The following is a 229,049-nucleotide window of genomic DNA, read 5'->3' on the forward strand; positions in this document are numbered from 1 at the left end:
CGCGCGCGCCGACGCTCCTAAAGCCAAACCTGGCCATGATGGCCTTCGGTGTAGAACTCTTCGAGGTAGTCCAGATACGGGCGGATCAACCGCGCGCTGTAGCCTGCTTCTTCAGCAAGCTGCCGCATTTGTCCGGGAAGAGGGCGGTATATCTTCTTGATCTTTCGCATGGCTCGGAGATTGAGGCCATGCAAATTGTTTGCATTGTCATAGACCTCATACAGATGCTCGTGGTCCACGGAAAAGCCGCGCTTCGCGAGTACCAAGTCCACTTGGCCCTCTGCGTCGTCTGGGTTTATCGGGAACCATTCGGAGTCGCGTCCAGAGTCGAGATGCTTGCGCGGATAGCCAAAAACAGACCGGCGGTGAATGTTCCCTTCAATAGCGTTTAGTTCCTGCTGCGAAATTCCGAATGTGCTCCGCCCGAGGTCGTATGTGGTAAACAAAGTGATAAACGGGTTATACGTTCGGCCTTGGGCCACCCTGCGGGCGGGTACTTCTTCTGTTGTGAGCCCAATCTTGCTGAAGCTTAGATCACGCATGTCGACTGCGATGTAGATCCAGCCATGTTTTTTGGTGGGATAGTCCTTGTAAACCGGATTAGGCTCCAGCAACTCTTGTTCATCGTTCATCGAAGATCCCTGCGATTGATGCCACGTGCCGCCATTAGGGAATCGACGCCGCTCCATCGCGAAGCGAAGTCTCCTGGCTTTCGCTCACGATTGTAACAATACTTCACAATAGACGCGGCGCGACAGGTACCTGCGCCGCCGTCCTTGCACGCCATGAGCTGGGACTTGATGTGGCCGCATACGTCGAAACCGTTTGGACCGAAGATCCCAAGCAGGGCCCGATAGAACTCGTTCTGTAGCTCGGGCAACTCGTACCCGTCCAGCGTACACGCCGGCGGGGCCCGATTGACTTTGACGATTCGCGAGGAGTAAAGTGCAGGAGCGCTGGCACGCGCAGGACACCGTCTTTCGAAGCTCCTAGAGCAGTGCTTTGATCTTCCATGGGCCGATGCCTTCCTTCCGGCTCTTTCAGAGCGACGGTGACTCTGTAAACGGGGCCTTGAGGATCGAAGCGCATGACTACCGCCAGCATTAAGCCGCTCACAGTGAACGGCATCAAGCAGCTCGCCAAAAAAATTAGCCGCGAGCACAACATCACGCACACAGACGCACTCAATCTTGCCAGTCGCCAGGCTGGCTACGAGAACTTCGTGCACGCGAAACGCCAGCTTCCGGTCGCAAATGCACCGCGCGGGTTTCCCGTCTACATCTCCGTGCACTGGTTCACCCGGCGCTCGCGCAACGATGACCAGACGCCCAACGGGCTGAGGCATGGCCGAGAACTGTTGTGTGTGCATCTCTCTCGTCCATTACCTGAAATCGTGGCTAAGCACCTCGTCGGCCACGCGCGAGGACTCTACGGTTTCCGGATGGAGTACGTCGATCATCTGGAACACCGGACCAATGTGAACAGCCAAGAGTCCGCCCGGGACCTCTTACTGAAGGCTGAGCGTAGCTTGCGTTTCATGGAAGCGACAGGCCTGCAACCGGTATCGACCAAGAGGTTCGACTCCATCTCCAGGGTGCTGACGGAGATGCCCGACAGAGACCATGACTCGGACTGGTTCGACCCTGTGAGCGGGAGCTATGTATGCCTGGACGAGCCGTATGCGGCCGCGGTCAAGGGCAGGGAGGCCAAGCGCGCCTACTGGCTGGAGAGTAATGACCTGAAAATGGTGGTGCCCCAGTGGGAGGGCATCTACTACGCCGGCGAGTGCATCCCGCACTTGGTTGGCCCGGACGGTGCCCTGCTGCAACGTGTTGCAGACACACTGGCCAGGCTGCGCCCCGTCGCGGAGCCCCACCCGTGGCCCCACGAGACAGGCATGTGCAATGACGATTTTGTCAGCCCCCAACGCGAAGCGGATGCAAAGCCGCGCCGGCGGCGGCCGGGGCCGTCTTACGGCGAGTACAACGGCGCAGTGCCGTATGGTGGTCAAACCGGTATCCCGTCGCGCTGGCGCCCGGCCAAGGCGATGCCAATTGAGCTCCATTTGCAGCTCGCCCCTCTAATGCGAGGCTTGGCGGCCGTCGGATTTTCCAGCCGCGTGCGCTCGAAGCTGGGCGCTGCCCGTTCCGAATTGGACGATTGGTGGCCGATGGAGCACCGGGATGAGCAGGGAAGGGCCTTGGACGATATCTATTATGGAGGGCCGATCGTGGTGTGCGGCGATTCGGACGTCGAGCGCCTGGCGATGCTCACGGAAGCCCGATCCATCGTCCTGCGAGGCTACGACGACTGCAAGCCGCGGCGTACGTTGCTCGCGGCGTTTGATGCGGGCGTGGCTGAACTGCAGAAGGCTGAGCGCAACGGCGCGGCTGCGTTCGCAGGCGCTCGCGGTGCGAACTGACGTCTCGAGACAAGCGCGCTCGCAGCAGAATGCCCCCGAAAGGGGGTATTTTGTTGGAAACGCTTCGCGCTCAATTGCCGATAGGTTTTGGAGTTGTGCGCAATCCGCGCTCCGGAACTAGGCATTTCAAGCGCTCTGAGAGGCAAATCAGTCTCCTAGTCCTATGATCGACCGATGGGGGCTGCTAGCACGCTCCAGGCCCTTCAAAAATGGCACTCAGCGGTATTGGGAAGGCCGCCGCGCGTCGAGATGGAGTACCCGAGATTTCGGTTTCCTGGCTTTTCTTTTGGAGGCACGTGCTTTGTGCGCGCGAGAGTTCGGCAGGATGGATTTGATGGCCCTATGCGCACAGCTTGAAGAGCGGCTTGGTGGGCCGCGTGCACCACAGGATGCGAAAAAGAGCGCCCGGAAATATCGGCCGCACGTTAACTTAACGCGCATTGCCGTGCCGTCAACCTGGCTTCAAAAAGTGCTGTTCGCCGCTCGTCGGGGCGGTCCAGTCCTTAAGCGATTAGCCCGCGTGCTCGGTCACGGATTTCGAAGGACGCGGCATCGAGTGAGCGCGACTGCGGGCGACCTGCGTAGCATTAGCTTGCGTCAGGGCGACGCGTCCTTTCCCACCGGCTGCGCCGACGAGGTCGTCCTTGGGACTTCGTGAGACCCGTTGGGCGCCTTGTGCAAATTTCGTACCTGATCCGCCTAGCTTTTTCGGTAGGCCAGCAATCTCAAAGCGTTAAAAACGACGAGCAGCGTCGAGCCTTCATGGACGGCCACTGCAGCGCCCATACTCAGCCCCATAATCGTCGCGGGCACTAGAACAGCGACGATACCGAGACTGACGTACAGATTTTGACGAATGATTCGTCGAGTCTGGCGGCTCAGTCCGACCGCAAAAGGCAGATGACGCAGATCATCCGCCATCAAAGCGACATCGGCCGTTTCCAGTGCAACGTCTGAACCGGCGGCACCCATGGCGATACCCACAGTCGCATTTGCCATGGCGGGGGCATCGTTTACACCGTCTCCGATCATCGCGATTTCAGCCTCAGCCCTAAGATCGCGAATCACCTGAACTTTGTCCTCCGGCATTAAATTGCCCCGTGCGTCCTCAATGCCCACTTTGTTTGCAATGGCGCGGGCGACGTTCTCATGGTCGCCAGAGATCATCACCATGTGGGAAATCCCCAGTTGCCGCAGATCTTCTATGGTTTCGGCAGCACCCTGCCGTGGCGTATCCATTAGTCCAATGGCACCGAGATCTCTGTCTCCCAGTCGCACGACCATAGTTGTTCGGCCATCCTCCCGCAACTCGTTGGCGGCGGCTGTCGTCGAGCTTTCGAGCTGTGGAATGCCAGACGCGCCGAACATCTCAACTTTTCCGATCCATACGCTTTGCGAACCCACTTTGGCCGTGATTCCTTGGCCAACGAAATTTTCCACCTGGGAAGCTTCTGGGATCGGATACGTTCCGAGAGTTTTGCGACCATCTCGAACAATGGCCGCGGCTAACGGATGATCACTTAGCGACTCTACTGCCACCGCAACCGCGACAAGCTCCTGTTCGGAGACTCCAGGTGCCGGCAAGATGTCGGTAATTCGAGGGCGGCCTTCAGTCAAGGTACCGGTTTTGTCAAAAGCTAGTGCTTTCAGGCTTCCAAGTTCCTCCAGCGGGGCGCCGCCCTTGATGAGTACGCCGCCCCGAGCCGCGCGAGCGATACCTGAAAGCACTGCGCTCGGCGTTGCGATGGCAAGAGCACAAGGGCTGGCTGCGACAAGTACCGCCATAGCGCGGTAGAAGCTATCGCGGAAAGGCTCATCAACAATGACCCAGGCGAAAAGCAATAGGAACGCGATGCTTAGGACGGTCGGCACGAAGATTCGCTCGAATCTGTCCGTGAACCGCTGCGTTGGCGACTTTCTAACGTCGGCCTGCTCGACCAGCGCTACGACGCGGGCAAGGGTTGAGTCGCTCGACTTACGAGTGACCTCGACCTCCATCAGGCCCGAACCGTTAATCGTGCCGGCGAACACTTGAGATTTGGGATCGACGCCGGCCGGCCGGCTGCGCGCAATGGCAGCGTCGGGCACGGGGGCCTTGTCTACTGGAATGCTCTCGCCTGTTATGGGGGCTTGATCGACACTTGAGCTTCCCTTGATGACAAAGCCGTCTGCGGGAAGCCGCGTATTCGGCTTGACGATAACCTGGTCGCCCACCTCAATTTCTTCGACTGCAATCTCGCGAACTTGGCCATCGCGACGCACCGTAGCCGTTTTTGGCGCAAGTTCTGCCAGGGCTTCGATTGCCCGCTTCGCCCGCCCCATCGCGAAATGCTCCAGCGCGTGCCCTAGGCTGAACAAGAAGAGAAGGAGAGCGCCTTCGGCCCATGCTCCGAGCGCGGCAGCGCCAGCGGCGGCAATGAGCATCAAGCTGTCGATTTCGAGGCGCCGCTCCTTCCAGCTATTGAAGGCGTCTCGCACGGTGAAAGCTCCTCCAAACACGTACGCCGAGACGTACATGGCGAGAGGCACCCATCCCGGGATAGACGGCCACCAGCGTTCAATCCCGGCCCCGGTCCCCAGCAACGCGCCGCACGCTAAAGCAAAGTACACCTCCGCTGAAAGCGCTGTAATCGCCCGGGTGATGCTAGTCGTCATTTTTACGTCCTTGCTTTGGATTTCACTGCCATTCACGCGAACCGCCGACTTATTGGTTCTCGGTCACAAGGCAACACTCAGAAGCCCCATGTGGTGTTTGGAGGAGGCGTGTCATGAAACGGCTATTCCGTACGCAATTAGTCGTTTATGATGCGCGCCAATTCCGCCGGTTTGGCCTAGTCGGAATTCTAAAAGCGGAACGGTCGACGAAGCGCATCATTACAGAATTGTAATAATAAAGACGGCAAACTGTCGAAACGCGATCTTTACATTATTAAGTCAGTCGCTTCTGCGCGACGACAACTAACGTGAGGATCACTGAGATGAAAGTAACTATTTCTAGCGCCGCCGTCGCACTTGCTTTGGGTGCTCTGAGTTCGACCGCCCAGGCCGACACATTTCACAATACAAACACTGAGATCGGCTACGAAGTTCACATTAGCGACAGCCAAAGTGGAAAAACCTCGGAGCAAGTTCGGCAGGAGCTCGTCGCCGCAAAGTCCAATAAGAGGGAATGGTTCTTTACCAACCTGAATGCGGCAAAGCCTGGTTGGATGGTTCCAACTGAAAAAACCCGTGAGCAAGTTGCGAAAGAACGCGATTCGATCACCCCCGAAGAGCGTGCGCGCCTCGACGAAATCTACAACACCGGTGCTTAAGTGCCGTCTGCTTTTGGCAGGAGGTAGCGCTCATTCGTGGGGAAATTCCACGCGTTTGGGTGCTCCTCCGTCCGTTGGCGAAACTAAATTCGAGGGTCATGTATGAGGATTCGTGTCGCAATTGCGCTTTCGGTGATGTTCCTTTCTGGCTGCGCGATGACGAGCGGCCCTGCACCAGCGGCCGAGGGCGCGAAAACGCGAGCAGAAGTGCGTGCTGACTTGGCCATGTGGAAGCGAGCCGGAATGAACAAGTTCTATAAAGGTCGGCACACACCCGATATCTACAGTGCGTCCTACCGTAAGAGCTATGCCAACTATTTGGAGCTTCGTAACGGACCGGAGTATCAGGAGGAGCTTAATCGCCTCAAGGGCGAAGAGCAATAATGCAGCGTCCCTTCATACAGTGCGTGTGGCTCTGCCAGAAACGACAGCGGTCCTGTCACCTGTAATTCGTCCACTGTCTAGATATATCGAAGAAAATCGTTGGGCAACCAACTTACCAACTTGGGACGCGATGCTCGAGGCCACCTTGGCTGTATGCGAGCGTCGCTCTCGCCGTTTTAACGGTCTGTTCTCTCTGCTTCCATTTATGATGTCGAGCTGCCGATACCGAAACGGCTAAGTCTCCATCTGAAGAAATTGTTCAATAAAAAAAGGTGCACATTTCAATAGAATGTGCACCAAAAAAAGGCCTCTTCCCTTCGCGGTGGAGGAGGCCGCTCGCCGCCGGTGGAGATCGCCTTAGCGTTTGAGGCGTTCCAGCTCTTGTTGATACTCGGTGCCGCTGCGAAGGCGAACATATTCCGCATACGCCATTCTGTATTCGCGGCTATAAATGTCGGGCGTTTCGTCTTGGTTCCAGAAGCGATCCACTCCTGCACGTTTCCACACTGCGAGATCTGCTTGTACTTCGGCTCGAGTGAGTCCCCGGTCAATTCCGCTAGAGTACGTCGAGGCTGCGTTGGCCGGCACTGCGGTTTGCGCGCCAGCGTACGCCATGGGCGCCGCAATCAATACGACCGCCGAAAGGATCTTGAGGGAAATTTTCATCGCCAACTCCATTTGATTACCGGCGGTACGCACTAACGCCGGTATTAATAAATCATCATCACTTAACGCGTATAGGAATTGTATCGAAGACATCCCATCCAAACCGCGACTACAGAATTACGTTTTTGTCCGGATTTGGAAATGTGGCGTCCACGTTTCCACTTCGATTTTGGAAAGAGTGTTGTGATTTTGCAACCGCACGTGCGGTGCGTGTGGGAATTAGCGGCGTGCGTTCCCGGGTATGGATCGCCTTTCGCTACTGCAAAATCGAGTGGAAACATAGAGTTGCGGGCGCGCGCAGCGGTACGCGGACATTAATGACTGGACGCGGACATATATGTAATCGAACGGTTGGTTTTTTGTCGATGAACACTCTCCACACTTGCTTGGCACTTGCCGAATAGACACCGCGAAATGCGAAACGGACTTCGCGTTTCTTCTATCGGCGAGGCATCCAGTCCGCCTCTGTGATAAAGGAGCAATTTGTGAAGAGATCTCTCTTGCTGGCAATTTCTGCGGCAACACTATCGACGGCTGCGTACGCCGAGTCGTCGGTGACGCTTTATGGAATTATTGACACCGGGATTGGCTACGCCAAGGTCGATGGGTCCTACACTGATCCTCGAACGGGCGCGAAGTCCGAATTCGACGGGAGCCGAGTGGCGATGACTACTGGCCAAACGGCCGGGTCGCGTTGGGGCCTGCGCGGAAAAGAAGATTTGGGTGATGGCCTGTACGCGACCTTCCGCCTTGAGTCTGGGTACGATTCCGCTAACGGCTCGTCTCTCCAAAACAATCGCCTGTTCGGCCGTGAAGCTACCGTCGGCCTTGGCAGCGACCAATGGGGTGAGTTTCGTCTTGGTCGTCAGTACAACGTAGCGTCGCGTCTTATGGCTTCGATGTATGGTTCCGGATTTGGCGGCGGCTTCTCGCAGCTCAATACGGGTGGAGGCCTTGGCTTCAGCGCGGCGTATTTCGTGCGCTATGACAACCTGGCGCTGTATGAAAGCCCTTCAATGGGCGGCTTCCGCGTATCGGCTGGCTATGCGTTTAATGCCGACGACCGCAACGCGGCCCAGACGGGCTTCCGGACGGCGGATAACACTCGAGCAATTACGACTGGCATTAGCTACGCAAATGGTCCGCTCATGGCATTCTTCGCCTACGACCAATTGAATGCGTCGAACAAACTATCCTCAGCCCAAACTGCGGCCACTCCTCGCTCGTTCACGTTGGGCGGCTCATACGACTTTGAAGTCTTCAAGCTGGCGCTGGCATACGAACGAGCAACGGATGGCTGGTTTGCTGGCAAGGGGCTCCCCTCGAGCGCCTCGGTCGGAACGTTCCGCGGTACGCCGTCCAACACATTCGTCGATGGTTTCAGCTCGAATTCCTATCTGATCGCAGCATCCGTCCCCTTGGGTGGCGCTAGCAGCATGTTTGGTTCGTGGCAGCGAGTCGATCCGAACAATAGCGACCTGACCGGTGGTGACTCGACCAGCAACACGTTTGCGTTGGGCTACTCCTACACGCTTTCGAAGCGCACGACGATGTACGCTGCTGCCACCTATACGAACAACTTTGCATTTCAAAACGATGTAAAAGCCAGGGAGGCAGTGATCGGCTTGCGCCACTCATTCTGACGCGAAATGCGCACCTAGCGTGCGGAGGACATAGTGGGGTGCCCATAACCCGCTATGTCCTCATTTTTTTGGCGAGAGGAGCCATTAGAGCGGCTAGACGCTTGCAGAGCGTCAGTGGCAAGCCTATTCGGGCTCGCGATACTCGATGGTGTAGCCCATTCCTCTGACGGTGTGCAGCAATTTTATGTCGAACGGATCGTCGACCTTGGCGCGAAGACGGCGGACCGCGACTTCAACCACATTCGTATTGCTGTTGAAGTTCATGTCCCAAACTTGTTCCGCGAGGACTAGGCGCGACAATACTTCGCCTTCACGCCGCATCATGAACGTCAGCAGCCCAAATTCCTTTGCAGTGAGGTCTATGCGGGAGTTGCCCCGGGCTACTCGTCGGCGAAGTAGATCCAGTTCAAGGTCCGCTACGCGAAGAATATTTCCGCCGGACATGGTATCGCCAGATCCCGCCGCGCGCCGTCTGAGAGCGAGGACTCTTGCCTGGAGCTCGGAGAGTGCGAATGGCTTGATTAAATAATCATCGGCCCCTTGCTCCAGACCGCGTACTCTGTCCTCAAGGCTTGACCTGGAGGTCAACATCATGACAGGTACATTGTCGTTTTTACGAATGCGTTGTAAAACCTCAAATCCATCTAAGCCGGGTAGGCCGATGTCCAATATGATTAGGTCATATTGCGTTTCATAGGCGAGTTGGAGACCGCTGACCCCATCCATTGCGATATCAACGATATAGCTGTTATCCGTAAGGCTGCGGCGTAACAACTCGGCGAGTTTTTGCTCATCTTCAATAACTAAAATTTTCATTTGTCGTTTGAATACGTCATTGAAAATGACGTTGAAAAAAGCGAAGGACGTGATCGGTGATCACTCCGCCGTTGCAGCCTAGTTGACGTAACGCTACAGTGCTGGTCTTCCGGCTCTTAGCATCGCTTTACATGTAAAGCTACTTTAGCGGCCGAGCTTCGTCAGAACCCGAACTCGTCAATTACGAATCTGCAAAAAAAAACGCGGAAATCTGTAATTTCCCTGTCGCTATTTCCGGAGAGCATCTTTTTAGAAGGATTGCTGCCTACGTGGACTCGCTAAATGTCCAATGATGCGCGCCACCTTGCTACTCTACAAACGACATTGGCGCTCACTGCACAAGTGTGCAGGAGCGCCAATGTCCAATGTGGTTCTACTTGGATGGATCGAAGTCTGCAGCTATGCTGAAGCCGATGGTCGTGCCCGTCGAGTCCGATTTTACGAAGGGAGTGCCGCCATGCATCCGTGCAATTGCGGCTACGATGGCCAGTCCGAGGCCGTGATGGTTCGCGTCGCTCGCACGCGCAGAGTCTGATCGGTAGAACCGGTAGAAGAGCCGCGGTAGATGCTGTGCTTCGATTTGCTCACCGAAATTGTGCACGGTGACGTGTACTTTCCCGTCGTCGGCCCTGTATAGCCTAACCGTTACACTTGACTTCGGCTTGCTGTAGCGAATGGCGTTCGAAACCAGATTTGAAATAGCGCGTTGATAGAGCGAGCGGTCTACACTGCCAGCTTGATCTCCCAAGACGTCAAAGCTAACTCTCGCGTCGAGCGCCTCGGCTTCGTGATATTCAAGAACTTCCGTAGTAATCGCGCGGAGGCTCTCCACATGTTCGGCCCGCGCCCTCGCTCCGCGGTCAGCCTGTGAGAGAAAGAGCATGTCATTGACAATAGCGGTCATGCGTTGAAGCTCTTCCAGATTCGAACCAAGCACGTCTCGCAAATCCACTGGCGACCGATTTGCCGCCAGCGCGAATTCGGTTTCTCCTATAAGCGTCGCGAGAGGAGTACGTAGTTCATGTGCTACATCTGCATTGAAGCCTTCCATTTGGACATAGGCCCGCTCTAGCCGTTGCAGCAGCGCATTGAACTGCAGGACCAACGGTTTGATTTCTTGCGCCAACCCCGTTTCCTTCAGTCGTTCCCCGATGCGGTCAGGCGATATTAGCGCGGCCTGGAGCGCCACTTCGTGTAGAGGAAGCAGCGCGCGCCGGACAAGGACGTTGGCTATAACGGAAACTACTATCGCTCCGATCACAGCACACGAAAACAACGTCCATGCCAGCATCACTCGAAGCCGCACATCCGGCGTGGTATCCAGAAACAGCTCTGCGGTCATTCTCCTGTCCGGCTGGCTGGGCGCAGGCAAAGAAAAGAGCGTCTGTATTCGATTTACGTCCTTCGCCGCTACGGCAGGCTCACCATAAACGCTGACTTTTTGATTAATGACGAGTCGCAACGAAAACTCAGACTTTCCATAGAAAAAGTCATTTAGCTTATGCTCGAGCGCGGGTAGGTCGCCTTTAACGGCGAATTCATCCGCAAGGTGCTCGATGACTTCACGCTTTTGTTCAAGTAGTGCCTGCTGACGATGAGAGAGATTTATATTCGTCGCCCAGTACACAACTAGGCATACGACCCCCAGTGCGACAAATGTCTGAAGCGCGAGCCAGCGAGACAGCCATTGGCGCAGAGAACTGATCTCGCGAAATCCCATTACTCATCCCTCAGTTCGAGCACGTAGCCCATCCCGCGCACGGTGTGAAGGACCTTAGTTTCAAAAGGGTCATCAACTTTTCCACGAAGACGCCGTACAGCAACCTCCACCACATTGGTATTGCTATTGAAGTTGATATCCCATACTTGTTCGGCGAGATCCAGACGAGACAGAACTTCTCCCTGCTTTCGCATCAAGAGGGCAAGCAGCGTAAATTCCTTGGCTGTCAAATCAAGGCGCGTGCCGGCCCTACTAGCCTTGCGCCTCAGCAGATCAAGTTCGAGATCTCCCACTTTCAAAACATTCTGTCTGCTTGCCTCGGCGACGATATGACCCCTCCGGCGCCCCAACGCAAGGACGCGCGCCAGCAATTCAGATAACGCAAACGGCTTGACCAGGTAATCGTCTGCGCCGTCCTGCAGTCCCCGAACTCGATCCTCGACCTTGTCTCGCGCTGTGAGCATCAGGACAGGTACGCGATCGGACTTGCGCAGTTCGTGCAGAACGTCAAAGCCATCCATCCCCGGGAGCATCACGTCCAGAAGAATGAGGTCGTACTGAGTTTCTCGGGCAAGGTGAAGTCCGCTGACGCCGTCCGATGCAACGTCGACCACATAGTTGTGTTCTGAGAGAGCACGCTTTAGGTACTCAGCGAGCTTGCGCTCGTCTTCAACGACCAAAATCTTCATATTTCACAACCGTTCGAATCGTGAATGGCACCCTCGAAGGTTGAATCCGGTGCCAAGCGGGAATTGGTGCGCGAGCTCGAGCTCGCATAGCCACCAACGTTGCGTGTTCAGAAACGCGCACGTCTTGCACTTGAATGGGAGCACGCATTCTAGGGCAGGTTAGCCGTCAGTCTACCTTCACCAGGATTACGAATCTGTAATGCACGGCAATCTTACAGAATTGTCATCTGGGGGTCCGGATTCTGACGAAGGCGCTTGGATACAGTACGGGCGGTCATCCGTCCTGGGCGTCCCTATTGTGTCCCACGTGCGACAGCCCGGCATAGGCACCAACATCTCCTCAGACACTACCAAGGTTAAATGATGCGCCTCAAGTTGCTTCCATTGTTCCTGATGGTCGCCGCGCTGTGCGGTCCGCAGGCTCGGGCTCAGGCTACGCCAGAAAAGTACACCCGGGAAGACGCATCGATTGCGTCGGCAAACGTTCTGACGCTGTCCGAGGCGCTGGATGCCGCGTACAGGTTGAATCCCCAATTGTCGGCGGCCAAGAATGATTTCGGAGCATCGAAGGGGTTGGTGGAGCAGGCAAGCCTCCTGCCAAATCCTTCCCTGGACGTCAGCATCGACGACCAGCAACGTCCGACGCGGACGACCACGGCGATGCTCAGCATGCCCGTTGAGTTGGGCGGAAAGCGACGAGCACGTACAGAAGCCGCTCAATTAAACAGTGATTTGGCTGGCCGGGACTATGAGATCGCGAGGGCGGAGATAAAGACCTCCGTTACGTCTCGATTTTTTGCAGTCGCAATCGCGCAGGAAACGGTGCGCGTCAATCGCGATATGGCTGAAGTGGCTGTCGGGGCATTGCGTGTAGCTCAAAAGCGAGTGGACTCAGGAAAGGCTCCGCCTTTGGAGAGAAACAAAGCAGACATCGAGCTAACGAAGGCGCAGATTGAAGTGCGTCAAGCAGAAAATGAGCTCACCGTCGCACGCAGAGAACTGTCATTACTGTGGAACGACCCAGCTCCGAAATTCACGGCAGTGCGTGCGGATATCGAGGATCTTCCGCCGCGACAATCGCTGGATGAGTTGCGCGGCGCCTTGTTGGCGTCCCCGAGAATGACTGCCGGACGCCTCGCATTGGAAGTGAGCAAGGCCGAATTGAATGTCGAGAAGAGCAAGCGATATCCGGACATCACGATAAGTGGTGGAGTGGCTCGCGACAATGAAATGGGGCGCAATAAGGCTCAATTTGGGATCTCCGTGCCATTGCCGATTTTTGACAGGAATCAGGGGAACGTCTATGCCGCCACCATGCAAACCTACAAGGCCCAAGACACTTACAGAGAGCTAGAGGCACGATTGAGTGCTGACTTGGTATCCGCCGCCTCTACTTACGATCTTGCATTGTCTTCCGCGAGCGACTATCGCCGGTCTGTTATCCCCACATCGCAGAAGGCATACGATGCCGCGCGTAAGGGCTTTGAGGCTGGAAAGGTCGGCTATCTGGAAGTCCTAGATGCGCAACGGACTTTATCGCAAGGGAATATTTCCTACCTGACGACGTTGTCGCGCGCGGCGTCGGCCCGCGCTGAAATCGATCGCATCCTTGGCCAATAAACAGAGATGAACATGAGCCCGTATTTCAATCTAGTACAACGTCGCGCCGTCATTGCGGTCGCGCTATCCCTTCAACTCCTGATTCCGGCGCCGGGGCTTGCAGGGCCATCTGACCACGCTGGGGACAGTCATTCCGAAGCGGCTGTGGGGCCGAATAAGGGTGAAATCACAACGGTCGGAGACAACACGATTGAGGTGGGTCTGGTTGAGGAGGGCGAGGCGGCTCGGCTAAAGGTTTGGATAGCGGCGTCAGGCAAGCCTGTGAATGCAAAAGACCTAACGGCAACCGCGACTTTGAAAAGGCCAAATGGGGAAGAGAAGGTGCTCAAGCTGACCCCCTCTACAGAAGGATTTGTCAGTGATCAGCTTATCGCTGAGCCACATTTCTTTGAAGTCGAAATTAGCGTCTCTATTCCTGGAAGGCCTGACCCTATCCGCGCAGAATTGCACAAAGAGGAGGGGTTGGTCGCGCTCACCCCTGAACAAATTTCCGCGGCTGGAATTGAGACAAGTGAAGCCAAGGCGCAGAGCCTTGAGTCGAGCACGAAATTCCCCGGGGAGATCCGATTTAATGCAGATCGCACTGCACACGTCGTGCCTAAGGCCGCAGGCACCGTTCAACAGGTCTCAGCTGATCTCGGACAAGAGGTGAAAAAAGGACAGCTATTGGCGGTCATTTCAAGCGCATCGCTCTCCGAGCTCAGAAGCGAGTGGCTTGCTGCGACGAAGCGTCGAGCATTGGCTGCCGCCACGCACGCTCGAGAGTTGAAGTTATGGCGGGAGCAGGTTTCAGCCCAACAGGACTATCAACAGGCTCAGACTGCGCTTCAAGAGGCGGATATTGCCGTGCAAAACGCAGCTCAGAAGCTTCGGGCAATTGGCGCGGAACCGTCCGCAAAAGACTTGAATCTTCTTGAGATTCGGGCGCCCTTCGATGGTGTCATCGTCGAGAAGCACATCGCTTTGGGCGAGGCGCTATCCGACACGGCAAGTATCTTCACAATCTCGGATCTGAGCACGGTATGGGCAGAGTTCGTAATCGCGCCCAAAGATCTCCGGGACGTCCGTGTAGGTGAAGATGCAAAGGTCACCTCGACTGCCTTTTCCGAGGAGGCGTTCGGCACCGTGTCCTATATAGGTGCATTGCTTGGACAGCAAACGCGCACAGCGACTGCGAGGGTGACATTGAAGAATCCCGACATGGCCTGGCGGCCCGGTCTGTTCGTTTCCGTAAGCGTCGTGGTGGAGCGAAATGACGTTGGAGTAGCTGTGGAGAGCGACGCGATCCAGGATGTCAACGGACAGCCTACGGTGTTCATCGAAGTTCCTGGTGGCTTTCTTCCCCAGCCCGTCAAGCTAGGCGCGACGACAGATAAGAGCTCGGAGATTGTGTCAGGGCTCAATGCTGGAACACGCTATGTCAGCTCCAATGCTTTCGTGCTGAAGTCCGAGTTGGGCAAGGCAACGGCAGATCACGCGCATTGAGTCGGAGCCCACATGTTTGAACGTTTAATTCGCTTTGCCATTGAGCAGCGTTGGCTTGTCTTGTTCATCGCTTTTGGAATGGCCGCCGTTGGGGTGTACAACTACTCGCGACTGGCCATTGACGCGGTTCCCGACATCACCAACGTCCAGGTTCAGATCAACGCGAGTGCACCTGGCTACTCTCCTTTAGAAACGGAGCAGCGCGTCACGTATCCGATCGAGACCGTGATGGCTGGTCTGCCGGGGCTGCAGCAAACTCGCTCGCTGTCTCGTTACGGCCTATCTCAGACGACAGTGATCTTCGAGGACGGGACAGACATCTACTTTGCCCGTCAGCTCGTTAATCAGCGTCTGCAGGAGGCCAAGGAAAGCCTGCCGGAGGGGATCACCCCCGTCATGGGGCCGATTTCCACCGGATTGGGAGAGATCTTCCTGTGGACCGTTGAAGCAAAACCCGATGCAAAGAAGGAAGACGGTTCGCCATATACGGCCACGGACCTGCGCGAGATTCAAGATTGGGTCATCAAGCCGCAACTGCGCAACGTCAAAGGCGTGACCGAGGTCAATTCAATCGGAGGCTACGCAAAGGAGTACCAGGTAGCGCCAGATACCGAGCGCTTGGCATCCTATGGACTCTCGCTCACCGACATCATCACCGCCCTAGAGCGAAACAACGCGAATGTTGGAGCTGGGTATATTGAGAGAAAGGGCGAGCAGTACTTGATTCGTGCTCCGGGTCAGGTTCGGTCGATAGCCGATATTCAGGATATTGTCCTGACCGCGAGAGATGGGCAAGCCATACGCGTTCGTGACGTTGCGGATGTTTCAATCGGGAAAGAGCTTCGCACGGGCGCCGCTACAGACAATGGCAAGGAGGTGGTGCTCGGTACCGTCTTCATGTTGATTGGCGAGAACAGCCGGGCTGTATCCCAAGCAGTGTCGAAAAAGCTCGGGGAGATAAACAAGAACTTGCCCGACGGGGTAGAAGCGATCACCGTCTATGACCGTACCGATCTCGTAGACAAAGCTATCGCCACGGTAAAGAAGAATCTTCTCGAAGGCGCGATCTTGGTGATCGTGATCCTGTTCGTTTTCCTCGGAAACATTCGTGCTGCGATCATCACGGCGATGGTGATCCCGCTATCTATGCTGTTCACGTTTACGGGAATGGTGACCTACAAGGTCAGCGCCAACCTGATGAGTCTCGGGGCGCTTGATTTCGGGATCATTGTCGACGGGGCGGTAGTGATCGTGGAGAACTGCGTCAGACGGCTGAGTCATGCACAGCTGCATCACGGTCGTCCCCTCACTCGCTCCGAACGCTTCCACGAAGTATTCGCGGCCGCTCGCGAGGCGCGACGTCCGCTGCTGTACGGCCAGCTGATCATCATGGTTGTTTACCTTCCAATATTCGCGCTCAGCGGGGTGGAAGGGCGCATGTTCCACCCCATGGCCCTCACCGTGGTGATGGCATTGCTCGGCGCCATGATTCTGTCGGTCACGTTCGTGCCGGCGGCCGTGGCTATGTTCATCGGGAAGAAGGTGTCAGAGAAGGAAATTCGGGTAATGGCGTGGGCACGTCGACGCTACGAACCTCTGCTCGACCTGGCACTTCGCCGCACTCCTCTCATGCTCGGTGGGGCACTAGGGTTCTTGCTCGTGTGCGGTTTTATCGCCACTCGTTTGGGAAGCGAGTTTATTCCGAATCTCAACGAAGGAGACATGGCAATCCAAGCATTGCGCATTCCGGGCACAAGTTTGACGCAATCAGTCGCCATGCAGGTTCAGCTGGAAACCCGTTTAAAGGAGAAGTTTCCCGAGATCGAGCGTGTGTTCGCGCGGACCGGCACTGCCGAGATCGCATCGGACGCTATGCCCCCCAATATCTCCGATGGCTACATCATGCTTAAGCCCGAAAAGGACTGGCCGAGCCCGAAGAAGTCTCATGCGGAGCTGCGTGAGGCGATTCAGCGTGAAGCACAGAACATTCCGGGGAACAACTACGAGTTCTCGCAGCCGATTCAGCTACGGTTCAACGAACTGATTTCTGGCGTTCGCAGCGATGTCGCGGTGAAGATATTTGGTGATGACAACGATGTGTTGAACAGAACTGCAACTGAGGTAGCTGAGGTCCTCCAAAAGATCCCAGGCGCCTCGGAAGTCAAAGTGGAACAGACCACGGGTCTTCCCATGCTGACCGTGTCGATCGATCGAGCTAAAGCAGCGCGCTATGGCCTTAGTCTGTCGGATGTCCAAGACACCCTGACGATTGCGGCGGGTGGTCGTGAGGCGGGCACGTTCTTCCAGGGCGACCGTAGGTTCGATGTCGTCGTTCGACTTCCAGAAAAGGTCCGCGAGAACATCACCGCACTCAAAAATCTTCCGATTGCGTTGCCGAGAGGTGAGGGTCAGCTTCAAACAGCCTACATACCACTATCTGAAGTTGCGACATTCGATCTGGCGCCTGGCCCTAACCAGGTCTCCCGAGAGGATGGAAAGCGAAGGATCGTGGTCAGCGCCAACGTTCGTGGCAGAGACCTCGGATCGTTCGTCGGCGAGGCAGAGACGGCGATCGCTGAACAAGTCAAGGTCCCAACGGGATACTGGACAGCATGGGGGGGTACTTTCGAACAACTTGAATCGGCTACCAAGCGATTGCAGGTTGTGGTCCCAGTCGCCCTGCTTTTGGTGTTCGTCCTGTTGTTCGCGATGTTTGGAAACGTTAAGGATGGACTACTCGTCTTCACCGGTATTCCCTTCGCGTTGACAGGCGGAATTCTTGCGCTGTGGATCAGAGGAATTCCTTTGTCAATTACCGCTGCAGTGGGATTCATTGCACTTTGTGGTGTCGCTGTTCTCAACGGTTTGGTTCTGTTGTCCTTTATTCGCTCCTTGAGAGATGAAGGAAAGCCGTTGTACACCGCGGTGCGAGAAGGCGCCTTGACTCGCTTGCGTCCCGTGCTGATGACCGCCCTCGTGGCTTCGCTTGGATTCGTACCTATGGCTATCGCAACGGGGACAGGAGCGGAGGTGCAGCGGCCGCTGGCCACAGTGGTTATCGGAGGCATCATCTCCTCCACCTTCTTGACGCTTCTGATCCTGCCGGCGCTCTATCGCTTGGTACATCATAAAGACGCCGAGGAGGAGGAGCTAACCGGCTAGGAGTGTGAACTGTCGCGAGCTTGGAGGGGCCCGGTCTCCTCCAAGCTTGCGGAAATGTAATTACAAGGTTCGACGATTGTCGAGCGCACTTTCGTACATTGGCAGCCTTCGATACCGAATGGTTAGACCTCCATGGTTACTTTGCCGTTAGACCCCGCAGAAGCCAATAAAAAAGCGGAGAACGCAATCCAGATCTCGATTGTGATTCCGTTCTTGAATGAACAAGATGTCTTGCCAATTTGTCACTCGAAGCTGAAAGAGATTCTCGGTGAGCTAGGCCTACCTTACGAGATCGTGTTCGTGGATGACGGTAGCACGGACAAAAGCGTATTGATCTTGACTGCGCTGATGGAACGGGATCCCAGAGTTCGAGTGGTTCGCCTGAGTAGAAATTTTGGGAAAGAGGCTGCGATGAGCGCTGGCCTGGCGCATGCGCGGGGTGAGGCGGTGATCATGTTGGATGCCGACCTGCAGGATCCTCCGGCACTAATTCCGGATATGGTCAAGGCATGGCAGGATGGTTTCGATGTCGTATCGATGCGCCGGCGCAAGCGTGAGGGTGAAGGTTTCGCAAAGCGTTTGTCTGCTTATGCGTTCTACCGAATCATGAGTCGCTTGAGCCGGTCGAGGATACCCGCAGACACAGGGGATTTCCGGCTTATGAGTCGTAGGACCGTTGAGGCCTTGCTCCAGATGCCAGAGCGGTGTCGCTATATGAAAGGTCTCTATGCTTGGATCGGGTTTCCCACCAAAGTGATCGACTATGATCGCGCGCCCAGGGCCGCCGGCAAGACCAAATGGAACTACTTCGCGCTATTCGGGCTCGCCCTTGAAGGCATCACCTCATTCTCTACCGCTCCGCTGCGCTGGGCAACTGGCATAGGAGCTGTTGTCGCATTGACAGGTGGCATGTTTGGCCTTTGGATTATCTTCAAAACGATCGTGTTCGGTCACGACGTGCCTGGCTATCCATCACTAACAGCCATGATCACCCTCTTAAGTGGGATTCAGCTCCTGACGATTGGGCTGTTGGGCGAATACGTTGGAAAAGGATACATGGAGACGAAGCAGCGTCCAATCTTCATAGTGCGCGATGTGCTCGAGAAAGCCACGCAGATGGCCTCACAACACGCCGGGATTGGATCGAAAAATGCAGTTGAAGGCTAAATGGTTTTTGTTGGCCCTAGCGGGCATCGTTATCGCCCGGCTTTTTTCAATGGCTGCGATGCCGTTGATCGACACCTCGGAGCCGAGATACGCTGAGATTGCGAGATTGATGGCGGAAACCGGGGATTGGATCACTCCTTGGTTCGAACCCGGGGTTCCGTTCTGGGGAAAGCCACCGCTCTCATTCTGGAGTCAGGCGATGGGGATAAGGATCCTTGGTGGGTCCGAGTTCGCGGTTCGACTCCCCTCATTCCTTGCGATGGTTGCGCTCGCAGCAATGCTCTATCGCGCAACTGCTATCTTGGTCGATCGACAGGCGGCCCGATGGACGACGCTCATATTGTCTTCTATGCTGCTCCCGCTCGCTGCGGCCGGTGCTGTGCTCACAGACTCCTTCTTGGCTCTAGGGATCACCTATTCGATGTTGGCGTTCCTAGTCGCGCCGACAGCACCTACACCTTTCTGGCGGTATGGGTTTTTTGTGGGCATAGCCATTGGCCTGTTGTCGAAAGGGCCGCTCGCCTTCGTCCTCCTGGGCATAGTCCTCGTTCCTTGGCTTGCGCTTTATCGTGATCGTAGGGCGCACCTGACCAATCTTCCTTGGCTCACGGGCACGTTGTTGATGGTCGCGCTGACTGTTCCTTGGTACATCGTCGCTGAGATAAAGACCCCAGGATTCGTCCAGTACTTTTTAGTAGGTGAGCACTTTCTGCGGTTCCTAGACTCAGGTTGGCAGGGAGACCTGTACGGTACTGCTCACGAGCGACCTTTTGGCGGAATTTGGGGTGATTGGCTGCTAGCTTCGTTCCCATGGGGATGGGGCGGAATTCTGCTGGGTGTATGGATAGTGGCTAATGCCTCTCGCAGGGCTCGGGCTCTTCAGGTTTGTCGGTCTCCGGTCGTCGGATACTTGGCGTTGTGGGCCGTTGCCGCTCCGGCCTTCTTCACCTTCTCTGGAAACATACTTTGGACGTATGTGTTGCCTAGCCTGCCAGCTTTTGCACTGCTCCTCGCAATATTCGCCAAAGAGCTATCGCCAGCAAAAGCGATGCCGCGCCTAGTCCGGATCTTGGCTGCCACGTGTGCAATAGTGCCGATAGCGGCAATTGGTCTCGGGCTGGTCTCGCTCACGGTGCCCACAAAGCTCAAAACAGAGAAGCAATTAGTGGCCATTGCCGAATCTCAGATGAGCGAAGGTCAGAAGCTTTACTTTGTGCATAGCCGCCCTTTCTCCGCGCGTTTTTATTCGCGCGGCACGGCAGAGCTAATTACTCCGAGTGAGTTGGAAAAGTTGTCCTTGGAAAAGGACGCATATGCTTTCGTGGCAATTCCAAAGGGTAAAGAGTCCTCACTTGAGGAAAGCGTGAGAGAACGGTTGGTGCCGATCTATCAAAGTCGTCGCTACGCGCTTTACAGAATAAATGGGTAAACCTGTGTCAGCGCTAGAAAAGTATCAACGCACCTTCGCGCTTCTTGGTCGCGCGTCCGCGGTGGGGCATTCGCGGTCTCTTCTGAGGGTCCTGCACGTGAGCCTGTCCAGCGGCTTTGGTGGCAAAGAACTGCGTATCCTCAATGAGATGCTCGCGATGCGCGATCGCGGACATACGCTTGAGGTTGTTTGTGCCGCACGGTCTGAGCTCGGGCAGCGCTCTCAAAATCACGGCTTTAGAACGCACCACATTGAGGTAGAGGGGCTGATTGCTTCTGCAATGACTCCGTTTCGCATCGGCGGGATAGTGCGAGGAGGAGACTTTGATGTAGTCAACACGCATTCCGTGGAAGATGACCTGCGCGCCGCGCTGTTCGCGCGTTTAGCGCGAACACGATTGGTAGTTAGAACGCATCACCGGGAAAGCAGGCTGCACGTGCCGCGACTCAGCGGCGCGGTGAGCGGTCATGTGATAACCGTAAGCACGTATCAGCGACAGCGATACCTCGAACGTGGTCATTTCGAGCAGCGTGTTCGGACGATTCCTACAGGCCTAGACGTTCAGTATCCCAGGCCTGCGATGCCTTCGATGCGCCAAGAACTCGCCATTCCCGACGATGCGATTGTCATTGGAAACGTTGCGGACGATCAGGATGCGCAAGGGCTTCGAATTCTCGTCGAAGCGATGTACCCGTTGATGGAGGTCTACCCACAAGTTCACCTGGTGCTTGGTGGCCTGCATGAGCCCCGACTCAACCAGCTAAGGAGACGTGCGGTCGAAATTGGGTTGATAGGAAGGATCCACTTTCCAGATTTCTTCTTCTGCGTTGGTGACTTGTTAGGCGCGGTGGATATTTACGCAATGGTGCCGGAGTGCGAGGTGTTGGGATCCACGTTTGTCGAAGCATCTGCGTCCGGTGTGCCTGTCGTAGCTACCGCAGTTGGTTGCCTGCCAGAGGTCATCGAAAACGGTGTTTCGGGATATGTTGTACTGCCTTTCGATCGGGTGATACTCCGTTCGGTGATCAATAATCTGATCGTAGAAAGCAGCCTGCGCAGCCGATTCGGCAAAGCTGGGCGAGCAAACTTCGTTCTCCGGGAAAGGTTCAGTGCGGCGAAAATGGCTGAATCTATCGAGGATGCTTATCTTGGGTGGCTTAACGTGAGGGCGGATAAAGCAGGGGTTGGCCGGTGACATTTGACTTGGGATCGTCTCGGATCATTCCGCACTGGCTCTAGTCCCAGCACGCGGCAAAGGTGACGCGCTAGTGCTGCTTAAGGGGGTTGTGGCGAATCAAGCGCGCGCATCAGGTTCTCGATGTCCTGCCGCGCGGCGGCCAGCAGCCAGTTGCGGAATGCGCCGTAACCAGGCGGGGGACGGCGATTGGACGGAATGCACAGGAAGTAGCCACGCTCGAGCGTGATGGGTAGATCGAAGGGCACGGCGAGTTGGCCGGTTTCGAGTTCATGGCGCACGAGACAGCGCTGTACGAGCGCAATGCCCATGTCCGCGATCGCGGCACGAACAAGGATCGACACTTGATCGCAGGCCATGGACAGATTCGGCGCGGGTGCCTGCGGCCCCGCCCAACGCAGCCATTGTGTCCAGTTGCCCGGCGCGGTCGTGTGGTAGAGCAGAGGCTCCGCAGCGAGATCGTGCGGTTCGCGCCAGCGGCCCTCGGCCCTCATGCGCGCCAGACGTTCGGGGTGGCAGACAGGCACGATTTCGCGCCCGATGACGTAATCGCAATGCCAGCCCGGCCATTGGTGCTGACCCAGGCCGGTCAGGATGGCGGCATCCACGGTGTTGTCGCTGAAGTCCTCGCCCTTGCGATAAGGGGCAAAGTTGAGCCGCACGTCGGGGTGCAGCCGCCGGAATTCCGGCAGGCGCGGCACCAGCCACACGCTTGCGAAGGTCGGTACCACCGCGAGACTGAGCGGCCGGTCGGCAGGGGCCGTGCGCAATCCGGCGCTCGCCGCCTCGATCGCCATCAGCGGTTCCTGCACCGCGTCGAGAAAGGCGCGCCCCGCCTCCGTGAGCTGCAAGCGATGGGAGTCGCGCTGCAACAGAACCTGGTTGAAGTGGGCTTCGAGTCTTGCCACCGCGCGGCTGATCGCACCCTGAGTGACGCAGAGCTCATCAGCCGCCTGCGAAAAGCTGCCCAGCCGCACCACGGCTGCAAAGGCATGGAGTTCGGACATCGAAGGAGAATGCAGGCGCATGGCGGCTGGGTCGTGCACGGATTGTGACCATTGTATGACTTTCCGTCATACAGGCTTCCATTCTTGTCGTTTGCCAGTGGGCGGGCCCAGCCTGGACACTAGGCACGGTCTATAAATTTCCTTTCATGACGACAAGCCCATGACACTCCATGCCAGATATCGCGCCGGTTTCGCGGCGCTGGCCCTCGCGGCCGCCACTCCGCTCACCGCTACCGTGGCGCACGCCGAATTTCCCGACCGTCCGCTAAAGCTCATCGTGCCATTCGCGCCTAGCGGTTCTACCGACCTGGCCGCGCGGTTGATCGCCGAGTATGCCGGCCGCGAGTTGGGCCAGACCATCGTGGTGGAGAACCGCGCGGGCGCGGGTGGCTCGATGGGCATGGAGCAGGTCGCTAAGGCGGAACCCGACGGCTACACGCTCGGCATGGCCACGATGAGCACCCACGGCTCCAACGTCGCCGCCTACGGCGCGCGCCTGAAGTACGACCCGATCAAGGATTTCGCGCCGGTATCGAACGTGGCCACGGTGCCCAGCGTGTTCGCGATCAATCCCAAGATCCCGGCCAGGACAATTCAGGAGTTCATCGCGCTGGCCAAGGCTGAGCCGGGCAAATACAGTTATGCGTCGCCCGGCGTGGGTTCACTCGGCCATACCAACATTGAGCACTTTACGGCGCTCTCCGGCATCCAACTGCTCCACATTCCGTATAAGGGCGCCGGCCCTGCCATGAACGACGCCGTGGGAGGCCAGGTCGACGGCATCACCGACAATCTACCTTCGGCGCTGGCGCACATCAAAGCGGGCCGCCTGCGCGCGCTGGTCCTACTGTCGGACAAGCGTTCGCCCGCGTTGCCCGACGTGCCCGTGTACGGGGAGATCGGCTATCCGCAGATGGGCACGGGCGGCTGGTTTGGCATCGTCGCACCTGCCGGCACGCCGCCCGCCGTCGTGGGCAAGCTGAATGCCGCGATTCACAAAGCCATGCAGCAGCCAAATTTCGTACAAAAGATGGACGAAGCGGGCGCCACACTCATTCCCAACACGCCCGCGCAGTTCCAGGCACAGATCGAGCAAGCCGTGGCGCGTTACCAGGCAGTGGCGAAGGTCGCCAAGCTGTCGGCGGAGTGAAATGATGACGGATGCTCTGTACACCCTGCATCTGCCGGCGGACGAAGCGATCCCGCTGGTGTGCGACTCGCCGCATAGCGGCACGGACTACCCCGAGGATTTCCGACATGCGGTGCCGCGCGCCATCCTGCGAGCCGCTGAGGACACCCACGTCGAAGCCCTGTGGGCCGGTGTGCCGCGCGTAGGCGGCACGCTGCTCGAAGCGCATTTCCCGCGCAGCTACCTTGATCTGAACCGCATGCTCGACGATATCGATCCCGAGCTGCTCGAGAGCGCTTGGCCCGCACCCTTGCATCCCGGAGAGAAGACGCGCCTAGGCTCTGGCTTGATCTGGCGCTCCGTCAAGGGCGGCACGCCGATCTATGACCGCAAGCTGCCCGTGGCTGAAGTGCGGGCGCGAATCGAGCGGTGCTACCAGCCCTACCATGCCTCGCTACAGCAGGCGGTGCAGGGCGCGCACGCGCGCTTCGGCAAGCTCTGGCACCTCAACCTGCATTCGATGCCGAACAACGCCTACGAGCGCCTAAAGATCCGCAGCGACAAACCGCTTGCGGACTTCGTGCTCGGCGACCGCGACGGCACCACCTGCGAACCCGGCTTCCTCGACCTCGTGGAATCGCACCTGCGGGGCTGCGGCTACACCGTGGCGCGAAACGACCCCTACAAGGGCGTGCAGCTCATCGCCAATATCGGCCAGCCCGCGCTGCGGCGCTACAGCATGCAGATCGAGATCCGGCGTCCGATCTACATGGACGAGAACACCCGGGAGCGCAACGCGAACTTCGGCGTGGTCCGGCGCGATATCGACGCCTTGCTCACCCGAATCGCCGCCTACATTCGCGACGCCGTTGTGCGTTGAACCAGCGGGCGCAGCGCGCCCGGCATGCCTTCTGTCTTTCCGCGCCCGCCGTCGCAGCGGCGGGGCGTCCTGCATATTATGACTTTCGAATTCATTCCCCATTTTCTGGGACTAGCCGCGCTTGGCGTCGCGAGTGGCTTTCTCGCCGGATTGCTCGGCATCGGCGGAGGCATCGTGCTGGTGCCCGTCCTCACTTTCTTCCTGCAAGGGCAGGAATTGTCCGCCGGCCTGGCGGTAAAGATGGCGATTGCCACATCGATGGCAGTAATCCTGTTTACCTCCTTCTCGAGCGTGAGCGCGCATCATCGCCGCGGCGCCGTCGACTGGCAAATCGTGCGCGGGCTGACCCCCGGCATTGTGGCCGGCAGCCTCATTAGCAGCCTGGGCGTCTTCGCCCTGCTCAAGGGCAACGTGCTGGCTGTGGTGTTCAGTGTGTTCATGCTGTTTTCCGCGGTGCAGATGTTTCGCGGGCGCCAGCCGGCGGCGGCTCGCGGCCTGCCCGGGGCACCCGGGCTGCTCGGAGCCGGAAGCGCGATCGGCGCACTGTCGGGCTTGGTCGGGGTGGGCGGCGGCTTTATCAGCGTCCCATTCCTTTCTTGGTGCAACGTGCCCGTGCACCGTGCCGTCGCTACCTCCGCCGCGCTGGGATTCCCGATCGCGCTGGCGAACGTCGGCGGCTTCATCCTCGGCGGTCTCGACACCGCCGGGCGTCCTGCCCACTCGATGGGTTTCGTCTGGACGCCAGGATTGGCGCTGGTGGCTGCCTTCAGCGTGCTGACGGCACCCCTCGGCGCGCGTGCGGCGCATCGTCTGCCCGTGGCGCGGCTCAAGCGCGCATTCGCCGGCATGTTGTTTGCCGTGTCGGCCTATATGTTGATCACCGGTGTACGCGGGGCCTGACCGGGGGCAAGGCGTGCGCATGCTCTGCCGACCTTTGGCGAAATGTTCCTTTATGCGCAATTGAGATGATCGCCTTTGAGGAAATGTTCAAAGGCATTTCGTCAGAGACCAGCGTGTATCGACGTGAGGTCGTCAAGGCGGGGATTCGGCACAACGCGCATTCCATCTTGATTGCCCACAATCGTCCGTCGGGCTCGTCGCAGCCGAGCTGGGCTTACGTCGAGGTTGCGCGGCGCTTGAGGTCATGTGCCGATAGGCTACTAACAGCTTGCGCATAGGCCGTAATTTGTCATTGACCACAGCCTGCTATTTTCTCACCGACCGTTGCGGTCGCAGCCAGATCTGGTCGGGATGGCCGTCGTCGTGGAACTCCGCCAGATAGTTGAGATATGAGGAGATCAGCCTTGGACTATAGCCTGCATTTTCCACAAGACGCTGCATTTCTCGCACTGTAGGCCGGTTGATCTCTTTGCTCGATCATTAACGCCGTGCCAATTGTTTGAATTGCCGGCGTCTTCCCACAGATAATCGTGCTGCGCTTCGGTAGCAGCGCATCCACCATGCTCTCGGCGTGGCTCGGTGGGTTCATGAACCATTCCGAGTCTCGCCCCGAAGCGATATGTTTGCGAGCAGAACCGAATGCGGTTCTTCCGTGTATGTAGTTCTCAATAACGCGCAATTCCTGTTGCGAGATCCCGTTGTGCATCTCGCTAGGTCGTAAGTTGTGAACAGGGTGACAAGGTTGTATGTCCGACCCTCGGCAATTCGCTGTCTGGGGACTCTTTTGTCGTAAGCCAGATCTTGGTGAAGGTCAGATATCGCATGCCGATCGCGATATAGAGCCAGCCGTACCGCACGGTTGGGTAAGACGCATACGCGGGCTTGATCTCCACCTTCATTTTCGTAGTTCATTGAAGGTCCTAGTGCAATGCACATGGTTGCGGCCTACGAACAACGGACGAACCCGAGTGCGTTTCCCCTGCCTTAGCCGACGGACGCTCCGGCCTCGGTGCTGGCGGAATTCGCGAGGAAGTGTATCAGGGTGAGTTGCGTGATCGCGGTGGTGGCAGGAATGTTCCGATGCGGGTCTTCTCTGGCATGCGTAGCCTACTGCGGCAAGGCAAGCATTAATTTTTGGTTGACTCGTGCCGTTATCCCCTATATGGCGCGCGAAAGACGCGACGCGCCGATCCATCGACGTAAAACCTAGTGAGGGGGAAGGACGTGGACCAGATTTCGCAGTTTCAGAGCATCGATAAGGAATATCCGCGGCTCCGATTTCCCGGCTTCGTTGCTGAAGGTACGTGTTTTGTTCGTGCTCGCATTCGGCAGGATGGGCTCGTGATTCTGTGCGCCCAGCTTTACGGATACAACGGGACTTCAGTCACGAATGCCATTGAAGAGGTGCGCAGGGCCGCTATCGAGCGTTTGCACGAAGAAGTCGGCCTGCAGCATCTCTTGCCTACCAAGAAGTGGTGGCAACGCGAGCGCACTCGTGATGAACTGCTTGCGATAGCGGCGGCTCAGACAGCCATGGTCGAGCACTATCCGAAGGGTCGTGGCCTAGCACCTGCAGGGTCTTTTGCCCTAGTCGAATTCGATGACGCAGGGCGGCCTGAGTGGGACTACAAGCCCTTGGCCACGGTGGCGCAGCAATGCGCAGTGGAGTCGGGATTTTTGACGATTGATCCGGAGCAGCTCCATTACCGCTAGAACAGCGGAAAAACGGGCGCTGGTAGTTTATTCTTCCAACTCTTCGAGCGCCTTCCGCACGTCTTTCGCGGTCATGAATAGCTTCAAGGGGTCGACATCCTGCAGGGCAGCGAAGCCATACTTACGATAGAACGCCGCAGCTTCTTCATCCTTGGCGTCGACCAGCACAACCGTCACGGCCAGGGGGCCAGAAACGATCATGGTCAACGCTTCGATAAGAAGCTGGCCTCCGATGCCCTGACCCTTGTACTTCAGATCCACGGCGAGCCGCCCGATTACAGCGGCGGGAACTTGAGCGTACCGGGCAACCTTCTTCAGGACCTTTTCAGGCAGACGCGTCAATTCCACGGCGCCGGCGGAGATCGTGAAGAATCCCGCCACCGAATCGTCCCTCATGAGCAGATGCGCGCGCGCGGCATCGCGCGCTTCGTCTTGCCCAAGCTGCTCGATGAAGTACTTATCAAGCTCCGGTTTGCCACAGCGAAAATCCTTGCGATCAATGGACTTCGAGAAAGGCACGGTTAGGCTACGCATACTGCATCAGTCCTTGTCTGCCTTCATGTCGTGAACGATCTTGTTCCGCATCGCGACGGCGCGTTTAAACGCAGCGGTCGGTTCGGCCGGCTCGGCATCGAGGGCCGCTGCGAGCGTTTCCGAGTCACGCTCAGAGAGCCGTAGAACCACCTGATGCTCAATTTCGAGGAGTGCTGCTTGATGGGCCGCGTGTATCACGAACTCTGAGAGCGAGCGGCCAGAAATATCTGCGGCGCGCTGAATCACGCTCCGCTCTTTCGCGGTCAACCTGGCGTCGAGTCGGGCAGTTCGCGGTTCGTCAACACGTTTGAGCTCTTGTCCGATGAGCTCGCGTAGCTGTTCAACGAAATCGATCGATAGCTGGTGACGGTCACGCTCTGCAGCTCGCGCTTTCTTGACTTGCGACCGGGCGGCGACAGCGGTTCGGGCGCCTCGGCGTTCGAGGCGGAGAAGCCTAGGGGGCTCCTCAGTCGGCGACCCGGCCGCTTTGGATCGCATCACGTTTGCCCAGCGGGCGTAGGCCGCTGCAAAGCCTGAGTCCGGCACGGCCACGACGAAGCTCTCAGAAGTGTTCTGCGAATCCTGCCGCTGGCGTTTCCGCTTCTGGCTGATCTTGGATGCCGGGGTTAGGTCTTCGTAATGTGTGCGCATGGCGTGTTCCTCCGTGTACGGGAATTAACGTACAAAAATATTGTACGGCATTCCTCGTACGGCGTCGATGGTTTGGCACACCGTGAGGTTGGGAAGCGAACGATAGAGTGCTGTCACCGTTCTTGAACTACCGCGGTGCCACTCCTTTACGAAGTTTGTCCGGCGCCTCCATCATGGCGCGAACCTCCTCATCTCGCTCTATTACACAGGGTTCTGCCGCGAGGCGAATCAGGAGTTCCTGATAGATGTCGCCCATGAGGCCGTGGGGCCGTTTGAGGTCACCGGACACCTGATGCAGCGCATCAGTTCCGAGCGGCGGCGCTTGGTTTCCCACAACAAGAGGATTACATCCGCATTTTGCGGATGGCGTTCACGAAGGGCGCGAAGCGCCTCGTAGGCCAAGGTCTGTTTGAAAGGCATAATGGAATCACTGGCTATCCATCCAGTATATTCCGCCTTTATCAGGGTCAGTTCACGGGCCTGGCGACCAGCATGTCGGAGGGGAAGGGCCGAAGAAAGTCCCGACTTTGCTCTGCGGGCGCCGCCAGCCAGTCCCTGTATGCCCCCTCAGGCAAAATCACAACCATCCGCTTTTCTTTGCCAGCTTGGTGGTAGTCGCGAAACAGCGGGTCCTCATCGGCGTTGATCGTCAACATGGTGTAGCTGTCCTGCCACTGACCGGATTGGTCCCGGTAGCGGTCCCAGAGTCCAGCGATGCCCATCGGCGCGCCGTCGGCACGCGCGAAGCGTGTAGCGACGGCCTTTCCCGACCGCCAGTCGGGCTCGAAGATAGCATCGGCGGGTATGACACAGTGTTGTGCGCGACGCTAGGCGTTGCGGAAGGTGAACGCATTTGCGACGCGGTCGTCACGAGCGTTAAATGTCGACAGCTTTTCCGCGCCCGCGAGATCGTCAGGACGGGTAGACGGCGATATCAAGCCCCACCGGCCGACGGCCGCTTCGCGCGGTGGAACCGCCTCATCGCCGACATCGTATTCGGGTGGTCGGCGGACGAAGACCCCTTGATATCGAGGCCACATATCGTATTTCCCGACTGTCGCTGGCCTTTGCGCGCCGAACTTTCTGAGCAGCAGCTCGGCGTCCTTCAGTGTTTGATAGTGGCTGCACATGAGGAGTTCCCCCAGAGAGAAGCCTCATAATAAATTGCCGGCGTCCTGCCGAAAGCGACCATAAAGCACCGCCTACTTGGTTAGGTGCTTACGGGCCTTCCATTGGCCGATGAATTCGTCCAGGCGGACGCGTTCGCAGCGGAAATGCAGGCGCTGCCACGCCGAGCGCATGCCGCATTGAGTCTTCACCATTCGAGCGAGCACTACCCGCTGGTCAACTTTCGGAGGAGCCCCGAAATGGTTCTATGCTCGCCATTGCACGCGCGATGTTGATCCAGGCAACGGGAAGGCCGAAATTAACCCTATTGGGTCGGAGCGAGTTTTGCGTTCATGTCTGGGCGTGCTGGGCGAGCCTCGGCTGTCGAAAAAAAAGGCCACCCTTTGTGGGGTGGCCAGTCCAGCTGAAAAACGAAGTCAGCTTACCAACTGCTTCGCAAGGGCGACTTCAATGCTGTCCCCCCCTTGATTGAGGATGTCCAGCCCCGAGTCAGGCATGTCTCCGGATGTGGATTGAGATACTGCGATTTTCTGAGCCATGAGTTGCAAGCAGCGCATCTGCGCCGTGCCCTGATAACCCAGAAAATCGACGTCCACATCTCGCGTCTGACCAATCCGCCAACTACGCCTTGCAGCCTGCTGCAGCGTGTAAACGTTGTAGCCGGTCTGCATGAACAAGATGGTCGGAAACTCCAACATATCTAGTCCAGTCTTGACGAGCTCTGGGTTGCAGATGAGCGCGTCTATCCCGCGATCGACCTGCTCCATCACCCAGTCTTCCCGCTTCTCGGCGGCTACGCTGGAACGAAGTACAGCGCTGCGCACCCCAGCCTGGTCGAAAAGGGCCTTTAGCCTGGCCGAAGTGTCGCGAGTGCCTGTGTACGTCGTGTACACCAGCGTGCGACGACCCTTCGCAGTCTCCCGCCGTACTCGTTCCAGTAGTGCCTCTTCTTTTGGAGCCATCTCCTGATTGCCGAATAGCGAGGGAAGGCTCGCAAGCACCGACTTAGTATGAGGATGTCGCACAGTCTCAGGCCGAAAGCAGCATTCCGGCCACGCGAGGAGAGCGTTGAGCACGACCCCCATAAGCGACTTGTCACCGGCGCGCAATGCCCGACGTAACTCGTCGACCAACGTTCGCTCAAGATACTTGTAGGCAGATTCCATGTCGGCAGACATGGCCACCTCCACCATGCTTTCGCGGTACGGAGGAAGAACGTCCTGACCAAGCTGGGAAAGCTTCAAGAACGCGGTGTAAGGAACCACATACCGCATGATTCCCTTGGGACCAAACCCCGGGCCTTTGACGGTAGAGATAGTCTTCTTATCCCCTTTTGCCGTGCGATGAGATCCTGAGTTCGATTCTTTGTGAATATCGATCAGGACTCCATGCTCGCGCATGAAAGCCATCGTCGCGGAAGCCATCGACCCCTTCGAGTTGAAGTTGAACCCGTCTTCAATCATCATCTGCGGGTGCAGGCGATAGAGAAGATGGTAGAGGTCGTCGGCATAGCCCCCCATTAGCGTGCCGGTAAGCGCAAGAGCCTTTGAGCACTTGCGCGCCAGAACTCCCATCGCTTGGCCCTGAGCAGAACCCTCGTTCTTATACTCGTGTCCCTCGTCTGCGATTAGCAGGCCGAAATAGCCCTGCGGAAGATAGCGCTTGATGAACTCAGTAGGTTGAAAACCACCCTGACCGAAGGACACTTCGGTATAGGCTAGTGCTCTTTCCATGCGCTTTGCCTGTCGGTCCGAAAACACCAGGTCCCCTTCATCGTCCATCAAGTTGATGAACTCGTAGACGTTGTCCTGCAGCATATCGCCAAGCATGGTTTCGCCGAATCGACAAAGAAGATTGTCCGCGGTGCGCGGGCCGACCGTTGGCATTTGAACAAGAGCCTTCTTAACCATGTCGCGGTAGCTTGTCGGCGTAGCCCGTTTGGGTACCAGCGTCCAAAGCCGTTCACCACATCCGCAGGCAGTTCGCCGTTCATTCAACGCTGATGTTGCTAGCGCTGGCGTGAATGGAACACCTTCCTCATCGCAGACGAACTTACCGCACTGAGGGCAGCAAGCGGCACTTCTGTAAACGCGGCCGAGCTCTGAGTCGTAAATTGCCGGACGAGTCGCGAAGGCGGGACGCCAATCGAACCCCATTCGCATGCGAACGCGGCCCAAGATGAAGAATTGCGGCACTACCGGCTTGCTTCGCATGCTCCTGAGCTGCAGCAGCTTTCGAAGCGTGTCGGGGCCGTTGAGGATCCAGACTTGCGCGTTAGGAACCGTTGCACGAATCTCACGCCGCCATTTGTAAACCAAGTGGGGAGGCGCAAGCACCAAAGTGCGCGGGAAGCCCGCGTGATGGAGGAGAGTCGCCACGAGGATGCCCATAAGGGTCTTTCCCGTGCCCATCTCCGCATTGATGACGCCGGCAGGTGCATGCTGTGTCAGAAGGGTGGTTATGGCGTGAACAACGCGTCGCTGAGCTGGAAACGGCGTGCGCGATAAGGAATTGATGATTCCGTCCCAGATGGGGTTGGACGCCTCGTCGAAGATAGGGGGATTCTGACTCCGGACGGCCTGTAACAGGCCAGAGCCAAATTTACTGATGAACTCCGATAGAGGGATGCTCGCGGTTTCATCGGATTGAACTTCTTCCAAGGCGACAACTTCGTCGTCAACGATTGCATTCATGGTGGTGCTCCAAACAAAGGGAATTAAGAGACACCGGCCCCTTCCGGGCGGGTGTCCCGGAAGGGGGGGGAGCGGCGCCGTTAGGCGTCCGCCAGGAGGGTCAGTCGGCCATCACGGACGTATGAGGAAATGCGGGAAGAGAAGTCACTCGGCAGGCGGACAAACGTAGGATGTATGCGCCCCACCGGCCTGGAAGTTTCGTCATCAAGATCGGCCAAAAGGTCGCAGCGAAGTTCGCTCATCACGAAATCACGCCAGTGGTCCAAGAGGGGAACCTCGGAGATCTGTTTAACTAGATCCCAGACGGGGTCAGAGGCCAGGTCAGGTGCTTGCGCGGCAGTAGAGTCGCGCAACACCCAGCCACTTCGAGTAGGGCGGGATGGTTTCAGCAGCGCCGGGTCATAGATCCAGCAGTGCAAGAGTCCGCCGAAAAGAGTCTGCTTGGGAAGCCGGCCTGTGTGCTTTTCAAGACGCTTCACATCCCCAACGGAGACCACGGTTTCGACGGTCGATGACGTCGTCATCAACGTCAACTGTCGTAGGCCTCCTTCTTGAGATCCCAGTTGAAGAGACGCAAAGAGCTGCTGTACTGATCCGTCTCTGCCATAGAACGAAAGAAATGCGAGATCGCCGCTTGGCAACCTGATGCAGGCATCCACATACAGGTCTTGCAGCTCACGAATGCGATACATCATGCTTTGCTCCAAGAGTTTGGTAGGTCTGGATCGTCACAGTGCGGGCTCTACTTCCGCCAAGTGGGGCAGTAGTTCCCGTAGCTGCTGGATCGACCGCGCCGACAGCTTCACTTCAAACAGGCGGTCTAAATCGACGATCTGTTCGGTCAGTGAGGGTGCGGCGTCGGAAACCATTCGGCAAAAGCTGAGAAGGCGACGTGCGCGCGAGTGGAGCTCAAGCTCGTGCACGGTCGCATCAGGAGGCGGGAAAGCGCCATTGCCCAGGTGGGAAACGGACAGGTCAACCCGTTCTCCTTCTTCGTGGAAGTCGTCATGTAGGAGTTGCAGCGCGCAATCTCCTGTCCATAGCGAACCACTCCCGAAAGCAGACTCCGCTAACTGCAAAGCGGCTAACTCATTGGCGGCAACCACGCCGACCTTGATGACGTGTTGGTACGCGACTTCAAGGGTCACGATGAACTTAGAGGACGTTGTCATTGGCATATCCAAGCGACAGCAGGCACCCTCGCGGGCAAGCCCGCAAGGGTTTAGAGGACACTCCAGGTCGATGCGACCTTGGTCTGGGCAAATGCCCATGGAGCCAAACCAAGAAGGGCGCCGGTTACGCCGGCAGCGGCCCAGTACCGTAGGGCTTCGTAGAACGCTGTCCTAAGCGCAGGTGAATGCGTTTAGGACAGCGCCCTCGTGGATACGAGGGGCTGATGTTGAAACCGCCATTGTTCTCCCCGGGGCGATGCGCAGCAGTCGCTGCTATCCCCGAGAGATTTAGCGGATGTTGACCAGGCGGCCAAGGGTCGGCCCGGGCGTGAAGTCGATTCCTACGATCGTTGGCACGAACTTGTCGCGCATCACAATCGTCGTGCGAATGTCTCCGTTATCAGCCTCTTCAAGCTGCACCTCCTGATCTTTGACCTTGATCGTGTCGCCGCGGATGAGTAGCTTGGTCCCGTCGTCGCTCTCTACCACGCCGCTTATCTGGCCGGCCGCCAGAGCAAGCGCCAGATGCCAGTCGGAGAGGTTGCACAGCGGGCGGCGATGGGCTAGTTGGCCGGTCGAGAAAACTCGATCAAACTGCGGCCACAACGTCGAAGCCTCCACGCGTTGCAGCTCAAGCTGCAACTGCTCCGCGTCGATCTTTGTCGAAATAAAGGCGGGCTCGCCTGGAACGTGCGGGATGAGATACGGAGCGGTTGTCCACTCTTCCGGTAGTTCCATTGGTAGCTGCCCTTGACCGATATCAACCAAGCGCTTCACCGTCTCTGGATCAGGGGACTCCGAGCGTCTCTTGATGCCGAATACGACCAACTGGCGAAACTCTTGCTCTGGCGCCAAGTAGGCTTGCACGCCTTCAAAGTTCCTGGAGATCATCGTCGCGAATTGCTTGTCCATGACGTAGTGCGGGACGATCAAAACCAGTACGCCTCCGAATGTCAGCGATGGCACGGCGGCCTGGTAGAAGACCTTTTCCAGACGGTCGTAGTGCCGATCGCCGGTGTGACCTTTGTCTGCAACTACAGCCCCATAAGGTGGATTCAGAAACAGAAGCCCCATGGATCGCGCAGATACAAAAACATCATGTACATCTGCATGGAGCCCTGATGAGAGAAGCTCCTTCGCGTGCCAGGCGCGGCCTTTGTCGTACTCGACGCCATAGGTCACCGTCGTTCGAGTTTCATGAAGCGTGTCGAGGTTGGAAGCCACCCAATGAAGTGCGCATCCTTCGCCGCAACACGGGTCATACAGCCTTGCCCCTGCGTCAGGATCGAGTAGCTCAAGTGCGGAACAAATCCGTCCAAGTGTCTTCTCATCGGTTGGAAAATAGCCGTTTCGAACAAAGTTCTGAGCCAGTCTTGGAAAAATAAGAGCCATAAAAATTTCCCTGTTTGTAGTCGTGAAGTGCGGGCCGGCGGAGGCCGGACCCGCCCATCTGGCGGAGAGTTCTACTTGATGTGCCACGTCTGCGAAGCAGCTCGGAAGCTGTACCCCAATCGCTTTCCAAGCCAGTCGCGTTGCGATCGGAACAGAGTGCGGTCGACAGACGGATCGAGCTTCACCGGTTGTCCATCCCTGATGAGCTCGGCGAGCTCATCACCGAAGATGGCAAGAAGCTCGCTATCGTCGAATTCAACGTCTGGCGACGTGGGCCGTTCCGCGGGCTGTGCCCCGGAAACACTGCGCGCCGGGGTCGCTGGTGCTTGATCTGTGATCGCATCAGGCAGGACTGTTGGTTCTGCCTGAGGCGTGGCCGATGGCGAAGTGCGTTCTTCGTCTGCAGGGTCCGGCTCACTCGCTTGCGCGGGGGGGTCGGAATCGTCGGGCTCGTCGCAGTCCAACATGACTTCTGCGAGCGAAGCCCGGATCTCGATGGTGATCTTTCCGTACCACGTGTAGGAGTGCGGATAGATCTTGGAAATGAGGAACTCGCCGGGATAGGAGCCCGATTGAAACTGCTCCAAGATCTTGTCTTTGATCTTGAACTCGCCGATCGCGGTCTGCAGTTCGCCGACGTTGAAGTCGCCGTTGCCGCCTCGAATCGTCTTGACCTCCAGGGTGCCGGGGATCTTGATCATGGTGTTGCTCCAGAAATAAAAAACGGCCCCGTAGGGGCCAAGATGAATGAGAGGGGCTGCGGGCATGAGGCCCGCATGAAGGATCAAAATATTTGCGTCAGGAGCTGCGGAACCGAGCTTCCTGGTGCAGTGCTACGCCGATTAGGCAGACGCGTCGCCGAGGTGCCTTTCGAGCTTGTCTTTGATTTCCTGGGCGACACCCCGCCATGAGTGAACATGAAACATCGGGTTCGCTGGCCAGGCTTCGAGTTCTGCATCGCTAAGCTGTGCCACGGTCGTGGCATGCTTAAGCAACGCATCTACGACGAACATCTGAGCGAGCGGGCCATAGGAGGAGAACTCCATAAGGTCCGCAACGCACTCGACGTTGGTCATCTTTTCTTCGTTCGCATGAAATGGCATATGGGGCCTTGAGGAAAACGAGGCCCCCCATCGGAGGCCCCGATGGGTGAGTAAAGTGCAGTAGTTACATGGAGCTTTCGGTGAACGTACCGTCAGCCTGGTGCGTCACGACGCGGTTTCCAACGTCGTTGAACATATCCTCCTCCACTTCCTTGAACATGCTTTCCGGCACGGAAATGCTGAAGTGGTTCAAGACATGGCGGTAATAATCAAGATCCATTTCGAACGGTTCTCGTTCGTGAAGGTTGGAGTAGAGGTAGTCTTCGTCGTCTACAAGCTGCGACTCGTCACGAAGTTCAACAGGCTTGGAGATGACCATGAAGAAGTAACTGAGCGGCCTGTCCCAGCCAAGGTTGACGGTAACAGGATGACCCTTGTGCGTGGTGGCGAAGTAGTGGTTGCTCATTGCATAGCCAGGGAGTGGACCCGTTCGCCCTTCCGGGCGTGGGCCCGGATTGGGAAAAGGCAGGGCGTTGAGTGGGCGCCGCTGCTTGGGTTTAGATCGGGACGACGCGCGTTGCGCCGGCACCGCTTAGAACGTTGACTCGTTGACCGGGCTTCAGCGGGATGTCCGCCTCTTGCGCGACCGCTTGCGTTTGACCGCTGTCGAGTTTCACCACGACTTCCAGGCCTGCGGCCTGAGACACCGCGCGTTCCACGGAATTTCCTGCCAGTCCGCCAAACAAAGCACCTAGCGCTGCGGCGATATAGGAGCCTTTGTGGCTTCCGATAGCGCTGCCTGCTAAGCCTCCAATTGCACTGCCGGCAGCCATGCCTGCACCCGAGTTGTAGCTGGCCTGAATGGTGATGGGCCGTGCCGAAACGACAGTACCCGGTTGGACCAGTTGCACCTGCTGGGCTTGCTGATAGCTGTAGACGCCGCCGGACGCGCTTTGATTTGCGCAGCCGGCTAGGCTTACTAACGCCATGGCAGCGAGGCATATGCGAAGGCGGAAGCGGAGTCCGCAAGCGACGCGAAGGATCGCGCCGCGCAGTTGGGCTGATCGTGTTGCGCCTACGGTGAAAGCGACCCAGGTTAGGGAGCCCAAGCCGAGGCCGAACGTGATGGAAAGGATCGCAACGCTAAGGGTTGAACTCATGTCGGTTCTCCTAAAGAAAAAGGGGAACCGCCGCCCCAGTCGGGGAGGAAGGTTCCCCGATGGGCTGAAAAGACACTCCTGGTCGCTAGACCTGCGGTCACCGAATGGTGGAGCCAAACCGCGGCACTGCAAAAGATGCCAGATGAGCTCTGGCGGGCGTACTGGGCCGAATCCTACACACAACACCAACTATTTGGCAAGGGGCGCACTGCGCTTTTTGGAACAGACGCACGGCTCTATGATGGCTGGGCTGGACCAGCGACACTCCCCTTTTCGTCGCGACTTGGGAATGACCTTGACCCCCGTACTTCCGCCTTTAAATCACGTGCCCCGGTTGCTGTATGCGGCTCTCTGCCTAATCGGAGCGATCTCAGTTGCGGGTTGCGGGACGCCTGTCTCCGATCTGCGGGTCGCACCGGAAAGGTTGGATTTCGACTACACGGTAAGCTCGGGCGGCGGCAATGGCGTGATGCAGGCGTTTGCACATGAGGGGAAAGCCATCTTGGTGTTGGACAAGCCCTTGCCGGCCGGCGTGAACTCGGTGCCAGTTGAGTTGCCCGGGAGTGTTCGCAGTTCTGCGGACGTGCAGGGAAACTACGTTCTTGTCCCCGGTCGGCCCGAGAGGTTTATCGTGGATCTGCCTTCGGGCCCCGTTGAAGTCACGCGATCGAGCTCAGGAGCAATAGCCGGTCGCACGAGCGTTACGCCCAGCAGCGTGTCGCTATGGAGCACTGATGCCGGCTCCGAGGATGGCGCCGGCGACGAGGTAGAGGACAGTGACGAGGTCGAGTCGAACCTCGACTGGGGAGTTGCAGACGGGGCGCGGGCGGTCAGTGATCCGACTATGGATCAAGGGGGGGCCGTCCCGGGTAGACCAGGTCATGACGGCGAGCAACGACGAGGGCCGCTCCCTACATCGATTGAACAACTTAGATAAAGGATTTTGGCGATGAACATCATTTCTCCTTGGGCGAATAAGTGTCCCGTTGGAACGCAGGCGCGGCATATCCGCCTTGGTGACGTGACTGTCCTTGTCGAGCTCGGCGAGAGCAGGGAGGTTGAGGCAATATCGTTGGACGCTGAGGGAAATGAAGTGCGCTGCGTTGAGCTCGTGCTGACGTCGGAGCTGACCGCGATCGACCCATGTCGGGATCTCGCACCGCCTCGCGCGACTGCGGCCACGATACTGCCCTTCAGGGCTTCGAGTCCGCAGTAAGGGACTTTTCTAAGCCCCAAGTGACAGCACTGCGGTGCGCAAATCTCGTTGCATTCTTCATTTCTGAAACGTAAGATGTCGGCTAGATAGCGCTCCGACGGCTTATGTCGGAATCTTTTGTAGCAATGCGGTTTGGCTCCACCATTCGGTGACCGCAGGTCCTAGCGACCAGGAGTGTCTTTTCAGCCCATCGGGGAACCTTCCTCCCCGACTGGGGCGGCGGTTCCCCTTTTCTTTAGGAGATCCGTCATGGCTCAAGCTAACACCCCTAAGTACTTCGATGCTCACCTTCGTGGTCTCGGCTATGTTCGTCGCGTTCGCGAAGTTAAGCCCAAGAAAGGTGCTCCGTTCCTTTCGTGCAGCATCAGCATCTTTCATGGTGAAGCGCAGGAAGGCAGTGCGGATTCACTCACCTGGCTCAATTGCGACGTCAAGATTGTCGGCAAGGAAGCCATCAAGGTCATGAGCGAAAAGCTTCAAGAAGCCGCGAACGACTCCAACCGAAAGGTCTTGGCGTCCGTGACCATCGGCGATCCGTACATCGATACCTATAAGATCACGAGCGGCACGCGTGCCGGTCAAACAGGGGTGGTCCTCAAGGGCCGTCTGCTGAAGATCCATATGGCGAAAGTCGATGGCGTGATGGTCTATCAGTACGTTGAACCCGAAGCTTCGGCAGAAGGCGTTCGAACTGGCACGGACGATAATTAAGTCCTAGCCAAACCCGGAAACTCCACTTAGGTGGAGTTTTCTTCAATGTGCGCCGTGGGCGCTTATTGAAGAGAACTTCACAGGTTGTTCAGTGTGCGCCACACTTAAAAAGGCGCATCCCGAGTATCTGGTTAGGCTGCTGAATAGGCCAGGTGAAAAAAGCAGTGTCCTCCACCCTCATTCGATTCGGTGAATTGGCGTTCCTCGATCGAGTCTGAGCTACCCGTCGCGGCCCTGAACCGGCCGCGGCTTCTCCCTCCATTCAAGGTCCTGCTCGAAGCGGGGCATACATAGCCCGAGTAGGCTTACCAGAAGCGATTCCGTCGCTTGTGGCAAGCCTACAATTGAGCTTACTCGGGCGCCAACCCACTCCAGCATCCCAGGCCAGCAGCGGCCCATAACGCTTGCACCTTTAGCGCAAGAGCGCTCCAACCCCCGTACGGCACACCCGGCGGGGGTTTTTTGTTGCCGCTCGCCGCGTGCGTGGTCGCCAGTTGATTTACAGCACGTAAACGACCGCGCCTTCAGGAATCCCCGTCGGGAGCGGGAGCGCGGCCGCGCCGGCAGATGGTGAATTCAAAAAGCCGTTCCTTGCCACGCCGAAGAGGAGAGGAAGGCCGACTTCGTCCTCAGGAAACATGCGATAGAGATCACCGGCGCCGTTGCTGGGCACGAAGAAGACGTAAGCACTGCCCGCGGCAACGACGTTGCTGGTCCCAAGCTGTGGATTGAACCAGGTCGGCAGGTCCAACGCGCTGGCGGTTGCGGTCCCTGAGAAGCCGGGGTTGGCCTTAGCAAACCTTGCCACAGCGTTCGCATAGATGCGCAAACTGCCGCCGGAAGCAACAGCTTCGTGTTGCTGCAGTAAATCTAGAGTCCCTTGCTCGGACGTTGAGGCAAGCGCGGCAACAAGAGCGAGCAGCGCCAGTAGTGGGATCATCAGTATGCTCATGGACGGCCGTCCTTCGGCGTTAGGGTGGGCAAAACTGGATTGCATGGTTGAACCCAGAGAGCAATCCCTGGGCAGGGACGCGTGACGTTATTGGCAATAGACCAGCGTTGATTCAGATCATCAAGGTGTCTGGCCAGGAAGCCAATGTGCCGACACCTCTGTGTCGGCCGTTCCATATCAGCATGCAAAGCGTCAATTACCCGAACTTAGCCGCACTTAACCATGGAAATTGAAGCGCGCGCGGGATCGTTTATATTGTGATCGCCGGTGCATGTGCCTCCGGCATCTCCACCTCCATTCGAGCATCCCATCGTGTAGTCCGTCATGTCTCCCACCGAGAACCAGCCAGTCGGGGAGCGTCCGCTGTAGGTGTTATAGAGCGATCCGTAGTACATGATGGCAGTTAGGCCTGCCGGGCAGCTCGTACCAGGCACCGTCATGAGCGAAGTAGTCGGCGCGCGCCACACACCGGATTGGCAAAACAGTGGTTCGCCATTTCCCGTCCTCCCCACCAAGCCATTTGCGTCGCAAGCCCAGCCTTCGTTGGCCACGCCGCCGACGTAGAGGTATTCGTATGCGTTGATCCGGCCGTGCGAATAGGTTTGTCCCATGGAGCGTAGCGCTCCGCCGCGGACTTCGCCGGCGGTAACTAGATGGTTGTCGTTGAGGACTCGAAGCCAGCCGTCATTGCCGGCGGTGTACCAGCCGCTACGGGTGGACCCATCCGCGTTCTGAATTACGAGCGCGCCCTTCGTATTGATATTGCCTGATGCTTCAACCGTCTGTGTGCGAACCGCGCGCGTGTTATTGAGGTCATTGCCATTGACGTCGATGCTGGTGTTCATCCGGTTAACTTCCGGTCTGCCAGCTACAGCATTCCGATACAGATAGTCTGTCACCTGCCCAGCGCTGTTGAAGAACAACGCGGTCGCGAGATTCCCACCAGGCAGCGACAGCCCGAAATCAGCGACGGGGACCCGCCAACTCCCCATCGAGCCCTGAGCGATTGTCGGTTGCCGCGCAAGGATGAACCCGCCTCCGTCAAGCAGCGCCGCGGTGCGGCGCACGTCCTGCTCAGGCACGTCGACGCCACTGGTCACAAGAAGCGCTTCGAGCGTGTCCTGTCCACCTTGCGAGGCCCGACGCACTGCAATCGTGTAGGCCTGCCCGTATGGATTCAGCAGAGGTAGTGCTGCAGGCAAGTTCCCGGCGAGTCGTATCGTGTCCAAAGAGACCGTGATCGGTCCGCCAGCCGTAGCGGACAGGAGGGAGGCGTAGTTGTTCTTGACGTAGGCCGCTGCGGCGTTGCCAACTTGCTTTTGGTGGTGTGCAGCTTGGCGGCTCGTGAGAGTGGCCAAATAGTCGGTTTGCTGCCAAAGCCAGGCTACCAAGCCAATGGCAAATAGAAGGAGCACCAGTGTTCCCTCCAATACTGTGAACCCCGCCTGCTTGCGTGCAGATGTGGCCATCCGACAACGTCGATTCATGTTCTGCTCCCGAAGATCGCGGCAGCCTTCTGCGCTGCGATTTCTGTGTTCAGGCCCGCAAAGTCCCCTTTGCGGATCTTCGCGCGGATGGCAGTGTCTTCTTTGCCGTCCAGCACCAGCCAGTTGATTTGAAGGCGTTTGGCACTTCCAGTGGCTGTCTTGACCGTTTCAAGCTGTTGGTGGATCACGGCGCTGATGTTGTCCGCCAGCATCGCGTTGAACGAATCGACTGTCGCGCCAGATCCACCGCATAGCGATTGGAGCTTTGTGAACGTCAGTTCTGGGCTATCGGCGTGCAGCGTGGTTAGCACGGGCCACCCGTTGCCGCTAACCCGGACGACCTCGATTGCGGATGGTGAGTCCCGAGTCTCTCCAAGATAGAAGATGTTCGCTCGGGACCGTAGCCCCCGCATAAGCTGCTCTTGATAGCCCCCGTGCTCGCGTGCGACCTCAATCTGAATTGCGCGTCCTCTGCCGTGCATGCCGTTCAACGACGTTTCTGGTGGGTCCGCGAGTGCGATCCCCAGCCCACCATGCCGCTCAAGACGATCGATGAAGATCGCATCGGCTGTAGATGTTTTTCCATGGCGCATGCCACCGGACACGACAATAAGCCCACTGAGCTTAGGCTGCGTTAAATGATTGAACAGCCGATCCGCCATACCAAGCGACTTCAGCGGCCTGGTCTTCACGTCTGCTCGGGCCAAGATAAATATGTCTTGTGAGTCCACATCGAAGAGTTGCGTGACCCTGAATTTCTCCTCGCCCAAGGTGGCGGTGAACTCTGACTTAGTCAGAGTTCTAAGTGCCTGCCTGCATTGCTGACGCAGCAAGCTGACGTCCGCCTGCAGGTGACCCGGGACCTTGTCCGATAGAGAGGGGCTTCCTTCCAATTCGCGAAGCTCGGCGTAGTCGGGTCCGATGATCATGTCGACGAAGCTCAGATCCAGCAGGCTGGTGGCCTGCTCCAAGGTAACGGGCACGGTTTCCATCAGCGGGCGGTCATTACGAAGTCGACGTTGCCCGTGGTTGGGCAGTTGGTCATGCTGACGAATTGTGCTGTCCGTGAGAGATTGGCCCGCAGAGGTATGCAGTTGCTGCTCGGAACGGCCCTATACGTGATCACGACTTGCGTGGCTGATCCGACGACTGTTACCTCCCCGTTCCAACTGTGGTACAGAGTGCCCGTCGTCGCTCCGATCATGTTGCTCGGAATGGCGCCCGCGGCCTGAAGTGCAGCGGTAGTGACATTGCCGTACCCGCTTATGTCTCGCAGTAGCTTGGCGCCCTTAACGAGCTGGGCGATATTCTGAGCCTCAGTATTGTTCTCAGTGTCTTTGTTGAGGACGTAATAGCCGCCGAAGATCGCGCCGGCGACAAGGACTGCCAGCAGCATCCAGGCCAGAAAGTCGGCGACGGACGCGCCCGCTTGGCGAGCGAGAGGCGTGCCTGCATGTGGAAGTGCGTGGCCGGCGGTGCCCGTGATTGCTGTGTGGGGCGCCGAATCAAGATTGGCAGGCGACGGGGAAAATGCGGACTGCTGGGTAGTAGTCATTTGTTGCTCCAGATCGAGAGTGGTTGTGCGACACGCGTAACGCGCGCAGTTAGAGAATGCGATCGCCCATGGCGGCGGTCTGCAGGCCGAATAGCCCTAAGAAGATCAGCGCGGCAAGCGCCGTAACACCAATCAAACCAAGGAAGAAGATGACCTTCCCCGACGCTTCAAGGCGGACGGCTGCTCCCTCCGCCGAATTGGTCGCGAATTCGGAGAGCGCATAGGCGAAGCCTTCGCGCGAGGCGATGGTCGTGATGTAGGCAATCGATTCTTCGTCCGGGAACTTGTGCCCCGCGAGGTCTAAGGCGACCCCCAAGTTCTTGCCCATGCTTAGGCCGTACATCGTGTCTTGCAGGCGCTGTTTCAGCCACGGGTTTGCGTGCTTGTGAATATGGACCATGGTCTGCAGTAGGTCCGCGCCTGCGTTGAGCAGAATGGCGAGATTCGAGAAGAAGATCGCGCCCTGCATGGTCTTGTAAGTGGACCAAGGCGGAAGGCACTCAACTGCCTGCCGAAGCGGGCCTGTCCAGTTGGGTAACGACCAGCGGATGGCTAAGACTAAGCCGATGAGTCCGGCCAACAGGAAGAGCCCGTAGTGCCGGATTGTCTCGCTCATCCAGTAGACGAAGGCCGTGTACCCAGTCCAAGTCGCTGGGTCAGAGCCCCTCGCAAAGACGGGCACCACCTTGAATGAGACAAAAGTGAGGAGGACAGTCGCCATCGTCAGAATTACTGCTGGATAAGCGACGGCGCCAATAATGGCCGCTCGGACGCGCGCCTGGCGCTTAATATGTTTGATCGCATCCTCGCATCCCGTGGCGATGGCGCCCGCCTTCTGAGCGGAGGCCAACATGGAGATCTCGGTGGCGGGAAGCCAACCTTCAAAGGCCTCGGCAAAACGATCGCCGCTCATTCCGCTGGACAAGCGGACAAGCACCTCATGTGCAAACACGGCGATAACGGCTTTTGGGCGACGTCCGTTGCGGCTGTGGGCCTTCTGAATGTCCACCAAGGCGTCGAAGACTGGTACTTTGGACCGTGCCATCGCGTAGAGAGTGCGGTAGATCACCATACGACGCCCTGAGCTAAGCTTTGCCATGGTGAGCCTTCCAGCGACGGGAAATGGACTTGTGTGAGCCTCGCCTAGAGGCGATGGATGTGCGTAGCACTACCCCCTCGTTGAGCCAGTCATCGCTGTCCAGTGGCCGAACCATGAGCTCCCCAAGGTCGGGGTCCACCCGCCCAGCTTCGATCAGGCGGATCAAGTGCGCGCATTGTGTTATTCCCCCCATTTCTTGAACCCAATGTTTCTGAGCTGCAAACGTCCCGTGTTTGCGATAGACCGCCATTAATGCAGGATTGGGAGACACGACCTCCGCACATACGGTGCGTCCGACCAGGCCGCGGCGACAATTGGGGCAGCCAGCACCCCGAACACGAACGCCCGACACATCGCAGAACCGTCTTACGCGATCACGCAGCCCCTGATCCAGAGTGGCTTCGCCGTCAGAAAAGGGGATGCTGCAGTGCGGACACAGCACCGGTACCAACGCCTGGTTGATGATGCCGATGAACAAGGTGGGATCGGTAAGCAAATTTCGAGGCACGCCCGAGTCTTCCAACCTGTCAAACGCACTGATAGCGTCCTTGACGTGGAGGGTGGCGAGAGTGGGGTGTCCGGTGAGCGCTGCGCGGATCGCAGACCGGACCGAGGCTTTGCCGCGGATCTCGCCAATCAATATCGAGTCTGGGTCAGACCGCAGCATGTGATCGATGGCGTCCACCCAAGCGGCTTCCACGTCCTCTTCACTGGTCCCCGCAGGAATGATTGGCTCTTGCACTGCGACATAGACGACTTCGGCGCCATTGCGGATGGTGACCACGCGGATAGGCTGCTCAACGGGGTCTTCAGCCGTGGCGATAATGAGTTCACCATCCGACTGCAGGAGCGCTTGCTTGAGGTAGTGATTCAACGTGGTGGATTTTCCTGAACCCGTGGTTCCGGTCACCAATACGATCCCAGACGTATTGCGAGCGAACTGGCGTATTTGCGCGCACTGCTCGGGCAAGAACCCCAGTTCGCCCATAGACTTCGGTGTGTCGCCTGTGTCGGGATAAAGACGAATGACGAGTTTTCGCCCTCGTGCGGCCGGGCCGGTCGCGATTCGGCAGACAAACAGCCCGGACTGACGAGCGTAACGCTCCATTAGGCGCGCGTTCTGCTTGCGGGACGGCTCATAGTTGTCGGGCTTTTCGCACATCGACGTGTACAGCGTCGACACCAGGTCTTCGGCAACGCTTCGGTCGAGGGTAAACCTCGCCTCTGGGATACCGTTGATCCGATACTTCACATAGGTCTTTTCCACGTCTGGCAGAAAGTGGATATCGCTTGCACCAAGGCGGGCCGCCTCGGAAATCATTCGATTGATCTGCTCTTGTTGGGCGGTCTTGGCGTTTCCCTGGCCCTCGGCCATCGACAACGACGCGCCGTCCTTGGCAGACTGCTGCAGGCGCTTCATTTCCGAATGGCTGACCTTCCGCTGCTCAAACGTCACGCGGTTAAGACGCAGGCGCGATATGTACGACATGACCCGCATGTCGTCGCTGTGCTCTTCATCCAAGTAAAGAATGCCGTCATCGGCAAGAACGACCCGGTCGATAACGTACTCGGGCGCTTGCCAGTCCGCACCTACAGCGCTCAGGTTTTGGATGCGGCGTAGCGGTCCTGCGGGCAGCGCGAGCGCATCGCCATCAGAAACGGGAGAATTGGGGGCATGGATCGTCGTGTCCATCGGCGCTTACCTACCTGGTTGAAAGGGCACCGCAGCGCCCGGGAAAGGAGAGCTGAGACGAGCCGGGCCATCTGATGTGCCTTGCGGGGCAGCTGCCGAGAACCCAAGTCGCAGGTCCTGGCCGTTGCGCGTAAGGACTACGCGATCCACGGACACCGACTTCACTCGGTATCCGCCAGGCACGTCCTCGCCGGCGCGCGCGGTTGCCTGAGCGCCGCCGACATAGACCAGTACCGCGGAGAGCTGTGCTCCGACCCCTTGGACAGATCGAACCGTGGGAACGCCGGACGCGCTGCGGTCTTCGACGCGGGAGGTCTTCTCGTAGGCGAGCTTCGCTTCATTCATCCCCGTTAGGGCTTCATAGGTCAGCCTCCGCAGTTGAATCTCCGTGAGATCCGCCAGCGTGTTCGCGGTCGAAGGGCTTTGGTCTGGTGTGCGTGCTGTCTGCGCAGATGCGTGGAAGGCTGGGGCAAGCAGCAGGGTTACGGCCCAGATAAGCGCAGTTTTCTTATTAATTTCCATAGATCTCTCCCTTAAGCGTGTAGGAGAGCTTGCTCTCCTTGATGGTCGTAGACTGCTCCAGCAGACGAACGCCCCGCGTATCGAAGCCATCAAAAATGGAGACTGCGGGCCAGTCTGAGTTGATTTCGAAGGTCGCGGTGCTCCAGTCCGGAGGCGGCATGGCCACCTGGCTCTCCGACGCGCCGTGAGTCTGCTGAGCCTTTGGAGCGACCTTGATTGAAATCAGCTGCTTCTGGAGGTGCGAAACGAGGTTGTCCACCCGGAAGTGGACGTCCTGCATCTCGTCATCGCCTCCGGCCGGCGCTTGCGAAATGACGTGCACTGTCGCTTGGTCTGCGTCTGCCTGGATGGACACCGTAGAACCCGTGGGGAAGGCGACGGCGGCGGCCGCTCTGAAGTCCAAGACGGTTGCGCGAGGCTGGCGCACATATGCCGCCTCGTAGGCATTTGGTGTGCAGTTATGACCTTGCAGCTCCCATGCTGCCAGGTACAGGGGCGTGGACCTAGCGGCGGCACGGCAGTGGGAGATCATGGCCTGCACCGATGGTGTCGTCGTCCAGGGGTGAACCAAAGCTGCAGGCAGCACATCCTGGCCGCTGTCCTTCAGAATTCGCGCGAGCTCGGCTTCTCGCTGCCGTTCGAGCTGCTCTTCGCGTTCTAGCTGGTGCTGGCGCCAAGTTTGGTAGGCGACAAGCGCGACAATTATTGCGACCAAAGCAGCGCCCAAGAGGATCCATTCGCGGCGGCTAAGGCCGAACCGAAGAGGCTTAAGCTTGTGGGTACGCGAAGCGGCACGCGCGAGGGCTTCCAGGGTGACCGATGAATCCCCACCAAATTCAAGCTCTGCGGGCGCGTAGACGGTGACTTCCTTGCCTTTCGACGAGAGCAACGCATAAAGCGCGCGAATAGCTTCCTGCGCTAGCGGCAGGGAAGCGAAAACGACATCGGAGTCCGGGACGACCCCGCCATCTTTGAACGCCACAATAGCGAATCGACCGTCGCCCACAGCAAAGGCGGCGATCAACGGATCAAGGGTGGATTGCCCATCTTTACGAAGGAGCAGGTCCGCCACGATCGAGGCCAGACTGAACATGCCCTTTTGCACGCCGGCTTGTTTACGAACAAAGCCAGCCTGAATGATCGTAGGAAGGCGACGTATCGCGACGATGTCCATACCGTCGCGTCTGCCGATCTCCCTGGCCTCCTTCATAACTTTCTGGGGTTGAGAGAGCGTTTGCCAGTACAGACCAGAAACGAGAAATTTTCCGTCGGCAGATATGACCGTGACGGTACCGGCCGCGGTTTGGTTCGGACCCATGACCTCAGCTCGCTCTTGCTTGGAGCGCGCCGGTTGCGCCGGCGCCCTCGTCGAACGCGGAGTCATCTTCCAGAACAATCGGAGTGATGAGGATCACCACCACTTCACGCCGGTTGTTGGTCGAGCCACCGCCTCCGGTGAGCCAATTTGACGGGCTAAACATGCCGCTCCTGTTGCCCCTGTCCACGTTCTGCTCGAAGCCGGAGAGAATTAGTGTCTGGCCGGAGCGCAAGCGCACGCGTTGAGAAAAGATCCGGCTGTCTACCTCGGGCACTTCGATCGAGTTGTCGCCGCTCGTGACAGTGCGCAAGCGCGGATCGGTCGACAGATTCATCGTGAACTGAAGGAGCATCTGTTCGCTGTCGATCATGAACGGCAGAAGATCCATCGAAAAGCCCGTCGTGACCGTTCCGGGCGTTAGTGCCGACGTCGAGCCCACTTGAGCCGTGGCGGTGTTGGAAACGGCGGCCAGGTAGCTTGTCTGCTTTGCGACTTGAACAGGAACTGGCTGGTAGTTCAGCGTGGTTACAGATGGCTGCGTCACGATGGACACGCGACCCTGGCTCGATAGGGCCCGGAGAATGGCTTTTGATCCGGCAAATTGGCCCGCCGTGCCAGTCGCGGTGTCCAGAATGCCTATCGAGGCTGAGCCAGCGCTGGAAGCGGCGGTAAATGCGTTGGCGACCGTAATTCCATAATTGCCGTTGAGCGACTTGTATACGGCGGTCAAGTCCAGCCCTTGGTCGTCGGTCTCCGTGCGCTGCACGACCGCCACGGTGATGTTGAAGAGAGCCTGCCGTGTGATGTTCCGGTTCTCGGTCTTCAGATACGCCGCGATGCGGGCGAGCACGTCAGGCGTGTCGGTAACGGCAATGGTTCCGGTGCTTACCGACAGACTCGATTGCCCCAGGCCTGGCGTGAGCATGCTCTTGACCATCCGATCTACGTCTTCTGCCAGGTTCGATTCAATCGAGACCATAGTGGTCTGCGTGGATCCCCCGGACACTGTGCTGCCGCCTGCGCCAGAGGACGAGGTGGCGCCAGTGGCGCCCTGGCCACCGGCACCAGAAGATGCGAGTTGCGTGCCGGATTGGACGACAGACTGCATGTTGGTCTTAGACTGGATCGCGTACACACGGAAGACCTTGGTGTCCAAGTAGTGGATCAGGACCGTGCCGTCGCGGAAGGTCCAACTGAGCCCGAGTCGGGCGGTGATGGCGTCCAGCAGGCCGGGGAGGGGTTTGCCGTCCCACCGAATGCCGGAGATCGTCGTGTCGCGCGCCGACATCGAGGGCGCCGCCGCCGCGCCACCGAGCGCGCTGACTCCACCTGGCGGCATGGGGCCACCGTTGGCGCCAGGTGGGGTCATGTCTGGCGCTCTGGCCGCACGGGAGCCACCGCTCAGGGCCGCAATCGCGTCAGGCGTGACTCGCACGGGGACCCCACATAACGCAGTGACCGTCTGCCCGAACTCAAAGACGCTGATAGGTGCCATCGGCACGAACGTGATCGGGCACTGCAGGGGTGCGGGATACGCGGCAGCAGACGGCCGGCTGATGGGCGTTTTGGACACCCAGGGACGATCGATCACTTCCACAGCCCGATCGCGCGTCTTGCGCAGGCTTTCCGCGCTGGCGGCGTGCTCGCCGTAGGCATCGTCTACACGAGCCTCGGTATCTTTGATTCGTTGCAGGGCGCATCCGGATAGAGCTGTCGTTACGGCGATCGCGAAGACGAGTGCTTTCTTCATCATTTCTTCTCCCACACTTCCAGTACCTTGTTGTCCCGATATGCGAGCCCTCGGAACTTCCTTTTCGCTGCGTCATACGCTGAAAGCAGATCGTTGGCTGCATCCAAGAACTCGCCTCGGAAGGAAGCCTGGGCCTCGATGACGTAGTCGTAATCGGGCTGCCATTTCACGGGTTGCCAGCCAGCTTCCTGCGCCCAGGCGTCGAGCGTTTGCTGAACGGTCTTTCCGACTTCGGCTTGCCAGGACCGATCGGGCGGCGGAGCCGGAGTTGCCGCGACCGTGCTCACGTCAACGGTTGCAATGGCGGAGGGCGGGGCGACTGCTGGCGCAGCGGCATTGGCGGCGAGTCCAGGCTCGGCCGCCAGCTGGGTCAGTAGCGGCCCGCCGATCGCGGCGCTCATGAATGCGGACAGGCTAGAGCCATCCGGGACAGAGGCCACAATAGGTTGGGCGGGAGCTTTAACGGGCGCTTGCAAGGGGGGCATGGAAACAACGATGGGCCGATACGAGGGATCGGGCCCTGCAGCGGCGTCGGCCGCTGTGCGCCGGAATGCCAACTGTTCTCTCGTCGCCGGCGTCGCTGCGCTGCCCGTCAAGCGCGCGGGCGTGGCCATACCGGTATAGCTGCCTTCAGGCGGGAGGCCCGCACGCCACGCGAGCGCCTCTCGCTTGCCAAGCCTGAACGCCAGACGCGACTCCATATGAGGCACGACGATATAGGGTGACTGCGACTCCCATGCGAGCAGGATTCTGCCGCCCGGAGCATCGGCGAAAATGGCGGGGATCTCGGTGCCAGGGGCGAATTGCAGATAGACCCGCTGTCCGTTATCGAAGATCTGCACGGGCGATATGCCACTGTCTCCGGATTGCTTCCAGTTGAATTCGTAGACAGCGGGGATTGGGGCCGCAATCTCCGGCTGTGCCATGGTTGCGGCTGGCGCTAGCAGCGCGACCCATGCAGTCGCGAGTAGATGGGTGAGGCGTTGCTGCATTCAGTAGCTCCTGACTATGTTCGGGTCAAGCACGAGATCTCGCGCGACGACGATGTTGATCTTGTCGGCAGGTTCAAGCGTGAGAGTCCTCTTGATCGATTGATTGCGTTGGAGGATTTGGCGGACGGTGTCGCTGAGAGCCTGCCCCGCCGTCCCGGTAAGCGTGGACGTTGCATTGCCGTTATTCGAGCTTCCACTGCCCACGTTGATGGTCACGTTCTGGCTGTTGTCATACCGACCCGCCAGGGCGGCGACTGCTGCGACCCCGAATGCGCTACCGAATCGCTCCCAGAAGTGGTCGTCAACCTTCGCGGCAATGCCGGCGGCGCCAGTGCGATCGGAGATGTCCCAGCCCCCAAGCGCGACTCGGCCGCCGCTCGGGAAGTCCATTCGGTTGACGGACATAATCATGCGACTCTGCCCCTCGGCGATGTCCGTACTGACCTCGCCGGTTAGTGCCGTGCCTCGCTCAATCAGGAGGTGCTCTCCGCGCAGGCTGTCGTAGACGTCCGAGGTCACCATGGCGCGGAAGGTTCCAGGGGCGTCAGTGTTCAAGGACTGCTGGATCACTGCGGGAATGATCCAACCCTCCCGGATGTAGTAGGGCGATGGAGCTGCAGACGCGAACAAGGGCGACTTGATGTCGCCTGCACCACCTCTTGGGCGGGCCGGATTGGCCTGCGGCCCGACGACTTGGCCAACCGTGTTGGCCGACTGGCCGCCAGACTGCATCCGGGCAGCAGCCGGGGGTGCGAAGCCGCTGGTGTCAATGCCGGCGGCGGCAGCGACCGCTGCAACATCGCGGAGTGCGCTATCAGGGTTGGTCGTTGCAATTGGGGGAGACCTGGCGGGCTCGTCCTGGTCCTGTGCCTCCCAGAAGCCTATTTCAATACCCGAAAGGTCTTCGTGCTGTGCAACTGCCGTCGTATTGCGATGGTCCTCGATGCGCTTGGCATCGGCCTCTGTGCGCGTCGGCGTGAGGTTAGAAGCCTCCGCTGCCGGCTGTTGTGCCGGCGCTTGTGAGCGAGGTGGCGCTTCATCATCGTTTCTGGCCAGCCGGTCGCGAAGCTGGTCAGCGATCAGCCGCTGCACCGCGAAGGGGTTGCCCGCCTCTTTTGCGGCGCGCTCCTGTTCCTCCTTCTTCGCGCGGGCCTCTGCAGCGGACTCGGGCGCTATTCCTGCGATTCGTCGGACAAGCACGAAGCCCAATACGACCACGATGAAGGTGATCAGCACGATCTTAATTAGGCCACGCGACACCGCAGTGCGGCGTTGGGGCGCCGGGCCGTTCGTTGTGGTGGTTTGAGCGCTCATTGATATGTCGCGTTGTTCAGGTTCTTGACGCCGGAGACGCCGCAGCCGAAGAGACCACATGCCTTGCCGCGGCGGTTGAAGATGCGGACTTCATCCTTCCGCAGCTTCAGCAGCGCGCCGTCGGGGAATAGGCGCTGAACCACGAAGTAGTTGCGGCGCACGGTAAAGTTGACGAGCTCTGCTGTACCGTCAGCGCCGAGTGCAAAGATGGCGGGAATTTCTTGTACGTCAGCGGGAAGCTGTATCCAGGTGAACTTGCCATCGTCGAACACCATGGCCGGCTTGAACGGGGCACTGCCATCAATGCGATAGTCGAAATTCGCCTTGGAGATGTCGACGATGTCCGCCGGCCGGCTGCCTTGGTCGGCGCGAGCTGAAGGCGACGTGCGGGAAGGGGAGGGCGCGGGCGCGTCCCATTCTGATCCACCCATCGGCCCATTTGTCCGGCTCGGCATAGGCCCGTTACCGCCGAATGTGTCGAAGCCCGCTGCGGCGAGATCTTGATCTGCGTCTCCAGCCCAATTGACGCGCTTGTAGTAGGAGCCCTTGGAGGCAGATACAAACGTCACTTGGTAGGTTCGAAGATTCGTGATGATCGTTGCAGTATTGAGCAGGTTGTCGCCCTTCGACATCACGAACAAGTCACGCTTAGTCCGCGCAGGCTTGAAGGTCCAGCGGCTCGCGCTGGTATCGGATGCGTAGTACCCCTTGAGAATCTCGCCTGGCGCGAACTCAAGGTGAACCATCGTGAATGGACGCATGAGCACGGGATAGTCGTAGTCACGATCGAAGTTGAACGTGACCAATCGAGCATCGAGCGGCATAGGAACCGCTGCGTTCGGGCCTGTGCTGGCGCGCTTCTGAGCCTGCGCGACTTCCGTACGGACGTCACTTTCCTGTGAGTGCGCTGGCGCCCCGATGCAGAGCAGGCCAACAATCGTCGCAATGAGGGAAAGGGCGTGACGCATTACTGAGCTCCCTGAATTCGGACGCTTGTGGGGCCAAAATAGTCTGTGAGCGTCCACCACTCGATCTTGACGCCGAGTGGGTTTGAACGCTGTTCGTCGATCGCCTGTTTGTCGGTCGAGAGAAGGAACCGCATCGTCAGAAGCTTTGTCTTTGGTTCTCCGAATTCCTTCCCATTGACTCGCTCCTGTAGGGTGAGAAGCATGTAGGCCTGTTTGCCGTCGACGCTGTATGTCGTCGAGTTTTCGGTGACCTCTCGCGTCAGGCCCTGTTGATCGGCAATGCGAACCCCGATCGGGTCGACCTTGGAGAAGTAGTTCGTGACCTGGTCGGTCGCGGTGCCGATCGTCCAACGCGTAGCCTTTGGAATGTCCACGTCGATGGAGTCGGACGGATTCGGCTTAATGGTTAGCAACCAGGTAGCCCACTGACGCAGGAAGAACGTCTTGTTGGCAGTCTCAGGCGTGAAGCGCTCGGCAACGCGGTCGGAGATCCAGACCGCGCCGGATCGCGAATCCCACTCCACAAAGTAGGGCGTCTGTTGCTTAAGCGGCACCAACTGATAAAGCGCGATGCCCTCAATAAGCGCCAATAGGAAGAACGCGAACGCGACGAGCGCTGAGCGGTCGGCCTGCTGTAATGGCCGTTGAAACACCGCGTAGTAGAGACGGTGTGCGCGTTCGGTCAGAGGCAGGGCGTGCGTATCGAATTCGGGCGTGGCGACCTGCGTTGCGGCTGGAGCCGCAGTTTCTAAGGGACGCAGGTCAGGGCGACGGCGGCGCAAGAATCGGCCCGTGAGTTTGAAGGGCATGGTTAGGCTCGGCGATGTGAGTTAAGCGTGCGCATCCGGCTCTGGAATCGGAGGATGCACTTATCTCTTGAAGAAAGTCCGTATGAAGGGATAAACTGATGGCGTGAGTTCGATCTTTGGCCGCAAGAAATGTCGGCCACACCAGCGGGCAGGGCACCCTTGGGGAGGCCCTCCATACCAGAGTGATTCGAGTTGCCGTTTGGTAGACTCGGATCCATCGAACAAGAAACGTATGGGGTGTCTTCCGTGTCCAAAGCAAAAATCGTCTTGCTTGTCGCAGCCATCGCAATTGCAGGCGGCGCGGCGGTCTTCGCACTGCAGAAGCCGCAGGGTCCCGCTGCTGCGACGTCGATTGAGCAGTCGAGCGTCGCCAAGCGGGAGGCCATCAAGCAGATGACGCCGCTTTGCCTGGCGGGCATGGATTGCCCCGCAAACGCATCTGCTGGAGGTAAGAAATGAGTGGATTTTTGGGCATCGTTGTTCTGGCGCTTATGGCACGCGCCTTCATGAAGGGGTACGCCTCGTCCGGCCGTGCCGATAACGCAGGCGAGACGTACGCCGACCGCTTCGACAAAGAGTGGGAAGAAGAGTGGGACCGGGAGCTGCGCGAAGGCTGAGCACTTCATCGCTTGCCTCCGCTTCGCAAGATCTTCGCGGCCATACCCCGGCCCACCATTCCGCGTCCAAAGCTTTGTGCGTTTGACCCCCCGCCCGAGACCAAGCCTTGTGCGAGATTTGGAACTTGCCACATCATGAAGGCTGCAATGAACCCGAGTAGGGCGATGGCGATCATCGCAATCTCGTTCGAAGCAAAATAGAGATCAGCCTCTTTCCTACTGTCAATCTTGTCGTAAAAGCCGACCAGAGTTGGCACAATTCCCTTTGTCACGAGGACGGCCACGAACCACGCGACTAGCTGTTGCAGAGACGCAGCGATCATGAACCGTAGCCAGCCGTCGAAGAGAAACGACACCGCGGGAATGATCGATAGTCCGACGAGCAATGGACCGAGTGCGAGGCCGAGCTGGAGCATCACGTACGACATCTGCAGGACGACGATGAACGCAATGGACATAAGCACCATCGCGATGATCGCCAAAACCTGACAAAGGAAAATCACCAGGATGATCGGCAGGTTCTTCAGAATCTCAAAGAATCCGATTTCATCCTTGCTGACACACTCGGAAGGTCGCGAGTCAATGATCCAGTCCAACGGGTTCAGCGACCAGCCACCGTGCATCTTGCAGTACAGCGATTTCTCTGACTCCTTTCGCTTGCCGTCGGCAATAAGCGAGATGGTGTCCATCGTCAGCTTCAGGATTTCCACAGGGTTGGCTGAACCCTTAGTAATCTTGGTCGCCGCCTCCTGGGTCGCGGTGACGAACATGTCCCGCGGGACGCCGTTCATGCTCTGGACAATCACCAGCACCACACCCATCCGCAGGACCAGATTGAACAGGCTCACAAGGAACTTGACGGTGTCGCTGGCGAGAAAGTAGTCGCGCAGCAGGAACCAGATGCCGGTCCCCGCCGCGCCTACAGCCAGGATGACCCGGCCCTCTTCCGCAAAGATATCGGCCATTGCGAAACCGGCCGTGTTTACTGCGGAGAATGCCTGATTGAATAGAGCGGCGACGTCCATGTCAGCCTCCGAATTGCCAACCGAGGGCGCGCACTCCCGCGTCGAGCGCAAAGAGCGCGGCCGACACGAAGAAGACGGCGATAAAGCCGGCAAGCGCGTTTGGGGACGTACAGTCGATTTGCACGATCGCGATGGCAAGCGACAACCGCATTGACTTCGCAGCCGCCCGCATCGGCTTGTGGTCGAGGCGCCCGCGTGCTGCTATCTCCACGCGGTAGCGGCGGCGTTCCTTGCATACGATGCGGAGCTCGCGGCGGCTGCGGCAGAGGGCCATAAGTACCCTTCGGAGAGGCTTACCCGTCATCGCTACAGACCGAAATCGAGACTTTGCATTTTTCCGATCGCCGAGCGCTTGTTCGCGGCCTCCTTGGCCACCGCGTCGTACCGCTGCTGAGCGCCCTCCACGGAAAGCTTGTTCAGGTCCTCTTTGGTCGCGCGGTCCTGCAGGTCGAGCACGACCTGGCGTTGCATTAGGCTGCGCATTTCAAGAAGCTCACCGGCGAGTACGCTTGACTGCTGATTGAGCAGTTGCAGGCCCTGCACGTTGCCTTCGATTCCGGGAATTTGGCGCGACAACTGCCGAAGATTGGCCGCTCGGGAGGAAAACGCCTCCATGGTGGCGAAGTCCTGATCGAGCTGCTTGCGGTACGCGCCGCCCTTGGTTTGCGCCAGGTGGACGTAAGCCGTTCCCCAGCGCTCGGGAGTCATGTCGAGAGACTTCATCTCGGCACTTGCACTGTCGTACATTCGCTGGAGCTGCGCTCCGGCTTGGTATAGATCGGAGACACTGGAAGCGAGGTCCCGCATCGCGACCCCCTGACCGCCATATGCCTGTTCGGCCAGGCTGAGGACGTTTCCGCCCAGGCTCTGCAGGTTCGTGAGGTTTTGCTTCACCATCATGGTCTGCTGCGTGAGCTGTTGAGTTTGGTTCATCACACTCAGCAGCTGTTGTGCAAAGTTCGCGCCGTCGAACGTCGGAATCCCCGACGCCCTAGATGCGGTCCCAATGCAAGTCAACGCGACAGCTGCGACAGCACGGAGGGCCGTCCTGCGAGAGGGAGAGTGCATAGTCGGTACCTTAGTAGTGAACACGGTTGTAGATCGCGCCATCGATGATGACGTCGATCGCACGGGGACCCTTGTAGGGCAACCACACGACGCTGCTGTAGACGTTGACGGTGGTCGGGACTCCACCGCCAGCGTCACCGCCGGGTCCGCAGTTGTCGCAGACGTCGTAACGGCCAACGTATCCGCTCACGCACGCGCGTTCACCGGGCCCGCTGCCCTCATCGGTAGTGGGCTCTGATGTGGCGTAGGTGCCTTGGAGTAGATATTTGGGACGAAATGGCTTGGTCTCGCCGGTAGGCGTGCCCTGGGCGACGACCTGGCCGCGCCGCGCCGGCTCGTGGCCTTCGGGACAAAGGTCATAGGGCTCGCGCGACTTCTTGGCGTAGTTGTTTGCCCCAGCGATCGCGCAGGTGGGGAACGGTCCCGGAGGAATCGCGTTGAGAACACGCCAGAGTCGGTTGAGGTAGCCGCTGCATTGGCTCGGCGGTTTAAGCCCGGCAAGGCATAACAGCACGCCGCATCCCCATTCCGAACCGCCGGGCTCATATTCGGACGTGTCTGGAAGCTGCGGCAGAGCAGCGGTGACGGGCAGGGCGCCCGTGAGCAACAGCAGCGCGGCCATCAGCCGCGCAACGGATTTACGGATTTGATCCACGGACAACCTCTTCAAAATATGCCTCGCGCCAGTCTTGCCGGCCGGACGCTCTGTGGTGATCGAACAGCGCCTGGGCGTCTAGTTCGCTTCGTAGCACCGCCAACGAGCGTGGATCCAACCTCAAAGCGACCTTGCGCATGAACCCGTCTTTCTGCGTCAGGAAGTAGTCTTGTTTGGGCGTCCCTTCCGCCAACTGATCGATCTGTTGCGGGTTCAAGCCCAGCTCGGTAAACGCCTTGCGCAGAGACGGAGACGTTTTTGCCGCGGGGTACGGCAGGATGATGCGGTTCGGCACGTTGTCGCGAATTGATGCGTAGATCGGTGAGTTGATGTATCGCTCTGGCGACTGTGCGTCCATCCACACACATCCGAGAAGCTTTCGAAGGGTGTCGATCCACTCGGCGAGCTTGCGCGCGAAGACTGGTTCCTCCAGGAATCCCCACACCTCGGGCAGCCCAATGAACGTCGGGGCGATCAGGCCCGAGTTGCGGCGGCTCTCGATTCGATCCTGGATGCGATAGAAGCAATAGATGAGGTAAGGGATGAGGACATCGGGCTGTGCCAAGAGCTTTCCCATTTCTATGCCCAGCACGGCGGCCGCGCGACCTGCCGCGATCTCGTCGAAGATGTCCAAAGCATTGTCGAACCAGCGCGCGTTCAAGGCCTCGCCGACCCACTCGGAAAGGGCGTTCTGGAACGAACCTACGGAGAGCTGCACATGCACCGCGTGCAGCCGCCAGTCCTTCCGTTTCAGTTGGCGTGTCGCCAGAATCGCCTTTTCGAGCTCCTCGCGGTCGGCGCTCGTTGCCACATATCCGCGTCGCTCAGCGAGCATGCAGATCCAATCCTTGACGAACTTCAGGTGTCGGACGTCGCCGATGAGGGACAGAGGATTGACAGTCAGTCGACCTTCGCTGGAGTCTTCTGGATCGCAGTAGACGCCTCCTTGCATCATGATGGGAATGCGACTTGAGAACGTCCTGTCGAAGACAAAGACGTCAGAGCCGAGGTATTTCCGGAACAGTGTCCACCCCAGATTGACGATCGTGGTCTTTCCCAAGCCCGTTTCACCAGACACCAACGTGTGTCCTATATCGTGATAGAAGCCAGTCCAGAAGTACGGCGTGCCGTAATCGGTCGGCAGCCCAGCCAAGGCCGGCGACGGCTGTTTCATCGTAGCGGCCAGGTGGCGATTCTCCTTCGAGCCTTGGGCCACCGTTCGAAGAGGTACGGCGCGTGCTACTACGGCAGCTCGCAAAGGCGCCCAGCGGGCAATATCGCGCCAGGCGCCCGGTATGGATGCCGTCCAGCTAGACAGCGCGCCCAAGGTCTCAACCAGGGGTAAAAACTTCGCGCCGATCAGCGCGTCTCCGACCTTTCCGGCCGTCGTTCGAGCCTGCTCCATGGCGGCGTCCCACTCCTCGACTTGGTCGCTGTGGAATGGAGCCGATAGCGATGTGACGCTCAGGGTGTATTGTCCGTAGGAGGTCTTTCCGCGGCTTACCCCCTTTTTTAAGTCTTCCGTTTCGTCAGCGGCTTCAACTCGGCCCTTGTCCTCGCGCGGAGCGTAGTTAGGATCTCCGGAGTTCGCGGCAACCGCAGCCAGTGCACGCAGGTCGAGTGCGTTCGTGCGGTGGTACGAGCCCATTTGGTCGATCATCCTGGCGCTGGCGTCGGCGTCCTGAATTCGATAGACGTGGCTGATCGTCAGTTCACCGGGGACCTTGAGTAGATCGTCCAGCGCGTGCGGCCGGAGGCGTGCCGGGTAGAACTGATGAGCGGCGGGTATCGCTGTAACCACGCCAATGCGCTTGCGGCCCTCAGCCTTGAAAAGAATGTAGTCTTCGGCGGGAATGACCTCCCCGTGAGACATGGACTCGTCGAGAAAGTCGACCATGGCGACCGACGCGCGGCGGGGTGCCGCTGGGGCGGCGCAGGACGCGAGAAACCCGCCAAGCTCCTCGCCGGCCAGGCGTGTGAGAGTCAAGGCGGGTAGACTGGCCCTCCAGCGGGTGAGCTGTTCTTCGAAGTCTTTCACGGCGGCCGCCAGCTCCACGGAGGTGTAGGCGAAGTCAGCTTGGTCAGACCAGATCCCGCGCAGAGCGTGCATAACTGCGCGGAACGGGCCCACCTTTTCATGTGCCATAGCATGGAAGAACCGTCCTGCCACACGGTCCAGGCCTGCGGAGGCACTTAAGGCAATGGCAAGGTAGTGTCGATTGATGTAGTTCGACTTTGTCTTGAAGGCATTGCTGCGCTCGTCTTCGACGATCTGCGAGTATGGGTCAGGCATTGAGGCGGGCGCGTAGGGGTCGCTCCGGCGTCGATGCGTGATGAACCAAAATGTCAGCGGGTTGCGGCTCGCAACCTGGAAGGCATGTTCAGCCTGGTGCATGAGCCCCAGCAACTGTGCTGACGACTGGCTGTCGGTGTCTGGGCCGGTGTACTCAAAGCAGGCCATCAACGCCGAATCTTTGTTGACGACGACCTGCTCGTTGTAGCGGAACATCCACGGAAGCAGTTCGGCAGTGGACGCCAAACCTTGTGTTCGCGCTGATTCGATTTCGCCAAGTGTGCCGGCATCGAGCAGGTAGCCGTCTTTTTCAGTCAGTAGCATGGGAAGTCCCTGCCGAAGCCGAACGGGCGCTTGTTTCGCTTCTGAGTGCGTGTAGCGCGGGGAACATAGTGATCGTGTTGAGTTTTGTAGGCTTGGTACACGTCGATCTTGTCTGGATCCTTGCGCATCACATAGCGGATGCCGAGGTACATCGGTATGGCTATGAGCGCCATCCAGAAGCTGCGGCTGATAAGCACCACTAGCGGCGCAAGCAACAGGAACGCGCCGGCAGCTCGTCGATCGAGGCCGATGATGCGCCGCTTTTCGATGAGGGCCTGGTCGACCTCCACCTCTAGCTCGTCGACTGGGTCGCGTTCTTCCATTGCCTTAAGCGCCGATGGTGCACATCAGATTCCGCCCGGATACGAGCGCGACAATGGTGGCGATGCCGAAGATCGACGCAATGCCGCCGGCCAGTCGCAGAGCAAACACCTTTACCTTCGATTGACCGTCATCGAGCAGCCACATCAAGATCGCGCCGACGCAGGCGACGAGGACAACGACCGAGATCAGCTCGTTGTTCACGACCGCTTGAAACGCGGTGCACAGGCGGCCCCCGAAGATGCTGGACTGTGCAAACGCAGGGGACGGCGCAACGAGTGCGCTCGCGGCATAACCGGCCAGTAGCAGCTTGTCCGCCGGCTTGGCGAGGGCGCGACCACGGAACCATTGACGGAGCTGGTTCAATCGGGGGCTATTCATAGTGTTGGTCCTGGAGTTGGATTTTCGAAAACAACAAGCGGGTCTGATACAACCCATTCGAATCGACGCCCAGGATTTCTCTGATCTCACGCGGGCCTCTGGATGAGCCGACGCGCTGGGCGTGGACAACGAATCTGAATGTGGACGCGATCTGGCGGCGGAGGTCATGCAGAGGCCAGTTCTGTGTTTCTGGTGCCATCCTCAGCATCGACTCCAAGCGGGGCAGAGCCATCGCGCTGGAGTCGGCGTGCAGCGATACCTGGCTGCCCGGATGCCCAGTGTTTAAGGCGTCCAATAGATCAAAGGACTCGGCGCCGCGAACCTCTCCCAGCACGATTCGATCTGGCCGGCATCGAAGGCTGAGGCGGACTAGGTCGCGCACACTGACGCCAAGTGCCTGGTTCGCTTTAAGGCCGACGTGATTGGGTACGTTCAAGCGGAGCTCGGCGGTGTCCTCTACCGTGATGACCCGGTCCGAGCTGGGCACAAGGTCGAGTAGGGCGTTAAGGAGCGTTGTTTTGCCAGCGGAGGTGGAGCCACTGAGGACAATGTTGTGCCGCCGCTCGATGACCCATTGGAAGAAGTCGCGGAGTGCACCGCCGCCATGCCGCATGGCGTGCTTGAGGGATGCCTGCTCTTGCTGGTCGGTTGCGGATTGCGACGGATCCTGCTTGACCACGTCGAAGGCGCCGCTCTCCACGTAGCTTTCCAGGGAGATCCGCCTCGCCGCAAATCGGCGTACGCAGAGCATTGATCCTCGAAGAGCAGTGGGTTTTCGCGCGGCGGCAATACGAAGGCCTGGCAAGCGCGCGTCGAGCAGGGGCGAATTCGCCTTGCCGTTCTTGCTCGCAATTAATGTGATTGCTCGGTCGACCTGTTCTTCGCTCAGGGAAGCGTCCACTTTGCGCATGACGCCACGCTCTTCTACCCAGATGTCGTCTGCCGCGTTGACCATTACCTCGTTCACTTCATTGGAGGTGAGGTAAGGCTCGATGGCACTCAGGTGTTGCCGCAGGATGCCCTCGGCGTAGCTAGTGGATGCGTCCATTAGCGTGCCTCTTCTTCATTTCGAACAATTGACCCCGCGGCTGAGGTCTGTGCAGACAGGTCTTCGGCGGCGTTGGAAGCGGTGGTCGAAACTGACGGTGACCTGCCCGCTGTCTGCGCAATGACCGCTCGTGGCGAGAAGGGGACGTGTACGGGTACTAGCGTGCCGGCTCGAATTGCGTTGAGCTTCGCCTGAATCTTGTTGGCATATGCAGCTCGCTTGGCCGGACTAGCCGCGTTGTACGCGCCGACCGCGTCCCAGGTGACACCTAGTCGGTCAAAGTTCTCGCCCAGAATCCAGGCGCCCACATATGCGGAGACGCATGGGTTGAAGAGGTCCTGCTTGGACACCCCGAATCGGTTTAGGCGTTCAAGGTGGATGCTGTTGATCTGCGCGAGGCCGTAGTCGCATGAAGCGTTTGCATTCGCGCAATTGACCGCCTCAGCCCGCCCAGACGACTCCTGCATCACGATGGCTTGCAGGAGCTGGATGTCAATTCGGTGATAAGCGGCGGCGGCAGCAATGCAGTCGGCGTGCGCCTGGGAAGACAGCAGGGCCCATATCGCGATGGCTGCGGCGAATCGAAACCGGGGTTGGAGCTGCACGTCGCACCTTGAAGGAAAAAAGCCCGCCAGGCATTGAGCCCAGCGGGTAAGCCAGCGGATCGGCAACGAGGGAAGCCGACGGCTGAACTTTCGCTTCGCCCACAGAAGTTGGCACTTGGTGAATTAAAGAGAATCCAAACGTTACGGTAGCGGCCCGCTTGTTTTGATGTGGCTTGCGTGCTAAAGCGGCTTTTTTAAACGTGCTTGTTTGCCAACAAAAGCTACCCTGCGGTTCACGACGTTCACGAGTAGTTGCAAAAATATGCGACGCTTGTGTTTCGTCGTTTGTGAGAAACGAAACTAAACGCTACGAAGGGGAAGGGGCTTACCCAAAGGCCGGGCACTAAAACAGGTGCCCTCAAAAGGCGCAAATGCTTAAGGGGGAAGGGCCACACCAAAGGGGGAAGGGGAAGGCAAATGCATGAAAGGAGTAAGCGCAAAGGATCTGGGCTCTCGATCTGTGCGCGCTCGCTTTAAGACGTGCAGCATTTGTCAACGTGTCGTAGATCGTTACGTATGCCGGCACGCCAGTTTGGTCGTTGACCCAGGTATCGACTGGCGGCGAGGCTTGTCGCATTTTCCCTGCTGCCGACACCAATGAACTACCTCAGGCATTCCACGTTTCGCCCGACCTGGCCGTCCCACGCGATGCCGTTGCCAGATAAGGCAAAAGCGGAGATGCACCGGGAACTTGGTCGTGTGTGTAGTGGACCGCAGCTCGCTGTAGCGTTGATCTGGCTTGGCCGATTTGACGGATGGCAGACCGCCACCGGTGGGGAAGGCGGTGACGAGCTTTACGACGTAGCGTGTCAGCAACTGAAGCGTCTAGCTGGCCCGTTTAGCAGCCCGATCTGCTTTGTCGAGTGGCTGGTGGACCTTCCGTGTACGCGCTGGCGGGCGGCCACCATTGACTCGACGAGGCAGTGGGACCCTCTCGCTGAACGCTTCAGTGATTTTCAAGCTGCCTCCGGCACGCTTGTCGTTGTGTACGCGTCTGAGGTCGGTGCAGACACCTGGCGCAGCTACGTTCGGGGCTACCTGGTTGCAGCACTGATTCAGCTTGAGGGCACAGACGGTGCTGACGGTGGAGTCTGACCTGGTACTTCTCGCGTGTGCTGGAGCTGCCGCCGGCGCGCTATGGTGGCTGCGAAGGGCACCACGCTCAAGCGTAGAGGCTGGTGGTCATCCCGAAGGCGAGTCGGCTCGCCGCATGGCTCCGAGCTCTCGACATCTGGAGGTCATGCCCGCACATCATCTGTTCGACGCTGTAGGGGCGACTCCATTACTGGAGCAGATTCGCCAGCGCATGGGGTTCACGCCTGAAAACTTTTCGCGGGATGTTCAGCCGCTACTGGATGCCTTCGCAGAGTTTGTCCAATTGTTGCCTGCATCTGAATCACATCATCATGCGCAGCCGGGCGGCCTTCTGGTGCATCTACTTGAGGTTGCGGCGCACGCCCTGCATTTTCGTGATGCGTACAAGCTGCCTATGGGCGTGGCGCCAGAAGAGCAAACACGGCTCGCTGCAAGGTACACGTATGCGGTGCTAGTTGCGAGCTTGTTGCACGACATTGGAAAGCCGGTTACGGACGTGTTGGTCCAAGTGCATACCGCAACGGGAGCTGCAAAGCCTTGGGTGCCGCTTGGGGGCACGATGCTGGAGCAGGGCGGTGAGTGGTACGTCGTCAATTTTCCTGAGCAGAAAAACTATCGCCAGCACGAGCGATTGAGCCTGCCGTTGCTGCGCACGCTCGTTCCCGGCCAGGCTCTGGCCTGGATCGGCGAGCATCCTGCCCTCATGGACGAACTCTTCGACTATCTTGGGGGAGAGCAACGGAAGGGTGTGATCGCGGAACTGGTGGGCAGGGCGGACAAACAGTCCGTGGCGAGCAACCTCGCGATTGGTCCAAGAACTCGTTTTGCGTCCGCTCGAGCGGTCCCGCTGATTGAGCGGCTTATGGGGGGGCTCCGTCGCGCCTTGGCCGAAGGGTCCGTGTCCATGAATCGGGCTGGAGCGGTTGGCTTTTGCGACGGAGAATCGCTCTGGTGCGTCTCTGGGTCAATTGCCAAGCTAGTCAGGGATCATCTGGCGCAAACCGAGCAGCGCCGGCCTGGCGCAGCGGGGATACCGGAAGACAACTCACGCCTGTTCGATACATGGCAGGAGTATGGCGCAGCGAAGTCGAATGACGCTGGCGCAGCCATTTGGACGGTCAGGATTGATATCGGTGCGTGGTCTCAACGTCTTACCGTGCTCCGATTTCCCCTTTCCTTGTTGTTCCTGGACGAATCTCAGTATCCAGCAGCGTTACCGCCTGGTGCAATTTCCGTAGTCGATGGAAAGTCCGGGGCTAGCGCGGCTGGATTGGAGCGGGGCAGCGACCCACTCCCAGCACCCGAGCCGCTGTCTCAGCGGCCCGAGGATGATGTGCCCCCACCGGAAGCAGTGGACGATGTGCTCCCCAGCGACCAGGCCCTCGCTGTTTCATGCGAGCCCGATGCGGTTCCGTCCATAGACGATCTCCCTGCGCTTGATGCTCATGAACCCGAAGATTTGGGGTTGGTGCAGGACGTTCAGGGGTTGGCGGCTGACCCTCTTCCAGCGGCAGACGACGGATATCTTGACGACATCGACTGCGCACTTCCGGAGCTGGTGCAAACCATTGAAGTTGAAGCACCTCAACTGATGAGTGCGCCAGTGGCGCCGCGCGTCAGGGCTGCGCCAGCTCCCAGCGCGCTGCCCACCATGCCCGCACGAAAAGCGAACGTTGAGCGGTTCATGGCGTGGATTCAGACGGGCGTTAGTACAGGATCGCTACCTTACAACGAGGCGAACGCGGCAGTGCATTTTTGCGAGGAGGGCATGCTGCTTGTCTCTCCAAAGATCTTTAAGGACTACGCGGAGAATTTCGAGGCCAGAATTGACGTGCCAGCGCCGGTGCACGGCGCCGCGGCCAAAGAGCCGTGGCGAATCCTGCAGCAGCAATTTCAGAAATCCGAGTATCCGCAGAAGAGCTCGTCCGGCTCCTTTCTGCATCGGTACAACGTGAGCGGGCCGGGCGGAAAGCAGCTAACCGGCATTCTTGTCAGAGGGCCCGAGCGCTTCTTTCAACCTGTCCCAACGCCGAACCAACTGTTGAAGCCGGCCTCCACGGGCGCGAGCTCTTGATCATGGCACATCCATACGAGAATCTTTTCCGGCGACCGTATGAGGCAATCTCATCGGTCGCCGCACTTGCGTCTGTCGGCGCTCTTTGGACTTTTCAAGGCCTGTTCCTGGTCACTCCTGCCACGGGCGGGATACTGAGCGCAGGACTGCTCTCGCTCGCGGCGATCAGAGCTCGTCAAGCGCGGCGCCTTGTTCGCTTTCAACGTAATCTGCGACAGTTGCCGACGTACTCGCTCACCGCCGATGAGATCCCTTGCTCGTCGACTGAACTGTTTTTAGGAAAGGGTTTTTACTGGACCCAAGAGCACACGCAGCGGCTCCACATTGCTCGCCTCCCCCAATACAAGCACCTGACTGCGAGGAACGAGCTTTATCAGTGGGCCCGTCGAGTAGAACGCCAACATCCTGGATGGCTAGCGGATCAGCTCCGAAAGGACGCTTGGTGGAACCCGGCCAAACCGTTGCCTCCCGTCGGTGGAGATCCCGCAATTCACGGCGTGGAGCCAGACGAACGGGATATGTGGTCCAACCTTGGCGAGCGAGTCGGGCATACGTTGGTGCTCGGCACAACGCGAGTGGGCAAGACGCGGCTATGTGAACTGTTAGTCACGCAGGATATCCGCCGGGGCGATGTTGTCGTCGTCTTCGACCCAAAAGGGGACGTCGAGCTGCTGCTTAGGATGTATGCAGAGGCTTGCCGTGCGGGGCGTGAGAAAGATTTCCGCTTTTTTCATCTTGGCTATCCGGATGCGTCTTCGAGGTACTCACCCATCGCGACGTTTTCCCGGATTACCGAGGTGGCAACACGACTCGCGGGGCAACTGCCTTCAGAGGGCCAGGCCGCGGCTTTCAGAGAGTTCGTGTGGCGCTACATCAACGTGATGGCGCGCGCGATGGTAGCGCTTGGCATGAAGCCCAGCTATGAAGTGATCTACCAGAACGCCGTCAACATTGATGATCTTTGTCTGAAGTACTTCGAATACTGGCTGGACCGAGACTATGCAGGCTGGCGTGATGAGATGGCGGAGCCAGACAAGCAGCTTCAAGCCCAGGCTCAAAAGACAGGCCGCGCGATGTACCCATTGCAGATTCTCAAGCTAATTCGAGACAAGGGCTGGCACGACCAGATTGCGGACGGCCTCGCCAGCGTTCTCACGAATGACCGGTCGTACTTCGAGAAGCTGGTTTCTTCCCTCTATCCCTTGCTGGAGAAACTCACAACTGGGCCAGTATCGAAGCTGTTGTCGCCCGACTATTCAGATCCTACGGATCCTCGCACAGTGTTCGACTGGCAAAAAGTCATAGACACAGGCGGTATCGTGTACGTCGGCCTGGACGCGCTGAGCGACTTTGAGGTTGCTGGTGCAGTCGGCAATTCGATGTTCGCTGACCTGACATCCACGGCCGGGCGCCTGTACAAATTCGGGTCGGGATACGGACAGACGACGCCAGGCCGTAAGCGGAACGTGTGCATCCACGCCGACGAGTTCAACGAGCTCGTCGGTGACGAGTTCATTCCCATGGTGAACAAGGCGGGCGGTGCCGGCTATCAGGTGACGGCGTACACGCAGACGGGGTCGGACGTTGAGTCTCGGATTGGCTCGAAAGCCAAGGCGGATCAGATCTTCGGCAACTTTAATACCCTGGTGATGATGCGGGTCAAGAACCTGCCAACTGCGGAAATTCTCACCGATCAACTGCCGAAGGTGCAGATTTACACGCGGCAATTGGACTCCGCGACCGGGGATGGAACTGACGACGGAGTAACGGATTTCACGTCGCGTACTCAGGATAAGTACTCGCCGCGGGAGGTGCCTTTGGTCGACCCATCGGATCTGGTGCAATTGCCTAAAGGACAAGCGTTCGCCCTCATTGAGGGCGGACAGCTCGTAAAGCTGCGTTTGCCCTTGGCCAGCAAAGACGCAGATCCGCTGATGCCAAGTGGGTTGGCTGACGTTGTCAAGAGTATGCGATCGACTTACCAGGCATACGCAGATGCGGCGGACGCGGGACGAATCATAGGCATGCAGGACTTTGAGGGTTCGTACTCAGTCGCTGAGCAGCGAATTGAGGCTGTATCGTCCCGTGTGACAGTGGAGGGGACTGGAAGTGGCTTCTAACGACAAAGCGTCGGGAGAGGATGGCGTACGAGCATTCTTTTGGCCGATACACGCCGCGCTTCATCTTTCCGTTTGGCTCATCATGGTGATGTTCCTGTCCGTTGTGGCCTCCCTTGTGGTTGCCGTAGGCCTCCAGACCGAACAGGAGCCGTCAAAGTACATGAGCGACCTGGTCGAGCACTATCTCGACCAAGCGCCCAACCGAAATGCCGCTGATGAGGTGGCTGGCATATCTCGGGCATTGGTGTTTGGTTGGCCAGGGGTGGCAGCGGCGCTATCGAGCGAGACAAGTGCTTCCCCGCCCAGTCTTCTCGGAGGCGCGCTGCAAAGGTCGACCCGAGGACAGGGGCGCGAGCTAGTGCTCGTGACTATGCATGCCGTCGAGTTGCTTGGTGTGCGGTTGCTGCTGCTGTTTAGCGCGCTGCCCGCCCTGGCGCTGCTGCTCGCGCTCGCTCTGACGGACGGGCTGGTGGCGCGTTATGTGCGACGGGAATGCGGGGGCCATGAATCGGCAACACGTCACACGCGCGCCAAGCGCCTGCTTAATCGGGGCATTGTTCCAATGGTGGCGGTAGTCTGGCTCATCGTGCCGGCACCGATGTCGCTGTCCATGTTCTTCCTTCCCGTCGCGGCGGGTGGAGCAGTTCTCGTTTGGATCATGGCCAAATACTTTAAGAAGTATCTATAAGTCAAAAAAGCGCCTACGGCGGTCAGGACGAATGAATGAAAGAAATTATGCGCGTTGCGGTCGGCCAGGTCTTCCTATGTATTGAAGGCCGGCCGAGCAGTCATCATGTCGAAATTCGGATCCGCGAGAGGAAGGACAACGGCCGGCCAGGTCGGACTATTGGACTGGGGGTTGAGCGGCGTTCGGGGCTCTTCGCAATTGCGATGGGAATTCTTGCCGTCGGTGGCTCACTGCCGCCTGAGCAGGCGTTCGATCAAAGCGAGACAATTGGCACCGCACGGAACACGCCACACCGCATCCCCCTGCGCCAACAGGATTGGCAGCTCTTGGATAGCATGCGTTCGGTTGACGCTGGCGAGCCTCAACGCAGCATCCAGGCCGTAAAGGCGATGCAGCGTAAGCTGCAGCGCCGTATGCACATCGTTCAGCGGTGTGTGCAACTGATGGAAGTGTTGGGGGACCAGGACGCGCAACAGATCGATCTGCTCCTAGCGCTCGCGGCAACGGGGCGCCCGTTGCCGTTTTCGATCCACGTCGGCTTGGCGCCGACGTCAGAGCAGGAAGAGCTTCGTAGCGGGGTGACGCATTGACGATGTGAACGGTCCGTTGTGAAAACGATATTGAAGAAAATTACCCACAGGCATGCGTCGTTTCCGCGGCTGACCGGACTTGCCCTTCAGCTTGCCCCTCGACGCCTATTTCCCTAGCGAGCCTACTTTCCTAGTGCCAGACCGAAGGCGGCATCGGCTTGCCCGCATGTTCCCCAAAGTTCCGGTACGAGATGAGCCATGGTCGCGAGATGGGACCGCAGGATGGCCGTTTCTTCCATACCCCAAGTTTGCATTGAAAGTTCAGTCATAAACTGACCAACGTACGCCGCCCAGTCGCCCAACTCGACATGCGCAGCGCAAGCAAACATTCCAATGCGAAAGCTCTCTTCAGCGGTGATCTGACCGGGGCAGACGCGCAAGCTAACCCGCAGCGCCTTATGGACGGCCTCGCACAGTTTCGAGTTGCGATTGATACCAGCAATCCTCGCCAAGCCGAGAAGGCAATGAGATACTGCAATCTGCTCGTTCACTGGGATATTGAAGTGACACCGCTCTAGAGCTTCAGCAGCCTGATTCGCCTGTTGTTCAGGTACACGGCAGAGCAGAGATGCATTGATTAAAGCTGTGAATGCCGAGGTGTCAACAGCCCCTTTCAAACGCTCCTCGATCTGCGCCGCGATCTCCCGTGGGGGCTCGATCTGCGGCTGAACACCACCCTCGAGTGGGCCCGGAAAAAAGGCTGCCGAGCGATCGATCTGCCGGATAATAGCTTGAGGAGTTTCACCGATAAGTCGTTCCGCAAGGCCTAACGCTTCGACGGCCTCCGGCGCGGCATTCGCCGCAACCCAGACACGGCCCAACAGCTCATTCTTCCAGTGCTCGGCCGAATTAAGCTCCGGAAACCAACGGGGCTCGACTCGCAAGTCGACGATGGTCTGCATGACGAAATGGGCCTGGTTAGCGCCGCGCAACCACTGGACGAACGCCGTACCGTCTGCGAAGTCCGATAAACAGTTATGAGCGACCAGACTCGCGTGGGTGAGTGCAGCCAGACGCCGAGCAAAGGGCGGCCACATTGGGAGGATGCGACATCTGGCCATTTGCCCATAGATGCAGCTGAACAAGGCGGAAAGAAGTTCGTACTCATCTGCCTTCTCATCGGGAACGCCGTCAAGAAACGCGTTAATCAATTCTGCCAACGGCTGCTTCAACGCCGAATTCTCGTGTACCCGGCTTAGACCCACCTCGATCGCACCTGTGCGGCTAATAGGATCGCCGTCATATGCGAGGCGCGCGAAACTGTCGGCCAAGACATCATCGCTGAACCTGCATTCCCGCTCAATCACATGGCTGATCGATTGGTGGGAACAGAGAGGCCAAGCAAGGACCAATGATTCTTGACGACCATCCGCGAGCAAATCGCCTAGGAACGGCACCGCCACCTCGCCAACGTAGGCTTCGAGCGTGTTAATGGTACCGCCTCCGCCAACTAATTGCCGATAGTAAGCTTCGCTGCGGGGCACCAGGGTTTCGAGTGATAGATTCCCGCTTTCTAGGCTCTCTCTAACGGCGTTGACGGCACCAAAGGGCGTGTTCCGAAGATCGCTGCGAAGCCCAATTATTTCGTGGTCTGTCGGCATCCTTTCAGAAAGCAGGGTGCGCCAGCGCTCTACGACATCCCCTGCGAGCTGGTGTTCGTCGGCGAACAATTGAAAAGCTTGGAGTCGTGCCTCAGCGCCCGGAGCCAGTAGGGCGAAATGAGCCACGAGCAGTTGTCGCCCCTCGTGCATGAGCGCCACATTGGGCGGCTTGGCTTCAGGAACAAAGGTCGCCAACCATACGTCGCCAGAAACGGTCGCAATGGCTGCGCTTGAAACTCCGGCATAGGCCCCCGCAATGGCAGGGAACAGTTGCGAGCGTCGAAACGACAAATTCCCGGCACCGAGAGTGATTACCGCGTCGGTTTCGATGTCATCCTGGCGCAAGATTTCGGGGTTTGAGAGTAGCTCATCCCTGATCAGTGGCGAATAGCCATTGGCGAGTGCGATGGCATAAGCCGCCTTAAGGTACGCGTCCTGGTCGGTCATGCCTCTTCCTTTGCGTCGGCCTTCACAGATTCACTGAGTAACTCTGTCGCTAAGGAGATGACTTGATTGAAGATCTCGGGCTCCGTTTCTTTCATCTCCCCGATAAGACGTTCATCGATCCATCTGTGATAAGGCTGGCTCTTTTGCTTAAGGGTAATCTCCGGAGCGCAGCTGAGCGAATGAAGTACTCCTGCATAGCTCATCACCGAAAATCGCCTCGCAGCCCCCTTCTCGGAAATCGATGCCCATCCGCGAATGTCAAGTCGAGCAAGGAGCCATTCGCAGCGGGCTTCCGCGGTCGCCGGATCACTCTCAGTGACCCAGACTGTGCGGACTGCGCGAATCAATGCGATCGTGTACTGGTTGAGCCAAGCGAGTTCGTGGGGAATTTGGAGGACCTTCGCCAATTGGAGCAGCTGCGCGGACTCTCGAATCGCTCGAAGCTCTGCGGTTTCGATAAGTGATCCGTTGTCGACCGGAGCCTGCATCAGATGATGCGTCAACTCATCTTCCCGTACGGGCACGAACGTATATCCGGATCGCCTCAACGTGGTCCGGTGCTCTCGACCTTCTTCGACTCGCAGGCTGCCGGAAGCTACCAGATATTCGACCACATCAAGGCTAGTCAATATCGGTGTCTGCTGGCCGCCGCGATCCATATGGACATAGCGATTCACGAAGCGATCATCTACAACGAATGCATCAATCGGCTTGTCCGTCGCCAGAAAATTCAATTGCGCTTGTAGCTCGGCATCTTCGTTATCGTTATCAGGCGACGCGATCGTCTCGACCCTTCCTGTGGCAAGCGCGGAGGTCAGCACAGAGCGAATGTTTTCGATCGTGGCCAGCTGCTCGCCGGCGAAGCTCTCATAAGTGAGCAGTTGATTGTCTTGATCCTCCAACGACTTTGTGACATGAGCCTTGAAGCCTGCACCCTTCAACTTATTAAGGACGCCCGCCATACGTAGGTAGGTCGTGGAAAGGTCATCCAGATATAGGATCGCGCCGTCTCGGATACGCGGCTCGGCGGGCCAACGCTTTTCATGAATACTCAGATAAGAAAGGGCACGCTGCTCCTCGGCGGCTGTGATCATTCCCTTTAGGCGCAAGACATCGATCACCGCCTGACAGCTGCACAAGCATGCCTCATAAGACTTGAGATCAGCCTCCTCTCCCATAACGTTGCCGAGGCGATGAACTGGCGAAGAGCGAACGACGTAAGCGTCGGTCGTGGACTGAGCCGCGGCTTCCAACATGGAAGCGAGGTCAAACCCAACCTCCCGAGCGAGGTTGGCATTGGCTTGCCTTTGAGAAGAGAAGATTTTCAGAGAACCGTCTGCAAGTAAGCGTCTCAGAAACCGAGCATTCGCAATCCTGCTTGGTTGATGGAAGGCGACACGCTGACGCTCTTGAAACAGCCATACCAGCAACCGATCCGGAATCAGCACGCGTTCGAAGTGAGCAATGAGCTTCGGCAGTAGGCCGAGCTGCGCGAAGGTGAAAATGGCCGTGAGATCAAGCGCTATGCGATCCGGCCTCAGTTGCAAAATTGCTGGTCGTGCTCCGCTGAAGGCATGAACAAGGCTACGCCTCCGCGCATCAGACTCCAGCCGATTGGCCGCAGGGCGCAGCAAGCAATTCTGAAACATCGACTGGTTCAGCACATTAGCTGCACCAGACACTGTGATCTTGCCGGCATTCAAGGCGGTGTAGATTTGATCTTGGCGACGATCCCAATCAGGCTTGAGCTCGAACAGCTCTTTCATGGTGACCGATTTTAGAGGCCCCTGATCCCCCGAGGTTTCTGCTGCACGCAGCAGCCAACCGCTCACCGTAGGATCGTCCTCCCATCCGGCTCTCGACGCATGAAAGTAAGACGAAGCCAAGATGTGAGGATTATCGGGGGCTGCTTCAGTTGCCGCGAGGATCAAGTCCCTCGCGTGTGGCGCATTGACGGCCTGTGCCAGTTGGACCGTGCGAAGCAATTCCTCCGCGGTGCGCTGGCCTCTTTGCTCCCACTCACGAGTCGTGTACCCGACCAACAAGTCCCATTGGCCAGAAGCGATAGCTAGGTTGACGAACAGCGCGCGGTCGTGGACGTGATCTCGCTTCGTCCGCAAAGGTGCCAGAACTTTCGATGCTTCACTAAATTGACCATCCTGATAAAGCGCCCAAGCAAGAAGCGCTTGCAGGTCGTCATCTTGAGCAACGATATCGGGGACTCGTTTCAGAAACTCCAGAACACGCTTTGAATCGCCGGCGTAGTTAAATGCGCGAGCCACGCGAACAGCATCTTCGACCGAGCGTGTCTGGTCGAACAGCAGTTCCGCCAATGGAAATAGATCCTGCCAAGCCTCTTCCTGTTCAAGGAAGTTCACTAGGTCTACGAGGTCGCGAAGTTCACCTGTTTTTTCGTAGAGTCTCCGCCGCTCGGCGGCCGGATCGGCCCCTTCGGCTTCTGCGATCATGCGTTGCAAGCGCTCGTAATTGAGCTCGCCGATATCGACTTGCTCCATTTGGGCTAGCGTTTGCTTTGCAGTTTCGATCTGTCTCGACTTGCACAGAAGTTCAATCTCCATACAAAGGAGCCGTGGTCGGTCCAAAAACTCGAATAGCTGATCACGATGCGCAGCGATGTATTCGACTATCGCGGCAGGATTCTTTTTAGTCATCGCGATCGCGAGGCGAGCCACGGCTTCGTCAGGCGTGCCTTTGCCGCTCAGAGCAACACGTTGGTTGATGCGCCGCTCGACCGCAACCAGGTCGACGTTGAGACCGAACTGCAAGGCCAGCGGTAAACGTCTGAGCATTATCGTGTCGTCATTCATTTGCTCACGCAGGACTTCCAAAGCGCGATCATGAAACTCGGAGTCACGAAGGCGAAGCCAAAGAGCCATTTCGACGCTCAGCTGTTTAGCCTCGACGGCGCCGAATTCTTCGGCGATGGTCGCCAGCTTTTCATACAACTCGATGGCACGCCTTCTATCCTGCAACGCCTGCTGATCGTCCGCCATGGGGAAGCGCGCCGCGTCAAATGGCACTTGGAACTGCGTCTGCCTCCGGAGGTCTTCGGGAATGACGCGGGCAAAATAGGCCTGAGCCGCCACATAGTTTAGAACTGGAGTTTCATCGAAGTCCGAAGGGCCGAGGAGTTGGACGTGCGCGTAGGCCTCGCTCCAGCGCCCGGCAAGCTCTTCGTTCATGATGAAGTTCAGTTTGCCGTCACTATCGAACGAACTGAAATCCAAGCCGGCTTTTTGCGCCCAATCCAGGCCGCCTGCTGGGCCCTTCTCATTGCTGACTATTCGCAGCATGGCGGACCGGGATTCAGGCGTACCCATCGGCGCGAGCTGTGACAGAGCAGCCGCGCTTGTCCCGGCTTCCGCAGCCACGATGAAAGCGCTAGCAATGTCTGCTTCTGGACCTCCCCCTAGATCACGCGATTTCGCTAATAGTTCCTTTGCTCGATCTCGATTCTCCTTCCAAGATAGGATCCTCGCGCACCAGGCTAGCGCTTGAGCCTTCACAGTGCTGGAGCCGCCCGCCAGTTCGTTGTTCTCGATGCTGGCCGCTAAAGCGCGCGCCTTTTCGGCGCCCGCATATCCAGTGAGATGCCGAGCCTGACGGATACGACGCGCTTCCGCGGCGATCTGCTGATCCGTCAGCTTCGTCGTGAAGGCTAATTGTTGAACCTGCTCGAGGCGACGCATAGCCTCAGCGGTTGCCGGCTGGAATTTTGCCTCGTGATCTCGTTTCCACTGCTTCAAAACCTCGGCAGGGTACTCTTGGTATTGGGTGTCCACCATCGGATGGTGAAAGCCACATAAGAGAATGAGATTCTCGGGGCTATTTCGCTCCTCATCAGTGAGATCGGGCTTTCCTCGCGGCCCGTTATCGGACGCTGCGAAAATATGGCATATCTGCCCCGCGACTGCGTTGTCGGATTGCTCCGTGCCAGAAACAATTACGGGGTTAGTACACTCGGGATGAGCGCACTGATTGCCACTGCTGCCAAATAAAACCTTGAGGGTCTTTTGGGTATATGAACGGTTTGCCATTCCTGTACGTAGCCTTGGCGATCAGGTGGATCCTGGTCAAGTAAAGGGTCGCATCGGGACAGGGAGTCTGCTCGGTCCACCTCGGACAGAGTGGCGCTCTCTGTTCCGGATCCTGACACGCTTGCGACAAATCCTGCCATCTGCCCATCGTCTTGACCAGTGATTGTTGTTAGGATGCTACTGGAAAACAAACCAGAGTGCGGGTAGAGAAAATGCCCGTCAACTTAGTGCAGGCGGGCTGCAATCAACAGATATGCTTGTTCAGGTTTTAGAACGGCACATCATCCTCGGGCGTGGTGAGCTGCGGCGGTGCATGCGGCGTCAGATGCTTCAACAACAGTTGTAGCTTGCCCAGCAGCTCGTCGAAGGTAATGATCTCAACGTTCTTGCAAGCGTTGCGGAACACTTCAAGGCTCTGTCGTTGCATCTCGTTTGTGGGCAACACTCCACTGATGACCACGCACTTGATCGCCTCCGGACGCGAGTTCTGAAGCTCTGGGCGGCTCTGATGAAATAGCCAGTTTTCATGAAATTTGCTCTGTTGGTAGAGTACTTGCGATACCGCGCCACTCAATTCTTCATCCGGCGCAAACACTTCCCTATTCCGGTAAGCCTTTTCGCGTAGCAGTGGACTACTCGGTCTCTTGATTTCCACGATGGCCATCGCGAAACCCTTTTCAGCGAGTAGGAAGTCGCCAATCTGCGCGCCAGTGCCGTCCAAGCCCCCACCTCGGGCGTGGAACTGTGCATGAAGGAGCCTGACCGGGCGGGCGAAAACCATTGTGAGAATGAATATGTTGCGTTCGAAGAATTTCTGCCATACCGGTTCGGGCAGGTTCTTCTGCAGCATGTCCTCGTACTTTTCAATCATCTGCTCAAGGGTGACCCGTTCGATCTCGGCGTGCAGCTCCAAGAGCTCCTTAGGGGCTTCTGCAGCTAGCGTTTCAACATTTGTGCGTACGGCTTCCACCGTGGCTTTTCTCGCTGCGCGTCCGGCGGCCTTGCTCTGCTTTCCGCGGTCCAGGCGAACCTCCATAAGCTCACCGCTTTTCGCGACATGTACTATCGGCGGAAACCGTTCAGGATCAAGCGGCGCCAGCAGCGCATTGCGAACGTGAATTGATTTGGACTGTCGAAAATAACCGCGTATTCTGCGTGCTTCACGGCTGAAAGCCCGGCGAATTTGATCAATGTCCTCTTCAGGAATCCGTACCGTATTTCCGTCAATCCGAGCTTCGCCGTCGCGCGCCACCACAAGGGTGTTGAGAGTTGGGAAACGCGAGAGGCCTAGCCAGACTTCATCCAGTTCCTGAATAAAACCTAATCCGTAGGTGCAGGGGTTGGATGACCGCCAGGGCAGCGCCAGCTCGATATCTGAAACTAGTGCGTCAGGGCTGTCGGGCAGCGTGTTCACCACTCGTCGTTCGTAAACGACGGTCGCGAATCGGCCGTGTCGAGTGGACAGGTAGCGCTGCGCATGAGGATTGGTAAATACGGGATAGGTGACGATGCGGTCCGAGAACACTCGGGCTAGCAAATGCCATTTGTTCTCGGGCTCGCTCTGCCAACGCCGATTTTGCATTTCCTCCTCTACGAAGGTTTGCATCATCAGATCCCTGTATTCTTGACCATCGGCTACGCCAGATCGAAATTGGAACGCTGGTTCCATGACCTGACCATCCGTGTACGACTCGGCCTGTTCTTGAAGTTTCCCATTTGCCATCGGTCTCCCTCCTGAGACATTGGGGCTGAGCCCTTAAGAAGAACGCAGAGTGATTATCGCGGACAGGCGTGTCCTTGTTAGCCCTGAGCTCGAAGCTTCTTACGCTCGGTCAGCGAGCTCTTCGCGCTGCTGCTGGCATAATCTTCGGGTGGAATTGCCACATCTCGGGGCGGCCTTTTCTCGGTGCCGGCTTTCGACTTTGAGCAGCAATTCTATCGGCCCTTGAATTGGGTACAGCTCAGTGATGGGCGTGGAGCGCTCGAGCAAAATTTCGATGCAAACGCTAACCCTCACGCGCGCAAAGGGCACCTAAGCAGCGGGGGGCTGTTGGCTGCCGTCGTCCGAACTGATTCCTCTGGAGGTCTCAAGCGCACTTTGCACCGTCTCGTAGACCTTTTGAATTGACCGAGAGATAACACGCTGAGACGCTTCCGCACCAATGTATTGGGGGTCACCGGGGTAGCTGCCAGTTTCCAAAAGGTGCTTGAAGACTCTATCTCTATCATGCTCTGGAATTGCGGCGCGATCGCATAGGTCGTCAAAGGGGCTAGAAGCTCCAGAAAGAGCGACGATTTCACTGCCTCGCAGTGGAACTTGCAGAACTACCTCGCTCTGACTGTCGCGGAAATTCAGAAGTGCTGTTGCGAACCTTCCCCCTCTATCAGAATAGGCTTGGACAGAGTTCGTGAACGCTGGGTCGGCCCACAACGCGGTCAAGTTAACTATTACGTTGGCGTCCGTAGGGCAGTGCTGAAAGATTGCTGCTGCGACGGCGTTCGTACGCACTAAGCCCTTCATGCGTTCGGCGAAACGCAGGTCGGTTGTCCAACTTGCGAGCCCTTCGTCCCGTGAGTTATCGAGGAGGATCTCCACCATTTCGCCCTTGTGAATAAAGCGCTTTCTGAAGCAGGGCTCGGACACGGTTCGATATCTCAGAGGGAGGCTTGCCGCTTCTGTCGTTAGCGCGAGCGCCAAGATGTCCTTGCGCGCTTGGTCTTCCCCCCAGCCGTTCTGCCAGGCGCCAAGAGCTTCGAGAAATTCGTCTGTAAATAAGGCCAACTTGTGTCTTCCTGCCGAAATTTTCTATATGCGCATCATCAACGATACTGACTCAGTGCCGCGGATGATCGCGACTCGACCATGGCGAGTCCGGCGGTGTGCAGTACCTTGGGGCAACGAGGGTATGAGACTCGAGAGTGGCCGTTAACCGATGCTCCGATCTGCGGGACTGCGGTCACGCGAGCGGATTTATGGAGTGGCAATATCGGGCGATCATGGTGAGTCTGCGCTCGACGCAGTCTTCACGCGGTTTCGCTCTCTTCGGTCATCGCAGCGTGGAGCTAATCGACTCTTACGGAGACAGCCTATTGCTCCCCGAGGCGTTTCCTCGCTTCAGTGAAAGTACTTCTCCCGTCGGTTGTCGAACGCCGGGATCGTGCCTTCCAGCACGTCCAGGACCGAGCGATTCAGCTTTGAACTCTCGATGGCGCCGGATGCGTATGCCAGTGCAAACTGGTCGCCACGGTCAAACTCAGCATGGATAATTTGCTCTGCGTCGCAGCACACCGCCAAATTGGCGTTGTGGGTCACCATTACGATTTGGCGGCGCTCCTTGGCGCGTTTGATGATGGGGACCAACATGGAATAGACGGTCTGGTTGTCCAGATTCTCTTCCGGTTGGTCCAGGATGAGCGGCGTTGGGTCCGTATCGACCAATAGATAGAAAATGAGAAGCAAAGCTCCGCGTTGACCTGGCGACATCTGTTGGATAGTCGTCCCTGCCAGACTAAGTGAGAACTTGGCCTCCACCTGCTTTAGGTCGAAAAGCTGCTCATACAGTTGTTCTGCTGTGACCTTGGTTCGAAGGATTGGCAATAGAGCAGGACCGGGTAAATCCGCACCAACGGTAATCGCCGCCCGGATCTTTCTGAGCCCCTTGGCCAAGCTCTCGGCGTCGTCGAAGTCGATGCCCCGAAGTAGAGCCATGAGCTTTGCTGGACCCTCATCGTCGCCCCGGAAACCTCCGGTGTTCTGTTTGACCAGTGTGAAGAACCGCTCAACAAAAGCCTGGCGGTCGAAGAAAAGGCCACTCTGGAATTCCACCTTGAGTTCGGTCGCTACACCCGGGACGCCCGCAACCAGATCTTCCACGACGGCGAACAACGGCCGGCGCGACTTCGCGATGGCCATCAGCTCTGCATGAATTTCCTTCACAAACTTGTCCTGTTCATCTTCTAGGACCTTACAGCGCCCAGGCAACTGAGCCAGTTCCGCAAGTCGGGCCTCGTAGAACGCTATCGTCTCGGCTTCGTCAGCGGTGCCAATCAAAGCCTTAACAGCCTTGTCCCAGGCTGTGAGCTGGATCGTATATTCTTGGTAAAGCTTGTTGGGCTGGTCGAGTTGCTCCTGCAGCAGCGTGCGCTCCGCATCTAAAGATTGTTGCTTGGCAACGCGATCCGATTGCTCGATCGCCAACTGTCCAAGCTCGGTTTCTGTGGTGCTAAGAACGTCCTGAATGGCAGCCCGCTGCGTCTCAACCTTCAGCACGTGCTGCACAGTCACGTTGACTTTCTGCAATTCAGCGACGAGCTCCTCGTTGGTCTTGGTCGCCTGCCGCTCGAGTGCCGACACACGCTGAGCAACGCTTGATAGCGTGGTCCTGCGCTCTACTCGCTCTCGCCGTGCGGCATCCGCTGCAGTCGTAGCCACCTCCAGCTGGGCGAGTTCTTTTGCTATGGCAGCCAGGCGTTGAGATTCAGTCGTTGGTGCTGCGGTGGCATTGGCGTCCACAGGCTTCACGACTTCAGCAGGCCTTTTTGCCAGAAGGTCACCAAGCTCAAGCTTCTTGGACGCAAGTCTCTCCTTAAGCTCATTCTCATGCGCAGTGCCCGAAAGACGCTCCAATTCGGCGAGTTGGGCATTGACCTTATGCAGCGTCTGGCGGAGCCCCTCAATCCGCTCCTGCGCTGGCTGCTCTTTGGCCGCGAGGTAGTCGTCCAAGCTCTGGTGGCGGCCACGGTCAGCCTGGTCCAGGTGCGAGAACAAGACCTTACGAATCTCGGTGCTGAAGCGATCCGACTTGCCGGTGATGTGATCGTTGCAAAGATCCTCAAAGTACGTTTGCGAGATGTACTTGACTCTTTCCGGCTGGTCGGCCTTGGCCTGCTGATTCAACGTGGCTTGACCAATGTCGCCGTTGCGCCAAGTCAGCTTCGCTTCGAAGGCGCTTGCACGATGACCACTGCCACTCTTGAAACGATCGTCCACGAGGAAGGTGAAGAAGTCGTGTGCTTTAGAGTTTCCCGCCAGAGCGAGTACCTCAGCCAAACCACTCTTGCCAGATCCCTTATTGCCAATGATAGCTACCAGATCTGGATTCAGTTTCAGATCGGTACCGCTAAACCACTTCTCGTCCGTCTTGACGCCAGGCTTTGTAGCGATCTGCAGGCGGTGCATGAAGAGGCGCCCGTTGGCATCAACGAATGCCTTTTTGGGTGGCACATCCCCAATGTACGAGCGAAACAGCGGCTCTTTGATGGCATGGCGCAGTCCCTGGAACGTGGGCTCAGACTTGATCCACGTCTTCATGTTGCTCGGAAAGACGCCATAGTCGGAAAAGCTGTGCGCGTCTGTTCCGCGAACGCAAAGACGTTCCTTTTTGTCCAGCGAGTCCCAAAAACTGTCGAAGTACTTCTCGTTGAGCTTGGTCTTGAGTCCGTGGAAGGCCAAGCGATTTCCCTCATCTTTGCACTCAAAGATGTCCGCAGCCGTCCGGAACCGCCTTACCTCGGCGTAGTGTGCCACCCAGTCGATGTCCGATAGGCCGCCATACGTGTCCCAGGGCATCAGGAGTAGACCTTTGTCACCTATCACTTTCAGGGCTTCTCTCAGTGACTCCTGAGTGACCATAGCGGTCTCCCAGCCCACCTCAAGTGCGTACTCGTCGTCGGTGGCTACCTTCCTGCCGTCGAAGCTGCCCCTCGCCAGCCGGTCGGCACCGAGCTCGCGGGAATGTTGGACTAGACATTCTTCACTCAAGGAACGATCGCCACCCCTTAAATTGATTTTGAGGACCGCCAAGACGTCCTTGAGAGTCTGTTGCGAAACCTCGGGATCAAGCACCAGGTGCACGTTCAACCGCTGCTTCAGCGAACTCTCTACGCGCAACTCGATCCCCGGAAAGATGACCTTGCCGGCAAGAGCCTCAGGATGCGCCCTTGCGTACTCGACGATCGTGAGGTACCCGTCGAAGGTCCAATAGTCCATCGTTACGAATACATCAGGGGCGGCCCTGCTCATTGCACTGACAGTCTGAGCAATTAGCTGGTCCCTCTCTGAACCAGCTAAGCCACGCAACTTTCGGCCTTTCCACTTGTAGGAAGCAGGTGTATGGCAATGAAAGTCCCACAGCCGCCACACAGATCCCTCGGGTGTGCTCGGCTTCGTCATCGTCGTAGTCACGTTACGCCCGGAATAGTTGACAAGATGAAAGAAGAGTTATTGATATGTCATGGTAGAAGAGTTGGTCCGAGAGTTCAATGGACTGGCCACAACCACAGTGTCTACCGCGGCGCGTAAAAGGGAAGGATGAATATACGGGCGCGCTTCGGTGCCGGGTTTCGCATCAGGAGGACGAAATGATCCGACCGCTTATGTGTCCCTAGTTTTGGTGTAGCCATGCGTCCTCAAGGCGGCGCATGGCGTCGTGAACTTGGTTTGGGGCCAGGTGCGCGTATCGCTCGGTCATTTCGATCGAGCAGTGGCCGAGAAGGTCGCGAACGACCAACAGCGGCACCCCAGCCATGACCAGCCACGACGCGCACGTGTGGCGAAGGTCATGGATTCTGAAATCCTCGATATTGGCTTTGGTGCAAACGGACCGAAAGCTTTTCTGAATGGTGGTCAGGGGTTTGGAGTGGTCCCTTGGGGAAGGGAACACCCAAGGCGAAGTCGGGCAGTGTTCCGCACGCCACGCCGCCATTGTTTCAAGGGCTTCAAGTGCCGGCGCATTCAGCGGAATAACGCGGTGCTTCTTGGTTTTGGTATCTTCGCTTTCGAGAGTAATAAGACCCTCCACGGTACGGACACGCTGCAGACGGAGCGTAAGCAACTCGTTGCGCCGGCAGCCGGTGTGCAGTGCCAACTGGATGAAAGCGGGAAGATGCGGCCTTGCCGCCATCGCTTGCGCGACGGTAATCATCCGCTGCGCCTCACTCCGCGTGATCCATCGGGTCCTTCCCTCCGGCACTGGGAGAGACATGCCGACGAGGGCATTAGGAAGGTTCAGTTCGTGGAGGAAGTTGTACCAGTTGATCGCGGCGCTCAGATCGTCCAGTTCGCGGTTGATCGTCGCCGCGCTCACGCCGGCTGCCTTTCGCAGGGTGATGTACCGTTGAACGGTCGCCCGGCGCAAGCTGCGAAGGGGACGGCCTTTGAAAAAGCGGTCCAGCTTGAGCTGGCTGTACCTGAATCGCTCCGTGTCTTTGCCGGATGCCTGGTAGGCCTCCATGACGGCGTCGTATGTCGGGTTTTCATCGACCCCGCTGTCCTCATGGATGCTATGCGCGGAGTGACTCACGCCCTCGACCGACGGATGGGCCGGTCCGGAAAGGTGCTGAGCTGTTGCGAGATTGTGGTCCATGTCAGTGGCCGGCCGTTACGCCCAGGAAGCGTTAAGGTAGGGGACGACCAACGACCGACATTCGCAAATATCTGGCAAATGATGATAACATATTGACATGAATCGATATTTTCGCATAGCTGCGGGGTCCGTTGGACGTAGGCGCTCAGAGCGCCTGCGGAATCTCGCCCTGGAATCGGGCCAGGGCGGAGCCAAAGACGTATCGATTCAAAAGCTCGGCGATCTTGCTCGGGCCGCGAAGACCACTGCGTTCGGGACGCAGGAGTCGGAGGTTCGAATCCTCTCGCCCCGACCACTGATTTGTGGTCGAATTCTTGATGGTGTTCTCGACACCAACAGCAAAAGCCGGAATCGCGAAAGCGACGCCGGCTTTTTTGCGTTTGCCCGCGCACAATAGGTGCGGACGTCGGGCGCTGCTATAGCGAGCATTTACTCGCAATCAGCCGGGACCAGCCGCAATCAGCCGCAATCAGCCCTGAACTTATCGCTTGCCCAGGTGTTCCCGGACCGCAGCGGCCGACACGCCCACCGCTTTGACAGCTTCGCGCAACTGCGCCTCGGTCACGCCCAATTCCTTGGTCCAATAGCGCAATTCGTGCGCTTCGTTCACATTGATTCGCGCCCGATCCTGCGGTCCACGGTTTTTCAAGTCGTCTGACATGCGAATTCTCCTTGTAAGAACTGACAGACCAGCAAGACTTGTTCCCGAACTGGCTTGCCCGAAGCCGCCGCCAGTCCCTGAATGAAAAAACCCACGCCGGTGCGCACACCGGACGTGGGTTCAAGAGCGGCAGCGCGATGCGCGTCCGTATCAGCGTCGCCCCGACAAGCGCCTGGGCGACACCATGCCATCACACACCGATCGGACCGCCGTCTGCGCGCTGGATCACCACCGTCGATGAGCGCGGGCGCACCGTGCCGGTGGTGGCGACCGTCGCGTCATCCGTGCCGTAGGCGGGCCAGTTCACCGGGTGCTGGATGTTCAAGAAGATGCTGGTGTAGTCGGGCGTGAACGCAAAGCCCGTTACTTCCGCTTCGTTGGGGCCGATGAAGAAGCGGCGCAGGTCGGCCTGGTTGGACGCGTTGATGGCCGGGCCCGTGCCGCTGCTGTCGGCCAGCGCGCCGGGAATCACGGCCAGCATCTGGTCGTTGGTGGCGCGCGCCACGTTGTTGTTGCGGCCGCCGTCGATGCCGTTGTCGGTCTGGATCCACAGGATGCCGCGCGTGTCGAAGCCGATGCCGTCCGGGCTGGCAAGCTGGTTCAACGCGGTCAGGCCCGAGCGGTTGGTGTCGGCGTCGGCGGCCGCGTCCGAACCGAACACGAAGATGTCCCATTCGAATTTGGTCGAGCCCGCTTCGTCGTGCCAGCGGATGATGTGGCCGTTGACGTTGTTCAGACGCGGGTTCGCCGGGTTGGTGCCCGTGCCGGCGTTGCGGCTCGTGTTGTTCGTCAGCGTCAGGTAGATGTCGCCGTTGGTCGGGTGGGTGGCGGTCCACTCGGGGCGGTCCATCGGGGTCGCGCCCACGAAGTCTGCGGCGCCGCGCGTGTTGATGAGGATGGCGTCCTGCGTGCCGAACTCGTCGGCCAGCGTGCGGCCGCCCACGCCCGGCGTGGAGCCGGTCAGCGCCAGCCATTCGCCCGTGCCGTCCGCATTGAAGCGGGCGACGTACAGCGTGCCCTTGTCCAGGTACTTGGCGCCCACGGCCAGGCGGTCGGTGCGCTCGGCGTCCTTCGGGTCCCACACGGCCTCGGAGACGAAGCGGTAGATGTATTCAAAGCGCGAATCGTCGCCGCTGTAGAACGCCAGCGGCTTGCCAGCTTCCGGCTTGCTGTAGGCGCAACCTTCGTGCGCAAAGCGGCCCAGCGCGGTGCGCTTGGTGGCGATGCTGGTGGGGTCGTAGGGATCGATCTCGACCAGGTAGCCGAAGCCGTTCACTTCATTGCGCCAGTCCTGGGTGGCGTCCAGGCCGGTTTCCGTGACGTTGAAACGCGCGAACTCGCCCAGCACTTCCGACGCATCGCCCGCGGTGGTTTCCCATTGGTAGCGGCCAGCGGGGCCGGCTGAGACGCCGACGCGGCGCTGGTGCGCGGGGCGCGTGCCCGTGTTGACGAAGCAGGCCGCCCAGTTTTCTTCGGCGGTGATGTAGGTGCCCCACGGCGTGTAGCCGTTGCCGCAGTTGTTGTTGGTGCCGCGCACCTGCGTGCCGTTGGGCGAGAAGGGCGTCTTGACCCAGTCCGTGCCGCCGACCGGGCCGGCCAGCTTCATGGCGGTGGCCGAGGTGAAGCGGCGGTTATAGCGCGAGTTATTGACGACGTTCCAGCGGCCGTTCTCGCGGCGCACATGCAGAATGGCGACGCCGTGCGCGTTGATTTCCTTGCGCACTTCTTCGGCCGGGCGCTTGCCCGCTACCAGCGTCGGGCCGTTCGGATGCAGCGCGGCCTGGTCGATGTATTCGTGGTTGACGGCCAGCAGGCCTTCGGTCGAGCTGCCTTCGATGGGGAAGAAGTGCATGCCGTCGTGATGCATGCCCATGGAATTGAGCAGGTCGTTGGACGTGTTGTTGCCGTTCTGGTCCCAGGGCTGCGCGTTGTCGTTCAGCGGCGTGCCCCAGGGCGCGAACACGTGAGCCACGTAGCCTTGCGGCACGACGCAGGCATCCGTCATCGACGTGGGCAGCGAATCGAAGCCCAGCTTCAGCGGGGCCGGCGTGGGGGTCTCGGTGCCGCCGCCGGGCACTTCGGGCGTGGGGTTCTGCTCGCCGCCGCCGACGCTGTCGTCATCATCGTCGCTGCTGTTACAGCCGGCCAGTCCCAGGCTCGTCATCGTGGCGAAGGCGGCGGCCAAACCGCCGCGCATCACCATGCGGCGCGACAGGTTCTTTTCCAGGATTTCACTGAAAGGGCTGCTCTGGCTGGGGTTGCGGACGATCTTGTCGGAGATGGATTTGCTCATGTGGATTCCTGGCTTGGGGGCTGTGCCTGAATGGGACGAGCAATACTAGAAGTCGCAAATGAAAGGTTAATGACAGTTGGCTGAATGCTTGGGGCGCGGCGGTTCGCCACGCGCTCATCGACGTCGCGCCGTGGGCTTGTGGAACCGTCAGGGAAAGAAGTCGCGGACCCGATGGGGTCCGCGTGTAGGGATGACTACGCGGCGTTCACGTTGCCGTGTGCACTTGGCGCTGATCGCTCAGTGCCGTTCACTCAGTGCTGTTGACTCACCGGCGAACACTTCAGCACCGTTCACTTGGCGACGTTCTCGTCATCGATCGTCAAGCCGCCGTCTTGCATGATGCCTTGGGCGATTTCCTCGGCCGACTTGCCGCCAAAGCCGTGTTCGCCTGCCGTGATGCGAAAGCTGTCGCCTTCAAGCGGGCTTTTCAAAGTGGCCGACGACAGCAGGATGCCGTTCGAACGCAGCTGGATGCGCTTGCCGACGCGGTCGCGCGTGAAGTCGGCCAGGGCCTTGCGGCTGTCGGGTTTGAGTTCGATATCGACCACGCGCGCGCCGGTGTGCGGGTCGGCGGAAGCGGTGGCGCGTTGGGCCTGCAAGGCGACGCTTTCCGCGTGCGCGGCAAGCGGCATCGCCAGGGCGGCGGCCAGGATCAGGTGTCTCATCAGGGGCATCGCGGACTCCTTATGTTGGACAACGCCAATATCCTAGCCGAAGTCGTGGTCGTGGCTGGCAGATTAACGCCGGCTGGGCGCACGCATCCACGGCATCTCGGGCATCCCCGGGATGGATGGCATGCCCGCGCGCGGTATCCCAGGAGGATTGAGCGCCACGTCTTGCAGCACCCTGGCCCATTCGTTGGGATCCGGCGCCTCGCCCATGCGCACGCGCAGGTCCAGCAGATCAAGCGCCGCGCGGCGGTGGCCGGCCTCGGCTGCGTCTCGGAAGAGCCGTTCGGCCGCGTTGTAGTTCTTGGGTACGCCGCGCCCCATGCCGGTCAGTTCGCCCAGATAAGTCTGCGCGGGCGCGAAGCCCTGGTCGGCCGCGCGTTGATACCAGCGAGCGGCAAGCTTGTAGTCCTGCTCAACGTGATCGCCGTTTTCGGCGATCAAGCCCAAGGTGGTCATCGCCACCACGTCGCCCGCGTCTGCACGCGCGCGCAGCGCCGCCAGACGCGGTTCGTCCAGGAACTGCGCGCCGCGTTCGATTTCGAATTCCCATCCGCTGATGCGCGCCTTGATCAGATCGCGGCCCAGCGTGGGCGACGGACCGCGTCCGGCCTGCCCCGGCTTGCCTCCGGGCACGGCGGGCGTCTGGCCGTCCGCCAGGCTCGTGAACGTGACGGTGCCGACCAGGCTGCTGGCGTAGTGCGGGATCTGGCGGTAGGCGGTGGCCACCTGCACGTCGCCCGTCAATTGCTTGAAGAAGGTTTCGACGGGCGCCGACGCGGGCAGGTCCGCCAAGCCTTGCGCGAAGTAGTAGGCATAAGGGCTGTGGCGCGGGCCATCGTTGCCGAAACCGTCTTCTGCCGTGGCGCCGGGCTGGGTCGAGAACGCGATCAGCTCGCCGCCCGCGGGCACCGTGTGCACCAGCCCCGCCGACGGCACGCCGCGGGTCAGGTTGGTGCGGCACGCGTCCAGCACCAGCAGGCGCGCGCGCACCTGGGCGCGGCGCAGCGCCTGCGACACGCGCTTCAAACTCAATGAGCCTTGCTGCGCGGTGCGGATGCGCACGTCGGCCAGCGGCACCGGCAGTTCGACGCCAAACAGATAGTTGACGTCATCGATCGCCACCGCATGGCCGGCAAAGTACACCAGCACCAGGTCCGCGCCGGTCGCGCGCGTGGCGAATTCATCGACGGCGGCCTCCAATTGCGTGGTGGTCAGGTCGGTCAGCAAGGTCACGTCGACGTTGCGCTTGCGCAGGGTGTCGGCGACCAGGCGTGCATCGTTGACGGGGTTGGCCAGCACGTTGGCGGGCACGGCGTAGCGGGCATTGCCGATCACCAGCGCGTGACGGCGGGTGGCGGGTTGGGGCGTGGGTGCGGGGTTGGCGCGGCCCGTGGCGGTCAGCGACAACACGCCCGCGCCCAGCAAGGCGGTGACCAGCAGGCGGCGGGTGTGGCGATGGGTGCGCGCGGGCACGGCGATCGGGGATGCACTCATGGCGTCACGCACGCGCCGGCGGCAGCCGGGGCCACCGTCACCGCGCCCAGCGCCCTGGCGGCGTCGTGCAGCGATGATTCGCGCGCGGCGCTCAAGACAAAGCGGCCGTCTTCATCCGGGCCGGACACGATGGACACGGCGTACTGGGACAGGGCATTGCGCAACTGCCTGGCCGTGACCGTGTCGGGCAAGTCCACAACCAGACGCGGGCATGCGCCGCCGCCGCGCGTCAGCACGCCGTCTGACATGCCGGAATCGCTTGGCGCTTGCTGCATGACGACGACCGACAGCGCGATGGCCAGCGCCCAGCCCAATGACATCAGGGGACTGGCGGGCGTGGGCCACAGCCATTGCCACAAGCGCGAGCGCTTGGGCGGCGCGGCAGGCGCGGGGCGGGCTTGTTCCGCCAGTGTGCGCAGGAATTCTGTGTCACGCTCGGCCTGGCCGATTTCGTTATGGGCGATCTGGCGCGCCTGCGCCAGCAGGCGCCATTCGTCGACCTCGGCCTGCAACGCGGGGTCGCGTGCCAGCTCGGCCTCGAATACGCGATGCTCGTCCGGGGTCATCTCCCCGGATAGATAAGACAGTACGCGGTCTTCTGACATGGTCAGTCCATTCCTTTGCGCGTGCAGTCGCTCACCAGCTTGCGCGCGGCATGCAGGCGGCTCTTGACGGTCGGCACGTGCAGATCCTGCTGCTTGGCAATCTGTTCCATCGGCACTTCGTCCAGGTACAGGAACATCGTGGCGCGCAAGGTGTCGCTCAACTTGTTCAGGCAATCGCGCATGCGTTGCACGACGGACAGGTGTTCATACGCCTTGGCGGGGTCCGAGAAGGGCGACGGGTCGCCCACGTCGTGCGCCTCGTCGAAGACGTTGTCGTCCTGCGCGGCATCGGCATCCGGACCATTCCATGGCACTTCGCGCCGCGTGCGCCGATGCATCTGGATCAGCTCGTGCAGCGAGCCCCGGTACAGGTAGCCGCCCAGCTTGCTGACCGCCAATTCATGCGCGGCCCAGCCGCCAGGCGGCTGGCCGTGCTGCAGCCCTTCGTCCTTGAACGTGCGTGTTTGCAGGAATTTCATCAGCGCGTTGTTGAACGCATCCACGACGCCCTCGGGCGAGGCGTTGAAGAATTTCTTGCGCAGCTTCAGCGTGATGTGCTGCTCGGCCTTGTTGCGGAATTCCAGCGCGTAGCGCGGATCCGCATGCATGATGCGCAGCAGAGCGTCGACGTTGTTGATGACGTAGCGCTTGGGTTCGAGCGAGTTCATGGTTCAGGTTCTTGTTGTCGAACTGGACGCAATAAACGTCAGCCCTGCGGCACGGAAAGCCGCCGCCCTGCATGGCGAGGGCAGCGGCACCTTAGCCGCGCAAGGGCGGAAAATCAAGCAGGGCGGCGCAGCATGGCCACGCCGCGAATGGCGAAGCCCACCACAATCGCCAAGGACAGATAAAAGCCGAAGCCGAAGCTCAGGCTGCTCCAGATGCTGGAAGCCATGTCGCCTGCCATGTTGCGGCTGGCGCGCGAATTGCCCATGAAACCGGCGAACTGGCGCGTGGCTTCCATCAATTCACGCACTTGCGAGATGACGCCCATCAGCGCGATCAACCACAGCGCCAGCGGCAGGAAGTAGCCCAGGCGCGCGGCGCGTTGCGGCATCAGCGAGGGCAGCAAGGGGCCGACCACGGCCAGCAGCCACAACAGCGCATAGATGCCCGCGCCCGTCGACTGGCCGCCCATCGAACCCTGCATGCCGCCGCCGTTCTGCAAGCGCAGCAGGTCATAGAAACTCAGGCTGGCGTTCGAGCCCATCATGCGCATCGTCAGTACCGAGAACACGGTGGTCGCCAACAGGAACAGCAGCGCGCCCACGGCATCGCCCCGGTTGACGCGTGCGGCGGCGGTGGCGGCCCAGCGGCCCCCGTGCGTCCTGGCCTGGGTCAATACGTCGCGCAGCTCTTTTCCTTGCATGGTCATTCCTTTATGGGTTGCGGCAGTGATGCCTGTATCAATGGCTATGCGCGGGGAGCGAAAAAGTTCGATTTATTTTTGTCGAATTTATTTCGAACCTTTTTGCCCGCCGTGCGTAGCAGGAGGCATGGGCGCGGATTTCCCGACGCCATCCATCCATACGGAGCATTGCCTCATGTCCAATTCCACCGCCCTGACCACCCTGTACCAAACCGTGGTGCAAGAAGAACTGGGCCTGGTCGCCCGCATCGACGAAGACGGCGACGTGCTGTTTCGCCATCCCGATCTGGGCACCATGTTTTTCAGCTTGAGCGAATCCGATCCCGAGTTCCTGCGTCTGGCTTACCCCAGCTTCGTGGACGCCGAGGAACTGGGCCTGACCCGCGCGCAATTGCTGGACGTCATCAACGCGGTGAACCATCGTTGCAAGGCGGTCAAGCTGAGCCTGCCGCTGGACCGTGCGGGTAAGCCGGGTCGTGTGACGGCGTCGGTGGAATGCTTTGTGGCCGCGCCCGACACGCTGCCGGCCGAAGCCCTGCTGCGCGGCATCGTGGCGCGTTGCGTCAGCGTGATTCGCCACACGGCGGGCGAGCTGGTCAAGGACGCGCTGGAGCTCAAGCAGGGCGCGGCAAGCTGAGTCCCAAAGGCCAGCGGAATTGAAACAAGCCTGGCCCTGCCTTGTAACTTTGAGATACATTGCGGGGCCGGTTTCCCGACCCACGTTGATTTCGATGCACCTGTTCTTATTCCGTTCGCTGACCCTGCGCTTGTTGACCATGCTGTTGTTGCTGGGAGGGTTGAGCGCGTGCGCGGTCAAGACCAATTCCCGAGGCGGCCTGGTGTACAGCGTGGACACCGCTGCCTTGTTCGGCACCGAGATCGGTCAATTCCCCTTGCAGGACGGGGGCGTCGGCACGTTGCGGCGCGAAGGCAAGAACTTCTCGGTCAAGCTGTCCGGCAACCAGCGCGTGGTGCCGCTGAACAACCTGGAGTCGGCGCGCATCGCGCGTACCGAAAACGTCGGGTCGCGCACCGTCGTCGTCATCGAGACGCAGCGGCGCAACTGCGATTACCGCTATACCGTGCTGGCGATCGAAGGCTCCGATGTGCTGTCCTGGGAGCTGGGCAACTGCCGCGACCGACCCGCCGTGCTGGTGCAGGACGATCGCTCCGCGATGACGCTGGACTTTCCCAAGGGCTCGGTCATTGAACGCTTCGTCTACACGCAGGATGGCCGCATGCGCCGTGGCGACCTGAAATCGGTCGCCGGCATGAATCCGCGCGCCAAGCCGTTCGCGGACGAATCCTTGTATCCCGCGGGCTATCTGGAATCCTTGCGCCAGTACGGCGTCTATCCGCCGCCCGCCGCGCCTGCCGCCAAGCCCAAGCCCGGACGGTCGGCCAAGCCCGCCAAGCCGTCCAAGCCCGCGCCGGCCACCGGCGCGATGCAAGCGGAGTCCGCCGACGCTTCGGTCTCCAGTGGTGGCCGCGTGGTCCCGCCGCCGCCGCAGCGCGTGCCCGGCAATGATGCGCCCGCCGCCAGCGCAGCGCCCACGCGTACCAGCGCGTCGCGCACGCCGGCCAAGCTGGACCTGCCCGACGAGGAAATCACCTCGACCCGTATCGACCTGAGAGATTGACGTGCGGCAAGCCCAGATTCGCCAGATCCTTGTCCTGATCGCCCTGACCGTTGTCTACCTGAGCTTTGAACTCGGTTTCAATGCGCGCCTGCTGGACGTGGTGGGCAGCCGCGCCACGCCGCATGACATCGAAGAACTGGAATTTTTCGGCCGCACGCTGTCGGGCATCGCCGCCGCGCTGGTGGTGCTGCAAGTGCTGTGGACGCGCCGCCTGCGCACGGGCGGCCGGCCTTCGTTCCTGAAGATCGCGGTGGCCTGCGCCGTGACCGCGCTGCTGGTGTTCAGCGCCATCAAGCTGCTGGTGAACGTACTGGTCGATACGCGCGATGCGGACTTTCGCCGCGTGGCTACCAACGCCGGCCTGCTTCAGCGCTCGCTGGTGCAGGGCGATCTGCATCTGGACGGCCTGGTGGACGACGGCGTTTACGCGCGGCCCGAGGGCAAGGCGTTCCTGGCTGTGTTCCAGGTGCTGCTGTCCAACATCGACAATCTGGATGAAAAGGTCGAGCCCAAGAAGCGGCAGGTCATTCGCAGCGACCTGCAACGCCAGATGAAGACCTTTTCCTTCGATGGCCGCGACGTGCGCATGACCGCGCCGGGCATACGGGGCTATCACCAGGTCTATACCAGCGTGATGCAATCCGTCGCGGACCGCTGGAAGAAATACGCGGGCGTGCCGGTTGCGTCCGACATCGGCCTGGCGCGCGAACAGGATCGCGCATGGCTGGATTACCGCAACAGCCTGTCGCGGCGCGGCTGGACGCCCGAACGCGTGCCGGCGCGCTATCAGGGCCGCGTGACGCAGGACGTGCGCAAGCGTATTCCCGTGCCGGCCGACTGGCAGCCGCATGATCGCGACACGTTCAACGAGGCGGTCGCGCAGCAGTATTGGAAGACCATGCGCAGCCGCACCGTGCACGTGGAAGGCGACGCCATTCCGCCCGGCCTGTCGTACGAAGATTTCGTGGCGCGGCCCGGCGTGCAGAAGCTGCTGCGCCAGACCTTGATGGTGCCGGCTAGCATGAGCGTGGCCGCCAACTACACCGATCCCGCCAGCTTCAAGCGCCTGTACGACGGCATGCTCGATCGCGCCGTCGACGAAGCGCTGCCGCGTTTTTCCGCTAACGCGGTGGACTTCCAGCGCGGCGGCCAGCATCAGAAGCTGGGCGAGGACGCGGCCCGCGCGGCCATCGTGCCACCGGTCGCGCTGCTCTGTTCGCTGCTGGGCGCGGTGGGCCACTTCGCCAAGCTGCTGTACCTGATCGCCAAGCTGATCGTCTGGCTGCGCACGCCTGCGGGCCAGCAGCCCGGACGGACCGCCACGCGCGCGGCGGGGCTGGCGCTGGTGCTGACGCTGGTGTGCGTGTGGACGGCGTTTTCGTTCATGCAGAACAACGTGACCCAAAGCGAGCTGTTCCAGCAGATGTCGCGGGCCGAACTCGGGCGGGATGATGAGTCCCTTGGGCAAGCCTTGCGCCGCCGCGTGCTGGCCAACGTGGCGCACGTGGTGGTGGTGGGCCAGGCCTACACCTATCCCTTCAACGAAGCGGTGCGCACCCGAGTGCTGGGCGGCATCAAATACGGATACCACGGCGATGCAAGCTAGGCGTTGGATGGCGGCGGCGCTGATCGCCGTGACGCCCTGGTCGGCAGTCAGCGCAGCCTGCATGGGCATGCAGGTGCATGCGCATCGCGGCGCGCCCACGCTGCCGGAGAATTCGCTGGCGTCCATCCGCGCGGCCTATGCGGGCCAGTGGGATGGCGTGGAAATCGATATGCAGCGGCTGAAAGATGGCCGCTGGGTGCTGCACCACGATGTGCTGACCGGCCGCACCGTCAGCGGCGTGGGACGCCGCGCCGTGCTGCAACTGAGCAGCGCGGATTGGCGCGGCGCGAAGCTGATGGGGCAGGGCGGCGGGCAGCCGCCGCCTTTCCTGGACGATGCCCTGCAAGTGGCGGCCGCGCAGCCGGCCAAGACCTTCAACGCCGAGCTCAAGGTCGTCTACCGCGACTGCGCGCCGGTGGGCAAGCTGGTCGCGGGCATGAAGGCCACGTTGCCGCACGGCAACTGGATGATTACGTCAGCCTTTCCCGAAGCGCTGCGCTGCGTGCGCGGCACCGACGCGCAAGGCTATCTGGGCCTCATCGTGTTCGATCCGCGCCATGCGGAATCCGTCAGTGCAAATCCGCTGGGCAAGTACGTCGCGCAGCGCGCCACCGCGCCCAAGCTCGACCGGCAATGGCTGGCCACGCTTGCCAAAACGGTGGGCGCGCCCGTCGGCGTACACGTGGACGCGATGACGCTGGCCGCCAACCCGCGCCTGCTGCGCGACGCGGCCGCCCAGTCGGTGCGCGTCTTCGTCTACGCGGTGGGCGGCGACGCGGCGTTGGCGCAACAATTGCGTACAACCAGGCAGCGGGAAGGCTATCTTCCATCGGGCGTCATCATCGATGGCGACGCGCAGGCATTTTGCCAGGCGCTGGGCGGTTGAAAGTCCGGCGTTTGGGCATACACTTGGCGGCTTGATTTTCCTTTCCCCTGCCGCAAGGAAACGCCATGCAAGCCCGCGCGATCTTGTTCCTGTCCTGCCTGCTGATGGCGGGAGCTGCCCACGCCGGATCGGCGCCGGCCGAGTTGTCGTGTCTGTCGGATAGCGGCAAGGTCGCCTTGAAAGGCGTCATCCCTTCGCCGTCTTCCGAAGAGCTGGACCTGACCCTGAGCTACTTCGACGCGACGGTCGCTTTCAACGACCGCAGCACCGAAGGCAGCTATGTGGTGTCCGATTTTCCGCAATCCGTGTTCCTGTTGCTGGTGCCGTCGCAAGGCGCGGCGCTGACGCTCTACGCGCTGCCCTCCAGCATGGCGGTGGAAAAGACCAGCGACAGCGGCGACATGGCGGGCAAGTTCCAGGCCAAGTTGAAGGCGCCCCGTCCACGCTCGGCCACGGGCGTGCAGACCTCGGCAGCGCTGACCGCCACGCTGAACTGCGAGTACCGGTATTCGCTGTAAGACCACGCGCAGTGGCGCAAGCCTCGTCACGCAAGCTTCGGTCGAACCCACAACGTAAAACTATTCGCCGCCGGCATCGGGCCGTCGGTATCAGGTCCCCGTATCAGGCCGCCCCAAGAAGCGGCTCTTTCCTAGGAGACAAGCATGCAGTCAACCCCTCTGGCGGACGAGCCGCCGCTTTGCCTGGCGCCGTTGCCCGACATGGACGCGGCCACCTTCGACATTCCGCCCGGCGCTTGCGATACGCACGCGCACGTGGTGGCGGCCGATCCCTCAGCCTATCCACTGGTGCCCGAACGGACCTACACGCCGCCGCCCGCGCCCGAATCCGCCTACCTGGGCATGCTGCAAAAGACCGGCATGTCGCGCGGCGTGCTGGTGCAGATCAGCGTGTACGGCACCGACAATCGCTACATGCTGGAGGTGCTTGGCCGTCATCCCGACACCTTGCGCGGCATCGGCGTCGTGTCGCCGGAGGTCACCGACCAGGAGCTGGAACGCATGCATGCGGCCGGCGTGCGCGGCTTGCGCATCAATGTGCTGTTCGGTGGCGGTATCGGTTTTGACGCCATGGAAACCCTGGCGCATCGCATCGCCGGCCTGGGCTGGCACATGCAGTTCCTGATGGACGCGCGTCAACTGCCCGAGCTGCTGCCGCGCATGCGCAAACTGCCGGTGCCCGGCGTGGTGGACCACATGGGCCACATGCCCGTGTCCGAGGGCGTGGACAGCGCGGGCTTTCAGGCGCTGCGGCATCTGGTGCAGGACCACGGCTGGTGGGTGAAGCTGTCGGGCGCTTACCGCATCAGCGAACGCTTCGACGATTTCAGCGACGTGACTCCCTGGGCGCAGGCGCTGATCGACACGGCGCCCGACCGCATGCTGTGGGGCAGCGACTGGCCGCACGTCCACCAAACCCGCATGGTCAACACGGGCCGGCTGCGCAACCAGCTTGCGCTGTGGGCGCCGGACCCGGACGTGCGCCACCGCATCCTGGTCAGCAATCCCGAACGCCTGTACGGCTTCGCTCCGCTGCGATAGCCGCGCGTAATCAGCACAACAGAGAGACAAGCCATGCAATGGTATAGAGAGCTGAACAAGACCGAACGGCGCACCTTCATCGCGGCGTTCGGCGGCTGGGCCATCGACGCGCTGGACTTCATGGTGTTCACCTTCGTGATCGCCACGCTGATGACGTTGTGGGGCATCGACAAGGGCCAGGCGGGCATGCTGGGCACCGTGACGCTGCTGTTCTCCGCCATCGGCGGTTGGCTGGCCGGCATCCTGGCCGACCGCTACGGCCGCGTGCGCGTACTGCAATACACGATTCTTTGGTTTTCGGCGTGCACAGTGGCCATCGGCTTCGCGCAGAGCTTCGAGCAACTGTTCGTGCTGCGCGCGCTGCAAGGGCTGGGCTTTGGCGGCGAATGGGCCGTGGGCTCGGTGCTGATGGGCGAGATCGTGCGGGCCGAACATCGCGGCAAGGCGGTCGGCACCGTGCAAAGCGGTTGGGCGGTGGGTTGGGGCGCGGCGGCGATCCTGTACACGATCGCCTTTTCGGTGCTGCCGTCCGATTGGGCGTGGCGCAGCCTGTTCTGGATAGGCGTGCTGCCCGCGTTCCTGGTGCTGTACATCCGCAAGAACGTGCCCGAACCCGAAGTGTTCCAGCGCGCGCAGGCCAAGGTGCAGGCCGGTGAAGCGCGTGCTTCGTTCTGGACGATCTTCTCGCCGGCGCTCATCAAGACCACGGTCATCACCGCCATCCTGTGCACGGGCGTGCAGGGCGGCTACTACGCCATCACGACGTGGTTGCCGACCTACCTGAAACTCGAACGCAACCTGTCGGTGCTGAACACGGGCGGCTACCTGATGGTCATCATCTTCGGGTCGTTCTGCGGCTACATCGCGGGCGCTTATCTGGCCGACCGCCTGGGCCGGCGCGCCAATCTGCTGATCTTCTCGGTGCTGTCCACCATCAGCGTCTATGCCTACACGCAACTGCCGCTGACCGATCATCAGATGCTGTTCCTGGGCTTTCCGCTTGGCTTTGCCGCCTCTGGCATTTTCAGCGGTATCGGCGCCTATCTCACCGAACTCTTCCCGTCGGGAGTGCGGGCGTCCGGCCAGGGTTTTGCCTACAACTTCGGGCGCGGCATTGGCGCCCTGTTTCCCAGCCTGGTCGGCTTTCTGAGCCAGACGCACGGCCTGGGTTGGGCCATCGGCGCATTCGCCACGGGCGCGTACGCGGTGGTGATCGTGACGGCGCTGCTGCTGCCGGAAACGAAGGGACGCGTGCTGGACTGAGCGCGCCGCTTGCGGTGCGGATGCGAGAGAAGGCCTGGGCCAAGCGCCCAGGCCTTTTTTGTTGCGGCCAGGGTTTACCCGATATGGCGACGCAGCCTAAATTTGTATGATGACCCGATAACTTGAACTCAAGAGACAAGCATCATGCCGGCCCGTCCGATCCTCTTTTCCATTGCCATCGCCCACCTCGACCCCCGCCTTGCCGGGTGTTACGCATGACCGAAGAATCGCGCGTCCGCGAAGAAATCTGCATCGTCGGGGCCAGCCTCTACCAGCGTGGCTATACGGTCGGGGCGGCGGGCAACATCAGCGCCCGGCTCGATGATGGCTGGTTGATCACGCCCACCGACGCCTGCCTGGGGCGGCTGGACCCCGCCGAACTGGCCAAGGTCGATCTGGACGGCAACTGGGTGTCGGGCGCCAAGCCGTCCAAGACGCTCGTGCTGCATCAGGGCATCTACCGCGCCAGCCCCGAATCGCGCGGCATCGTGCACACGCATTCCACGCACCTGGTCGCGCTGACGCTGGCCGGCGTGTGGCGGCCCGACGAAGTGCTGCCGCCCATCACGCCGTATCAGGTCATGAAGGTCGGCCGGATTCCCTTGATTCCTTATCGCCGCCCCGGCGATCCGCAAGCCGCCGCCGAGGTCGCCGCCGTGGCCTCGCAAGTGCGCGGCGCGCTCTTCGAAAGACTGGGCCCGGTGATGTGGGAGCGTTCCGTCGCGCACGCCTCGTATGCGCTGGAAGAGCTTGAAGAAACCGCGCGTCTTTGGCTGATGAGCCAGCCGCGCCCCGCGCCGCTGTCCGCCGATGCGCTGGAAGAACTGCGCGTGACCTTCGGCGCGCGCATCTAGAACCCTCAGCCGTACAAAGCTGCCTGGCCGCGCAAGCGCGGACCGGGGCGGCGCACCCCTTCTGGAGACTTTGCATGCCCCCGATGGAATTGACCTCCGGCGCGAACGTGGCCGCCCACGCCGCGCCGCAACCCGAATCGCGCGAGACGGCGCGCGCCTACGCCAAAGTGTTTTGGCGCCTCGTGCCGTTTCTGATGCTGTGCTATGTCATCGCCTACCTGGACCGCGTCAACGTCGGCTTCGCCAAGTTGCAGATGTCGCAGGACCTGGGCTTCAGCGAAACCGTGTTCGGCCTGGGCGCCGGCGTGTTCTTCATCGGCTACTTCCTGTTCGAAGTGCCCAGCAATCTGCTGATGCACCGCCTGGGCGCGCGCATCTGGATCGCGCGGATCATGATCACGTGGGGCATCCTGTCCGGCATGTTCATGTTCGTCGAGACGCCCACCGGCTTTTACATCCTGCGCTTTCTGCTCGGGCTGGCCGAAGCAGGCTTCTACCCCGGCGTGATCCTGTACCTGACCTACTGGTATCCCGCGCACCGGCGCGCCAAGATCATCGCGCTGTTCATGTCCGCGATTCCCGTGGCCGGCATCTTCGGCAACCCCCTGTCGGGCTGGATCATGGAGGCCTTCCATGGCACGCACGGATTGCAGGGCTGGCAATGGATGTTCCTGATCGAAGCGATACCCGCGCTGCTGATCGGCGTGGTGACGATCATGTACCTGGACAACGGCATCGCCAGCGCCAAGTGGCTGACGCCCGATGAAAAGCAGCTGCTGACGCGCGAGATCGAACAGGACCAGAAGCAGGCAGGCACGCAAAAGCACTCGCTTGGCGCCGTGTTCTCCGACGCGCGCGTGTGGTGGATGTGCCTGATCTACTTCGCGTTTGTCGCCGGCCAATATGGCCTGACGTTCTGGATGCCCACGCTCATCAAGTCCACCGGCGTGACGGGCGCCTTCAATATCGGCCTGCTCAGTGCAATTCCGTTCCTCTGCGCGATTGTCGTCATGAACCTGCTGGGCCACTCGGCCGACAAGCGGCGCGAACGCCGCTGGCATCTGATCGTGCCGGCGCTGGCGGGCGCGGTGGGCTTTACCGCCGCCGCCTCGTTCGCGGACAGCACGGTGATTTCGCTGATCTGCCTGTCTATCGCAGCGGCTGGCGTGCTGACCTGCGCGCCGCTGTTCTGGTCGCTGCCCACGGCGTTCCTGTCGGGCACGGCGGCGGCGGCGGGCATTGCCATCGTCAACTCGGTAGGCAACCTTGCCGGCTTCGCGAGCCCCTACATGATCGGCTACCTGAAGGACCTGACGCAGTCCACCGCCTCCGGCATGTACGTGCTGGCGGCGGTGCTGGTGATCGGCGCCATCGCGGTCTGGTTCACGCCGGCCAGGCTGGTCAACCGTTGACGCGCCGCGCCGACGCAACCGTTATTGAATGAAGGAGTCGCCATGCCGCGCCTGGCCGCCAACCTGACCATGATGTACACCGAGCACGCCTTCCTGGACCGTTTCCAGGCCGCCGCCAGCGATGGCTTCACGGGCGTGGAGTTCTTGTTTCCCTATGACTACGCGGCTGCCGACATTGCGGCGCGGCTGCGAGATAACGGCCTGACGCAGGCGCTGTTCAATGCGCCGCCCGGCGACTGGGCGGCGGGCGAGCGCGGCATTGCGTCCTTGCCCGGCCGCGAAGAGGAATTCCAGCGCGGGCTGGATCAGGCGCTGGCCTACGCCGCGCAGCTGGGCAATCGCAGCTTGCACGTCATGGCAGGCTTGATCCAGCCGGGCGAGGACCGCGCCGCGCACCGCGAGGTCTATCTGAAGAACCTCGCGCATGCGGCCCGCCAGGCGGCATCGGCCGATATCGTCGTGGTGATCGAACCCATCAACACGCGCGACATTCCCGGCTTCTTCCTGAACCGCCAGGACGATGCGCAAGCCATCTGCGCCGAGGTCGGCGCGCCGAACCTGAAAGTGCAGTTCGATTGCTATCACTGCCAGATCGTCGAAGGCGACATCGCCGTCAAGCTCGAACGCGACATGGCCGGCATCGGCCACATCCAGATCGCCGGCGTGCCCGAGCGCCACGAGCCCGACGTCGGCGAATTGAACTACCCCTACCTGTTCGACCGCATCGATGCCCTGGGCTACACGGGCTGGATCGGCTGCGAATACCGGCCGCGCGCCCGCACCCGCGAGGGCCTGGGCTGGGCCCGGCCTTACCTGCACAACCACTGAGCGACCCATCATGAAAATCCTGATCACCGGCGGCGCCGGATTCCTCGGCCAGCGCCTGGCTCGCAAACTGCTGGAGCAGGGCACGCTCACGCTGGATGCGAACGGCCCGCAAGCCATCACCCGCATCGATCTGCTGGACGTCGTCAAGACCGACGCGTTCACCGACCCGCGCGTGCAATCCTGCGTGGGCGACATCGCCGACCCCGCCGTGCTGCGCCAGGCCATCGACACCGATACACGCGCCATCTTCCATCTGGCGGCCATCGTCAGCGGACAGGCCGAAGCCGATTTCGACCTTGGCATGCGCATCAACCTGGATGCTTCGCGCGCCTTGCTGGACGTTTGCCGCGCGCTGGGCCACCGGCCGCGCGTCGTCTTCACCAGCTCGGTCGCGGTGTATGGCGGCGATCTGCCGGCCACCGTGCGCGATGACACGGCCTTGAATCCGCAATCGTCCTACGGCACGCAGAAGGCGATTGCCGAGCTGCTGCTGGCCGACTACACGCGACGCGGCTTCGTGGACGGGCGCGTGCTGCGCCTGCCCACCATCAGCGTGCGTCCCGGCCGCCCCAACGCCGCTGCCTCGTCGTTTGCCAGCGGCATCATCCGCGAACCCTTGAACGGCGAACCCGCCGTCTGCCCCGTCAACGCCGACACGCGCTTGTGGCTGTTGTCGCCGCGCGGCGCCATCCAGGCCCTGATCGCCGGTTGCGAACTGCCAGCCGACGCCGTAGAGGACCGCATGCCGATCAACCTGCCTGGCGTGTCCGTCACGGTGTCCGACATGGAGCAGGCGCTGCGCGAGGTGGCGGGCGATGACGTTGCCGACCGCATCACGTGGCGGCCCGACGAGCGCGTGGAACGCATCGTCGGCAGTTGGCCCGGCCAATGGGACACCACCCGCGCCGCGCGCCTGGGCTTGAAGGGCGACGCCAGCTTTGCCGACACCATCCGCGCCTACATGGCCGACGACATGCCGCGTTCCAACGCGGCCTGATCGACTCCATTCGACGCCTGTTTCGATATCCCGGACCCTGACACCATGAGCCATCCACAATCTTCCTCCCGCCGCGTTGGCGTCATCGGCCTGGGCGCCATGGGCGTGGGCATCGCGCAGAGCCTGCGACGCGCCGGCCACGCCGTGTACGTCTACGACATCCGCCCCGACGCCACGGCCGCGTTCGCCGCTGACGGCGGCGTCGCCTGCGCCACGCTGGCCGACATGGGCGCCGCCTGCGACATCGTCATCAGCGTTGTCGTCAACGCCCAGCAGACCGAATCCGTGCTGTATGGCGAAGGCGGCATCGCGCCGCACCTGCGCGCGGGCGCGGTGTTCGTGATGTGTTCCACCGTCGATCCCAACTGGTCCATCGCGCTGGAATCGCGCCTGGCCGAACAGGACGTGCTGTACCTGGACGCGCCGATCTCCGGTGGCGCGGCCAAGGCCGCCGCCGGCCAGATGACGATGATGACGGCGGGCAGCGCGGCGGCGTACGCCGTCTGCGGCGATGTGCTGGAATCCATGGCGGGCAAGGTCTACCGCCTGGGCGAGCGCGCGGGCGCGGGCAGCAAGGTCAAGATCATCAACCAGTTGCTGGCCGGCGTGCATATCGCCGCCGCCGCCGAAGCCATGGCGCTGGGCCTGCGCGAAGGCGTGGACGCCGACGCGCTGTACGAGGTCATCACGCACAGCGCCGGCAACAGCTGGATGTTCGAGAACCGCATGCCGCACGTGCTGGCGGCCGACTACACGCCGCTGTCCGCCGTGGACATCTTCGTCAAGGATCTGGGGCTGGTGCTGGATACGGCCCGCCACAGCAAGTTCCCGCTGCCGCTGGCCTCGACCGCGCATCAGATGTTCATGCAGGCGTCCACCGCCGGACATGGACGCGAGGACGACAGCGCCGTCATCAAGATTTTTCCGGGCATCACATTGCCGGAGGCCAAATGAGCATCAAACTGGGCTGTATCGCCGACGACTTCACGGGGGCCACCGACTTGGCAAACAATCTGGTGCGCGCCGGCATGCGCACGGTGCAGACCATCGGCGTGCCGGATGCGCCGCTGCGCGGCGATGCGGACGCGGTGGTTGTGGCGCTCAAGACCCGCACGCTGCCTGCGTGCGAGGCCGTGGCGCAATCGCTGGCTGCGTTGCACTGGCTGCGTGAGCAGGGCGCAGAGCAGATCTATTTCAAGTATTGCTCGACCTTCGACAGCACGCCCGAGGGCAATATCGGGCCGGTGACCGATGCGCTGATGACGCAGTTGAACACCGCGTTCACCATCGCCACTCCCGCGTTTCCCGACAACAAGCGCACCGTCTTCAAGGGCTATCTGTTCGCGGGTGATGTTCTGCTCAACGAATCGGGCATGCAGCATCATCCGCTCACGCCGATGACCGACCCGAATCTGGTGCGCGTGTTGCAGGCGCAGACCACGCGCAAGGTCGGGCTGATCGACTACAGCGTGATTGCGCAAGGCGTTGACGCCATCGCCGCGCGGATCCAGGCCTTGCAGCAGGACGGCGTCGAGATCGCCATCGTGGATGCCGTGTCGAACGAAGACCTGTTGACGCTGGGCGCCGCGCTGCGTGGCATGCCGCTGGTCACGGCGGGTTCCGGCGTGGCGATCGGCTTGCCGGCCAATTGGGGGCTGTCCGAATCCAGCGCCGCGCCGCGTGCGCGCGTGCCGGGTTTGCAGGCTGTGGTGGCGGGCAGTTGCTCCACCGCCACGCAGGCGCAGGTGGCGGCTTTTGTCGAGAGCGGCCGGCCCGCGCTGGCGCTGGATCCGCTGCGGCTGGCGGCGGGCGAAGACGTCGTGGGCGAGGCGCTGGAATGGGCCGCGCCGCGCATGCAGGACGGCCCCGTGCTCATCTATTCCACCGCCGCGCCGGAGCAGGTCAAGGCGGCCCAGGGCGCGCTGGGCGTGGCCGAGGCGGGCGCGATGATCGAAGCGGCCGTCGCGCGCATCGCGGTCGGTCTGGTCGAGCGCGGCGTCGGCCAATTGATCGTCGCGGGCGGCGAGACCTCGGGCGCGGTGGTGCAGGCGCTGGGACTTGCCCAGATTGAAATCGGTCAGCAGATCGATCCCGGCGTGCCATGGTGCGCCGGCTATTCATCCGTCGCGGGGCGCGACCTCAGCATTGCGCTGAAGTCCGGCAACTTTGGCGCGCGCGATTTCTTCATCAAGGCGTTTCGCTGACGCGGATCGCCGCAAGACCAGGAGACAGGCATTGGCCAGCACACAACACAACACGCTCAAAGGCGGCTTGAAGTCGCGCCACCTGACGATGATGTCCATCGCCGGGGTCATCGGGGCGGCGCTGTTCGTCGGCTCCGGCAAACAGATCGCGTTGGCCGGCCCGGCCGTCATCCTGGCCTATCTGGGCGGCGGCATCCTGGTCATCCTGGCCATGCGCATGCTGGGCGAAATGGCGGTGGCGCAACCCGATACGGGTTCGTTCTCGACCTACGCCGACCGCGCCATCGGCCGCTGGGCCGGCTTTACCATCGGCTGGCTGTACTGGTACTTCTGGGCCTTGCTGATGGGCTGGGAAGCCTATGTGGCGGGGCAGATCCTGCACGGCTGGTTCCCCGTCGTGCCGGATTGGGGCTATGCGCTGTTCATCACCGTGGCGCTCATCGTCGTCAACTTCATGAACGTGCGCAACTATGGCGAATTTGAATTCTGGTTCGCGCTCATCAAGGTGATCGCGATCGTCGCGTTCCTCATCATCGGCAGCCTGGCCGTGGTGCACCTGTGGCCGTGGGGCGAGGCGCGTGGCGTGTCGCAACTGACCGCGCAGGGCTTCATGCCCAATGGCATCAAGTCGGTGGTGGTGGCGATGCTGGGCGTGATGTTCGCCTTCATCGGCGCGGAGATCGTCACGGTGGCCGCCGCCGAGTCGGCCGACCCCGCCCGCGAAATCATCAAGACGACGTGCTCGGTGGTGTGGCGCATCTGCCTGTTCTACGTAGGTTCCATCTTCCTGATCGTCTGCCTGGTGCCGTACAACGACCCCTTGCTGTCGCAGCCTACGCACGGCAGCTACAACGTGGCGCTGGCGGGCTTGGGCGTGCCGCACGCGCAGGCCATCGTGAATTTCATTGTGCTGACCTCGGTGTGCAGCTGCTTCAACTCGGCGCTCTACACGGCCTCGCGCATGCTGTATTCGCTGTCCACGCGCGGCGATGCGCACCGCATCATGCAGGTGACCGGACGCCGCACCGGCACGCCGTATGTCGGGGTGCTGGTCTCCAGCGTGTTTGCGTTCGTCGCCGTGTGGATGATGGCTACGTCCAAGATGGATCTTTACGACGTGTTGATGCAGGCCACGGGCACCATCGCGCTGTTCGTGTATCTGGCCATCGCGCTGTCGCAGCTGCGCATGCGTTACCGGCTACAGGCGCAGGGCGTCGAACTGAAATTCAAGATGTGGTGCTTCCCGTGGCTGACCTACGCGGTCATCGTGTGCATCATTGTCGCGCTGATCACGATGGTGGTCGAAGGCACGTACCGCAACGAAGTGGCGTACACGTCGCTGCTGGCGGGGGTGATCATCCTGATGGGGCTGGCCGCGCAGCGCTGGGACATTGGCACGTCCCGTCGGCGGCTACAGGTCAGCGGTGCGCCCGGCTGAGTCGCTTGGCCGCGTTCACCATATGGATACGGGCGGCTTCGCGCGCGCCTTCGACGTCCTGCTTGCGGATGGCCTCGACGATGGCGACGTGCTCTTGCAGCACGTCGCGCATCAGGTCGGCGTGACGCGCTTCGTTGCCGCGCGTGACGCGCGTGGCCGCTTCCAGGAACTGGCTGACGAAAGCCAGCGTCGTCAGGAAATAGGGGTTGCCCGTGGCGCGCGCGATGCTGCGATGAAACGCCACGTCTTCCTTGACGCCGTCACCACCGGCCGCGACCGATTCTGAAATGGCGGCCAGGGCCTGATCGATTTCCACCATGTCGCGTTTCTTCCGCACCGCCGCCGCCTGCGCGGCGATCTCGGTTTCCAGCGCGCGACGCAGGTCCACCACGTGCAGCACCGCGTCCAGCGAGGTGAGTTCGGTGGCGTCGATGCGCAGCGCCCGATTGCCGGTCAAACCGGTGACGTAGACGCCGCTGCCTTGCCGCGCCTCGACGATGCCATCCTGCCGCAGGCGCGACACCGCTTCGCGGATCACGGTGCGGCTGACGCCGAACTGCTCGGCCAGCGCCGCTTCGGTCGGCAGCTTTTCGCCCGGCAGCACGCGGCCGTCGTCGATCTCGGCGAGCAGGCGTTTGGCGACCGTGTCGGTCAGCGTGGGCTGGGAAGGAAGACGGGGGAACACCATGGATATTGAACGCAGGAAGGGGACGGCAAGCCGGAATCCAGGCCTCGGCCGGGCCCGGCGCCAATGATAACCGGTCGACCGCGGCTATATCGCGGGGCCGGCGTGCGCATCGCGCAGGCAGTCGATGAAACAGCGCGCGGCGGGCGTGGGCGGCGAGTCGGCGCGGGTCAGGATGGACACGCGCGCGGCCGGCAGCTCATGCGCCAGCGCCACTCTGCGCAGGCCACGCGGCAACAGCCGGTGTTCGAACAGATTGCGTACGAAGATGCCCAGCGCGTCGCTGTCCGCGATGATGGCCAGCGCCACGGCGATGGACTGGCACGGGATCACATCGCGCGGGGCGGGCAACTGGTGCGCCGCGAACGCCAGGCTCAACAGATTGGTGGGCGCCTGGATGTTGCCGGGCAGCAGCCACAGCGCGTCGTGCAGCTCGGCCAGCGAACACGCGTGGCGCAACGGATGGCCCGCGCGCGCGCCGACCGCCAGCGGCAGGGTGAACAGCGTGGTGCGGGCAAAGCCATCGTCGATGTCGCCGTCGTATTCCGTTTGCACCAGGAAGTCGTAGCGGCCCGATTCCAGTTGTTCGTGGCTGAACGGCGGCGCCACTTCGTTGAAGGCCACGGCCACCCGGGGCATGCGTGCGCGAAACGCCGCCAGCGCGGCGGGCAGCACGGTCAACGCGGCAGAGCTGACCGCCAGGTTCAAGGTGCCGCCTTCGCCATCGCGCATCTGCCCGATTTCTTCGTGCGCGCGGCGGGCTTCTTGCAGGATGACGACGGCGCGCTTGTACAGCGCATCGCCGTAGGAGGTCAGTTCGATGCCGCGTGCGCTGCGGCGCACCAGTTCCGCGCCCACGCTTTGTTCCAGTTCGCGCAGGCTGCGCGTGGCGGCGGGCTGCGTGACGAACAGGGCGCGCGCCGCCGCGCGGATGCTCCCGTGTTCGGCGATCAGGACAAAAGCGCGAAGTTGACGCAGGTTCATGGGGCAGGGATATAAGAAAAAGTTTTCACTGGAACAAAAATACTGTCTTTTGCTTATCTCGCGCCATCCGTATATTCACGCGGACGGGGCAGGCCAAGCGTCGGGAATCACCGACCACCGCCCCGGCACGGACATCAAGGGGAAAACAATGTCTATCGCCATCGCCGCCGGCTCGGGCCGGCAGAGCCTGCATTCATCGTCGATGCGCCGCCGCGTCATCGCCGGCACCACCATCGGCAACGCGCTGGAGTTCTTCGACTTCACGGTCTTCACGTTCCTGATGCTGATCATCGGGCCGCTGTTCTTTCCGGCCGCCTCCAGCTACGGCCAGTTGTTGTTGACCACGGCCACCTTCGGCGTGGGGTTCCTGATGCGGCCGGTGGGCGGCATGCTGATCGGTTCCTACGCAGATCGTCATGGCCGCCGCGCCGCCATGACGCTGACGCTGTGGCTGATGGGCCTGGGCTGCGCGCTGATCGCCGCCGCGCCCACCTACGCGCAAATGGGCGTGGCGGGCCCGGTGCTGATGGTGCTGGCGCGCTTGATACAAGGCTTCGCGGCGGGCGGCGAGGTCGGCGCGTCCACCACCTTGCTGGTCGAACACGCACCCGCGGACAAGCGCGGCTTTTATTCCAGCTGGCAGTTCGGCAGCCAGTCGCTGGGCGTGATGCTCGGGGCGCTGACGGTGGCGCTGCTGACCGCCGCGCTGACCAAAGAGCAGATGCAGGCGTGGGGGTGGCGCGTGCCTTTCGTCATCGGCATCCTGACCGTGCCCGTGGGCGCGTATATCCGCCGCAACCTGGAAGAGACGCTGGAACCGCCGCGCGCAGGCCAAGGCGTCCATGCCGGGTCGTCGGGCCCTGCGTCGACACACCAGCCGCTGCGCCGCGTCTTCGCCGAGCACAAGGCGCTGGTCGTCAAGGGCATCCTGCTGGTGATCGGCGGCATGGTCTGCGCGCAGATCATCGGCTTCTACATGCCCGCGTATGCCAACAAGGAATTGGGCCTGCCCGCCACGTCCACGCTGTTTGCCAGCGTGGTGCTGGGCGCTATCGGCTTCGTGCTCGCGCCGTTCGTCGGCATGTTGGCCGACCGGGTCGGGCGCAAGAGGGTCATCTTCTGGTCGCGCGCGGCCACGGTGTGCGCCTTGCTGCCTTGCTTCGAATGGCTGGTGTCCGCGCCCAGCACGGCGCGGCTGATGACGGTGATTGCGCTGCTGGCCGTGCTGCTGGCCTTGCAGACCGCGCCGGTCATCACGATGCTGCCCGAGCTGTTTCCCAAGGCCGTGCGCACCACCGGCATGTCGGTCGTGTATGGTCTGGGCATCTCGGTCTTTGGCGGCTTCGCGCAGTTCTTCGTGACCTGGCTGCTGCATGTCACCGGCAACCCCATGGCGCCCGCCTGGTACCTGATGGTGACCGTGACGCTTTCCACCGTGGTGTTGTTCTGGATTCAGGACCGCACCGGCAATGCAATCGACACTCAGGAGGCATGATGCCCAGCAGTACGAGCTACTTTCCCCGCAGTTACGCCGAGTCGCGCGAACGATTCCAAGCCGATGCCGCGCGCCTGGGTGCGAGGGTGGCGTCCTACCCCATCGAGGCGTTGGGCAGCGAGGGCGAGGCCTTGGCGACCGACATCGCGCTGATCGGCCAGCCCGATGCCGAGCGCCTGTTGATCATGACTTCCGCCACGCATGGCGTCGAAGGCTTTTGCGGCGCGGGCTGCCAGTTTTCACTGATGGACGATGCGGCCATGCTGCAACGCGCGCGCCAGGCGGGCGTTGCCTTGCTGCTGGTGCATGCGGTGAATCCCTACGGCTATTCATGGATCGCGCGTACTGACGAAGGCAACGTAGACCTGAACCGCAACGCGCAGCCCTTTGACGGCACGCCGCTGCCGTCCAACCCGGGCTACGGCGCGCTGCATTCCTTGCTGTTGCCCGAGCAATGGCCGCCCAGCGAAGACAACCAGCGCGATCTGGCGCGCTACGTGGCGGAACACGGCCATGCCGCGTTTGCGCAAGCCGTGTCGCGGGGCCAGTACACGCACCCCGACGGGCTGTTCTATGGCGGCGCCGCGCCCGCCGCGTCGCTCGTCAACCTGCGCACCATCCTGCAAACGCACGCCAGTCCTTTCGCGCACATCGGCTGGATCGACGTGCACACCGGCCTGGGGCCGCGCGGCCATGGCGAGAAAATCTACGCCGGCCGCCGCGATGAAGCCGAAGTGGCGCGGGCCCGCCAGTGGTGGGGCCTGGACATCGCCGTGCCGTTCCAGGGGACCTCGGCGTCCGTGGACATCACGGGCCATCTGGCCGGCTTGATCTATCAGGCGTGCCCGCGGTCTTCGCCGACCTTGATGGCGCTGGAATACGGCACCGTGCCGTTCGACGACATCGTGCTGGCACTGCGCGGCAGCAACTGGCTGCGCGCCAACCCGGACGCCCCGGCGGCGCTGCGCCGCGACATCCGCAACGCCACGCAGGACGCGTTCTATTGCCACGCGTATGACTGGCACGGGATGGTGCTGGGCCAAAGCCGCGTCGCGGTGCTGCAAGCCCTCTGCGGGTTGCAAGCGGCGCGCTGACGCTGCGCGGGCGACGGCGTCCGCGTGGCCCCGTCTTCAACACGCGAAGCCCGCTCCGACCCCTTGCCACCTCAAACCTGTTGAAACCTCGGGTTGCACCCGCCGTCGCCAGAGACTGGTGACGGTTGCACCTGCGCGCGAAAACGGCGTCCGGAATTACCCGCAGAAATCGCGCCTGGTTGGGTAATCCCTAGTTGAACCGCGCAGCAACCCGTCGATATGCTTCGGTTAACCGAGAGAACCGAAGAGTTCCAAGCGGAGGAGTTTTGAACCGAGCCGGCACTCGCTGACAAGGAAACAGGATTTGCATAGCGCGCCTCCATTGAACTCGGCCGTCACGGCCACGCGGGTCCAGCCGATACGCGTGATCCCGTGGGCAACGTGGCTGCACCGGGTTTTCGTCGTTCTGATGTATGCGTTCATGCTCTGCCCCATCGTGCTGGTGGTCTGGCTGAGTTTCTTCAAGGACGCCATTCTCTACTTCCCCCCGTCCGGCTACACGCTCTCCTGGTACGTGAAGGCCTGGCAGAACCCTGCGTTCGCCAATGGCTTTCTGTTCAGCTTGCAGGTGTCGCTGGTGGCTGCCGCCATCGGCGTCGTCATGGGCGTGCTGGCGGCCGTGGGCATCTCGCGCTATCGCTTCCGTGGCAGCAAGGGCGTCAACACGTTGCTGCTGTCGCCGCTGCTGATACCCGGCATCGTCGCGGGCGTGGGTATCTATCTGTTCTATCTGCGCGCCGAAGAGATGCTGGACCAGGACATCATTGGCACCTTCGGCGGGCTGGTCATCGCGCACGTCTGCCTGACGATCCCCTGGACGGTGCGCCTGGTCACGGCCGGCATGGCCGGCCTGGACAGCTCCATCGAAGAGGCCGCGCGCAACCTGGGCGCCAGCGCGCCGCGGGCATTCATGCGCGTGACGCTGCCGATGCTGCGCCCGTCCATCGTGGCGGCGGCGCTGTTCAGCTTCGTGGTGTCGTTTGAAAACCTGGAGCTGTCGCTGTCGCTGGTGGGCCCGGGCCGCACCACGCTGCCGATCGCGATCATGCAATACCTGGAATTCAATCTGGACCCGACCATCGCTGCGGTGGCATCGGTGCAAATCTTGCTGTTGGGAATCATCATGCTTGTGACCGACCGCTATGTGAAACTCAGTCAGGTGGTGTAAGAAATGGCGAAGGTCTCAATCGAAAATATCCGCAAGCAGTTTGGCGCGGCGGTGGCGGTATCCGATTTTTCCCTGGAGATCGCCGAAGGCGAACTCGTCACGTTCCTGGGCCCCAGCGGTTGCGGCAAGACCACGACGCTGCGCATGATCGCCGGCTTCATCACGCCGACATCCGGGCGCATCCGCATCGGCGACACCGATGTCACGCGGCTGCCGGTGCATAAGCGCGATACCGGCATGGTGTTCCAGCGCTATGCGCTGTTCCCGCACATGACCGTGGCCGAGAACGTGGCCTTCGGCCTGGAAATGCACAAGGTGCCCAAGTCCGAGCGCGACGCCAAGATCCGCCGCGTGCTGGACATGGTGCGCATGACCGAACTGCGCGACCGGTATCCGCGCCAACTGTCGGGCGGGCAGCAGCAACGCGTGGCGATTGCCCGCGCGCTGGCTATCGAACCCAAGGTGTTCCTGCTGGACGAGCCCTTGTCCAATCTGGACGCCAAGCTGCGTCTGGAAGTGCGCGAAGAGATCCGTTCCTTGCAGCAACGGCTGGGCCTGACCACCGTGTTCGTTACTCACGACCAGGAAGAGGCGCTGGCCATCGCCGACCGCATGGCCATCATGCATGACGGCATCGTGCAGCAAGTGGGCGCGCCGTCCACGCTGTACGAGCGCCCGGCCAATCTGTTCGTGGCCGACTTCCTGGGCAAGATGAACGTGTTCACGGGCAAGGGCCAGGCCGACAACCAGTTTCATACCGATGCGGGGCAACGCATCGCCACGCCGGGCGGCTCGGGCGCGACGCACGTGGGCGTGCGGCCCGAGCGCGTGCGCTTGGCCGAACAGCCCTCGGGCGGCAACGCCCTGGCGGGCGTGGTGGAGTCGTCGCTGTACCTGGGCTCGGTGCTGGAAGTGCGCGTGCAGCTGGAAGGCGGCAACCGCATGATCAGCCAGATCGTCAATGGCGGCGCAGGCCGCGCGCAGCCGGCGCCCGGCGCGCGCGTCTATGCGTGTTTCGAGCCCGAAGACTGCGTGGCCTTCACGCAATAGGAGCCGCCATGACGACCGCAACCGTAGACGGGCGGCCCAGCCGCTGGCTGGGGCCTGGACTGGCCTTTCCCGCATCCCTGGTGGTGCTGGTGATCATCCTGGTTCCCATCCTGCAACTGGCGCGCTACAGCTTCAATCATTTCGATCCGGCGGAGCTGATGCAGACCGCCTTCACTTTCGAGAACTACGCCAAGTTCTTCGGCGACCCCTACTACCGCGACATCTTCTTCACGACGCTGGGCATCGCGGCGCTGTGCACCGTGCTGGCGCTGGTGCTGGGTTTTCCGGTGGCATATTTCCTGGCGCGCACGCAAAGCCGCTACAAGAGCCTGTTCGTGATCCTGCTGGTGTTCCCGCTGATGGTGGGCAACGTGGTGCGCGCGGCGGGCTGGATGGTGGCGCTGGGCAACGCGGGCGTGGTGAACGCCGTGTTGCAGGGGCTGGGCCTGGTCGACCGGCCCATCACGCTGATGTACACGCCCACGGCGGTGGTCATCGGCACCACGGCCGTCGTCATGCCGTACCTGATCCTGACGCTGCAAAGCGTGCTGGAAGGCATGGACTTGTCGGTGGAAGAGGCCGCGCGCAACGTGGGCGCCAACTTCTTCACGACGTTTCGCCGCATCGTGCTGCCGATTGCCGCGCCGGGCGTGGCGGCGGGCACGATGCTGGTTTTCATTCTTTGCATGAACGCCTACGCCACGCCGGTGCTGCTGGGCGGCTCCGGCCTGACGATGATGGCGCCCGCACTGTATGACCAGATCACGCGCGCCTCGAACTGGCCGTTCGGCGCGGCGCTGGCCGTCATTCTGGTCTGCGGCACGCTGGTCATCGCATTGATTTCGAACTGGCTGATCCATCGGCGCTACATCAAGACCATGGCGTCTTGAGCCGAGCCACAACAAGGAAACCCCATGGCATCCGTATTGTTCAAGAACGCGAATCTGCTTGATCCCTTGCAGGCCGACCTGCTGGAAGGGCATCACGTGCTGGTCGAGGACGGCGTCATCAAGGAAGTGTCCGACAAGCCGATCACCAGCGCATCGGCGCAGGTGATCGATGCCGCCGGCCGCACGCTGATGCCCGGCCTGATCGACCTGCACGTGCATGTGCTGGCCACGCAGCTGAACCTGAGCACGCAGGGCGTGCTGCCCGATGCGCTGGTGATGATGCGCGCGGTGCCGATCATGGCGGCGATGCTGCGCCGGGGCTTTACTACCGTGCGCGACGCGGGCGGGGCAGGGTGGGGCTTGAAGTGCGCGGTCAACGAAGGCACGGTCAAGGGGCCGCGTCTGTTCATCTCGGGCCGCGCCATCAGCCAGACGGGCGGGCACGGCGATCCACGTCCGCGTTCCGACCATCTGCGCCCGATGAGCTTTTGCGGTTGCTGCTTCCGCGCAGGCGACATCGGCCGTGTAGCCGATGGCATCGACGACGTGCGCAAGGCGGTGCGCCAGGAATTGCAGATGGGCGCGGACCAGATCAAGATGATGGCCTCGGGCGGCGTCGCATCGCCCACCGATCCCATAGCGTCCTACGGCTATTCGGAAGAAGAGATCCGAGTCATCGTCGAGGAAGCCGCCAGCCGCCAGACCTACGTCATGGCGCATTCCTACACCGCCGACGCCATCGAACGCGCTGTGCGCAATGGCGTGCGCACGATTGAACACGGCAACCTGGTCGACGAGCGCGTGGCGCGTTTCATGGCCGAGAAGGGCGCCTTCGTGGTGCCCACGCTGGTGACCTACGAAGCGCTGGCCAATGAAGGCGCCGACTACGGCCTGCCCGCCGATTCCGTCGCCAAGATCGCTACCGTGCGCACGGCTGGCCTGCACTCGCTTGAGATCTACAAGAAGGCAGGCGTGAAGATCGGCTACGGCTCGGATCTGCTGGGGCCGTCGCAGCGCCTGCAAAGCGATGAATTCCGCATCCGCAATGAAGTCCTGTCCGCGCAGGAAGTGATCCAGTGCGCCACCACCACGGCGGCCGAAGTGCTGAACCAGGTCGGCCAGCTTGGCCGCATCCAGGCGGGCGCATTGGCGGACGTGCTGCTGGTCGATGGCAATCCGTATCGCGATCTGTCGTGTCTGTTGGGGCAGGGCGAGCACCTGGCGCTCATCATGAAGGGCGGCGTGATCGAACATAACGGCCTGGGAGCCTGAACACCATGAGCGATCCCACGTTTTCGCAATCGGAAGTCGGTGAGGAATCCCGCGACGTCAACGCCGCCAAGGGCTGGCATCCGCCGTCGGCGCCCGCCTCGCGCGACCGGGGCCTGGGCCCGTTTCCCCGACTGATCCTGCGCGGCGCGACCATCATCGATGGCACCGGCGCGCCGCCCTGGGGTCCGGTCGACATCGTCATCGAGAACGAGCGCATCACCGCGCTGGTCAACGTGGGCACGCCGCACAAGGCCATCGACCCGAAGCGCCGGCCCGGCCCGGGCGATCACGAAATCGATTGCCACGGCAAGTTCGTCACGCCCGGCTTCGTGGATGCGCACGCGCATATCGGCACGCCGTATCACGCCATGAGCGGCATCGTGCCGCCGGCCGACTACATCTACAAGCTGTGGCTGGCGCACGGCGTGACCACCGTGCGGGAGATGGGTGCGATGGGCGGGCTGGGTTGGACGATGGAGCAGCGCGAGCTGTCCGCCGCCAACAAGATCGCTGCGCCGCGCATGGTGGTGCATTCGGTGTTTCCCGCCGTGAACGACCGCGTCAAGACCATCCACACGCCCGAACAGGGCCGCGAATGGGTGCGCAAGCTGGCCGCGCGGGGCGCCGATGGCATCAAGTTCTTCGGCGCGCCGCCCGCCATCATGGAAGCGGCGCTGGACGAAGCGGCGCAGCTGGGCCTGCGCTCGGGCTGCCACCACGCGCAGATGGCCGTCACCCGCGTGAATGCGCTCAAGTCCGCGCGCTGGGGCCTGACCAGTTCCGAACACTATTACGGCTTGCCCGAAGCGCTGTTCGAAGACCGCGTGGTGCAGTCCTTCCCGACCGACTACAACTATAGCGACGAATACTATCGCTTCGCCGTGGCCGGCCAGACCTTCATGCAGGCAGCGCAACCGGGCTCGGCCAAGTGGCGCCAGGTCATGGATGAATTCCTGGAACTGGGCCACACCTTCGTGCCCACCTTCAACATCTACGACGCCAACCGCGACCTGATGCGGGCGCGCCGCGCCGATTGGCACGACGAGTACACGTGGAAGGCGGTGTGGAAGTATTTTCAACCGCAGCGCGGCGGCCACGGCGCTTACTGGTATCGCTGGAGCACCACCAACGAGATCGAATGGAAGCAGAACTACCGGCTGTGGATGCAGTTCATCAACGAATACAAGAACCTGGGCGGCCGCGTGTGCGCCGGCAGCGATTCGGGCTTCATCTTCCAGATCTACGGTTTCGGTTTCGTGCGTGAACTTGAGCTGTTGCAGGAAGCCGGCTTTCATCCCATCGAAGTGCTGCGCGCCGCCACCTCGCAAAGCGCCGCCTTGCTGGGCATCGACGATGACACCGGTTCCATCGACGTGCAAAAGCGCGCCGACCTGCTGATCCACGATCAGAACCCGCTGACCGATTTCAAGCTGCTGTTCGGCACCGGCGCCATGCGCCTGAACGATGAGACGGCCAAGGTGCAATGGCAGCGCTGCCTGCGCACGACCATCAAGTCGGGCGTGGTGTACGACACCGCCGAATTGCTGGCCGACGTGCGCAAGATGGTCAAGGACAGCTGGGCGGAAGACCCCGACGGCGAACGCCCGCCCTTTGGCGGTTCGCCGGCCGGTTCTCCGTGCGACAGCGCGGACGAGGCGTCCTGAGATGGCTGTCGACCTGTTCCTGTTGTGCGGCTTCCTGGGTAGCGGCAAGACGACGCTGCTGGTGGATTACCTGCGTGATCCGGCCTCGCGCGACACCGGCGTCATCGTCAACGAGGCGGGCGAGGTCGGCGTCGATGGCGCCATCGTGGCGAACGACAGCGACAACGTGCCGATGACGTTGATGGCCAATGGCTGCGTCTGCTGCTCGTTGCGTAGCGATCTGGTCTACACCTTGAGCGCGTTGCTGGACGCGCCGCGCCCCGAAGGCGAAGGGCCGTTGCAGCGCGTGATCCTGGAATGCAGCGGCTTGTCGCGGCCCGGTCCCATCATCGCGTCGCTGGCCGACCCCGAGCTGGCCAGCCGGGGCCTGCGGCTGACGGTCGTGTGCACCGATGACTGCGCGCGCGACCCCGACGCGCTGGCCGACATGGATGAGGCGATGGCGCAGTTCGGCGCCGCGCACCGCATCGTGCTGACCAAGACCGACCTGCTGCCCGCCGCTGATCGGCAAGCGCGCGCCGAGCGAGCGGCGGCGTTGAATCCCTTGGCCGAGATCATTGCCGAACCCGAGCGCAGCCGCGCCGTGCAGGCCGCGTTCTCGCCGTCGCAAGGCGTCGCCGATCTGGCCGGGCTGGCCGCGCGCATGCTGACCAGCGATTCCACACGCGCCGCGCACCCGCGCATCCGCGTGATGGCGGCGCGCGCCAAAGCTGGCATCAGCTGGACCGATTTTTCAGAATGGCTGGATAACCTGGCCGGCTTGTGCGGCGAGCGCCTGCTGCGTGTGAAGGCGGTGGTGCGCGTCTCGGAATGCGCCGAGCCGATCCTGATCCAGTCGGTGGGCACGACGTTCAGCGCGCCGCAGCGCCTGACGCGCCAGCCCGATGCGCGCGACGCGATCATTGTCATCGCGCGCGACATCGATGCGGCGCAGATACGCGCGCTGGCGCCGGACGCGCCGGTAGAGATGCTGGCCTGAATGTTCTTTCTTACCCGACGCGCGGACGGGCACAGCCGGCCGCGACGCCGCACCGTAGCAAGTCGTCAGTTCCCCTTCGATACGAGGTTGTTATGCAAGAGAAAAACCTGAGTCGCCGTGGCTTTATCAAGACCGCCTCCGGCCTGGCCCTGGCCCCGGCGTTGGGCTGGGTGCCCGGCATGGCGCACGCCGCCGAAAAAGAAATCGTCGTGGGCACCTGGGGCGGCGATTACCAGAACCTGCTTCAGCAGATCATCAACCCCATCGTCGAGAAGCAGGGCGTGAAGGTGGTGTACGACACCGGCAACGCCGTGGGCCGCGTGACCAAGCTGCGCGCGGAAAAGAATTCGCGGCGCGGCAGCATGGACATTGCGCTGCTGGGCGAAGTCGATATGTATGACGCGGAACGTTCCGGCACGCTGGAACCCATCGATGCCAAGAAGCTGCCCAATCTGGCGCACGCCATCGCCGCGTTGAAGACGCCGTATTCGATTCCGCATATCTTCAGCGCGATGACCCTGGTGTACAACACCGAAAAATTCCCCACGCCGCCAGATTCTCTGGAAGTGCTGCTGGACCCGAAGTGGAAAGGCCAGGTGGGCTTTTCGGACATCCTGTACCTGTACAACTCGGTCTTCGTCGGCCTGGGCGCGGGCGGCGACACCAAGACCTTCGATGGCGGCAAGCGCTTCCTGGCCAAGCTCAAGTCCAACGCGCCGCGCATCTATCCGTCCAACGAGGCCGTGGCGTCGGCGTTCAAGTCCGGCGAGATCGCGATTGCGTGCATGTGGAAGGCGCGTGCGCTGCAATGGAAGGACAGCGGCTTGCCGCTGGGCTTCGTGATTCCGAAGGAAGGCTCGGTGCCAGTGTCGTTCGAAGCGGGCGTGGCCAAGAACAGCCGCAACAAGGACGCCGCGTGGGAATACCTGAACGCGATGCTGGACCCGCAGGGCCAGGTCGGCTTCGCTGAGAAAATGGGTTATGCGCCCACGGTTACCAATGCGACGCTGCCGGAGAACCTCAAGCGCGTGGGCTTCACCGACGCCGAAGTGAAACTGTTGCGTCCGTATGACCTGAAGGGCCTGACCGAAGGCAAGGCCGACATGCTGGAATTCTGGAACAAGGAATTCAAGGCGGGTTGATGCATCGGGGTTGATGCATCGGATGTGATGCATCGGGATTGAAGCGAGCGGGGCCGGCATGACCGGCCCCGTTTGCGTTCATTCGCCGCGCCGCGCCGCCTCGATCCTGGCGACGTCGATCTTGCCCATCGTCATCATGGCTTCGAAGACGCGCTTGGCGGCGGCGCGGTCCGCGCCCGTGTACGCCTCGGTCAACACGCGTGGCGTGATCTGCCAGGACAGACCCCACTTGTCCTTGCACCAGCCGCAATCGCTTGCCGCGCCGCCGTTCTGGACGATGGCGTTCCACAGGCGATCGGTTTCTTCCTGATCGTCGGTGGCGACCTGGAATGAAAAAGACTCATTGTGCGAAAACGCCGGGCCGCCGTTCAGGCCCAGGCAGGGGATGCCCATCACGGTGAACTGCACGGTCAGCACTTCGCCTTCCTTGCCGGAGGGGTAGTCGGACGGGGCCTCGTGGACGGCGTCAACCGAGCTGTCGGGAAACGTCTTGGCGTAGAACTGCGCAGCTTCCAGCGCGGTGCCGTCGAACCAGAGGCATATGGTGTTCTTGGGAATCATCGGGGGTCTCCTCGTGGATTTACCCGCCGCCGCCGACGCCCGAACCACCGGCGCAAATTGCGTAAACGGGTTTCGAATTTGTCAGGATACGCGCTTGCCCGCGCCATATTCCCCTCGTCAAAGCCCGGTTTCAAATGTCACGCTTTTTGCGGAAAGCGCTTGCGCCAATGATGAAATGTTATATCATTCGTCCGCTATTTTGTAATGATATAACATCCGAGAGAATGTAAATGAAAGGCAAGAAGCTGGGGTTCAAGAAGGGAAAGAGAGCAGTCGCCAACGTGCGGGCCGCGCGCCGTGCAAGCCTGAAACCGCTGGTCTGCTCGCTGATGCTGATCGCGCCCGTGGCGCAGGCCGAGACCGATGCGGACGCGACCCGCGCCAAGACGCTTGCGCCCATCACCGTGTCGGCCAATCCGCTGGGCCTGGACTTGAACAGCACCACGCTGCCGGCCTCGGTTCTGGAAGGCGACGCCTTGATTGAACAGCGCACGGGCACGCTGGGCGAAACGCTGAAGAACCTGCCCGGCGTGAACAGCGATACGTTCGGCGGCGGCGCAAGCCGTCCCGTGATCCGGGGCCAGACCGCGCCGCGCGTGAAGGTGCTGTCAGACGGCTCCGAAGTGATGGACGCATCCAGCATCTCGCCCGACCATGCCGTAACCGTCGAACCCCTGCTGGCCGAGCGCATCGAAGTGCTGCGCGGCCCCGCCACGCTGCTGTATGGCGGCGGCGCGATCGGCGGCGTGGTCAACGTGGTCGACAAGAAGGTGCCCACCGCCGTCCCGGAAAAGGGCGTTGAAGCCGAAGCGGAATTGCGCGGCGCAACCGGCACCAAGGAGCGCTCCGGCGCGGTCGGCATCACGGCTGGCGAAGGCCAGTTCGCCGTGCGCGTCGAAGGCATGAAGCGCCGCACCAGCGACTACGACGTGCCCGACTGGCCGGGCGGCAAGCTGGAAGGCTCGTACAGCGAGTCCGCGCAGGGCTCGGTCGGCATGTCGTGGATCACCCCGCGCGGTTACGTCGGCCTGGCGTTCACGCATCTGGAAAGCAAATACGGGTTGCCCGGTCACAACCACGAATACGAAGGCTGCCACCCGCACGGCACGCACCTGCACTGCGGCGGCCACGACGACCACGACCATGACGAGGAAGGCCACGACCACGACCATGACCACGAGCATGGCGGCGTGCCGTATGTGAAGTTGCGCAGCAATCGCCTGGACCTGCGCGCCGAATACCAGGACCCCTTCGCCGGCTTTGAAAAAATCCGTGTGCGGGGCGGCCTGACGGACTATCAGCACGACGAGATCGAAGGCGGCGAAGTCGGCACGCGCTTCAAGAACAAGGGCTACGACCTGCGGGTGGAATTGCAGCACAAGCCGGTGGCCGGCTGGCGCGGCGTGGTCGGCATGCAGAACGCCTATAGCGATTTCCGCGCGGAAGGCGAAGAAGCGTTCCTGCCGCGCAGCCGCACGCGTTCGAATGGCCTCTTCGTGCTTGAGGAATACCAGTTGAACGACTGGCGTTTCGAATTGGGCGCTCGGCAGGACTGGCAGCGCATCTCGCCCGAAGGCGGGGCGTCACGCAGCAGCCTGTCGGGCACGTCGCTGTCGGCGGCCGCCATCTGGGATTTCGCGCCGCAATATTCCGTGGCGCTGTCGCTGTCGCGCTCGCAGCGCCTGCCCAACGCGCAGGAGCTGTACGCCGACGGCGTTCACCTGGCCACCAATACGTATGAGTTGGGCAACGCGGACCTGGGCCGCGAAACCTCGCACAACATCGACCTGACCTTGCGCAAGCACGCCGGCGACACCACGTTCTCCGCCAGCGTGTTCCACAACCGCGTCAAGAACTACATCTACGCCAACACGCTGGACCGCTATGAGGATTTCCGGCTGATCGAATACACGCAGCGCGACGCGGAATTCACCGGCGTGGAAGGCGAGCTGCGCCATCAGTTCACCCCCGTGTTCTCGGCCGCCGTCTTCGGCGACTACGTGCGCGGCAAGCTGACGGGCGGCGACGGCAACCTGCCGCGCATCCCGGCAGCGCGCGCCGGCGTGCGCGGCAACGTGAAGTGGCAGCAGTGGTCGGGCGGCGTGGAATACGCGCGCGTGTTCTCGCAGAAGGACATCGCGTCGTATGAAGACAGCACGCCGGGCTACAACCTGGTGAACGCGGTGGTGGCGTACCGGGGCCGGTACGGCGAGACGGGTTACGAGGTCTACGTGCGCGGCACCAACCTCTTGAACAAGCTGGCGTACAACCATGCTTCGTTCATCTCGTCGGTGGCGCCGCTGCCGGGTCGCAGCGTGATGCTGGGCGTGCGGATGACGTATTGATTCCCTGAGCGAGCGGGACGATCCGGTGCTCCTGCGTGACGGATCGGCCCGGCTTGCGATGGACGTGCGCATAGCGGCCGACGGTGTGCTAAGTTGCCGGGATTCCCGCCCGGTACGGAGCCTTCACCATGCTGAAATTCGCCGCCAATCTGTCGATGATGTATCAGGAATATCCGTTCCTGGATCGCTATGCCGCCGCTGCGGCGGACGGTTTTACCGGTGTGGAATGCATGTTTCCCTATTCGGAACCGGCCGCCTTCGTGCGCGAGCGTATCGATGCGGCGGGCGTGTCGCAGGTTCTGTTCAATGCGCCGCCCGGCATCACGGCGCGCGGCGAACGCGGGCTGGCGGCGTTGCCGGGGCGGCAGGCTGAATTCCAGGCGGGGATCGAACACGCCCTGGCCTACGCGACGACGCTGTCCTGCTCAAATGTGCACGTCATGGCGGGCCTGGCGCCCGAAGGCGTCGCGCGCGAATCCTTGCTGGACTGCTACCGCGAAAATCTGGATTGGGCTGCGCGCCAGGCGCGGTCGGCGGGCGTCACGCTGCTGATCGAACCCATCAACACGCGCGACATTCCCGGCTATATCCTGAACCGCCAGGACGAGGCCCACGCCATCGTGCAGGTTGTGAACGCGCCCAACCTGAAAGTGCAGATGGACCTTTACCACTGCCAGATCGTTGAAGGCGACGTCACCGCCAAACTGCACGAGTACCTGCCGACCGGCCGCGTGGGCCATTTGCAGATCGCCGGCGTGCCGCAGCGGCACGAACCGGATCGTGGCGAACTCGACTACGGCTGGGTGTTCGGCGTGCTGCGCGAATTGCGCTACAGCGGCTGGATCGGTTGCGAATATCGTCCGGCAGGGCATACTTCGGCCGGCTTGCGCTGGCTCAATGCCGCGCGCGCCTGAGCGTTACGCACCCAGGCCCCTTTTGCGATTTGTTCCCGAGCCTGATTTCCGCATGACGGATGACCCGAACCGCACGTCTTGCAGTCGTGCCAAAAATAGTTAATATGTTAATAAAAAATAACCAGGACGGGTTCGAGGAGACCAGGACATGACGACACGATTCTTGCCGCGCGCATGGCGCGCGTTGGCCTTGACCTTGACCTTCACGGGCGCCGGGTTGCTGATGGCCATGGCGCCCGCGCTATCTTCGGCAGGGGAATTCCCCGATCATCCGATCCGCTGGCTGGTGCCGTTCAGCGCGGGCGGCGGCAGCGATATCGCCACCCGCATCGTCGCCCGGCATGTGGGCGAAACGCTGGGGCAGACGGTCGTGGTCGAAAACCGGCCCGGCGCGGCCACCATCGTCGCCGCGCAGGAAACCGCGCGCGCCGCGCCGGATGGCTACACCTTGATGACGGCCGGCATGAGCACACTGGCCTTGAACCCCTGGCTGTACAAGAACCTGCCCTATGACCCGGCGCGCAACCTGACGCCGGTGTCCACGCTGGTGTCGCTGCCCATCGTGCTGGTGACCTCGCCGTCCTCCGACCTGACGGACATGCCCGCCGTCATGCACTATCTGCGCGGCAAGCAGCCGGGCAGCTATGCGTCGCTGGGCGTGGGCAGCCCGCACCATCTGGCGATGGAGCTGTTCCTGGAATCCATCGGCGGGCGCGCCACCGCGATTCCGTACAAGGGCACGCCGCCCGCCTTGCAGGACGTCGCGTCCGGCGTGGTGCCGATGATGATGGCCGACCTGGCCGCCGCCCGGCCCTTGATCCAGGCCGGCAAGCTGCGCGCCATCGCCGTGCCGGCCGCGCAGCGTTCGGCGCAACTGCCAGATGTGCCGACCTTTGCCGAAGTGGGCGGGCACACTTTCGAGGCGGCCGCCTGGCAAGGCGTGGTGGCGCCGGCCGGCACGCCCGCGCCCATCGTCGACAAACTCAGCCGCGCCATCGTCGCGGCGTTGCAGTTGCCCGATGTGGTCAAGCAACTTACCTTGCAGGGCATGGAACCCACGGGCAGCACCCCGCAGGCTTTTGCGGACTATGCGCGCGCGGAAAACGAACGCTGGGGTGCGGTGATCCGGCACAAGGGTATTTCGGCCGAATAAGCGCCGCGCCCGAGGCAACGCATGGGCGTCGCGTTTTGACCCGGGCAGCACCGCGTGTGCGGCCCGGCCCCGGCGTCAGTCGCGCGCGGCGGGGCGGCGCTTCTTGCTGCGCTGGGCGGTGGCCGCGCAGCCGGCCGAGGCGATGACGATGCCGGCGATGGCCAGCCATTGCGTGCGCGTCAGATGTTCATTCAGCACGATCACGCCAGCCAATGCGCCCATGGCGGGTTCCATACTGAGCAGCACGCCGAAGGTCTTTTGTGGCAGGCGGCGCAGCGCCACCATTTCCAGCGAGTAGGGCAGCGCGCTGGACAGGATGCCTACGCCGATGCCCGCCAGGATCAGCTTGGGGTCCAGCAATGCCATGCCTGCGTGCGCCACGCCCACGGGCAAGGCGACCATGGTGGCCGCCAGCAGCCCCAGCGACGTCGCCTGGCCGCCGTGCACGTTGCCCGCCATTCTGCCGAAAATAATGTACAGCGCCCAGCACACGGCGGCAGCCAGCGCGTAGGCGATGCCGGTGGGGTCCAGGTCATGCAGAGACTGGCCGGTGGGAATCAGCAGCACCAGTCCGGCCAGCGCGCAGGCGATCCACACGTAGTCGATCGCGCGCCGCGACAGCACCACGGCCAGCGTCAGCGGCCCGGTGAATTCGATTGCGATGGCGATACCCAGCGGCAGCGTGCGCAGCGCCATATAGAAAAGCAGGTTCATGCAGGCCAGCGTCACGCCGTACAGCGCGATCTTGGCGGCGTTCTGGCGCGTCAGCGCGAAGCGCCACGGACGCCAGAATGCGATCAGGATGATGGCGCCGATGACGATGCGATAGGCGGTCGTGCCTTGCGCGCCCACTTCGGGAAACAGCGACTTGGCGAACGAGGTGCCGATGCACAGCGACGCCATCGCGCCGATCAGCGACAGCGTAGGAAGCAGGGTCGAGCCCGAGGCGTTGTGCCCGGTGTTCAAGGTGGCGGCGGTCATGGTGCTAGGGAAGGCTCAATGCAAGGGTATGCGCGGGGGCGAAGGCAAGTCTGGAAATCAGGGCGCCAGCGTGGCGGCCGTGGAGTAAAGCACATACAGCGCCAGGCCGAGCATGACCGCGCCCAAGAGGCCTTGCTGCATGCGCAGAAACCATGGGTTGCGTCCGACCCAGCCGCGTATGCGCGAAGCGCCGTAGGCAAAGCAGCTGCCGTAGGGCAGGCTCAACACCTTCATGGTGATGCCTAGCACCAGCATCTGCACCCAGACCGGACCATTCTCGGGCGACGTGAACTGCGGCAGGAAGGCGATCATGAACAACAGCACCTTGGGGTTGAGCAGGTTGGTCATGAAGCCCTGCCAGAACGCATCGCGTGCATCGCCGGGGCGCGCCGACAACGACACGTCGGCCGAACGCGCGCAGCGGATCATCGCCTTGATGCCCAGGTATCCCAGATACAGGCCGCCCGCCGCCTTGATGGCCACGAACAGCGTCGGAAAGGCTTGCAGCACCGACGCCAGCCCCAGCACCACGGCCGGCACCTGGATGAAACCGGCCGCCACGTTGCCCAGCACACTATGGAAGGCGGGGCGGAACCCCTGGGTCATGCCACGTGACAGGGTCAGCGCCATGTCCGGGCCGGGCGTGAGTTTGAGCGCCGCGTCGGCGGCGAGAAAAAGCAGGAACAGCTGGAGCGACGGCATTGCTACGACGGCGAAAAGGGGGTGCCCAGGGAAGGCGGGCGGGCGAAGGGTTCTCAGTGTAAGCAAGCACCCTGATTAATTCCGTCGTCTGGCAGCCGCAAAATGAAGTTTCCCGTCGAATTGGGGCCGGAGCGTGTCGCGCCCGGGATTAGAATCTGCGCAAGGCCGAGTCCGGCCTCAGCCCCCGCGTTCCGAGACCACCATGGAACTAGACGATTTTGATCTTCAAATCCTGCAGAGCTTGCAGGAAGACAACCAGCGCACCAGTCAGGACGTGGCCGAACGCGTGAACCTGTCGCCGGTGTCGTGCCTGCGCCGGATGAAGCGGCTGCGCGAATCCAAGGTGGTGACGGCCGACGTGTCCGTCGTGAACCCCGCCGCCGTGGGGCGCGCCATCATGATGGTGGTGCTGGTGTCGCTGGAGAGCGAACGCGCCGACAAGCTGGACCTGTTCAAGCGCGCCATGCAGGGCGCGCCCGAAGTCATGCAGTGCCTGTCCGTGACGGGCGAGGTCGACTTCGTGCTGACCTTGACCATGGCCGACATGGCCGAGTACGACGCCTTCGCCCAGCGCCACTTCTGGGGCAATCCCAACGTCAAACGCTTCTCTACGCTGGTCGTGATGAACCAGGTGAAGAACACGCTGACGGTGCCGGTGACTACATCGGCTTGAGGCCCAGCGCCTGGATCATCTGGCGGTACTTGTCCACTTCCGCTTTGGCATAGGCGTCGGCTTCGGCCTGGCTCATCGGCGCCAGCAGGCGTCGCCCCTCGGCCTGCATCCGTTCGCGCAGCTCGGGCTGCTCCAGCGCATAAGCCACGGCGCGCCGCAACGTGTCCACTTCCGGCGCCGGCGTGTCCTGGCGCACGTAGTAGCCGCCTGCGATGGTGTAGACGAAGTCGGGGATCGCTTTGCTTTGCGAAATCAGCGGCAGCTCGGCAAGCGGTGGCGGCAGCGCATTCGAGAAGCTGGTCAGGATTTTCAGCTGCTGCTTGGCGGCCATGCCCAGCATCGCCTGCTGGTAGGGCAGCACCGCGAAATCGACCTGGCCGCCAATAAGATCCTGCAAGGCGGGGGCGGCGCCCCGATAGGGCACGTGCAGGAATTGCGCGCCGACGCGCCGGCCCAGGTACTCCGTCATGATGTGATACAGCGACCCCACGCCGACGGTGCCGAACGTCAGCGGTTTGGCGCCGGGACGCTTGGCAAGGTCGATGAATTCATCGACGTTCGAGACCGGCAGGTCGGCGCGCGCGAGCAGCACGATAGTGGCTTCGCTGATGGGCTGGGTCAGGCGGAAGTCTTCGGGCTGGTAATGCGCCGCCGCGTTCAGCAACGGGCTGAGGATGACCTCGTTGGGCGAGCCATGCAGGAAGGTGTAGCCGTCCGGCGCGCTGGTCAGCACGCGGCGCGCGCCCAGCATGCCCGCGCCGCCTCCCACGTTCTCCACCACCACCTGTTGCCGCAACGCGTGGGCAATGTGTACGCCGAACTGGCGCGCGGATGCGTCACTGGCGCCGCCGGCAGGATAAGGGACGACCAAGCTCAGGGGCTTCTTTTCGGGGTAGTCGGCGTAGGCCTGCGGCATGGCGGCGAAGGCCGCGAGGCAAACAGCGGCGGCACGGGCCGGTAGATTCCAATGCATGCGGCTTCTCCCTGGTCATGGATGTGATGGCGCAACCGCATGTCGGGTTGCTGGCAGCAGTCTAGGCAGGGGAGTTTGTCTGCATCAATGACGGGCCTGGGGCTGGATCATTGTGAAATTCGCAACGATGCTCGGACCACGCTCAGGCGCGCCGCGATTGCAGGGCGGGAAAGGTCTTCAGGATGTGGCGCAGCATGCTGGCGGTGGCGGGCGGCAGATGCCGCCCGGCCAGACTGATGACGTGCGTGCGACTGTTGTTCAGGATGGGATTGGCCAGGGGTAGCGACACCATCTGCCGAAACTGTGCGCCTTTGAGCGGCATCGTCAACGGGTTCACCACATAGCCCAGCCCATGGACGGCGAATTCCCAAAGGATCTTGAATGAGTTGGTCAGCAGCGCGGGCTTGAGCTTGACGTTCTCGTCCAGCTCGGCCGCCTGCATGTGTTGGCGCACGCCGAACGATTCGTCCATGGCGGCCCATCCGTAAGGCGCCAGATCCGATAGCCGCAAGGCGCGCCGCGAACGGGCAAGCGGATGGTTCTTGTGTACGTGCACGCGCATGGGCGCCGCGCGTGAATAGTGCGATCGCAGGCGCACGTCATTGGGCGGCTGGAACGCCAACGCGATCTGCGCGCGTTCCTCGACGATGCAGCGCACAGTTTCGTTCGTGCCGGCGACGTGTATGTTGTAGGTGATGTCGGGATGCTCGTGCACAAAGGACAGCAATACCGATTCAAGCAGCATGTCGACGAACCCCTCGCCCAGTGCCAGCTCCACGTGGCCGCGCGTGGCGCTTTTAAGATTGTTGACCTCGGCCTGGAACGATTCATTCAGGTCTTGCTGGCGGCGCGCGAACAGCGCGACGAGGCGGCCGGCGTCGGTCGGCACGACCCCGCGTCCGCGACGTTCCAGCAACGTCAAGCCGGTGTCCGACTCCAGGCGCGCGATGGCGCGGCTGATGGCGGACGGGTCGGTGTTCAGCTGGTCGGCGGCCGCGCGCAGCGTGCCGGTTTCGATGACTTGCAGCAGGCAGAGTGTCCGCTTGAACTCCAGGACATCATCCATGTCGGGCTTCCTTCGAGACGATCGGGGTCGGTGAATCGTTGCAAAAATCGCATCGATATGAAGCGATCGTTGCCATCGGCTTTGTACCCGCGCCTGTCTATAGTCGATAGCCGTATTTCCCCCAAGTCCGCCTACGGAGACACCGCAACATGGCTATCGTTCCTTCGCCCCTGGACCCCGCGCTGCTGCGCCGGATGCAGCAATGGCGCCACGACCTGCATGCCCATCCCGAAACCGCCTTCAGCGAATTCCGCACGGCCGATCTGGTGGCGCGCGAGCTTGAGCGGGCCGGCGCGGTGGTGCATCGCGGGCTGGGCAAGACGGGCGTGGTGGGCACGTTCGCGCGCGGCGATGGGCCGGTGATCGGCCTGCGCGCCGACATGGACGCGCTGGACATGCAAGAGCTGGGCGAGCCCGCGCACCGCTCGAGCATCGCCGGCAAGATGCATGGCTGCGGCCACGACGGCCACACGGCCATGCTGCTGGGCGCGGCGCATCATCTGGCAGCCGACCCCGGCTGGCGAGGCACCTTGCATCTGATTTTCCAGCCCGCCGAAGAGCATGCGGGCGGCGGCCTGGCCATGGTGCGGGACGGGCTGTTCGACCGCTACGACTGCCAGGCGGTGTTCGCGCTGCACAACTCGCCCAACCTGCCGTTCGGCACGGTGTCCACGCGCGTGGGGACGGTCATGGCCAATTGCGACACATATGAAATCACCGTCACCGGCAAGGGTTGCCACGCCGCGCAACCCGAGCACGGCGTCGACCCCATCGTGGCGGCGGCTCAGGTGGTCATCGCCATGCAGACCATCGTCAGCCGCAACGTGAAGCCTACCGATGCGCTGGCGTTGAGCCTGACACAGATTCACGCGGGCGATACCTGGAACGTCGTGCCCAACAGCGTGATGCTGCGGGGCAGCTGCCGCAGCTTGACCGCCGCCACGCGGCAACTGGCCGAGCGCCGGCTGCGCGAGGTCTGCGCCGGCGTGGCCCTGAGTTCGGGCGCCGCCATCGACGTGCAGGTGTTTCGCGGTTATCCGGCCTGCATCAACACGCAGGACGAGGTGCAACTGGCGGTACGCGCCGCCGCCCGCGTGGTGGGCCAGGCGCAGGTCGATGCGGCCTGCACGCCGCGCATGGGTTCCGAGGATTTTGCCTACATGCTCGAACAGCGCCCTGGCGCCTACGTCTTCCTGGGGGCGGCGCGCCCCGGACAGGAGAACCCGCCCGTCCATAACCCCTACTACGACTTCAACGACGACATCCTGCCGCTGGGCGCGCACTACTGGATCGAACTGGTGAAGGAAGCGATGCCTGCCTAGCGCGCAGGCGGCTCGCTGGTCGCCGCACCGGAAGCCGGGCGACGGCCACTGCCCAGCACCGCGCCCACTTCTTCCGATACTGTACGCAGGTGCAGGTCCTGTTGCGGGAAGGCGATCTCGATGCCGGCCAGGCGCAGCGCGTCGTACATGCGCGTCAGGAGGTCGCTGCGTATGTCGATCCAGCGGTCGAAGTCGTAGGTCCACGCGCGCACGCTGAACTCCAGCGTACTGGCGCCAAAGCCCATGAACAGGACGGCGGGCGCGGGGTCTGCGACGACGCCCGGCGTATCGCGGGCGACGCGGTCGAGCAGCGCGATGGCCTGGGCGGGCTCGGTGCCGTAAGCCAGTCCGATCGGGGCTTCGATTCGCCGGCTGCGGTCCAGCAACGTCCAGTTGGTGACCTTTTCCGAGAGCAGCGTGCCATTGGGCACGATCACGTCGGCGCCTTCGAAAGTCTTGATGCGCGTGGCGCGCATGCCGATGTCGCGCACCTGACCCGACGTGCCGCTGATTTCGACCACGTCGCCCGGCTGGATGGGCCGCTCGAACATCAGGATCAGCCCGGACACGAAGTTGTTGACCACGCCCTGCAAGCCGAAGCCGATGCCCACGCCCAGCGCGCCGAACACGATGGTCAGCTGGCTGGTTTGAAAGCCCGCCGCAGACAAGGCGATGCCCAGACCCAGCAGCAGCACCAGGTAGTACGTCAGCGACGCGATGCTGTTGCCCACGCCGCGCGGCAGTTCCATGCGGGTCAGCACTTCGTCATGCAGGATCAGGCGGATGGTGCGCGCGGCCCAGAACGCGATCACCACCGAAATCAGGAAGAGCAAAACGTTGCCCAGGCTGATAGAAATTTCGCCGACGGTCAGTGTGTACGACAGCACTTCGGTGACGAACGCGTAGGTCGCGCGCAGGATGCGGAAGCGATCCATGGCGTACACCGCCCAGCCCACCGCCGCCGAGGCGGTCAAGAGGCGGATCAGCAACTGCACGAGCGGCGGCGCATGTTCGCGGGCCAGCCGGAAGCGCGAAATGCCCTGGCGTGTCAGCAGCAGTTGCAGCAAGGTGATGATGACCGTCACGCCGGCATACAGCACCAGTCCGAAATAGCCGCAGCCGATCACCGCGCTGGTCAGCATTTCGGCCAGCGACACGTTGCCGAACACATTGGCGGCAAGCGATACGCAGAGCAGGCTTGCCGCGCCCCAGGCGATGCCGCGCAACACCGTTGCCAGCCGGGCGGACGCGGGCGGATGCACTTGCAGGCGGGTGCGATGCAGCAGCCACAGGATGGCGGCCAGCGCGAGCGCGGTCAGCGCCACCGTCGAGAGCCGATAGAACAGCGTGTTGGCCAGGAACAAAAAGCCCAGCCGCTCGGCCAGAAACAGCGCCGTGATGACGCGCGGCCACTGATCCATCTGGCGCCGCGCGGACGGCGGCAGCAGGCGCAGCACGGGCACGGCCGCCAGCACCAGCGCCACCTGCTGCACCATCAGCGGCGCATCGGGCTCCAGCGCCAGCACGCCCAGCATCGACAGCAGCAGCCAGGTGGACCAGGGCCGGCCCAGCACGCCGGCGGCGGTCTCGCTCATGACGCCCGCGCGGATTGCGTCGCGGCTCTTTCTGGCAAGCCACAAGAGCAGCGGCAGCAATACGAGTTGCAAGACGTGCAGCGCCCGCTGGTTGCCGCTGCCCGCCGCGGCATAGTCGCGTGCGAAGCGCAGTTCGATATCCAGCCCCGTGCGCAGCAGGGCCATGGTGTCTTCGCTGGCGTCCTGCGTCTTGCCCAGGTCCCACAGCGGCGGAGAATCGATGCGCATCAGGCGCGCGTCGATGTCGACGATGGCCTCGGTGACCGCGCGCTCGCCCGCCCGGATGCGTTCTTCGATGGCGTTGGCGCGCTGTTCCAGATCCGCTTGGTGCGACAGCGGGCCGGATAGCGATTGCGCGGCGGCTTCCAGCTGCGCCAGCACCCCGTCCACGCGATCGGCCAGCGCGGGCGGCAGCACGGCGGCAGCGGGTGAGTCCTTGATGGCCTGCCAGGCGGCGCGGCGGCGCAGCAGTTCGGCGGTGTCGCTGGCGTACCAGGCCGTGGCCTGCCGTAGATCCGCCTGCCAGCGCGCCAGGCGATTGGCATCGAAGACCCAATGCCGCTCCAGGCTTTCGACGCGCATGATCGGCAGGGTGCGTAGTTGCACCGGCTGGAATTCGTAGAGCTTTTCGTCAGTGGATTTGGCGATGGCTTCCAGCGCCGGGCCGAATACGGCGTCGGGATCGGCCACCGCCGCGCGTTGCAGCACCGCCTCGGCGTAGCGGGTGTCGCTATCGGCGCGCAGCGGAATGTCCGCCATCTGTATAGGGATAGACGCGGCGGGCGAACTCGTGGGGGGCGGGTCGGCGGCAGCGGGCCGGGGCAAGCCGAAGGCCAGCAAGGCCAGCAGGGCAAGCGCTAATCCGAACAGGTACTGGTGGACACTGGCTCGGATGCGCATGTCGCGACTCCGTGGGGATGCAGCGATCTTGGGGGGCTACCCACTCTAGCGCATCACCAGTCCGCCGTCCACGAACAGCACTTGTCCCGTCATGAAGCCGCTCCAGTCAGAGGCGAGGAACAGCACGGGGCCGGCGACATCCTCGGGGCGGGCGATGCGGCGCAGCGGGGTCGCGGCGATCAGCTGCTCACGGAACGATTCTTGCGTGGCGCCGCTGGCCTGGGTGGGATAGACCAGCCCTGGGGCCACGCAGTTCACGCGTATGCCATACGGGCCCAGCTCGGCCGCCAGGTTGCGGCTGAACGCCACCAGCGCCGCCTTGGCCGTGGTGTAGTCGTGATACGGCACGACCGGATGCTCGACCAGGTTGCTGGCGATGTTAACGATGCAGCCCTGGGCGCGCTGCTTGAAGTGCGGCAGCGCGGCGCGGCAGACGTGGAACGCCGCGCCCACCGCGCCGTCGAACTGCGATTGGTACTGGCCCCAGGTCAGGTCATCGAATGCCGTGCGTTGGCGCGGGTCGAACGCGTAATGCCGCAGGGCGTTGTTGACCACGATGTCCAGGCGGCCGGCGTCCTGCACGATGCCATCGACCATGGCCTGCACCGCGTCCGCCTCGCCCACGTCTGCCTGCACGGCCCAGGCGTCGCCGCCCGCCGCCAGGCATTGCGCGACCACGCTGTCCGCTGCCTGCGCGTTGCTCAGATAGTTGACCACTACGGTCGCGCCCTCGCGCGCAAAGCCGCGCGCGATCTCGGCGCCGATACCCCGGCTGGCGCCGGTCACCAGCACCACCTTGCCTGCAAACTTCAGCGCGGCGTTCATGTCAGGCTCCTGGCAACAGGCCGGTGTCGACGACGGCGGCCACGTCGATGGGATGCTGGATCAGGCCCAGCGCCCGGTAGGCGTCTGCGGCCTTTTGCAGCGATTGCAGATCGAAGGCGCCCAGCGGCCGGCCCGAGGGCGATTGGGACGCGGCGTTGCGCAGCTGGATCACGTCCAGGTTGATCGCGCGGTCGGTGCCGTCGATGGCGCGCTTGCCGGCCAGGGTCGCGGCTTCTTCGGGTTGCGCGATCATCCACGCGGCGCTGTCCCGGTAGGCTGTGAGGAAGGCGCGCAGCAGCGGCTGCTTTTGCTCCAGCGCCGCCTCGCGCACGACGAACAGGTCGCTGGATACGTTCAGGTAGTCGCTGACCGGCATGACGTTGACCTCGCCCAGGCCGCGCTTGCGCCCCACCAGCAGGCCGGTGTCGGTGGCGGCCGTGGCGTCCACCTGGCCTTGCAGCAGCGGCGCGAAATTGAGCACGCCGGTGACGACGATCTCGACATCGGACTCGCTCAGTCCGGCCTGATGCAGCATCACCAAGAGGTTCTGGCGCGTGCCGCTGGACAGGCTGTAGACGCCGATGCGCTTGCCCTTCAGGTCCGCCGGCTTCGTGATGTTGGCGGATTTGAGCGACACCACGTTGAACACGTTCTGCGGATAGATGTCGTAGATGGCGCGCAGCTTTTCACCCTTGTCCAGCGCCATGAAGAACGAGCCGGGGTCGGTGAAGGCCACGTCGGCCTGGCCGCTCAGAAGGTTGCGGATGGCGTCGCCGCCGCCTGCGCCCGGCAGGTAGACCAGGTTCACGCCCTGCGCCTTGAAGAAGCCTTTGTCGGGCTCCACGAGCAGGTTGGTGATTTCGCTGATGGGCTTGCTCCAGCCGGCCAGCGTGACGGTGCCGGACACGGCTTGAGCGCGTGCGGCACGGGGGATCCACGACGTGGCGGCAAGGCCGGTGGCCGCCGTCAACAACGCGCGGCGGGTAGGAGAGGCAGGCATGGATGCGGTCTTGAAAGAGGTCATGATTGATCGGTGTAGGGGCGCAGCAGGCGACGTTCCAGCATCAGCGTGGCTTGATAGCCCAGCAGTCCGATGGCGGCGATGGCGACCAGCGCGGCGAACATGAGCGGCGTGTCCATCATGCCCTGCGCGGCGATGATGACTGCGCCCAGGCCGCGGCTGGCACCGATGAATTCGCCGACCACCGCGCCGACCAGCGCCAGCACCAGCGCGACGCGCAGCCCGGCCAGGATGCCCGGCAGGCCGGACGGCAGCTTCAACCGCAGCAGCACCTGCGCGCGCGTGGCGCCCAGCATGCGGAACAGTTGCAGCCGGTTCGGGTCCACCTGCCGCAGGCTGGTCAGGGTGTTTTCCATCAAGGGGAAAAAGCAGATCAGCGCGGTCATGACGACCGTAGGCGCCATGCCGAAGCCGAACCACAGCACGAACAGCGGCGCGAGCGCCAGCTTGGGAACGACCTGGCTGACGATGACGTAGGGCTTGAGTACGCGGTCCAGCAAGGCGGATTCGGCCAGCGCCACGCCGATGCCCAGCCCCGCCGCGCCGCCGATCAACAGGCCCAGCAGCATTTCGGCAAGCGTGGCGCCGATGTGCGGCCATAGATAACCGCTGGCCAGGCTGCTCCACAACGTGGTCGCCACGGCGGACGGCGCGGGCAGCACCAGCGCCGAGATACCCGCCTGCCGCACGGTGATTTCCCACGCCGCCAACAGCACCACCAGCAGCGCCAGGGCAAGCAGGCGGGAAGAGGCGGCCGGCTTTGCGGACGGGTTCTGCGTCAAGGTGGCTGACGCCCGCGTCGGTGGGATCTTCGGCGTCATGGCCGCGCTCCGTTCATCAGGTCGAACACGCTCGCACACGTGGCGTTGAACGCCGCGCCGTGCCGCATGGTCTGCGTGCGCGGCGCGGGCAGGTCCACCGGCAGGTCCGCGATCATGCGGCCTTGGTGCATGACCGCGACGCGGTCACCCAGGTAGACCGCTTCGCTGATGTCGTGCGTGACGAACAGCACGGTCGTATTGCGCAGCCGGCACATGCGCAGCAGATCGTCCTGGAGTTCGCCGCGCGTGATCGCGTCCAGCGCCGCGAAGGGTTCGTCCAGCAGCAGCAAGGCCGGCTCAAGAATCAATGCCCGCGCCAGCGCCACGCGGCTTTGCTGGCCGCCCGACAGTTGGCGGGGATAGTGCTGCGCGTGGTCGGACAGCCCGAGCATGGCCAGCAGGCTTTGCGCGCGATCGATATCTGCGGGTAGCGGCCGGCGTTGCAGCGACACGGGCAGCAGCACGTTGTCGATCACTTGCTGCCAATCCAGCAACGTGGGCGCCTGAAAGACATAGCCCAGGTGCGGGCCGGGCGTAGCAGGCCTGCCGTCCGCTTGCAGGACGCGGCCAATCTGCGGCGCGAGCAGGCCTGCGGCCAGCTTGAGCAACGTCGTCTTGCCGCAGCCGCTGCGGCCGACCAGGCAATGAAAGCCGCCCGCTTGCAGCCGCCAGTCGATGCCGTTGACGATGGGCGCGCGACCCGGGTAGGTGTAGACGGCCCCTTCGATGTGCAGGAAGGGCCTGGACGGATCGGGGTTCATGGTTCGTACGGCGCGTAGGGCTCGGCGGCGGCTTCGGCGGATTGTTCGATCTCGGTCATGCGCACGAGGTCCAGCAGATTGAAGCGGCCGTCGTGATGCCAGCCGGCTTCGGGCATGCTCATCGCGCCGATGGCGCTGATGCGCGTCACGCCCGCCGCGCCCAGTTGGTCGGCCAGCCGGTAGAGTTCTTCCGGCGTGGCCGCGACGCCCGCGGTCTGGAGATAGCGGCTGGCCCCCGCCACCAGCGCGGCAGCCTGATCGAGCGTGTCGATGGCGGCCACGGCAATATTGCGGTGCAGGGCGGTGGGCGAGAGCGCCGGGGCCGCATCGAAGTAGGCCACGCTCCATGCCGAGTCCGGGTCGCCGAGCAGCGCATCCCGGCCACCCGACGGCAACTGCCATTCGATGGCTTGCCGCCACTTGGCCACGGCGGCCGATTCCGTCAGGTCCAGCGCGCGCCGGGGAAAGCGTGTTTGCAGATTGGCCAGCTCTCCGGCCAGATACGCCGCGAAGTCGCGCGGCGACACCTGGCCGCCACGCTGCACGTAGAACAGCTGCGGCGAATAGCACCCTTGCTGGTCGTAGCGCATCACGTCCCAGGCGGCGCGGCGCGCCAGCGCGGGCGCGCGTTGCGCATCGAGCGCGCGGGCGCTGACCACGCCCACTCCCAGCTTGTGGCCATGCGCCAGAAAACGCGTCGTGACCGGCAGACGTCGCTGGATGGCGTGCAGCGCGTCGTTGCCCCCGTAGGCGACGACGGTGTCGGCCTGAGCGTAGAGCGCGTCAGCCGCCTCGTCGCCCGCGCCGCGCCACCAGACCACGGCCAGGCAGTCGGCCAGCGGCGGATGCACCTCGGCCAGCAGCCGCGCGAACCAGCCGGCGAACAGCGGCTCGGCACTGGGCAGCTTGCCGATGTTGCCCGCCTTCACCAACAGCCCGCAGACGAGGCTCCACAAGGCCAGCGCGGGCACGTTGCCCGCCCAGCTGTGCGCCAGCAGTTGCGGGCCATGCGCGCGCACGGCCCCGCCCTTGGGCGCGGGCTGAAAGCCGTCCAGCACCTTGGGATTGGCGAAGTCCTCGGCCACGAAGCGATGCAACTGCGGCGCGCGAAACGTCTTGAAGAAACCGGTCAGCCCCAATCGCACCATCTGCGCGTCGTAGCCGCTGACAATCGGCAGCAGCGCGTCGGCCTGTTGCCGATACGGGTCATCAGGGTCGAGCAAGCGGGCGATGGCGCGGTCGATGACGTCGATGATTTCCGACACCGTCATCGTCTTCAGATGCCGGGCGCTGGCTTGCCTGACGCGCTGGGCCAGCGCCTGCATCTGCGGCGCGGTCAGCACCGGCACGGCCACGTCCACGCGCTGGCCGTCCTGCTCGAAAGACAGGGTCTGCCATTGGACATCGGCCGTGGCGAGCCCCGGCAGGTATCCGGCCTGGACGTGTTGCACGCTCATGGCCGCGCCGACTGGATGAATTCTTCGACGGCCAGCGAGCAGCCCTTGGCCTCTGCACCTTCGGCGCGGCCCAACAGCAGGAAGCCGCCGTCGGCGGGTTGCCCTACGTCTTCGGTCAGGATGGTGCTGACCGAGTTGAAGTTGCCCAGGTCGCAATGCGCCAGGATGCCGCGTTCGCCGGCCGGCACGGTGCGTCCGGTGGCGGGGTCGACCAGTCGCGAGCGGATCCAGTGCGGTCCCGACTTCACGGAGGGGACGGTGGCGTTGCCGTCGTCATAGAACTGCGTGCTCAGTTCGGTCATGCCGTACATGTTGATGCACAGCGAGCGCGGCACGCCCAGCAGGTCCGAGAGCTCGGAATAGAACGTGTCGAGCGGCAATTCGCGCGACTGGCCCTTGTAGCCGCCGGTATCCAGGATGCGGCTGCCCGGCGGCAGGCGGAACCTGCGTCCGTCGCGGCGCAGCGCGTCGATCACATGCACGAAGCTGAAGCTGGCGCCCAGCAGCGCATAGGGCTGGCCCTGGCGTTCGGCTTCTTCCAGCCGGCGCCACAAACTGTCCAGGTCTATCCCCTGCGGCGTCATGAAATAGCGGCTGTCTTCGGCGCCAAACGTGCTCATTGCCAACGCCAGGTAATGCGCCAGCGACGAATTCGGCATCGCCACTTCGTCCGGAAACAGAATGCCCATGGGCAGGCGCGCCGTGCCCTGCATGACGCGCGCCGCGAAGTTGCGCGTCATGGACAGGTCGTAGACCTCCAGATGCGGATGAAAGTGCCGCCCGCGCATGTCGGCGCGCGTGGTGCCGCTGGTCATGAAGACGCGCTCATCGGCACGGGGCGGCTCGCAGCGCAGCTCCATCGCCTTGAAGGCGTCGATGGGCACGGCGGGAATGTCGCTCCAGGTCTTCACATTGCGCACGGTCGCGCCGCGCCGCTGGCAAAAGGCGCGATACGGCGCGTTGGCGCCATATTGATAGGCGAAAAGCCGCAGCGCCAACTGATCGAACTGTTCGTCGGTGCAGCCGTCCTGGGCTATGAATTCGAGGAGTTCCGCAACGGGCGGGGCAGCGTTGTTCATGGGCGTTCGTTGATTCCTGTGCTGGGAAGCTCCGAAGCCCGCCCGCGTCGGCAGCGCGTAGGCGCGGCAGGGCAAGGCGATTGCTCTTCTTACGCCGGCATGAACCGGGTCAAGTTCGCGGGTGTGAATCTCAGCACTGGCGTGCACCCCGGAGCGTGGGCAATGTTAACCCGCATTGGGCGGGACGTTCGCGGCTGGATGTAAGAAGAGGCGTTTGCTTCGAAGCTCAGACCTCCAGGTCAAAGCCCTGCTGTCCATCCAAGCGGAAGGCGCTCGGGTCATATCCGGAGGAAAGCACGATGGATCGCACCTGACACGTGCCGGCTTCTCGGAGCCGTCCGCAGTACTTGTGCAAGGACGAAGCGTCTTCGGTCAGGATGAAAGGTATTTGCTCGTGACAAGCCTGTGCGATCAGCTTGATGTCATCGCGTGCGACGGGGCGAGGCGCGTCGTCGTCCCTTGGACCCAAGGCGTTCCATAGCTGCGCAGCCCGCTGCCCATGAGGAATATTGAAGGGCAGGTGACGAAATTTTTGCAGGGGCAGATCGGTGATTGGCTGCTTGATGCCGAATTCGGCGGCGACAACAGCCGAAAAATAAATCGGCAACGATTCGTCCAGCATTTGGCGGAAATACTTGGAGGCGGTTTCGTGATTGGGGCGAGCCGCATCTACCAACGAAATCAGAAAGCTGGTGTCCAGCAACGCTGCTGCCGTCATGAGCCGTCGCCCCGCAGCGATTCAACCCATTTGCTTGCATCAGGCGTATCAGCCCAAGCTGCCGTGCCTTTGCGAACCAATTGCTGGAACTCGTTCTCGTCGTACGCAGGGTGATGCATTTCAAAAGCGCGCAGGTTCAAATTCCGCAGTTGGCCGGTGCGTAGATTCTCCTCGGCCGTCACGTGCAGCAGCGCCTGCCGATAGAGCCGGTTGTCGCGCTCGTCTGCAAGCAGTTGCTGCGTGGCGGCGATGGTGAGGGATTTGCCGTTTTCAAGCACCAGATGGACGTTGGCCTTGGTTTTGCCGCCCCAATCCACAATGGTGCCGTGCAAGTATTTTTCGACGGTGACCCAGATATCGATGGATGCCTTGAAATCGGTGTTGCGCGTGATCGTGGCGAGAGGGCGTTTGGCTTCATCCTCCAGGCGGTAAACCCGGTTTGGATTGTTGCGAGCCTGGGTCTGCCAACGTTCGAGGACGTTGGCTCGACGGGGATCGATTTCGCCTGCGGCCTCGGGTTGCGCCAGTTGCGCCACGTCCGACCAAAGCGCCGCTGCATGCTGCAACCCGTGTGCTTGCAGAACCAGCGAGCCTTCTTCGATGGACACAAGCACTGCCGAGGGATTCACTTCACGCGTCGAGCCTTGCAGAAAGTCGCTCACGTCCTTTTGAAATTCGCCAAGCAAACTCAGCGGGACATGTTTCGGCCCCACATCCACGCCATCGATGCGGTCATGCACGGCGAAACGAAGGTTGTCGGCGGCTTTCATGGAGCCGATTGTAGAGCTATGCCCACCATTCGGGGTACTTGTAACGGCTGATCGGGGAGGGTGGGCTCAGGGCGATAAGGCGGGGTTTCCCTCCTGCGCACGCGCTGCGAAACGCTGTTGCGACGAGTCTCGAACAGGGACAAAAATAGCCCGCATTTGTCTCGGCCGGGCATTGGCTGGCGTCGCGCAGGCCAGGTCGGCTCTGTCCAGACAAACACGGATCAAATTCCAGAACGCAAAAAGCCCCGCCGAAGCGGGGCTTTTTGTAGAAATTCTGGTGGCCTGGGGCGGAATCGAACCACCGACACAAGGATTTTCAATCCTCTGCTCTACCGACTGAGCTACCAGGCCAACACGTACGCTTTGCAAAAAGCCCAGCGCGGCGGCTGGGCTTTTTTTGGGACTTGGATGTTTCCAGGCAAGCCCCAATAAATATTCTGGTGGCCTGGGGCGGAATCGAACCACCGACACAAGGATTTTCAATCCTCTGCTCTACCGACTGAGCTACCAGGCCAACGAAGTCCGCAACTATACACAAAATTTTCAGCCCGCGCCAGCCGAGGGGACAAATCGGTCACTATTTTTTTGCCCTGGGCGCGGCCCCTGACTGTTGGGTGAATGGCACGGAAGGTGCGACGCAGGGTCGCGCTAGCGTGCACAAATGGGCTGGGGATAACCCGCAGGGGTATAATCTTTGAGTCATTTTCGTGGCAGTTCTTTACGCATACTCATGTCGGTAGCTGTCCTAGCCTTCGGTCTGAACCACACCTCCGCGCCGGTTTCGGTTCGCGAACGCGTGTCTATGCCCGTCGATCTGGTCAAGCCCGCGCTTGAAGGTTTGCGTTCGGCATTCGGCGGATCCGTCCGCGAAGCCGCCATCCTGTCCACCTGTAATCGCACCGAAATCTATTGCGCGGCCGACGGTCACGTCGCCGATCAATTGCCCGCCTGGCTGGCTGAACACAACCGCCTGGACGCCGGCACGCTGCGCCCGCATCTTTATCGCCATCATCAGGACGACGCCGTTCGTCACGCGTTCCGCGTGGCCAGCGGGCTGGATTCCATGGTGCTGGGCGAAACCCAGATCGTGGGCCAGATGAAGGACGCCGTGCGCGCCGCCGGCGAGGCTGGTTCGCTGGGCACCTTGCTGCATCAGATGTTCCAGCGCACGTTTTCGGTGGCCAAGGAAGTGCGGTCGCAAACGGCCATCGGCGCGCAGTCGGTGTCCATGGCCGCCGCCGCCGTCCGCCTGGCCGAGCGCGTGTTCGGCAATCTGGATCAGGCCCGCACGCTGTTCATCGGCGCGGGGGAAATGATTGAATTGTGCGCGACGCACTTTGCCGCGCAACGCCCGCGTAGCATGGTGGTCGCCAACCGTACCGCCGAGCGCGCTGAAATCCTGGCCAACCGGTTCTCGGCCAGCACCATGAAGCTGTCGGACCTGACGGAACGCCTGTCCGAATTCGACGTCATCGTGTCCTGTACGGCAAGCTCCCTGCCCATCCTTGGCCTGGGGATGGTGGAACGGGCCACGCGCCTGCGCCGCCACCGCCCGATGGTCATGATCGATCTGGCCGTGCCGCGCGACATCGAACCTGAAGTCGGCCGCCTGGACGACGTCTATCTGTATTCGGTGGACGACCTGGGCCGCCTGGTCCAGACTGGCACCGATGCGCGCCGCGCCGCCGTGGTGCAGGCCGAAGCCATTATCGAAACCCGCGTCCAGGGCTTCATGCACTGGATGCAGTCCCGCGAAGTGGTGCCCGTCATCCGCGACCTGCATCAGGCCGCCGAAGATGTCCGCGCCGCCGAACTCGAGCGCGCCCGCCGCCTGCTGGCGCGTGGCGAATCGCCCGAAGCCGTGCTGGAACAGCTGGCGCACGGGCTGACGCAAAAATACCTGCACGGCCCGCTGGCGGCGCTGAACCGCAGCGAAGGCGACGACCGCAAGCAGCTGCTTGCCTGGATGCCGCGCCTGTTCCCCGGCCGCGACTCCCGCCGTTAGCGTTTCTGCCCCACGTCCCGCCTCCTGGCGGGCGTTCGTCTTTTGGGCGCCCGCTTTCCCGTTTTTTCTTTGGTCTATCCCCCCATGAAATCTTCCATGCGCAGCCGGCTGGAGCATCTGTGTAACCGCCTGACCGAGGTGGACGCGTTGCTCGCCCAGCCGGAAACCGCGTCCGATATGGACCGTTTCCGCAAGCTCTCGCGCGAACGCGCCGAGCTTGAGCCCGTGGTCGAAGCCTTTACCGCGTTCGCACGCACCGAAGAGGACCTGGCGACCGCGCAGGAAATGCTGTCCGACCCCGACATGAAAGCCATGGCGGAAGACGAGATCAAGACCGGACGGGTCAAGCTGGAAAGCCTGGAAAGCGCCTTGCAGCTGCTGCTGTTGCCGCGCGACCCCAACGACGGGCGCAGCGTGTTCCTGGAAATCCGCGCGGGCACGGGCGGCGATGAAAGCGCGCTGTTCTCGGGCGACCTGCTGCGCATGTACACGCGCTACGCGGAAACGCGAGGCTGGCGCGTGGAGCTGATGTCGGAAAGCGCGTCGGAACTGGGCGGCTACAAGGAAGTGATTGCGCGCATCGACGGCGACGGCGCTTATGGGCGCCTGAAGTTCGAATCCGGCGCGCACCGCGTGCAGCGCGTGCCCGCCACCGAAGCGCAGGGCCGCATCCACACCTCGGCCTGCACCGTGGCGGTGATGGCGGAAGCCGACGAGATGTCGGAAATCGTCATCAACGCCAACGATCTGCGCATCGACACGTTCCGTGCCAGCGGCGCGGGCGGCCAGCACATCAACAAGACCGATTCGGCAGTGCGTATCACCCACTTGCCCACGGGGCTGGTGGTGGAATGCCAGGACGACCGTTCGCAGCACCGCAACAAGGACAAGGCCATGCAGGTGCTGGCCGCGCGCCTGAAAGACAAGGAAACGCGCGAACGGCAAAGCAAGGAAGCGGCAGAGCGCAAGAGCCTGATCGGCACGGGTGACCGTTCCGAACGCATCCGCACCTATAACTTTCCGCAAGGCCGCGTGACGGATCACCGCATCAATCTCACGCTGTACAAGTTGCAGCAGATCATGGAAGGCGATCTGGAAGAGCTGACCGGTGCGTTGATCGCCGAGCATCAGGCCGAGCAGTTGGCCGCGCTGGGCGACGACATCTGAGGCGCGCGCCATGACGACGCCCCAGCTTAAAAGCCTGCTGCTCGACACCCGCCTGCCGCGCCTGGAAGTGCGCATGCTGCTTGAGCACGTCCTGCAAAAGCCGCGCGCGTGGCTGCTGGCGCACGACACCGATCCGCTGACGCCCGACGTCGCGGCGGCTTACGAAGCGCTGTTGGCGCGCCGGCTGGCGGGCGAGCCCATGGCGTATCTGCTGGGTCACCGTGAATTCATGGGCCATCGCTTTCTCGTCACGCCCGACGTGCTGATTCCGCGTCCCGACACCGAGGTGCTGGTGGAAACGGCGCTGGAATGCGTTGCGGCCATCGCTGGACCGGCCGTGCTGGACCTGGGCACCGGCAGCGGCGCCATCGCTATCTCCATCGCATTGGCGCGCCGCGATGCGCGCGTCATGGCGTCGGACCTCAGCGCCGCCGCGTTGAAGGTGGCGGCGGCCAATGCGTGGGAGTTGACGGCGTCGGTGCGTTTCGTTGAAGGCAGCTGGTTCGACGCCGTGCCGGCTGGCGAAGGCTTTGACCTGATCGTGTCCAATCCGCCCTATGTGGCCAGCGACGATCCCCATCTGGACCAGGGCGACCTGCGCTTTGAGCCGCGCGGCGCGCTGACCGATGGCGCGGGCGGCTTGGAAGACCTTGCCCGCATCGTGGCGGGCGCAGGTCGCCACCTGAAACCGGGCGGCGCGTTGTGGATGGAGCATGGCTGGGACCAGGCGCAGGCGGTACGCGAATTGCTGACCAGCGCGGGCTTTGACAACGTGCACAGCCGGCACGACCTGGCGGGTATCGAACGCATTTCAGGCGGACGCTGGCCCGCCGCCCGCTGAACAACCGGGTCATTTGTTACAGACTTTCAGGGCGGAAACCGCGTTTGGCCCGCCCCGCAGCCGGGGATTTCGGGCGGTTTTTTCCGCTGTACCTATAATCGGCATATTCCGTTATGCCTGTCCAAGAGACCACCATGAGCGACGTTCAAGAATTCATCCGCGAAACCGTGACCCAGCACCCCGTCGTGCTGTTCATGAAGGGCACCGCCCAATTCCCCCAGTGCGGCTTTTCCGGCAAGGCCATCCAGATCCTCAAGGGCTGTGGCGTCAAGAAGCTGGTTACCGTCAACGTGCTGGAAGACGACGAAGTCCGCCAGGGCATCAAGGAATTCTCCAGCTGGCCCACCATTCCTCAGCTGTACGTGGCCGGCGAATTCATCGGCGGCTCGGACATCATGAATGAGATGAACGAATCCGGCGAACTGAAGACGCTGCTGGAGCAATCCGGCGCAACGGCCTGAAGCCGCGATGCGGCGGCTCGTAATCGGCATCACCGGCGCGACCGGTTCGCTGTACGCGGTGCGCATGCTGCAAGCGCTGCGCGGCGTTGACGATGTCGAGACGCATCTGGTGGTGTCCGCCTCGGGCGTGCTGAACATCAAGCACGAGCTCGATGTCAGTCGTCACGATGTCTACGCGCTGGCCGACCACGTGCATTCGGTACGCGATGTGGGCGCGACGCTGGCCAGCGGCGCATTCCAAACCGCTGGCATGGTGATCGTGCCGTGTTCCATGCGCACGCTGGCGGCAGTGGCCCATGGCCTGTCAGACAACCTCATCACCCGCGCCGCCGACGTCACCTTGAAGGAACGCCGCCGGCTGGTGATGCTGGTGCGCGAGACGCCGTTCAATCTGGCGCACCTGCGCAATATGACGGCGGTGACCGAAATGGGCGGCATCGTGTTTCCGCCGCTGCCGGCCTTCTACCATCGCCCGTCCTCGATAGAGGAAATGGTGGATCACACCGTCGCGCGCGTGCTGGAACTGTTCGACATCATCGTGCCCGGTCCGCATTGGGAAGGCATGAAGTAAGCCAGCCCCGCCGTTGCAAGCGCTGACCCCCATCGGTTGGATGACGTCCAACCCTGGGGGTTTTTCATGCGCGGCGGGTTCACCGCGCCGACTCTTACTGCACCAGCCCCAAGCCGTTCAAGGCGGCCAGATTCTCGGGCCACTGACGCGCGCGGGCGTTCTGCAATTCGATGCGCGCCCAGGCCATCCAGCCCGCCCATTCGATGCGCTTGTCCCACGCCGTGCCCCAGGCTTGCAAGGCGGCCAGCCCGGCCACCGCGTGCTGCTCGGCCGCGTCGAAATCGCCCGACGTGAGCGCCAGCTGCGCCAGCAGCAGACGCGGTTCGCCCACCCAGGGGTTATGCGCCACGGCGGCTTCCAGCAGATGACGCGCGCTGTCCATTTCCGTCAGCGGATGCATGCGCGTGATGACCTGCCAGTACAGCGCGCTGGCCGCTGCTTCGTCGCGCGCGCTGAGGGTGGCGCGGCAGGCGTCGAAGGCGGGCGGGATCGGGATGCCGGTATAGCCCGGCATCTGCGACAGCGGCGCCAGCAGATGCGACAGCATCGACAGGATGTTTGACGGCGGCTTGAGCGGACCGGGCCAGAGCGATGCGGCCCAGTGAGTATTCAGGTCGCGGCGCTGCTGCTGCGGATAGCCCGCGAAGATCTCGTCCTGCCAGCTATGCCATTGCTCGCCGATGTCGGCGGCGGATACGACGATGAACGCGGCTACCTGGCGCGGCGTCAACGCATAGACCGTCCCGTCCGCGCCTTCCAGCCGCATCCCGTCGTGGCCCGTGCCTTGTCCCGCCAGCACGGCCTGCACGAATTTCGTGCGCGGCATGGCGCAGAACAGGCTGACCCACGCTTCGGCTTCTTCGCCCAGCACCTCGCGCAAGGTCGAGCGTTCGCGCTCGCGGTCGAACAGCGTCAGGTCCACGTATTCGTTGCCGTAGACGCTGTGGAACAGGCCCAGCATGCGGACTTCGCGCGGCTGGTTCCATAGCGCCAGCGTGCGGTACACGCCCAGCAGATGGTGCTTGAAGGTGCCGGCCTTGTGCCAGTCTTCGCCGGCGCTGCGGGCGAACAGCATATCCAGCAAGGCGGGCAGGTCGGCATCGATGGCGGCGTAGTGGTCCGCAAGCAGGGCGCGCGCGTGCGGGTGCAATTCGTTGGAAGTGGACATGGTGCAAAGCGTTTGATTGAAGGCAGCCGCTATTGTGTCTGCATGGCGCGGGCTTGTCATGGCGCGGTGCTTTATGTGATTTTGCGCATATCAATATGAATATTCATCGCTTCCGGTTTGGTAGCGCGCTGCATAGAATCGCGGGTCATTCTTTCTACTGTCGAGATGTCTCATGCGTGTTCGTCATACCCTGGCCGTTGTCGCCGCCGTGCTTGGATTCGCCAGCGCCTCCGCCTGGTCGCAAGACGCCGAATTGAAAGTGGGCGTCACGGTCGGCCCGCATGCGCAGATCGGCGAAGTGGTGCAGCAGGTGGCGGCCAAGCAGGGCCTGAAGGTGAAGCTCGTCGAGTTCAGCGACTTCATCCAGCCCAACGCAGCGCTGGACGCCAAAGAACTGGACCTGAACATCTATCAGCACAAGCCTTTCCTGGAGTCGCAGAACAAGGCGCGCGGCTACAAGCTGGTGCCGGTGGCGACCGCCGTGGTGCAGCAGATGGGCATCTATTCAAAACGCTTGAAGTCGCTGGACGATCTGCCGCAAGGCGGCAAGGTGGCGATCCCCAACGACCCCACCAATGGCGCGCGCGCATTGCTGGTGTTGCAGGCGGCCAAGCTCATCAAGCTCAAGGACGGCGTGACCGTCACCGCCTCGCTGTTCGACGTGGTCGAGAATCCGAAGAACCTGAAGTTCATCGAAATCGAAGCGGCGCAGCTGCCGCATTCGCTGGCGGACGTGGACGCGGCGGCGGTCAATTCCGCCTACGCGATTCCAGCCGGCCTGTCGCCCGCCAAGGACGCGCTGGCGCTGGAAAGCAAGACTGCGCCGTTCGCCGCCGTGGTCATTGCCGCGCGCGAGGACAACAAGAACGATCCGCGCATCGCCCGCTTCATCAAGGCGTATCAGTCCGATGAGGTGAAGGCCTTCGTGGCCAAGCAGTTCCCGGGGGCGTATTCGACGTCGTGGTAAAGCGGGCGACGGGCGGCGGGCAGCTGGTGACGGCGACGGTTGGCCGGCGACGCGCCGCTCAGGCGTATTTTCCGGTCAGCCCGCCATCGACCACCAGCTCGGTGCCCGTGATGTAGGACGCATCGTCCGACGCCAGGAAAGCCACCGCCTTCGCCACTTCCCCAGGCGTGCCCATGCGGCCCATCGGCACCTGCCGGTCGCGCGCGGCCAGCGCCGCTTGCAGATCGTTCGGGTCGTACATGCGCGCTACGTTCTGCGCCACGCGCGGCGTGTCGATCAAGCCGGGGATGACGGTATTCACGCGGATGCCGTCGGCGGCGTATTGCTGCGCCGCCATGCGCGCGAAATGGATGACCGCGGCCTTGCTGACGCTATAGGCCAGATGTGGATAACCGGTGTAGCGGATGCCCGCGATGGACGACACCGTGACGATGGCGCCGCCGCCTTGGCGACGCATCACGGGCGCCAGCAGGCGCGTGGCGATCAACAGGCTGGTCACGTTCACCTGCTGGATGCGATCCCAGTCCTCCAGCGAAATATCTTCCGGGCCGCCCACCTTGCCGATGCCTGCATTGGCTTGCAGGATGTCGATGCGGCCATAGCGGGCCAGCGCGACTTCTACAGCCGCCTGCATCGCATCGGGGTCGGCCACGTCCGCCTGCACCGGCAGCGCGCTGCCGCCTGCCTGTTCGACTTCATGGGCCGCGTCCTGCGCCGCCGCCAGATTGGCGTCCAGCGCAATGATGGCCGCGCCTTGCCGCGCCAGCGTCACGCAGCTGGCCTTGCCGATGCTCCAGCCCGTGGCGGACGCGCCGGCCCCGGCCACCAGCGCAACCTTGCCCGCCAGTCGCGTATCGGGGGCGGTGGCCGTCATGCGGATTCTCCGTCCTCTTGCTGATGGGTCTTGCCCTTGCCGACATAGGGAATGGCATGGTCGATGGTTTCCCAGATGTAGCGGCCCGAGGGGCTTTGCTGCTCTTCGGCCACGTGCGACACCAGGCCGGCCGCGCGCGAAATCACGGCAAAGCCGCGCATCAGATTGGTCGGCACGCCGATCTCGCTCAGTAGCGCCGCGACCGCGCCCGTGGCGTTGATGGTGATGTGCTTGCCATAGGTCTCGTCCACCGCCGCCGACAACAGACGCAGCGCCTTGAGCGATGCGCCTTGCAGGTCGGGTTCGGCCTCGGCCAGCGCCAGCAGCTTGATCGAGCGGGGATCGTCGGGCTTGTGCAGATGATGGCCGAAGCCGGGCAGCGCCTGGCGCTGTTCGCGGAATTCGCGTGCGATGGCCAGCGCTTCGGCGCGCCCGTCCGCCGCCGACTTGATGCGGTCCAGCAGGCGCGAGCAATTTTCCATCGTGCCGACGAACTGGCTGCCCACCGCCATCAGCCCCGAGGCCACCGCGCCTTGCAGGTTTTCAGGCGCGCTCATGTAGATCAGGCGCGTGGCGATGGCGCTGGGCGTCATGCCGTGCTCCATCAGCGTGACCAGCACCGCGTCGACGATGCGCATGTCCACCGGGCGCGCGTCGCGTCCCAGGATCTGCATGATCATGACTTCGGTGAAGGTCTTCTTGCCGATCAGCTCATCGACCAGATCGACGTCGCGGTACGACATGCCGGTCAGGTGATGGGCGCAAAGACGGGTTTCGGGCGTGTTCATGGCGTCTCCTTTTGTGCGGCGTCGCGCACGGCATTCTTCAGGACCTTGCCGACGCTGGAGCGCGGCAGGCTGTCATGGATATGGAATTGCTTGGGCGTGGCGACCGGGCCGAGCAGCGCGCGCACATGGGCCTTGAGCGCGTCGGCGTCGGCATGCGCGCCGGGGTGGAACTGCACGGCGGCGTGGACCGCCTCGCCCCACTTGTCGTCGGGCAGGCCGAACACCGAGCATTCGTACACGGCAGGGTGCGACGACAGTGCGTTCTCGACATCGACGGGATAGACGTTGAAGCCGCCCGTGATGATGACGTCGCGCAGCCGGTCCTTCAGGAACAGATAGCCGCGTGCGTCGATGAGGCCGGTGTCGCCGGTATGCAGCCAGCCATCGACCAGCGTTTCGGCGGTCTTCTCCGGCAGGCGCCAATAGCCCGTCATCGTCAGGTCGCCTTGCACCACGACTTCACCGATCTCGCCGCGTGGCAGCAGCGTGCCGTCGGGTGCCATGATGGCCACGTCGGACAGCCACGTCGCGCGTCCGACCGAGGCGCGGTTGCGCGGATCGTTCAGGTCCGAGGGGCGCAGCACGGTGGCGATCTGCGGCGCTTCGGTCTGCCCGTAGGTCGTGCCCAGCACGGGTCCGAAGAAGTCGCGCGCGCGTTCGATCTTTTCGGGCGGCATGGGCGCGCCGCCGTAGATCAGGTTGCGCAGCTTGGGAAAATCCGCGCGCGACACGCCGGGCTGCGCCATGATCATGTAGATCAAGGTAGGCGGCATGAAACTGAGCGTGCCGCCGCGTTCGCGGAATGCGGCGGTGATGGTGGCCGGCGTGACGCTGTCCAGCAACAGATGCGCGCCGCCTGCGGCCAGCACCGGCAGCACGTAGGTGCCGGTGCCATGCGTGATCGGGGCGGACACCACGTAGCGGTCGTCGCGCGTCAGTTCCCAACTGGCGATCTGGTTGATGATGCCGGCGTTCCACGCGCGGTACGGCTGCATCACGCCTTTGGGCAGGCCGGTGGTGCCGCCCGTGAACTTGATGGCTTGCGTGGCGTCGCGGGACAGCGCGTGGCGCTTCGGCTCGCGGCCGACGTCTTGCGCCAGCAAGGCATCCAGGCACAGGCCATCGTCCGCGCCATCTTCAAGATGGATGCGTGCGCTGTCCACGGTTATGGCCAGCGGATCGCCGACGGGGTCGACGATGACGATGGACGGCGAGGTCGCGTCCAGGATGCGCCCGATCTCCCGCGCGGTGCTGCGGTAGTTGAGCGGCACCCAGATCTTGCCGCTGGCCAGCACGGCCAGCAGCGCCAGGATGTGGCGGGCGGAATTGCCTGCGCAGATGGCCACGCGCGTCTGGGGTTCCGGGTCCAGGTCTTGCAACGCGGCGGCCAGCGCGCGGGTGCGGGCGGCCAGGTCGGCATAGGTCATGACGCCTTCCGGGCCGTCCAGCGCGACGCGTTCGGGATACTGCTCGGCCGCGCGGAAAAAGAAATCGATCGGGTACACCCTGTGCTCCTGAAACTAGTTGGCCTTGATGTTGGCGCGCTTGACGACCGCGGCCCATTTGTCGATTTCGCTGTCGATCTTCTTGGCGAAGGTCTCGGGCGTGTTGGGCGTGGCGGGCGCGTAGAAGCCGGCCTGCTTGTAGGACGCCTGCAATGCCGGGCTGGCCAGCGCCTGGTTCAAGGCTTCGTTCAGGCGCGCGATGACGGGTTGCGGCGTGCCGGCCGGCGCGACCAGGCCGAACCAGGATTCCACGTCGAAGCCGGGCAGGCTGGACTCGGCCAGCGTGGGCACGTCAGGGGCCGAGGGCAGTCGCTGCGGCGACGTGACGCCCAGCGCGCGCAGCTTGCCCGCCTGCACGTGCGGCAGCGACGAGGGCAGGTTGTCGAACATCGAATCGACCTGTCCGCCGAGCAGGTCCGCCACGGCGGGACCGCTGCCCCGGTAGGGCACGTGCAGGATGTCGGTGCCCGTTTCCATCTTGAACAGTTCGCACGACAGATGGATGGACGAGCCGCTGCCCGATGAGGCGCAGGTCAGCTTGCCCGGATGCGCGCGGGCGTAGGCGAGATATTCCTGCACGGTCTTGACCGGCAGCTTGGGATTGACGACCAGGATGTTGGGGATGGTCGCCACCATGCCCACGGGCTTGAAGTCTTTGATGAAGTCGTAGTTCAGCTGGCTATACAGGCTGCGATTGATCGTGTTGGCGATGGAGCCCACGTACAACGTGTAGCCATCGGGCGCTGCGCGCGACACGATTTCCGCGCCGATGTTGCTGTTGGCGCCCGTCTTGTTTTCGACGACGAAGGTCTGGCCCAGCAACTCGGACAGCGACTTGGCCATCAGGCGCGCGACGATATCGGTGGCGCCGCCCGCCGCGTAGCCGACCACCAGCGTCACGGGCCGTTCGGGGTAGGGCTTGGCGGCCAGGGTAGGGGCGCTGGCGGCAAGCGTGCCGCCCAGCGTCAGCGCGAGGGCGGCCAGCCGCCTCGTGTATGCAGTCTTCATCGTTGTCTCCGTCCTGTTTTGTCTAATATTTGGACAGATCTTTGTCTGCCCGATTTGATATTGGGCTCTGATGCAAGCCTCAGCAATGCAAGGTGTCCAAAATATGAACAAGCCGGAATCGGAGTCATCGGGGCCCGTCGTGCTGCGGCGCGGTCTGCGGGTGTTGGGCGTGTTGCGGCAAGCGGGGGCGGCCGGCATGCACGTGGCCGACATCGCGCGCGCGGCGGCCCTGCAGCGGTCCACCGCGTATCGCTACCTGGATGTGCTGGTCGAAGAGGGCTACGCGCTGCGCGAGTCGGACGCGCCACGCTGGCGCATCGCAGAGCTGGGCGTCTTGATGGCGGGCGACCCGCATGCGCAGGCGGTGCGCGGCCTGCGGCCGGTGCTGCGGCAGATCAGCGACGTGACCGGCGATTCGGCGTTTCTCATCTGCCGGGCGGCGAACGATTCGCTATGCCTGCATCGGGAAGTGGGCAATTACCCAGTGCAGGTGCTGGCGGTCACGGTGGGCCACCGCCAACCCTTGGGCGTGGGCGCGGCGGGCCTTGCGCTGCTGGCGGCCTTGCCGCCGGCCGAGGCCGATGACGTGGTGGCGCAGAACGAGCAGGCGTTGCGCGCTTACGGCGGCATGACTGGCGTGCAGATGCGGCGTCTGGTCGAGAACACGCGCGGCCGGGGTTGGTCGGTGGTGGGCAATGCGGCGGTGCCGGGGGTGCTGGGCGTGGGGGTCGCTGTGTGCGACGCCAGCGGCTATCCGCGTCTGGCAGTCAGCGTGTCCAGCCTGATCGATCGGATGCAGGCCGCGCGCCAGCGCAGCATTGCGGAATTGATCCGCAGCCAGCTGGCGCAGGACGAGCTCAGGCCGCAGCCGGCGCGGGGGCCCGATACGTCTTCTGGTAATGCACCGTGAACGTATTGAAGGCGTCCAGCGCCTTCTTGGGATCGTGGCCGGGCTTGACCAGAAAGCTGTTGAAGCCGACGCGCGCCTGATAGTGGATGGTGTCGATCATCACGTCGCCGACCGCGCGCAGTTCGCCCGTCCAGTGGTATTGCGTGCGCAGCAGTTGCGCCAGCGAATAGCCACGCCCGTCGGTGTAGTTGGGAAAGTCCACCGCGATGAAGGCGATGCCGGCAGGGTCCAGCTTGCCGTCGGCGTCGGCCAGATCACGCAGGTCGGCATCCGGTTCCAGCAGCACGGCCACCGGGTGATGGTGACGGCGCAAGGTGGCGCGTGACGTCTTCCAGATCGAGAGCGGCACGATCCAGCCGGGCTCGTCCGTGGGCACCTGGCCTGCGGCGGCCACTTCGGGTTCGGGCACGAAGGGGCGCGCGGTATCGGCTTGCAGGCGGCCGTCGCGGATCAGGTGCGGGCCGGGGGCGTCGTGGGCGTAGAGATCAGACATGGGCGGGCTCGGCGCTTTGTGCGGGTTTGGCGAAGGCGGGATCGGCGTAGACGTCCTGCTTGAAAGGGTCGATGCCGACGCGGTCCACCACGTCGATAAAGCGTTCGGATTCGCTGTCGCGCAGGCCCAGGTAGGTGCGGATCAACCGATCTACAACGCCCGGCACCTGATCGCGCGCGAACGAGGGGCCGATGATGCGGCCCACAGCGGCGCCGCCGCCACGCGTGGATTCCAGATCGGGCAGGGGTTTGGCCGCGCCATTCTGACGGCCGCCCAGCGTGACCTGATACCACTCTTCGCCGGCCTTATCGACACCCAGGATGCCGATGTGCCCCACGTGGTGGTGACCACAGGAATTGATGCAGCCCGAGATGTTCAGGTCCAGTTCGCCGATTTCGAACAGGTAGTCCAGGTCGTCGAACTGGCGCTGGATGGCTTCGGCCACGGGGATGGAGACGGCGTTGGCCAGGGCGCAGAAGTCACCGCCGGGACAGGCGATGATGTTGGTCAACAGCCCGACGTTGGGCGTGGCCAGGTTCAGCGCTTCCAGCTTCTGCCACAGCTCGTGCAGCCGCGCGCGGCGCACGTCGGCCAGGATCAGGTTCTGTTCGTGCGAGACGCGCAGTTCGCCAAAGCCATAGGCGTCGGCCAGATCGGCCATGGCGTCCATCTGGTCGGCAGTGATGTCGCCGGGCGGCACGCCGGTGGGCTTGAGCGAGACGGTCACGGCGGCGTAGCCGGCGACCTTGTGCCCGTGCACATTGGTGCGCAGCCAGCGCGCAAAGCGCTTGTCGTTCGCGGCCAGGGCGTCGGTGTTGTCGGCGTCGTCGCGGGCAGAGGCATCGTATTGCGGCCACACGAAGCGGGCCTTGATGCTGTCGACGAATTCCTGGCTGATGGTGTCGGGGCCGTCCTTGATGAGCTGCCACTGTTCATCGACCTGCTGCGCATAGACTTCGGGCGTCAGGTCCTTGACCAGGATCTTGATGCGCGCCTTGTACTTGTTGTCGCGGCGGCCGTGCAGGTTGTAGACGCGCAGCGCGGCTTGCAGATAGGTCAGCAGATGCTGCCAGGGCACGAAGGGATTGATCAGCTTGCCGACGATGGGCGTGCGGCCCATGCCGCCGCCGACCCACACGCGAAAGCCCAGCGCGCCGTCGCGTTCAACGGCTTGCAGGCCGATATCGTGTACGCCCACGGCCGCGCGGTCTTGTACCGCGCCGCTGACGGCGATCTTGAATTTGCGCGGCAGGAAGGCGAATTCGGGGTGCAGCGTGGACCACTGGCGAATGATCTCGCACCACACGAGGGGGTCGACGAGTTCATCGGGCGCGACGCCGGCAAAGTGGTCGGTGGTGGTGTTGCGGATGCAGTTGCCGCTGGTCTGGATGGCGTGCATCTGCACGGTGGCCAGTTCCGCCAGGATGTCCGGCACGTCTTCCAGCTTGGGCCAGTTGAACTGGATGTTCTGGCGGGTGCTGAAGTGCCCGTAGCCACGGTCCCACTTGCGCGCGATGTGCGCCAGCGTGCGCAGTTGGCGCGACGCCAGCATGCCGTAGGGGATGGCCACGCGCAGCATGGGCGCGTGGCGCTGGATGTACAGGCCGTTCTGCAGGCGCAGAACGCGGAATTCATCTTCGGTGAGCTGGCCGTCGAGGAAGCGGCGCGTCTGATCGGCAAACTGCGCCACTCGCTGCTCGACTAGCTGCTGGTCGACGGGGTCATACACGTACATGTCTACTGCCCTTGTGGTCTTCTCGGTCTGAGCCCTGTTGCGGCCGGCGCGAGGCGCGGCGAAAAGGCGATTCATAACCGTAACAGCCACCAGACAGCACCGTCTAAGTCATTCTGGTAATAAGGAAATATTGCCCCCATGCTTCGCGCCTTCGGCGCTTTCCTGCGCATTGATTGCGCGCTATGCCACCAACTACACCGCCGCGTTCACCGCCCAGCGGGCGACGAGGACCAGCACGATCACCAGCACCGCCGCCAGCAGCAGGCCGGTGGCGATCAGGGGGCCGGGTTTGTTGTGGGCGATGTCGGCGTCATAGCCGCGGCCGCGCCGCACGCCGAAAAAACCCCAGAGCACGGAGCGGACCGTGCGCAGGAAACTAAGCATATGCGCCTCGTGGCGGATGAGGGGAACTGGCACTGTAGGCGCTGGCGCGGGCGCCAAACAGATGCAGATCCGCGTCAAGCGACCGTATCAGCGGCAGCCGGACTCGACGCCCCGATGCCGCGCACGATGTGTTCCAGCAACTCGCGCGCGGCGGGCGAGATGTGGCGGCCGGCGCGGCTCAGGACGTGCAGGCTGCCTTGGTTCAGAATCGGATTGGCCAGCGGCAGGCTGGCCAGGCGCTGGGCGCGCATGTCGGCGGTGACGGCGATGGGCGGCGTGAGTGCATAGCCGATGCCCGCCGCCGCGAACTGCCACAGCGCCTTGAACGAGGACGTCGTCAGCACGTTGCGCAGCCGCACCTGTTCGCTGATCTCGGCGGCCTGGATGTGCTGGCGCACGCCGAAGCCCTCCTGCATCGACGCGCCGGGATGATCGGCCAGGTCCGTCAACAGCAGCGGGCGGCCCAGGCGGGTCAGCGGATGGTCCTGCCGGACGATGGCGCGGATCGGCTCGGGCCGCGAATAATGCGTGCGCAGGCGCGCGTCGTTGGGCGGCTGGAACACCAACCCTATATAGGCGCGGTCGTCCACAATGCGTTGCACGATTTCCGACGTGCGCGCCACCTCGATGTCCAGCGTGACCTCCGGATGGCTGCGCCAGTAGCCGGGCAGCACGCGGTCGAACATCAGTTCGACGAAGCCTTCCCCCAGCACCAGGTCGATATGGCCGCGCTCGGCGTTGCGCAGGCTGTCGATCTCGGAAAAGAAGCTCTCCTGGATGTTCTGCTGCCGCTTCACGTAGCGCGCCAGGATGTGCCCAGCGTCGGTCGGCACCACGCCGCGCCCGCGACGTTCGAACAGCGCCATGCCACAGTCGCGTTCCAGCGCGGCGATGGCTCGGCTGACGGCCGACGGGTCCAGGTCCAGCACTTCGGCCGCGCCGCGCACCGAGCCTCGGCTCATGACCTGCATGAAATAGTGGGTACGGCGGGCGTCGAGTTTTTCATCCATGGCGGTGCTCCAGGCGGGCGGGGTGCGGCGGCAGATCCACAATCGAATTTAAGGGTTTACCCGTATCAAATTCGATAACGTGCAAAATTTTCCCAGGAAAACGCCGTGTGTTGCATTTTACGCAACGCTTATGCGGTGGCGCTGTCATGGTTGCCGCTTGGGCCCTCCGGCGAAAATCGCGCCTGCTGTGCGAACGCGCGCCATTGCCGCGCGCCGCCGTGCCGCCACGAAAACTTATTCACGTTCATCAGGGGAATTCGATGTCTTACGCCAGCGCCAGCCTGGCCGCGCCTTCCATGCCGCTATCCGCCCGCATTCGTATGCTTGCCGCCATCTTGTTGGTGGTGGTCATTTCCGAAGCGATCGGCAGCGTCACGTTTTCGGTGGGCCCGGGCAAGATCGTTCTGCAACCGATGCTGTGGGCCATTTTCATTGGCGCCATCGTGGCGGCGTTCGGCCAGCGGCTGCCCGTGGGCGCCGGCATCGACAAAGCCATGCAGACCCGCATCAGCGGCTACCTGCAATACGCGCTGCTGCCGTTCCTGGCCAAGCTGGGCCTGATGGTGGGCGGCGCGCTGCCGCAGGTGCGCGAAGCCGGCTGGGCGCTGGTGTTCCAGGAATTTGGCCACTTCTTCGGCACCATGGCCATCGGCCTGCCGCTGGCGCTGCTGCTGGGCATCAAACGCGAAGCCATCGGCGCCACCTTCTCGGTGGGCCGCGAGCCCAGCCTGGCGATCATCGGCGAACGCTACGGCATGAACTCGCCCGAAGGCCGTGGCGTAATGGCCGAGTACATCACCGGCACGGTGATCGGCGCGCTGTTCGTGGCCCTGATGGCCGGCTTCATCACCAGCCTGAACATTTTTGATCCGCGCTCGCTCGCCATGGGCGCGGGCGTGGGCTCCGGCAGCATGATGGCCGCCGGCGTGGGCGCCATCGCGTCCCAGCAGACGCCGGAAATGGCGCATCAGGTGGCCGCGCTGGCCGCCGCCGCCAACCTGCTGACGACGGTGGTGGGCGTGTACTTCACGCTCTTCATCTCGCTGCCGACCACGATCTTCCTGTACGGCAAGCTCGAACCCGTGCTGGGACGCTTCTCGCGCGGCAAGGCGTCGGAATCGGTGGTGGACGAAAGTGTCTCCGAGGACGTGCCGGCCCACAGCTCCAAGATGGGTTTCGGCGACCGCCTGACCGCCTATGTCATTTGCGGCCTGTTCGCGCTGGTGGGCAACCGCCTGGGCTACAACGTGCCCTTCATGGACGCACTGCCGGGCATGGGCATCATCATCCTGCTCGTCGTGCTGACCGACCTGATCCTGCGCGTGGTGCCCAAGCTGCCCGCCGTGTTCGTGCTGTCGCTGATCGCCATGACGGCCGGCTGCCCCGGCGTGCTGCCGTACTCGGACCAGATCATCGCGCTGGTCGGCAAGGTGAACTTCCTGCCGTTCACGACGGTGATCCTGGCCATGGCCGGTCTGTCGATCCTGAAAGACCTGCCGGCCTTCCGCAAGCTGGGCTGGAAGATCGTGGTGGTGTCCCTGGCCGCCAACGCCGGCACCTTCCTGGGCGCCACGATGATCGCGGAATTCTTCCACTGATCATCCACGCGTAGCGCGCAGGAAATGAAAACCGCCTGACAAATGTCAGGCGGTTTTTTCTTGGGCGAAGCCCGCGCGATAGCGGGCGTTGTCGGTGACGTTCTCGGTGGCGCCGATGTTGGCCACGGCGGGCACGCCGACGGCGGCGGCCTTGACCGCGACAGCGGCCTGCCATTCCTGCACCTGCGGGTTGCCCATGGCGACGCGGTAAGGCTGCAACGGCGTCAAGCCTTCGATGGTGCCCAGGTCATTGGAATTGCCCGCCCGCTGCTGCACGGCGGCATCCGCCTGCGCCGCGTAGGCGTCCACGGCGCGGCGCAGGCGCGTGTCGGCGTATTGGTCGCGCAAAATATTCGGGTCGAAGGCGGGGGCAAGTTCCGTGTCCAGCGCGGTTCGGCCATCCAGCGCCACGGCCGCGGGCGCGCGGACGTCTGCGGCGGCATCGGCACGCGCCAATTCGGCGGCTTCACGGGTACGCGCTATGCGCTGCGCTTCCCACGCGGCTTGCGCCTGGCGGCTACGCTGGGCGTCACGTATGGCGGCTTCGCGGGCCAGGCGCTCGGCTTCAAAGGTGGGCTGGGTGTCGTTGACCAGCGGCACGCGCGCCGGGTAGGGCGCGGCAACGCGGGCAATGGGGGGGATCGCAGTGACGTTCATGCTTGCTCCCTGTGCGAGTCGACAGCCGCCCATGGCGGGCGTCCGGCGAAGGCTGACAAGACCAAAATTTACCGCGTGGCGGTCGTGGTGTCGTGTCAGCCCGTCGCACTAGGATGCAAGGCGTAACCGTGTCAGGCGGGGGGCAGCGTCGCCTGCAGGGAGGGGCGGGCGTTGAAGGCCTTGAACCAGGCGGCCACGCCAGGGTGGGCGCCGCGCCAGTCGTAGCTGCCGAACCGGAAGTCCAGATAGCCCAGCGCGCAGGCGATGGTGATCGTGCCGATGTCCATCCGGCCGTCCAGTCGGGTCACGCTCTTTTCCAGCTGCGCCAGCGCGTCGTGCGCCTTGCTCATCTGGCCGTCGACCCAGTCGGTCCAGCGCAGCGCTTCGGGACGCAGCGCGACTTCGTAGCGGGCCAGCAGCGCGGCATCCATGACGCCATCGCCCAAGGCCTGATCGGCAAGCGCCTGCCAGCGCGCGGGGCCGTTCGCGGGGAACAGCGTGCCGCCGCCCAGATCGTTCAGGTATTCGCAGATGACGCGGCTGTCATAGAGCACCTGGCCGTCGTCCGTGATCAAGGTGGGCACCTTGCCCAGCGGGTTGCTGGGGATGATGCTCTTGTCGCGGGCGACGGGGCCAGCGGCGCTGGGCAGTTTTTCGATGCGGTCGGTCAAGCCCAGTTCGTGCGCAATGACCATGCATTTGCGCACGAAGGGAGATGCCGGCGAGAAAAACAATTTCATATCGGTCCTTGTCGGTTGCGTAGCGTCTTTGGTGAAAGCGAAAAGCAGCCGCAAGCGTACCGGATATGCGACTTATCCGGTGACGCCGGTTTCCAGGCAGGGATTGAATTCGCCCGTTGCCGGATCGCGCAGGAACAGCACGCCGGTTGCCACGCCGAAGTACGTGCCGTGCAGTTCCAGCTCGCCCTTTTCAACGCGGCGGCGGATCGACGGGAACGTCATCAGGTTGTTCAGGCTGTGTTCGACCACGGCCAGTTCCAGGCGCTTGAGCTTGGTCTGGCGGTCGCCGTCGCTGGGGCCCAGGCGTTCGGCCACCGGTTCGATCTGCGACATCCACTTGCCGATAAAGTCGCCTTTGGACAGCGGCTTGGCGTCGTCGAAGAACGAGCGGATGCCGCCGCAGGACGCGTGGCCCAGCACGACGATGTGCTTGACGTTCAGGCCGTTGACGGCGAATTCGATCGCGGCGCTGGTGCCGTGATAAGACGATTCCGAATCCGGTTCACAGGGCGGGACCAGGTTGGCCACGTTGCGCACCACGAACATCTCGCCGGGCCCGGCGTCAAAGATCACTTCAGGCGATACGCGCGAGTCGCAGCAGCCAATGAGAAGAATTTCCGGGCTTTGCCCGAGTTCAGCCAGCTTCTGATAGCGGCTGCTTTCCGAATGGAAACGGCCGTCCAGGAACGATTGATAGCCTTCGGTGAGTCTTTTGGGAAACATGATGGTCACTTCCTAGTAACGAGGCCAGGCTTGCTGGCACGCCGACAGACGCAATAAGGGGCTTCGTTTGGAAGCCCCTGTTATCGAGTCGGCAAGCGGAATTTTCCCATATTTGTCCCTACAACCCCCTGTCTAAACCCTGCTCGAATCAGGGTTTTTGACCCGGGCGAGGCAAGCAATCCTATTGCGCGCGCACGTCCAGCACCGTGACCTTGGTGAATTGCAGCGGCGTGGTGGCCTTGACCAGCCGGATCTGCCCCGGCTGGATGGGGCCGATCACGTCTTCGTTGACCCGGCCCACTTCACGGCCCTGCGCGTCGTACAGCACGTAGGTCAGCACGGCGCTGGAGACCGGCCGCCCCGACAGGTTGGCCAAAGATCCGGTGATGGTGGACATGTTGATGTTGGTGTCGCGCACGGCCTGCACGTTGCCCAGCGTGACGCCGTAAGTCAGGCTTTGTGCGCTGACGGCGCCGGACAGGCCGGCAAGCATGACGACGGTAAAAGCGTGGGCAAGTTTCATGGCGGTCTCCTGTGTGCCGGCGCAGGGGGCGCTTGACTGTCCGCGCCGCCCTTTGCGTCGTCCGCGTAGCGACGCGGACAGGGGTATCTCACACCTTTCCGAAGCCCTGCACAACGGGTCGAAAGGATGAATCGGTAACAGGTTGCATGGGTTGTTCCCAGATTCGTCGCCTACTGACAAAGATGCGTCGGAATGTCTCTAAATTGAGATCTTTCGGCCTTGTATTTTCCTAACTTTTCGAAGCTTGCAGTGCGGAGCGCTTTGTTCGATGATTGCCGGGTCGGCACGTGGCCGAAGGCCCGCTTTCAAGCGTGTATCCGCGAAGGCGGGCGTCTAACGCAAGGGAGAAACTCATGCTTTCCCGTACTAGCCAGTTGGCCTCGGCCATTGTGTTGTCCGCATGTTTTTTCGGGGCCTATGCCCAGACCCCCGCCGCGCCCGCCAAGACGCCCACGCCGCAACAGCAGCGCATGGCCGACTGCAACAAGTCCGCCACCGGTAAAACGGGCGATGACCGCAAGGCCTACATGAGCAGCTGCCTGAAGGGCGAAGCGGCCGCGCCGGAAAAGAAGTTGACCCCGCAGCAGCAAAAGATGAAGGACTGCAACGCCAAGGCCGGCGATCAGAAGCTGACCGGCGACGCCCGCAAGACCTTCATGAGCACCTGCCTGAAGGGCTGATCGGCCTTCGCCGGCTTTCGACGCCGCGACCAGGCTGAATCCGCAATCCCCAAAAAAAAGCGCCAGACGAAAGCCTGGCGCTTTTTGCGTCGCCCTTCGGTCTACACCGTGGCGATCGGGGTGACCGGCGAACCGATCGCGTGCGGCAGGCGCAGCGGCGGCGCGGTCAGCATGAAGTGATGGCGGCCATTGGCGTGCAGGAAGTCCGCCAGATCCTTCAGATACCAAAGCTCGGCCAGCGGCAGGCCCAGCTTGAACAGGCAGTGGTGATGCAGCGGCAGCATGGCGCGCGGGCCGGTCTTTTCCCGCGCGGGGTACGCCTCGACCGCGTAGTTGTCGGCGCAGATCGCCGCGATGCCGCTGTCGGTGATCCATTGCAGCAAGGCCGCGTCGGTGCCGTCCAGCGCCGCGCCGTAGGTGTGCAGCACCTGCGGGTCCGGCGTGCCGTTCATGGCGACGACGGCCTCGGCGTAGCCGGTGCGCAGCACCAGCATGTCGCCGCGTTCGACCGTGATGCCGTCCGTGTCGATCACATGCATCAGCTCGGCATGGCCGATCAGCGTGCGGCCTGGGCCGTAGTGGCGGAACAGGTCCACCAGCACGCCGCGCCCCTGCATGCCTTTTTGCGCCAGGTTTTCCACGCCCAGCTTCAACGCGGCGGACGGGCCTCCCGTGCCGCAACCGCAGCCGGTGTGCTCGCCATCGGCCGGGCCGACCACATCCACGCCGGCCTCGAAGCCGTTGTAGTAGCGCAATTCAGGCGTGCCGTCGCCATCGGCGTCGAACAGCGCGCCTACGTGCGCCAACGCATCCCACTGCGTGGAATATTGCATCGACAGCAGCACCTGGTCGTCGCTCAACACGTCCAGCGCGTCGGGGTTGACGTTCTTGAGCGGGAAGTTCAGGTAGGGCGTGTCGGCCAGCCGCGTCGGGCTCAGTTGCGGCGGATGGCGGCGCGGGTTCAGCACGTTGCCCCCCGGCAGGTCCAGCGGCAACGACAGGCAGAACGTCTTGCCGGCGCGGATTTCGCGCGCGCCTTTCAAGACCTGTTCTTCGGTGATGAGGTTCAGGCGGCCAAGTTGGTCGTCGGGCCCGAAGTCGCCCCAGTTGGAGCCTTCGGGCCGATGTTTCCAGCGCTGCATGCGGTTACTCCGTCAGGAAGTCGACGACCGCGCGGGTGAAGGCTTCCGGTTGCTCCCAGTTCGAGATGTGGGAGGTGTTCAGTTCGACATAGCGCGCGCCGGCAATGGCAGCGGCCAGCTCGCGGCCCTGGGCGGGCGTGGCGGCCAGATCGTGCGTGCTGCTGATGACGAGGGTGGGCGCGGTGATGGCGGCGACCTGTTCGCGGTAGTCGGCATCGCGCAGCGCGGCGCAGTTGGCCGAGTAGCCCGCGTCCGGCGTGCGGCGCAGCATGTCGATCAGCACTTGCGTCAGGCCCGGTTCGGCGGCGCGGTAGCCGTCGGTCAGCCAGCGTTCGACCAGCGTGGGCGCCATCTTTTCCAGCGATTGCTCGGCAACGGCCGCGATGCGGGTGCTCCAGCCTTCCGCCGAGCCGATGCGCGCGGCGGTGTTGCACAGGATCAGCTTGCCGACGCGTTCCGGATGCGACAGCGCCAGCGCGATGCCGGTGGGGCCGCCCATCGACAGGCCGCAGAAATGCGCGCGTTCGATGTTCAGGTGCGCCAGCAGTTCGGCGACGTCGCCGGCCAGTTGCGCGAACGTGTATTCGCCGTCGGGAATCGACGACTTGCCATGGCCCCGGGTGTCGTAGCGCAGCACGCGGAAGTGGCGGGTCAATTCAGGAATCTGCCGTGCCCACATGTCGGAGCAGGTGCCCAGCGAATTGGACAGCACCAGCACCGGCGCGTCGGCCGGGCCATCGATGACGTAGAACAGCCGGGCGTGGCTGAGATCGGCGTAAGCCATGTGGGATTACCTCGGATGAAACGGCGGCCGCGCAAGGGCGGCCGCTGGGGGATTACAGGTGGCAGGTGCCGTCGACGTAGGCTTTGCGCCAGCGCGTGATGGTCACGCGGTCGAACAGATTGGCCTGCGAGAACGGGTCGGCGTCGATGAACTGCTGCGCGGCTTCGCGCGTGTCCAGGTCAACGATGTACAGGCCGCCGCCAGCGTCCTTGCCGTCGTCTTGCAGCTTGGCGCCGCACGCCAGCAGCAGCTGCTTGTTGGCGTCCAGGTATTCCAGATGCGCAGCGCGGTGCTGCTGGCGTACTTCCTGGTGGTTGGGCTTGTCGAAGGTTTCGATGATGTAGGGCATGCAGTGCTCCTGTCAGATCGCCGAGGGGTGGCGCGCCAGCGCCGTGACGTTGATGTCCATGTACGGAAACAGCGGCAGAGAGGCCAGCAGCGTGTGCAGCTCGTCATTGCTTTCGACGTCGAAGATGCTGACGTTGGCGTAGCGGCCGACCACGCGCCACAGCTCTTTCCACTTGCCGTCGCGTTGCAGTTGCTGGGCCAGGGCCTTTTCGTCCGCCTTCAGCTTGTCGGCGCGTTCAGCCGGCATGTCGACGGGAAGATTGACTTGCATTTCAACCATGAACAGCATGATGAGGACTCCTGATTAGCGGGAAAATTTCAGCGGCAGGCCGGTCAGCGCCAGCAGCTCGTCGGCGGTGACGTCGCCGAATATGTCGGTCACGGTCACGCCATCGGCGCGGATGTCGAACACGGCTACGTCCGTATAGACGCGCGATACGCAGCGCACACCGGTCAGCGGATAGGTGCAGGCCTGGACCAGCTTGCTCTGGCCTTCACGCGTTTGCAGTTCCATCATCACGAAGACGTCTTTCGCGCCGATGGCCAGGTCCATCGCGCCGCCGACGGCGGGGATGGCGTCCGGCGCGCCGGTGTGCCAGTTGGCCAGGTCGCCGTGCTGCGAGACCTGGAACGCGCCCAGCACGCAGATGTCCAGATGGCCGCCGCGCATCATCGCGAACGAATCGGCGTGATGGAAGAACGAGCAGCCCGGCAGTTCGGTGACCGGCTGCTTGCCGGCGTTGATCAGGTCGTAGTCTTCTTCGCCCTTGGCCGGCGCGGGGCCCATGCCCAGCATGCCGTTTTCGGTATGCAGGATGACTTCGCGGTCAGCCGGCAGGTGGTTGGCCACCAGCGTGGGCAGGCCGATGCCCAGGTTGACGTAGGCGCCTTCAGGGATGTCCTGCGCGACGCGGGCGGCGATCTGGTCGCGGGTCAGTTTGGTGCTCATTGCTGCTCCTTGGCGGCGTCGATCTGCACGACGCGCTTCACGAAGATGCCGGGGGTGACGACGGTTTCGGGGTCCAGCGCGCCCAGTTCAACCACTTCGCGCACCTGCGCCACGGCCACGCGCGCGGCGCTTGCCATGATGGGGCCGAAGTTGCGGGCGGTCTTGCGGTAGACCAGGTTGCCCCAGCGGTCGCCGCGCTCTGCCTTGATCAGCGCGTAGTCCGCGTGCAGCGGATATTCCAGCACGTAGTGACGGCCGTTGATCTCGCGCACTTCCTTGCCATCGGCCAGCGGGGTGCCGTAGCCGGTGGGCGAGAAGAACGCGCCGATGCCGGCGCCGGCGGCGCGGATGCGCTCGGCCAGGTTGCCTTGGGGCACCAGTTCAAGTTCGATCTTGCCGCTGCGGTACAGGCCGTCGAAGATCTGCGAATCCACTTGGCGCGGAAACGAGCAGATGATCTTGCGCACGCGGTTGGCGCCCAGCAGGGCGGCCAGGCCGGTGGTGCCGTTACCGGCGTTGTTGTTGATGATGACCAGGTCTTTCGCGCCCTGTTCGAGCAGGGCGTCGATCAATTCCATGGGCTGGCCGGCGGTGCCGAAGCCGCCGATCATGACGGTGGCGCCGTCGGGTACGTCCGCCAGGGCGGCCGCCGCGCTTGCAACAAGCTTAGAGATCATGATGTTCGCTCATAGGTGGCGTGTCATAATTTGTTCTTCCTTAGAACTTTCGTTCTTGTGGAGAACATCGTTTCATGGGGACCGTACAGCGTCAAGGCAAGCCGGCGCATGACGGTCCTCCATCGTTTGGCGTTGCCCGCAATGGCAACGAACGGCTCGCCAGCGGCGAGCTTTTTACTCTTGGGACCATACGGATGGCCGAGCAAGATCCTCAACAGCCCAGCGACAGCTACGTGCAATCCTTCGCGCGCGGCCTGTCGGTAATCCGGGCCTTCGGCCCCGGCCGTTCGCAGATGACGCTGTCCGAAGTCGCCGCCGTCACGGGCCTGACCCGAGCCGGTGCGCGCCGCATCCTGCTGACGCTTGAGCACCTGGGTTACGTCACGGCGTTCGACCGCAAGTTCTCGCTGACCCCGCGCATCCTGGAACTGGGCTACGCCTACCTGTCCGGCACGCCGCTGTGGAACCTGGCGTTGCCGTACATGGAAGAGGTGGCCGAGCAGACGCGCGAATCGTGTTCGGTGTCGGTGCTGGAAGGCGCCGACATCGTCTACATCCTGCGCCTGTCCACGCACAAGGTGATGACCATCAACCTGGCCGTGGGCAGCCGGCTGCCGGCGTGGGTGACGTCGATGGGCCGCGTGCTGCTGGCGGGCCTGCCCGAACCCGAACTGGACCGCGTGCTGGCGATGAGCCAGATCCAGGCGTACACGCCCCAGACGGTCACCGACATCGCCGAACTCAAGCGCCTGCTGGCCGGCGTGCGCGCCGATGGCTACGCCTGCGTGGCGCAGGAACTGGAGCCGGGCTTGCAGTCGGTCGCGGTGCCCATCGTGGACCGCAGCGGCCGCGTGATCGCCGCGATGAACGTCAGCGGGCAATCCAACCGTTTCACGCGCGAGGCCATGCTGGAGGCCTTTCTTCCACCGTTGCGCCACGCCGCCGACCAGATCAACCACGCGCTGCTGCGCCGCTAGAAGCGGCGGGCAGGCGGGCAGGTCGAGCCGGGCGGTCATTGCGCGCTCAGATGGGGGCGACGCCCAGCGTCGTGCCGCCGCACACGTACAGCATCTGGCCCGTCACGAAGCCGTTGTCGGGCGACAGGAAGAACATGGCGGCGCGCGCCACGTCTTCCGGCGTGCCCAGCCGCTTGACGACGATGCTGTTGATGATGCGTTCGGTTTGCGGCGCGCCGGCCGGATTGCTCTTGGTGAACAGATCGGTGGCGATCGGGCCGGGCCCGATGGCGTTGACGGTGATGCCGTCGCCGCCCAGCTCCATGGCCAGCGTGCGGGTCAGCCCCACCAGCCCGGCCTTGGTGGCCGAATAGACCACGCGTTCGGGCTTGCCCAGCGCCGCGCGCGAAGACATGTTCACGATGCGGCCGAAGCCGGCTTCGCGCATGGCGGGCAGCGCGGCCTGCACCAGGATCAGCGCGGTGCGCAGATGCAGGTTCACCACATAGTCCAGATCGGCCAGGGTGGCCGTGTCGGCCGTGCCCGGGCGCGTTGCGCCGGCGTTGTTGACCAGGCCCACGATGTTGTAGGCGCTGGTGACTTCGGCGGCGACTTCCTTGGTGCGCGCTTCATCGGTCAGATCGGCCTGATACGAGACCAGACCCGCTGGCGGATTCTCGGGCAGGCGGTAGTCGATGTTGACCACCTTGTGGCCGGCCTCCAGCAGCATGCGGATGATGGCGGCGCCTATGCCGGCGCTGCCGCCAGTGACGAGATACGCAGTCGGTTTGCTCATATCGGTTTCCAGTCTGTTCAATGAAAGCGCTAGCGATCAGTGCGTCGCGTAGCCCCAGGCCAGCACTGCGGTGATGTGGATCACGCCCACCCACAGCATCATGATGACGGTGTAGCCCATCACGTCGCGCAGCTTGAGCTTGGACAGGGCCAGCGCCGGCAGGATCCAGAAGGGCTGCACCAGGTCGTTCCAGGCATTGCCCAGCATGACAGCCATCGTCGTCTGGTTCATGGCGCTGCCGATTTCCTTGGCGGCGTCGATCATGAACGGACCCTGGATCACCCAGTGGCCGCCAGCGGAGGGCGCGAAGAAGTTGATGAAGAACGAGCTGATCAGGCCCCAGAACGGCAGCGTGGCCGGCGTGGCGAAATCAACGAACACCTGCGAGATCGACGTCACGAGGCCCGAGGCGGCCATGATGGCCATGATGCCGGCGTAGAACGGGTATTGCAGGATGATCCCGGAAATCGTCTTGATGCCTTCGGTCAGCTTGGCCACGTAGGCGGCCGGCGTGCCCAGCAGGATGATGCCCAGGAACAGGATGATGAAGTTGATCAGGTTCAGGTCCAGCGAGCCGCCGTCCATGAAGTGGAACGTGACGTAGGCGATGCCCAGCGCGCCGATCAGCAGGCTCAGGATGCGGCTGTTGTTCAGCTTCGAGGCGATGGTGCCCTTTTCCAGCATGTCTTCGACGGCGTTGGACGCGTTGGCGTCGCGGTCGATGGCCGGGTCCACTTCGACGATCTTCTCGCCCTTCTTGGGGTGCAGCCAGGCGTTGAGCAGCGGCAGCGTGATGATGATGACCAGGCTGGTGATCAGCATGGGCACCGAGAAGATGGTTTCCGACAGCGGGATGGTGCCCATCTGCTTGGCGGTGGGGTGGCCGGGGGTGGCGACCAGCACCGGGATGCTGGCGGACAGGCCCAGGCCGTACATGGTGAAGCCGCTATAGGCCGCCGCGATGATCAGCGGGTAGTGCACGCCCTTGACCTTGAGCGCCAGCTTCTTGGCGACGATGCCGCCGATGACCAGGCCGAAGCCCCAGTTCAGGTAGCTGCCCACGCCGCCCACCAGCGTGGCGACGATGATGGCGGTGTGCGGCTTGTGCACGTGGCTGACGATGCGGTTCAACAGGCGATCGGTCAGCGGCGCGGTGGCCAGCACGTAGCCCATGGCCAGGATCACGGCCATCTGGGTCGTGAACGCCAGAAGGCTCCAGAAGCCCTTGCCCCAGGCGCGGGTGACGTCGCCAAGGCTCTGGCCTTCGATGCCCATGGCCAGCAGCACGGTGAGCAGGGTCAGCGCGATCGCGAAGACAAAGGGATCGGGCAGATACTTGCGCATCAGCTCGGTAAAGAATGAAGCGAGTTTATTCATGGTGCCTCCAACAACTCCGTAGGCGGGTTCTCTGGTGTCTGGACCCGCGCGCCATCGGGTGGCGATGCGCGCGCGGGATCGACGATTGGTTTTCTTTGTGTGGCGGGGCGCGTGGCCCGATGGCGCGATGGGGGGAAGCCCTCGCGCCTTATCTGTTGTGGAATTGGGGTGGAAACGCCGTCAGGAGTCGTCGGCCTTGCTGTTCAGCCATGCCGTCAATTCGCCCAGCGCCGCGCTTTTCTCGCGCAGCACGCGTTCGCGGCGCTCGGGGCTCCAGGTATAGAAACCCTGGCCGCTCTTGGCGCCGATCTGGCCGCTGTCGACCTTGCTTTTGAGCAGGTCCGACGGCTCGGTGCGGTTTTCGAGATCTTTGTAGAGGTAGCTGGCGATCGCGTAGTGCACGTCGATGCCGTTCATATCGCGCTGTTCCAGCGGGCCGGACAGCGCCAGCCGGATGCCCAGGCTCCACTTGACCACTTCGTCGATGTCTTCGGCGCTGGCCACGCCCTTTTCCAACAGCGAAATGGCCTCGCGCGCCAGCGCGTGCTGGATGCGATTGGCGATGAAGCCGGGGATGTCCTGGCGCACCAGCACCGGCCGCTTGCCGGCAAAGCGCAAGGTCGCCATGACCTGCGCGACGGTGGCTTCGGAGGTCTCGTCGTTGCGCACCACTTCCACCAGTGGAATGACGTCGGCGGGCGTGAAGAAGTGGGTGCCCACGAAGCGGTCGCGGCGCGCGACGGCGCTGGCGATGGCATTGATGGACAGGCCCGAGGTGTTGGTGGCGAAGAGGGTATGCGCGGGGCACAGCGCGTCAAGCTGGGCGAAAAGGCCGCGCTTGAGTTCCAGGTTTTCGGGCACGGCCTCGATGACCAGTTCACTGGTCGAGGCCGCTTGCAGGCTGGCGTCCATGCGGATGCGCGCAAGGGATTCCTGCACCTGGTCGGGGGCGTAGACGTTCAGCTGGCGGTCGATGACGGCGCGCGCGCGGTCCAGCGCGCCGGGCATCGGATCGATCAGGACGATGTTCAGTCCCTTCGAGGCGAACAGGGCCGCGATGCCGCTGCCCATGGCGCCTGCGCCGATGACGGCGAGATTCTTGAGGGGAGTATCCATGACAGTTCGCTTGGTGCTTGCAGCCGGGCGTTGCAGGCAGGCACGCGGGGAACCAGGGTGATCTCTGTCTCGTCCTCGGGTGCCTTCCTGTGCGGCGCGGCCAGAAAGATCTTTTTGTTCTATATACGAACATTTGTGCGTGTATAGAATTTCTGTCAGGGATAGTACTAAAAGTTGCCAGGGGTGGACAAACGGCGCTTCTGCGGTGTTCGGCAGGTGGACGCTGCCGCCACCTAGCCCGAATTGCGCAGCCCGGCCGCGATGCCGTTGATCGTCAGGTGTATGGCGCGCTGCACGCGTTCGTCGATATCCGCCCGGGGGTTGTTCTGCGCGGCGCGGTGACGCCGGATCAGGTCGATCTGCAAATAGTTCAAGGGGTCGATATAGGCGAAGCGTTCGCGCAGGGATTCCTGCAACGTCGGGCTGTCTGCCAGCAACTCACGCTGGGTCAACAGCTTGAGCATCGACAGCGTGCGGCCATGTTCGGCGCTGATCAGGCCGAACACGCGTTCGCGCAGGCCGCGCTGCGGCACCAACTGCGCATAGCGCGCCGCGATGGCCAGGTCGGACTTGGCCAACACCATTTCCATGTTGGACAGCAGCGTGCGAAACGCCGGCCAGTCGCGCGCCATCTCGCGCAGCTGCGCCAGCCGTGCGCGGCGCGAGCGCGGCCCCTCGGGCGCGCCCACTTCCAGATAGGCTTCGATGGCCGAGCCCATGCCATACCAGCCCGTCAGCATCAGCCGGCATTGGGCCCACGAAAAGCCCCACGGAATCGCGCGCAGGTCTTCGATGCGCTGACCCTTCTTGCGCGAGGCCGGCCGCGAACCGATGTTCAGCCCCGCGATTTCGCTGATGGGCGTGGCGGCGAAAAAGTATTCGGCAAAGCGCGGCGTGTCGTAGACCAGGCCGCGATAGGTGCGCTGCGCGGTTTCCGACATGAACGACATGGCCGGGCCGTGCTGGGCCATGTGCGCGTCTTCGGCGCTGGTGGCTTCGGCGCGCGGCGCCAGGCTGGATTCCAGCGTGGCGGCGACCAGCAATTCCAGATGCCAGCGGCCGACTTCGGCATCCTTGTACTTGCTTTGTATGACTTCGCCCTGCTCGGTCAGCCGGATCTGGCCGGCCACGGTGCCCGGCGGCTGCGCCAGGATGGCGTCAAAGCTGGAGCCGCCGCCACGGCCCACGGAACCGCCGCGTCCGTGGAACAGGCGCAGGCGCACGTTGCGCGCCGAGAACACGTCGACCAGCGCGCGTTCGGCCTGGTAGAGCGACCAGTTCGACGTCAGGAAGCCGCCGTCCTTGTTGCTGTCCGAATAGCCCAGCATGACTTCCTGCGCGCCGTTCTGCGCCTGCTTCACGCGCTGGCGCACTTCGGGCAGGTCCAGCCACGCGGCCATGATGTCGGCCCCGCGCTGCAAGTCGGGAATGGTCTCGAACAGCGGCACCACCATCAAGCCGTCGTCGGCGTCCAGCTCCTGGCCGGCCGGCGCGATCAGGCCGGCTTCCTTTTGCAGCACCATGACTTCAAGCAGATCGCTCAAGGTCTCGGTATGCGACACGATGGTCTGGCGCACGGCCTGCTTGCCATAGCGCGCCCGGCCCGCGGCGGCGGCGCGCAGCACGGCAAGTTCGCGCGTGGTGTCTTCGCTGTAGGCGATCCAGGGCGATGCCAGCGGGCGCGCTTGCGCGAGTTCGGTGCGCAGGATCGCCACGCGTGCGTCTTCGTCCAGCGCCAGATAGTCCAGCGGCTTGCCCTCGTGCTGCGTGCCGGCGCGTTCGAACAATTCGGCCAGCGCGCGTTCGTGCACGTCGGAACTTTGGCGCAGGTCCACGGTGGCCAGGTGAAAGCCGAACACCTGGACGGCTTGCTGCAAGCCCGACAGGCGCAGCCGCGCGATGGGCGCGGCGTGATGCGCGGCCAGCGACGCCGCGATCACGGCCAGGTCGGCGGACAGCTCTTGCGGCGCTTGGTACGGGGGCGCGGCCACGGTGCTGCGGCGCGCCAGGTCCTGTCCGGTCAGCGCTTGCGCGGTGGCGGCCAGGCGGGCGTAGACGCCGACCAGCGCGCGGCGATAGGGTTCGTCGCTGCGGTGGGGGGAATCGTCGCCGCTGCTGTCAGCCAGCGCCAGCAGTTCGGGGTCGGCGGAGATCAGCAAGGTCGTGATCGACAGCTCCGCGCCCAGCGCGTGCACCTCTTGCAGATAGTGTTCGAACAGCACGGTGGCCTGGCGCAGCAGCGCGCGTTCCAGCGTGCCGGCGTCCACGTTGGGGTTGCCGTCGCGGTCACCGCCGATCCAGCTGCCCATGCGCAGAAAGGGTTCCAGGGGCGCGGGCGGCGCGGCGAAGGGCTTGGCCGGTTCGCGGTTCAGCAGCTTGGACAGGTCCGCATACAGCCGGGGGATGACTTGCAGAAAGGTGCTGCGGTAGTACGACAGCGCGTTCTCGATCTCGTCGGCGACCGTCAGCCGCGTGTAACGCAGCATGCGGGTCTGCCACAGCGTGGCGACGCGGCCGAGCAGGGCGGCGTCCAGTTCGGCCAGTTCCTCGGGGGTCAGCGGGCCGTCTCGCTGGGTGAGCGCCAGCGCGATTTCGCGGTGCACGTCCAGCGTGCTCTTGCGCTGCACTTCAGTGGGATGCGCGGTCAGCACCGGCACCACGCTGGCATCGGCCAGCAGGCGGCGGATGCGCGCAACGCTCACGCCCTGCTTGCCCAATGTCTGTACGGCATCGCGCAGGCTGCCGCGCGGCGCGGTGTCGCCCGCCATGGCGCGCGCGCGCTGGCGGCGGTTCTGGTCGCGGTCTTCGGCAATGTTGGCCAGGTGCAGAAAGTAGCTGAACGCGCGCGCCACCGAATTCGGGTCGTTGCCTTGCAGGCGTTTGACGCGTTGTTCCAGCAGCTTGCTGTCCGCCTCGTTGCCCTCGCGCCGGAACTTCACGGCGGTGCGGCGCAGGGTTTCAATCGTGTCGAACACGCGCTTGCCTTCGCATTCCGCAATCACGGCGCCCAGAAAGCGCCCTAGCAGGCGGATATCGTGGCGCAAGGGTTCTGCGGAATCGGACTGCGGGCGGCTGGCTTTCATCGGGCGGAGGTTCCGTCGGAAAAGGAAGTAAGTAAGAAAACGTGGGCGTTGCGGCACTACCGGGAAAATCGGACCGATTGATTTTACGCAGCGTTCCTGACGGGAACGTCGCTTTGTCTCGGTTAAAGTTCACGGTGTCCCTTCGTCTTTCTAGAAGCCCCCTTTATGCAAAATCATCAACGTCGCGCGCTCGTGCTGTTCTCGGGCGGCCAGGATTCCACCACTTGCCTGGCGTGGGCGCTGGACCGCTATGCCCACGTGGAGACCGTGGCGTTCGATTACGGCCAACGCCATCACATCGAACTATCGGCCCGCCTGAACGTGCTGCGCGACATCCGCGCGAACTTTCCGGACTGGGCGCCGCGCCTGGGCGAAGACCACTTGCTGGACCTGAAGGTGCTGGGCCAGGTGGGCGATACCGCCATGACCAGCGACCGCGCCATCGAGATGCAGGCCAACGGGCTGCCCAATACGTTCGTGCCGGGGCGCAACCTGCTGTTCCTGACGCTGGCGGCCGCGCTGGGTTACCGGCGACAGCTGGATGTGCTGGTGGGCGGCATGTGCGAAACGGATTTTTCGGGCTATCCCGATTGCCGCGACGACACCATCAAGGCGCAGCAGGTCGCGCTGGGTTTGGGGCTGGGCTCGCGGGTGACGATCGAGACGCCGCTGATGTGGATCGACAAGTCCGAGACCTGGGCGCTGGCGTATCAGCTGGGTGGCGACGCGCTGGTGGAAACCATCGTCGAAGAAAGCCACACCTGTTATCTGGGCGAGCGCGGCGCGCGGCACGACTGGGGCTACGGCTGCGGCGAATGCCCGGCCTGCAAGCTGCGCAAGATCGGCTGGGAAAAATGGGTGGTCGCCTCGGCCGCCGAAGGCTGAACGCGGGCCGGCGCGCGCGCGCGCTGCGCTGCTAGGCGGGCGCTGGCGCCACCCGGTGGATAAACCGCCGTCTCAACAAAAACGCGGCCGCCGCGATGGCGCTGGCCAATGCCGCCGACATCGCCATGGCCGCGCGCGCCCCTTGGGTTTCGATCAGGAACGCGTAGGCCACGGGCGCGGTGGCCGTCAGCAGGAAGCTGGGAATCAGCAGCGCGCCAACCAGCGATCCATAGCTGCGGAAATCGAACAAGGCCAGCGGCAAGGTGCCGCGCGTGATGGTCAGCAAACCGTTGCAGGCCCCGTATAGCAAGGCATAGGCGGCGATGGCGTACAGGTTGCCATCCGACAGGCACGCCAGCACGAAGCACAGCGGCATCAAGGCGGTGACGGCCCACGTAAGGGTCAGCGGATGCAGTCTGGCGCCCAGCGTCACGTCGGCCATGCGGGCGGCAAACTGGCCCAGGCCCCACAACGCGGCCACGCTGGCCGCCGCGCTGCTGGCCACGCCCATGCCGATCATCAGCGCGATCAGATGCGCGGCGTTGCCGGCGGCCAGGAAGTTCGTCAGCATGGCGATCACCGCGTACAGCGTGCCGGCCACGCGGCGATCGGACGCGTTGCGGGTCAGGCCCGCGCCGGCGTGATTGGCGACGGAGGCGGGGGCGGCGTAGCGATGGCGTGGCAGCGCCAGATACAGCGGCAAGGTCGCCACTGCCAGCGCGGCATAGACCAGCACCGCGCCGCGCCAGCCCAGCCAGCCAGACAGTGCGTGGCCGGCCGGCCACATCACCGCGGACGCCAGGCCGCCGAACAGCGTGATCTGCGACATCGCGCGGCGCGCCGTGGGGCCGGCGACACGCGCCAGCGAGGCAAAGGCGGCGTCGTATAAACACAAGCGCATCCCCACGCCCAGCAGCAGCCACGCCGCGTAGTAGGTCGGCAGCGTATGCGCTGCGGCCAGCAGCACGCAGCCGGCCGCCGCCACCAGCACGCCGGCCGGCATCACGCGATGGCCGCCCCAGCGGTCCACGGCCCGTCCCGCCAGCGGGGACATCAGCGCCATGGTGACGATGGCGGCGGAAAATCCGCCATGGACGACAGCGGCGTTCCAGCCCAGGTCGGCCGTCATGGCCGGGCCGAACGCGCCGATCAGATAGAACGTGACGCCCCAGTTGACCAGCTGGGTCAGGCCCAGGCAGACGACGGCGCGTGCCGCGATCACGGCCGCTGCGGCGGCGTGGTGTCGCCTTCGCCCAGGCTGCGCTGCATCAGCACCGTGTCGCGCCATTCTCCATGCTTGTGGCCCACCGAACGCAGCGTGCCGACGGGATGAAAGCCCTGGCTGGCGTGCAGCGCCAGCGAGGCGGCGTTGCGGCTGTCGCCCACCACCGCCAGCATCTGGCGCCAGCCGGCGGCGGTGCAGCGTTCGACCAGCGCGGCCAGCAGCTTGCCGCCTATTCCAAGGCCGGCACGGCCGGTCTTGACGTACACCGAGTCCTCGACGGTGTGCCGGTAGGCGGGGCGCGGACGATACGCCGTGACGTAGGCGTAGCCGACCACTTCGCCGTCGATCTCGGCCACCAGGTATGGCATCTCTCGTTCCAGCACGCTGGCGCGGCGCAGCCGCATTTCGTTGATGGACGGCGGTTCCAGCTCGAACGACGCGGTGCCGTGTTCGACGTGATGGGCGTAGATGGTCTTGATGGCGGGCAGGTCGGCATCCGCGCTGTCGCGGATGAGGACGGTGGGGGTGTGGGGCGACATGAGAGAGAGGGAAGGCGGGACAGGGATGAAGCCAGCCGCCAGTGTGGCGCAAGCAGAATCATTAATAAAGCTTTGGTCCGTTATGATTTTCATAAGCAAAACTTTCGGTGATCGCCATGCGTGGCCTCAATCTGGACCACCTGCGCACCTTCGCGCAGGTCATCGAGCTGGGCAGCTTTTCTGCGGCGGCGGATCGGGGCGGCGTGACGCAGCCAGCCGTCAGCCTGCAAATCCGCCAATTGGAACGGCGCTTCGGGTTGAAGCTGGTAGAGCGGGTCGGCCGCCGCGCCGGCCCGACGGCGGCGGGGCTGGAGCTGCTGACCCATATCCGGGTGATCGACGCGGCGCTGGCGCAGGCCGAACAGGCCATGAGCGCGCACGCCTCGCAGGTATCCGGCCGCATCCGGCTGGGCACGGGCGCCACCGCCTGCACCTATCTGCTGCCGCCCATCCTGGCGCAGTTGCGCCGGCGCTTTCCCGCGCTGGATATCGTGGCCAGCACCGGCAACACCGCCGACATGTTGCGCGGCCTGGAGAACAACACGCTGGACATGGGCCTGGTGACCTTGCCCGCGCCGGGCCGCATGTTGCAGGTCACGCCCGTGCTGGAAGATGAATTCGTCGCCATTTTCCCGGCACGCGACGTCGCCGCCATCCCCGCCCTGGTCACGCCGCAGGCCCTGGCGCCGTGGCCGCTGGTGCTGTTCGAGCCGGGCGCGCGCACCCGGCGTCTGGTCGATGACTGGTTCGAAGCGGCCGGCATCGCCGCCAAGCCCGTGATGGAGCTGGGCAGCACCGAGGCCATGAAGGAGATCGTGGCGGCGGGCCTGGGCTGCGCGATCCTGCCCCGGCTGGCCGTCTCGGGCGCGGGGCAGCGCGATGCGCTGGTGCTGCGCTCGCTGACGCCGCGCCTGTCGCGCGAGCTGGCCATTGTGATGCGGCGCGACAAGCCGGTCAGCCGAGGCCTGCGCCATCTGCAGGACGCATTGCTGGCCTTGCGGAGCTAGCGGCAAGGCGTCCGCCTGATGGCCGCCGCTGCGTCCAGGGCAGCGCCAAATCCCACGGACCATCCGGCCATTGGGCAGCGCCGCCCCGATCCAGCGTATTATTTAGCGTTTTGCCGCCACGCTAACAGCACTCGAGACACAACATGCCGCACTACCGTTCCCGCACATCGACCCACGGCCGCAACATGGCCGGCGCCCGCGCCTTGTGGCGCGCCACTGGCATGAAGGACGGTGATTTCGGCAAGCCGATTATCGCGGTAGTGAACTCGTTCACGCAGTTCGTGCCGGGCCACGTGCACCTGCGCGACCTGGGCGCGCTGGTCGCCAAGGAAATCGAAGCCGCTGGCGGCGTCGCCAAGGAATTCAACACGATCGCCGTCGATGACGGCATCGCCATGGGCCACGGCGGCATGCTGTATTCGCTGCCGTCGCGCGAACTGATCGCCGACTCGGTCGAATACATGGTCAACGCGCACTGCGCCGACGCCATGGTCTGCATCTCGAACTGCGACAAGATCACCCCGGGGATGTTGATGGCCGCCATGCGCCTGAACATCCCGGTCGTGTTCGTGTCGGGCGGTCCGATGGAAGCGGGCAAGGTCAAGTCGCCCACCGACGGCAAGGTCATCGCCAAGATCGACCTGATCGACGCCATGATCAAGGCCGCCGACCCCAAGGTGTCGGACGCCGAAGTAGCCGAAGTCGAACGCAGCGCGTGCCCCACGTGCGGCTCCTGTTCCGGCATGTTCACCGCCAACTCGATGAACTGCCTGACCGAAGCCATCGGCCTGGCGCTGCCGGGCAACGGCACCATCGTGGCCACGCATGCATGGCGCAAGGGCCTGTTCGAACAGGCCGGCCGTCTGGTCGTCGACCTGTGCCGCCGCTACTACGTTGAAGAAGACGAATCCGTCCTGCCGCGCAACATCGCCACCAAGAGCGCGTTCCAGAACGCGATGGCGCTGGATGTGGCCATGGGCGGTTCGACCAATACCGTGCTGCACTTGCTGGCCGCCGCGCAGGAAGCGGGCGTGGACTTCACGATGGCCGACATCGACCGCATCTCGCGCAAGGTGCCGTGCCTGTGCAAGGCGGCGCCCGCCACCGACAAGTACCACATCGAAGACGTGCACCGCGCCGGCGGCATCCTGGGCATTCTGGGTGAACTGGCGCGCGCAGACCTGCTGGACCTGTCCTGCGGCAACGTGCACAGCGGCACGCTGGGCAACGCCATTGCGCAATGGGACGTGGCCGGCGACGCGAGCGAAGCGGCGCAGAAGTTCTATCGCGCGGCCCCTGGCGGCATCCCGACGACCGTTGCTTTCAGCCAGGACGCCACGTTCCTGACGCTGGACACCGACCGCAAGACGGGTTGCATCCGCAGCAAGGAAAACGCCTATTCCAAGGATGGCGGGCTGGCCGTGCTGTACGGCAACCTGGCCGAGAAGGGCTGCATCGTCAAGACGGCGGGCGTGGACGAATCGCAATGGGTCTTCACCGGCCGTGCGCGCGTCTTCGAAAGCCAGGACGACGCCGTTGAAGGCATCCTGGGCGACAAGATCGTGGCGGGCGACGTGGTCGTGATCCGCTACGAAGGCCCCAAGGGCGGCCCGGGCATGCAGGAAATGCTGTACCCCACCTCGTACCTGAAGTCCAAGGGCCTGGGCAAGACCTGCGCCCTGTTCACGGACGGCCGTTTCTCGGGCGGTTCGTCGGGCCTGGTGATCGGCCACGCTTCGCCGGAAGCGGCCGAGGGCGGCACGATCGGGCTGGTCGAAGAAGGCGACGTGATCGAAATCGACATCCCGAACCGCAAGATGCATCTGGCCGTGTCCGACGAAGAACTGGCCCGCCGCCGCGCCGCGATGGACGCGCGCGCAGACGGCTGGGAACCCGTCGGCCGCGAGCGCGTGGTGTCGCAGGCCCTGCAAGCCTACGCTGCGCTGGCGACGTCGGCCGATCGCGGCGCGGTGCGCGATCTGTCGCAACTGAAGCAAAAAGCCAAGCGCTGATCGCAGCGTTGCACGCGGCAAGAATGGCGCCCTTTGCGGGCGCCATTTTTTTGTCTTCGCGCGGCGCCTCGCATGGGCTGCCGCGTGGTGGTGCGGCCTGCATCCGCCTGCGCGCAAACGCAGTACATTGGCGAAACTTTCCTATCGGCGCACGCGCCGGCTTGCTGACCTTGCATGACGCACGCACGGCGTCGCGCGGCTTGCGACCCGACGCAAAAGGCTACCCACATGGCATTGAATTCCGACGCATTGCGCGTGTTCCTCGGCGTGGTGGACGCGGGCTCTCTGAGCGCCGCCGCCGAACTGCTGGGCCAGACGGCGTCCGGCGTCAGCCGTGCCCTGTCGCGGCTGGAAGAGGACCTGGGCGTGATCCTGCTGAACCGCACCACGCGCCGCATGGAGCTGACGGAAGAGGGCGCGCATTTCCTGCCCAAGGCGCGCCAGATCATCGCGTCGCTGGAAGAGGCCGAAGAGTGCATGCGCATGGTGCATCAGCGGCCGGCGGGCCGCTTGCGCGTGGATGCGTCGGTGCCGGTGATGCTGCATTGTGTCGTGCCGCACGTGGGCGACTTCCGGCGCGAGTATCCCGAGATCACGCTGGAGCTGACCAGCAACGATCGCATCGTCGACCTGATGGAGCATCGCACCGACATCGCGATCCGCATGGGTCCGCTCACCGATTCCACCCTGCATGCGCGCGCGTTGCGGCCGTCGCCGCGCTGGATGATGGCCAGCCCGGATTACATCGCGCGGCGCGGCGCGCCGGAAACGGTCGAGGACCTGGCGCAGCATGAAGTGCTGGGCTTCACGCAGCCCGAAAGCCTGAACCTGTGGCCGCTCAAGCACGCGGGCGGGTCCAGCTTCCAGGCCACGCCCACGCTGGCCACTTCAAGCGGAGAAACGCAGCGCCAGTTGGCGCTGCGCGGCGTGGGCATTGCCTGCCTGTCGGACTTCGTCGTGCGCGAAGACATCGCGGCCGGCAGGCTGGTGAAGGTGATGCAAGGCGTGTACAGCGATCACCTGCAACCGATGCACGCCGTGTACCACCGCAACACGCAGCTGTCGCGGCGCATTGCATGCTTTCTGGACTTCTTCGCGGGGCGCGTCTGAGGCCGCGCGCCCGCGAGCCCCACTACGCATGCAGCGCGCGTCCGAACGCGCTCAACACCGATTCGTGCAGCGTTTCCGATAGCGTGGGATGCGCGAACACGGTGTGCATCAAGTCCTCTTCGGTGGCCTCCAGCGAGGCCGCCACGCCATAGCCGGTGATCAGCTCGGAAGCTTCGGGGTGGATGATGTGCGCGCCCAGCAACTCCCCGGACTGCAAATCGAACACCGTCTTGACCAGCCCCTGGTCTTCGCCCATCGCGATGGCCTTGCCGTTGCCGGCGAAGGTGAACCTGCCCACGCGGATCTCGCCGCCGCTGGCCTTGGCGTGTTCACGCGCGCGCGCCTCGCTCATGCCGATGCTGGCCACTTGCGGGTACGAATACGTGCAGGCGGGGATGCGCAAGGGGTCGATGGCGTGCACCGGCTTGCCGGCGATGGCTTCCACGCACAGCACGCCTTCATGGCTGGCCTTGTGCGCCAGCCACGGCGCGCCGGCCACGTCGCCGATGGCGTAGACGCCCGGCTCGTCGGTGCGGCAATGCGGGTCGGTGACGATGTGCGTCTTCTCGACCTTTACCCGCGTGTTCTCCAACCCCAGGTTTTCGACGTTGCCCACGATGCCCGCGGCGACGATCACGCGATCCACTTCCAGCTCGCTCGTCTTGCCCTGCTGCGCCAGCGTCACCTTGACGCCCGTGGCGGTCAGCGCGGACGCCGTGACGGCGCATTGCGTCAGCACGCGGATGCCTTGCTTTTCGAAGGCCTTGCGCGCCAGCTGCGAAATCTCGGCGTCTTCTTGCGGCAGGATCTCCGGCGTCATGTCGATCAAGGTCACGTCCGACCCAATCGCGCGGTAGAAGCTGGCGAACTCCGCGCCGATGGCGCCCGCGCCCACGACCAGCAGCGACTTCGGGATTTCGGTGGGCATCAGCGCCTGGCGATAGGCCCAGATGCGTTCGCCAATCGGCAACGCGGGCAGCTCGCGCGCGCGTGCGCCGGTCGCCAGGATGATGTGTTTGGCGGACAGCGCCGCGCCATTGTCCAGCGCAAGCTTGCCCGCGCCCGCCAGCCTGGCGCTGGCGGCAAAGACGGTCACGCCGTTCTTCTTCATCAGATGCGCCACGCCCTGGCCCAGGCGGCCGGCCACCTTGCGCGAACGCGCCACCATGGCGGACAGGTCCGCCCGTGCCGAGTCCGCGCCCGTGACGCCGTAGTGCGCCGCTTCCTGGCAGGCGCGCAGCACGGTCGCGCTGTGCAGCAGCGCCTTGGTGGGGATGCAGCCCCAGTTCAGGCAGATGCCGCCCAGCTCGGCGCGTTCCACCAGCGCCACCGACATGCCCAGCTGCGCGGCGCGGATGGCGGCCACGTAGCCGCCCGGTCCGCCGCCCACGACGATCAGGTCAAACACGTTCTTGGTCATCGTCGGGCTCACAGCAGGATACGCACGGGGTTTTCGATCAGGGTGCGCAAGGCGGCGAGCCAGCGCGCGCCGACCGCGCCATCCACCGCGCGGTGATCGGCCGACAGCGTCACCGTCATGACGGTAGCGGCGACGAGTTCGCCGTCATCGCCCACGATCGGCCGGCGTTCGGCCGCGCCCACCGCCAGGATGGCGGCCTGCGGCGGATTGATGATGGCGGCGAATTCGCGGATGCCGTACATGCCCAGGTTGCTGACCGTCAGCGACCCGCCCGTGAATTCCTCGGGCTTTAAGCGGTTGATCTTGGCGCGTCCGGCCAGCTCGACGATTTCGCCGGCGATGGCGGACAGCGGCTTGACGTCCGCATCGCGCACGATGGGCGTGACCAGGCCGCCATCGGTGGCGACGGCCACCGAGATGTCCGCGCCCGCGTGGTATTCGATGGCGTCTTCGTGCCAGCTGACATTCACTTCGGGCACCTCGCGCAGCGCCAGCGCGGCGGCGCGCACGATGAAATCGTTGACCGACAGCTTCACCGTGCCGCCCTGATTGGCTTGCGCGCGCAGGGCCAGCAGCGCGTCCATCTTGCAGTCCACCGAGAGGTAGAAGTGCGGCACGTGCTGCTTGCTCTCGGTCAGACGGCGGGCGATGGCGCGGCGCATGCCCGTGTGCGGTACGCGGCGAGCGGCGGGTCGGGCGGCGCGCGCGCCCAGCGGCGCGGCGGCGTCAACGGGAGCGCGGTCGCGCACAGCTTCGACATCGCGGCGCACGATGCGGCCATGCGGGCCGGTGCCGGTCACGCCCAGCAGGTCCACATGCCATTGCGCGGCCAGCCGGCGCGCCAGCGGACTGGCGAACAAGCGGCCACCGGGGACGGCGGCGCTGGAGGCGGGGGAGACAGTGGACGCGGGGGTAGCCGGTGCTGGGGCAGTCGGCGCTACGGCAGCCGCTGCCGCACCGCTTGTCGTTGCAGCCGACGCCGCGCCGCCCGAAGCCGGTTCCGCGTTCTTCGCTGCCGCGCCGCCGTGTTCCGCCAGCGCACGGTCGATGGCCGAGGCGTCGTCGCCTTGCGCCAGCAGCACGCCGATCACCGTATTGATCGGCACGTTGGCCGCGCCGGCCGGGACGACGATGCGGCCCAAAACGCCCGCGTGTTCCGCGTTGATTTCAACGATCGCCTTTTCGGTTTCGATTTCCGCCAGCGCATCGCCGACGGCGACGGTGTCGCCTTCCTGCTTGAGCCACTGGTGCAGGTTGCCGCCCGAGGTGTCGGCGGCAACAGAGGGGAGCTTGATGAGGTGAGCCACGATGTTCGTCCTAGTTTGCGGCGCGGGCCAGATCGGGCCGGTAGGCGGCGGGGTCGTCGTATTCGACCAGTTCCAGCACGTTGCCTTCCGGGTCGCGGAAGAACGCCAGCCACGTGCCGGGGCGCACCTGCATCGGTGCGGGCTCGCTGTCAAAGACCACGCCCTTCGATTGCAGGCTGCGCACGACACCGACCAGATCTCGCACGATGAAGGTCAGGTAGGTCGCGCCCTGGCGATCCAGGATCGCCGCGCCGCGCACGGCCGGTTCGGGCGCCACGGCGGGTTGCAGAAGCTTGATGCGTTCGCCATAGGGCGTCTGCAAGCGCGCGACCTCGTAGCCGTGCGCCGTCAGGCCGGTGGCGCGCGCCATGTCGGCGGGCACGCTGACGCGGTGCGCGAGCGTCAGACCGACGACGTCGGTGTAGAACGCCAGCAGCGCGTCCAGGTCGCGGCAGCAGATGCCCACTTCCATCGGCACGGTCATGTGCAGCGCGTTCATGGCTGCTCTCCCAGGTCGGCCAGCACATCGGCCAGGCCCGCCAGCACTTCCTCGGTGTCGGCGAAGGCCGCGCGTTCCAGCACCTTCGAGATGCTGGGCGAAGCCTCGCCGCCCGTCACGCGCTTGACCGGCTGATCCAGCCAGTCGAAGTAGCGGCGCTGTATCTCGTCGGACAGCATCGCGCCATACGAGGTGCCGCGCGCGCCTTGCTCCACGATCAGCACGTTGTTGGTCTTCTGGATGCTGGCGCCGATGGTGTCCCAGTCCAGGCTGGCGCGGTCCAGCGTGCGCAGGTCGATCACTTCGGCGTCCACGCCCGCTTCTTCGGCCGCCTTGAGCGCGCGGCTGACCATCGACAGGTACGTCAGGATGGTGACCTTGCCGCCCTCGCGGCGCACGCGGGCGCGGCCGAAGGGGATGGCATAGTCCAGGTCGTCTTCGGGCACTTCGCCCGTCGAGGCGTACAGGTCCACGTGTTCGATCACCAGCACCGGGTCCTTCGACGCCAGCGCGGTGTTCATCAGGCCCACGTATTCGTAGGGGGTGGATGGCGCGACGATGCGCCAACCCGGCGCGGTGGCGAAGATGCCGGCCGGGTCCATCGAATGCTGCGAGCCATAGCCGGTGCCCATCGCGACCTTGGTGCGCAGCACGAACGGCACGTCGATGTCGCCGCCGAACATGTGGCGGGCCTTGCCGATCTGGTTGAAGATCTGGTCGGCCGCCACCCACATGAAGTCGGGGTACATGAATTCGACGATGGGGCGGTAGCGCCCGTCCATCGCCAAGCCGCCGCCCAGGCCCGCGAACGCGTTCTCGGAAATGGGCGTGCCCAGCACGCGGTCGGGGTACTTGTCCTTCAGCCCGCGCGTCGCGCCGTTGGTGCCGCCCTTGAGGCGATGCACGTCTTCGCCCAGCACGACGACGCCGCTGTCCGTTTCCATGCGGCGGTCCAGCACGTCGGCCACCGCGTCGACGAACTTGCGTTCGACCTTGGCGCCCGTGTAGTCGGCGGCGTCCTGGTAGCGCAGGCCGGCCAGCTCCGCGCCGTCGCTGCGCAGGCCCACGTCGCGGAAGTCGGCGCGCGGCCACAAGTCGGCGCGCACTCGGCGCTTGCCGCCGTCAGCGGCTTCGGTCAGGCGGCCGCACACGTCCTTCATGACGTCCTTGCAGCGTTGCCGCAGCGCGTCCACCTGCGCTTGCGTGATGAGGCTGCGGCCGATCATTTCGGTGGCGATCTTGTCCAGCGGATCGCGCTGGCGCCATTGCGATTCTTCATCCTTGGTGCGGTAGCCGAAGGCGCTGCCGGGGAAGGGGCCGTTCTGATGGAAGAAGCGGTACACGTCCACTTCCACGATGGTCGGGCCCTTGCCCGCGCGCATGTGCGCCACGGCTTCGGACATGGCCAGGTACACGGCCAGCGGGTCCATGCCGTCGACCTTCCAGGACGGAATGTTGAAGCCCAGGCCGCGCGCGGACAAACGCGGTTCGGCGGTGGACTCTTCCACGGTGGTCGAGACCGCGTAGCGGTTGTTCTCGATGAAAAAGCACAGCGGCGTCTTCCACGCGGCGGTCAGGTTCATCGTTTCCAGCACGGAGCCGATGTTCACCGCGCCGTCGCCGAAGTAGGTGACGGCCACGCGGTCGGTGCCGGCATGCTTGTGCGCCCAGCCCGCGCCCGCCGCCAGCGACACGCCGCCGCCCACGATGGCGTTGGTGCCCAGCGCACCGGCCTCCAGCCAGCGCAGGTGCATGCTGCCCCCACGGCCCCGGCAATAGCCCTGCGCCAGCCCCATGATCTCGGCCAGCGTCTTTTGCAGCACCTCGTCGATGGCGGGCGTCAGCGGATCAAGCGGGTTCAGCCCCTGCGGCGCAACGTGTTGCAGCGCCTTGGCCAGAAACTGGTGGTGGCCGCGATGCGAGCCATTGATCTGATCGCCCGCGCCCAGCGCCAGCACCGATCCGACGGCGCCGCCTTCCTGGCCCACGGACGAATGCGCGGGGCCATGCACCAGGCCTTCGGCGGCCAGGTCCAGCACGGCCTCTTCAAAGGCGCGGATCCAGTGCAGCTGGGTCAGCATCGTGCCCAGCAGCGCGGGCTCTGCCCGCTGCCAGTCGCCAGGCTCGACCGTCAGTTGCCGCCAGGGCGCTTGGGGCTCAAGCGGTTGGTAGGTGGCCATGAGTGAATCTCCAGAATGTTTTTAAGCGTCGGTGCGGTTAGAGGTAGCTGTAGCGGCTCCAGCCGCCGTCGGCCACCAGGGTGTGTCCGGTGATGTAGGCGGCCTGGCGCGATGCCAGGAAGACCGCCAGGTCGGCCATTTCGGCCGGCTGCGCCATGCGGCGCAGCGGTGTACGTTGCTTCAGGCGTTCGGGGTCCAGGCGGCCGCGCGCCGCCAGGTCGCGCACCAGATCCGTTTCCACGTAGCCGGGCGCCAGCGCGTTCACGCGCACTCCCATCGGGCCCCATTCGACGGCCAGCGTTTCGGTCAGCAGCACCACCGCGCCCTTGGTGGCGCAGTAGGCGGCGCGGTCGGGCGCGGCCACCACGCCGTACATCGAGGCCAGGTTGATGATGCTGCCCGCGCCGGCCGGCACCATACGGCGGCCGGCCGCCTGCGCGCACAGGAACACGCCGGTCAGGTTGATGTCCACGGCGCGGCGCCATTCGTCCACGGTGACTTCCAGCGTGGGCTTGTTGGCCGAGATGCCGGCGTTGTTGACCAGCACGTCGATGCGGCCCCAGGCCTGTTCGACCTGGGCGAAGGCGCGCTCGACCGCGTCGGCATCCGTCACGGACGCCTGCACGGCCATGGCCTCGCCGCCGGCCGCTTTCAGCTCGGCCACGGCCGAGTCCAGCGCGGCGGCGTCCATGTCCAGCAACGCCACGCGCGCGCCCTGGCGCACGAACGCCTGCGCGGTGGAAAACCCGATGCCTTTGGCGCCGCCGGTAATCACGACGCTTTGGCCGCGCAGCTCGCTGTGGATGACTTCTGTGTTGTGGTCCAAGGTAGGTGCCTGTAGATAAGTTGCAAGGTGGCGGAATCAGACCGCCAGCCATTCCTGGACCACGTCCTGGCGCTCATGCAGCTGCGCGGGCGGTCCTTCGAACACGATGCGGCCGTGGCCCATGACGCTCACGCGGGTCGAGACCTTGAGCGCGATCGTCAGCTTCTGTTCCACCAGTACGACGGAGACGCCGCGCTTGTGGATATCGCGGATTACATCGGCAATCACTTCCACGATCTTGGGCGCCAAGCCTTCGGTGGGCTCGTCGATCAGCATCACCTTCGGGTTGCCCAGCAGCGAACGGCACATGGTCAGCATCTGCTGCTCGCCGCCAGAGAGGTTGCCAGCGCGCGTGTTGCTGCGTTCCTTCAAGCGCGGGAAGTAGTCGAACATCTGCGACACCGTCCAGTACGGCGCGTCGTCTCGCTTGGGCTGCTCGCCCATGCGCAGGTTCTCGTCCACGGTCAGGTTGGCGAACACTTCGCGTTCTTCGGGCACGAAGCCCACGCCCGCGCGGGCGATTTCGAAGGGGCGCTTGTTGGTGATGTCGCGCCCTTCGACGGCGATGCGTCCGCCCGTCACGTCCACCAGGCCCATGACGCTTTTCATGGTGGTGGAGCGGCCCGCGCCGTTGCGGCCCAGCAGGCTCACGACTTCGCCGCGTCCGATGGCCAGGTCGATGCCGTGCAGGATGTGGCTCTTGCCGTAGTGCGCGTGCACGCCTTGCAGACTGAGCAGGGGGGATTGCGTGGTCATACCGTTTCCTCTCCGAGGTAGGCCTCGCGCACGCGGGCGTCGCCGCGAATCTCGGCGGGCGTGCCGGTGGCCAGGATTTCGCCGTACACCAGCACGCTGATGCGGTCGGCCAGCGAGAACACCACCTGCATGTCGTGCTCGACGATCAGCAAGGTGCAGTCGCGCGTGACGTCCTTGATGAGCTCGACCGTGTAGTCGACTTCGTGTTGCGACATGCCGGCCATGGGCTCGTCCAGCAGGATGACCTTCGGGCGCGAGGCCAGCGTCATGCCGATTTCCAGCGAACGCTGCTCGGAATAGTTCAGGTCGCCCGCCGCCGTGTGCTGCTTGTCCGTCAGCCGCACTTTTTCCAGCAGGCGGTCCACGTCTTCATTCACGGCTCGGTTGCGCGCGATGGGCCGCCAGAAGTTGTAGACCAGCCCGTGCATGCGCAGTACCGCCAGGCGCAGGTTTTCACGCACCGACAGGCGCGGGAACACATTGGTGATCTGGAAAGAGCGCGCCAGGCCCAGCCGGTTGATGGCTTCGGGCGCCAGGCCGCCGATGGCGCGCGAGCGCAGGCTGATGTCGCCCGAGGTCGGCGCGAACGAGCCGGACATCAGGTGGAACAGCGTGGACTTGCCCGCGCCGTTCGGGCCGATGACCGCGTGGCGTTCGCCGGCTTCGATCTCCAGGTTCACGCCACGGATGATCTGCGCCTGTCCAAAAGACTTGCGCACGTCGGTCAGGGTGAGGATGGAATGGCTCATTTCGCGGGCTCCAGCACGGGGGCGGCGTCGCCGTCATCGCGCCACAGGGCCAGCGCCCAGCGGCAGGCCAGAAGGCCCACGCCAAAAAGCGCCAACGGCACCAGCCAGGTGGATAGCGCAAGCGGCGCCCAGTCCTGGCCAAACAGGGGAATGGGGGGCCAGCCCGCATCGGGGTTCATGGCCAGCAGCGCGCGGTAATCGCGCGCGAACATGCGTTGCAGCAGTTCGATCGAGAACACGGTGGCGGCGGTCAGCAACAGGCCACCCGCCACCGATACGAGCGCGCGCGGCAGCCAGTTGGCCAGGCCGCGCAGGCGCAAGGACTTGGCCGCGCGCTGCACCAAGCCGACCAGGCCATCGGGCACGAACAGCATCACCAGCACGAACAGCACGCCCTGATACAGCAGCCACGAACGCGTGATGTCCGCCAGCGTCTGCGACAGGAAGGTCAGGATGGCCGCGCCCAGCACAGGGCCGAGGAACGCGTTGACGCCGCCGATGTACGCGAACAGCACCGCATCGGTCGACAGCTTGACCTCGAACAGCACGTAATTGCCGGCTTCGATGTTCAAGGCCTGCAAGCCGCCCGCGATGCCGGCGAACATGGCCGACAAGGCGAACACCATCGTCTTGAGCGCATGCGGGCGATAGCCCAGGTAGCGCAGGCGGTTGGCGTTTTCGCGCAGGCCCAGCGTCAGCCGGCCCAGCGGCGTGCGCGTCAGGCCATACAGCGCGGCCAGCGAAATCAAGACCCAGGCAAGCACCAGGAAGTAGACCTCGATGTCGGAGCCGAAGGTGAAGCCCCAGGCCGGCATGCGCATGGCCGACACGCCCGCTTCGCCACCGAACACGCTTTTCAGGTGCGGGGCGAGCGCGTGCAGCAGCTCGGCCAGCGCCAGCGTGATCATCGAGAAGTAGACGCCGGAACGCATCGTGGCGAACCAGCCTGCGACCAGGCCAAACAGCAGCCCGGCCACGCCGCCCACCAGCGGCATCAGCGGCGTGGGCAACAGCCCCGCGCCGCCCAGCGCGTTCATGGCGTGGATCGTGGCGAAGGTGCCCACGCCGAAGTACGCGGCATGGCCGAAGGACAGCATGCCGCCCTGTCCGGCCAACAGGTTGAAGGCGCAGGCGAAGAGCGCGGCGATCAGCATCTGCACCGCCGCCACCAATTGGCCCGGCGGCAACAGCCACGGCAGCGCGCACAGCGCCGCCACGCAGACGATCAGCAGCAGGGCGCCGGATGCAACACGGGTTTGGCTCATGCCTGTTCTCCCTTCAGGCCCGACGGCTTGACCAGCAGCACCACCAGCATCAGCAGGAAGGGCAGGGTGGCGGCCAGGCTGGAAATCTTCACGGTCATCAGACCGCCCACGCTTTCGGCCCATTCGCCCGCGCCGAACAGCGCGAACAGGGAAGCCAGGCTGGCGTCGATGCCCACCGAGAACGAGCTGATCAGGCCGATCAGCAGCGAGGCGATCATCGCGCCTTCCAGCGATCCGAGACCGCCGACGACGACCACCACGAACACCAGCACGCCCAGTTCAAGCGCCATGTTGGGGTTGGTGGTGTAGAACGCGCCAGCCACCGCGCCGGCCAGGCCGGCCATGGCCGCGCCCACGCCAAACACGCTCATGAACACCAGCGGCACGTTGTGGCCCAGCGCTTCGGCCATGCGCGGCCGGTAGATGGCCGAGCGCACGACGATGCCGACGCGGGTGCGCGAGAGCAGCAGGTAGATGACGGCGAACATCGCCAGCGACACGCCGCCCATCAGCAGGCGGTAGAAGGGATAGTCCGCATCGAACACGCGGAAGGCCGCGAAGTTCAGGAAGGCGGGTACGCGGTAATCGACGGGGAAGTCGCCGTAGAACAGCTTGATGAGCTCGGCCACGATGAAGGCCAGGCCGAAGGTGACCAGCAGTTCCTGCGCGTGGCCGAACTTGTGCACGCGGCGCAGGAAAAAGCGTTCGACGCCCATGCCCAGCAGGCCCGAGATGATCGTGGCCAGCACCAGCGCCGTCCAGAAACCCGTGACGGGCGTCAGCGTGTAGGCCGCATACGCGCCGATCATGTAGAACGAGGCATGCGCAAAATTGAGCACGCCCATCATTCCGAAAATCAGTGTCAGGCCCGCCGACACCATGAATAGCAGCAGGCCGTAAATCACGCCGTTCAACAGCGAGACGGTAAAGTATTCCATGTCCGCTCCATAAATCCTTCGCGTCCAAGCCGGGGGCTCGCGCGATACGCTGCGCACCTTGTTTTCCCGGCCCGCGCCGGAGTGCGCTTTTTTGTGGGTCGCGGCGGGGCTGCACGCAGCCCCGCATGCGCCTTATTGCGGACGCTGCATCTTGCAGGTGGCCTGCACCGGCGCGGACACGTCCGCCGCCGCCAGCACCTTCACCGGCTCAAAGCCCATGTCGGTGCCATCGGCCTTGTACTTGGCGTTCTTGCTGACCTTGGACACCACCATCGGCAACTGCACCTGATGGTCTTCGGCGCGCATCGTGTACGTGCCCAGCGCCGAGGTGTAGGTGACCTTCTCCAGCGCCGCCGCCAGATCCGGCACGGACAGCTTGCCGTCCTTGGGCTGGACCTGCTTGAGCGCTTCGCCCAGGAAGCGCACGCCGATCACGGTCTGCGGTTCGGTGTAGCTGGGGTAGTGGCCGGTCTTGGACTTGTAGTCTTCGGCGAACTTCGCGCCTTCGTCGCCAGCCGCTTCGATGTTGTAGGGGTGCGCGATGTAATGCCCCATCGCCACTTCGCCCGCGTTGGCCAGGTTGCCCACCTGATCCAGGAACACAGTGGCGAAACGCACCTTCAGGCCCGCCGATTGCGTGGCCTTCATCAACAGCAACAGGTCGTTGGACCAGTTGCCGGTAATGACGGTGTCGGGCGTGGCCGAACGGATACGCGCGACGTAGGGCGCGAAGTCCTGGATCTTGTTGACTTCATGCAGCGTCTTGCCGACCACTTCGTAGCCGTACTGCTTGGCGAAGCGCTCGGTCGCGCCTTCCATGTCCTGGCCCCAGGAATAGTTCTGGTTGATGGCGTACACGCGCTTGCCCAGCGTGCCGTCGGCCGACATGACAGAGGCCAGCGCCTTGACGCGCAGGTCGGCGTTGGTGGTGAAGCGGAAATGATAAAAGTGGCACTTCTGGCCGGTCAGCTCCAGCGCTTCGCCGCCCACGTTCAGGAAGACGACTTCCTTGCCGGGGTTGCGCAGGTTGTGCTTGCGCACGTCTTCGGTCAGTTGCCCGGAAATGGCGGACGAGGAACCTTGCACCAGCACCTGCACGCCTTCGGCGGCGGCGGCGCGGAAACGGTCGGACGCGCCCACGGGGCCGCCCTGGTTGTCGAACTCGACCAATTCCAGCGGTTGGCCGTTCCAGCCGCCCGCCGCGTTGATGCGGTCCAGTTCATATTTGACCGCGGCGCGGAACATCAGGCCGGTCGAGGCCTGCGGGCCCGACAGCGTCTCGATCAAGCCGATCTTGACGGGTGCGGCGTGCGCCGATGCGGCGATGCCGGCCAAGCACAGCAGGCCGGTGGTGAAAGCCAATTTCATGCGTGTCTCCTCCGTGGGACGGGAGTGGTTTGTGCGTGCGTAGTGATGCGTTCGTACGTCGAGCAAGCGCGCTTGGTGGCGGCTTTTTCAGGTCCGGAAACGGGCAATCGGGGAAGGGGACATTGCGAAGATGGGGCGCATACGGTCGTGCTGCCGGGGTATGCGCCCGCTTGTCTCCTTCCTGTTTTGCGGCGCTTCGGCCTTTGTTTTTTTCTGACTTGCTTGCCTGGCCGCGCAAGTTGATTTACGCTTTCGGAACAAGTTGTCAGTCAACTTTATTAAGTTGTCTGATAAATAATAGGGCAAGCGTTTTTCTCGTGTCAAGCACCGCGCACAGGTGTTCAATCACAGAATTCGCGCTGATCGCCGCGACCGGCGCGCCCACTGACAGAGAGTTGGAGACAGGGATGATTTCGTTTGAAGGACAGGTGGCCGCGATCACGGGCGCGGGCAATGGCATCGGCTTGGCGACGGCGCGGCTGATGGCGGCCCACGGCGCTCGGCTGGTGTTGACGGACATCGATGGCGCGCGCCTGGAAGAGATTGCGGCCGAGCTGGACCCGAGCGGCCAACGCGTCTACACGCATGCGCTGGACGTGTCCGTGTCGCACGATTGCGAACGCGTGTTCGAGGCGGCGGCCAAGCATTTCGGCGGGCTGGATCATCTGGTGCATTGCGCCGGCATCTATCCCGAGCAACTGGTCAAGGACACCAGCGACGAGGCGTGGCGCACGCTGATGCGGGTCAATCTGGACGGCACGTTCTACGTCTGCCGCGCCGCCCAGCGCCACTTGCGCCACAACGGCTCGATCGTGCTGCTGACCTCGCTGGCTGCACAACGCGGCAGCTACGCGCATGCCGCCTATTCGGCGTCCAAGGGCGCGGTGCAGAGCTTCGCGCGCAGTCTGGCGCTGGAGCTTGCGCCGCAGATCCGCGTGAACGCGGTGGCGCCCGGCATCATCGCCACGTCCATGACGCACGACCTGATTGGCCAGAAGGGCGCGCATCTGCTCGAAACGACGCCGCTGCGCCGCTTCGGCACCGCCGAGGAAATCGCCGGCTCGATCGCTTTCCTGTGTTCGCCGCTGGCCGGTTTCGTGACGGGCGAAGTCATGCAGGTCAACGGCGGCATCTACATCGCTTAAAGTGAGGGACGCCGCCATCACCCATTCCCGCATTCCCATGTCGACGAACCAAGATCAGGATCCGCCGCGCAATCCGCCCAAGAGCTCGCTGTCTGCCGCCTTGGGCGATGCCCTGGCCGAACAGATACGCCAGGGCGTGCTTGCCCCTGGCGACCGCTTGCCCACCGAGAAGCAGCTGACCGAAACCTATTCGGTCAGCCGCGCGGTGGTGCGCGAGGCGCTGGCGCGCTTGAAGTCAGAAGGCTTGATCACGTCGCAACAGGGCAGCGGCGTGTTCGTGGATCCGAACTTCCAGCGCAACGCCTTCCGCATTGCCGCGCCCACGCCCGGCGACACCGAAGACCTGGAACACATCCTGGAATTGATGCTGTCCATCGAAGTCACCGCCGCGCGCTATGCCGCGCAGCGCCGTACCGAGCCAGACCTGAAGAAGATGCGCCAGGCGCTGGTCGGCATGGAATACGCGCTGATCAACGACAAGCTGGGCGACGAAGAGGACTACCAGTTTCACCAGGCCATCGTGCAGGCCACGCACAACCCGCATCTGGTGTCGCTGAACGATTATCTGGAAGCGAATGTGCGCCGGGTGATCCGCAGCGCGCGCAACAACACGGCGCGCCGGTATGCCGAACGGATGGCGGCCGTGCAGAGCGAGCATCAGGCCATCTTCGTGGCCATCGAGGCCTCGGACCCCGATGCCGCTGGTCGCGCCGCCGAACAGCATCTGCGCAACGCGGCGGACCGGCTGCGTTTGTTCCAGGCCGAGCGGCCCGCGCCGGTCTAGCCGGCCCGGGCCTTGCCCGCGCGGGCTCAGGCGAAGGTCTGTTCCATTTCGCGGCGGAACTGCACCGCCGTCGAGCGCTCGTCGTATTCCACATCGCGCCAGCGGATCGCCTGCGATTGGCGCACCGGGTGCTTGAGCTTGACCTGATGCGACAGGCCCAGTGGCAGATAGCCTTCTTCCACCGAGTCGGGCGCGGGCATCAGCCTGCCATACACCGTGTAGCCGCCTTCGCCGTCCAGGATCTGGCCGGCTTGCAGATCGCGTTTGGCCGTGGCCACCACGTCGCCGTGCCAGCCAGCGGGCGCACCCGTGGGCTCGCGCCGCAAGCCTACGCTGGCCACGCTGATGCCCAGCTCCAGGCCAATGAGGTGGTAGGGCTTGTACATGGCGGTGTAGTTGCCGCTGGGGTCGGTGACCAGGCCGTATTCCTGGAAGCAGCGGCGCACGTAGTCGCTATCGGCGGCGAGCGTCACGTACACGCCCCAGCGCAGGTCGCGGAACACGGGGCGGCCATCGCGCTCCAGCGATGAAATCACTTCGACCTGGCCTCGGTGGTGCAGGATGCCGCCATCCTCGCGCGGACGCAGCACGCGCGCCAGGTCGTCCACGCCGCAAGGCGGAAAGTGCAGGCCTGACGGCGAAGGCAGCAGGCCGGTCGCGTTGGACACGGCCGCCATTTCGATGGCGCTTTTGGTGCCGTCCAGGAAGCTGTTGAACATCTGCGCGTTGAAGTCGCCCGCGGCCACCATTTCGGCGGTGAAGCCGTAATAAGGCCAGACGGTATCCGGCGTCGAGGTGTGGAACTCCGGCAGGTACTTGGTGCCTTTGCCAGCCGCCATGACTTCAAACCCGGCGGCGCGCGCCCAGTCGACCATTTCGCAGATCAGGGCGGGCTGGTCGCCGTAAGCCAGCGAATACACGATGCCCGCCTCGCGCGCGCGGCGCGCCAGCAAGGGGCCGGCCAGCGCATCGGCTTCGACGTTGACCATGATGATGTGCTTGCCGTGCTCGCAGCAGGCCAGCACGTGCGTGATGCCGGCGGCTGCCTGACCGGTGGCGTCGATGACGATGTCGACGTCGGGGCTGGCGATGATGGCCAGCGGGTCATCGCTGAAGAAGACCTTGCCGTTTTGCAGCGCGTCGCGGGTGCTGGCGGCGTTCAGCGCGCTGGCGGGCCAGCCCACCCGGGTCAGGGCGGCGCGGGCCCGATCGGGCGCCAGGTCCGCCACCGCCACCAGCCGCATGCCCGGCGTGCGGGGCGCCTGGCTCATGAACATGGCGCCGAACTTTCCGGCGCCCAGCAATGCAACTCGCAAAGGCTTGTGATCGGCTTCTCGCTGCTTGAGCAGGCGGTACAGATTCATGGTGCGGGCTCCTCCGGGGTGGGGGTACAGCCAGCACAGAATAGTCCTAAATGATGACGGCTGAACAGCAGCCGCCCGGACTCATTCGTCTGCGGTATAGAGCTCGCCCGCCAGCACGTTGCGCCAGTTGTTCCAGGTGATGCGCGGGCGGTCGTTGACGTGCCGGTTGTAGGGCGCGTCGAACAGAATGTGCTTCCAGCGCGGCGTTACCGCGCCTTCGATCCGCGGCTTGTCGTCGATCAGCAGATTGCCTTGCACCAGCGTCTTGTCCTTGGTCAGGATCAGCCGGGCGGTGGCGTCGCGCCCCAGGTTTTTTTCCACCCACAGGTATTTTTCCGCCACGCAATTTTCAAACTGCGTCAGCGGCGAGGTGCAGATGCGCACGTCCATGCCCAGGGCCAGCAGCTCTTTGACGGCCTGCAAGGCGCCCGGCACAGGCGGCAGGTTACGGATGAAGCCGGGCGCGGTGTAGATGGCTTCGGCCATGCCGCGCAATTCGGGCGGGTAGTCTTCGCGGATGTGGAAGGACTTGCGGTCTTCGAATTCCACGGGGGCGATGTCGGGATGGCGCACGCGCCAGGCATCGAGGAAAGCGTGTTCGAAATCGGCCAGCACGCCGTCTTGGTCCAGCAGGATGATCATGGCGATCCCAGGAGTGGCAATCGCCCGATTGTGCCAGAGCGCGGCTACGGTTCCAGCGGGCGCGACTGCGCGACGATGCGGTAGCGGCTGCCGCCCGTCAGCGATTCGGAAGCCACCAGCACCATGCGGTCGTAGCGCCACAAGAGCGGTTCGGCGGCCTCGGCAAGCGCCAGTCCATCCGTCGGCGGCGCGTGTTCGATATTGCGCAGCAGCGTGACGTGCGGGCGAAAGGGCTGCGGCGGCGCGGCCAGGCCGTAGTCGGCCAGCCATTGCCACAGGTCGTCGTGGGCGGCTTGCAGCGCGGCCGGCGTGTCGCGTGGCCCGGCCCACAGGATGCGCTGGCGCTTGAACACGCCAAAATGGTCCAACGCCAGTTGGCCTTGCGGCAAGCGGTGTTCGGGCGTGGCGGCGGCCAGCGTGTCGGCCAGTTGCACGTCCACCGGCCCCAGGAACGCCAGGGTCAGGTGCAGCGTCTCGGTGCGCATGACGCGACCGCCGCAAACCGGGCGGGCGACCTGCGCCCACTGGGCCAGCGAGGCGGCCAGCGAGGGCGACGGCCACAGGGCGTAGAACAGTCGGACGGTGGACATGCGCCGATTGTAGGCGCGGGCCGGGCGGCGTTGTTGCGCGCGTTCCGTGCCCAGCAACAGCGGCGATCAGCTACCGGTGCTTTCCGACTTGCGCAGGCGCGAGAGCGCGGTGTCGAAGCGTTCAACGCCCGGACGTGCCGGGCGATCGAAGCGTTCCACGCCGGGTCGGGCGGGTTTGTCGAAGCGTTCCACGCCGGGCCGGGCAGGCTTGTCGAAGCGCTCGACGCCGGGCTGGGTGAAGCGTTCCACGCGCGGCGGGCTTTGCGTCTTGGCCTGCACGCTTTGGGCGGCGGCCTGTTCGCGCTTGGCGATGATTTCTTCGGCGCGTTGGTGGTGCGGGGCCATTCTGCGCACCATCACGCGGCCATCGCGCGGAAAGTAATTGATGCGGCGGGCGTGCACGTCGCCCAGGTCCTGCGCCTTGACGGGGATGCCTTCCATCTTCAGGTAGTTCAGGACGAAGACGCCGTTGCGTTCGCCGATGTTCATCTGCTGCATGGCGCTGAGAACTGCGCCGCCGCCGAACACCTTGGCTTCGAGGCGGTCGCGCACCGCGCCGGCCTTGAGCAATTCGTTGATCAGCACTTCCATGGCGAACGCACCGTAGCGCATCGTCGCCGAGGCGGGCGACTGCATGTCGCCTTCCGGCAACATGAAGTGGTTCATGCCGCCCACGCCGGTGACCGGATCGTGGATACAGGCGGCGACACACGACCCGAGTACGGTCGAAATCATCAGGTCTTCGTCGGTGACGTAGTACTCGTTGGGGAGTACCTTCACCGCCTGACACTGGAACGCGCTATCGAAATAGTGGCGCGTTGCACGGGCTTCAAGACGGGCGACCATGGGACTTATCAGGCAAGAACGGCGATTGGGACACGAAGGACGAAGCTCGGCGGAACGTGGATTGTTTCAAAACGTATAGAAAAATTTCGCTTTATTCTCACATATCCCGCAAGAGAACGGGAAAAATGCTTGTAACGGCCGCTATTGATACGTCCCTGATTCATAACGCAATGTCGTCTGCGCCGACCACTCGACACGGCTCGGACAGCGGCGCGGCGGGGCGGATTTTTGGCGGTGACGACTGCCAATCATCGTACACAGGCGCGCGCGCGGTCTTTCCCCGGATCACGGGGAGGTTCAGGCTTCTTACGTGGCTTTATCGACGGTTCTGCGGGTGGTTTCGCGGATGGCCTGAAGGCGGCCGGATTGTGACTGCCATGAGGGCCTGCGAAGGGGAGGGGCGTATCGCCCGCCAGACATTCCTCGGGGGGGCCGTTGCGCGATGCCGCGCGCCGTATGCAACGGCGGCGCGCTGGCATCAGCAGCGAAAAGCCGGCCTGGCTTAGAAGCGGGTGCTGCGCGTGACGGACCAGCGCGCCGACAGCGCACCCAGCGCCGCCGAGGCGATCACGGCGGCCACCAGCACGGGCGAGCCCGGCAGGTGCAGCGCGAACTCCGCGCCGTAGCTGCGGGCCAGACCCAGCAGCGCATCGTTCAGTGGCGACAACGCGATGGCCGAAACACCAATGGCCAGCAGCGACGCCACTGCACCGGATAGCGCGCCCAGGTACAGGAAGGGACGGCGCACGAAGGATTCGGTGGCGCCCACCAGGCGGGCGACGCCGATTTCCTCGCGCTGCGACAGCGCCTGCATGCGCACCGTGTTGAACACGGTCGCCAGCACCACCACGGCCACGCAGGCCGCGAGGAAGCCCAGGCCGATGCGGGCGAACCGCAGGATGGCTTCCAGCCGTTGCACCCAGGCGCTATCGAGCTGCACCAGATCGACGTGATTCCATTGTTTCCAGTCGGCGGCCAGTTTGTCGGCGCGTCCGGCCAGGTTGTCGCCATCGGCCAGCGTCACGACGACGGCGTCGGGCAAGGGGTTGCCGGGCAGCACGGCCAGGGCCTGTTGCCAGGCCGGGTTGGCGCGCAGGTCGGCCAGGGCGGCGTCGCGGTCCACCACGCGCACGGCGCGCACGTCTTCCTGGTAGTCGCTCTTGATGCGCTTGGCCACATCGGCCGCGGCGCCCGCGGGGGCGTCCACGCGCATGAACACGGTCACCTCGGGCGTCACGGACATCTGCCGCGCGACCGGTTGCACGGACACCAGGATGGCGCTGCCCAAAAGCGGCAAGGCCAAGGCCAGCGCCATGACCAGCAGGTTGGCCAGCGATGAAAACGGTTGCTTGGCCAAGCGGCGCAGCGTGACCATCAACGCATAGCGGTGTTGTCGCAGCCAGGCGTTCATGCCGGTTCTCCCGGAAAGCCCAGGCCCGGTTCGGCGCGGCCGGCGCGCGGCGCGGCGGGCTGGCCGGTCTCGGGCGGCTGCGAGGGACCGTGCGAATCCGCGAACTTGCCCGGGTCGATGCGCAGCGTGCGCGTGGCATAGCGCGCCATCAATTCCTGGTCATGCGAGGCGATCAGCGTGGTCACGCCCACCCGGTTGAAGTCACGGAACACGTTCATGATGCGCTGCGCGTTGTCGTGGTCGAGGTTGGCGGTGGGTTCGTCGGCGATCAGGATGGCGGGCCGGTTCACGATGGCGCGCGCAATCGCCAGGCGCTGTTGTTCGCCGCCCGACAGCTCGATGGGGTTCATGTCTTCTTTGCCCGACAGGCCCACCTTGTCCAAGGCGGCGCGGGCGCGCGAGGCGGCCGAGTCCCAGGGGTGGCCCTGGACCGCCAGCGGCAGCATCACGTTTTCGAACGCGCTGCGATCAAACAGCAGATGGGTGTCTTGCAAGATGACGCCGACGGCGCGGCGCAGGTAGGGGCGCGCGCGGGCGGGCAGCTTGTCCAGCCGTTGCCCGTTGACCTGGATGGATCCCCGGCTGGCGGGCTCCAACCCGCCGATCAGCTTGAGCAGCGTGGATTTACCGGCGCCCGATGGCCCGGATACGAAAACGAATTCTCCCGCGCTCACGCGGAAGTTGATGTCGGCCAGGATATTTCGGCCGCGACCATATGATTTGAATACGTGCTGGAATTCGATCATGGCGGCTGTCGGAAGAAGCCGCAATAGTAACTCGGGGACAGGGAGGAGACCTAAGCCGATTGCGCATCCTGCTGTGAAAAAGCGTTTCGAAGTGACCGGTTGGACACGTTTTGATCAGAACGAAATGAACGCATTTTCCGAGCCCGCGCAACCGAAAAAAGCTGTCCCCGTTTTCGAACGAAAACGATGATTGATTTCGCCAGTGTCCCTAAATTTCAAGGGAATTCCCGGATGTGCCGGCCGCTGCGTGGACGCTACCATCCGCCCCATGCGTCGGCCCAACCCGGTCGAAGCAAGGCTCGATTTGTCCCACACGGAGATCACGATGAAAGTACTGAAACTCGCTGCAATTGGCGCGGCACTCTTTGCCGCATCCACGGCTGCCAATGCGGGCGCGACCTTCGATAACGTTAAGAAAAAAGGGTTTGTCCAATGCGGGGTTTCAACGGGCATTCCGGGTTTCTCGATTGCTGACAGCAAGGGCGAATACAAGGGCATCGACGTGGACATGTGCCGCGCCATCGCCTCGACCATGTTCGGCGACGCCACCAAGGTCAAGTTCACGCCCCTGAATACCCAGCAACGTTTCACCGCGCTGCAATCCGGTGAAGTCGACGTGCTGACCCGCAACACCACCGTGACGCTGACGCGCGACACGACCCTGGGCCTGATCGGCGTGGGCGTGAACTACTACGACTCGCAAGGCGTCATGGTCTCCAAGGACCTGAACGTCAAGAGCGCCAAGGAACTGAACGGCGCCACGATCTGCGTGCAGCCGGGCACCACCACCGAACTGAACCTGGCTGACTGGTTCCGCGGCCAGAAGATCGAATTCAAGCCGGTCGTGATCGACAAGTACGACGAAATCATCCGCGCCTTCTCGGCCGGCCGCTGCGACGCCTTCACGACCGACAAGTCGCAACTGGCATCGACCCGCACCACGCTCGAGAATCCGGACAAGTTCGTCATCCTGCCGGAAGACTTCTCCAAGGAACCGCTGGGCCCCATGGTCCGCCAGGGCGACGAGCAATGGTTCAACGTGGTCCGCTGGTCGCTGAACGCCATGCTGGAAGCCGAGGAATACGGCATCACCAAGGCGAACGTCGATGAAATGACCAAGAGCTCCAACCCCAACATCCAGCGCATCCTCGGCGTGACGCCGGGCATGGGCAAGAACCTGGGCGTGGACGACAAGTGGGCCTACAACATCATCAAGAACGTGGGCAACTACGGTGAAAGCTTCGAAGCCACGCTCGGCAAGGGCAGCGCGATGAAGCTGGAACGCGGTTTGAACGCGTCGTACAAGCAAGGCGGTTTGATGTACGGCTGGCCGGTGCGCTAAGACACGGCTGCCTGGCAAAACGGAGCCCGGTGCTCCGTTTTGCCTAGCCCGCCTCCGAGCGGGCGGCAGGAGTGGGGGGCGTGGCCTTGCCGGCGTTGCCACCCGGTGTACGACTTCTGTAGATTCATCATGACGACTTCCAATAAGAACGCCCCAATTTCGGCTCCTCGCCGGCGGCTGAACTGGAACGATCCCGGGGTGCGCTCCGTGGTCTACCAAGTGCTTGCCCTGGCCGCGGTAGCCTGGGCCGTGTGGTTCCTGGTTTCCAACACGCTACACAACCTGTCCGTGCGCAACATCGCCACGGGCTTCGGTTTTCTAAGCCGTGAAGCCGGATTCGCGATCGGTGAAACACCCATCGCCTACAGCCCTGCCAATGATTACGGCCGCGCCATTCTGGTCGGCTTGCTCAACACGCTACGCGTTGCCGTCATCGGCATCGTGCTGGCTACCATCCTCGGTACCCTGATCGGTATCGGCCGCTTGTCCAAGAACTGGCTCGTCGCCAAGATCACCTCGGTCTATGTCGAAGTGATGCGCAACGTGCCGCTCCTGCTGCAATTGTTCTTCTGGTACGCGCTGATCACGGAAAACATGCCGGGTCCGCGCCAGGCGCACAACCCATTGCCCGGCGTGTTCATTTCCAACCGTGGCTTGAAGGTGCCCGGGCTGGAAGGCAATTCGCTGGACTGGATGCTGGCGGGCCTGGGCCTTGCCATCGTCGCGATCATCTACCTGGGCCATTACGGCAAGAAGCGCCACGAAGCGACTGGCCACATGTTCCCGCTGGGACGCTGGGCCATCGCCCTGTTGATCGGCCTGCCGTTCGTCGGCTGGCTCGTCAGCGGCGCGTCGCTGACGCTGGACATGCCGGAACTCAAAGGCTTCAACTTCTCGGGTGGCTTGACGCTGTCGCCGGAATTCGCCGCGTTGCTGGCGGGTCTGGTGATCTACACCTCGGCGTTCATTGCCGAAGTGGTGCGCTCGGGCATCCAGGCCGTCAACAACGGCCAATGGGAAGCCGCGGGTTCGCTGGGTCTGCCGCGCGGCAAGGTATTGCGCCTGGTGATCCTGCCGCAAGCCTTGCGCGTGATCATCCCGCCGATGACCAGCCAATACCTGAACCTGACCAAGAACAGCTCGCTGGCGGTGGCCATCGGCTATCCGGACATCGTCTCGGTCGTGAACACCACGCTGAACCAGACCGGTCAGGCCATCGAGGGCATTCTCATCATCATGGGCGCGTACCTGACGGTCAGCCTCTCGATCTCGATATTCATGAACTGGTACAACAAGCGCATCGCGCTGGTGGAGCGTTGAGATGAGCAGCACTACGCATACTCCCACCGACGCCATGCCGCCGCCCAGCACTCACGTGGGCGCGTGGCCCTGGCTCAAGGCGCGTCTGTTCTCGTCGCCGCTGAACATCCTCATCACGGTACTGCTTGCGTGGTTCCTGTTGATGGCGGTGCCGGCGCTGCTGGAATGGGCGTTTTTCAAGGCTGACTTCAACGCAGCCAACGCCCAGGAATGCCGGGCCTCCGGTGGCGCCTGCTGGGCGTTCATCATCGAGAAGCACCGGCTGATCCTGTTCGGCACCTATCCGTTCGACGAGCAATGGCGTCCGCTTATCGCCACCATCATCCTGGTGGGCGTGATCATTTGCAGCGGCATCCGCTACTTCTGGAACTGGAAGCTGGCCGCGATCTGGACCGTGGGCCTGACGGCCGTGGCCCTGCTGATGTGGGGCGGCGTGTTCGGCCTGACCTACGTGGAAAACGCGCGCTGGGGCGGCCTGCCGCTGACGCTGATCCTGTCCACGTTCGGCATCGCCTTCGCGTTTCCCATCGGCGTGCTGCTGGCGCTGGGCCGGCGCTCGAAGATGCCGGCCATCAAGGCGCTGTGCGTCGTCTACATCGAGCTGATCCGTGGCGTGCCGCTGATCAGCCTGCTGTTCATGTCGTCGGTGATGCTGCCCTTGTTCCTGCCGGAAGGCTTTTCCATCGACAAGCTCTTGCGCGCGCAGATCGCCATCATCCTGTTCGCCGCGGCCTACATCGCGGAAACGGTGCGCGGCGGCTTGCAGGCGATCCCGAAGGGGCAGTACGAAGGTGCGGATTCGCTGGGCCTGAACTACTGGCAGCAGATGCGCAAGATCATCCTGCCGCAGGCGCTCAAGATCGTGATTCCGCCGCTGGTCAGCATTTTCATTGCGTTGTTCAAGGACACCTCGCTGGTCGTCATCATCGGCATTTTCGATCTGACGCTGGCCGCCAAGGCAGCCTTGTCCGATGCGGCATGGCGCGGATTCGGCGTAGAGGCGTACCTGTTCATCTCGGCGATCTACTTCGTGTTCTGCTTTTCCATGTCCAAGTACAGTCAGGCGCTTGAAAAACGTCTTGCGACTGATCACAAACGCTAGCCACTGCCGCGCGCCCGCCTGCCGGTGGGCGCGCACAGCGATATTTACGGGAGTACAGGCATGTCGGATGCCATTATTCGTTTGCAGGACGTGAACAAGTGGTACGGGCAGTTCCACGTGTTGCGCAACATCAATCTGGACGTGGCGCCGGGTGAGCGCATCGTGGTGTGCGGCCCGTCGGGGTCGGGCAAGTCCACGATGATCCGCTGCATCAACCGTCTGGAAGAGCACCAGAAAGGCCACATCATCGTGGACGGCACGGAGCTGACCAACGACCTCAAGCACATCGAAACGATCCGCAAGGACGTGGGCATGGTGTTTCAGCACTTCAATCTTTTCCCGCATCTGACGGTGCTGGAAAACCTGACGCTCGGACCCATGTGGGTGCTTAAGAAGCCGCGCGCGGAAGCGGAAGCCACGGCCATGAAGTATCTGGAGCGCGTGCGTATCCCGGATCAGGCCAAGAAATTCCCCGGTCAGCTGTCCGGTGGCCAGCAGCAGCGCGTGGCGATCGCGCGTTCGCTCTGCATGAGCCCCAAAATCATGCTGTTCGATGAGCCGACCTCGGCGCTGGATCCGGAAATGGTGAAGGAAGTGCTGGACGTCATGGTGACGCTGGCGCAGGAAAGCGGCATGACGATGATCTGCGTGACCCACGAAATGGGCTTCGCGCGCAAGGTCGCCAACCGCGTCATCTTCATGGATCGCGGCGAGATCATTGAACAGAACACGCCCGACGAGTTCTTCGACAATCCGCAAAACGAACGCACGCAGCTCTTCCTGAGCCAGATCCTGCACTGATCGCGCCAAGCCCGTTCTGCACACGCCCCGACCGCTGGATCCGATCCGGCCGTCGGGGCGTTTTTCATGCAGCCGTGCCCGGCAATGCCCTGCGCAAATCGCCACCGCGCGCAGCCAAAGCCGCAATAACCCGCGTCATGGTCCTGGTATCCCTTTGTTACCCCCACCGGCTCCCTGCGGTATGCTACTGACCGCCATCGATCTGGATTGAGGAGAACAACACCATGACGAACACCCCCCGCAGCGCGGTCCGCCGTGCCCTGTTGCAAGGCGCGGTCGCGCTTGCCGCGACCCTGCCTTTCGGCGCACCGGCGCTGGCTCAGGCCACCGATTTCCCGACCAAGCCGATCCGCTTCGTCGTGCCTTACCCGCCTGGCGGCCCGCTGGACACCATGGCCCGCATGCTGGCCGAGAAGGTGCGCGGCTCGCTTGGCCAAGCCGTGATCGTGGAAAACCGTTCGGGCGCGGGCGGCAACATCGGCGCGGACCTGGTGGCCAAGGCCCCGGCCGACGGCTACACGCTGGTGATGGGCGCTGTCGCCACGCACGCGATCAACCCCTGGCTGTTCGCCAACCTGCCGTATGACCCGGTCAAGGATTTCGCCCCGGTCACGATCGTGGCGTCGGTGCCGAACGTGCTGGTGATGAACGTTGAATTCGCCGACAAGAACAACATCAAGACGCTGGCCGACCTGATCGACTACGCCAAGAAGAATCCGGGCAAGCTGAACTACGGTTCGGGCGGCAACGGCAGCGCCGGCCATCTGTCGGGCGAACTGCTCAAGGCGCGCGCCGGCATCAACGTTGAACACATTCCGTACCAGGGCGCGGCGCCCGCGCAGCTGGCGCTGCTGTCGGGCCAGTCGGACTTCATGTTCGACAACCTGGCGGCCTCTGCCCCGCTGATCAAGGACGGCAAGGTGCGCGCGCTGGCCGTCACCACCGCCAAGCGCTCGACCTTGCTGGCCGACGTGCCCACGGTCGAGGAATCGGGCGTCAAGGGCTTTGACCTGGGTACGTGGTTCGGCGTGTTCACGACCGGCGGCACGCCGGCTCCCGTGGTGGCCAAGCTGAACAAGGCCTATGCCGACGCGATGCAGCAGCCGGATGTGAAGCAGCGCCTGTTGACGATGGGTTCGGAAGCCGCGCCCATGACGCCGGAAGCGTTCGCCGACTTCGTCAAGAGCGAAAAGGCCAAGTACCAGGAGATCGTCAAGATCTCCGGCGCCAGCCTGAACTAAGGCTCGCAGGTTAAAGGCGATGGGCGCGGCGACGCGCCCATCGCCTTTTTCACATCTTGCAGTCCGCCGCGTGCACGTCCGTGTGATCGCGCGCCAGCACCTTCATGTTTTTATAGACCAGCTTGCCGTCCGCACCCGGCTCGATGTGCAGCAGATACCAATCCTGCACCGGATGCTGATTGGGGCCGAATTTGAACTTGCCCCGCACGCTGGGAAAATCCGCCTGGCGCAAGGCACGGCGAAACTCATCCGCGCGCCCGGTGACGTCGCCGCCCACGGCCTTGAGCGCCGAGCCGATCAGGTTGGCGGTGTCGTAGGCCTGGGCCGCATACGCGGTGGGCGGGCGGTTGTAGGCCTTGGTGAACGCGGCGACGAAATGCTTGTTCTGCGCGTTGTCCAGATCGGCGCTCCATAGCGAACTCAGATAAAAGCCCTTGCTGGCCGTGCCGGTGGCGGCCAGCATGCGATCGTCCATGGAATAGATCGGCGTGATCATCTTGATCTTGTCCGACAGCCCCGAGTTGGCGAACTGCTTGGTCAGGTTGATGCCCGCGCCGCCCGGATGGAACTGGAAGATGGCTTCCGGATTCAGCGCGCGGATGCGGGCCAGCTCCACCGAGAAATCGGACTGGTCCAGCTTGGTATAGATTTCTTCGGCGATCTCGCCCTTGTAGGCGCGCTTGAAGCCGGCGACGGCGTCGCGCCCCGCCTGGTAGTTGGGCGCCATGACCACGACGCGCTTGACCCCGAGTTCGTTGGCCGCGATGCCGGCGGTGTCGGCATACGAGTCGTTCTGGAACGCGACGGCGAAGTAGTTCGGGTTGCAGGCCTTGCCCGCGTAGTTGGACGGCCCGGCATTCAGGCTCACGTAAAAGCCCCCGGCGTTCAGCACGGTGGGGCCAACCGCCGCCATTACGTTCGAAAAGTTCACGCCCGTGAACAGGCGCACGCCATCCTGCACCATCTTGTCGGCGATCTGCTTGGCGTTGGCGGGCTTGAGCGCATCGTCTTCCACTCGCACATTGACGGGCACGCCGCCCAGCTTGCCGTCGCCTTCCTTGACGGCCAGCATGAAGGCGTCGCGCTCGTCCTCGCCGATGTAGCCGGCCGGCGTGGACAGCGTGCCGATGAAGCCGATGTCCAGCGGTTTGCCCTGCGCGCCGACGGCAGCCGCCGTCAGCGTCAACGCAATCGCGGCGGCGCCGCGTAAGGTGATGCGGGTCATGGTTGTCTCCTCTTGTGCTCTTGTTATGTCGGCGCGAGGCAGTGTTCCACCTTCCAGCCGTACAGCCACTGCAACGCGTCATAGAACTGGGACTGGCTGCGGCCCGTCCACAGCATGTTGCGCACGGTGCGTTCAACGCCGCGCGCGTGATAGAGCCTGCCCATTTCGCGCGTGGACCACACCACGCGCGCGCTGCGCGGAATGCGCACGGATTCGTACAGGCGGAACGCCGCGTCCAGATCATCGCCGCATTGGCTGACCGCCATGCCCAGCGTGACCGCATCTTCCAGCGCCATGCACGCGCCCTGCGCCATGTACTGCGTCATCGGATGCGCGGCATCGCCCAGCAGGGTGACGCGGCCCTGGCCCCAATGGTCGACGGGCTCGCGGTCGGCGGTGGCCCAGCGCTTCCATGAAGTGGGGCGGTCCAGCATCTGGTGCGGGCGCGGATGGATGCCTTCGAAGTACGACAGCACCTCGTCCTTGCTGCCCTCGCGCACGCCCCATTCTTCCGCTTCGCGGCTATGGAAGGTGACGACCAGGTTGTATTGCTGCCCGCCGCGCAAGGGGTAGTGGACCAGATGGCAATGCGGCCCCGCCCACAGCACCGGCGCATTGATGCGCAATTCGTCGGGCATGTTCTCGCGTTCGACGACGGCGCGATAGACGACGTGGCCCGTCACGCGCACCGGGTCGCCCACGGTCTGCGCGCGGATCACCGACTTCACGCCGTCCGCGCCCACCAAGGCGTCGGCGCGGTAGCGGTTGCCGTTCGTGTCCACCACTTCCACGCCCTGCGCGTCCTGCGACATGGACGCGATCTGGGTCGATGTGCGAAAGCGGATCAGCGGATTTTTCTGCACGGCTTCCAGGATGGACAAGTGGATGTCGGCGCGGTGGATCACCGCATACGGCCCGCCAAAGCGCGCGCGGAACGCCTCGCCCGTGTCGATGCGCACGACCTCCTGCGCGTCCACCGCATCCATCATGATGATGTGGTCGGTAAAGACCGCGCGCGCCCGCGCCGTCTGGCCCACGCCCAGCGCGTCCAGCGCCGCGAAGGCGTTGGGACCCAACTGAATGCCCGCGCCGATTTCGCCGATGTGGGCGGCCTGTTCCAACAGCTGCACGGCGATGCCTTGCCGGGTCAGCGCCAGCGCGGCCGCCAGCCCGCCGATGCCGCCGCCCACGACGATCACGCTGCGCGTGCGGTTGCCTGGGCCGGAAGATGCGTTCGTGTCGATTCCCATGCCGTTCATTCCTGGCCACCCAGGAAGACGCCCTGGCGTTTCAATTGCGCTTGCAGGGCCGCGACCGGCACGTCGCCCGGCGCGATGCCGGCGCGCAGCGCCATCGCGGCGGCCGTGCCCGCCGCTTCGCCCATGACGAAGCAGCTGCCGCTGACGCGGGCGGCCGATTGGCCTTCGTGCGTCATCGACGCGCAGCGGCCGGCCACCAGCACGTTGTTGGCCACGCCCGCTCCGCGCCGGGGCACCATCATGCGAAACGGCAGCTGGTTGTAGCCGCGCGATTCCGGTATGGGTGGCCACACCCATTTCACGTCGCCCGCCGTGTGCATCTCCAGAGGCCAGCCGTTCACGCCGATGCTGTCTTCGAAGTCGGCGCAGCCCAGCACGTGTTCCTGCGTCAGCACCGCTTCGCCCACGATGCGGCGCGTTTCGCGGATGCCCAGTTGCGGCGCGATGTCCAGCACGTAGGCCTGTTCGAAGCCCGGCACCTTGGCGCGCAGGAAGGCCAGGTACTGCATGATCTGGCGGCGGCCTTCCAGCTCGCCGGCCGATAGCGACGCCGCGTCGGTGCCATCGGCCGCGCTGCCGTCGGCATTGGCCAGCTGCGTGACGTTGACGCGCCATTCATAGTCGTGCTTTTGCGGGCGCACGATGGCGCCGCGCCGGGGGAACGTGAACTCGCCGCTGGCGGCGGCCTCGTCCATCAGCAACGGGATGGTCTTCCAGGCCTCCTGGGCGCGTGCGCCATCGACGTTGCCCACCTTGAACATCAGCGTGGGATAGAGCATGTGGCCGTGGTCGTCGCCTTTCTCGAAGGGCAGGCCGCCCCATTGCGCGATGTCGGCGTCGCCTGAGCAGTCGATGAAGACCTTGGCGCGCACCGCGCATCGGCCCGACTTGGTTTCCAGGAACAGGACGTCCACGCGCCCCTGCTCGTCACGCGCCAGCCCGGTGGCCAGGGCGTGGAACAAGACCTGCGCGCCGCTGTCCTGCACCATGCCGTCGGCTGCGCATTTGAAGGCGGAGATGTCATAGGCCTGCGCGTGGATCTTGCCCAGGATCAGGTGCGGATCGTTCAGACCGTCCATCGCGCGCATGCGGTCCAGCAGTTCGTCGGTCATGCCGTGCACCACCTGGCGGATGTCGCCGTGGATGTTGGCGTGCAGCCCGCAGAAGTTGGACACGCCGGCGGCGGTGCCCATGCCGCCCAGGAAGCCGTAGCGTTCCACCAGCAGCACGCGTGCCCCGTTGCGGGCGGCGCTGGCGGCGGCCAGCACGCCAGCGGGGCCGCCGCCCAGCACTACGACATCGAATTCGCCGGTAAGCGGGACCTGGCGGGCGGGTTCGGTAATGACCATCGAAAATCTCCTGGCTTGTCTTGCACTTGCGGCGTTGTCTTGCGGCTTACTGGCCCTTGATGCCCAGCTTCTTGATGATTGGTTCCCAGCGGCGCAGCTCTTCATCCATATAGGCGCGGAATTCGGCGGGCGTGCTGCCCACGGGGTCCATGAATTGCGCTTGCAGCCGCTTGGTCACCTCGGGGTCGCGGATGGCTTGGATCAGCGCATCCGACAGCTTTTTCTGGATCTCGACCGGCACCTTGGACGACACCACGAAACCGATCCACGCCGACCCTTCGATGCCCGGCACGCCCACTTCGGCCAGCGTGGGAATGTCCGGCAGCAGGGCCGAACGCTTGGACGAGGTCACGGCCAGCGCTTTGAGGCGTCCGTCCTTGACCATCGGCATGACGGCAATGGGCGGCAGCGCGGCGAACTGCGTGTCGCCCGACAGCAGCGAGGTCAGCGCGGCGGGCGAAGACGGGTAGGGCACGTGCGTGGCGCGCGCGCCGATCTGCGCAAGCAGCAATTCGACGGCCAGATGCGAGACCGTGCCCGCGCCGGGCGACGGGAAGTTGTACTTGTCCGGATTCTTCTTCAAGGCCTCCAGCAACTGGCCGACGTTGGCGATGCCGGCCGAGGCGGGCACCACCAGCACGTTGGGTTGATGCACAGCCAGCGTCAGCGGCGACAGGTCGGTCGCGGGCGCATAGGGCAGCTTGTCGAACAGCAAGGTGTTGTTCACCAGCGGGCCGGTGATGGATACGCCGAACGTGTAGCCGTCGGGCTTGGCGTTGGCGATGGCGAAGGTGCCGATGTTGCCGCTGGCGCCGGGCTTGTTTTCGATGACGATGCTTTGCCCGAGGATGGCGCTGGCCTTTTCGCCGACGATGCGCGCGACCTGGTCGGGGCTGGAGCCCGGGCCGAAGGGTACGATGGCCTTGAGCGGTTGGGCTGGCCAGGCATCGGCGGCTTGTGCGGCGGTCAGCGGCGCAGCGGCCGCCAGACTCAGCAGGCCCAGGGCCAGGGTATGCGCCAGGCGCTTGGGCAAGGACTCAGTCATGCGTGTCTCCCACGTTTTTCATGGTGTTGAAATAGGTTTGCTCGTTGGCGATGAAGGCCGCGACCATCGCGCGATAGGTCGTGTCCACCACCTGCTCCAGATTGTCGAAGCCCCGGTTGTGGCGCGTGGCCAGCGCGCGCGCCTTGTCGAACACCTGGGCCTGGCGCGCGGGTGCGCTGACCTGGAAGGCGTCGCGCTTGAAGCGCGCGGCATCCTTCACGTACATCGCGCGCTCGGCGATCAGCCGGACGATCTCGTCGTCCAGGCGGTCGATGTTGGCGCGCACCTCGGCCAGATCGGCGCACAGCGGCTGATAGGCCGGGTCGGTGTATTCGCGCAGCGGTGCGCCGTGGGTGTCGGGTTCTTGCATGGGCGTGGGGTTCGTCATGGCAGGTAGTCGGGTTGGCGCGACGGGGCGGCCGCCTGGAACGCCGGTTGCGCGTTGCAGTGTTCATGGATGCGCAGGATGCGCGGATACGCCGACAGGTCGCAGCCCATGCGCTGCGCATTGGCCACTTGCGGCACCAGGCAGCAATCGGCCAGCGTGGGCGCATCGCCAAAGCAGTAGTCGCCGTGGCCATGGCGCGTCAGCAACTCCTCGACCGCGCCCAGGCCTTCCTTGATCCAGTGGTGGTACCACGCGTTTTTCTGCGCGTCGCTGGCGCCCAGCACCTCTTGCAGATAACGCAGGATCCGCATGTTGTTCACGGGATGGATGTCGCAGGAGATGGCGTCCGACAGTTCCAGCACGCGGGCGCGCGCGCGGGTTTCGGTCGGAATCAGGCGCGGCGTGGGATGCGTGGCGTCCAGGTAGTCGATGATGGCCAGCGACTGCGACAGATGGAAGTCGCCATCGATCAGCAGCGGCACGCCGGCCGAAGGATTCTTGGCCACGTATTCCGGCGCGCGCTGTTCCTGGCGCCGCAGGTTCACGGGCAGGGTCTGGACGCTGACGCCCTTGAGCGCCAGCGCGATGCGCACGCGATAGGACGTCGAGCTGTTGAAAAAGCTATGCAGTTGCATGAAGGTTCCTCGTCAAGCCATCTGGACGCGCAGCGTGCCCAGCCCATCCACGCCGCCGACCATGGTGTCGCCGCGCACGACGGGGCCCACGCCTTCCGGCGTGCCCGTGTAGATCAGGTCGCCCGGTTCCAAGCGGAAGTAGCGCGACAGGTACGAAATGGTTTCGGCGACTGACCAGATCAGCTTGCCGATATCGCTGCGCTGCTTGTCCGCGCCGTTGACCTGTAGCCAGATGCCGGCCTGTTCGATGTCCTGGACCGATTCGGCGGGATGCAGCGGGCCGATGGGCGCGCTTTGGTCGAAGGCCTTGCCCAGTTCCCAGGGCCGGCCGGCTTCGCGCATCTTCATTTGCAGATCCCGGCGCGTCATGTCCAGGCCCACGGCGTAACCCCACACGTGTTGCAGCGCGTCGTCCACGGCGATGCGCTCGCCGCCCTTGCCGATAGCCGCGACCAGTTCGATTTCGTAATGCAGGTTGGCGGTCTCGGGCGGGTAGGGCAACGACAGCGTCTGGCCGTCGGCCACGGGCACCACGGCGTCGGCAGGCTTGCAGAAGAAGAACGGCGGTTCGCGGTCGGGATCGAAGCCCATCTCGCGCGCGTGGGCGGCGTAGTTGCGGCCGACGCAATAGACGCGGCGCACCGGAAACGTATCCTGGCTGCCGGCCACGGGCACGGCGACAGGGGCGGAGGGAACAAACACGTAAGACATGGATCACCCTTGAATGCGGTGGGGAAAGCGGGGAAGAAAAATAAGGCGAGCGGGGGCAGGGCGGGCGGTTTGGGTCGCGTTGAACGTGTTTCGCAGCTTGCTGCGCGCGGATCACATCGTCCGACTCAAGCAGCCCGAATCCCGCCACCCACCTTGCACCGCACCGCGTGCTTCAGCCGATGCGCTCTTCGCGCCAGACGCCCAGCGCGTCCTGCACGGGGCGGTCGGAATAGCTGAAGAGGGTGGCGTCGTCCAGCGCGGCCAATTGCACCGGCAGCCACGATGGCGCGACGAACACGTCGCGCGGGCCGAAGTGAAATTCCTCGTCGCCGATGCGCGCAATGCCGCGTCCCTGCACCACGCTGTACACGGTGGAGTCGGTGCTGCGATACGGTTTGCCCTGGAAGCCGGCCGGCAGCAGCTGCATGAAGGTGGCCATCGTCGGCATGGGGTAGCCGCCCGTGGCCGGGTTCACGTAACGCAGCTTCACGCCATCCCAGGGATCGAGTTCGCCATGCCGGTATAGCTCGTCCAGCGCTTCGCGGCTGCGCTCGTAGGGGTAGCTGAAGATGGGCGAGGTGCCGCTGGTCGCGCGATGCCGCACGGGCGCCATGTTGTGGCCGAAGCGCGCCATGCTGTCGCCTTCGGGGCGCGTGACCGGCTGTGCGGCTTGCGGATAGTTTTCGGCAAAGCCCGCGTCAAGGAAGCGCAGCAACGGAATGTCCAGGCCATCCAGCCAGACGACGGGCTCGCCGCCTTCGACCGTGTCGGCGTTGCCGTGGTCGTGCCACGTCCAGGACGGCGTGATGATGAAGTCGCCCGGGTGCATGGTGGTGCGTTCGCCGTTGACGGCGGTGTAGGCGCCGCGACCTTCAACGATGAAGCGCAGCGCCGACTGCGTGTGGCGGTGGCTGGGAGCGATCTCGCCGGGCAGAATCAATTGCAGGCCTGCGTACAGGCTCTGCGTGATGCTGGCCTGGCCGGGCAGCCCGGGATTTTCCAGGATCAGCACGCGCCGCACGGCTTCTTCGGCGGTGATGAGCGAGCCGGACGCCATGACGTCCTCGCGCACATCGTCGTACTTCCAGAGGGCGGGAATGCAGCGCGGCGTCGGTTGGCGCGGCACCAGGTTGTGCAGGGATTCCCACAGCGGCGCCATGTGCTTCTTGGCGATGCGCGCGTAATACGCGCTGCGGTCGGCGCTGCGGTCCGTCCCGGGGGTGTGGCCGTCGGGCATGTTTGTCTCCGGTATGTCCGGCTGATGCCGGCTTCTACAGGTGGCCGCCGCGTGGTTCGCGGCTGGTCCAGATTCGAAGACGATTATGCGTAAGCAGCTATGTGTTTTGAAATGAAATTATCTTATTATCCATACCAATAACGATATACATACGAGACAAACCCCCTCCAAAAAGGGCCTGCATGGACTGGACCCACCGCCTGCGGCTGCGCAACCTGAAGATGTTGTTGAGCCTGGCGCAGACCCGCAACATCAGCCATTCGGCGGCCATGTTGAACACGACGCAGCCCGGGCTGTCGAAGTGGCTCAAAGACCTGGAAGACGATATCGGCCTGCCGCTGTTCGAGCGCCACGCGCGCGGGCTGCGCCCGACGCCGCATGGCGACGTGCTGATCGCGCACGCGCAGCGGCTGGAAGCGCAACTGGACCGCGCGGGCGCCGACATGGCCGCGCTGCGCGAAGGCGGCGGTGGACGCGTGGTGATCGGCGCATCGGGCGCGTCGGCCTCCGACACCGTGCCGCTGGCCGTGATGAAGCTGCTTGAGCGCATGCCGCAAGCACGCGTGAAGCTGGTGGAAGGCACGACCGACCGGCTGCTGGCGCAACTGGCGCAAGGCGACCTGGACATCGTGGTGGGACGCTCCGCGCCCGAGCACCACGACCCCGCCATCCGCTTCGAAGCCCTGTACCTGGAGCCCATCCATCTGGTGGCGCGCCCGCGCCATCCCCTCTTCGCCATCGAGCAACCGACCTGGCCGGACCTGCTGTCCTATCGCTGGATCCTCTGGCCCAAGGGCACGCCTATCCGCAATGCCGTGGACGCCGCGCTGGCGGCCGCTGGCCAGGCGCCGCCCGCCGATCACGTGGAGTCCAATTCGGTCACGATCAACCTGACGCTCATCAACAACAGCGACATGATCAGCGTGGCTTCGCATCGCGCGGCGTTGCGGTTTTCGCAGATGCGCGCGATGCGCATCATTCCCGTGCGCCTGTCCGGCTTCGGCTCGGTGGCGATGTATTGGCGCGAAGACGCCTTTCGTCCCCTGGCCGTGCAAGAGGCGATGGCGGCGCTGCGCAACACGGTGGCCGAACACGCGCCGGGCGTGACGAGGCTCTGATGACATCGACCGGCGCGGGGCTGGAAGCGTTGATCGCGCAGTGCCGCAAGGTGGAAGCGGCGCTGGCCGGCTCCGGCGATCCGGCGGCATCAACAGCCATGCATCGCTTCGTCGCGGAAATGGACGCGCGTAGCGCGCCGCCCGGCATGTGGTCGCCGCTGGTGCTGGCCGTGCTGGTGATGACGGCCGGCCTGGGCGTGGGTATTGAAGTCTTGAGCCTGCTGCTCTTGCCCGTGGGTCCGGCGTTGGCGGCGTTCGCGCTGGTGGCGGTGTGCGCGGGAACGGCGCTGGCGCTGGCGATCGGCGTGGTGATGGTGATGGCCGGCCGCTGCGCCGGCCTGGTGCTGACCAAGTGGCTGGTGCTGACGCTGATCGCCATCGGCGCGCTGGGCGTCATCGCCTGGACCCAGGGCGACGTACGCGCGGTGGGGCCTGTGGTGGCGCTGCTGGGTGGACTGGGCGCGTGGCTGCTGGTGAACAGCGCCCCGTTCTATGTGTTCGCGGGCTATCGGGTGGCGTTGCGCGTAGCCCAACGTAAATAAGCCGTCACGGGCGTGGAGCGCCGTGACGGCTTGGGGGAGCATGCGCGACCGCTAGCGGGCGATCGGCAGAGCGCGGCCTGCCTTGCGCGGCATGACAGTGCACCGCGACCCCTCGCGTATCAGCGCGCGGCGACCGTGTCCTGCGGCACCGGGTTGCCCCAGCCGCCGCCAATCGCGCGGATCAGTTCCACCGCCGAACGCGCCTGCTCGCCGCTCAGTTGCACGGCGACGCGTTGTTGCAGCAGCACGCTGCGGTCCGCTTCGATCACGTCCAGATAGCTGATGGAGCCTTCGCGGTACTGCGTGTGCGACAGCTTGGCGGCGCGCGCCGAGGCGTCGACGGCGGCGTCCTGCGCCTTGGTCTGATCGGCCAGGATGCGCAGATTGGCCAGGTTGTCTTCAACCTCGCGGAACGCATTCAGCACGGTCTGGCGATAGACGGCCACGTCTTCTTCGTAGACGGCGCGCGCGCGGTCCAGGCCGGCCTGGCGGCGGCCGCCGTCAAAGATCGGCATCGACAGCGCGGCGCCCACCAGCGGACCCAGCAGGAACGTGCGGCTGGACCACTGGAACAGGTTGCCCAGGTCGGACGACTCATAGCCAAAGGCGCCGGTGATGTCCAGGCGCGGGAAGAACGCGGACTTGGCCGCGCCCACGCGCGCATTGGCGGCGGCCATGGCGCGTTCGGCGGCGGCGATGTCGGGACGGCGTTCCAGCAAGGTGGAAGGCAGGCCGGCGGGAATCGACAGCGCGACCTTTTCGATGGGCAGCGGCGGCATCGTGAAGTCCGACGGCGCGCGGCCCAGCAACACCGCCAGCGCGTGCTCGGCGGCGGCGCGGCGGCGGTCGATGCCCAGCGCTTCCGATTGCGCGGACGCCAGTTCGGCCTTGGCGCGCGCCAGGTCCAGTTCGCTGATGTCGCCCGCATCGTAGCGGCGTTGGATCAGTTGCAGCGTGTCGGTGCGCAGCTTGACCGTCTGGCGGTACAGCTGCGATTCGGCATCCTGTTCGCGCACCAGGAAGTACGTGGTGGCCACGTCGGCCTGCAAGGCCAGCAGCACCGAGCGGTACAGCGCCTCGCTTTGCTGGGCGTCGGCGGTGGCGGCATCGGCGGTGGATGCGACGCGACCGAACAGATCGGCCTCATACGACACCGCGCCTTGCGCGCGCCAGGTCGTCACCGGGCTGGTCGAGGTGCCATCGGGCAAGCCTTGCGACACGGCCGACGGGCGCTGGCGGTTGGGGCCGAAGGCCGCGTCCAGCGTCGGGAAGAACCCGGCGCGCGCTTCGCGCTGCAAGGCGCGCGATTGCGCCAGGCGGGCGGCGGCGGCCTGAAGATTCTGGTTGGCCTGCTGCGCCTCTTCCTGCAACTGGTTCAGGCCTTCGTCGCCGAAGATCTTCCACCAGGCGCCGCGCAACGCGTCTTCCGACGGTTCGGCAGGCTTCCAGGTGCCGGCTTCGGAGGCCGGCAAGGCGGCTTCCTTGAAAGCCGCCGGCGCGGCGGCGGACGGTTTTTCGTAGGTGGGGCCCACCGCGCAGCCGGCCAGCACGAGCAGGACGGCAAGCAGGGCGGAACCGCGGGTCAGTCTTTGGATCATGATGAATTCTCTTTGTCGCGCGCCCCGCCTGCTTGGGCGGGACGCGCTGGCTTCTCGTCTGTCTGCGCTTACGCGTGGGGCTGCGTGGCGGGCGGCGCGTTCGTGTCGATGTGCGGCACGCACTCCGGCGCTTCATGCGGCGCGGCCGAGTGCAGCGGCTTGCCGCCCAGCGTACGCAGCAACACATAGAACACCGGCGTCAGGAACAGGCCGAACAAGGTCACGCCCAACATCCCGAAGAACACCGCGACCCCCATGGCATGGCGCATTTCCGAACCGGCGCCCGAGGACAGCACCAGCGGCACCACACCCATGATGAACGCGATGGACGTCATCAGGATCGGACGCAGACGCAAGCGGCTGGCTTCGATGGCGGCTTGCAGCGGCGTGCGGCCGTTCATCTCAAGCTCGCGGGCGAATTCGACGATCAGGATCGCGTTCTTCGCGGACAGCCCCACCAGCACCATCAAGCCGATCTGCGTGAAGATGTTGTTGTCGTTGCCCGTCAGGTACACGCCCGTCAGCGCGGCCAGGATGCTCATCGGCACGATCAGGATCACGGCCAGCGGCAGCGTCAGGCTTTCATACAGCGCGGCCAGCACCAGGAACACCAGCAGCACGCTGATGGGGAATACCCACAAGCCGGCATTGCCCGCCAGGATCTGCTGATACGTCAGGTCGGTCCATTCGAACTTCACGCCACGCGGCAGCGTCTCAGCAGCGACGCGTTCGGCGGCGGCCTGCGCCTGATCGGACGAATAGCCGGGGGCCGGGCCGCCGTTGATGTCGGCGGCGGTGTAGCCGTTGTAGCGCACCACCATTTCCGGGCCGAAGGTCTGGTTCACCGTCACCAGCGAGGACAGCGGCACCATGTCGCCCGCAGCATTGCGGGTCTTCAGTTGCAGGATGTCGTCGGCGTGCGCGCGGAACTGCGCGTCGGCTTGCGCCCGCACCTGGAAGACGCGGCCGAAACGGTTGAAGTCGTTCACGTACATCGAGCCCAGGTAGATCTGCATCGTGTCGAACACTTCGGTCACCGGCACGCCCAACTGCTTGGCCTTGACGCGGTCCAGGTCCACGTCCAGCTGCGGCACGTTGATTTCATAGCTGGAGAACGCGGGGCCCAGCTCCGGCGTTTGGCGCGCCTTTTCCAGGAAGGCCTGCTTGGCTTTGTCCAGCTCGGCATAACCGAGCGCGGCGCGGTCTTCCAGTTGCAGCTTGAAGCCGCCCAGCGTGCCCAGGCCCATCACGGGCGGAGGCGGGAACACGGCGATGAACGAGTCCTGAATGGCAGCGAACTTCTGGTTCAGCGACGCCGCGATGGCGTTGCCCGACAGCTCGGCGCTCTTGCGTTCGCCAAAGGGCTTGAGCGTGACGAACACGATGCCGGCGCTGGAGCTGTTGGTGAAACCGTTGATCGACAGGCCGGGGAACGCGATGGCCGACTGCACGCCCGGTTCCTTCAGGGCGATGTCGCTCATGCGGCGGATCACGGCTTCCGTGCGGTCCAGCGACGCGCCGTTAGGCAGTTGCGTGAAACCGATCAGGTACTGCTTGTCCTGCGCCGGCACGAAGCCGCCGGGCACCAGGTACGACACGCCGATGGTCGCGGCGACCAGCAGGGCGTACACGCCCATCGCGCCCGCCTTGCGGCGGATCACGCCGGACACGCCCGTGCCGTAGGACTCGGAGGCGCGGCCGAACATGTTGTTGAACCAGTTGAAGAAGCGGCCGAACACGCGGTTCATGCCTCGGGTCAGCCAGTCCGGCTTGTCGTGATGGCTCTTGAGCAGCAGGGCCGACAGCGCGGGCGACAGGGTCAGCGAGTTGAATGCCGAGATCACCGTCGAGATCGCGATGGTCATGGCGAACTGCTTGTAGAACTGTCCGGTCAGGCCGGTCATGAAGGCCAGCGGCACGAACACGGCGCACAGCGTCAGCGCGATGGCGATGATGGGGCCGCTGACTTCGCGCATGGCGCGGTAGGTCGCATCGCGTGGACTCAAGCCCGCCGCGATGTTGCGTTCTACGTTTTCAACCACCACGATCGCATCGTCCACCACGATCCCGATGGCCAGCACCATCCCGAACAGCGACAGCGCGTTGATGGAATAGCCGAACACCAGCAGCAGCGCGAACGTGCCCACGATGGAGACCGGCACGGCCAGCAGCGGAATGATCGAAGCGCGCCACGTTTGCAGGAACAGGATCACCACCAGCACGACCAGCGCGATGGCTTCCAGCAGGGTATGCACCACGGCTTCGATACTGGAACGCACGAATTGCGTGGGGTCGTACTCGATGCGGTATTCCACGCCCGGCGGGAAGTCCTGCGCCAGCTCGGCCATGGCGGCGCGCACCTTGGAGGACACATCCAGCGCGTTGGCGCCCGGCGATTGCATGATGCCCATGCCCACCGCCTGCTTGTTGTCCAGCAGCGAGCGCAGGCCATATTCCTGCGCGTCCAGTTCCACGCGCGCCACGTCGGACAGATGCGTCACGGCGCCATCGGGCGAGGTCTTCAGGATGATGTCGCGGAATTCCTCTTCGCTTTGCAGGCGGCCGCGCGCATTCACGTTCAGCTGCAAGGGCACGTCGCCTTGCGTGGGCGACGCACCGATCACGCCGGCTGCAACCTGCACGTTCTGTTCGCGGATGGCGGCGACGACTTCGGACGCGGTCATGCCGCGCTGCGCGACCTTCTGCGGGTCTAGCCAGACGCGCATCGAGTAGTTGCCCGAGCCCCACACCGTCACTTCGCCCACGCCGGTAATGCGCGCCAGGCGGTCCTTGACGTTCAGGATCGCGTAGTTGCGCAGGTAGGTGATGTCGTAGCGGTCATTGGGCGAAATCAGGTGCACCACCAGCGTCAGCGTCGGCGAGCTCTTGGCGGTAGTCACGCCCAGGCGCTGCACGTCGGGCGGCAGGCGCGGCAACGCTTGCGACACGCGGTTCTGCACCAACTGCTGCGCCTTGTCCGGGTCCACGCCCAGCTTGAAGTTGACCGTCAGCGTCAGGTTGCCGTCGCTGTTGGCCTGCGACTGCATGTACAGCATGTCTTCGACGCCGTTGATGGATTCTTCCAGCGGCGACGCGACGGTCTCGGCGATGACCTTGGGGTTGGCGCCCGGATACTGCGCGCGCACCACCACCGACGGCGGCACGACTTCCGGGTATTCGGAAATGGGCAACTGGAACATGGCCAACAGGCCGGCCAGCAGCACCAGGATGGACAGCACGCCGGCGAAGATCGGGCGGTCGATGAAGAACTTTGAGATATTCATGAGCGTTCTCTGTAGACGCGCGGGCCTTACTTGACCTGGGCCGCGGCGGTCTGCACCGGTGCGCGCTGGGCGGCGACCATGGGCACGACGGTGGGGGATACGGCGTCGCCGGGGCGGATGCGTTGCAGGCCGTTGACGACGATGCGTTCGCCGGCGGACAGGCCCGAATCAACGACGCGCAGGCCTTCCTGGTTGGCGCCCAGCTTGACCTGGCGGTAGACGGCGTGGTTCTTGTCATCCAGCACCAGCACGTAGCGCTTGTCCTGGTCGGTGCCGATGGCTTTTTCGTCGATCAGCACGGCCGAGCGCGGGTCGCTGCCGCCCAGCCGGACGCGGGCGTACAGGCCGGGCAGGAGCGAGCCGTCGGCGTTGTCGAATTCGGCGCGCACGCGGATCGTGCCCGACGTGGCGTCCAGCCGGTTGTCCACCGACTGCACGACGCCGGTGCGCGAATAACCTTCCTCGTTGGCCAGGCCGAGTTCGACCGGCACCGAACCTGCACGGCCGTTGCGGGCGGGGTTCACGTACTTCAGGAACGTTTGTTCGTCCACGTCGAACGATGCGTACATCTTCGACACCGACACCAGCGTGGTCAGCGGCACCGAGGCGGCGCCGGCTGCCACCACGTTGCCCACGGTGACCTCGGCGCGCGAGACGCGGCCGGTCACCGGGGCTTCGATACGCGTGTAGCCGAGGTTCAGCTTGGCGTAGTCCAGCGCGGCCTGCGCGCCTTGCAGGTTGGCGGCGGCTTCGCGCGAGGCGTTCTGCTTTTCCTCGAAGTCGCGGCGGGCGATGGCGTTGTCGGCCAGCAGGCGCTGGCCGCGAGCCAGTTCGGTCGCGGTGTACGAGGCGCGGGCCTTGGCGGCCGTCAGCGCGGCGGCGGCGCGGTCGACCTCGGCGGCGTAGGGGCGCGGGTCGATGGTGAAGAGCACATCGCCCTTCTTGACGATGCTGCCGTCCTGGAAGTGCACCTGGGTCAGCGTGCCCGAGACCAGCGGGCGGATGTCGACGCGGTCAATCGCTTCCAGCCGGCCGGAGTAGCGCTGCCAGTCCACGATGGTCTTGTTGATGACTTCGGCCACTTCGACGGGCGGCGCGGAGGGCGCGCCCTGGGCGACGGCGACGTTGCCGCCCGCGCGGCCGTGGGTCAGGGCGTAGCCGCCTCCGGCTGCCAGGATGGCGGCAAATACAACGAGCATAGCGATACGTTTACGCGAAACCATGATGTTTCCTTGAGTGATGTAGGTGCGATCGGCGCGCTTGCTCGGAGCCCGGGGCGGGGGCGGCTGCGGCGGTCCTGGCATGGCAGTCCTTAGCGTCCGTTCGCGTATATGCTTATGCTGCGATGCAACATCGAACAGAGTTGCGGATCCGAGTCAGAGGGCCGGGGGCAAGGCGGGCTCTGCGGGGACGGAAGCTGAGGGTTGACATGCCCTGTCGGGTCGCCGGGAGGCAAGGGCACTTCAAGATGGTTCGCATTCTGAGTGTTTTGTGGGGCCGGATAAACATCTCTAATCCGGCAACACTGTTCGACAGATCTGACTAATCAGCGCCCAAATCGGGTTATGCTCCGTTCACCCCGACTTATTTGCCAAAAAGGACACCGTCGCCATGGACCGTTTTCAGGCTATGCAGGTGTTTGTGCGCGTCGTGGACGCCAACAGCTTCACGCGGGCGGCCGACAGCCTCTCGCTACCGCGCACCACCGTCACCACCATCATCCAGAACCTCGAACGCCTGCTGGGCGTGCGACTGCTGAACCGCACCACGCGCCGTATCGGCCTGACGCCGGACGGCGCGGGCTATTACCAGCATTGCGTGCGCATCCTGGCCGACGTCGAAGAAACCGAGGCCTGTTTCCAGGAAGCGGCGCTGCGCCTGAAGGGCCGGCTGCGCATCGACGTGCCGACCTGCATCGGCCGTTTGATCCTGATCCCCTCATTGTGTGATTTCCACGACAAATACCCCGATGTCGAGCTGGTGCTGGGTTTGGGCGACCGGCCGGTGGATATGGTGCAAGAGGCGGTCGACTGCGTGATCCGCGGGGGCGAGCTGGAAGATTCCAGCCTGGTTGCCCGCCGCATCGGCACCTTGCAGACCGTCACCTGCGCCTCGCCCACCTACATCGCGCGCCACGGCATGCCGCAAACGATCGAAGCGCTGCGCGATCACCACGCCGTGCATTACTTCATGAGCCGCACGGGCCGCAACTGCCCGTGGGACTTCAAGGTGGACGGCAAGCATCAGGAAGTGGACATGAAGGGCACGGTGGCGGTGAACGAAGCCGGCGCCTATCTGGATTGCGGGCTGAAGGGCTTTGGACTGATCCAGGTGGCCCGCTACATGGCGCTGCCCCATCTGCAATCGGGCGAACTGATCGAGATCCTGCCGCAGTGGAAACCCAGTTCCACGCCGATTTCGGTGCTGTACCCGCAAAGCCGCCAGCTTTCGCCCAAGGTGCGCGCGTTTACCGATTGGGTGGCGGAATTGTTTGCCGGCTGCCCGCTCTTGAGCGGTCGCGACGAAACTGACCCGGCCGCGGCCAGCTGCGGCGTCTACCAACGCCAGTTGGGCATGCCCAGCGCCATGACGCTGGGCGCGCCCGCCGCGCAGCCGCAGGCTGAACCGGTGCTGGCGCAGACGCCGCCGCGCCGTCGCAGCGCCCGCGAAGAGGCTGCCGAGTACGCCTTGTAAGCGGCAGGCGTGGCGCGCCCGGTGCGCGCCACGCCGCAACACCACGGGAAACCCCGTAGTAAATACAGGGCTTGCGTCCCTCGTATATCTTGAAACGTCTGTATAGTCCGACAGTCAAAGCCTACAACGCCCTTACTGTCGACCCGTGCTATGCAGCCTGTACTACCCGCTTATTTGATCGCCCGCTGGCTGCTTCTGCTTGTGCTGTTGGCTGGGGTGTACTTCCTCAGCGGCTTCCTCGTCCCCGCGCTTGCGGCCCTGATCATCGGGTTGGCCAGCTGGCCGTTGTATCAACGCCTGGTGGTCCGCTGCGGCGGCCGCACTGCCGTCGCCGCCTCGCTGGCGTTGCTGATGGTCATTGTGGTGCTGATCGTGCCGATGTCGTTGGCGCTGTCCTACGCCATCAAGGAAGCCAGCACCTTCTTCGCCTGGGCCATCGCGGCCAACCGCCACGGCGTGGCCGTGCCCAACTGGATCACCTCGATGCCCGTCGTGGGCGAACGGCTGGGCCAGTACTGGGAATCCTATATCGGCGAGCCGCACGCGCTGGGCGCGCTGGTCGAAGCCGTCAGCGGCGAACACCTGGGCAATATCTACCGCATGGTGCTGGCGGCCACGGGCAACGTGTTCCAGCTTCTGCTGACCGTGCTGTTCATGCTGATCACGCTGTTCTTCGTCTACAAGGACGGCATCCGCATGGTGGCGCAGCTGGATGTGCTGGGCGAACGCATCCTGCCGGCCCGCTGGCAGCGCTTCTCGCGCGTGGTGCCGGCCACCATCAATTCCACCGTCACCGGCATGGGCCTGATCGCGCTGGGCGAGGGTCTGGTGCTGGGCGTGGCGTACTGGGTGGCGGGCGTGCCTTCGCCGGTGCTGCTGGGCGTGGTGACGGGTTTCATGGCGCTGATACCGGGCGGCGCGCCCTTGTCCTTCACGCTGGTGTCCCTGTATCTGGTCGGCTCGGGCCATGTGGTCGCGGGCATCGCGCTGATGGTCTGGGGCAGCGTTGAACTCTTCATCGTCGACAAGACCCTGCGGCCGCGCCTGGTGGGCGGGCCCGTCAAGCTGCCTTTCCTGCCGACGTTCTTCGGCCTGGTGGGCGGTGTAAAGACGATGGGTCTGGTTGGCCTGTTCGTCGGTCCGGTGCTGATGGCGCTGCTGGTAGCCGTGTGGCGCGAATGGGTGCATCACGAAGTCCAGGAACGCGACGCCGAACGCTCGCACCCGCCCGCGCCGCCGTTGCCGCCACGCGTGGAAAAAACGCCCATCGCCTGACGCATGCGCGGGCCGCTTTGGTAATCTAGCCATCCCCGCGTTTACCGGCGCCTGACCGGTACGCGCCTGCCCCGCCCGCAGACGCTTCGCAACCGCCGCGGGGTGTGAGGATTGAGATGTCCGGGTTCCTGCACGATGATCAGATAGCCGTCCTGCGCAAGCAGGGCTTTGTGGTGGCCCGCCAGTTCGCGGACGCCAGCCAGGTGGCCGCGCTGCGCGCATTGGCCGAGCGACATTTGCAAGAGCATGTCGCGCCCATCGAATACGAAGCCGACCTGCGTTACCCCGGCGCGCCCGAGTCGCGCACGGCGCAAGGCGGCCTGACCGTACGCCGCCTGCTGAACGCCTACGCGCGCGATCCGCTGTTCGCGCAATGGGCCACGGACCCGCGCATCGGCCAATGGCTGGCGCGTTATTTCGGCGAGCCGGCCGTGCTGTCCACCGTGCATCACAACTGCGTCATGACCAAGCACCCGGCCTATGGCAGCCTGACGGGCTGGCATCAGGACATCCGCTACTGGTCTTTCTCGGACACCGATCTGGTTTCCTGTTGGCTGGCGCTGGTGCCCGAGAGCCCGGACAACGGCGGCCTGTCGTTCATCCCCGGTTCCCACACGGCGGCCTACGCGCCCGAGCAGTTCGACGACAAGAAATTCTTCCGCGACGACGCGCCGCAAAACGCCGATTGGATCGCGCGTGCCGTCAGCCCCAGGCTGGAAGCGGGTGACGTGGTGTTCTTCCATTGCCGCACCCTGCACGCCGCGCCCGGCAATCGCAGCGACCGAGTCAAGCTGTCCCTGGTGCACACCTATCACCCCGCGTCCTGCCATCCGATTGCGGGTACGCGTTCTGCATCGCAGCCAGGAGTGCCGCTGGCGGGGGTGTGAAAGTGATTGATATTTGCTATTAATAATTGAACTACAATTATTTCAAGCGCAATACGCGATGCCGGGCCGGCAAACCCGCATCGCGTTGTTTCTTGCGCGGCCATCCCGGAACTCAATAGGCTGCTCCCCGTGCGCAAATCATCCATCGACGATACGCAAGAACCGCAGGCGACCACCGCAACCCGGTCGTCGCTGTTTGTCGGTTCCACCGAAAAAGCCTTTCAGGTGCTGCACGCGTTCGACGGCTCCAAGCGCCACATGACGCTGGCCGACATCGCGCGCGCCTCGGGGCTAGACCGCAGTGCGACGCAGCGGCTGGTCTACACGCTGGAAACGCTGGGCTATCTGCGCCGCATTCCCGATACGCGCAACTACGGCCTGACGCCCAAGGTGCTGCAATTTTCGTACAACTACGTGCGCGCCAACGAGCTCATCGACAAGGCCTCGCCGTATCTGCTGGACATCAGCCGCACGCTGGGCGAAACCACCAACCTTCAAGAGCTGGATGGGCACGAGATCGTGTTCGTGGCGCGCTTTCCCGGCCATCATCTGGTGAACGTGGACATTGCCGTTGGCAGCCGCCTGCCGGCATTCTTCACGGCCTCGGGCACGGCTATCCTGTCTCGGCTGACGGACGAGCAGCGCCGTGAAATCCTGGTGCAGACGCGGCTCGACCCCATCACGCCTTACACCGAAGTGAACCCCGACAAGTTGCTTGAGCGTGTGCAGCGCGTGGCCGAGAAGGGCTACGCGATCATCGTGAACGAGACGGTGCTGGGCGACATCTCGGTGGCCGCGCCGGTCACCGATCACCGTGGCCTGGCCGTGGCCGCCATCAATATTTCCGTACCCACCACGCGCTGGACCCTGGCCCGCGTCGAAGCCGAGCTGGCGCCACATGTGCAAGTGGCGGCCACCTCGATTTCAAAGTCCAAATTCGCGGGCTATTCCCGATAGGACGGCGTCACTTCACGCCTTCGAATTCCGCCAGCAGCGGCTTGAGCGTTTCACGCAACGCCGCCTGCAACGCATCCGCCGGGGCCACCAGCGGGTCAAGAACCTCGGGCGCGTTCACGCCGATCAGATCCATGACCGACTTCATCGGGCCCGGGTTCGTTTCCGCGAAGGCCAGATCCATCAACGGGATCAGGCGGCGATGCAGTTCCATCGATTCGCGCGTGCGCCCCTCGGCGGCCAGGGCATAGACCTTGCGCCAGGCAGTGGGCAGCAGGCTTGCCGTCACCACGATGCCGCCGCGCGCGCCGGCCGCCAGATGCACCGGCAGCAGCGTGTCTTCACCGCTGAACACCGCGAACGATTCGTCCACGCCCGCCACCGTTCGCAGGAAGTGGTACATGTCCGTGTTGCACGCCTTCATGCCGATGATGTTCGGATGGCGCGACAGTTCGTGCAGCACTTGCGGGGCAATCGCGATGCGCGTGCGGTACGGAATTTCGTAGATCATCACGGGCAGCGGCGACGCATCCGCATAGCGCAGGAAGTAGTCGCGGATGCCGGCTTGCGTGGGCGTCGTGTAGTAGGGCGTCAGCACCATCAGCGCGTCGGCGCCGGCCTCGGCGAATTCGCGGCCGGCTTGCAGCGCGTCGTGATAGCCGGGGTCCAGCACGCCGGGGATGACCGGCACGCGTCCGCCTACGGCCGCAACCGTCAGCTCACACATGCGGATGCGTTCGGCACGCGCCAGCGCGCCGTATTCGCCGGTGCCGCCCAGCGGCACGATGCCGTCGATGCCCTGCTTGAGCAGGTAGGCGATCAAAGCCTTGGCAGCGGTCTCGTTGATGGTGTCGTCGGCGTTGACCGGCGTGGGAATGGCGGGAAAGACTCCGCGCAATTGGGTGGCGTTCAGCATGTTGCGTATCCTGGAAAAAATGAATCAAACGCGCTGGTTTCAGCTGGCCAGGCTGCGGCGGCGCAGCCGGTCGGCCAGCCAGATCAGCGCGGCAATGAAGATGAACAGGCAGGTAGAGACGGCGGCGATGACGGGCGAAATTTGCAGCGTCACCTCGTCCCAGAACTGTTTGGGCAGCGTGGCGTTCAGCCCGCCGGAAGCGAACAGCGCAATCGTCAATTCATCGAACGACGTGGCGAAGGCGAACAGGAACGAGGACATCAGCCCCGCGCCCAGAATGGGAAACGTCACGAAGCGCAGCGTTGCCCATGGCCCCGCGCCCAGGCTTTGCGCGGCCAGATCCAGCCGCGTGTCGTAGTTGCGCAGCACGGCCATCATCGTGATCACCACGTAAGGCACGGCCACCACGGTATGCGCCAGGATGAGACCGATGGTGGAGCCCACCAGCCCGACGCGGGCAAAGAAATAGAACATGCCCACGGCGATGATCATGCGCGGCACCACGATGGGCGACAGCACGAAGGCCAGCATCGCCGACTTGCCGCGCATGTTGGCGCGCACCAGCAGGAAGGCGGCGGGCGTGCCGATCAACATCGCCAACAGCCCCGTGCCCACGCCCACGATCAACGAACGCGTGATGGCCTGCATCCACACGGGCGAGGTGAACATCTGCTCGTACCATTGCAGCGAGAAGCCCTTGGGCGGCCACGTCAGCCCGGAACCGGAATCGAATGACAGCGGGATCATCAGGAAGGCCGGCGCGCTGAGAAACGCCAGCACGCCCAGCACGATCCACCACAGCATGCGCGATTGCCCGGTGCCCGACACCGATCGGCGCACCCGCTTGGGCAGCAGCGCAAACAGCGCATCCGACACATTGGCCAGCAGCGTCAGCACCGCATCGCCCGCGCGGCGCGACAGGCTTTCGCGGCCCGATGCACGCACGCGGGTGGACGCGCCGCCCGTCATGGTGGACAGGCCCAGCACCTTGTCATAGATGGCGAAGACCACCAGCACCACCACCAGCAGCAGCACCGACACCGCGCCGGCGAACTCCCAGTTCATCGTCTGCTGCACCTGGTCGATGATGATCTGCGTGATCATCGTTTCCTTGCGCCCGCCCAGCAACGCCGGCGTGATGAAGAAGCCGATGGCGGTCACGAACACCATGATGGCGGCGGCGGCCACGCCCGGCATCGACAGCGGGAAGTAGATCTTCCAGAAGGCCGTGCCGGGGCGCGCGCCCAGCGTGGATGCGGCGCGCGGCAGGTTGCGGTCGATGTTCTCCATGACGGACAGCATCGTCAGCACCGCCAGCGGCATCAGCGCATGCACCATGCCCACCAGCACGCTGCCGAAGTTGTAGAGCAGGTTGGCCGGCGCATCCAGGATGCCCAGCGCTTGCAGCAGCTGGTTGACCACGCCGTTGCGGCCCAGCAGCACCACCCACGCAAAGGTGCGCACCAGAAAGCTGGTCCAGAAAGACAGCAGCACCCAGAACAGCAGCGAGGTCTTGCGCCGGGCCGACAGGCTGGAGATCAGGTAGGCCACCGGGTAGCCCGCGACCACGGAGAAGAAGGTGGTCCACAGGGAAATCTTCAACGTGATCAGCAGCACGTTCACGTACACCGACGACTCGAACAGCCGGTGATACTGCGCCAGCGTAAAGCCCTGGTCGCCGACGACACTGAGCAACAGCAGTTGGCCTACCGGATAGATCAGCAGCACCAGCAGCAGCACGACCAGCGGCGCGGCCATCAGCAGATGGCGGCGGCCCGGGCTCATGCGCTTGCGAGGGGTGGCAAGGGTTGTCATGCGTTCACTCCGCAATCGCCACCGCATCGGCGGCTTGCCAACTGACCGTCAACGGCTGGCCGATGGCGTACTGCTCGGCCTGACGCTGCGTGGGGTAGGCCACGACGATCGGCGCGGCATCGGCCACGCCCGAGTCCAGGTACAGCTTGGTCAGGCTGCCCGTGACCATCACGTCCAGCAGCTTGCCGCTCAGGCCTGCGCCCGAGGTGGACACGCGCAGGTTTTGCGGGCGCAGCATGACCGTCACTTTCTGGCCGACCTTGATGGGCGCGCCATTGGACAGCGCCTGGCCGGTGACGCCCTGATGCGCCAGCTTGACGGTCAAGGTGTCGCCGTCCACCGCCGCGACTTCGCCCTGCAACAGGTTCGATTCGCCCAGGAAGTCGGCCACGAACAGCGTGCGGGGGCGGAAGTACAGGTCGGCCGGCGTGCCCAGCTGTTCGATCGCGCCGCCGTTCATCAGGCAGATGCGGTCGGACATGGTCATGGCCTCTTCCTGGTCATGCGTGACGTAGACGATGGTGGTGCCCAGCTCGCGGTGGATGCGCTTGATCTCAAGCTGCATCTGGTCGCGCAGCTTCTTGTCCAGCGCGCCCAGCGGTTCGTCCATCAGGATGATGGCGGGCCGGTAGACCATGCAGCGCGCCAGCGCGATGCGTTGCTGCTGGCCGCCCGACAGCTCGCGCGGCAGGCGCGTGGCCACGTGCGGCAGGCGCACCATGTCCAGCGCCTCGTGTGCGCGGCGGCGCGCTTCGGCTGCCGGCACCTTGCGCATCTTCAAGGGAAACGCGATGTTCTCCTCGATGCTCATGTGCGGGAACAGCGCGTAGTTCTGGAACACCATGCCGATGTCCCGTTCATACGGCGCGCCATAGGTGACGTCGGCGCCGTCGATCAGCACGCGGCCCTCGTCGGGCTGCGCCAGGCCGGCGATGAGGCTCAACAAGGTGGTCTTGCCGGAGCCGGACGGACCCAGCAAGGTCAGGAATTCGCCACGGGCGACGTCCAGGTGCGTGGGCGCCAGCGCGACGAAATCGCCATAGCGCTTGCCCAGGCCCGAGATTTGCAGATTGGAAGAAGACATGGTGTTCAGCAATGTGGATGCGCCCGGCGCGCGCCACGGCGGTGGCGCGCGGCCGCAGGCTTATTTCAGGACCCAGCCGTTGAAGCGCTCAAGCACGTCGCGTTGCTTGTCGAGCCAGTACGCGGCGTTGATGTGCAGGCCGGACTTGATGTTGTCCGGGTGGGTCGGGCAGTTGCGCGCGACGTCGGCCTTGATGTAATCGAAGGCGGCAGGCTGCGTGACGCCGGCGGCGAAGTATTCGACCAGCGCGGCCTGGCGCTTGGGGTCGGACGCAAACTTGATGAATTCGCGGCAGGCGTCGGCGTTGGGCGTGCCTTTCAGGATCGACCAGTTGTCGCAGCCCCAGATATTCTGGTCCCACACGATCTGCACCGGCGCGCCGTTGGCGATGGCCGATTGCGCGCGCGAGACCCAGGTGGCGATCATGTCCACTTCGCCCGATCCCAGCATCTGTTCGACCTGCGCGCCCGTGTTCCACCACACGTCGACGGACGGCTTGACCTTGTCCAGGCTGGCCAGCGCGCGATCGATGTCGCAGGGGTAGACCTTGTCGGTCGGCACGCCGTCGGCCATCAGCGCTTCTTCGATGGTGTCGAACGGATGCTTGCGCAGGCCACGGCGGCCGGGAATATCTTTCACATTCCAGAAATCAGCCCACGACGCGGGCGCGCGGCGGCCCTTGAACGCGTCGGTGCGGTACGCCAGCACGGTCGTGTAGACGTTGTTGCCCACGCCGTAGGGCGACATGTATTGCTTCGGGATGGTGGCCACGACCGGGTCGGATTCCAGGCCATGCTTTTCCAGATAGACCTTGCCGCCTTCGGTCAGCATCAGGATGGCGGGCTGGCTGATCTTGGCCATGTCCCAGGTGTAGTTGCCCGTGTCGACCATGCTGCGGATCTGCGCGGTGGGTTCGGCGTTGGCCTGCACGCCCACCACCTGGATACCGGTCGCTTCCGAGAACGGCTTGTAGAACACCGCGCCGTAAGCCTTGCTGTAGATGCCGCCGTCGTCACGCACGACGATGCGCTTGGATGCCGCGCGCGAGGGCGTCCAGATCATGGGCATGGCCAGCGCGGCGGCGCCTGCGGCCACGGTTTTCAGCGCGCTGCGGCGCGAGGCGTTGTGGGGGGTCGATTTCATGGAGGACTCCTGCGGGTCGGATCAGAGACAACGGGTCAAGAACGACGGCTCAAGGCAGCAAGCGGCCGGGATTGAAAAGATTGGCGGGATCGAAGGTGGACTTCAGCGCGCGCATCATCGCCAGTTCGACGGGCGACTTGTAATGCGCCATCTCGGCCAGCGAGGTGCGGCCCACGCCATGTTCGGCGCTGAACGTGCCGCCCAGCGCGTGGGAGACATCGTTGACGGCGCGGCGGATGTCGGCGGCCATCGCGTCACGGTTGGGCAGCGCGTTCCAGGCGTCGAACGTGAAGAAGGGGATGAAGTGCACGTTGCCATCGCCCAGGTGCGCCACGATCAGCACCGGCAGGTCGGGCACCAGGCGGCGCACGGCCTGCGTGGCTTCGTCGATGAAGCGCGGCACGCTGGAGACGGGCACGGCGCTGTCCGTGGTCAGGCCCACACCCGCCTTCTTGTTGCCTTCGGACACGCTGTGCCGCACTTCCCAAAGCGCGGCGCGCTGGCTGTCGTTGCTGGCCAGCACCGCATCGTGCAACAGGCCCAGCTCCGAGGCCTGTTCCAGCGTCTGCTGCAACAGCTCTTCTAGTTCGGGGCCGCTGCCGGTGTCGGACAGTTCCACCAGCACATGCCAGGGGTGCGCGCCATCCAGCGGATTCTTGCGGCCCGGCACATGCTCCATCACGATGTCCAGCTGATTGCTGTCGATCATTTCAAAGGCCGACAGCCGCGAGCCGCAGGCGCGCTGGAACATGCCCAGTATTTCCAGCGCGGCGGCGGGGCTGTCCGGCGCCAGCCAGGCCACGGCGTGGCGCGTCGGCAGCGGATGCAGCTTGAGCACGGCGGCGGTGACGATGCCCATCGTGCCTTCAGCGCCGATGAACAGGTGCTTGAGGTCAAAGCCGGTATTGTTCTTGCGCAGCGCGGTCAGGCCGTTCCAGACTTCGCCATCGGGCAGCACGACTTCCAAGCCCAGGATGTTGTCGCGCGTGTTGCCGTAGCGCAGCACGCCGGTGCCGCCCGCGTTGGTGGCGATGGTGCCGCCGATCTGGCACGAGCCTTCCGCGCCCAGGCTGATGGGATACAGCCGGCCTTCGGCGGCCGCCGCTTCCTGCACCGTGGCCAGCACGCAGCCCGCTTCGACTTCCATGGAGTTGTTGGCGGCGTCGATCCGGCGCACGCGGCGCATGCGGGCCAGGTTGACGATGACGGGCGGCGTGCCGCTGGCCGCCGGCACCGCGCCGCCGCACAGGCTGGTGTTGCCGCCTTGCGGCAGCACGGGCGTGGCATGGGCGTTGCACAGCTTGACGATGTCGGCGACCTGCTGCGTGTTGCCGGGCAGCGCGACGCACAGCGCGGGCCCCTTGTAGCGGCCGCGCCAATCTTCGGTATAGCCCGCCGTGTCGGCGTCGGAATGGAGGATGGCGTCGGCGCCCAGGGCCTGGGTCAACGCGTCTAGCAGGGTGATGCCGTGGGTCATGTCTGTGGTCCTGAATGAAGCCCAGGAGTCAAAGGAACCCGAGCGCATTGAGGCACAGCATACGATCGATTAAATCGCTTTTCGATTTGATTAATCGTATATCAATCGAATTCAGGGTATGTCCTAGTCGAATCTAGCCCTGTTTGGCGCAGACTGACGCGTCAATATTGATCGAAATACAATCATATCGTGTGATATGCAATTTTATAAGTCCATCGCCAAACCCTTATTGGAGCTCGACTGCATGCGCGAAAAAATCGTTTTTATCGGAGGCGGCAACATGGCTTCCGCCATCATCGACGGCCTGCTGGGTCAAGGCCGGGAGCTGGCCGACTTCCTGGTGATCGAGCCCTACGCGCCGACGCGCGACGCACTGATTGCTCGCGGGCTCACCTGCCAGGAAGGCGTGGGGCCAGCCATTGGCGACGCCGTCCTGTGCGTGCTGGCCACCAAGCCGCAGGGCTTGCAGGAGGCTTGCGGCCAGGTTCGGGGCTACCTGCCCGCCGCCGCCACCGTGGTCAGTATCGCGGCGGGGGTGGATCTGGCATCGCTGTCGAACTGGCTGGCCGGCCATGCGCGCATCGTGCGCGCTATGCCCAACACGCCCGCCAAGGTCGGCCTGGGCATGACGGGGCTGTACGCCACGGCAGCATGCGGCGCGGCCGAACGCGAGCGGGTCGATGCGCTGTTCAAAGCCGTGGGCGAGCGCCTCTGGACCGATAACGAAGCCATGATCGACGCCATCACCGCCGTGACTGGCAGCGGCCCCGGCTACGTCTTCCACTTCATGGCGGCCCTGCAAAAAGGCGCGGTCGAACTGGGATTTTCGGACGCCGACGCGCGCCGCCTGGCCGTCGCCACGTTTCGCGGCGCGGCCGGCCTTGCCGCCAGCGAAGACGTACCGCTTGCCGAATTGCAGGATCGCGTCACGTCCAAGGGCGGCACCACCTACGCGGCCTTGACGCACTTGCGGCAGGCGGGCGTGGCCGACGCGATTTGCGAGGCCGTGCACAAGGCCGAACAGCGCGCGCGCGAATTGTCAGCGGGGTAAGGGCGAGCGGCGGCGTCGGCCCAGCCACCAGAGCAAGCCGACAGATGCGGCGATGGCCGCCACGTTGAACTGCAAGGCTGACGCAAACGCGCGTGCATAGCGCTCGGGCGCGGTCGCGTCGGCATGTGCGAGCAGCGTGCCGCCGAACAGCATGCCGGCCGCCGAGACGCCCAGCGCCGCGCCGATCTGCTGCAAGGTCGACACCACCCCCGCCGCCATGCCGGCATGCCGGTCCTGAACCAGCCCCAGCGCCAGATTGACCAAGGGCGTGTTGACCGCGCCCTGCGCCGCGCCCAGCCAGACCAGCGCGGGCACGAGCGACCAGGGCGACAGCGCCGCGCCCGCGATGCCCACCTGCGCCATCAACGTTGCGGTGGCGCCGCCGTACAGCAGCGCGGCGAACGCAATGGCGGGCGTGCCAAAGCGGGCGACCAGCCGGGGCGCGGCCATGGAGCCCGCAACGAACCCCACACTGGCAGGCGCAAAGATCAAACCCGCCGTCAACGGATCCACGCCAAAGCCGGTTTGCAGCAGCAGCGCGTAGCTGAGAAACATGGCGCTGGCGGTGGAGAACACCAGCATCACCAGCAGGCAACCCACCGCAAAGTCCGGCTGCCGCATCAATTCCATGTCGAGCAGCGGCGCGCCGCCGCGCGCCTTCAGCGCACGCTGCATGCACACGAAAACGGCCAGCAGCACCCCGGACACCGCGCCGCAGGCCAGCGTCCATGCGGGCCATTGCCGCGTTGGCCCCTCGATCAAGGCCAGCAATAGCAGGGCCAGCCCGATCGCCACGCATCCGGCTCCCGGCCAATCCATGGGCGCGCCCGAGGGCTCGCGCGATTCCGGAATGTGGCGCGCCAGCCGCCACGCCGCCAGGCCCAGCGGGACGTTGATGAGGAAGATGGTGCGCCACGCCAGGCCGAACAGATCGGCATGCACGATCCAGCCGCCCAGTACCTGGCCGGCAATCGCCGCCAACCCCAGCGTCATGCCCATCAAGCCGAATGCGCGCCTGCGGGCGGGCCCGTCGTAGCTGACGCGGATCAGTGCGTACACCTGCGGAAACAGCAGCGCGGCGGCCACGCCCTGCAACACGCGCGCGGCAATCAGCGTGTTGGCGTCGGGGGCCAGCCCGCATAACGCAGAGGCGAGCGCGAAGCCCGCCATGCCGAACATGAAGAGGCGTCGG

The 229,049-nt window shown here is 63.2% G+C and carries 204 protein-coding genes, 2 tRNA genes, 1 pseudogene and 1 riboswitch (1 of these 208 running past the window's edge); of the genes and pseudogenes, 78 read left to right on the plus strand and 129 right to left on the minus strand.

Features of this window, described 5'->3' with window-relative positions; translation table 11 throughout:
- Positions 1–17: 17 nt before the first annotated feature.
- Complete coding sequence (locus API01S_RS12180; protein ID WP_006216211.1) at positions 18–632, minus strand: hypothetical protein; 615 nt, start codon at positions 630–632, stop codon at positions 18–20.
- Positions 633–1,087: 455 nt separating this feature from the next.
- On the opposite strand from API01S_RS12180, the gene API01S_RS12185 reads away from it, so the two are divergent.
- Positions 1,088–2,422: a DUF5623 domain-containing protein gene (locus API01S_RS12185; protein ID WP_046803181.1), complete on the plus strand. Its 1,335-nt coding sequence runs from the start codon at positions 1,088–1,090 to the stop codon at positions 2,420–2,422.
- Positions 2,423–3,121: 699 nt separating this feature from the next.
- Here API01S_RS12185 and API01S_RS12190 read toward each other — a convergent pair.
- A complete protein-coding gene (locus API01S_RS12190; RefSeq protein WP_006216208.1) occupies positions 3,122–5,113 on the minus strand; it encodes a heavy metal translocating P-type ATPase in 1,992 nt (663 codons plus the stop codon).
- Positions 5,114–5,400: 287 nt separating this feature from the next.
- Here API01S_RS12190 and API01S_RS12195 point away from each other — a divergent pair, with 287 nt between their 5' ends.
- Entirely contained in the window at positions 5,401–5,736 is a 336-nt protein-coding gene (locus API01S_RS12195) for a DUF4148 domain-containing protein (RefSeq protein WP_006216207.1), read from the plus strand.
- A gap of 102 nt (positions 5,737–5,838) precedes the next feature.
- Positions 5,839–6,120: a DUF4148 domain-containing protein gene (locus API01S_RS12200; RefSeq protein WP_006216206.1), complete on the plus strand. Its 282-nt coding sequence runs from the start codon at positions 5,839–5,841 to the stop codon at positions 6,118–6,120.
- Positions 6,121–6,477: 357 nt separating this feature from the next.
- Here the strand turns inward: API01S_RS12200 and API01S_RS12205 are convergent, their stop codons facing one another.
- The gene (locus tag API01S_RS12205) at positions 6,478–6,786 is read right to left on the minus strand and encodes a DUF4148 domain-containing protein (protein ID WP_039882452.1); all 309 of its coding nucleotides are present in this window, start codon (positions 6,784–6,786) and stop codon (positions 6,478–6,480) included.
- A 485-nt stretch (positions 6,787–7,271) separates the two neighbouring features.
- Here API01S_RS12205 and API01S_RS12210 point away from each other — a divergent pair, with 485 nt between their 5' ends.
- The gene (locus API01S_RS12210) at positions 7,272–8,429 is read left to right on the plus strand and encodes a porin (RefSeq protein WP_039882451.1); all 1,158 of its coding nucleotides are present in this window, start codon (positions 7,272–7,274) and stop codon (positions 8,427–8,429) included.
- Between the two features lie 123 nt (positions 8,430–8,552).
- On the opposite strand, the gene API01S_RS12215 is transcribed toward API01S_RS12210, so the two are convergent.
- From API01S_RS12215 to API01S_RS12225, 3 genes are all read right to left on the minus strand, one after another.
- Positions 8,553–9,245, minus strand: a complete 693-nt coding sequence (locus tag API01S_RS12215) for a heavy metal response regulator transcription factor (protein ID WP_006216203.1) — start codon at positions 9,243–9,245, stop codon at positions 8,553–8,555.
- 373 nt (positions 9,246–9,618) lie between these two features.
- Positions 9,619–10,965: a heavy metal sensor histidine kinase gene (locus tag API01S_RS12220; protein ID WP_006216202.1), complete on the minus strand. Its 1,347-nt coding sequence runs from the start codon at positions 10,963–10,965 to the stop codon at positions 9,619–9,621.
- Positions 10,965–11,654, minus strand: coding sequence for a heavy metal response regulator transcription factor (locus API01S_RS12225; RefSeq protein WP_006216201.1), 690 nt, complete (start codon positions 11,652–11,654; stop codon positions 10,965–10,967). Before API01S_RS12225 ends, API01S_RS12220 begins: the two co-directional genes overlap by 1 nt.
- A gap of 360 nt (positions 11,655–12,014) precedes the next feature.
- On the opposite strand from API01S_RS12225, the gene API01S_RS12230 reads away from it, so the two are divergent.
- The 6 genes from API01S_RS12230 (at position 12,015) to API01S_RS28825 (ending at position 21,712) form a co-directional block, all read left to right on the plus strand.
- The gene (locus tag API01S_RS12230; RefSeq protein ID WP_006216200.1) at positions 12,015–13,274 is read left to right on the plus strand and encodes a TolC family protein; all 1,260 of its coding nucleotides are present in this window, start codon (positions 12,015–12,017) and stop codon (positions 13,272–13,274) included.
- Between the two features lie 12 nt (positions 13,275–13,286).
- Entirely contained in the window at positions 13,287–14,759 is a 1,473-nt protein-coding gene (locus API01S_RS12235) for an efflux RND transporter periplasmic adaptor subunit (RefSeq protein WP_143215258.1), read from the plus strand.
- A gap of 12 nt (positions 14,760–14,771) precedes the next feature.
- Complete coding sequence (locus API01S_RS12240; protein ID WP_006216198.1) at positions 14,772–17,921, plus strand: CusA/CzcA family heavy metal efflux RND transporter; 3,150 nt, start codon at positions 14,772–14,774, stop codon at positions 17,919–17,921.
- Positions 17,922–18,053: 132 nt separating this feature from the next.
- The gene (locus API01S_RS12245) at positions 18,054–19,088 is read left to right on the plus strand and encodes a glycosyltransferase family 2 protein (RefSeq protein WP_006216197.1); all 1,035 of its coding nucleotides are present in this window, start codon (positions 18,054–18,056) and stop codon (positions 19,086–19,088) included.
- Positions 19,072–20,517, plus strand: a complete 1,446-nt coding sequence (locus API01S_RS12250; protein WP_006216196.1) for an ArnT family glycosyltransferase — start codon at positions 19,072–19,074, stop codon at positions 20,515–20,517. Before API01S_RS12245 ends, API01S_RS12250 begins: the two co-directional genes overlap by 17 nt.
- A 97-nt stretch (positions 20,518–20,614) precedes the next feature.
- A complete protein-coding gene (locus API01S_RS28825) occupies positions 20,615–21,712 on the plus strand; it encodes a glycosyltransferase family 4 protein (RefSeq protein ID WP_167351706.1) in 1,098 nt (365 codons plus the stop codon).
- 80 nt (positions 21,713–21,792) lie between these two features.
- On the opposite strand, the gene API01S_RS12260 is transcribed toward API01S_RS28825, so the two are convergent.
- Positions 21,793–22,740 (minus strand): LysR substrate-binding domain-containing protein, encoded by a 948-nt coding sequence (locus tag API01S_RS12260; protein WP_046803339.1) that lies wholly within the window; start codon positions 22,738–22,740, stop codon positions 21,793–21,795.
- Between the two features lie 139 nt (positions 22,741–22,879).
- Here API01S_RS12260 and API01S_RS12265 point away from each other — a divergent pair, with 139 nt between their 5' ends.
- The 5 genes from API01S_RS12265 to API01S_RS12285 all read left to right on the plus strand — a co-directional run bounded on the left by API01S_RS12265 (position 22,880) and on the right by API01S_RS12285 (position 27,341).
- On the plus strand, positions 22,880–23,869 hold the full coding sequence (locus tag API01S_RS12265; protein ID WP_006216191.1) for a tripartite tricarboxylate transporter substrate binding protein BugE: 990 nt from the start codon (positions 22,880–22,882) through the stop codon (positions 23,867–23,869).
- Between the two features lies 1 nt (position 23,870).
- Positions 23,871–24,728, plus strand: coding sequence for an N-formylglutamate amidohydrolase (locus API01S_RS12270; RefSeq protein ID WP_006216190.1), 858 nt, complete (start codon positions 23,871–23,873; stop codon positions 24,726–24,728).
- 78 nt (positions 24,729–24,806) lie between these two features.
- The gene (locus API01S_RS12275) at positions 24,807–25,628 is read left to right on the plus strand and encodes a sulfite exporter TauE/SafE family protein (RefSeq protein ID WP_006216189.1); all 822 of its coding nucleotides are present in this window, start codon (positions 24,807–24,809) and stop codon (positions 25,626–25,628) included.
- A 65-nt stretch (positions 25,629–25,693) separates the two neighbouring features.
- Positions 25,694–25,906 carry a JAB domain-containing protein gene (locus tag API01S_RS29645; RefSeq protein WP_006216188.1) on the plus strand — a complete coding sequence of 71 codons (213 nt, stop codon included), beginning with the start codon at positions 25,694–25,696 and terminating at the stop codon, positions 25,904–25,906.
- A 946-nt stretch (positions 25,907–26,852) separates the two neighbouring features.
- Positions 26,853–27,341: a hypothetical protein gene (locus API01S_RS12285; RefSeq protein WP_143215256.1), complete on the plus strand. Its 489-nt coding sequence runs from the start codon at positions 26,853–26,855 to the stop codon at positions 27,339–27,341.
- Positions 27,342–27,368: 27 nt separating this feature from the next.
- On the opposite strand, the gene API01S_RS12290 is transcribed toward API01S_RS12285, so the two are convergent.
- The 11 genes and pseudogenes from API01S_RS12290 to API01S_RS12340 form a co-directional block, all read right to left on the minus strand.
- Positions 27,369–27,875: a GNAT family N-acetyltransferase gene (locus API01S_RS12290; RefSeq protein ID WP_026382169.1), complete on the minus strand. Its 507-nt coding sequence runs from the start codon at positions 27,873–27,875 to the stop codon at positions 27,369–27,371.
- Positions 27,876–27,881: 6 nt separating this feature from the next.
- Positions 27,882–28,526, minus strand: coding sequence for a type II toxin-antitoxin system TacA family antitoxin (locus tag API01S_RS12295; protein WP_006216184.1), 645 nt, complete (start codon positions 28,524–28,526; stop codon positions 27,882–27,884).
- A 467-nt stretch (positions 28,527–28,993) separates the two neighbouring features.
- A pseudogene (locus tag API01S_RS12300) lies at positions 28,994–29,656 on the minus strand (SOS response-associated peptidase).
- A gap of 414 nt (positions 29,657–30,070) precedes the next feature.
- Positions 30,071–32,347 (minus strand): SNF2-related protein, encoded by a 2,277-nt coding sequence (locus tag API01S_RS12305; RefSeq protein ID WP_006216179.1) that lies wholly within the window; start codon positions 32,345–32,347, stop codon positions 30,071–30,073.
- Positions 32,348–32,427: 80 nt separating this feature from the next.
- Complete coding sequence (locus API01S_RS12310; protein ID WP_006216178.1) at positions 32,428–33,042, minus strand: hypothetical protein; 615 nt, start codon at positions 33,040–33,042, stop codon at positions 32,428–32,430.
- 33 nt (positions 33,043–33,075) lie between these two features.
- Positions 33,076–33,519 (minus strand): hypothetical protein, encoded by a 444-nt coding sequence (locus API01S_RS12315; RefSeq protein WP_006216177.1) that lies wholly within the window; start codon positions 33,517–33,519, stop codon positions 33,076–33,078.
- Between the two features lie 288 nt (positions 33,520–33,807).
- The gene (locus tag API01S_RS12320) at positions 33,808–34,911 is read right to left on the minus strand and encodes a DUF6094 domain-containing protein (protein WP_006216176.1); all 1,104 of its coding nucleotides are present in this window, start codon (positions 34,909–34,911) and stop codon (positions 33,808–33,810) included.
- A 71-nt stretch (positions 34,912–34,982) separates the two neighbouring features.
- Positions 34,983–35,612, minus strand: a complete 630-nt coding sequence (locus API01S_RS12325; protein ID WP_039883689.1) for a DUF3275 family protein — start codon at positions 35,610–35,612, stop codon at positions 34,983–34,985.
- A 141-nt stretch (positions 35,613–35,753) separates the two neighbouring features.
- Positions 35,754–35,987: a hypothetical protein gene (locus API01S_RS12330; protein WP_039882442.1), complete on the minus strand. Its 234-nt coding sequence runs from the start codon at positions 35,985–35,987 to the stop codon at positions 35,754–35,756.
- A 91-nt stretch (positions 35,988–36,078) separates the two neighbouring features.
- On the minus strand, positions 36,079–36,420 hold the full coding sequence (locus API01S_RS12335) for a hypothetical protein (protein WP_006216173.1): 342 nt from the start codon (positions 36,418–36,420) through the stop codon (positions 36,079–36,081).
- A 91-nt stretch (positions 36,421–36,511) separates the two neighbouring features.
- Complete coding sequence (locus API01S_RS12340; RefSeq protein ID WP_006216172.1) at positions 36,512–37,114, minus strand: outer membrane lipoprotein; 603 nt, start codon at positions 37,112–37,114, stop codon at positions 36,512–36,514.
- 1,465 nt (positions 37,115–38,579) lie between these two features.
- Between API01S_RS12340 and API01S_RS12355 the strand changes: the two genes are divergently transcribed.
- Positions 38,580–39,041, plus strand: coding sequence for a DUF3577 domain-containing protein (locus API01S_RS12355; RefSeq protein WP_006216169.1), 462 nt, complete (start codon positions 38,580–38,582; stop codon positions 39,039–39,041).
- A gap of 499 nt (positions 39,042–39,540) precedes the next feature.
- On the opposite strand, the gene pilM is transcribed toward API01S_RS12355, so the two are convergent.
- The 13 genes from pilM to API01S_RS12420 form a co-directional block, all read right to left on the minus strand.
- Complete coding sequence (gene pilM, locus API01S_RS12360) at positions 39,541–39,993, minus strand: type IV pilus biogenesis protein PilM (protein ID WP_006216168.1); 453 nt, start codon at positions 39,991–39,993, stop codon at positions 39,541–39,543.
- A 206-nt stretch (positions 39,994–40,199) separates the two neighbouring features.
- Positions 40,200–41,480, minus strand: coding sequence for a shufflon system plasmid conjugative transfer pilus tip adhesin PilV (pilV, locus tag API01S_RS12365; protein WP_232294642.1), 1,281 nt, complete (start codon positions 41,478–41,480; stop codon positions 40,200–40,202).
- Positions 41,477–42,472 carry an ATPase, T2SS/T4P/T4SS family gene (locus API01S_RS12370; protein WP_006216165.1) on the minus strand — a complete coding sequence of 332 codons (996 nt, stop codon included), beginning with the start codon at positions 42,470–42,472 and terminating at the stop codon, positions 41,477–41,479. Before API01S_RS12370 ends, pilV begins: the two co-directional genes overlap by 4 nt.
- Positions 42,472–43,035, minus strand: a complete 564-nt coding sequence (locus tag API01S_RS12375) for a type 4 pilus major pilin (protein WP_039882440.1) — start codon at positions 43,033–43,035, stop codon at positions 42,472–42,474. Before API01S_RS12375 ends, API01S_RS12370 begins: the two co-directional genes overlap by 1 nt.
- Positions 43,036–43,084: 49 nt before the next feature.
- Positions 43,085–44,134: a type II secretion system F family protein gene (locus API01S_RS12380; RefSeq protein ID WP_081451494.1), complete on the minus strand. Its 1,050-nt coding sequence runs from the start codon at positions 44,132–44,134 to the stop codon at positions 43,085–43,087.
- Positions 44,121–45,827 carry a GspE/PulE family protein gene (locus tag API01S_RS12385; RefSeq protein ID WP_006216162.1) on the minus strand — a complete coding sequence of 569 codons (1,707 nt, stop codon included), beginning with the start codon at positions 45,825–45,827 and terminating at the stop codon, positions 44,121–44,123. The genes API01S_RS12380 and API01S_RS12385 overlap by 14 nt, the downstream gene beginning before the upstream one ends.
- A 6-nt stretch (positions 45,828–45,833) precedes the next feature.
- The gene (gene pilP, locus API01S_RS12390; protein ID WP_006216161.1) at positions 45,834–46,349 is read right to left on the minus strand and encodes a type IV pilus biogenesis protein PilP; all 516 of its coding nucleotides are present in this window, start codon (positions 46,347–46,349) and stop codon (positions 45,834–45,836) included.
- Positions 46,339–47,667, minus strand: coding sequence for a type 4b pilus protein PilO2 (pilO2, locus tag API01S_RS12395; protein ID WP_006216160.1), 1,329 nt, complete (start codon positions 47,665–47,667; stop codon positions 46,339–46,341). Before pilO2 ends, pilP begins: the two co-directional genes overlap by 11 nt.
- A gap of 4 nt (positions 47,668–47,671) precedes the next feature.
- Positions 47,672–49,420: a PilN family type IVB pilus formation outer membrane protein gene (gene pilN / locus API01S_RS12400; protein WP_006216159.1), complete on the minus strand. Its 1,749-nt coding sequence runs from the start codon at positions 49,418–49,420 to the stop codon at positions 47,672–47,674.
- Complete coding sequence (locus tag API01S_RS12405) at positions 49,417–50,409, minus strand: TrbG/VirB9 family P-type conjugative transfer protein (protein WP_006216158.1); 993 nt, start codon at positions 50,407–50,409, stop codon at positions 49,417–49,419. The genes pilN and API01S_RS12405 overlap by 4 nt, the downstream gene beginning before the upstream one ends.
- On the minus strand, positions 50,410–51,723 hold the full coding sequence (locus tag API01S_RS12410; protein ID WP_052945932.1) for a TraB/TrbI/VirB10 family type IV secretion system protein: 1,314 nt from the start codon (positions 51,721–51,723) through the stop codon (positions 50,410–50,412). It lies immediately after the preceding gene.
- On the minus strand, positions 51,720–52,691 hold the full coding sequence (locus API01S_RS12415; RefSeq protein ID WP_006216155.1) for a TrbG/VirB9 family P-type conjugative transfer protein: 972 nt from the start codon (positions 52,689–52,691) through the stop codon (positions 51,720–51,722). The genes API01S_RS12410 and API01S_RS12415 overlap by 4 nt, the downstream gene beginning before the upstream one ends.
- On the minus strand, positions 52,691–53,500 hold the full coding sequence (locus API01S_RS12420) for a VirB8/TrbF family protein (RefSeq protein ID WP_006216154.1): 810 nt from the start codon (positions 53,498–53,500) through the stop codon (positions 52,691–52,693). The genes API01S_RS12415 and API01S_RS12420 overlap by 1 nt, the downstream gene beginning before the upstream one ends.
- Before the next feature lie 246 nt (positions 53,501–53,746).
- Here API01S_RS12420 and API01S_RS12425 point away from each other — a divergent pair, with 246 nt between their 5' ends.
- Both API01S_RS12425 and API01S_RS29185 read left to right on the plus strand, forming a co-directional pair.
- On the plus strand, positions 53,747–53,959 hold the full coding sequence (locus tag API01S_RS12425; RefSeq protein WP_006216153.1) for a hypothetical protein: 213 nt from the start codon (positions 53,747–53,749) through the stop codon (positions 53,957–53,959).
- Entirely contained in the window at positions 53,956–54,117 is a 162-nt protein-coding gene (locus API01S_RS29185; RefSeq protein ID WP_006216152.1) for a hypothetical protein, read from the plus strand. Before API01S_RS12425 ends, API01S_RS29185 begins: the two co-directional genes overlap by 4 nt.
- 5 nt (positions 54,118–54,122) lie before the next feature.
- On the opposite strand, the gene API01S_RS12430 is transcribed toward API01S_RS29185, so the two are convergent.
- The 9 genes from API01S_RS12430 to API01S_RS12470 all read right to left on the minus strand — a co-directional run bounded on the left by API01S_RS12430 (position 54,123) and on the right by API01S_RS12470 (position 61,837).
- The gene (locus tag API01S_RS12430) at positions 54,123–55,142 is read right to left on the minus strand and encodes a type IV secretion system protein (protein WP_006216151.1); all 1,020 of its coding nucleotides are present in this window, start codon (positions 55,140–55,142) and stop codon (positions 54,123–54,125) included.
- A 1-nt stretch (position 55,143) separates the two neighbouring features.
- A complete protein-coding gene (locus API01S_RS12435; protein ID WP_006216150.1) occupies positions 55,144–55,416 on the minus strand; it encodes a hypothetical protein in 273 nt (90 codons plus the stop codon).
- 32 nt (positions 55,417–55,448) lie between these two features.
- On the minus strand, positions 55,449–56,075 hold the full coding sequence (locus API01S_RS12440; protein WP_232294641.1) for a hypothetical protein: 627 nt from the start codon (positions 56,073–56,075) through the stop codon (positions 55,449–55,451).
- A 145-nt stretch (positions 56,076–56,220) separates the two neighbouring features.
- Positions 56,221–56,865, minus strand: coding sequence for a hypothetical protein (locus API01S_RS12445; protein WP_143215254.1), 645 nt, complete (start codon positions 56,863–56,865; stop codon positions 56,221–56,223).
- The gene (locus API01S_RS12450; RefSeq protein WP_006216147.1) at positions 56,849–59,482 is read right to left on the minus strand and encodes a VirB4 family type IV secretion system protein; all 2,634 of its coding nucleotides are present in this window, start codon (positions 59,480–59,482) and stop codon (positions 56,849–56,851) included. The genes API01S_RS12445 and API01S_RS12450 overlap by 17 nt, the downstream gene beginning before the upstream one ends.
- Positions 59,473–59,805 (minus strand): VirB3 family type IV secretion system protein, encoded by a 333-nt coding sequence (locus API01S_RS12455; RefSeq protein ID WP_006216146.1) that lies wholly within the window; start codon positions 59,803–59,805, stop codon positions 59,473–59,475. Before API01S_RS12455 ends, API01S_RS12450 begins: the two co-directional genes overlap by 10 nt.
- A gap of 4 nt (positions 59,806–59,809) precedes the next feature.
- Complete coding sequence (locus tag API01S_RS12460) at positions 59,810–60,184, minus strand: hypothetical protein (protein WP_006216145.1); 375 nt, start codon at positions 60,182–60,184, stop codon at positions 59,810–59,812.
- On the minus strand, positions 60,177–61,232 hold the full coding sequence (locus tag API01S_RS12465; RefSeq protein ID WP_061304660.1) for a CpaF family protein: 1,056 nt from the start codon (positions 61,230–61,232) through the stop codon (positions 60,177–60,179). The genes API01S_RS12460 and API01S_RS12465 overlap by 8 nt, the downstream gene beginning before the upstream one ends.
- Entirely contained in the window at positions 61,232–61,837 is a 606-nt protein-coding gene (locus API01S_RS12470) for a lytic transglycosylase domain-containing protein (protein ID WP_046803183.1), read from the minus strand. The genes API01S_RS12465 and API01S_RS12470 overlap by 1 nt, the downstream gene beginning before the upstream one ends.
- Before the next feature lie 1,240 nt (positions 61,838–63,077).
- Between API01S_RS12470 and mobH the strand changes: the two genes are divergently transcribed.
- The 4 genes from mobH to API01S_RS12495 are packed head-to-tail and all read left to right on the plus strand — an operon-like array spanning position 63,078 to position 68,404.
- The gene (gene mobH / locus API01S_RS12480) at positions 63,078–65,006 is read left to right on the plus strand and encodes a MobH family relaxase (protein ID WP_232294640.1); all 1,929 of its coding nucleotides are present in this window, start codon (positions 63,078–63,080) and stop codon (positions 65,004–65,006) included.
- 2 nt (positions 65,007–65,008) lie between these two features.
- Positions 65,009–67,126, plus strand: a complete 2,118-nt coding sequence (gene traD / locus API01S_RS12485; protein ID WP_006216140.1) for a type IV conjugative transfer system coupling protein TraD — start codon at positions 65,009–65,011, stop codon at positions 67,124–67,126.
- Positions 67,116–67,814, plus strand: coding sequence for a DUF4400 domain-containing protein (locus tag API01S_RS12490; protein ID WP_039882433.1), 699 nt, complete (start codon positions 67,116–67,118; stop codon positions 67,812–67,814). Before traD ends, API01S_RS12490 begins: the two co-directional genes overlap by 11 nt.
- A 35-nt stretch (positions 67,815–67,849) precedes the next feature.
- Entirely contained in the window at positions 67,850–68,404 is a 555-nt protein-coding gene (locus tag API01S_RS12495) for a hypothetical protein (RefSeq protein ID WP_006216138.1), read from the plus strand.
- Positions 68,405–68,526: 122 nt separating this feature from the next.
- Here the strand turns inward: API01S_RS12495 and API01S_RS12500 are convergent, their stop codons facing one another.
- From API01S_RS12500 to API01S_RS12565, 13 genes are all read right to left on the minus strand, one after another.
- Positions 68,527–70,452 carry a hypothetical protein gene (locus tag API01S_RS12500; protein WP_006216137.1) on the minus strand — a complete coding sequence of 642 codons (1,926 nt, stop codon included), beginning with the start codon at positions 70,450–70,452 and terminating at the stop codon, positions 68,527–68,529.
- Positions 70,449–74,510, minus strand: a complete 4,062-nt coding sequence (locus API01S_RS12505; protein WP_006216136.1) for an HTH domain-containing protein — start codon at positions 74,508–74,510, stop codon at positions 70,449–70,451. Before API01S_RS12505 ends, API01S_RS12500 begins: the two co-directional genes overlap by 4 nt.
- Positions 74,511–74,778: 268 nt before the next feature.
- Entirely contained in the window at positions 74,779–76,233 is a 1,455-nt protein-coding gene (locus API01S_RS12510; RefSeq protein ID WP_006216135.1) for a Shedu immune nuclease family protein, read from the minus strand.
- Between the two features lie 309 nt (positions 76,234–76,542).
- Positions 76,543–77,292 carry a hypothetical protein gene (locus tag API01S_RS12515; RefSeq protein WP_006216134.1) on the minus strand — a complete coding sequence of 250 codons (750 nt, stop codon included), beginning with the start codon at positions 77,290–77,292 and terminating at the stop codon, positions 76,543–76,545.
- Between the two features lie 333 nt (positions 77,293–77,625).
- Positions 77,626–80,682, minus strand: a complete 3,057-nt coding sequence (locus API01S_RS12520; protein WP_338075850.1) for a TrlF family AAA-like ATPase — start codon at positions 80,680–80,682, stop codon at positions 77,626–77,628.
- A 211-nt stretch (positions 80,683–80,893) separates the two neighbouring features.
- Positions 80,894–81,874 (minus strand): tyrosine-type recombinase/integrase, encoded by a 981-nt coding sequence (locus API01S_RS12525; protein WP_082134353.1) that lies wholly within the window; start codon positions 81,872–81,874, stop codon positions 80,894–80,896.
- A gap of 481 nt (positions 81,875–82,355) precedes the next feature.
- A complete protein-coding gene (locus tag API01S_RS12535; protein WP_006216132.1) occupies positions 82,356–82,535 on the minus strand; it encodes a DUF3606 domain-containing protein in 180 nt (59 codons plus the stop codon).
- Between the two features lie 190 nt (positions 82,536–82,725).
- The gene (locus API01S_RS12540; RefSeq protein WP_061304663.1) at positions 82,726–84,828 is read right to left on the minus strand and encodes a PhoX family protein; all 2,103 of its coding nucleotides are present in this window, start codon (positions 84,826–84,828) and stop codon (positions 82,726–82,728) included.
- A 290-nt stretch (positions 84,829–85,118) separates the two neighbouring features.
- Positions 85,119–85,502 carry a SecDF P1 head subdomain-containing protein gene (locus API01S_RS12545; protein ID WP_006216128.1) on the minus strand — a complete coding sequence of 128 codons (384 nt, stop codon included), beginning with the start codon at positions 85,500–85,502 and terminating at the stop codon, positions 85,119–85,121.
- 63 nt (positions 85,503–85,565) lie between these two features.
- Positions 85,566–86,993 carry a caspase family protein gene (locus API01S_RS12550; protein ID WP_061304665.1) on the minus strand — a complete coding sequence of 476 codons (1,428 nt, stop codon included), beginning with the start codon at positions 86,991–86,993 and terminating at the stop codon, positions 85,566–85,568.
- A complete protein-coding gene (locus API01S_RS12555) occupies positions 86,990–87,598 on the minus strand; it encodes an anti-sigma factor (protein ID WP_061304667.1) in 609 nt (202 codons plus the stop codon). Before API01S_RS12555 ends, API01S_RS12550 begins: the two co-directional genes overlap by 4 nt.
- A 2-nt stretch (positions 87,599–87,600) precedes the next feature.
- Positions 87,601–88,266 carry an RNA polymerase sigma factor gene (locus API01S_RS12560; RefSeq protein ID WP_061304673.1) on the minus strand — a complete coding sequence of 222 codons (666 nt, stop codon included), beginning with the start codon at positions 88,264–88,266 and terminating at the stop codon, positions 87,601–87,603.
- A 113-nt stretch (positions 88,267–88,379) separates the two neighbouring features.
- Positions 88,380–88,967 (minus strand): hypothetical protein, encoded by a 588-nt coding sequence (locus tag API01S_RS12565; RefSeq protein ID WP_061304676.1) that lies wholly within the window; start codon positions 88,965–88,967, stop codon positions 88,380–88,382.
- A gap of 175 nt (positions 88,968–89,142) precedes the next feature.
- On the opposite strand from API01S_RS12565, the gene API01S_RS12570 reads away from it, so the two are divergent.
- The 14 genes from API01S_RS12570 (at position 89,143) to API01S_RS12635 (ending at position 103,654) form a co-directional block, all read left to right on the plus strand.
- A complete protein-coding gene (locus tag API01S_RS12570) occupies positions 89,143–89,604 on the plus strand; it encodes a hypothetical protein (protein WP_061304677.1) in 462 nt (153 codons plus the stop codon).
- 94 nt (positions 89,605–89,698) lie between these two features.
- The gene (locus tag API01S_RS12575) at positions 89,699–90,607 is read left to right on the plus strand and encodes a hypothetical protein (protein ID WP_061305540.1); all 909 of its coding nucleotides are present in this window, start codon (positions 89,699–89,701) and stop codon (positions 90,605–90,607) included.
- A 1-nt stretch (position 90,608) separates the two neighbouring features.
- Complete coding sequence (locus tag API01S_RS12580; protein ID WP_061304679.1) at positions 90,609–92,213, plus strand: hypothetical protein; 1,605 nt, start codon at positions 90,609–90,611, stop codon at positions 92,211–92,213.
- Positions 92,203–93,099, plus strand: coding sequence for a glycerophosphodiester phosphodiesterase (locus API01S_RS12585; RefSeq protein WP_254598439.1), 897 nt, complete (start codon positions 92,203–92,205; stop codon positions 93,097–93,099). Before API01S_RS12580 ends, API01S_RS12585 begins: the two co-directional genes overlap by 11 nt.
- Positions 93,100–93,164: 65 nt before the next feature.
- A complete protein-coding gene (locus API01S_RS12590) occupies positions 93,165–93,617 on the plus strand; it encodes a hypothetical protein (protein ID WP_006216119.1) in 453 nt (150 codons plus the stop codon).
- Between the two features lie 144 nt (positions 93,618–93,761).
- Positions 93,762–94,658 carry an amidohydrolase family protein gene (locus tag API01S_RS12595; protein ID WP_061304683.1) on the plus strand — a complete coding sequence of 299 codons (897 nt, stop codon included), beginning with the start codon at positions 93,762–93,764 and terminating at the stop codon, positions 94,656–94,658.
- A 33-nt stretch (positions 94,659–94,691) separates the two neighbouring features.
- The gene (locus API01S_RS12600; RefSeq protein WP_050728537.1) at positions 94,692–95,921 is read left to right on the plus strand and encodes an MFS transporter; all 1,230 of its coding nucleotides are present in this window, start codon (positions 94,692–94,694) and stop codon (positions 95,919–95,921) included.
- A gap of 215 nt (positions 95,922–96,136) precedes the next feature.
- Positions 96,137–96,775 carry a 3-oxo-tetronate 4-phosphate decarboxylase gene (otnC, locus tag API01S_RS12605; RefSeq protein ID WP_061304685.1) on the plus strand — a complete coding sequence of 213 codons (639 nt, stop codon included), beginning with the start codon at positions 96,137–96,139 and terminating at the stop codon, positions 96,773–96,775.
- Positions 96,776–96,849: 74 nt separating this feature from the next.
- Complete coding sequence (locus API01S_RS12610) at positions 96,850–98,187, plus strand: MFS transporter (protein ID WP_050728538.1); 1,338 nt, start codon at positions 96,850–96,852, stop codon at positions 98,185–98,187.
- Between the two features lie 42 nt (positions 98,188–98,229).
- Positions 98,230–99,015: a 2-oxo-tetronate isomerase gene (otnI, locus tag API01S_RS12615; RefSeq protein ID WP_061304687.1), complete on the plus strand. Its 786-nt coding sequence runs from the start codon at positions 98,230–98,232 to the stop codon at positions 99,013–99,015.
- 10 nt (positions 99,016–99,025) lie between these two features.
- On the plus strand, positions 99,026–100,012 hold the full coding sequence (denD, locus tag API01S_RS12620) for a D-erythronate dehydrogenase (protein WP_050728540.1): 987 nt from the start codon (positions 99,026–99,028) through the stop codon (positions 100,010–100,012).
- A 45-nt stretch (positions 100,013–100,057) separates the two neighbouring features.
- The gene (ltnD, locus tag API01S_RS12625) at positions 100,058–100,966 is read left to right on the plus strand and encodes an L-threonate dehydrogenase (RefSeq protein ID WP_050728541.1); all 909 of its coding nucleotides are present in this window, start codon (positions 100,058–100,060) and stop codon (positions 100,964–100,966) included.
- On the plus strand, positions 100,963–102,216 hold the full coding sequence (otnK, locus tag API01S_RS12630; protein WP_050728542.1) for a 3-oxo-tetronate kinase: 1,254 nt from the start codon (positions 100,963–100,965) through the stop codon (positions 102,214–102,216). Before ltnD ends, otnK begins: the two co-directional genes overlap by 4 nt.
- An 88-nt stretch (positions 102,217–102,304) precedes the next feature.
- On the plus strand, positions 102,305–103,654 hold the full coding sequence (locus API01S_RS12635) for an amino acid permease (RefSeq protein WP_231689365.1): 1,350 nt from the start codon (positions 102,305–102,307) through the stop codon (positions 103,652–103,654).
- Here API01S_RS12635 and API01S_RS12640 read toward each other — a convergent pair.
- Both API01S_RS12640 and API01S_RS12645 read right to left on the minus strand, forming a co-directional pair.
- Complete coding sequence (locus API01S_RS12640; protein WP_050728544.1) at positions 103,635–104,342, minus strand: FadR/GntR family transcriptional regulator; 708 nt, start codon at positions 104,340–104,342, stop codon at positions 103,635–103,637. The genes API01S_RS12635 and API01S_RS12640 overlap by 20 nt on opposite strands.
- 84 nt (positions 104,343–104,426) lie before the next feature.
- A complete protein-coding gene (locus tag API01S_RS12645; RefSeq protein ID WP_050728545.1) occupies positions 104,427–105,323 on the minus strand; it encodes a LysR substrate-binding domain-containing protein in 897 nt (298 codons plus the stop codon).
- A gap of 148 nt (positions 105,324–105,471) precedes the next feature.
- On the opposite strand from API01S_RS12645, the gene API01S_RS12650 reads away from it, so the two are divergent.
- From API01S_RS12650 to API01S_RS12690, 9 genes are all read left to right on the plus strand, one after another.
- Positions 105,472–106,818, plus strand: a complete 1,347-nt coding sequence (locus API01S_RS12650) for an MFS transporter (RefSeq protein ID WP_050728546.1) — start codon at positions 105,472–105,474, stop codon at positions 106,816–106,818.
- The gene (locus tag API01S_RS12655) at positions 106,815–107,912 is read left to right on the plus strand and encodes a M14 family metallopeptidase (RefSeq protein WP_082305985.1); all 1,098 of its coding nucleotides are present in this window, start codon (positions 106,815–106,817) and stop codon (positions 107,910–107,912) included. The genes API01S_RS12650 and API01S_RS12655 overlap by 4 nt, the downstream gene beginning before the upstream one ends.
- A 304-nt stretch (positions 107,913–108,216) precedes the next feature.
- Entirely contained in the window at positions 108,217–109,080 is an 864-nt protein-coding gene (locus API01S_RS12660; RefSeq protein ID WP_231689354.1) for an ABC transporter permease, read from the plus strand.
- A 3-nt stretch (positions 109,081–109,083) separates the two neighbouring features.
- Positions 109,084–110,130: an ABC transporter ATP-binding protein gene (locus tag API01S_RS12665; RefSeq protein ID WP_050728549.1), complete on the plus strand. Its 1,047-nt coding sequence runs from the start codon at positions 109,084–109,086 to the stop codon at positions 110,128–110,130.
- Between the two features lie 8 nt (positions 110,131–110,138).
- Positions 110,139–111,020, plus strand: coding sequence for an ABC transporter permease (locus tag API01S_RS12670; RefSeq protein WP_006216103.1), 882 nt, complete (start codon positions 110,139–110,141; stop codon positions 111,018–111,020).
- A 24-nt stretch (positions 111,021–111,044) separates the two neighbouring features.
- Positions 111,045–112,292 (plus strand): metal-dependent hydrolase family protein, encoded by a 1,248-nt coding sequence (locus API01S_RS12675; protein WP_061304689.1) that lies wholly within the window; start codon positions 111,045–111,047, stop codon positions 112,290–112,292.
- A gap of 5 nt (positions 112,293–112,297) precedes the next feature.
- Positions 112,298–113,956, plus strand: a complete 1,659-nt coding sequence (locus API01S_RS12680; protein ID WP_006216099.1) for an amidohydrolase family protein — start codon at positions 112,298–112,300, stop codon at positions 113,954–113,956.
- Position 113,957: 1 nt separating this feature from the next.
- Positions 113,958–114,935, plus strand: coding sequence for a CobW family GTP-binding protein (locus API01S_RS12685; protein WP_050728551.1), 978 nt, complete (start codon positions 113,958–113,960; stop codon positions 114,933–114,935).
- A 92-nt stretch (positions 114,936–115,027) separates the two neighbouring features.
- The gene (locus API01S_RS12690; RefSeq protein WP_061304691.1) at positions 115,028–116,077 is read left to right on the plus strand and encodes an ABC transporter substrate-binding protein; all 1,050 of its coding nucleotides are present in this window, start codon (positions 115,028–115,030) and stop codon (positions 116,075–116,077) included.
- 78 nt (positions 116,078–116,155) lie between these two features.
- Here API01S_RS12690 and API01S_RS12695 read toward each other — a convergent pair whose 3' ends face one another.
- Complete coding sequence (locus API01S_RS12695; protein WP_006216096.1) at positions 116,156–116,638, minus strand: VOC family protein; 483 nt, start codon at positions 116,636–116,638, stop codon at positions 116,156–116,158.
- A 329-nt stretch (positions 116,639–116,967) separates the two neighbouring features.
- On the opposite strand from API01S_RS12695, the gene API01S_RS12700 reads away from it, so the two are divergent.
- From API01S_RS12700 to API01S_RS12710, 3 genes are all read left to right on the plus strand, one after another.
- On the plus strand, positions 116,968–118,983 hold the full coding sequence (locus API01S_RS12700) for a TonB-dependent receptor domain-containing protein (RefSeq protein ID WP_156487123.1): 2,016 nt from the start codon (positions 116,968–116,970) through the stop codon (positions 118,981–118,983).
- A 128-nt stretch (positions 118,984–119,111) separates the two neighbouring features.
- Entirely contained in the window at positions 119,112–119,897 is a 786-nt protein-coding gene (gene otnI / locus API01S_RS12705) for a 2-oxo-tetronate isomerase (RefSeq protein ID WP_061304692.1), read from the plus strand.
- A 148-nt stretch (positions 119,898–120,045) separates the two neighbouring features.
- On the plus strand, positions 120,046–121,050 hold the full coding sequence (locus API01S_RS12710) for a Bug family tripartite tricarboxylate transporter substrate binding protein (protein ID WP_084802419.1): 1,005 nt from the start codon (positions 120,046–120,048) through the stop codon (positions 121,048–121,050).
- A gap of 75 nt (positions 121,051–121,125) precedes the next feature.
- Here API01S_RS12710 and API01S_RS12715 read toward each other — a convergent pair whose 3' ends face one another.
- Together API01S_RS12715 and API01S_RS12720 are read right to left on the minus strand one after the other, a co-directional pair.
- The gene (locus API01S_RS12715; RefSeq protein ID WP_082305987.1) at positions 121,126–122,031 is read right to left on the minus strand and encodes an EamA family transporter; all 906 of its coding nucleotides are present in this window, start codon (positions 122,029–122,031) and stop codon (positions 121,126–121,128) included.
- A 57-nt stretch (positions 122,032–122,088) separates the two neighbouring features.
- On the minus strand, positions 122,089–122,733 hold the full coding sequence (locus tag API01S_RS12720) for a LysE family translocator (RefSeq protein ID WP_084802420.1): 645 nt from the start codon (positions 122,731–122,733) through the stop codon (positions 122,089–122,091).
- A gap of 202 nt (positions 122,734–122,935) precedes the next feature.
- Here API01S_RS12720 and API01S_RS12725 point away from each other — a divergent pair, with 202 nt between their 5' ends.
- Positions 122,936–123,406: an Lrp/AsnC family transcriptional regulator gene (locus tag API01S_RS12725; protein ID WP_006216090.1), complete on the plus strand. Its 471-nt coding sequence runs from the start codon at positions 122,936–122,938 to the stop codon at positions 123,404–123,406.
- Here the strand turns inward: API01S_RS12725 and API01S_RS12730 are convergent.
- Entirely contained in the window at positions 123,393–124,379 is a 987-nt protein-coding gene (locus API01S_RS12730) for a Bug family tripartite tricarboxylate transporter substrate binding protein (RefSeq protein ID WP_050728553.1), read from the minus strand. The genes API01S_RS12725 and API01S_RS12730 overlap by 14 nt on opposite strands.
- Positions 124,380–124,521: 142 nt before the next feature.
- Positions 124,522–125,445, minus strand: coding sequence for a LysR family transcriptional regulator (locus API01S_RS12735; protein WP_061304694.1), 924 nt, complete (start codon positions 125,443–125,445; stop codon positions 124,522–124,524).
- Between the two features lie 149 nt (positions 125,446–125,594).
- Between API01S_RS12735 and API01S_RS12740 the strand changes: the two genes are divergently transcribed.
- Positions 125,595–126,767 carry a M20 aminoacylase family protein gene (locus API01S_RS12740; protein ID WP_061304696.1) on the plus strand — a complete coding sequence of 391 codons (1,173 nt, stop codon included), beginning with the start codon at positions 125,595–125,597 and terminating at the stop codon, positions 126,765–126,767.
- Here API01S_RS12740 and API01S_RS12745 read toward each other — a convergent pair.
- The 11 genes from API01S_RS12745 to API01S_RS12795 all read right to left on the minus strand — a co-directional run bounded on the left by API01S_RS12745 (position 126,764) and on the right by API01S_RS12795 (position 137,228).
- Positions 126,764–129,262, minus strand: coding sequence for a mechanosensitive ion channel family protein (locus tag API01S_RS12745; protein ID WP_061304698.1), 2,499 nt, complete (start codon positions 129,260–129,262; stop codon positions 126,764–126,766). The genes API01S_RS12740 and API01S_RS12745 overlap by 4 nt on opposite strands.
- A 45-nt stretch (positions 129,263–129,307) precedes the next feature.
- A complete protein-coding gene (locus tag API01S_RS12750) occupies positions 129,308–130,087 on the minus strand; it encodes a 3-oxoacyl-ACP reductase (RefSeq protein ID WP_061304700.1) in 780 nt (259 codons plus the stop codon).
- A 1-nt stretch (position 130,088) separates the two neighbouring features.
- Entirely contained in the window at positions 130,089–131,087 is a 999-nt protein-coding gene (locus API01S_RS12755) for an ABC transporter substrate-binding protein (protein WP_061305546.1), read from the minus strand.
- 20 nt (positions 131,088–131,107) lie between these two features.
- Complete coding sequence (locus API01S_RS12760) at positions 131,108–131,929, minus strand: ABC transporter permease (RefSeq protein WP_231689355.1); 822 nt, start codon at positions 131,927–131,929, stop codon at positions 131,108–131,110.
- Positions 131,926–132,690 carry an ABC transporter ATP-binding protein gene (locus API01S_RS12765; protein WP_050728557.1) on the minus strand — a complete coding sequence of 255 codons (765 nt, stop codon included), beginning with the start codon at positions 132,688–132,690 and terminating at the stop codon, positions 131,926–131,928. Before API01S_RS12765 ends, API01S_RS12760 begins: the two co-directional genes overlap by 4 nt.
- Positions 132,687–134,147, minus strand: a complete 1,461-nt coding sequence (locus tag API01S_RS12770; RefSeq protein WP_050728558.1) for an acyl-CoA reductase — start codon at positions 134,145–134,147, stop codon at positions 132,687–132,689. Before API01S_RS12770 ends, API01S_RS12765 begins: the two co-directional genes overlap by 4 nt.
- Positions 134,144–135,226: a LuxE/PaaK family acyltransferase gene (locus API01S_RS12775; protein WP_050728559.1), complete on the minus strand. Its 1,083-nt coding sequence runs from the start codon at positions 135,224–135,226 to the stop codon at positions 134,144–134,146. The genes API01S_RS12770 and API01S_RS12775 overlap by 4 nt, the downstream gene beginning before the upstream one ends.
- 69 nt (positions 135,227–135,295) lie before the next feature.
- Positions 135,296–135,387: riboswitch (TPP riboswitch) on the minus strand.
- Positions 135,388–135,452: 65 nt separating this feature from the next.
- Complete coding sequence (locus API01S_RS12780) at positions 135,453–135,944, minus strand: type II toxin-antitoxin system VapC family toxin (RefSeq protein ID WP_050728560.1); 492 nt, start codon at positions 135,942–135,944, stop codon at positions 135,453–135,455.
- Positions 135,941–136,714, minus strand: a complete 774-nt coding sequence (locus API01S_RS12785) for a hypothetical protein (protein WP_197283409.1) — start codon at positions 136,712–136,714, stop codon at positions 135,941–135,943. The genes API01S_RS12780 and API01S_RS12785 overlap by 4 nt, the downstream gene beginning before the upstream one ends.
- Positions 136,715–136,989: 275 nt before the next feature.
- Positions 136,990–137,065: transfer RNA gene (locus API01S_RS12790), tRNA-Phe, on the minus strand.
- Positions 137,066–137,152: 87 nt separating this feature from the next.
- Positions 137,153–137,228, minus strand: a tRNA-Phe gene (locus tag API01S_RS12795).
- 216 nt (positions 137,229–137,444) lie between these two features.
- Between API01S_RS12795 and hemA the strand changes: the two genes are divergently transcribed.
- From hemA to API01S_RS12820, 5 genes are all read left to right on the plus strand, one after another.
- Positions 137,445–138,719 carry a glutamyl-tRNA reductase gene (hemA, locus tag API01S_RS12800; protein WP_006216078.1) on the plus strand — a complete coding sequence of 425 codons (1,275 nt, stop codon included), beginning with the start codon at positions 137,445–137,447 and terminating at the stop codon, positions 138,717–138,719.
- 84 nt (positions 138,720–138,803) lie between these two features.
- Entirely contained in the window at positions 138,804–139,886 is a 1,083-nt protein-coding gene (gene prfA / locus API01S_RS12805; protein ID WP_039883666.1) for a peptide chain release factor 1, read from the plus strand.
- Between the two features lie 10 nt (positions 139,887–139,896).
- Positions 139,897–140,727, plus strand: coding sequence for a peptide chain release factor N(5)-glutamine methyltransferase (gene prmC, locus API01S_RS12810; protein ID WP_050728561.1), 831 nt, complete (start codon positions 139,897–139,899; stop codon positions 140,725–140,727).
- 134 nt (positions 140,728–140,861) lie between these two features.
- Positions 140,862–141,188, plus strand: coding sequence for a Grx4 family monothiol glutaredoxin (grxD, locus tag API01S_RS12815; RefSeq protein WP_006227137.1), 327 nt, complete (start codon positions 140,862–140,864; stop codon positions 141,186–141,188).
- A gap of 7 nt (positions 141,189–141,195) precedes the next feature.
- The gene (locus API01S_RS12820; RefSeq protein ID WP_006216073.1) at positions 141,196–141,759 is read left to right on the plus strand and encodes a UbiX family flavin prenyltransferase; all 564 of its coding nucleotides are present in this window, start codon (positions 141,196–141,198) and stop codon (positions 141,757–141,759) included.
- A 94-nt stretch (positions 141,760–141,853) separates the two neighbouring features.
- Here the strand turns inward: API01S_RS12820 and API01S_RS12825 are convergent, their stop codons facing one another.
- Positions 141,854–142,927: a tetratricopeptide repeat protein gene (locus tag API01S_RS12825; RefSeq protein ID WP_050728562.1), complete on the minus strand. Its 1,074-nt coding sequence runs from the start codon at positions 142,925–142,927 to the stop codon at positions 141,854–141,856.
- A 172-nt stretch (positions 142,928–143,099) separates the two neighbouring features.
- On the opposite strand from API01S_RS12825, the gene API01S_RS12830 reads away from it, so the two are divergent.
- Positions 143,100–143,894 carry a MetQ/NlpA family ABC transporter substrate-binding protein gene (locus tag API01S_RS12830; RefSeq protein ID WP_006216071.1) on the plus strand — a complete coding sequence of 265 codons (795 nt, stop codon included), beginning with the start codon at positions 143,100–143,102 and terminating at the stop codon, positions 143,892–143,894.
- Between the two features lie 58 nt (positions 143,895–143,952).
- Here the strand turns inward: API01S_RS12830 and API01S_RS12835 are convergent, their stop codons facing one another.
- Genes API01S_RS12835 through API01S_RS12850 form a run of 4 tightly spaced genes read right to left on the minus strand, consistent with a single transcriptional unit; the run spans position 143,953 to position 148,069 of the window.
- Positions 143,953–144,768 (minus strand): SDR family NAD(P)-dependent oxidoreductase, encoded by an 816-nt coding sequence (locus API01S_RS12835; RefSeq protein WP_061304701.1) that lies wholly within the window; start codon positions 144,766–144,768, stop codon positions 143,953–143,955.
- Positions 144,765–145,556: a citryl-CoA lyase gene (locus tag API01S_RS12840; RefSeq protein ID WP_050728563.1), complete on the minus strand. Its 792-nt coding sequence runs from the start codon at positions 145,554–145,556 to the stop codon at positions 144,765–144,767. Before API01S_RS12840 ends, API01S_RS12835 begins: the two co-directional genes overlap by 4 nt.
- The gene (locus API01S_RS12845) at positions 145,553–147,061 is read right to left on the minus strand and encodes a class I adenylate-forming enzyme family protein (protein WP_050728564.1); all 1,509 of its coding nucleotides are present in this window, start codon (positions 147,059–147,061) and stop codon (positions 145,553–145,555) included. Before API01S_RS12845 ends, API01S_RS12840 begins: the two co-directional genes overlap by 4 nt.
- 15 nt (positions 147,062–147,076) lie before the next feature.
- Positions 147,077–148,069: a Bug family tripartite tricarboxylate transporter substrate binding protein gene (locus tag API01S_RS12850; protein ID WP_050728565.1), complete on the minus strand. Its 993-nt coding sequence runs from the start codon at positions 148,067–148,069 to the stop codon at positions 147,077–147,079.
- Positions 148,070–148,172: 103 nt separating this feature from the next.
- On the opposite strand from API01S_RS12850, the gene API01S_RS12855 reads away from it, so the two are divergent.
- Positions 148,173–148,979: an IclR family transcriptional regulator gene (locus API01S_RS12855; RefSeq protein ID WP_050728566.1), complete on the plus strand. Its 807-nt coding sequence runs from the start codon at positions 148,173–148,175 to the stop codon at positions 148,977–148,979.
- Here API01S_RS12855 and API01S_RS12860 read toward each other — a convergent pair.
- The 4 genes from API01S_RS12860 to API01S_RS12875 all read right to left on the minus strand — a co-directional run bounded on the left by API01S_RS12860 (position 148,927) and on the right by API01S_RS12875 (position 152,601).
- A complete protein-coding gene (locus API01S_RS12860) occupies positions 148,927–149,472 on the minus strand; it encodes a DUF934 domain-containing protein (RefSeq protein ID WP_050728567.1) in 546 nt (181 codons plus the stop codon). The two genes, API01S_RS12855 and API01S_RS12860, sit on opposite strands and share 53 nt — an antisense overlap.
- Positions 149,465–151,207 (minus strand): nitrite/sulfite reductase, encoded by a 1,743-nt coding sequence (locus tag API01S_RS12865; protein ID WP_061304703.1) that lies wholly within the window; start codon positions 151,205–151,207, stop codon positions 149,465–149,467. The genes API01S_RS12860 and API01S_RS12865 overlap by 8 nt, the downstream gene beginning before the upstream one ends.
- Before the next feature lie 192 nt (positions 151,208–151,399).
- Positions 151,400–151,591 (minus strand): DUF2970 domain-containing protein, encoded by a 192-nt coding sequence (locus API01S_RS12870; RefSeq protein WP_006216063.1) that lies wholly within the window; start codon positions 151,589–151,591, stop codon positions 151,400–151,402.
- Positions 151,592–151,665: 74 nt separating this feature from the next.
- A complete protein-coding gene (locus tag API01S_RS12875) occupies positions 151,666–152,601 on the minus strand; it encodes a LysR family transcriptional regulator (protein WP_061304705.1) in 936 nt (311 codons plus the stop codon).
- A gap of 260 nt (positions 152,602–152,861) precedes the next feature.
- Here API01S_RS12875 and API01S_RS12880 point away from each other — a divergent pair, with 260 nt between their 5' ends.
- Positions 152,862–154,199, plus strand: a complete 1,338-nt coding sequence (locus tag API01S_RS12880; protein WP_006216060.1) for a DUF3100 domain-containing protein — start codon at positions 152,862–152,864, stop codon at positions 154,197–154,199.
- Positions 154,200–154,244: 45 nt separating this feature from the next.
- Here the strand turns inward: API01S_RS12880 and API01S_RS12885 are convergent, their stop codons facing one another.
- From API01S_RS12885 to API01S_RS12900, 4 genes are all read right to left on the minus strand, one after another.
- On the minus strand, positions 154,245–154,856 hold the full coding sequence (locus API01S_RS12885) for a hypothetical protein (protein ID WP_050728569.1): 612 nt from the start codon (positions 154,854–154,856) through the stop codon (positions 154,245–154,247).
- Between the two features lie 131 nt (positions 154,857–154,987).
- Complete coding sequence (locus API01S_RS12890; RefSeq protein ID WP_050728570.1) at positions 154,988–155,596, minus strand: glutathione S-transferase; 609 nt, start codon at positions 155,594–155,596, stop codon at positions 154,988–154,990.
- Positions 155,597–155,668: 72 nt separating this feature from the next.
- A complete protein-coding gene (locus API01S_RS12895; RefSeq protein ID WP_050728571.1) occupies positions 155,669–156,319 on the minus strand; it encodes a carbonic anhydrase in 651 nt (216 codons plus the stop codon).
- Positions 156,320–156,500: 181 nt separating this feature from the next.
- On the minus strand, positions 156,501–156,842 hold the full coding sequence (locus API01S_RS12900) for an FxLYD domain-containing protein (RefSeq protein WP_006216056.1): 342 nt from the start codon (positions 156,840–156,842) through the stop codon (positions 156,501–156,503).
- 353 nt (positions 156,843–157,195) lie between these two features.
- Here API01S_RS12900 and API01S_RS12905 point away from each other — a divergent pair, with 353 nt between their 5' ends.
- On the plus strand, positions 157,196–157,522 hold the full coding sequence (locus tag API01S_RS12905) for a PsiF family protein (protein WP_006216055.1): 327 nt from the start codon (positions 157,196–157,198) through the stop codon (positions 157,520–157,522).
- A gap of 101 nt (positions 157,523–157,623) precedes the next feature.
- Here API01S_RS12905 and API01S_RS12910 read toward each other — a convergent pair whose 3' ends face one another.
- Genes API01S_RS12910 through API01S_RS12935 form a run of 6 tightly spaced genes read right to left on the minus strand, consistent with a single transcriptional unit; the run spans position 157,624 to position 161,422 of the window.
- Complete coding sequence (locus tag API01S_RS12910; RefSeq protein WP_050728572.1) at positions 157,624–158,664, minus strand: cyclase family protein; 1,041 nt, start codon at positions 158,662–158,664, stop codon at positions 157,624–157,626.
- A 4-nt stretch (positions 158,665–158,668) separates the two neighbouring features.
- Positions 158,669–159,448: a 3-oxoadipate enol-lactonase gene (gene pcaD / locus API01S_RS12915; protein WP_006216053.1), complete on the minus strand. Its 780-nt coding sequence runs from the start codon at positions 159,446–159,448 to the stop codon at positions 158,669–158,671.
- A gap of 52 nt (positions 159,449–159,500) precedes the next feature.
- Positions 159,501–159,797: a YciI family protein gene (locus API01S_RS12920; RefSeq protein WP_006216052.1), complete on the minus strand. Its 297-nt coding sequence runs from the start codon at positions 159,795–159,797 to the stop codon at positions 159,501–159,503.
- 12 nt (positions 159,798–159,809) lie between these two features.
- Complete coding sequence (gene catC / locus API01S_RS12925; protein WP_006216051.1) at positions 159,810–160,085, minus strand: muconolactone Delta-isomerase; 276 nt, start codon at positions 160,083–160,085, stop codon at positions 159,810–159,812.
- 15 nt (positions 160,086–160,100) lie between these two features.
- On the minus strand, positions 160,101–160,745 hold the full coding sequence (locus API01S_RS12930) for a 3-oxoacid CoA-transferase subunit B (protein ID WP_006216050.1): 645 nt from the start codon (positions 160,743–160,745) through the stop codon (positions 160,101–160,103).
- Positions 160,742–161,422 carry a 3-oxoacid CoA-transferase subunit A gene (locus tag API01S_RS12935; RefSeq protein WP_006216049.1) on the minus strand — a complete coding sequence of 227 codons (681 nt, stop codon included), beginning with the start codon at positions 161,420–161,422 and terminating at the stop codon, positions 160,742–160,744. The genes API01S_RS12930 and API01S_RS12935 overlap by 4 nt, the downstream gene beginning before the upstream one ends.
- 194 nt (positions 161,423–161,616) lie before the next feature.
- Here API01S_RS12935 and API01S_RS12940 point away from each other — a divergent pair, with 194 nt between their 5' ends.
- Complete coding sequence (locus API01S_RS12940; protein WP_039882413.1) at positions 161,617–162,399, plus strand: IclR family transcriptional regulator; 783 nt, start codon at positions 161,617–161,619, stop codon at positions 162,397–162,399.
- A gap of 46 nt (positions 162,400–162,445) precedes the next feature.
- On the opposite strand, the gene API01S_RS12945 is transcribed toward API01S_RS12940, so the two are convergent.
- The 4 genes from API01S_RS12945 to ppc form a co-directional block, all read right to left on the minus strand.
- Positions 162,446–163,174 carry an SDR family NAD(P)-dependent oxidoreductase gene (locus API01S_RS12945; RefSeq protein WP_006216047.1) on the minus strand — a complete coding sequence of 243 codons (729 nt, stop codon included), beginning with the start codon at positions 163,172–163,174 and terminating at the stop codon, positions 162,446–162,448.
- A gap of 36 nt (positions 163,175–163,210) precedes the next feature.
- Complete coding sequence (locus tag API01S_RS12950; RefSeq protein WP_061304707.1) at positions 163,211–164,551, minus strand: short-chain fatty acid transporter; 1,341 nt, start codon at positions 164,549–164,551, stop codon at positions 163,211–163,213.
- Positions 164,552–164,731: 180 nt separating this feature from the next.
- Entirely contained in the window at positions 164,732–165,667 is a 936-nt protein-coding gene (locus API01S_RS12955) for a 3-hydroxyacyl-CoA dehydrogenase family protein (protein WP_061304710.1), read from the minus strand.
- Positions 165,668–165,900: 233 nt separating this feature from the next.
- The gene (gene ppc / locus API01S_RS12960) at positions 165,901–168,750 is read right to left on the minus strand and encodes a phosphoenolpyruvate carboxylase (protein WP_050728574.1); all 2,850 of its coding nucleotides are present in this window, start codon (positions 168,748–168,750) and stop codon (positions 165,901–165,903) included.
- A 165-nt stretch (positions 168,751–168,915) separates the two neighbouring features.
- On the opposite strand from ppc, the gene queC reads away from it, so the two are divergent.
- Positions 168,916–169,635: a 7-cyano-7-deazaguanine synthase QueC gene (queC, locus tag API01S_RS12965; protein ID WP_006216041.1), complete on the plus strand. Its 720-nt coding sequence runs from the start codon at positions 168,916–168,918 to the stop codon at positions 169,633–169,635.
- Positions 169,636–169,666: 31 nt separating this feature from the next.
- On the opposite strand, the gene API01S_RS12970 is transcribed toward queC, so the two are convergent.
- Positions 169,667–170,857, minus strand: coding sequence for an MFS transporter (locus API01S_RS12970; protein WP_050728575.1), 1,191 nt, complete (start codon positions 170,855–170,857; stop codon positions 169,667–169,669).
- Positions 170,854–171,399, minus strand: coding sequence for a GNAT family N-acetyltransferase (locus API01S_RS12975; protein ID WP_050728576.1), 546 nt, complete (start codon positions 171,397–171,399; stop codon positions 170,854–170,856). Before API01S_RS12975 ends, API01S_RS12970 begins: the two co-directional genes overlap by 4 nt.
- 116 nt (positions 171,400–171,515) lie before the next feature.
- On the opposite strand from API01S_RS12975, the gene API01S_RS12980 reads away from it, so the two are divergent.
- The 3 genes from API01S_RS12980 (at position 171,516) to API01S_RS12990 (ending at position 175,528) form a co-directional block, all read left to right on the plus strand.
- Positions 171,516–172,406 (plus strand): LysR family transcriptional regulator, encoded by an 891-nt coding sequence (locus tag API01S_RS12980; protein ID WP_050728667.1) that lies wholly within the window; start codon positions 171,516–171,518, stop codon positions 172,404–172,406.
- A gap of 143 nt (positions 172,407–172,549) precedes the next feature.
- Entirely contained in the window at positions 172,550–174,418 is a 1,869-nt protein-coding gene (gene ilvD / locus API01S_RS12985) for a dihydroxy-acid dehydratase (RefSeq protein ID WP_039882410.1), read from the plus strand.
- Between the two features lie 228 nt (positions 174,419–174,646).
- Positions 174,647–175,528 (plus strand): LysR family transcriptional regulator, encoded by an 882-nt coding sequence (locus tag API01S_RS12990; RefSeq protein WP_039882408.1) that lies wholly within the window; start codon positions 174,647–174,649, stop codon positions 175,526–175,528.
- Between the two features lie 22 nt (positions 175,529–175,550).
- Here the strand turns inward: API01S_RS12990 and lpdA are convergent, their stop codons facing one another.
- From lpdA to API01S_RS13040, 10 genes are all read right to left on the minus strand, one after another.
- The gene (lpdA, locus tag API01S_RS12995; protein WP_050728577.1) at positions 175,551–176,948 is read right to left on the minus strand and encodes a dihydrolipoyl dehydrogenase; all 1,398 of its coding nucleotides are present in this window, start codon (positions 176,946–176,948) and stop codon (positions 175,551–175,553) included.
- Between the two features lie 8 nt (positions 176,949–176,956).
- Complete coding sequence (locus API01S_RS13000) at positions 176,957–178,255, minus strand: pyruvate dehydrogenase complex dihydrolipoamide acetyltransferase (protein ID WP_050728578.1); 1,299 nt, start codon at positions 178,253–178,255, stop codon at positions 176,957–176,959.
- Positions 178,256–178,265: 10 nt separating this feature from the next.
- Positions 178,266–178,754, minus strand: coding sequence for a VOC family protein (locus API01S_RS13005; protein ID WP_050728579.1), 489 nt, complete (start codon positions 178,752–178,754; stop codon positions 178,266–178,268).
- Positions 178,751–180,934, minus strand: coding sequence for an alpha-ketoacid dehydrogenase subunit alpha/beta (locus tag API01S_RS13010; protein ID WP_061304712.1), 2,184 nt, complete (start codon positions 180,932–180,934; stop codon positions 178,751–178,753). The genes API01S_RS13005 and API01S_RS13010 overlap by 4 nt, the downstream gene beginning before the upstream one ends.
- A 37-nt stretch (positions 180,935–180,971) precedes the next feature.
- Entirely contained in the window at positions 180,972–181,760 is a 789-nt protein-coding gene (locus API01S_RS13015; RefSeq protein WP_061304713.1) for an SDR family NAD(P)-dependent oxidoreductase, read from the minus strand.
- Positions 181,761–181,796: 36 nt separating this feature from the next.
- Positions 181,797–182,516, minus strand: a complete 720-nt coding sequence (locus API01S_RS13020; protein WP_006216027.1) for an ABC transporter ATP-binding protein — start codon at positions 182,514–182,516, stop codon at positions 181,797–181,799.
- Positions 182,513–183,265: an ABC transporter ATP-binding protein gene (locus tag API01S_RS13025; RefSeq protein ID WP_050728582.1), complete on the minus strand. Its 753-nt coding sequence runs from the start codon at positions 183,263–183,265 to the stop codon at positions 182,513–182,515. The genes API01S_RS13020 and API01S_RS13025 overlap by 4 nt, the downstream gene beginning before the upstream one ends.
- Positions 183,262–184,530, minus strand: a complete 1,269-nt coding sequence (locus API01S_RS13030) for a branched-chain amino acid ABC transporter permease (protein ID WP_050728583.1) — start codon at positions 184,528–184,530, stop codon at positions 183,262–183,264. The genes API01S_RS13025 and API01S_RS13030 overlap by 4 nt, the downstream gene beginning before the upstream one ends.
- Entirely contained in the window at positions 184,527–185,468 is a 942-nt protein-coding gene (locus tag API01S_RS13035; RefSeq protein ID WP_006216024.1) for a branched-chain amino acid ABC transporter permease, read from the minus strand. The genes API01S_RS13030 and API01S_RS13035 overlap by 4 nt, the downstream gene beginning before the upstream one ends.
- A 132-nt stretch (positions 185,469–185,600) precedes the next feature.
- Entirely contained in the window at positions 185,601–186,836 is a 1,236-nt protein-coding gene (locus API01S_RS13040; protein WP_061304716.1) for a branched-chain amino acid ABC transporter substrate-binding protein, read from the minus strand.
- 407 nt (positions 186,837–187,243) lie between these two features.
- Between API01S_RS13040 and API01S_RS13045 the strand changes: the two genes are divergently transcribed.
- Together API01S_RS13045 and API01S_RS13050 are read left to right on the plus strand one after the other, a co-directional pair.
- Complete coding sequence (locus API01S_RS13045) at positions 187,244–187,981, plus strand: SDR family NAD(P)-dependent oxidoreductase (protein ID WP_061304718.1); 738 nt, start codon at positions 187,244–187,246, stop codon at positions 187,979–187,981.
- Positions 187,982–188,018: 37 nt separating this feature from the next.
- Positions 188,019–188,765, plus strand: a complete 747-nt coding sequence (locus tag API01S_RS13050; protein ID WP_039883663.1) for a FadR/GntR family transcriptional regulator — start codon at positions 188,019–188,021, stop codon at positions 188,763–188,765.
- A gap of 26 nt (positions 188,766–188,791) precedes the next feature.
- On the opposite strand, the gene API01S_RS13055 is transcribed toward API01S_RS13050, so the two are convergent.
- From API01S_RS13055 to API01S_RS13080, 6 genes are all read right to left on the minus strand, one after another.
- Positions 188,792–190,129, minus strand: coding sequence for an NAD(P)H-dependent oxidoreductase (locus API01S_RS13055; protein WP_006216017.1), 1,338 nt, complete (start codon positions 190,127–190,129; stop codon positions 188,792–188,794).
- An 81-nt stretch (positions 190,130–190,210) separates the two neighbouring features.
- Positions 190,211–190,771 carry a 5'-3'-deoxyribonucleotidase gene (locus tag API01S_RS13060; protein WP_006216016.1) on the minus strand — a complete coding sequence of 187 codons (561 nt, stop codon included), beginning with the start codon at positions 190,769–190,771 and terminating at the stop codon, positions 190,211–190,213.
- Between the two features lie 44 nt (positions 190,772–190,815).
- Positions 190,816–191,361, minus strand: a complete 546-nt coding sequence (gene thpR / locus API01S_RS13065) for an RNA 2',3'-cyclic phosphodiesterase (protein WP_050728668.1) — start codon at positions 191,359–191,361, stop codon at positions 190,816–190,818.
- Positions 191,362–191,427: 66 nt separating this feature from the next.
- Complete coding sequence (gene cheD / locus API01S_RS13070) at positions 191,428–192,207, minus strand: chemoreceptor glutamine deamidase CheD (protein ID WP_006216014.1); 780 nt, start codon at positions 192,205–192,207, stop codon at positions 191,428–191,430.
- 502 nt (positions 192,208–192,709) lie between these two features.
- Positions 192,710–193,618, minus strand: a complete 909-nt coding sequence (locus API01S_RS13075; RefSeq protein WP_050728586.1) for a cell division protein FtsX — start codon at positions 193,616–193,618, stop codon at positions 192,710–192,712.
- Positions 193,615–194,364 (minus strand): cell division ATP-binding protein FtsE, encoded by a 750-nt coding sequence (locus API01S_RS13080; RefSeq protein ID WP_006216012.1) that lies wholly within the window; start codon positions 194,362–194,364, stop codon positions 193,615–193,617. The genes API01S_RS13075 and API01S_RS13080 overlap by 4 nt, the downstream gene beginning before the upstream one ends.
- A gap of 325 nt (positions 194,365–194,689) precedes the next feature.
- On the opposite strand from API01S_RS13080, the gene API01S_RS13085 reads away from it, so the two are divergent.
- The 5 genes from API01S_RS13085 to API01S_RS13105 all read left to right on the plus strand — a co-directional run bounded on the left by API01S_RS13085 (position 194,690) and on the right by API01S_RS13105 (position 200,170).
- Positions 194,690–195,706 (plus strand): amino acid ABC transporter substrate-binding protein, encoded by a 1,017-nt coding sequence (locus tag API01S_RS13085; protein WP_039882403.1) that lies wholly within the window; start codon positions 194,690–194,692, stop codon positions 195,704–195,706.
- A gap of 129 nt (positions 195,707–195,835) precedes the next feature.
- A complete protein-coding gene (locus tag API01S_RS13090) occupies positions 195,836–197,026 on the plus strand; it encodes an amino acid ABC transporter permease (RefSeq protein WP_050728587.1) in 1,191 nt (396 codons plus the stop codon).
- A 1-nt stretch (position 197,027) separates the two neighbouring features.
- Entirely contained in the window at positions 197,028–198,128 is a 1,101-nt protein-coding gene (locus API01S_RS13095) for an amino acid ABC transporter permease (RefSeq protein ID WP_006216009.1), read from the plus strand.
- A gap of 60 nt (positions 198,129–198,188) precedes the next feature.
- Entirely contained in the window at positions 198,189–198,929 is a 741-nt protein-coding gene (locus API01S_RS13100; RefSeq protein WP_006216008.1) for an amino acid ABC transporter ATP-binding protein, read from the plus strand.
- A gap of 224 nt (positions 198,930–199,153) precedes the next feature.
- A complete protein-coding gene (locus API01S_RS13105) occupies positions 199,154–200,170 on the plus strand; it encodes a Bug family tripartite tricarboxylate transporter substrate binding protein (protein WP_050728588.1) in 1,017 nt (338 codons plus the stop codon).
- 49 nt (positions 200,171–200,219) lie between these two features.
- Here API01S_RS13105 and API01S_RS13110 read toward each other — a convergent pair whose 3' ends face one another.
- From API01S_RS13110 to gtdA, 8 genes are all read right to left on the minus strand, one after another.
- Positions 200,220–201,395 carry an ABC transporter substrate-binding protein gene (locus tag API01S_RS13110; RefSeq protein ID WP_061304720.1) on the minus strand — a complete coding sequence of 392 codons (1,176 nt, stop codon included), beginning with the start codon at positions 201,393–201,395 and terminating at the stop codon, positions 200,220–200,222.
- Positions 201,396–201,418: 23 nt separating this feature from the next.
- Complete coding sequence (locus API01S_RS13115; protein WP_061304722.1) at positions 201,419–202,654, minus strand: 3-hydroxybenzoate 6-monooxygenase; 1,236 nt, start codon at positions 202,652–202,654, stop codon at positions 201,419–201,421.
- On the minus strand, positions 202,651–204,003 hold the full coding sequence (locus API01S_RS13120; RefSeq protein ID WP_050728591.1) for an FAD-dependent oxidoreductase: 1,353 nt from the start codon (positions 204,001–204,003) through the stop codon (positions 202,651–202,653). Before API01S_RS13120 ends, API01S_RS13115 begins: the two co-directional genes overlap by 4 nt.
- Before the next feature lie 46 nt (positions 204,004–204,049).
- Entirely contained in the window at positions 204,050–205,048 is a 999-nt protein-coding gene (locus API01S_RS13125; RefSeq protein WP_061304724.1) for a Bug family tripartite tricarboxylate transporter substrate binding protein, read from the minus strand.
- On the minus strand, positions 205,041–205,436 hold the full coding sequence (locus API01S_RS13130; protein ID WP_061304726.1) for a chorismate mutase: 396 nt from the start codon (positions 205,434–205,436) through the stop codon (positions 205,041–205,043). Before API01S_RS13130 ends, API01S_RS13125 begins: the two co-directional genes overlap by 8 nt.
- A complete protein-coding gene (maiA, locus tag API01S_RS13135) occupies positions 205,433–206,071 on the minus strand; it encodes a maleylacetoacetate isomerase (protein ID WP_061304728.1) in 639 nt (212 codons plus the stop codon). Before maiA ends, API01S_RS13130 begins: the two co-directional genes overlap by 4 nt.
- 12 nt (positions 206,072–206,083) lie before the next feature.
- A complete protein-coding gene (locus API01S_RS13140) occupies positions 206,084–206,782 on the minus strand; it encodes a fumarylacetoacetate hydrolase family protein (RefSeq protein ID WP_050728595.1) in 699 nt (232 codons plus the stop codon).
- 172 nt (positions 206,783–206,954) lie between these two features.
- On the minus strand, positions 206,955–208,019 hold the full coding sequence (gtdA, locus tag API01S_RS13145) for a gentisate 1,2-dioxygenase (RefSeq protein WP_006215999.1): 1,065 nt from the start codon (positions 208,017–208,019) through the stop codon (positions 206,955–206,957).
- Between the two features lie 182 nt (positions 208,020–208,201).
- On the opposite strand from gtdA, the gene API01S_RS13150 reads away from it, so the two are divergent.
- Together API01S_RS13150 and API01S_RS13155 are read left to right on the plus strand one after the other, a co-directional pair.
- Positions 208,202–209,137 carry a LysR family transcriptional regulator gene (locus tag API01S_RS13150; RefSeq protein WP_050728596.1) on the plus strand — a complete coding sequence of 312 codons (936 nt, stop codon included), beginning with the start codon at positions 208,202–208,204 and terminating at the stop codon, positions 209,135–209,137.
- Positions 209,137–209,679 (plus strand): hypothetical protein, encoded by a 543-nt coding sequence (locus API01S_RS13155; RefSeq protein ID WP_050728597.1) that lies wholly within the window; start codon positions 209,137–209,139, stop codon positions 209,677–209,679. The genes API01S_RS13150 and API01S_RS13155 overlap by 1 nt, the downstream gene beginning before the upstream one ends.
- Before the next feature lie 119 nt (positions 209,680–209,798).
- Here the strand turns inward: API01S_RS13155 and API01S_RS13160 are convergent, their stop codons facing one another.
- From API01S_RS13160 to API01S_RS13170, 3 genes are all read right to left on the minus strand, one after another.
- A complete protein-coding gene (locus tag API01S_RS13160; RefSeq protein ID WP_006215996.1) occupies positions 209,799–211,277 on the minus strand; it encodes an efflux transporter outer membrane subunit in 1,479 nt (492 codons plus the stop codon).
- Between the two features lie 68 nt (positions 211,278–211,345).
- The gene (locus API01S_RS13165) at positions 211,346–214,561 is read right to left on the minus strand and encodes an efflux RND transporter permease subunit (RefSeq protein ID WP_050728598.1); all 3,216 of its coding nucleotides are present in this window, start codon (positions 214,559–214,561) and stop codon (positions 211,346–211,348) included.
- A gap of 26 nt (positions 214,562–214,587) precedes the next feature.
- Positions 214,588–215,784, minus strand: coding sequence for an efflux RND transporter periplasmic adaptor subunit (locus API01S_RS13170; protein ID WP_082305989.1), 1,197 nt, complete (start codon positions 215,782–215,784; stop codon positions 214,588–214,590).
- A gap of 388 nt (positions 215,785–216,172) precedes the next feature.
- Between API01S_RS13170 and API01S_RS13175 the strand changes: the two genes are divergently transcribed.
- From API01S_RS13175 to API01S_RS13190, 4 genes are all read left to right on the plus strand, one after another.
- Positions 216,173–217,255 (plus strand): LysR family transcriptional regulator, encoded by a 1,083-nt coding sequence (locus API01S_RS13175; RefSeq protein ID WP_050728599.1) that lies wholly within the window; start codon positions 216,173–216,175, stop codon positions 217,253–217,255.
- Between the two features lie 150 nt (positions 217,256–217,405).
- Positions 217,406–218,530, plus strand: a complete 1,125-nt coding sequence (locus API01S_RS13180) for an AI-2E family transporter (RefSeq protein ID WP_006215991.1) — start codon at positions 217,406–217,408, stop codon at positions 218,528–218,530.
- 116 nt (positions 218,531–218,646) lie between these two features.
- Positions 218,647–219,417: a phytanoyl-CoA dioxygenase family protein gene (locus API01S_RS13185; protein ID WP_061304730.1), complete on the plus strand. Its 771-nt coding sequence runs from the start codon at positions 218,647–218,649 to the stop codon at positions 219,415–219,417.
- A gap of 129 nt (positions 219,418–219,546) precedes the next feature.
- Positions 219,547–220,374, plus strand: a complete 828-nt coding sequence (locus API01S_RS13190) for an IclR family transcriptional regulator (RefSeq protein ID WP_061304731.1) — start codon at positions 219,547–219,549, stop codon at positions 220,372–220,374.
- Positions 220,375–220,381: 7 nt separating this feature from the next.
- On the opposite strand, the gene dapA is transcribed toward API01S_RS13190, so the two are convergent.
- Genes dapA through API01S_RS13215 form a run of 5 tightly spaced genes read right to left on the minus strand, consistent with a single transcriptional unit; the run spans position 220,382 to position 226,806 of the window.
- Positions 220,382–221,287 (minus strand): 4-hydroxy-tetrahydrodipicolinate synthase, encoded by a 906-nt coding sequence (gene dapA / locus API01S_RS13195; RefSeq protein ID WP_006215988.1) that lies wholly within the window; start codon positions 221,285–221,287, stop codon positions 220,382–220,384.
- Positions 221,288–221,326: 39 nt separating this feature from the next.
- Entirely contained in the window at positions 221,327–223,102 is a 1,776-nt protein-coding gene (locus API01S_RS13200) for an ABC transporter permease subunit (RefSeq protein WP_061304734.1), read from the minus strand.
- 4 nt (positions 223,103–223,106) lie between these two features.
- Positions 223,107–224,186 carry an ABC transporter ATP-binding protein gene (locus API01S_RS13205; protein ID WP_039883660.1) on the minus strand — a complete coding sequence of 360 codons (1,080 nt, stop codon included), beginning with the start codon at positions 224,184–224,186 and terminating at the stop codon, positions 223,107–223,109.
- A gap of 60 nt (positions 224,187–224,246) precedes the next feature.
- Complete coding sequence (locus API01S_RS13210; protein ID WP_061304735.1) at positions 224,247–225,329, minus strand: ABC transporter substrate-binding protein; 1,083 nt, start codon at positions 225,327–225,329, stop codon at positions 224,247–224,249.
- Positions 225,330–225,378: 49 nt separating this feature from the next.
- Positions 225,379–226,806 carry an FAD-binding oxidoreductase gene (locus tag API01S_RS13215; protein ID WP_050728602.1) on the minus strand — a complete coding sequence of 476 codons (1,428 nt, stop codon included), beginning with the start codon at positions 226,804–226,806 and terminating at the stop codon, positions 225,379–225,381.
- A gap of 244 nt (positions 226,807–227,050) precedes the next feature.
- Between API01S_RS13215 and proC the strand changes: the two genes are divergently transcribed.
- Positions 227,051–227,857 carry a pyrroline-5-carboxylate reductase gene (gene proC, locus API01S_RS13220; protein WP_061305548.1) on the plus strand — a complete coding sequence of 269 codons (807 nt, stop codon included), beginning with the start codon at positions 227,051–227,053 and terminating at the stop codon, positions 227,855–227,857.
- Here proC and API01S_RS13225 read toward each other — a convergent pair.
- A protein-coding gene (locus API01S_RS13225; protein WP_061304737.1) for an MFS transporter crosses the window boundary here: on the minus strand, positions 227,846–229,049 show its 3' portion. The gene runs 251 nt beyond the window's last position; 1,204 of the gene's 1,455 nt are visible here — the last part of the coding sequence; its start codon lies beyond the right edge, outside the window — the gene reads right to left on this strand; the stop codon is at positions 227,846–227,848. The two genes, proC and API01S_RS13225, sit on opposite strands and share 12 nt — an antisense overlap.

This window comes from Achromobacter piechaudii NBRC 102461 (assembly GCF_001571245.1).
Taxonomy (GTDB): domain Bacteria; phylum Pseudomonadota; class Gammaproteobacteria; order Burkholderiales; family Burkholderiaceae_B; genus Achromobacter; species Achromobacter piechaudii.

Coding starts and splice junctions, on each gene's coding strand:
- API01S_RS12315 (WP_006216177.1), bottom strand. CDS start 33,519: ATGACAACGTCCTCTAAGTTCATCGTGACCCTTGAAGTCGCGTACCAA.
- ltnD (WP_050728541.1), top strand. CDS start 100,058: ATGAGCCATCCACAATCTTCCTCCCGCCGCGTTGGCGTCATCGGCCTG.
- API01S_RS13100 (WP_006216008.1), top strand. CDS start 198,189: ATGTCGGATGCCATTATTCGTTTGCAGGACGTGAACAAGTGGTACGGG.
- API01S_RS13165 (WP_050728598.1), bottom strand. CDS start 214,561: ATGAATATCTCAAAGTTCTTCATCGACCGCCCGATCTTCGCCGGCGTG.
- API01S_RS12460 (WP_006216145.1), bottom strand. CDS start 60,184: ATGAATAGCCCCCGATTGAACCAGCTCCGTCAATGGTTCCGTGGTCGC.
- API01S_RS13075 (WP_050728586.1), bottom strand. CDS start 193,618: ATGAACGCCTGGCTGCGACAACACCGCTATGCGTTGATGGTCACGCTG.
- API01S_RS12770 (WP_050728558.1), bottom strand. CDS start 134,147: ATGAGCGTGCAACACGTCCAGGCCGGATACCTGCCGGGGCTCGCCACG.
- API01S_RS12955 (WP_061304710.1), bottom strand. CDS start 165,667: ATGGATACTCCCCTCAAGAATCTCGCCGTCATCGGCGCAGGCGCCATG.
- API01S_RS12950 (WP_061304707.1), bottom strand. CDS start 164,551: ATGAATAAACTCGCTTCATTCTTTACCGAGCTGATGCGCAAGTATCTG.
- API01S_RS13125 (WP_061304724.1), bottom strand. CDS start 205,048: ATGACTGAGTCCTTGCCCAAGCGCCTGGCGCATACCCTGGCCCTGGGC.
- API01S_RS12410 (WP_052945932.1), bottom strand. CDS start 51,723: ATGAGCGCTCAAACCACCACAACGAACGGCCCGGCGCCCCAACGCCGC.
- API01S_RS12700 (WP_156487123.1), top strand. CDS start 116,968: ATGCTGATCGCGCCCGTGGCGCAGGCCGAGACCGATGCGGACGCGACC.
- API01S_RS12225 (WP_006216201.1), bottom strand. CDS start 11,654: ATGAAGATTTTGGTCGTTGAAGACGAGCGCAAGCTCGCTGAGTACCTA.
- API01S_RS12905 (WP_006216055.1), top strand. CDS start 157,196: ATGCTTTCCCGTACTAGCCAGTTGGCCTCGGCCATTGTGTTGTCCGCA.
- API01S_RS12185 (WP_046803181.1), top strand. CDS start 1,088: ATGACTACCGCCAGCATTAAGCCGCTCACAGTGAACGGCATCAAGCAG.
- API01S_RS13110 (WP_061304720.1), bottom strand. CDS start 201,395: ATGACCCGCATCACCTTACGCGGCGCCGCCGCGATTGCGTTGACGCTG.
- API01S_RS12260 (WP_046803339.1), bottom strand. CDS start 22,740: ATGCGCCTGCATTCTCCTTCGATGTCCGAACTCCATGCCTTTGCAGCC.
- API01S_RS12565 (WP_061304676.1), bottom strand. CDS start 88,967: ATGCAAGGAAAAGAGCTGCGCGACGTATTGACCCAGGCCAGGACGCAC.
- API01S_RS12430 (WP_006216151.1), bottom strand. CDS start 55,142: ATGGACGTCGCCGCTCTATTCAATCAGGCATTCTCCGCAGTAAACACG.
- API01S_RS12900 (WP_006216056.1), bottom strand. CDS start 156,842: ATGAAACTTGCCCACGCTTTTACCGTCGTCATGCTTGCCGGCCTGTCC.
- API01S_RS13180 (WP_006215991.1), top strand. CDS start 217,406: ATGCAGCCTGTACTACCCGCTTATTTGATCGCCCGCTGGCTGCTTCTG.
- API01S_RS13060 (WP_006216016.1), bottom strand. CDS start 190,771: ATGATCATCCTGCTGGACCAAGACGGCGTGCTGGCCGATTTCGAACAC.
- API01S_RS12750 (WP_061304700.1), bottom strand. CDS start 130,087: ATGAACGCCGCGCTGAAGTTTGCAGGCAAGGTGGTGCTGGTGACCGGC.
- API01S_RS12380 (WP_081451494.1), bottom strand. CDS start 44,134: ATGGCAAAGCTTAGCTCAGGGCGTCGTATGGTGATCTACCGCACTCTC.
- API01S_RS13120 (WP_050728591.1), bottom strand. CDS start 204,003: ATGGTCATTACCGAACCCGCCCGCCAGGTCCCGCTTACCGGCGAATTC.
- API01S_RS12555 (WP_061304667.1), bottom strand. CDS start 87,598: ATGTCAGAAGACCGCGTACTGTCTTATCTATCCGGGGAGATGACCCCG.
- API01S_RS12375 (WP_039882440.1), bottom strand. CDS start 43,035: ATGACTACTACCCAGCAGTCCGCATTTTCCCCGTCGCCTGCCAATCTT.
- API01S_RS12440 (WP_232294641.1), bottom strand. CDS start 56,075: ATGAACCAAACTCAACAGCTCACGCAGCAGACCATGATGGTGAAGCAA.
- API01S_RS12450 (WP_006216147.1), bottom strand. CDS start 59,482: ATGCTACTGACTGAAAAAGACGGCTACCTGCTCGATGCCGGCACACTT.
- API01S_RS13025 (WP_050728582.1), bottom strand. CDS start 183,265: ATGAGCCATTCCATCCTCACCCTGACCGACGTGCGCAAGTCTTTTGGA.
- API01S_RS12405 (WP_006216158.1), bottom strand. CDS start 50,409: ATGCAGCAACGCCTCACCCATCTACTCGCGACTGCATGGGTCGCGCTG.
- API01S_RS12725 (WP_006216090.1), top strand. CDS start 122,936: ATGGAACTAGACGATTTTGATCTTCAAATCCTGCAGAGCTTGCAGGAA.
- API01S_RS13205 (WP_039883660.1), bottom strand. CDS start 224,186: ATGTCTTCTTCCAATCTGCAAATCTCGGGCCTGGGCAAGCGCTATGGC.
- API01S_RS12385 (WP_006216162.1), bottom strand. CDS start 45,827: ATGGACACGACGATCCATGCCCCCAATTCTCCCGTTTCTGATGGCGAT.
- API01S_RS12780 (WP_050728560.1), bottom strand. CDS start 135,944: ATGACGGCAGCAGCGTTGCTGGACACCAGCTTTCTGATTTCGTTGGTA.
- API01S_RS13175 (WP_050728599.1), top strand. CDS start 216,173: ATGGACCGTTTTCAGGCTATGCAGGTGTTTGTGCGCGTCGTGGACGCC.
- API01S_RS12205 (WP_039882452.1), bottom strand. CDS start 6,786: ATGAAAATTTCCCTCAAGATCCTTTCGGCGGTCGTATTGATTGCGGCG.
- API01S_RS12720 (WP_084802420.1), bottom strand. CDS start 122,733: ATGCCGTCGCTCCAGCTGTTCCTGCTTTTTCTCGCCGCCGACGCGGCG.
- API01S_RS12640 (WP_050728544.1), bottom strand. CDS start 104,342: ATGGTGTTCCCCCGTCTTCCTTCCCAGCCCACGCTGACCGACACGGTC.
- API01S_RS12180 (WP_006216211.1), bottom strand. CDS start 632: ATGAACGATGAACAAGAGTTGCTGGAGCCTAATCCGGTTTACAAGGAC.
- API01S_RS13005 (WP_050728579.1), bottom strand. CDS start 178,754: ATGAACGCGCTGCACATGACCGTGCCGATGGAAGTGGGCATCTGCTGC.
- API01S_RS12975 (WP_050728576.1), bottom strand. CDS start 171,399: ATGTCGCCCCACACCCCCACCGTCCTCATCCGCGACAGCGCGGATGCC.
- API01S_RS13090 (WP_050728587.1), top strand. CDS start 195,836: ATGACGACTTCCAATAAGAACGCCCCAATTTCGGCTCCTCGCCGGCGG.
- API01S_RS12585 (WP_254598439.1), top strand. CDS start 92,203: ATGCAAGCTAGGCGTTGGATGGCGGCGGCGCTGATCGCCGTGACGCCC.
- API01S_RS12310 (WP_006216178.1), bottom strand. CDS start 33,042: ATGATGTATCGCATTCGTGAGCTGCAAGACCTGTATGTGGATGCCTGC.
- API01S_RS13080 (WP_006216012.1), bottom strand. CDS start 194,364: ATGATCGAATTCCAGCACGTATTCAAATCATATGGTCGCGGCCGAAAT.
- API01S_RS12760 (WP_231689355.1), bottom strand. CDS start 131,929: ATGACGCCGAAGATCCCACCGACGCGGGCGTCAGCCACCTTGACGCAG.
- API01S_RS12840 (WP_050728563.1), bottom strand. CDS start 145,556: ATGAACACGCCCGAAACCCGTCTTTGCGCCCATCACCTGACCGGCATG.
- API01S_RS12495 (WP_006216138.1), top strand. CDS start 67,850: ATGAAAGAAATTATGCGCGTTGCGGTCGGCCAGGTCTTCCTATGTATT.
- API01S_RS12635 (WP_231689365.1), top strand. CDS start 102,305: ATGATGTCCATCGCCGGGGTCATCGGGGCGGCGCTGTTCGTCGGCTCC.
- API01S_RS12665 (WP_050728549.1), top strand. CDS start 109,084: ATGGCGAAGGTCTCAATCGAAAATATCCGCAAGCAGTTTGGCGCGGCG.
- API01S_RS12870 (WP_006216063.1), bottom strand. CDS start 151,591: ATGCTTAGTTTCCTGCGCACGGTCCGCTCCGTGCTCTGGGGTTTTTTC.
- API01S_RS12270 (WP_006216190.1), top strand. CDS start 23,871: ATGATGACGGATGCTCTGTACACCCTGCATCTGCCGGCGGACGAAGCG.
- API01S_RS12370 (WP_006216165.1), bottom strand. CDS start 42,472: ATGGAAACCGTGCCCGTTACCTTGGAGCAGGCCACCAGCCTGCTGGAT.
- API01S_RS12535 (WP_006216132.1), bottom strand. CDS start 82,535: ATGTCAGACGACTTGAAAAACCGTGGACCGCAGGATCGGGCGCGAATC.
- catC (WP_006216051.1), bottom strand. CDS start 160,085: ATGCTGTTCATGGTTGAAATGCAAGTCAATCTTCCCGTCGACATGCCG.
- API01S_RS29645 (WP_006216188.1), top strand. CDS start 25,694: ATGATCGCCTTTGAGGAAATGTTCAAAGGCATTTCGTCAGAGACCAGC.
- ilvD (WP_039882410.1), top strand. CDS start 172,550: ATGCCGCACTACCGTTCCCGCACATCGACCCACGGCCGCAACATGGCC.
- API01S_RS13140 (WP_050728595.1), bottom strand. CDS start 206,782: ATGTCTTACGTGTTTGTTCCCTCCGCCCCTGTCGCCGTGCCCGTGGCC.
- API01S_RS12550 (WP_061304665.1), bottom strand. CDS start 86,993: ATGAGTGCATCCCCGATCGCCGTGCCCGCGCGCACCCATCGCCACACC.
- API01S_RS12655 (WP_082305985.1), top strand. CDS start 106,815: ATGATGCCCAGCAGTACGAGCTACTTTCCCCGCAGTTACGCCGAGTCG.
- API01S_RS13045 (WP_061304718.1), top strand. CDS start 187,244: ATGATTTCGTTTGAAGGACAGGTGGCCGCGATCACGGGCGCGGGCAAT.
- API01S_RS12330 (WP_039882442.1), bottom strand. CDS start 35,987: ATGACCAACGTCGAGTGCGTTGCGGACCTTATGGAGTTCTCCTCCTAT.
- API01S_RS12835 (WP_061304701.1), bottom strand. CDS start 144,768: ATGACGGCCACCGCCCCCGATACGCGACTGGCGGGCAAGGTTGCGCTG.
- API01S_RS12610 (WP_050728538.1), top strand. CDS start 96,850: ATGCCCCCGATGGAATTGACCTCCGGCGCGAACGTGGCCGCCCACGCC.
- API01S_RS12745 (WP_061304698.1), bottom strand. CDS start 129,262: ATGCGCATCCGAGCCAGTGTCCACCAGTACCTGTTCGGATTAGCGCTT.
- API01S_RS13055 (WP_006216017.1), bottom strand. CDS start 190,129: ATGAATCTGTACCGCCTGCTCAAGCAGCGAGAAGCCGATCACAAGCCT.
- API01S_RS13170 (WP_082305989.1), bottom strand. CDS start 215,784: ATGGTTTCGCGTAAACGTATCGCTATGCTCGTTGTATTTGCCGCCATC.
- API01S_RS13160 (WP_006215996.1), bottom strand. CDS start 211,277: ATGATCCAAAGACTGACCCGCGGTTCCGCCCTGCTTGCCGTCCTGCTC.
- API01S_RS12305 (WP_006216179.1), bottom strand. CDS start 32,347: ATGAATGCAATCGTTGACGACGAAGTTGTCGCCTTGGAAGAAGTTCAA.
- API01S_RS12595 (WP_061304683.1), top strand. CDS start 93,762: ATGCAGTCAACCCCTCTGGCGGACGAGCCGCCGCTTTGCCTGGCGCCG.
- API01S_RS12695 (WP_006216096.1), bottom strand. CDS start 116,638: ATGATTCCCAAGAACACCATATGCCTCTGGTTCGACGGCACCGCGCTG.
- API01S_RS12775 (WP_050728559.1), bottom strand. CDS start 135,226: ATGAACAACGCTGCCCCGCCCGTTGCGGAACTCCTCGAATTCATAGCC.
- grxD (WP_006227137.1), top strand. CDS start 140,862: ATGAGCGACGTTCAAGAATTCATCCGCGAAACCGTGACCCAGCACCCC.
- API01S_RS12855 (WP_050728566.1), top strand. CDS start 148,173: ATGAACAAGCCGGAATCGGAGTCATCGGGGCCCGTCGTGCTGCGGCGC.
- API01S_RS12735 (WP_061304694.1), bottom strand. CDS start 125,445: ATGGATGATGTCCTGGAGTTCAAGCGGACACTCTGCCTGCTGCAAGTC.
- API01S_RS13150 (WP_050728596.1), top strand. CDS start 208,202: ATGGACTGGACCCACCGCCTGCGGCTGCGCAACCTGAAGATGTTGTTG.
- proC (WP_061305548.1), top strand. CDS start 227,051: ATGCGCGAAAAAATCGTTTTTATCGGAGGCGGCAACATGGCTTCCGCC.
- API01S_RS13210 (WP_061304735.1), bottom strand. CDS start 225,329: ATGAAATCGACCCCCCACAACGCCTCGCGCCGCAGCGCGCTGAAAACC.
- prfA (WP_039883666.1), top strand. CDS start 138,804: ATGAAATCTTCCATGCGCAGCCGGCTGGAGCATCTGTGTAACCGCCTG.
- otnI (WP_061304692.1), top strand. CDS start 119,112: ATGCTGAAATTCGCCGCCAATCTGTCGATGATGTATCAGGAATATCCG.
- gtdA (WP_006215999.1), bottom strand. CDS start 208,019: ATGCCCGACGGCCACACCCCCGGGACGGACCGCAGCGCCGACCGCAGC.
- otnK (WP_050728542.1), top strand. CDS start 100,963: ATGAGCATCAAACTGGGCTGTATCGCCGACGACTTCACGGGGGCCACC.
- pcaD (WP_006216053.1), bottom strand. CDS start 159,448: ATGGCTTACGCCGATCTCAGCCACGCCCGGCTGTTCTACGTCATCGAT.
- API01S_RS12940 (WP_039882413.1), top strand. CDS start 161,617: ATGGCCGAGCAAGATCCTCAACAGCCCAGCGACAGCTACGTGCAATCC.
- API01S_RS12200 (WP_006216206.1), top strand. CDS start 5,839: ATGAGGATTCGTGTCGCAATTGCGCTTTCGGTGATGTTCCTTTCTGGC.
- API01S_RS12945 (WP_006216047.1), bottom strand. CDS start 163,174: ATGAGCAAACCGACTGCGTATCTCGTCACTGGCGGCAGCGCCGGCATA.
- API01S_RS12240 (WP_006216198.1), top strand. CDS start 14,772: ATGTTTGAACGTTTAATTCGCTTTGCCATTGAGCAGCGTTGGCTTGTC.
- API01S_RS12230 (WP_006216200.1), top strand. CDS start 12,015: ATGATGCGCCTCAAGTTGCTTCCATTGTTCCTGATGGTCGCCGCGCTG.
- API01S_RS13035 (WP_006216024.1), bottom strand. CDS start 185,468: ATGGAATACTTTACCGTCTCGCTGTTGAACGGCGTGATTTACGGCCTG.
- API01S_RS12575 (WP_061305540.1), top strand. CDS start 89,699: ATGCACCTGTTCTTATTCCGTTCGCTGACCCTGCGCTTGTTGACCATG.
- pilN (WP_006216159.1), bottom strand. CDS start 49,420: ATGATGAAGAAAGCACTCGTCTTCGCGATCGCCGTAACGACAGCTCTA.
- API01S_RS12875 (WP_061304705.1), bottom strand. CDS start 152,601: ATGGATGAAAAACTCGACGCCCGCCGTACCCACTATTTCATGCAGGTC.
- API01S_RS12675 (WP_061304689.1), top strand. CDS start 111,045: ATGGCATCCGTATTGTTCAAGAACGCGAATCTGCTTGATCCCTTGCAG.
- pilM (WP_006216168.1), bottom strand. CDS start 39,993: ATGAGCATACTGATGATCCCACTACTGGCGCTGCTCGCTCTTGTTGCC.
- prmC (WP_050728561.1), top strand. CDS start 139,897: ATGACGACGCCCCAGCTTAAAAGCCTGCTGCTCGACACCCGCCTGCCG.
- mobH (WP_232294640.1), top strand. CDS start 63,078: ATGCCCGCACATCATCTGTTCGACGCTGTAGGGGCGACTCCATTACTG.
- API01S_RS12355 (WP_006216169.1), top strand. CDS start 38,580: ATGGCTCAAGCTAACACCCCTAAGTACTTCGATGCTCACCTTCGTGGT.
- API01S_RS13085 (WP_039882403.1), top strand. CDS start 194,690: ATGAAAGTACTGAAACTCGCTGCAATTGGCGCGGCACTCTTTGCCGCA.
- API01S_RS12920 (WP_006216052.1), bottom strand. CDS start 159,797: ATGCCCTACATCATCGAAACCTTCGACAAGCCCAACCACCAGGAAGTA.
- API01S_RS12910 (WP_050728572.1), bottom strand. CDS start 158,664: ATGCAGCGCTGGAAACATCGGCCCGAAGGCTCCAACTGGGGCGACTTC.
- denD (WP_050728540.1), top strand. CDS start 99,026: ATGAAAATCCTGATCACCGGCGGCGCCGGATTCCTCGGCCAGCGCCTG.
- API01S_RS12980 (WP_050728667.1), top strand. CDS start 171,516: ATGCGTGGCCTCAATCTGGACCACCTGCGCACCTTCGCGCAGGTCATC.
- API01S_RS12195 (WP_006216207.1), top strand. CDS start 5,401: ATGAAAGTAACTATTTCTAGCGCCGCCGTCGCACTTGCTTTGGGTGCT.
- queC (WP_006216041.1), top strand. CDS start 168,916: ATGCAAAATCATCAACGTCGCGCGCTCGTGCTGTTCTCGGGCGGCCAG.
- API01S_RS12245 (WP_006216197.1), top strand. CDS start 18,054: ATGGTTACTTTGCCGTTAGACCCCGCAGAAGCCAATAAAAAAGCGGAG.
- API01S_RS12560 (WP_061304673.1), bottom strand. CDS start 88,266: ATGAACTCGCTCGAACCCAAGCGCTACGTCATCAACAACGTCGACGCT.
- API01S_RS12435 (WP_006216150.1), bottom strand. CDS start 55,416: ATGGCCCTCTGCCGCAGCCGCCGCGAGCTCCGCATCGTATGCAAGGAA.
- API01S_RS12820 (WP_006216073.1), top strand. CDS start 141,196: ATGCGGCGGCTCGTAATCGGCATCACCGGCGCGACCGGTTCGCTGTAC.
- API01S_RS12895 (WP_050728571.1), bottom strand. CDS start 156,319: ATGTTTCCCAAAAGACTCACCGAAGGCTATCAATCGTTCCTGGACGGC.
- API01S_RS12865 (WP_061304703.1), bottom strand. CDS start 151,207: ATGTACGTGTATGACCCCGTCGACCAGCAGCTAGTCGAGCAGCGAGTG.
- API01S_RS12420 (WP_006216154.1), bottom strand. CDS start 53,500: ATGCCCTTCAAACTCACGGGCCGATTCTTGCGCCGCCGTCGCCCTGAC.
- API01S_RS12275 (WP_006216189.1), top strand. CDS start 24,807: ATGACTTTCGAATTCATTCCCCATTTTCTGGGACTAGCCGCGCTTGGC.
- traD (WP_006216140.1), top strand. CDS start 65,009: ATGGCACATCCATACGAGAATCTTTTCCGGCGACCGTATGAGGCAATC.
- API01S_RS12685 (WP_050728551.1), top strand. CDS start 113,958: ATGGCTGTCGACCTGTTCCTGTTGTGCGGCTTCCTGGGTAGCGGCAAG.
- API01S_RS13020 (WP_006216027.1), bottom strand. CDS start 182,516: ATGACCACGCAATCCCCCCTGCTCAGTCTGCAAGGCGTGCACGCGCAC.
- pilP (WP_006216161.1), bottom strand. CDS start 46,349: ATGGAAATTAATAAGAAAACTGCGCTTATCTGGGCCGTAACCCTGCTG.
- API01S_RS12850 (WP_050728565.1), bottom strand. CDS start 148,069: ATGAAGACTGCATACACGAGGCGGCTGGCCGCCCTCGCGCTGACGCTG.
- API01S_RS12570 (WP_061304677.1), top strand. CDS start 89,143: ATGTCCAATTCCACCGCCCTGACCACCCTGTACCAAACCGTGGTGCAA.
- API01S_RS12505 (WP_006216136.1), bottom strand. CDS start 74,510: ATGGCAAACCGTTCATATACCCAAAAGACCCTCAAGGTTTTATTTGGC.
- API01S_RS12220 (WP_006216202.1), bottom strand. CDS start 10,965: ATGGGATTTCGCGAGATCAGTTCTCTGCGCCAATGGCTGTCTCGCTGG.
- API01S_RS12990 (WP_039882408.1), top strand. CDS start 174,647: ATGGCATTGAATTCCGACGCATTGCGCGTGTTCCTCGGCGTGGTGGAC.
- API01S_RS12890 (WP_050728570.1), bottom strand. CDS start 155,596: ATGAAATTGTTTTTCTCGCCGGCATCTCCCTTCGTGCGCAAATGCATG.
- API01S_RS13050 (WP_039883663.1), top strand. CDS start 188,019: ATGTCGACGAACCAAGATCAGGATCCGCCGCGCAATCCGCCCAAGAGC.
- API01S_RS12235 (WP_143215258.1), top strand. CDS start 13,287: ATGAGCCCGTATTTCAATCTAGTACAACGTCGCGCCGTCATTGCGGTC.
- API01S_RS12645 (WP_050728545.1), bottom strand. CDS start 105,323: ATGAACCTGCGTCAACTTCGCGCTTTTGTCCTGATCGCCGAACACGGG.
- API01S_RS12520 (WP_338075850.1), bottom strand. CDS start 80,682: ATGACGAAGCCGAGCACACCCGAGGGATCTGTGTGGCGGCTGTGGGAC.
- API01S_RS13130 (WP_061304726.1), bottom strand. CDS start 205,436: ATGACGAACCCCACGCCCATGCAAGAACCCGACACCCACGGCGCACCG.
- dapA (WP_006215988.1), bottom strand. CDS start 221,287: ATGCTGAACGCCACCCAATTGCGCGGAGTCTTTCCCGCCATTCCCACG.
- API01S_RS12710 (WP_084802419.1), top strand. CDS start 120,046: ATGACGACACGATTCTTGCCGCGCGCATGGCGCGCGTTGGCCTTGACC.
- API01S_RS12885 (WP_050728569.1), bottom strand. CDS start 154,856: ATGAACGTCACTGCGATCCCCCCCATTGCCCGCGTTGCCGCGCCCTAC.
- API01S_RS13105 (WP_050728588.1), top strand. CDS start 199,154: ATGACGAACACCCCCCGCAGCGCGGTCCGCCGTGCCCTGTTGCAAGGC.
- API01S_RS12600 (WP_050728537.1), top strand. CDS start 94,692: ATGCAATGGTATAGAGAGCTGAACAAGACCGAACGGCGCACCTTCATC.
- API01S_RS12540 (WP_061304663.1), bottom strand. CDS start 84,828: ATGAGCAAATCCATCTCCGACAAGATCGTCCGCAACCCCAGCCAGAGC.
- API01S_RS12935 (WP_006216049.1), bottom strand. CDS start 161,422: ATGATCTCTAAGCTTGTTGCAAGCGCGGCGGCCGCCCTGGCGGACGTA.
- lpdA (WP_050728577.1), bottom strand. CDS start 176,948: ATGACCAAGAACGTGTTTGACCTGATCGTCGTGGGCGGCGGACCGGGC.
- API01S_RS12740 (WP_061304696.1), top strand. CDS start 125,595: ATGGCTATCGTTCCTTCGCCCCTGGACCCCGCGCTGCTGCGCCGGATG.
- API01S_RS12265 (WP_006216191.1), top strand. CDS start 22,880: ATGACACTCCATGCCAGATATCGCGCCGGTTTCGCGGCGCTGGCCCTC.
- cheD (WP_006216014.1), bottom strand. CDS start 192,207: ATGGTCGCCCGTCTTGAAGCCCGTGCAACGCGCCACTATTTCGATAGC.
- API01S_RS12830 (WP_006216071.1), top strand. CDS start 143,100: ATGCGTGTTCGTCATACCCTGGCCGTTGTCGCCGCCGTGCTTGGATTC.
- API01S_RS13040 (WP_061304716.1), bottom strand. CDS start 186,836: ATGAAATTGGCTTTCACCACCGGCCTGCTGTGCTTGGCCGGCATCGCC.
- API01S_RS12455 (WP_006216146.1), bottom strand. CDS start 59,805: ATGGAAGAACGCGACCCAGTCGACGAGCTAGAGGTGGAGGTCGACCAG.
- API01S_RS12525 (WP_082134353.1), bottom strand. CDS start 81,874: ATGGACCACAATCTCGCAACAGCTCAGCACCTTTCCGGACCGGCCCAT.
- API01S_RS12325 (WP_039883689.1), bottom strand. CDS start 35,612: ATGATCAAGATCCCCGGCACCCTGGAGGTCAAGACGATTCGAGGCGGC.
- API01S_RS13215 (WP_050728602.1), bottom strand. CDS start 226,806: ATGACCCACGGCATCACCCTGCTAGACGCGTTGACCCAGGCCCTGGGC.
- API01S_RS12290 (WP_026382169.1), bottom strand. CDS start 27,875: ATGCGTAGCCTAACCGTGCCTTTCTCGAAGTCCATTGATCGCAAGGAT.
- API01S_RS13010 (WP_061304712.1), bottom strand. CDS start 180,934: ATGGCCACCTACCAACCGCTTGAGCCCCAAGCGCCCTGGCGGCAACTG.
- API01S_RS12690 (WP_061304691.1), top strand. CDS start 115,028: ATGCAAGAGAAAAACCTGAGTCGCCGTGGCTTTATCAAGACCGCCTCC.
- API01S_RS29185 (WP_006216152.1), top strand. CDS start 53,956: ATGAGTGGATTTTTGGGCATCGTTGTTCTGGCGCTTATGGCACGCGCC.
- API01S_RS12860 (WP_050728567.1), bottom strand. CDS start 149,472: ATGTCTGATCTCTACGCCCACGACGCCCCCGGCCCGCACCTGATCCGC.
- API01S_RS12510 (WP_006216135.1), bottom strand. CDS start 76,233: ATGGCAAATGGGAAACTTCAAGAACAGGCCGAGTCGTACACGGATGGT.
- API01S_RS12930 (WP_006216050.1), bottom strand. CDS start 160,745: ATGAGCACCAAACTGACCCGCGACCAGATCGCCGCCCGCGTCGCGCAG.
- otnI (WP_061304687.1), top strand. CDS start 98,230: ATGCCGCGCCTGGCCGCCAACCTGACCATGATGTACACCGAGCACGCC.
- API01S_RS12755 (WP_061305546.1), bottom strand. CDS start 131,087: ATGCCTGCCTCTCCTACCCGCCGCGCGTTGTTGACGGCGGCCACCGGC.
- hemA (WP_006216078.1), top strand. CDS start 137,445: ATGTCGGTAGCTGTCCTAGCCTTCGGTCTGAACCACACCTCCGCGCCG.
- API01S_RS12825 (WP_050728562.1), bottom strand. CDS start 142,927: ATGTCCACTTCCAACGAATTGCACCCGCACGCGCGCGCCCTGCTTGCG.
- API01S_RS13155 (WP_050728597.1), top strand. CDS start 209,137: ATGACATCGACCGGCGCGGGGCTGGAAGCGTTGATCGCGCAGTGCCGC.
- API01S_RS13030 (WP_050728583.1), bottom strand. CDS start 184,530: ATGAGCCAAACCCGTGTTGCATCCGGCGCCCTGCTGCTGATCGTCTGC.
- API01S_RS13185 (WP_061304730.1), top strand. CDS start 218,647: ATGTCCGGGTTCCTGCACGATGATCAGATAGCCGTCCTGCGCAAGCAG.
- pilV (WP_232294642.1), bottom strand. CDS start 41,480: ATGAATCGACGTTGTCGGATGGCCACATCTGCACGCAAGCAGGCGGGG.
- pilO2 (WP_006216160.1), bottom strand. CDS start 47,667: ATGGGTCCGAACCAAACCGCGGCCGGTACCGTCACGGTCATATCTGCC.
- ppc (WP_050728574.1), bottom strand. CDS start 168,750: ATGAAAGCCAGCCGCCCGCAGTCCGATTCCGCAGAACCCTTGCGCCAC.
- API01S_RS12715 (WP_082305987.1), bottom strand. CDS start 122,031: ATGACCGCCGCCACCTTGAACACCGGGCACAACGCCTCGGGCTCGACC.
- API01S_RS12730 (WP_050728553.1), bottom strand. CDS start 124,379: ATGCATTGGAATCTACCGGCCCGTGCCGCCGCTGTTTGCCTCGCGGCC.
- API01S_RS13200 (WP_061304734.1), bottom strand. CDS start 223,102: ATGACAACCCTTGCCACCCCTCGCAAGCGCATGAGCCCGGGCCGCCGC.
- API01S_RS12250 (WP_006216196.1), top strand. CDS start 19,072: ATGCAGTTGAAGGCTAAATGGTTTTTGTTGGCCCTAGCGGGCATCGTT.
- maiA (WP_061304728.1), bottom strand. CDS start 206,071: ATGCAACTGCATAGCTTTTTCAACAGCTCGACGTCCTATCGCGTGCGC.
- API01S_RS12335 (WP_006216173.1), bottom strand. CDS start 36,420: ATGAGCAACCACTACTTCGCCACCACGCACAAGGGTCATCCTGTTACC.
- thpR (WP_050728668.1), bottom strand. CDS start 191,361: ATGTCCACCGTCCGACTGTTCTACGCCCTGTGGCCGTCGCCCTCGCTG.
- otnC (WP_061304685.1), top strand. CDS start 96,137: ATGACCGAAGAATCGCGCGTCCGCGAAGAAATCTGCATCGTCGGGGCC.
- API01S_RS13115 (WP_061304722.1), bottom strand. CDS start 202,654: ATGAACGGCATGGGAATCGACACGAACGCATCTTCCGGCCCAGGCAAC.
- API01S_RS12340 (WP_006216172.1), bottom strand. CDS start 37,114: ATGAGTTCAACCCTTAGCGTTGCGATCCTTTCCATCACGTTCGGCCTC.
- API01S_RS12765 (WP_050728557.1), bottom strand. CDS start 132,690: ATGAACCCCGATCCGTCCAGGCCCTTCCTGCACATCGAAGGGGCCGTC.
- API01S_RS12295 (WP_006216184.1), bottom strand. CDS start 28,526: ATGCGCACACATTACGAAGACCTAACCCCGGCATCCAAGATCAGCCAG.
- API01S_RS12590 (WP_006216119.1), top strand. CDS start 93,165: ATGCAAGCCCGCGCGATCTTGTTCCTGTCCTGCCTGCTGATGGCGGGA.
- API01S_RS12650 (WP_050728546.1), top strand. CDS start 105,472: ATGTCTATCGCCATCGCCGCCGGCTCGGGCCGGCAGAGCCTGCATTCA.
- API01S_RS13095 (WP_006216009.1), top strand. CDS start 197,028: ATGAGCAGCACTACGCATACTCCCACCGACGCCATGCCGCCGCCCAGC.
- API01S_RS12680 (WP_006216099.1), top strand. CDS start 112,298: ATGAGCGATCCCACGTTTTCGCAATCGGAAGTCGGTGAGGAATCCCGC.
- API01S_RS12785 (WP_197283409.1), bottom strand. CDS start 136,714: ATGAAAGCCGCCGACAACCTTCGTTTCGCCGTGCATGACCGCATCGAT.
- API01S_RS12215 (WP_006216203.1), bottom strand. CDS start 9,245: ATGAAAATTTTAGTTATTGAAGATGAGCAAAAACTCGCCGAGTTGTTA.
- API01S_RS12320 (WP_006216176.1), bottom strand. CDS start 34,911: ATGGCTCTTATTTTTCCAAGACTGGCTCAGAACTTTGTTCGAAACGGC.
- API01S_RS12545 (WP_006216128.1), bottom strand. CDS start 85,502: ATGCCCCTGATGAGACACCTGATCCTGGCCGCCGCCCTGGCGATGCCG.
- API01S_RS12500 (WP_006216137.1), bottom strand. CDS start 70,452: ATGACCGACCAGGACGCGTACCTTAAGGCGGCTTATGCCATCGCACTC.
- API01S_RS12670 (WP_006216103.1), top strand. CDS start 110,139: ATGACGACCGCAACCGTAGACGGGCGGCCCAGCCGCTGGCTGGGGCCT.
- API01S_RS12465 (WP_061304660.1), bottom strand. CDS start 61,232: ATGGACGCATCCACTAGCTACGCCGAGGGCATCCTGCGGCAACACCTG.
- API01S_RS12415 (WP_006216155.1), bottom strand. CDS start 52,691: ATGCGTCACGCCCTTTCCCTCATTGCGACGATTGTTGGCCTGCTCTGC.
- API01S_RS12880 (WP_006216060.1), top strand. CDS start 152,862: ATGTCTTACGCCAGCGCCAGCCTGGCCGCGCCTTCCATGCCGCTATCC.